The following is a 222,732-nucleotide window of genomic DNA, read 5'->3' on the forward strand; positions in this document are numbered from 1 at the left end:
GATGCTGGTCACGTTCCCGCTCGGGCTCTTCGTCAGCGCCACCGTCTTCGACTTCACCGATGTCGTCGGCGGACCGGCGTTCCTGGGCGAGGTCGGCTACTGGACCGGCGTCGCCGCCCTCGTCGCCGCGGCACTGACCGCGGTAGCCGGCATGATCGACCTGTGGGACGTACCGGTCGACCGCACCCGCCGCACAGCGGTCGCGTTCAACCTGGTGAACGCGGTGATGGCCGGCTTGTTCCTGCTCACCTGCCTGGTCCGGTCGCAGTCACCGGAGCATGGCGCGTCGGCCGCGATCCTGATCACCGAGTTGGTCGCGCTCGCCGCCGGCGGCATCGGCGTGCACCTGGGCGCCCGGCTGATGCGCCAGTTCGACAGCGGCCGCACCGAGACGGGCGGCCTCGACGCGCTCGCCAACGGCACCGTCGAGATTGTCCGCCCGCGCCCCTGACGCGCACTGCCGGGAGAGCATTACAGACCACGCGCTGCTAGCCCCGTTGCCGGTCCCACGCTGCCAGTCTCACGCTGCGGGCCCCACGCTGCCGGCCCGTGACCCGACCCGCCTGGTTCGTCCGACCTGTGACCCGGTTGGCCGGGCGGCGACCGGTCCGGCCGGTCGGCCCTGATCCGACCCGCCCGGCCGGGCCATGGCGGGCGCAAATGAGTTGCCGGTCGGGTGGTCGGCCGGTGAGGCTGACCGCCATGACCGATCTGCGGAATGCCGAGGAGTTGATCGCGGAGGCAGCCGCCGCGCCGATCGACGGGTGGGGCTTCGACTGGCTGGCGGGCCGGGCTACCGAGGAGCGTCCACAGTGGGCGTACGCCCGACTGGTCGCCGATCGGATGGCGCGTGCCACCGCCGCTCTGGACGTGGACACCGGCGGCGGCGAGGTCCTCGCCGAGGTGCCGCATCCGCCGAAGCTGCTGACAGCCACCGAGGGCTGGCCGCCCAACGTGGAGGTTGCCCGGCGCACCCTGCGCCGGGTGGGCGCGACGGTGGTGGCGGTCGACCCGGACGGGCCGCTGCCCTTCCGCGACGCCTCGTTCGACCTGGTGGTCAGCCGGCATCCGGTGCGGACCGACTGGGCGCAGACCGCTCGGGTGCTGCGGCCGGGCGGGACGTTCCTGTCCCAGCAGATCGGGGCGGGCACCATGCGGGAGTTGAGTGAGGCGATCCTCGGCCCGCTGCCGCCGCCGGCCCACCGGCATCCCGAACACGCGGCGGCCGCCGCCGAGGACGCTGGACTGCGGGTGGTCGACCTGCGTCGGGCCACCCTGCGGGCGACCTTCTCCGACATCGGCGCGGTGGTCTGGTTCCTGCGCAAGGTGATCTGGACGGTGCCCGGGTTCACCGTGGACCGCTACCGCGAACAACTCCTGGCCCTGCACGAGCGCATCACCACCGAGGGCCCCTTCACCGCCCACGCCCAACGCTTCCTCATCGAGGCGACCCGGCCCTGAGCCCTGACCGCGGCGATCATGCACTTGTGGTGCCCCGCAAAAGTGGCGCACCGGGCCAAGCCGCCCACCACAACTCCATGATCGACCGGCGGGGCGGGCCAGGCCAGGCCAGGGCGCGGCGGACTAGTGGTGGGCCTTGTGGTGGGTTGCCAGGACGTCGGCACCGAAGTCGCTGGCGGGGCGGCGTAGCACTGTGTGGGCGTGGTTGCCGTCGGCGCTCGTGTTGTCGTACTCGATCAGCAGGTCGTCGCCCTGCACCCGGTAGTAGTGCCGCTGCCCGGGGTGGGTCGCCCCGGCCCAGGCGAAGTGCAGCCGGCCGGCGTCCAGTCGGCGCGCCTCGCGGATGGCCAGCTCGGGCGGCAGCCGGTCCAGGTAGAGCGCGACCACCTGGTCGAGCAGTGCGCGCCCGGTCGGCCCCAACCGGTCGGACGGCACGCCGAGCGGCTCCAGCGGGGCGTCGACCTGCCCGCGGGTGGCGCTGATGATGTCCGCGGGCGCCTCGTCGGCGATGATCGCGGCGGATCGCTCGGCCGGCCCGATCGCGTCGAGCAGTGCCCGGCCCAGGTCCTCCTCGATGCCGAGTGGGCGGGAGACCGGGCGGCCGGCGTAGCGGACCGCTGCCGGGTTGGCGCCGAAGAAGATCGGTGCGGGGGAGACCTGACCGTCCACCACTGTCATGTTCACCGACAGGTGGTGCCCTTCGAGTCGCCACGCCCAGCGGTCGTCGCGCGCCGGGTCACCGAACACGGCCACCCAGTAGTCACCGCTGTGCCGCCCGCGGTGCCAGCCTTCGGCGCGGTCCAGCACCTCCTCCAGCGCGATGATCGCCATCGCCTGGGCGTACGCCGAAGGGCTGAGCGCGGTGGCCAGCAACCGGTGCGCGGCCTTGCGGCCGGCGACGTCGAGCTCGGCGAGGCAGACGCCGGGCCGGGGTCGAGGCCGGTACTCCAGCCAGCGTCGGGACGACTCGTCGTCGAACGGGTGCACGGCGCTGTCGCGTGCGGCGGGGTCGAGCGCGGCCAGCAGCGTGGTGCCGGCGGCCCGCATCTGCTCGGGCAGGGGATCTTCCACCGACCCTGTATACCGGCCCGTCGGCGCTGGTGTCAGCCGGCGCGCAGTAGCTCCGTCATCTCCGGCAGGTCGAAGAACTGCGCGGTCTCCAGTGCCGAGGGGTTGCCGTGTGCCGGGTCGGCGCCGGCGGCGAGGAGCGCGCGGACCGCTTCGGTGCTGCTGCGGAACACCGCGGCGGCCAGCGCGGTCTGACCCCGGTCGTTGGCCCGGGAGTGGTCGGCGCCGCGACTGAGCAGGGCGGCCACCGTGTCCGGGTGGGCGTGGTACGCGGCCAGGATCAGCAGCGTGTCGCCCTTGTCGTTGGTGAGGTTGACGGGCAGGCCGGCGTCGAGCTGTGCGGCCAGCTCCTCGGTGGAGCCGGCCCGGGCCAGGTCGAACATCCGGTGCGCGAACGCCAGCGTCTCGGCGTCGAGGTGGTCGGTCACCGGTCCAGGTTAGTCGCAGCGGTCCTGATACGTTGCTCGGCCGGTGTGCTGGGGGAGGGGTCCGATGGCGGAGACGGTGTACGTGGGCAACGCGGGTGTCGACGGTGCCACCAATGCCGGTTGGCTGCTCGGGCACTTCGCGCCGCCGGGGGAGATCCGGCACAGCGCCGATGTCGAGGTGAAGTGGGGAGTGCACCCGCCCGGACAGGCCCGGTCCCAGTGGGCGACCGGGGAGCGGCGCACCACTCTGCTCGTACTCATTGAGGGGTGCTTCCGGGTGGAGCTGCCGGACCGGACGGTGCGGCTGGCCGCGCCGGGCGACTACGTGGTGTGGGGTCGGGGAGTGGACCACTCCTGGTTCGCGGAGCGCGCGTCGGTGGTCCTGACCGTGCGGTGGCCCTCGCTGCCCGGCTACCGGGTGGACCCGCCGGTGCTGCGCTGATCGACACCAGGTCTGACCTGCGTCCCAGCAGGTGGAATTACCTACTAAACCTATAGGCTTTGCCGTCTAGAGTACGAGGGCACCCCGCCGAACGACCCGCGAGGAACCGCCATGACGCACCGCCGCCCGGAGCTTGACCTGCTCACCGTCGCCGCCCGGTGGGCCGACCCGGCCGGCTGGCCGGTCGCGCTGCGCTTCGACCCGGCCGAGCGCTGGTACGCGCGCCTCGACGTCGGCGACGACCACGAGGTGTGGGCACTGAGCTGGCTGCCCGGGCAGGGCACCGACCTGCACGACCACGGTGGTTCGGCCGGAGGGTTCCGGGTCGTCAGCGGCACGCTCACCGAGGAGACGGTCGCCGCCGGCCGGCTGCGCCCACGACTGCTGCCCGCCGGCGCCGGTCGCCGCTTCGGCCCCCGACACGTGCACCAGGTGACCAACCAGGGGCCGGCGCCGGCGGTCAGCGTGCACGTCTACCGGCCGGCGTTGCTGCGGATGACCCGCTACCACCTGGTGGACGGGCGGCTGCGGGTCGCCGAGGTCGCCGAAGCCGGCCGGTCCTGGTGACCGCGGCGAGCCCACGATCCACTCCCTGTCACCGGAAGGAACCGATAATGCAGGTAACCGCCGAGCACTGTCCGGCCCCCGTGCCGCCGCCGGGCTCCCGGGGCATCGACGAGATCCTGGCCGCCGCGCGTGCCCGGCTGCACCGGTTGGACCCGGAGCGCGCGCACCTCGCGTACCGGGCCGGAGCACTGCTGGTCGACATCCGACCGGCAGCGCAGCGGGCCGCACACGGCATGGTGCCGGGCTCGCTCACTGTCGAGCGCAACGTGCTGGAGTGGCGCTTCGACCCCCGCTGCCCGGCCCGACTGCCGCAGGCGGTCGACTACGACGTGCCGGTGATGATCCTCTGCCAGGAGGGCTACACCTCCTCGCTGGCCGCCGCCGCCCTGCAGGACGTCGGTCTGCACCGGGCCACCGACGTGATCGGCGGCTTCGCGGCCTGGCGGATCGCCGGCCTGCCAGCCCTCGGCCCGACCCCGCTGCACACCTCCCCACTAGCGTCCCCCGTCAAGACCGGGTGGGCGCGCCGCTGACCGTCACGCCGCACCCGGCGTGGCGGGCGTACCGCCACTCAGGAGGCACCATGTCCGTCGTCGCCATCCCCACGCGCCGCCACCCGGGCACCCGCCCGGCCCGCCCGCGCACCGGCCCGACCCTCACCATCACCCTCGACCTCGTCCCCGGGCCGCTGAGCCCCCGGCTCGCCCGGTTGGTGCAGCTGCTCGGCGAGCTGGCCGAGTCGGGGGAGGGCCAGCTGCGTACCGTCGAGGACGTGGTGCCCGCGCCGCGAGCGGCCGCGAGCCCCGCCGCCGGCGCGCCGTCCGCCGACGCCGCCCACGTCCGCATCCTGGCCGGCTCGCGGATGGTCCGCCAGGGCGACCGGGTCGTCCCGCTGACCCGCATCGAGTACGAGCTGCTGCTGTTCCTGGCCGAGCGGCCGCGCCGGGTCTTCACCCGCCTCCAGTTGTTGTCCAGTGTGTGGGGGTACGAGCACGCGGTGGCCCGGACCGTGGACGTGCACGTTCGACGGCTGCGCGCCAAGCTGGACGGCTCGGAGGTGGTGACCACCGTCTACGGGGTTGGTTACCGGTTGGCCGACGAGGCGCGGATCAGCGTGGACCACAGCCGATAAGCCCTGGTCCGGCGGCCTGCGACAACCTCGGTGAACCGGGCGGGGACCCCCGTATCGGGGCATCTCGGCGACTCTGCTGTAATCATCAGGCCTCGTACGCAGAGCGAGCATCTGGCTCCGATGTGTTCGTCAATTGTCACATTCATGCAACGCAGCCGCCTCTTGATTCTCGCCCGGGCGCCGGGAAGCATCGATGAAGCGGCGTCCCGGGCCGTGGGGAGATACCCGGACCAGCCCAAGGAGGACCATGTCGGTCAGCCCTGCCTCGTCGCGCGCCGGATGGCATACGTCGCAACCCGCGGTGCCCGGTCGACCGCCCGGCGGTCAGCGTCGCCCGGCGAACACCGCGACGCCCGTGCTCACCGTGACGCTGTCCATCCCGCTGGCCTGTGAGGAGTCGCTGACCCCAGCGGCACGTCGGCTGCTCGAAGCCGCCCGGGAGATGCTGGAGCGCGGCGAGGGCGTGATCGTCGGGTCCGTTCCGACCGAACGCCGCCCCGACCAGGCGCCCGCCAACCGGTCACCGACCCGGGCCCTCAGCCCGACCATCCCGGCCCTGCACATCCTCGCCTCGTCCCGCTCGGTGCTGCGCGACGACGAGCCGCTGCCGCTGACCCGGCTGGAGTTCGACCTGCTGCTGCACCTGGTCGCCCACCCGCGCCGGGTGTTCACCCGGCTGCAACTGCTCAACGCCGTCTGGGGCTACGAGCACGCCGGCGTACGCACCGTCGACGTGCACGTGCGTCGGCTGCGCGGCAAGGTCGGCGTGGACGTACCCCTGGTCACCACCGTCTACGGCGTGGGCTACCGGCTGGCCGACGACGCCCGGGTCACCATCGACCGCAGCAGCTGACCGGCGTCACCCGCCCACCCGACGCGGGGCAGGATGGTCCGGTGCGCATCCGTCCCATCTCGCCCGACCTGCTCGTCACCGAGCTGACCGGCCGGCTGGCCGACGCCGCGACCCGCGCCGCCACCGGGCCCGCCCGGCTGCGGGTAGCGGTGGACGGCGCTCCCGCAGCCGGCCCGGACGAGCTGGCCGCCGCGCTCGTCGACCCGCTGCGCGCCCGGGGCCGTCCGGTGCTGCACGTACGCGCCACCGACTTCCTCCGCCCCGCGTCCCTGCGCTACGAGCTGGGCCGCACCAACCCGGACTCCTTCTACGAGAACTGGGTCGACGAGGCCGGCCTGCGGCGGGAGGTGCTCGACCCGGCCGGCCCGGGCGGCACCGGGCGGGTGCTCCCGTCGCTCTGGGACGCCGACGCCGACCGGGCCAGCCGTGCTCACTACGTCGACCTGCCACCCGGAGGCGTCGTCCTCGTCAGCGGCCCGCTGCTGCTCGGCGGCGGCCTGCCCTTCGACATCGCCGTCCACCTGCAGCTGTCCCCGGCGGCGCTGCGTCGACGCACCGAACCGGCCCAGGAGTGGGCGCTGCCCGCCTTCGACCGGTACGCCGAGGAGGTCGCACCGGCGAGCTTCGCCGACGTGGTGGTGCGAGCCGACGACCCCCGCCGCCCCGCGCTCGTGGAGGCCGGCGGAGACGGCTGACAACCCCCGGGAATTCGCCGGTTTGCCCGGCCGATCCCGTGGGTAATCGCCCGGCTCACAGAGCGCAGGTGATCGCCCGCGCACCGTTTGCGACCGTGACCGGGGCTTCACGCCGCCGGCACCCGGTTCACAGTGAGCCACAGGCCCAGGAAAGGCAGGCAGCGATGCTCGTCCACGACACGGTCGGTACGACCCGTTCCCAGACGGAGATCGACCAGATCCGGCTCTCCCTGCAGTCGCGCTACGACGAGCTGACCGCCGAGTACGACCAGGCCGTGCTCCAGAGCCAGGTGCTGCGGCTGGTGGAGGTCGGCGACACCGCCGGCGACGACCAGGCCGACAGCGGCACCAAGACCGCCGAGCGGGACACCGCGCAGTCCCTGTTGCGCACCATCCTCGACCGCCGCGCCCAGTACGAGCACGCGCTCGGCCGGCTCGCCGAGGGCACCTACGGCTGGTGCGAGGGCTGCTCGGCGGCGATCCCGGTGGAGCGACTGGAGATCTTCCCGGCCGCCACCACCTGTGTGACCTGCAAGCAGACCCGCGAACGGCGGGCGGCCTGAGCGACGTCAGCGGTTGCCGGTCGGTCCGTGACGCGATGGACTTGAACCATGGATGACATCCTCGTGGGCACCGCGTCCTGGACCGACCGCACCTTGCTGGACTCGGGTTGGTACCCGCAGACGGCGGACACCCCGGAGAAGCGGCTGGCCTACTACGCGCGGCAGTTCCCGCTGGTCGAGGTGGACGCCACCTACTACTCGCCGCCCGCCGAGGCGACCGCGAAGCTGTGGGCCGAGCGCACGCCGGCCGGTTTCACCTTCAACATCAAGGCGTTCAGTCTGCTGACCGGGCATCCCACCCGGGTCAGCGCCCTCTACAAGGACCTGCGTCCGGAGACCGACAAGAAGAACGTCTACCCCGACGACCTGCCCGCGCAGTCGTACGAGGAGGTCTGGACGCGCTTCCTGTCCGCCCTGGACCCGCTGGTCGAGGCGGGCAAGCTGGGTGCGCTGCTGTTCCAGTTCCCACCCTGGTTCACCATCAAGCGGGCCAACAAGCAGTACCTGCTGGAGGTGGCGAAGCGCTGCGCGCCGCTGCGCCCGGTCTACGAGTTCCGGCACGCCTCCTGGTTCGACGGCGACAACGCCGACGAGACCCTGGCCTTCCTGCGCGAGCACAAACTGCCGTACGTCTGCGTGGACATGCCGCAGGGCCACCGCTCGTCGCTGCCCCCGATCCTGGCCGCCACCGCGGACCTCGCGGTGGTGCGCTTCCACGGCCACAGTGACAAGTGGACCAGCAAGGACATCCACGAGAAGTTCGGCTACCACTACTCCAAGCGGGAGTTGGCCGACTGGGCGCCGAAGCTGCGCGAGCTGGCCGACGAGGCCGGTCAGACGCACGTGTTGATGAACAACTGCTACCGCGACTACGCCCAGACCAACGCGAAGACCCTCGCTGGCCTCCTCGACGCCAACTGACCTCACCCGATCCGGGTGGGGCCGGGTCACCCGCAGCGCCGGCAGGCTGGGGACGGTGGGTACGACCGCCCGGGGGTGGTCGACGCCGCAGACGACACGGAGGTGACGGGGATGACGGTTCGAGTGGTGACGGATCGACGGCGCGGTGCCGTCCTGCACGTGGTCGGTACGGCGGACAACGCCCGCCGCGCGCCGCAGGGCAGCCCGGTGCGGGCACGCCGCGGCCCATCGGGGCCGCCTCGCCGCGCCGACGACCGACGGTGGGACAGCACGGAACGGGGGTCGACCGATGGCTGACTCGATGATCTCAGCGTTCGAGTCCTCGCTGGACAAGACGAACCTCATTCTCAAGGACATCGAGAACGCCTACGGCTGGCCGAAGGAACGGCGCAACCAGTCGTACGCGGCTCTGCGCACGGTGCTGCACCTGCTGCGCGACCGGCTGCCGGTGGACGAGAGCGTCGAGTTCGCCCAGCAGTTGCCGGTGCTCGTGCGGGGGATCTACTTCGACGGCTGGGTGCCGTCCGACGTGCCGATCAAGCTCAACCGGGACGACTTCCTCTACGAGGTCCGTCAGGGCTTCCCGTACGACGCGGAGGGCGGCCCGGAACGGGTGACGCAGGTGGTGCTCGACACCCTGCGCCGACACGTCACCCAGGGCGAGTGGCAGGACGTGAAGGACACCATGCCCAAGGACCTCGCCAAGATGATGCCGTGACGGCCTGACGCTCGTGAGCCCGCCCGAGGAACGCCTCGGGCGGGCTCAGTCGCCGGAGGTGTCTGCCTCGGCCGGCGTCGGCACCCGCGACACCGGGTGCCCGGCCGCACGGGCCAGCGCGGCGAACGCGACAGCGTCCACGATGGCGGCGCCGCCCGGGTCGTTGTTGAAATAGACGTACGCCGGCTCGTCCTCGCCGAAGGCGTCGGTCAGCCGCCGCACCCATGAGGTGAGCGCCGCGCGGCCGTAGCGGGGCCACGGCCGTGCCCGCCCCTCGTGCAGCCGCAGGTACCCGAAGTCCGTGGTGCGCCAGCGCGGAGCGACCGGGCGCCCCAGCCGGTCGGCCCAGACCAGCGCGGCCCGACGCCGTTCCAGCACCGCCCGGGTGGCGTCGGTCCACCAGGAGGGGTGCCGGGGCTCGACGGCGACCCGCACCTCGGCCGGGAACAGTCGCAGGGTCGCGTCGAGCGCGTCGACGTCCGCCCGGAGGTTCGGCGGCAGTTGCAGCAGCACCGGGCCGAGACGGTCACCGAGCGCGGTGGCGCGACCGAGGAACCGGGCCACCGGCTCGTCCGGATCGCGCAGCCGCTTGATGTGGGTGAGGTAGCGGCTCATCTTCACCGCCACGCAGAAATCCGCCGGTGTGCGCGCCCGCCAGGCGGCGAAGGTCTCCCGCTCCGGCAGCCGGTAGAAGGCGTTGTTGACCTCGACAGTGGCGAACCCGGCCGCGAAGTGCTCCAGCCAGAGCCGCTGTGGCAGTTGTTGCGGGTAGAAGCGGCCCCGCCAGTCCCGGTACTGCCAGCCGGACGTGCCCACCAGGATCACCACCCCATCCTGGCACTCTCCGCCGCCGCTGGCGAACTGCCCGTGTCGCCCCGGTTCGGCGTCTACGGTGAGGGTTAGAGAAGATCGCGCGTGGGGTACCACCCGCAGCACGACGGACCCCGGCGCACGGCGGGGCGGCACACCCAAGGGAGTACCGATGGCACTCAACGATGACGACATGCAGACCATGGGCGGCGGCGGCGCGGAGGGCCCGGCCGACGGTGGCGCGACCCCCGGTCAGCACGACGGTGGCGCCGACGGTGGCGCGGAGGGTCCCGCCGACGGTGGTGCCACCCCGGGTCAGCACGACGGTGGCGCCGATGGCAGCGCGGAGGGTCCCGCCGATGGCGGTGCCACCCCGGGCCAGCACGACGGCGGCGCCGACGGTGGCGCGGAGGGTCCCGCCGACGGCGGTGCCACCCCGGGTCAGCAGGACGGCGGCGCTGACGGCAGCGCCCGGTAGCGGCACATCATGACGCACCTCGACCCGCCGGGCGGCCACGGCCGCCCGGCGGTTCCGTCCGCAAACGCCGCCGAGGCGCTGGCCCGTTGCGTCTCGGTCGAGCCGGCCAAGTTCGCCGCCGCGCACTGGGGACACACCCCGCTGCTCTCCCGCGCCGCCGAGCTGCCCAACGCGTCCGGCTTCGCCGACCTGCTCAGCCCCGCCGACGCCGACGAGCTGCTCAGCCGGCGCGGTCTGCGTACCCCCTTTCTGCGCGTCGCCAAGGACGGCCAGTTGGTGCCGGCGGCGCGCTGGACCGGCGGTGGCGGCGCGGGCGCCGAGATCGGCGACCAGGTGCTCGACGAGCGGGTCCTGGAGCAGTACGCCTCCGGCGCCACGTTGGTGTTGCAGGGCCTGCACCGGATCTGGCCACCGCTCGTCGACTTCGCCCGTGACCTGGGCCTCGCGCTCAACCAGCCGTTACAGATCAACGCCTACCTCACCCCGGCGGGCAGCCAGGGGTTCGCCACCCACTACGACACCCACGACGTGTTCGTCCTCCAGGTCGACGGCCGCAAACACTGGCGGATCCACCCGCCGGTGCTGCCCGACCCGCTGGAGAAGCAGCCGTGGGGTGGCCGCGCCGACGAGGTCGGCGCCACCGCGCAGGGCCAGGCCGCGCTGGACGTGGTCCTCGCCCCCGGCGACGCCCTCTACTTGCCCCGGGGTTGGCTGCACAGCGCGCAGGCGCAGGACGCCAGCTCGCTGCACCTGACCGTGGGCATCCGCGCGCTCACCCGCTACGCCCTGGTCGAGGAGCTGTTGGCGCTGGCCGCCGAGGACCAACGGCTGCGGGCCAGCCTGCCGTTCGGCACCGACGTCGCCGACCCGGACGCCATCGAGCCGGAGCTGACCGAGACGGTCGAGGCACTACGGGACTGGCTCCTGCGCGCCGACCCCGGTGCGGTCGCCGCGCGCCTGCGCCAACGTGCCTGGCCGGCCGCCCGCCCGGCACCCATCCGGCCGCTCGCCCAGGCCGACGCGGTGGCCGCGCTTGACGCCGACGCCCAGGTCACCCTGCGTCCGGGCCTGCGCTGGCAGTTGGTGCCGCACGGGTCGGACTCGGTGGCGTTGCGGCTGTTCGACCGGACGATCACCCTGCCTGGTGACTGCGAGGCTGCGGCTCGTGTCCTGCTCAGCGGCGCAGTGACCCGGGTTGGTGACCTGCCCGGGTTGTCCGACGACGCCGACCGGGTCACTCTGACCCGTCGACTGCTGCGCGAGGCCGTCCTGGTCCCGGCCTGACCTCGCCGGCCCGCGCGTCCCGCCGGTCTTGCGCTGTCGGCCCGGTCGGCGGTGTCCACCCGGCCACCCCGCGCGTCAGCGGCCGAGCACCAGCAGCAGCACCGTGGTGACCACCCCGGCGCCGAGGACCACGGTGATCGGTCGAGGACCGAGCATCGCGTGCCGGCGGTCGGCCAGCACCCGCGCCGGCACCAGGCCGATCAACGGCCCGAACAGGGTCACCACCAGCGCCAGCACCGGCATCCCGACCGCGAGATCGCCGCCGTACCCGACGCCCAACGCCCGCGCCCCAACCCCCAGGGCGTACGCCAGGACGGCGCCTGCCACCCCGCACAGCGCCAGCAGCGGGTTGACCGAACCCGGCAGCTCACCCGGCTGCCCGGCGCGGTCGAGCAGGTCACGGGCCTTTCCGAGCAGCAGCACCGGATCGGTGGCCGTGGTGCCGTTCGCGGGTGCGGGCGGGCCACCGAGGCGACGGGCGCCGAGGCGCGAGCGGACCTGCTGCCACAGGTGGGCCACCTCGGCGTCGACGCGTTCCTGCTGCTCGCGGGCGGCGACCAGCTCCTCCTCGGCGTACTGGAGCTGCTCGGCGGCGTCGGCGACGGCCCGCTCGGCAGCGGCGCACTGCCGCTCGTACCAGGTGTGCGCCTCGGCGCGCTGCTCACCCACTCGTGCGGTCAGGTCAGCCAATCGTCGGAGCTGGGCCGTGTACGTCTCGCTGGCCACCGGTTCGTTCATCGCGACGGACCATAAGGGATGATCACCTGTCCGGTGCGGTGCACCGCCCGGTCGAAGAAGAGGCCCCGCCAGGGGCGGGGATACCAGTCCGGGCCGCCGGTGCCCGGGTAGAGCGAGGAGCCCAGCTCGCCGCCGTGGGTGTCCAGCGCCACCCAGGCGCCGATCTGGTCGGTACGCGCGGCCGGCCCGCCGAGGTCGGCACGCATCCGTGCCACTCCCCGCCACCAGGCCAGCACGTGCGTCCGTCGTTCCGGCCCGTCGTGCAGGATCCGCCGCAGCTGCTCCAGCCCGGTGCGTCGGCCGGCTCGGGCGGCCAGCGCGCCGGCCGCCGCGTCGACAGCGAACAGCAGCAGGTAGTGCGGGCTCCCCGGGCCGGTCAGCCCGTCGGCCGTCTCGGCCATCAGCTCACCGACTGTCTCCTCGTCGTACCAGGCGGCGTCGTCGGCCAGGTCGTCGTAGAGCGCACGGGCGATCGGGTCAGCGTCGGCGTCGAGGCAGGCGATGGAGAACCGGGCGGTGCCCGGCGGGTGCTGGCGGGCCAGTGAGCGGGCCGCCGCGTCGAGCACCGCGCAGGCCTCGTCCACCCGGGTGCCGAGCACGGCGAGGTTGCGCCCGGGGGCGCGCGGCAGCCGCAGCGCCGCCGAGCGGGACTGCACGTCGATGATCTCGCCGAGTAGGGCGACCGGGCTGCGCGGCACGCTCCCGTCCGCGGGCGCGGCGAGCGTACGGAAGTCCGGGGCGTCCGCCAGTCGGGGAATCGCGTCGCCGTCGAAGAGCCGGGCCGGTGCCGCGTCGGCCGGGCGCATCCGCCACAGCCGGTGCTGCAAGCCGCTCCACGTCTCCCAGTCGCTGGCCGACGGGATCCGGGCGACCTCGTTGCCCTCCACCATGCCCGACTCGGCGTTGACCACCGCGTGCCAGCGAGGCAGCGACTGCGCCGCGTCGTTGCGTTCGGCGAGGATCCGCAGCGCCTTGGGCAACGCGATGCGCAGGGTGAACTGGGCGACCAGCGCGGGACGGCCCCACAGGGCCTCGATGCCCCGTACGTCCTGTGAGGCGAGCACCAGGTGGATGCCCTGGGACCGGCCGCGTCGGGCCAGGTCCTCCAGCAGGTCGGCCGACTCCCGGGCGACCACGTCCCGACCGGCCAGCAGCATCTGGAACTCGTCGACCACCGCGACGATCCGTGGCCAGTGCCCGGTCGGGTCGACGGCCCGCAGCTCGGCCAGCTTGGTCACCTCGTGCTTCTTGGCCGCGTCGGCGCGCCGACGCAGCTCCTCGGCGAGGAAACGCAGCAGCGCCAGGCCGAACTCCCGGTCGGTGTTGACGTTGATCCCGACCAGGCGCATGTGCGGCAGCCAGCTCGGGTCGCGCCGGCCCTGCGCGAACCGCGCGAAGGACACGCCCTCCTTGAAGTCCAGCAGGTAGAACTCCAGCTCGGCGGGGGAGTAGCGGGCGGCGAGGGCGCCGATCCACGCGAAGATCAGGTTGGTCTTGCCGGTGCCGGACGGTCCGCCGATCAGCGCGTGCGGTGGATAGTCGCCCAGCGTCAGCCGCACCGGCCGGCCCTGCGGCCCCTCGCCGATCGGCGCGGTCAGCCCGTCGGATGAGTCCTCCCGCCACATCAGCTCCGGCGGGGGCAGCAGGTCCGCGAACGGGGTCGGCGGTGGGCCTGCGTTCACCCGGACGGCGATCTCCCGGCACGTCTCGGTGACCAGCGTCGCCGGTGGCGGTGGATCGAGACGGACGGGCAGCCCGGCCGACCCGCCGATGCGTGCGCCGGACACCCCGGCCACCACCCGGGTCACCGTCGGGTCCTCCGGCAGCGGCACACCGTGGACCACCAGGTGCACCCCACAGGCCGCGCCGGCGCGTACCACCCGGTCCAGTTGCCCGCGCTCGTGCCGGTTGAGCTCATCACCGCCGAGCAGCACCGCCACCCGCCACGGCTCGGGTCGTCGGCCGGTCGCCGCGGCCAGCTCGCGCAACGACGCGTACTCGCCGGCGAGCACCGTCTCGTTGATCCGGCGGATCTGCTCCACCAGGTCGTCCAGCAGTGGGCCCAGACCGCCGGGGCCGACGAAGGTGAGCAGCCCCGCCGTGCCCAGCGGCGCGAACCCGGCCAGGCCACCGCCGAGCTGCTCCGGGTCGTACCCGACCAGGCGTACCGCGCCCGGGTCGGCGCGGCCGGCGGCCCGCAGCAGCAACGCGGACACCACGGCGTCGCAGCCGGCGCGATCCTCCCCGGACAGGTGTACGTGCCCGGCGTCGAGCAGCGGCACCAGCGCGGGCACCGGGTCGACGCCGTCGATCCGGACCGTGCCGACCCGTAGCGCGCCGGGTGGCTCCGCACGGCGGGCGGGCGTCGGGGCCCACCCCGCCCAGTCGGCCCCCGCGCAGCCCGGCGCCTCCTGCCGGGCCGCATCGGCGGCGCGCCGGGCCAGCTCGGCGATCCGGGTCGAGTAGCGGGCGTCGATCTCGGCGACGCGGCGGTCCCGCTGGGCGCCCACCCGTGCCGGTACGGCCGCAGCCGCCCGCTCGACCCGGGCCAGCCGTTCGCGCCCGGCGGTCAGCTCGGCCTGGGCGGCGGACAGACGGGTACGGGTCGCACCCAGCGCCTCGGCGAGGGTGTCGCGGACCCGGCTGGCCAACTGGCCGCGCCGGTCAGCCATCGGAGCTCCGTCGAGCCGGCGCGTCCCGCCACGGGCTGCCCGAGCGCGGCGGCACACCACCGGAGCGGGGCGGCACACCATCCGTGCGCGGCGGCAGGCCACCGGGGTGCGGCAGCAGGCCACCGGAGCGCTGCGCACCCGGCCGCTGAACAGCACCGCCGACGCGCGCGCCCGCGCCCGCCGACTGTCCGGCCCCGCCCGACTGCCCTGCGCCGGCCGGCCGACCGGCCCGCGCCGGTTGCCCCGCACCGCCTCGTTGCTCGGCCCCGTTCGCTTGTCCCGCGCCCACTGGCTCTTTCGCGCCGCCTGCGGGGAGGTCCCGGCCGAGTCGGGCGAGCAGCAGCCCGGTCGCCACCCCGGCGGTGACCGCGGAGTCGGCAGCGTGCGGGGGCTCCCCGGAGGCGCGCGGTGGCGGCATCCGGCACACCCGGGTCAGCAGTGTCTCCAGCACCGGCGGCGGCAGCCCGGGCAGCAGGTCGCGTACCCGCCCGTCCAGCTCACCGCGCAGCCGCCCGAGGTCGGTGGCGCGGGGCGGGTGCCCGAGCAGCTCACCGGCCAGCTCGCGCAGCAGGGGCGGCGCCAGCGCCGCCATGCCCAGCCCCACGTCGGCCGGGGCCCGGCGCAGCTCCTTGCGGAGCCGGTCCCGGTCGCCGGAGCGGACACCACCCACCACTCGGCGCAGCAACTCCTGGGAGTCGTCCACCCGCTCGTCGGGTTCGTCGTCGGTGCCCTCGCGCCCGCCGGTCAGCTCGGCCACCCGCACCGACCACCAGCGGCTCATTCGCACCTGCTCGGCCGGCTCCGGCGCGACCGCTGTGGGTCCGGCGGCCGGCGGCGTGTCGTGTCGGGGGGCGCGTTGTTCGGGGCGGGGCGCCGGGGTGCCGTCCGCGCCCAGCCCGATCGCGGTCAGGTACGCCGAGAGCTGCTCCTGTGCCACCCGCAACGCGTAGCCGGCGCTCTCGGCGTGCTCGGTCGCGGCGGACAGCTCCGGCACCCCCATCGGGTTGGCCGACTCCTGGCGTACCCAGCGCAGTCTCTCCGCGGCCAGGCCGAACTTCTCCAGCGCCTGCCCGAGCAGGGCCACCGGGAACTCCTCGCTGGCGGCACGGACCTGCCCACCGACGTCCTCGATGATGGACATGGTGGCCTACAGGGTGGCGACGTAGAGCTGCGCCTGCTCCACCGCGACCAGTGTCGCGGCGAGACACTCCTCCAGCTCCTGGCTGGCCTGTGTCAGCGACGACTGGGCCGCCTCCACCGTCTCGTGCCCGCTGCCCTCGAGCGCGCCGGCGAGGGTCTGCTGCGCCTCGGACAGTTTCTCGCCGGCCGCCTGCACGGCTGTCTGCCCGTCCCCGATCTGTTGGAGGGCAACATCAATGGCAGCCTTCAACTCGGCGACGCTCGCCACGGCGGAACCTCCTGGGGGCGGGGAGATCTCCATTAGAGCCTATCGGGGGCCGCGAAAGAACATCCGCCCTGTCGGTGTTCCTGCCCGCCTGTCCGGAAGGCACCCTGAAGTGCCGGGAGTCCGTTCTGTGGGAGTCCCAGTGCGAGAATTTCTCAGTTGCTGGCGGGGGCCTCGCGGAGCCAACGCGGGCCGTACACCTCGGCGCCCAGCGCCGTCACCCGCCCGCGCAGCTCCCGGTCCGCGGTGACCACCAGCCGACGGCGCTCGGGCGCGTCGGCCACCAGCTCGACCACTGTGTCGTCGCCGGAACCGGCGGCGGAGACCACCCGCACGCCCTCGGTGCCCGGCACGTCCCGCGCCGCACCCTCGACCACCAGCACCACCTCGACCGGGGCGGGCAGCCGGGCCGGCAGCCCGACGGTCGCCACCGGGGCGAGCGAGTCGCGTAGCCGGGCCGCGGCGCCGGCGCGGTCACGCCACCACCCGTTCGGGCGGGAGCCGACAACGTTGGCGCCGTCCACGATCAGCAGCGGGGTCTCAGTCATCCCCTCAGCCTGCCACCAAACGGCCGGCCCCGGCCGGACGCCACTCCCGGGATGCCGGTGCTCCACCACCTGCGGCGTTTGTCGGGGCGCGCGCCGGGTAGCCCCTGCCGACCGTGCCGCGCCCGACTGCGGAGGACAGACATGATGGGACCCGGTGACATCGGCTCCGACCCGTGGGACGAATTCCTGGCCAGATACTTCGGCCGGGGCGAGGGAGGGCGCCGGCCACCGCACCGGGTCGACATCACCCGTCTGATGACGGCCGACGCCCGGGAGATGCTGGCCGACGCCGCCCGGCGGGCCGCCCAGCGCCAGAGCAGCGACCTGGACACCGACCACCTGCTCTGGGCGGCGCTGCAACGCGAACCCCTGCGGGACCTCGTACGCCGGGCCGGCGCCGACCCGGACACCCTGCTCAACGCGCTCGGGGGGAAGGGCGACGGCGCACCGCGCGGGGAGGTGCCGCCGAACCTGTCGTTGACCCCCGCCGCCAAGCGGGCGCTGCTCGACGCCCACCAGCTGTCCCGGGCGATGGGCGCCAACTACATCGGCCCTGAGCACATCCTGATGGCGTTGCCGCTCAACCCGGAGTCGCCGGCCGGGCGGATGCTGGCCGCCGGGCGGATCCAACCCGAGTCGTTGCAGGCGGCCAACGCCGAGCGCGGGCCGATGAACGGCCCGAAGCCGGATCGCGGCACGCCCACCCTGGACCAGTACGGGCAGGACCTCACCGACCTGGCCCGCAACGATCAGATCGACCCGGTGATCGGACGGGCCGACGAGATCGAGCAGGCCGTGGAGATCCTGTCCCGGCGTACCAAGAACAACCCGGTGCTGATCGGCGAGGCCGGTGTCGGAAAGACCGCCATCGTCGAGGGGCTGGCCGAGCGGATCTGCGACGGTGACGTCCCGCAGACCCTGCTCGGCAAGCGGGTCGTCCAACTCGACCTGGCCGGTCTGGTCGCCGGCACCCGCTACCGGGGCGACTTCGAGGAGCGGCTGAAGAAGGTGATCGACGAGATCCGGGCGCACCGGGACGAGCTGATCATCTTCATGGACGAGATCCACACCCTGGTCGGGGCGGGTGGCGCCGGCAGCGAGGGCGGGATGGACGCGTCCAACATGCTCAAACCCGCGCTGGCCCGCGGCGAGCTGCGGGTGATCGGCGCGACGACGCTGGACGAGTACCGCAAGAGCATCGAGAAGGACGCGGCGCTGGCCCGGCGCTTCCAGCCGGTGCTGGTGCCCGAGCCCGGCGTCGACGACACCATCGCCATCCTGCGTGGTCTGCGCGACCGGTACGAGGCGCACCACCAGGTGCGTTTCACCGACGAGGCGCTGGTCGCGGCCGCCGAGCTGTCCGACCGGTACGTCACCGACCGGTTCCTGCCGGACAAGGCCATCGACCTCATCGATCAGGCCGGCGCGCGGGTGCGGCTGCGTACCCGCACGCCCGCCTCCGACGTGCGGGAGCTGGAGCAGGAACTCGACGAGGTACGCCGGGACAAGGAGCAGGCCGTCAGCGACGAGCAGTACGAGCGGGCCTCCGCGCTGCGCGACCGGATCTCCGAGCTGGAGGAGGAGATCCGTCGGGCGAACGGCGACGACGGGTCGTCCTCGCAGGTGCCCGAGGTGGGTCCGAAGGAGATCGCCGAGGTGGTCTCCCGGGCCACCGGCATCCCGGTCAGCCAGCTCACCGAGGAGGAACGGGACCGGCTGCTGCGCCTGGAGGGGTACCTGCACCAGAAGGTGGTCGGTCAGGACGACGCGGTCACCGCGGTCGCCGAGGCCGTCCGTCGTTCCCGGGCCGGGCTGGCCGACCCGGAGCGGCCGATGGGCAGCTTCCTGTTCCTCGGCCCGACCGGCGTCGGCAAGACCGAGCTGGCCCGCGCGCTGGCCGAGGCGCTGTTCGGCGAGGCGGACCGGATGGTCCGGGTGGACATGAGCGAGTTCCAGGAGCGACACACGGTCAGCCGGCTGGTCGGCGCGCCACCCGGATACGTCGGCTACGAGGAGGCCGGCCAGCTCACCGAGGCGGTGCGTCGCCGCCCGTACGCTGTGGTGCTGCTCGACGAGATCGAGAAGGCCCACCCGGACGTGTTCAACATCCTGCTCCAGGTGCTCGACGACGGGCGGCTGACCGACAGCCAGGGTCGCACTGTGAACTTCAAGAACACCGTACTGATCATGACGAGCAACCTCGGCTCGGAGCTGATCACCGGCGCCCAGCGCTCGGTCGGCTTCGGCAGCGGGGACGTGGGCAGCGAGCAGGAGAGCAACGAACTGCGGGAGCGGCTGATGCGCCGCCTGCAGGAGAACTTCCGCCCGGAGTTCCTCAACCGCATCGACGAGGTCATCATCTTCCGCCGGCTGGAGGCCGAGCAGCTGCGCGACATCACCGCGCTGCTGCTGGAGGAGACCCGCCGCCGCATGCACGCCCAGGACCTCCAGGTGGAGTTCACCACCGCCGGCATCGACTGGCTCGCCGAGCACGGCTACCAGCCGGAGTTCGGCGCCCGACCGCTGCGCCGGGTGATCCAGCGGGAGGTGGACAACCACCTGTCCCGGATGTTGCTGGAGTCGGCGATCTCCCCGGGGCAGAAGGTCATTGTGGATGCCCGCGACGGCGCGCTCACCTTCGACGTGACCGCAGGCGAGCGGGGGTACACCGCCGCCACGACCACCCATCCGCGATGAGCGGGCCGGCGCGACGAGACGAGCACGAGGAGCCGCGCGAGCCTGCGAAACATCGGGACGAGGAGGACCATCCCGACCCGATCCTGGCGCCGCCCACCGCGAACCCCCGCCGAACGCGGCTGGCAGCCGAGGGCCTGCGTCCGTTGACCGACCAGGACGACCCGGAGACGTCCGGGCCGCCGCCCGGAGAGGAGACCTGATGGTACGCGAAGCGAGGCTCGACCCCGAGGTGGAAGTGCTCTGGGAGGACTTCCACGCCGAGGTCAACGTCCCGTCGGAGCAGCTGCGCACCTGGCTGCTGACCCGGGGTTCCGGGGAGGAGTCGTTCAGCCCGAACCCGAACCTCGACCTGCCCCAGCCGGGCCGGGAGATCCTCAAGGTGCTGAACAAGCGCAAGGTGGACCTCACCCCGGAGGACATCGAGGTGATGCGGGAGGCGGTGGAGCGCATCCGCGAGCTGATGGACGCCAAGCCGTCGCGCGGAAACGCCGACGACAACTGGCGGCACTCGTTGCTCGACCTGGGTCACGACCCGCTCGTCGAACGCTGAGCGAACGCACGACGGTGCCGTCCCGGGCGGGGACGGCACCGTTCGGCGTCCTGCTACTGGCCCTGGTCGGGTTCCAGACTGCCGATGGTCAGGCCGGCCGCGTCGGCGGCGGCGTCCCGGTCACCGCGGGTCTGGTCCTCCCGGGTGAGCAGACTGGCGTACTCGGTGACGTCGGCCGGGTCGGGCACCGCCGGTAGGCGGCGCAGGAACGCCTCCACCTGGCGGGTGGCGGCGGTGTGCGCGGCGGCCGCCTGGCGCAGCAGTTCGCGGTCGTCGGCGGGCGGGTAGAGGTCGGTCATGTCCGCCAGATACCCGGCCAACGGCGGTTCGCACCGCCACCGGCAGGGAATACCGGCTCAGACCGGTCGGATCCCGCTGGGTCGCCGCACCCCGAACCCGGGATTGCTCAGCAGCCAGGACAGGTATTCCGGATGCGGGGCCAGCGAGTCGACGTACGCCGCCTTGGCCGTCTCCAACACCAGGTCGGCGCCCTGGGCGGCGGGGGAGTCCGGGTGCCAGCCGAGCAGGAGCCGCCAGCGCAGCGGTGTGCCGGCGATCCGGCGGGTCACCAGCCCGGCCACCGGGCGGAACGTCGCCTGACACAGCGCCACCGCCACGCCGGCGTCCACCAGGTCGACGCAGCCGCGGATGTCGGTCTCGTACACCTTGCGGGGGGTGAAGCCGGCGCGGGCGCAGGCGGCGGCGAAGCAGTCGCCGAAGCAGCCGTCGCCCGGCGCGGCCACCCACTGCTCGTGGCGCAGGTCGGCCAGGCGCACCTCGTCGCGTTCGGCGAGGGGGTGCGACTCCGGCAGCAGCACCAGCACCGGGTCGATGGCCACCTCCTGCCAGCTCAACCCGAACCCGGCCGACGGGATGGCGTCGCCGCACACACCGGTGAGCGCGAAGTCCAGTCGGCCGCCGGCCACCAACTGCGCCAACTCGTCCACCGACCACGAGGCGAACGTGGTGATCTGGGCGGGCGGGTGTTCGGCTGCCAACCGGTGCACCAGCCGGCCCAGGATCGGGCTGTTGACCCCGCCGAACCGGTAGCACGGCGGTGCCCCGCCGGCGCCGGCCAGCCGGGCCGCCTCGTCCTGAAGTCCCTTCATCGCCGGCAGCAGGACCCGGGCCCGGGCCAGCACCAGCTCGCCGAGCGCGGTGGGCCGGGCGCCGCGCCGGTCCCTGTCGAACAGCGGGCCGCCCAGGGTCCGTTCGATGCGCTGGAGCTGGGCGGTGAGCGCCGGCTGGGCCAGGCCGAGCGCCGACGCCGCCTTCGTCACACTCCCCGTCTCAGCGATCGCGCAGACCACCCGCAGGTGACGCAGCTCCAGGTTCATAGGGTGACGGTAGGACCACGGGTCAGCCGGCGGAATAGCCCGAGCGGATCGGTGATAATGAATGCATTGGCGAGCGTGGCCTTGCCTCAGTCGCGGGGTGGCTCCGGCAGGTCCGCCAGGTAGGTCGGCCGCCGGGTCACCACGTCGAGCACCTTGTCCACCACGCCGACCGCCGGCTCCACGATCCGGTTCCACGGAGGGGTGCCCGGAGTGCCCGGGTGCGGCCGGGTCGGCGCCGCCTCCTCGGCGATCTCCAGCCGGTTGCCCAGGCGGATCAGCTCCTCATCGGTCGCGACCGCGCGCAGCTCCGTGACGAGCCCGCCCACCCCGTCGACGTGCTGACGAACCCGCTCGGCGACCTCGGTCAACGCGTCATCCGTCAGCCCCTTCAGGGCGTTCAGCAGACCGGCGTCGGCCGCGATCTCGGCGTCCACGCGCTCGGTCGCGGCCGGCAGGGCGGCACGCACCGCCGGCAGCAGGTACTGCTCCTCGGCGGACAGGTGCCGCGACAGCGCGGCGCTGAGCACCGGCAGCCCTCCCTGCGGCGTGGCGTCCGGGCCGGTCAGCTGGTCCAGCAGCGCCAGCAGTTGCCGGTGCTCCCGGTCCACGATGTCGGCGATGCTGCGACCACCGGGCCGGAAGCCGTCCTCGGGTGCGGGCGGCAATGGCGGCAGGGGAACGGTGGACATGGTGCCCTCCTCGACTGGCGGGCGGAAGCTCCGGCAGGGACGTACGGTCGCAGGCGGCGGTACCCGAACGCGCTCACGGCGAAACCGACCCGTCGATGTGGCGGCGCGTGCGCGACGGGTGCGTGGCCCTGCCGCGCCGCCGCGCCGGCCGGTCCGCGCCGCCGCGCCGGCCGGTCCGCGCCGCCGCGCCGGCCGGTCCGCGCCGCCGCGCCGGCCTGTCGACCGGCGCGGGCTGGTATGAAGAGGCGATGACGAGCGATGCCGCCTCCGCCCGACCCGACCCCACCGCAGAGGTCGTGGACCTGTGCCGCGACCTGCTACGCATCGACACCACCAACACCGGGGACAACGACACCAGCGTGGGCGAGCGCCGCGCGGCCGAGTACGTGGCGGAGAAGCTCGCCGAGGTGGGCGTGGAGTCCGTCCTGCACGAGTCCGCACCGGGCCGGGCGAACGTGGTGGCCCGCATCCCGGGCACCGACCCGAGCCGGGGCGCGCTGCTGGTGCACGGCCACCTGGACGTGGTGCCCGCCGACGCCGACGAGTGGTCGGTGCACCCCTTCTCCGGCGAGCAGCGCGACGGCTACCTGTGGGGCCGGGGCGCCATCGACATGAAGGACTTCGACGCGATGGTGCTCGCCGTGGTGCGGCACTGGCAGCGCACCGGCGTACGACCCCCGCGCGACATCGTGCTCGCGTACACCGCCGACGAGGAGGCGGGCAGCGACTACGGCGCGCGCTTCCTGGTGGACAACCACCGTGGCCTCTTCGACGGGTGCACCGAGGCGATCGGCGAGGTAGGCGGCTTCTCCTACTCGGTCAACGACAACCAGCGGCTCTATCTCATCGAGACCGCCGAGAAGGGCATCGACTGGCTGCGGCTGCACGCCAAGGGCCGCCCCGGGCACGGCTCGATGATGCACGACGACAACGCGGTCACCGCGCTCGCCGAGGCGGTCGCCCGGATCGGGCGGCACCGCTTCCCGGTGGTCGTCACCGACACCGTACGGGCGTTCCTGACGGAGGTCTCCGACCTGCTCGGCATCGAGCTGGACCCGGACGACCCGGAGACGGCCATCGCCAAGCTCGGCCCGATCGCCAACATCATCGGCGCGACGATCCGCAACACCGCCAACCCGACCCGGTTGAGCGCCGGCTACAAGGACAACGTCATCCCCGGCCGGGCCACCGCCACCATCGACTGCCGCAGCCTGCCCGGCCAGTCCGAGCTGCTGGAGCGGCAGCTGCGCGAGCTGGTCGGCCCGGACATCGCGATCGAGTACGTCCAGCGGCAGCCCGCCCTGGAGACCACCTTCGACGGTGACCTGGTCGAGGCCATGTCGGCGGCCCTGCGCGCGGAGGACCCGGGAGCACGGCCGGTCCCGTACATGCTCTCCGGCGGCACCGACGCCAAGGCGTTCTCGCAGCTCGGCATCCGCTGCTTCGGGTTCGCCCCGCTCCGGCTGCCCGCCGACCTGAACTTCTCGGCGTTGTTCCACGGCATCGACGAGCGGGTTCCGGTGGACGGACTACAGTTCGGCGTGCGGGTGCTCGACCGGTTCCTCCGCACCTGCTAGCCGTGTCCGGCAGTTGCCGCCGGCACGCAATCTCCCCATCGTGAAGGGACTGCCCCACATGACCGACCAGCACGGTGAGCTGGACGCCGCTCTCGAGCGCGTGATCGAAGCGGCCCGCCACCACCTGGCCGCCGTACGCGCCGCTCAGGGCCGCGTCGACGACGACGACGTCTGGCAGGCGTACGTGGCGTTGAACAACGCCTCCTTCGCCTACGACGAGCGGTTGCTCGACGCCTTCGGTGAGGTGACGCCGTGGGATGTCGACTCGATCGACCCGGACGAGGCCGACGAGCGTTTCGGCGGCGTCGACGGTGCCGAGGCCAGCGACCCGCACCCGCGGGTGATCTCGGTACGCCAGCGTCGCGACTACCGGGTGCCGAGCGTCGCCGCGCTGCTGCGGGTGGCCGAGGCGGCCCGGCGCGAGGGCACTCCCGAGGACGACGAGCCGGCGCCGGTGGAGGGCGTCGGCGAGGCGGTGCTGGAGCTGCTGCAGAGCGGCGACGGCTCGCTCGGCGCGCTGGACGTCCCCGAGCTGGAACCGCTCGACGGGGTGGTCATGGTCAGCGAGGTGGGCACCCCGGTCGACCTGGAGTCGTTCGACGACGACGACGCGGTCGGCCCGTTCCAGCCGGCGGCCGACGACCGGCTGGTCGGTCGGCTCGACGAGCACCCGTTCCTGGAACTCGACGACGACCACGACCACGCCGGGCACCAGCACTAGGTCGGATCACGCCCGGGGCCCGGTTCGGGGCCCCGGGCGTTCCCGCCCGACTCTTCAGTACGACAGGCCCGGCTGCGGCTGGTTGACCCGCCGGCGACGCAGCACCACCTGCCGCGTGCCGTCGCGGTACAGCCGCACCCGGGCCAACTCCCATCCTGAGAACTCCGCCTGGATCGCCAACTGCGCCGCGGCGGTCAACCGGTCGACGTTCGGCGGCAGCCGCAGCGGCGCGTATTCGTAGTCCATGCCATCCATGCTGCCCAGCCCAGCGGCCGTTCGCCACCCCCTCGGGGGTGACCAACGACGCTGCCGTGGGCGGTTCGTGCCGCCCTGTGCGCGCCGCCCGGTCTCGGGGGACGGCCAGCTGGAAGCGCCGATCCGTACCGCCTCGTCGACAAGACAGGTACGCGCCCGTGGTGGACCGCGTCGTGTGCCCGGGGAGGACGTCAGCCGGCGGGGACGTTCGCCGTCAGCAGTGCGGCGAGGGCCGGCGCGGCCAGGGCGACTCCCCAGGCGTTGCCCGGGTCGACCGCCAGCCCCCAGGACGGGTCCGGCCAGTCCTCGAACAGGTCGGCGCAGGCCAGCGCGACGAACGGCACCCCGTCCCCGGCGAACGCGGCGAGCGCCCCGGGCGAGGTGAAGACCGGCAGCAGCGGCGCGCCGGTCGCGTCGCCGACCACCGTCCACGGGAAGTCGGCGTCTGGCGCCGGTTCCCCGGCCAGCGGGACGCACACCGGGGCGCCGGCCAGCGCCCCGAGGTAGCCGGGCAGGTCACGCCGGTCGACGGCCGCGACGAGCACGGCCACCACCGCCGGCTCCGCCTGGGCGGCTGTCGTCCCGGCCGGAGCCGCCTGGGCGTGGGTCACCGCCCGACAGGAGAGCGCGCCGGGCTCGTCGGTCAACACCTCGGCGGCGGTACGGGTCACTAACGCACTGAGCCGTTCCACCTGCTCAGGAGTGCGCGCCGCCTCGTACCACCAGCCCTCGGCGCCGGTCGGGCGGTGCCAGCCGAGCGCGGCCAGGCGTGCCTCGTCGTGGCCGGGGCAGACAGCCCGCACCACCTGGCGGCGCACCAGCAGCCGGATCCCGCGCGGACCGGCGGAGAGCACCAGGTCGGTGTCCCGGTCGCAGCGGACGACGGTGTCCCGCAGCCGAACGGCGATCTCTGGCCAGGTCGGCGACGACGGCGTCACGCTGGTGCGCCCGGCAGGCGGTCGTCCAGCCGCCCGAGCCGGGCCACGGTCTCCTCCAGTCGGCCCAGCGCCGAGAAGTCACCCGGCGTGCCGAACAGGTCCCCGAGCCCCGCGCCGAGCGCTACGTCCAACCCCTCCGTGTGCTCGTCGACGTGCGTGGAGGCGACCGCGCGGGCCCGCCGGTACGCGTCGAGCACCAGCTCGGCCACCCCCTCGGTGCCGGCGCGCAGGGCGGCGGGCGCGAGGGTGAGGCTGGTCAGCACTCCGGTGGCGTCGACGGTCGCCGAGACCAGCCCGCTCTCGTCGGTCGCGGTGCCGGACAGCTCGGCCAGGTCGTCGCGGATGCCCGCGAATTGGCGCTCGATGTCGGCGATCCGCCCGGCGAGCGCGTCGAACGCGGACGTCGGGTCAGTCATTGAGATTCCTCCCCGTGGATCGTGCGACCGGGTGGTGCCCGGCGGCCGGGAGATCGTATCGTCGGTGCGCTCGACTCATGGGGGAGGAACGGCATGCCGCCGGATATCGATGTCGACGTGCAGGCGGTCCGTCGACTGGAGACAGCCGCCAAGCAGGTCGCCAGCTCGCTCGCCGCGTTGGAGGATCAGATCGTCTCGGCCGGCGACGTGCCGTCGGACGCCTTCGGTCATCTGCCGTTCGCCAGCGACATGCTCCGCGACAAGTACGCAGAGCAGGTCACCGGCGGCAAGGAGTTGTTCGCCGCCGCGAACGCCGCGTTCGGCCGGGTCGCCACGGCGCTGGCCGACACGGCGGAGGCGTACGAGCACAACGAGCGGGACCTCGACGCCGGGTTCAAGGCCATCCAGTCGGGGCTGCCCGGATGAGCGGTCCGGCCGGCAGCGCCGTCCAGCTGTGGAACGGCCTCGACAACGCGCTCTCCGGAGTGGAGGACGCGGTCAACAGCGTCTGCCGGACCTTGGCCTGGCCGCTCATCCAGCTCGTCGACCTGGTCGACGGGGAGCCCGCCGTGCTGCGCGCGAAGGCCTCCGAGTGGGACGCGCTGGCCGCGCAGGTGCGCGACCTGGCGCAGGGGCACCGCGGCACCCGGGAGTCCGCGCAGGCCGGCTGGCGCTCACCCTCCGGTGTGGCGTACGGCCAGCGGTTGGCCGAGGTGGAGCAGCAGCTCCTCGACGTCGCCGAGCAGTTCACCGCGACCGCGGAGTACCTCCGCAGCGTCGCCGACGGCCTGCAGACCGTGCACGACGTGCTCGTGGACATCTGCGTGGAGTTCGTGAACTTCCTCCTGGTGACGCTGGTGACGGCGTTGCTGATGGCCCCGGTCACCATGGGCGCGTCCTGGGCTGCCGGCGTGGGCGTGGCCGTCACCAGGGGCCTGATCGTGGTCACCAGGATGTTGAAGGTCATCCGACCGCTCGCGGTGCACCTGCAGAAAGTCATCCGCCTGCTCCAGCGGGTGCTGCTGTACCTGCGCAAGCTGCGCACGCACCTGGACAAGCTGGTCGACATGCAGAAGGCGCTGCGCACCGGCAGGAAGTACGCCGACAAGCGCAGCGCCGCCGGCAAGCTCGACAAGTGGCACCACAAGTTCCTCGACCCCACCAAGGGCACCTACAAGCTGGGCAAGTCCGGTTCCCCGTTCGACATGGGTTTCCTCGACCGGGCCGCCGCGCTACGGACGCACGGTGTTGCCGACGGTGCCCGGGCGATCGCCCGGGACTGGGCGACCAACCTGCCGTGGAACGTGCCGAACTCGGTCGTGCACGGCGTCACCTGGGGGACTGTCGCGCTGACCAGCGGCCTCTCCATGCCCGGCAGCGAACAGATCGGCGACCAGGTCGACCAGGCGGTGCAGGGCGGCGCCGACTGGATCGACCAGAATGTCTTCGGGCAGCCGCCCGCGGGCCAGCCGGCGGGCCGACAGGGAGGCGACGGGTGATGTCAGGGGAGCGGGGTCGGCTGGGTCGGTTCACCGACGCGGTGCTCGGCGGCGCGCGGGTGGCCCGGGACAAGGCCCGCGAGCTGCGGGACGAGTTTCGCACCAGCGACGAGCCGGAGCGCGCCCTGGTGGCACCGCTGGTGGCCGGGCAGGACCTCCGCTACGTGGGGCTCGGACCGGTGCGCATGTCGCAGACCCACCAGGCCGGTCGGCAGCTCGCCGACGACGTCGGTGCCGAGTTGACCGACGCGCTCGACCCGAAGGTGCTGTTCGGCCTGCTCAACATCGTCAACCCGGTGGTCTGGGTGGACGCCGTGCTGACGCCGGTGCGGCTGGCCGCGGGCGTACTGCTGCTGCCGGGCAAGGCCGGTGCCATCGCCGCCGGTGTGCCGGAGCTGGCGGCGCCGGAGCCGGGCCTGCCCCAGCAACCCGCCCAACGGGAGCCGATCCCCCTCACCGAGGAGCAGGAGGCGTTTCGGGCGCTGTTCCGGCTCAGCCTGTACCGCCCGCTGGCCGACCAGCTGGCCGAGATCGCCTACCGCCGGCGGTACGTCTTCAGCGGTGACCTCGCCACCCTCGCCGGGAGCCTCCTGCTCTTCCTGGAGCGCTACACGGGTACCCCGCTGGCGGTGACGGACACCCACCTCCACCTACTGCGGATGGGCCCCCGCCCGGACGCCGACCGGCCCGACCGCCGTCAACCGCGGGTGCTGTGGAGTGTGCGCCGCGACCGGGTGGCCCGGGTCGACTCCGAGCGTGGCGCGAGCGGGCTCGTGCAGCTCGCCTCCACCATCGTCTTCGACGACGGCTCGTGGATCCGGCTGACCCAGCCCGCGCTCCGTGACGACCAGTCGCGCTTCCTGACCGCGATCCAGGACCTCCCCGGACAGCGTCCGACGCCGTGACCGGGACGGCGTCGGGCGCGGTGCGCTGACCGACGGGTCTGCCCGTGGCCCGGCGGTCGGGTCAGCCGTCGCGCTCGGGGTAGCCGACCGGCACCGCCGAGACGTCGTCCAGCGCTGTGGTGATCTCCTCGGGCAGTGTGATCCGTTCCACCTGGAGCGCGCCGAGCAGCTGCCCCACCGTCCGGGCGCCGAGGATCGGCGCGGTCACCCCGGGCCGGTCCCGGATCCAGGCCAACGCCACCTCCAGCGGCGACACACCCAGCCCGCCGGCCGCGGTCGCCACCGCCTCCACGATGCTGGAGCAACGCGGGTCCAGGTACGTGGCGACGAACCGCTCGAAGTGCGGCGACGCGGCCCGCGAATCCGCCGGACGGCCGTGCCGGTACTTACCGGTCAGCACTCCCCGGCCCAGCGGCGACCAGGGCAGCACGCCGAGACCGAGCGCGTCGCAGGCGGGCAGCACCTCCCGCTCCACACCCCGCTCCAGCAGCGAGTATTCGACCTGGGACGCGACCACCGGTGCCCGTCCCGGCCAGGCGGTCTGCCAGGCGGCGGCCCGCGCGGTCTGCCACCCGGAGAAGTTCGACACCCCGACGTAGCGGACCTTGCCGCTGGCCACCGCGTGGTCCAGGGCGGCCAGGGTCTCCTCCAGCGGGGTGTCCGGGTCGTACCCGTGCACCTGGAACAGGTCGACGTGGTCGGTGCCCAGGCGCCGCAGTGACGCGTCCAACGTCCGCAGCAGGTGCCCCCGGGAGCCGTCCCGGCGCCGGCCGCTGCCCGGGCGCAACCCGGCCTTGGTGGCGATCAGCAGCTCCTCGCGGGGCACCAGGGAGCCCAGCAGTGAGCCGATCACCGACTCGGCGTCGCCGTCGCCGTACACGTCGGCGGTGTCGATCAGGTTGCCGCCCGCGTCCAGGTAACTCTTCAGCTGGGCGGCCGCATCGTCGGCGTCGGTGTCCCGGCCCCAGGTCATGGTGCCGAGCGCGAGCCGGGAAACCGCCAGCCCGCTTCGGCCGAGCGGTCGCTGTTGCATGGGTGAACCTTATTTCGAACCTGCCGCCAGAGATATCCTCGCTCCCGTATCTCTGCCGGTTCTGCCGGTTCCGCCGCCATGGGCTGCCCCGATGGAGGGGGGACCAAAGGTGTCGAGCCGGTGATCGAGTCTGTTATCGGCATTGCGTAACCTGGTGCGACCTGTGCCACGGATGGGGGAGGACCAGTGCGACTCGGGCTCAGTCTCGGATACCAGACGGCGTGGAGCACACCGGCCGACCACCTGGCGTTGGCCCAGGAGGCCGACCGGCTGGGTTACTCGGTGGTGTGGGCGGCGGAGGCCTACGGCTCCGACTCGCCCAGCATGCTCGCCTGGATGGCCGGCCAGACCGAACGGATCGACGTCGGCGCCGCGGTGATGCAGATCCCCGCGCGTACGCCAGCGGCCACCGCCATGACCGCCGCCACCATCGACGCGCTCTCCGGTGGTCGGTTCCGCCTCGGCCTGGGCGTCTCCGGCCCGCAGGTCTCCGAGGGCTGGCACGGTGTGCGGTTCGCCAAGCCACTCGCCCGGACCCGCGAGTTCGTCGACATCGTCAAGCTGGCCATCGCCCGCAAGGAGGTGGCGTACGACGGCGAGCACTACACGCTGCCGCTGCCCGACGGCCCCGGTAAGGCCCTGCGGCTGGGCTTCCACCCGCCACGCGAGCACATTCCGATCTACCTGGCGGCGGTCGGCCCGAAGAACCTGGAGCTGGCCGGCGAGATCGCCGACGGCTGGCTGGCCGTGTTCTACGCCCCGGAGTTCGCCGAGGAGCAGCTCGCCTCGGTCCGCGCCGGGCGGGCCAAGGTCGGCAAGGAGCTGGCCGGGTTCGACGTGGTGCCGTCGGTGCCCGTGGTGATCGGTGACGACGTGGCCTCCTGCGCCGAGCTGGTGCGCTGGTACGCGGCGCTGTACGTGGGTGGCATGGGCAGCCGCCAGCAGAACTTCTACAACCAGCTCGCCACCCGGATGGGTTACGGCGACGCCGCCCGCGAGGTGCAGGACCTGTACCTGGCCAAGCGGCAGCGCGACGCCGCCGCCGCCGTACCGATGGAGTTCATCGACCGCACCTCGCTGCTCGGCCCGAAGGAGCGCATCGCCGAGCGGATGCGGGAGTACGCTGCCGCCGGCGTCACCACGCTGTCGGTGACCCTGTTCGTGGCGGACCGGGACAGCGGGGTGCAGACCCTGCGTACCGTCGCCGAGGCGCTCGACCTCTCCGGAGTTGGCGAGTGACCTGGGTCGAGGCCATCGTCCTGGGCATCGTCCAGGGACTGACCGAGTTCCTCCCGGTCAGCTCGTCGGGGCATCTGCGGATCACCTCGGCGATCTTCTTCGACCGTGATGCCGGCGCGTCGTTCACGGCGGTCACCCAGCTCGGCACCGAAGCGGCCGTGCTGATCTACTTCGCCAAGGACATCTGGCGGATCACCCGGACGTGGCTGGTCGGCATCAGGGACAAGTCGGTGCGCTCCAGCCTCGACTACCGGATGGGCTGGTACGTGATCGTCGGCTCGATCCCCATCGGGCTGTTCGGCTTCCTGTTCAAGGACCAGATCAAGACCGCTGGGCGCAACCTGTGGGTGGTGGCGACCACGCTGATCGTGTTCGCCTTCGTGCTGGCGTTCGCCGAATACTGGGGGCGGCAGACGCGTACCCTGCAGAACTTCCGGATGAAGGACGGCGTGGTGATGGGCTTCGCCCAGGCCATGGCGCTGGTGCCCGGGGTGTCCCGCTCCGGCGGCACGCTCACCGCCGGCCTGCTGCTCAACCTCACCCGGGAGGCGGCGGCACGCTACTCGTTCCTGCTGGCCATCCCGGCGGTGGTGATGTCCGGTGTGTTCAGCCTCGGGGACGTCTTCGAGCCGTCCGCCCCGGGCACGTCCGTGCCCACCGTGGCACAGACGATCGTGGCCACCGTCATCGCCTTCGCCATCGGCTACGCGGCCATCGCGTGGCTGTTGCGCTACGTCGCCCACCACACCCTGTACGTCTTCGTGCTGTACCGGGTCGCGCTGGGCACCCTGGTCCTGGCTCTGCTGATGACCGGCACGATCAGCGCCACCTGATCCGTCCGCACCTCGGCCCCCGCCCTCTCGCAGAGGAGGCGGGGGCCTTTCCGTGGCCAAGGCGGGCCGTTTCCGCTGATCCGCACAACAAGGACTTAGCGGTTCTATTCTCCTGATATCGGGCTGTCTCCCCGGATGGGATCTGTCGGTGGCTCGCGTCGGAGGGGGCGACCGTGACTGCCAGCGCTGGCCCGAAGCGTGGCCGGGGTCGGCCACCGAGACGCAACCTCGTCGCGGTCGTCTCGATCGTCGTGCTGTCCGGTGCGTTCTTCGGCTACGACCAGGGCGTCATCAGCGGTGCGCTCCGCGACATTCGCCAGACCTTCCACGCGGACACCTTCGCCGTCGAGGTGGCGGCGAGTTGGGTGACCCCTGGGGCGCTGGTGGGCGCGCTGCTCGGCGGCCACCTCGCGGACCGGATCGGTCGCCGCGGGGCGCTGTGGGTCGCCGCCGCCACGTTCGCTGTGGGCACGATCCTGCAGGCGACCGCACCGGTGATCGGGGTCATGTTCGGCGCGCGGTTGATCCTGGGGCTGGGCATCGGGGTGGCCTCGGTCGCCGGGCCGATGTACGCGGCGGAGGCCGCGCCGGAACGGATCCGCGGCAGCCTCCTGGCGGTCTACCAGTTCTCCACGACGTTCGCCATCTTCATCGGTTACCTGGCCGACGAGCTGTTCGAGGCCGGCAACTCCTGGCGTTACCTGCTGGTGGCGGCGGCGCTGCTGGGTGTGGCCCTCGCCCTGGTCACCACAGTGATCCCCGACTCGGCCGTCTGGTACTTCGGACGGGGGGACCGGCGCCGGGCGGAGGCGTCCCTGCGGGCGACAGTGCCGGAGCGGAACGTGCCCCAGCGACTGCACGCCATCGAGGAGAGCCTCTCGGCCGGCAAGGCGGGCTGGCGGGAGGTGCTGTCGCCGCAGTGGCGGCGCCCGTTGGCGCTCGGTGTCGGCATGGCGCTGTTCCAGCAACTGACCGGGATCAACGGGATCATCTACTACGCCGACGAGATCTTCTCGTCCGCCGGGTTCCACACCCCGCAGGCGCAACTGGCTGCGACCACCTGGGCGATCGGCGGGGTCGACTCACTCTTCACGCTGGTCGCGGTCGCCTTCCTTGACCGGCTGGGTCGCCGGCCGCTGCTGCTGGTCGGGCTGCTGGGCATGGCGGTCTCGCTCGTGGTGGTCAGCATCAGTTTCGCCAGGATGGCCCCGGCGGCGCGGACGGCGGGAGCGACCGCGCACCATCCCACCGACGCGGGCATCTTCCTGCTGATCGGTGTGGTCATGTTCGTGGCGTTCTACGCGATGTCGATCGGGCCGACCGCCTGGACGGTCATCAACGAGATCTTCCCGGGCCGCATCCGGGGCCGGTGCGTGGCGATCGCCTCCGCCACCCACTGGGGCACCGAGTACCTGATCACGCAGTTCTTCCTGAGCATGCTCGACGCCCTGGGGAGATCGGGGGTGTTCGCCCTCTTCGCCGGCACCTGTGTGCTCGGCTTCCTGTTCGTCTGGCGGTACCTGCCGGAGACCAAGGGCAGGACCCTCGAACAGATCCAGCAGATGTGGCAGACCGACGCTCGTGCTCGGCGTCCGCACCGTGCCGATGACCGGTCGGCCGGTACGGCGTGATTCCCGCCTTCTGACCCGCGACGCAGGGGCGAGGCGTACGGTCGATCCGAAGCCGCCCAAAACGGATCAGCAGGACAAAGTAGCTCAATAGGGTCAAGCGTAAGCGCTCACCCTGTGGCGAGTCCTCTCGGCGCAATGGCGGCTCCCGACCGACAGTCGCGAAGGACCAGGACGTGCATCTGACACCAAGGGAATTCGACAAGCTGACGATCCTCTCGATGGCCATCGTCGCCAACGCCCGCAAGGCCAGGGGGATCAAGCTGAACCACCCCGAGGCCGTGGCGGTGATCTGCGCCGCGGCCCTGGAGGGGGCCCGGGAGGGCAAGACCGTCGAAGAGGTCATGAACGAGGCCCGCAGCACCCTCAGCACCGACGACGTGATGCCGGGCGTGCCGGACATGCTGCCCATGATCCAGGTCGAGGCGGTCTTCACCGACGGCTCGCGACTGGTCACCGTGCACTCACCGATCCGATAGACGCAGCCAGCCCAGAGGGCGATCTCCAGGAAGGTGGAGCAGGAAATGGCCAAGCAACATCCCGGCCCCAACTCGAAGCACGTGCGACCCATCGGGGGCTACGTGCTGAGCGACCAGCCGTTGGAGCTGAACGCGGGGCGGCCGGTCACCGAGGTCGTCGTCCAGAACACCGGCGACCGACCGATCCAGGTCGGCTCACACTTCCACTTCTTCGAGGCCAACCGGATGCTCGCCTTCGATCGTGAGGCGGCCTTCGGGCGGCGGTTGAACATCCCGGCGACGACCTCCATCCGCTTCGAGCCGGGCGACAAGAAGACGGTCGAGCTCATCCCCTTCGGCGGACAGCAGCGCGTGTACGGATTCAACGGCCTGGTGCAGGGGTGGAGCGGCAGCGAGTCGACCCCCAGCTACCGGCCGGACCGCACCGAGGCGATCCACAACGCCAGGACGCGGGGCTTCAAGTTCGCCCCGGAGCAGCAGGACAGCCCCAAGGACAAGAAGAAGTAGATCCGCTATCCCGCAGGGCTGCCAGCCTCGGGCAGGAGAGATGATTCGATGAGCCAGATTTCGCGGCAAGAATATTCCGGAATGTACGGCCCGACGACGGGCGACCAGATCAGGCTCGGCGACACCGACCTGTACATCGAGATCGAGAAGGATCTCCGGGTCCTCGGCGACGAGGTGATGTACGGCGGCGGCAAGACCCTGCGCGACGGCATGGGGGTCAACAACCAGTACACCAACGCGCAGGGTGGCCTGGACCTGGTCATCACGAACGTGACCATCGTCGACGCGACCCTCGGCGTGATCAAGGCCGACGTCGGTGTCAAGGACGGCAAGATCGCCGGCATCGGCAAGGCCGGCAACCCGAACATCATGGACGGGGTCACCCCCGAGTTGGTGACCGGTCCGGGCACCGAGGCCATCTCCGGCGAGCACCTCATCCTGACCGCCGGGGGCATCGACACGCACGTGCACCTGGTGACGCCGCTGCAGGCGTACGCCGCCCTGAGCAACGGCGTGACCACCCTGTGGGGCGGCGGCACCGGCCCGACCGACAGCACCAACGGCGTCACCATCACCCCGGGTCCGTGGAACCTCCACGCGATGATGCGGGCCTTCGAGACCATCCCGATCAACATCGGTCTGATGGCGAAGGGCAACAGCACCGGCCGTGCGCCGCTGGTCGAACAGATCATGGCCGGCGCGCCGAGCTTCAAGATCCATGAGGACTGGGGCGCCCCGCCGGCGGTGATCCGGGCCTGCCTGGACGTCGCCGACGAGTTCGACGTGCAGGTCAGCATCCACACCGACACTCTCAACGAGAGCGGCTACCTCGAGGACAGCATCGCCGCGTTCGAGGGCCGGACGATCCACACCTTCCACACCGAGGGCGCCGGTGGTGGGCACGCGCCGGACGTCATCAAGGTCGCCAGCCAGATGAACGTGCTGCCCAGCTCGACCACGCCGACGGTGCCCTACGGCATCAACAGCCAGTCCGAGCTGTACGACATGATCATGGTCTGTCACAACTTCAACCCGCAGGTCCCCTCGGACGTGGCCTTCGTGGAGAGCCGGATCCGGACCGAGACGATCGCGGCCGAGGACGTCCTGCTCGACGAGGGCGTCATCTCGATGATGCAGAGCGACTCGCAGGCCATGGGGCGCGTGGGCGAGACCTGGCTGCGGACCATCCAGCTCGCCGGGCAGATGAAGACCGCGCGCGGCAAGCTCGCCGAGGACTCCAGCGCCAACGACAACTTCCGGGTGCTGCGGTACGTGGCCAAGATGACCATCAACCCGGCCATCACCCAGGGGATCTCGCACGTGCTGGGCTCGGTCACACCGGGCAAGATGGCCGACCTCGTGCTCTGGGAGCCGGCCTTCTTCGGCGCGAAGCCGAAGCTCGTCCTCAAGGGCGGCATGATCGCCTGGTCGATCATGGGTGACCCGAACGCGTCACTGCCGACCCCGCAGCCGGTCTACTACCGGCCCTCGTTCGCCGCGTACGGTAGCCAGCTCGCCAAGACCTGCGTGACCTTCGTGTCCCGGGCCGCGCACGAAGCCGGCATCGCCGAGGAGCTCGGCCTGCAACGGCAGGTCATGCCGGTGTACCGGACCCGGGGCCTCACCAAGCGGGACATGGTCCGCAACGACAGGACCCCCAAGCTCGAGGTCGATCCGGAGACCTTCGCCGTGAAGATGGACGGCGTCCACGCGACGGTGCCGCCGGCCCGGAACCTGCCCCTGAGCCAGCTCTACTTCTTCAGCTGACCCCCGTCGGGACCGTCTCGCACGTGCCTGGTCCCGGCACACCGACCGAAAGGAGAGGCCCGTGCTCGTCGAGACGGTGCTGGGCAATATGAACGAGCCCGACTGGACGCTGCGCCTGAAGGAAGCGCGCATCGACGACCTGGTCCTCGACCAGTGGGACGCTCAGAAGAGCCGCATCCGCAAGATGACCAGTTCCGGGTCGGAGCTGTCGGTGGCGCTGGCGCGCGGCGTCCGGCTGCGCGACGGCGACGTCCTCGCCTGGGACGACCTGACCGCCACCGCGGTGGTGGCCCGGGTGCAGTTGGGCGAGGTGATGGTGGTCCACCTCGACAAGCTGCGCGGCGAGTCGGCCGAGCTGCTCATCCGCTCGGCCGTCGAGCTCGGTCACGCCATCGGCAACCAGCACTGGCCGGCCGTGGTCAAGGGCACGAAGATGTACGTCCCGCTGACCGTGGACCGCAAGGTCATGGACTCGGTGATGCGCACCCACGCCTTCACCGGGATCACCCACGAGTTCGTTCCCGGCACCGAGGTCATCGCGTACCTCGCGCCGCACGAGTCGCGGCGGTTGTTCGGTGGCGCCGACTCGACGCCGCACTCCCACCTCCCCGCCGACCTCAACTGAGCGGGGCCGGACGGTGCGCACCATGGCGGAAACCCTGAAGCTGCTGCAGTTCGGCGACTCGGTCTTCCCGGTCGGCGCCTTCTCCTTCTCCAGCGGTCTGGAGATGGCCGTCCAGCACGGCGTCGTGCACGACCGGGAGACCCTCCAGGACTACGTCCGGACCGTCACCCGGCTCGCCGCCACCGGGGACGGTGTCGCCCTGCTCGCCGGGCACCGTGCCGCCGTCGCGGGAGACCTCGACCGGATCCGGCGCGCCGACGAGGCCGTCCACCTGCGCAAGATCAACGAAGAGATGCGGACCATGTCCGTACGCATGGGGCGCAAGCTGGCCGAGGCCGCGACCCGGATCGTCGGGGAGACCCTGCTCAAGAAGCGGCTCGGCGAGTCGGCGCCGGGCGCGCCGGTCACCTACCCGGTCGCGCTCGGGGTGGTCTTCGCCGACCTCGGGGTGCCCGAGGAGGACGCGTTCGCGGCCCACCAGTACGGCGCCGCCTCGACGGTGCTCAGCGCCGCCATCCGGTTGATGCGGGTCGACCACCTCGACGCGCAGTCGATCCTGTTCGCGGTCAACGAGAAGGTCACCGACGACTACCGCGACGTGCGCACCGCCGACCTCGACGACATGCAGACCTTCGGGCCGCACATCGACGTCCTGGCCGGCGCGCACCAGCACATCCACGTGCGGATGTTCATGAGCTGAGGGCTGACCTCCGCGATCCCACACGTTTCTGACCCTCAACACGTCTCCCAGAAGGACTGGTCACATCATGAAGTCGGCAAGTCGTATCGGCGTAGGTGGCCCGGTGGGCAGCGGCAAGACCGCGATCATCGAGGCCGTCGTGCCCCGTTTCGTGGACAACGGGCTGCGCGTACTGGTGATCACGAACGACGTCGTCACCACCGAGGACGCGAAACACGTCCGGCGCGCCCTGACCGGGGTCCTCGTCGAGGAACGGATCCTCGGGGTGGAGACCGGGGCCTGCCCGCACACCGCCGTGCGCGAGGACCCGAGCATGAACCTGGCGGCGGTGGAGGACATGGAGTCCCGGTTCCCGGACAGCGACGTGGTGCTGATCGAGAGCGGCGGCGACAACCTCACGCTGACGTTCAGCCCCGCCCTGGTCGACTACTTCATCTACGTCATCGACGTGGCGGCCGGCGACAAGATCCCGCGCAAGAACGGCCCGGGGATCTCCAAGTCCGACATCCTCGTGATCAACAAGACGGACCTCGCTCCCTACGTGGATGCCGACCTCGAGCTCATGGCCCGCGACGCGGACGTGACGCGCAACGGCAAGCCGGTCATGTTCACCAACTGCAAGACGGGTGAGGGCATCGACGAACTCGTCTCGTTGATCCGCCGCAACGCGCTCTTCGACGCCGAAGTGGTCGCATGATCACACTGGACGGTGCGCGGGAACTGGCGCCGTACCAGGACCAACCGGCACAGCTGCCCGCCGCGTCCAACGGCAAGGTCGGCGTGCTGCGCCTCGGGTTCGAACGGCGCGGTGACCGGACGATCCTGCACGACCTCTACCGGCAGTCACCGCTGCTCGTCCAGCGGGCGCTCTACTGGGACGAGGAGATGCCGCAGCTTCCCTGCGTCATGATCCTCACCACCTCCGGCGGTGTGCTCCAGGGCGACCGCCTGCACATGGACGTCGACCTGGCACCGGGCAGCCAGGCGCACCTGGTCACCCAGGCCGCCACCAAGATCCAGGAGATGGACGCGAACTACGGCTCGCAGATCCAGCGCTTCACCCTGGCCGAGGACACCTACCTCGAATACCTCCCGGAGCCCGTGATCCCGTACCGGGGCAGCCGGTTCGTCACCGACACCCGGGTGCGGCTCCCGGAGAGCGCCACCATGCTCTACGGCGAGGTCCTCCAGCCCGGCCGGAAGTACTACCGCGACGGGGAACTCTTCGCCTACGACCTCTTCTCCTCCTCCCTGGGCGCGGAGCGGCCCGACGGCCGGCAGTTGTTCGTGGAGAAGTTCGTGGTGGCTCCCGGGCAGTTCCCGGTGGCGCGGCTCGGCGTCATGGATCGCTTCCACATCTTCGGCAACGTCGTACTCCTCACCAGCCCGGAGCGGGCCGCCCGCGTCTACGAACGGACCTCGACGCCGGTCTGGGACGAGGAGACGCCGCTGGCCAGCGCCGTCAGTCGACTGCCGAACGACGCGGGCCTCATCTTCAAGGTCCTCGGCCAGGAGACGGAGCCGGTCCGTGCCGCGGTCCGTGCCTTCTGCGTGGCCGCCCGCGAAGAGGTGACCGGCCGGACCTTCCCGCCGGCCTTCAGTTGGCGATGACGGATCCCCGAGGAGAATGCCGTGACGAGCGTGACCCGCAGCTGGGACAGGCTGAGTGACCACAACCCTCTGATCGGGTTCGTCGACGCCTGCCTGCGCGGGCCGGCGCAGGTCGTCCTGCAGAACAACCCGCTCACCGGGCTGCTCGTCCTCGTCGCGATCGCCTGGGGAGCGTTCGAGAACGGGCAACCACGGATCCTCGGGGGAGCGGTCCTCGGTCTCGTCGTCGGCACCGCCACGGCCGTCGCCCTGCGGGTGGATGAGCCCTCCTTGCGCAAGGGACTGTTCGGCTTCAGCCCGCTGCTGACCGGGATCGCCGTCCCGACATTCCTCGACGACCGGCCGTTGATGTGGCTCTACCTGGTGCTCGGAGCGATCGCCACGACAGTTGTCACCCTGGCCCTGAACGCGATCTTCAAGACCTGGGGCCTGACCGCGTTCACCATGCCGTTCGTGCTGACCACCTGGGTGCTGCTGCTGGCCGCGTACCAGTTCGACCGGTTCACCGTGCTGACCAACCTGAAGCCGATGTTTCCCGGCGAGGGGCAGTTGACCGGTGGCCGCTTCGACTGGGACCTGGTCCCCACCTTCCTGCGCGGCGTCTCCCAGATCTATCTGATCAACAGCTGGGTCACCGGCCTGATCATCCTGGTCGCGCTGCTGGTCAACTCCCGCTGGTCGGCGCTCTTCGCGGTGATCGGCGCGGTCGGCGCGACACTGCTGGCGCTCTCGTTCGGCGCCGACGCGGCCTCGCTGGACAAGGGCCTGTTCGGCTTCAACGCGGTGTTGACGGCGATCGCCGTGGGTGCGGTGCTGCACCGTCCCGGAGCGCTGGTGACCCTCTACACCCTCTTCGGAATCGCCCTGACGCTCTTCGTCCAGATGGCCCTGGCGACAGTGCTCACCCCACTGGCCATCCCGGTGCTCACCGGACCCTTCAACATCGCCACCTGGTTGCTGCTGCTGCCCAAACGGCACTTCGCGCCGGTGCCCAACCACGAACGCGCCAAGGAGACCGTCGTCTCGACGGTGAAGCACTCCGTCTGACCGTACCGAGAGGAGAGGTGAGCTTCCGTGCTCGCTCAGGACGCGGTGAACTCGGGCGACACCGCCTGGGTGCTGGTTTGCGCCGGCCTCGTGTTGTTCATGACCCCGGGCCTGGCCGTCTTCTACGGTGGAATGGTCCGCACCCGCAACGTGCTCGCGATGTTGCAGCAGAACATGGTCGCGTTGGGGGTCGTCAGCCTGACCTGGGTGCTGGTCGGCTACACCATCGCCTTCGGAGACGACGCCGGCACCGGCCTCTTCGGCAACCTCGAACTCTTCGGGCTCAACGACCTTCGGGTCCCGCCCGCGCCAAACCTGCACGTGGTCACCGGCCAGGTGACGATCCCGACCCTGGCGTTCGTCGCGTACCAGATGATGTTCGCGGTGATCACGCCCGCGCTCGTCACCGGCGCCACCGCGGGCCGGCTGAGGTTCGCCGGCTGGGTCGCGTTCCTGGCGATCTGGTCCATCGTGGTCTACGCGCCGGTCGCGCACTGGCTCTGGCACCCCGACGGCTGGCTGGCCCGGTTCGGCACCCAGGACTGGGCCGGCGGCATGGTGGTCCACGCCTCCGCGGGAGCCGCGGTGCTCGGCACCCTGCTGGTCGTCGGACGCCGCCGTGGTTGGCCCCGCACCGCGTCCCCGCCCAACTCCATCCCGCTGACCATCCTCGGGGCGGGTATCCTCTGGTTCGGATGGTTCGGCTTCAACGGCGGCGACGGACTCCAGGCCAACGGGCTCGCCGCCCAGGCGCTGATCAACACCCACCTCGCGGCCGCCGCCGGCATGCTCGTCTGGCTGGTGGCGGAGCGGCTCAAGGACGGCCACAGCACCGTCGTGGGCGGCGTCTCCGGCGCTGTCGCGGGGCTCGCGACGGTCACCCCCGCCGCCGGTTACGTCAACACGCTCTCCGCCATCGCCATCGGAGCGATCGCCGGAATCGTCTGCCACTTCGCGTTGCGGTTGAAGTATCTGCTCCGGCTCGACGACGCGCTGGACGTCCTCGCGGTCCACTTCGTCGGCGGCATGCTCGGCTCGCTGCTGGTTGGCTTCTTCGGCGACAGTGGCGTCAACCCGCTCGGCAAGGACGGTCTCCTCTTCGGCGGAGGCGGGTCCCTGCTCTGGCACCAGATCGTCGGCGTGGTCGCCGTGGTGGCCTTCTCCTTCGTGCTCAGTTGGGCGATTGCCGCCGCCGTGCAGGCCGTCCTCGGGCTCCGTGCCCCCGCCGACGAGCAGGACAACCTCGACCACGCCCAGCAGGACGCCGACGCGTACCACCTGGGCGGTGTTGCGGGCCTCAACGGCACTGGCGCACCGCAGCGTCGACGCGAACCCGGACGGGAACGCGGCGCCGAACGGCCCGCCCGGCCGGCCCAGAACGCCCGGCTGGTCACCGCGACGGTCAATCCGACGCTGCTGCCGACCACCCGGGAGCTACGGGACGCCCTGGTCGGTGCGGGAGCCACCTCCATCGTGCTCTTCGACGCCACGGTCTCCACCGCCGAACCGACCGCCCGTTCGCTGCCCCGGGGCTACTGGCAGGACCAGGACCTCGTGGACCGCGCCCGGGTCGAGGTCGTGGTCGAACGCGAGGCGGTGTCCGCCGTGCTGGACGTGCTGGGTCGTTACGGTGCCGAGCGCTCGGAGTGCTTCGTGCAGGACGTCCAGCTCGCGACGGACGTCCGCTGAGCTGGTGCCCGTCGGCGCGGGCCTCGGTCACCTCTTCGACCGGCGGGAACGGAGCAGGAACGACACTGTGGACAGGGCGAGCGTTCCCCAGGCCGGCACCCAGCGTGGTTGTTGCTGCGCCAGCGTTCCGATGCCACCCCCGGTGGCGTAGCAGAGCAGTGCCAGGAGCCCGAGGAAGGTGCCCTGGCGGGCCTGCTTCCGGCGGGTGTCCGGTCCGGCGAGCCAACGCCCGACGCGTTCGCCGATCTTCGCCACCGTGCCCGACTGGTAGGTGATGTGGGTGGTGATCCCGGCCGTGCGGACGAACAAGGTCGCCAGCGCGCCCATGGCGAAGCCACCCGCGGCGGCCAGCGCGATCCGCGGCGGCCCGCCCTGCCGGCCGTGGTGGAGCAGGACGTTGAGCACCGCCCAGAGCGCCAGCGTGAGCACGGCGCAGGCGAGTCCCCGCAAGGACGGCGACCACGGGCTCCGTGCCGCGCGTACCTGTGAGACCACGCCCGTCCCGGCGGCGAACGCGATCAGTGAGGCCGCGGACTCGGGCCAGGCGGCGTGTCGTCCGGCCAGGCCAATGCCCAGGAGGACGGCGTTGCCTGACTGGTTGGCGACGAACGCGCCGTAGCGCAGGAAGGCGAACGCGTCCACGAAGCCGGCGATGCCGGTGGTGAGGGCGAGGACCAGGAGTGGGCGCCGGAACTCCCCGTACACGTCCTGGGGGTCCGAGATGGCCGAGGGCCGCGCGGGTGCCGGGTCGCCCATCGCCTTTCACACCCTCCGGACAGAGGGCCCGGACAACCCGGGCATTAAGTATTTTACCGCCAAGGCAGCGGCTCGATCCGTTTCCCGTCCGATCCCCTCGGGCGACGCGGACACGGGCAGGCCGGAGGGCGATGCTGCCGGTCGGGCGCAGGTCATAGGGTGGTCCCCGTGGCGACCCTTCTGCTTCTGCGACACGGCCGGACGACCGCGAACGCCGACGGCGGCCTGGCCGGCCGCCAGCCGGTCGAGCTGGACGAGACGGGCCGGGCCCAGGCGGCTGCGGTCGGCGAGCGGCTGCGGTCGGTGCCGCTCGCCGCAGTGGTGACCAGCCCGCTCATCCGATGCCGGCAGACCCTGGAGCTCGCGCTGCCCGACGCCGACCCGCTCGTGGAGGAGGGGTTGATCGAGTGCGGCTACGGAGCCTGGGAGGGACAGCCACTGAAGAAGCTGGCGAAGGAGCCGCTCTGGCCGGTGGTCCAGCAGCACCCCAGCGCCGTGGTCTTCCCGCAGGGTGAGGCGATGGCGGCGATGGCCGCACGGGCGGTCGCGGCGGTGCGCGCATGGGATGCGCGGATCACGGCCGAGCACGGCCCGGAGGCGGTCTGGCTGGCGTGCAGCCACGGCGACGTGATCAAGGCGATCGTGGCCGACGCGCTCGGCGTACACCTTGATCTTTTTCAGCGGATCGTTGCCGACCCGGCGTCGGTGACGGCGATCCGGTATACGACGCTGCGGCCGTTCCTGCTGCGGCTCAACGACACCGGGGGCGACCTGGCCGCACTGGCGCCGCCGCCACGCAAGCGCCGCCGGGCGACGCGGGCGGCGACGAGCGCGGCCGACTCCGACGCCCCGGTTGGCGGCGGCGCGGGGGCCGGCCGGTGAGCCGGAGTGCGCCACGCCCGGGTGCAAGGGCCGTTGCGCCGGGCGTGGCGGGGACCACGGTGATTCGGGTCGGTGGGGTGCGCGGTGCCATGGCGGGCCGGATAGGGTCGTGGGTATGACCCACCAGGTGCACGCCTTCGAACCGCCGGAGCGGTTCGTCGCCGGGACTGTCGGGCCGCCGGGGGAGCGCACGTTCTTCCTGCAGGCTCGCGGCGGCGGCCGGCTGGTCAGCGTCGCGCTGGAGAAGGTCCAGGTGTCCCTGCTCGCCGAGAAGCTGGAGGAGCTGCTCACCGAGGCACAACGTCGCTTCGGGGTGGATCTGCCCGAGCTGGCGCCGGTGATCGGCGACAACGAGCCACTGGACACTCCGGTCGACGAGGAGTTCCGGGTCGGGACCCTCGGGCTGGCCTTCGACGTGGACACCGCGACCGTGGTGATCGAGGCGATCGCCGCGGGCGAGGTGGAGCCCGAGGTCGAGCTGGGCGACGAGGACGACGAGGACGAAGACGACGACGAGGACGAAGAGCCGGACGAGGACCTGGACCGGCTCCGGGTCCGGCTCACCCCGCAGGCGACCCGCCAGTTCATCGAGCGGGCCCGGCGAGTGGTCAACGCGGGCCGGCCGCCGTGCCCGCTCTGCGGCCAACCGTTGGACCCCGCCGGGCACCTGTGCCCGCGGCACAACGGTTATCACCGGTGACCTCGTCCGGCCTCCAGCCTCGCCAGGACGGCGACGCCGCGCTGCGGCTGCTGCGTGACGGCGTGCTCGACCTGGAAGGTCGGCTGGTCGACGCGTCCAACACGACCCTGCGCGGCATCCTGACCCTGGAGGGGGTCACCGCCCGCTGCGTCTACAAACCGGTCCGGGGCGAGCGCCCACTGTGGGACTTCCCCGACGGCACCCTGGCCGGCCGGGAGGTCTCGGCATACCTGGTCTCCCGGGCGACCGGTTGGGACCTGGTGCCGCCCACCGTGCTGCGCGACGGCCCGTTCGGCCCCGGCTCCTGCCAGCTGTGGATCGACGAGCCGGAGGACGCCGAGCCGCTGGTCGGGTTCCTGCCGGCCGCTGAGCTGCCGCCACGCTGGTTCCCGATCGCCGCGGCCCGCGACGACGACGGTGCCGCGTACGCCCTCGCGCACGCCGACGACCCCCGGCTGGCCCGCCTCGCGGTGCTCGACGCGGTGATCAACAACGCGGACCGCAAGGGCGCTCACGTGCTGGTCGGTGCCGACGACCGGATCTACGGCGTGGACCACGGGGTGAGCTTCCACGTGGAGGACAAGCTGCGTACGGTGCTCTGGGGTTGGGCCGGCAAGCAGCTGCCCGCGGACGCCGTGGAGATGCTCGACGGGTTCGCCGGGCAGATCGCCGGCGCGCTCGGCGCGGAGTTGGCCGACCACCTCACCATCAGTGAGGTGACCGAGGTGGCCTCCCGGATCGACCGGTTGCGCGAGACCGCTCGCTTCCCGCAGCCACCGGAGGACTGGCCGGCGATCCCCTGGCCGCCCATGTGACCCGTTGTCATCTTGATCACCCGTGAGGCGCTCCGACCTCGTCGTCGGGCTGGCTAGGCTGATCCCATGGAGTCTTGGGCGGGACACGAGGTGCCACGGCTGCCGGGCAGGGGCGAGCCGTTGGCGCTGTACGACTCGGCGCGGCAGGGTGTCCACCCGAGCGAACCGGCCGACGCGGGGAGCATGTACGTCTGCGGCATCACCCCGTACGACGCCACCCACCTCGGCCACGCCGCCACCATGATCACGTTCGACCTGGTGCAGCGGATGTGGCGGGACGCCGGCCGCCCGGTGCGCTACGTGCAGAACGTCACCGACATCGACGACCCGCTGCTGGAGCGGGCCGCCCGCGACGGCGAGGACTGGGTGGTCCTGGCGATGCGGGAGACGGCGCTGTTCCGCGAGGACATGGAGGCTCTGCGGATCATCCCGCCGGAGCACTACGTGGGCGCTGTCGAGTCCATCCCGGACATCGCCGACAAGGTCGAGGTGCTGCTCAAGGACGGCGCCGCGTACCGCCTCGACGACGGCACCGGCGACGTCTACTTCGACATCTCCGCCACGGGCCGGTTCGGCTACGAGTCGAACCTGACCCGCGAGCAGATGCTGGAGATCTTCCCGGAGCGCGGCGGTGACCCCGACCGCGCCGGCAAGCGCGACCCACTGGACCCACTGCTGTGGCGTGGCGCCCGCGAGGGGGAGCCGTCCTGGCCGGGCGGGGAGCTGGGCCCGGGCCGCCCGGGATGGCACATCGAGTGCGCGGTCATCGCGCTGAACCTGCTCGGCGACCGGATCGACGTCCAGGGCGGCGGCAACGACCTGCTGTTCCCGCACCACGAGGCGTCCGCCGCGCACGCCGAGCGGCTCACCGGTCAGGCGCCGTTCGCCGAGCACTACGTGCACGCCGGGATGATCGGCCTGGACGGCGAGAAGATGTCCAAGTCCCGCGGCAACCTGGTCTTCGTGTCCCGGCTGCGCGCCGACAAGGTCGACCCGATGGCGGTCCGCCTGGCGTTGATCTCCGGGCACTACCGCAGCGACCGCACCTGGACCGACGAGCTGCTCACGACCGCCAAGGAGCGCCTGGACCGTTGGCGGCGGGCCGCCTCCGCGCCGGCCGGGCCGTCCGGGGCGGAGCTGCTGGCCGGCGTACGCGAGCGCCTGGCCGACGACCTCGACACTCCCGGTGCCCTGGCGGTCGCCGACCGCTGGGCCGAGGCGACCCTCGCCGGCGCCACGGACGACGCCGAAGCGCCCGCCCTCTTCGCGAACACGGTGGACGCCCTCCTGGGCATCCGCCTCTGACACCTCTCCCGGCAGACGGCACGCGCGCCGCAGGCCACGATGCGCCCGCGCGGTCGTGGCGCCCGCGTCGTTGCGGGGCGGGATCGGTGGGGTCAGCCCAGGACCAGGCCGGGGTCGGGTTCCGGGTCGGGGGTCGGGGCGGGGATCTTGTATTCCTCGGTGAGGGTCGTCATCGGGCCGGGCCAGGTGGCCTGGGCCACCTCGATCGGCTTGTGGTGCGTGTCGTACGCGACGTGCAGCAGGTGCAGCACCGGGGTGTCCGGCCGGATCTGGAGCGTCTCGGCCTCCTCCCGGCTGGGCTGGCGGGCGCTGATCGTGTCGGTGGCGGAGACGTACCGCCGCCCGGTGGCTTCCTCCGCCTCCTGATAGAGGGGGCGGCCGAAGGCCTCGGTGCGCTCCAGCGAGGTGCCGGCGGTGTCGCGGGGCAGGAACCAGGACGCGCCGACCTCGACGGGGGAGTCGTCGGTGCGGACGAGGTGTCGCCGGCAGAGCAGGTTGGTGCCGTCGGGCACCCCGAACGCGTCGGCGACCTCGGCGGGGGCGGGGGAGTGGCCGACGGAGACGAGTTGTTGGCGGTACCGGGCGGCCAGGTCGGTGTGGTAGCCGCGGAAGCCGCCGTACCGCCCTCGGGAGAGTCGGTTGAGTCGGCGGCGGGTGCCCCGGACGTACGTACCGGAGCCGGGTTTGGTGATCAGGATGCCCTCGACCCGCAGTTGGTCGACGGCCCGTTGCACGGTCTGCTTGGCGACGCCGAACATCTCGGCGATGGCCGGGATGGACGGCAGTCGCTCGCCGGGTCCCCAGTCGCCGCGGCGGACCTGGGCCTTGAGCTGCGTGGCAATCTGTCGGTGCGGGAACTCGGCGGCCCCGGGATTGATCTGCACACCCGCCTCCTTGATCACATCTAGGTTCCTAGGATGCCCTAGCGGGTGTGACGGCGCCACCCCGGACACGCCGAAAAACGGGCCCTCGGACCAGAGAAGGTCCGAGGGCCCGCAGTGAACAGTTGGCTACCAGGAGCCGGCGGTCGGGCCGGCTGAACCGCCCCGTCGGCGCAGGTATTTCTCGAACTCCTGGGCGATCTCGTCGCCGGTCAACGGGGTGATGCCCTCGTCGCCGACCCGTTCCTCCAGCTCACGGACGTATTCGCCCAGCTCGGCGTCCTGCTCGGCGGCGCTGCGCACCCGCTGCTCCCACTCGGCGGACTCCTCGGCCAGGTCGGCCATCGGCACCGGCAGGTCGACGACCTCCTCGACCCGGTGCAGCAGGGCGAGGGTGGCCTTGGGGCACGGCGGGTTGTTGGCGTAGTGCGGCACGTGCACCCAGAACGACACGGCGTCGACCTCGGCGCGGGTGCAGGCGTCGTGCAGCACACCGACGATGCCGGTCGGCCCGTCGTAGCGGGTGGGGGTGAGCTGGTAGCGCTCGGCGGCCTGCGCGTCGGACGCACTGCCGCTGATCGGCAGCGGCCGGGTGTAGGGAACATCGGCCAGCAGCGCGCCGAGCAGCACCACCCGTTCCACCTCGAGGCTGTGGCAGATCTCCAGCACCTGCTCGCAGAACGTCCGCCAGCGCATGCTCGGCTCGATGCCGCGGATCAGCACCACGTCGCGGTCGGTGCCCTCCGGGCTGGCCACCATGAACCGGGTCGTCGGCCACTCCACGCGGCGCGTCTCCCCGTCGGCCATGGTGATGGTGGGCCGGCTGACCTGGAAGTCGTAGAAGTCCTCCGGGTCCAGCTCGGCGATCTGCCGCGCGTTCCAAACCTGTTCCAGGTGCTCGACGGCCGCGGTGGACGCGTCGGCGGCGTCGTTCCAGCCCTCGAAGGCGGCGATGGCCACCGGGGACCGCAGCACCGGCAGTCCGTCGAACTCGGTCACGCCGTCACCTCACCCTGCTCGTCGCGGTCGGCGCCGGGATCGCGCCCGGTCGTCATACCGTGTGGCACAGCGGCGTCCCTGTTGTCCTTCACGTCCGCCAGCCTACGTGCCGGGCAGGGATGCGGCCCGTCGGCCGCGCCGGTCCACCGGACCGACGACCGGTCATACACGAACGAACCAGACAGGGTGATCCCGCTGACACAATATGGGATCGGGTGCCGAGGGGCGCTGGGTGCGGTGGGGACGGCACTAACCTGAACGGGTGCGGACTTCGTTGATGGATGTGCTGGCCGACCGGATTCTCATCGCCGACGGGGCGATGGGCACGATGCTGCAGGCCGCGGACCTCACGCTCGACGACTTCGACGGCCTCGAAGGGTGCAACGAGATCCTCAACGTCACCCGGCCGGACGTGGTGCGTGGGGTGCACGACGCCTACCTGGCCGCCGGCGCGGACTGCGTGGAGACCAACACGTTCGGCGCCAACCTGGCCAACCTCGCCGAGTACGACATCCCGCAGCGCATCCGGGAGCTGTCCGAGGCGGGCGCCCGCATCGCCCGGGAAGCCGCCGACGCGGCCAGCACCCCGCAGCGGCCCCGGTTCGTGCTCGGGTCGATCGGGCCGGGCACCAAACTGCCCACCCTCGGGCACACCGCCTACGCGACCCTGCGCGACGCGTACCAGGAGAACGCCGCCGGTCTGATCGTCGGCGGCTCGGATGCGCTGATCATCGAGACCTGCCAGGACCTGCTCCAGGTCAAGGCGGCCGTGGTCGGGTCGAAGCGGGCGATGGCCGAGCTGGGCCAGTCGGTGCCGATCATCTGCCACGTGGCGGTGGAGACCACCGGCACGATGCTGGTGGGCAGCGAGATCGGTGCGGCCCTGGCGGCGATCGAGCCGCTCGGGGTGGACCTGATCGGGCTCAACTGTTCGACCGGCCCGGCGGAGATGAGCGAGCACCTGCGCTACCTGTCGCAGCACTCCCGCATCCCGCTGTCGGTGATGCCGAACGCCGGCCTGCCGGTGCTGACCGCCGACGGGGCATACTTCCCGCTGACTCCCGTGGAGCTGGCCGAGGCCCTGGAGCGGTTCATCACCGAGTACGGCGTGGGGCTGGTCGGCGGCTGCTGCGGCACCACCCCGGAGCACATCCGGGTGCTGTCCGAGCGGTTGCACGGCGTCACCGCCCCGGCCCGTGAGCCCCGGCACGAGGCGGGTGTCTCCTCGGTCTACCACCCGGTGCCGTTCGCCCAGGACGCGTCGGTGCTGATGGTGGGGGAGCGGACCAACGCCAACGGTTCCAAGGCGTTCCGGGATGCGATGCTCGCCGGCGACTGGCGGGCCTGTGTGGAGATCGCCCGCAGTCAGGCCCGCGACGGCTCGCACCTGCTCGACCTGTGCGTGGACTACGTCGGCCGCGACGGCACGCAGGACATGCGCGAGCTTGCCGGCCGGTTCGCCACTGCGTCGACGCTCCCGATCATGTTGGACTCCACCGAGCCGAACGTGGTGGAGGCCGGTCTGGAGATGCTCGGCGGCCGGTGCGTGGTCAACTCGGTGAACTTCGAGGACGGCGACGGCCCCGACTCCCGGTACGCGCGGGTGATGCCGATCGTCCGCGAGCACGGCGCCGCGGTGGTGGCGCTGCTCATCGACGAGGAGGGGCAGGCGCGTACCCAGGAGTGGAAGGTCCGGGTCGCGGCGCGGCTGATCGACGACCTGACCGGCCGGTGGGGCCTGGACCGCTCGGACATCCTCATCGACGCGCTGACCTTCCCGATCGCCACCGGCCAGGAGGAGACCCGCCGCGACGGCATCGAGACGATCGAGGCGATCCGGGAGATCACCCGCCGCTACCCGGGCGTCAACTTCACCCTGGGCATCTCGAACATCTCCTTCGGGCTCAACCCGGCCGCCCGGCAGGTGCTCAACTCGGTGTTCCTGCACGAGTGCGTGCAGGCCGGGCTGACGTCGGCGATCGTGCACGCCAGCAAGATCCTGCCGATGTCGAAGATCCCCGAGGAGCAGCGCGAGGTCGCCCTGGACCTGGTCTACGACCGGCGCCGCGAGGGGTACGACCCGGTGCAGCGTTTCCTGGAGCTGTTCGAGGGTGTCGACGTGACCAGCGCCCGGGCCAGCCGGGCGCAGGAGTTGGCGGCGCTGCCGCTGGACGAGCGGCTCAAGCGGCGGATCATCGACGGTGAGCGCAACGGCCTGGAAGCTGACCTGGACGAGGCGATGGCCGGCGGCCGGTCCCCGTTGTCGATCATCAACGACATCCTGCTGGACGGCATGAAGGTGGTCGGTGAGCTGTTCGGCTCGGGCCAGATGCAACTGCCGTTCGTGCTCCAGTCCGCCGAGGTGATGAAGACCGCCGTGGCCTACCTGGAGCCACACATGGAGACCGCCGAGGACGGCGGCAAGGGCCGCATCGTGCTCGCCACCGTGCGCGGCGACGTGCACGACATCGGTAAGAACCTGGTCGACATCATCCTGTCCAACAACGGCTACGAGGTGGTGAACATCGGCATCAAGCAGCCGATCAGCGCCATCCTGGACGCCGCCGAGCAGCACCGCGCCGACGCCATCGGCATGTCCGGCCTGCTGGTCAAGAGCACGGTCATCATGAAGGAAAACCTCGCCGAGATGGCCACGCGCGGGGTCGCGGAGCGCTGGCCCGTCCTGCTGGGTGGGGCGGCGCTGACCCGCGCGTACGTCGAGGACGACCTGCGGTCGATGTTCCCCGGGCAGGTGCACTACGCCCGGGACGCCTTCGAGGGGTTGTCCCTGATGGACAAGGTGATGACCGCCAAGCGTGGCGGCGCGCCGGTGATCGACCCGGAGCGGGAAGCGGCGCTCGCGGCGCGGCGGGCCCGCCGGGAACGGCAACGGTCCATGGTCAGCGAGTCCCTGCCGGAGCTGCACGACTCCTCGACCCGCTCCGACGTGGCAGTGGACGTGGCCGTGCCCACCCCGCCGTTCTTCGGCACCCGGGTGATCAAGGGCGTGCCGATGGCCGACTACGCGGCGCTGCTCGACGAGCGGGCCACCTTCCGTGGGCAGTGGGGGCTGAACGGCGCCCGAGGCGGCAACGGTCCGTCCTATGACGAACTGGTGGAGACCGAGGGCCGGCCGCGTCTGCGCTACTGGCTGGACCGGTTGATCGCCGACCAGGTTCTGGAGGCAGCCGTGGTGTACGGCTACTTCCCCGCGTACTCCGAAGGCAACGACCTGGTGGTGCTCGACGAGAACGGGCACGCGGAGCGCGCCCGGTTCTCGTTCCCCCGCCAGCGCCAGGAGCGGCGGCTCTGCCTGGCGGACTTCTTCAAGCCCAAGGGCGACCAGCTCGATGTGGTCGCGTTGCAACTGGTCACCGTGGGTCAGCCGGTCAGCGAGTACGCGGCGAAGCTGTTCGCCCGCAACGAGTACCGCGACTACCTGGAGGTGCACGGCCTGTCCGTGCAGCTCACCGAGGCGCTCGCGGAGTACTGGCACCGGCGCATCCGGGCCGAGATGACCCTGCCCGACGGTCGTCCGCTGGGCCACGACGACCCGACGGACCTGGCCGGTCTGCTGCGCAACGACTACCGGGGCTGCCGGTACGCGTTCGGCTACCCGGCCTGCCCTGACCTGGAGGACCGGGCGAAGATCGTGGACCTGCTCGGATCGGAGCGGATCGGGGTCGAGCTGTCCGAGGAGTTCCAGTTGATGCCGGAGCAGGCCACCGACGCGATCGTGGTCCACCACCCGGAGGCCAGCTACTTCAACGCCAAGTGACGTTCGCAAGGTCGCTGACCTGCACCTGAGGCCGTCCGGAAGACCGCCGAACCATGATCATGCCGTCAACGGGTGCCGGGCTGCTATTGGATGGCACGGTGGACTCAGTGCGGCGTTGCGAGAGCGGCCGTCGGAGTTGGGGCACCGCAGCTCGCTTGACTGGTGCCTGCGCCCGCGATTGGGTGGCGCCGTGAGCAAACTGTGGACCGCCCCCGAGGACGACCCTAGGACCTTCGGTCAGCCCGTCGGCGAAAAGGCGACCTACCGCGAGTACCTCGGCAACTACCGTCTGACCATAGAGATGAAGTGCGACGGACTGGACACCGAGCAGCTCGGCCGACGCTCGGTACCGCCCAGCACCCTGAGCTTGCTCGGCCTGGTCCGCCACCTGGCTCAGATGGAGAACCACTGGTTCCAGCGCGTGCTGCAAGGCCGGACCGACGCACGGCGCCTTTACAAGCACGAGGACGACCCGGATTGGGACTTCGTTGGCGCGGTCCCCGACCCAGCGGTGGTGAAGGACGCCTTTGCAACCTGGAAGGCTGAGAGCGCCAAGGCCGACGAATGGCTCGACGCCCTTGAGGAGACCGACCTGGGCCGCCAAGTGCCGGCCGACGGTGGCAGCCACGCCACGCGCGACGTGCTTGTCCACGTACTCGAGGAGTATGCGCGGCACGCTGGCCACGCCGACCTCCTGCGCGAGTGCATCGACGGGCGAACCGGGCTGTGACCCATCGGGGCGGTGGGTCAGCATCAGGACCGCCGTCAGGGTGCACCTTCATTGTGAGGAACGGCGGTAAAGCAGAACCGGGGCGGCCCCGGAGCCAGTGAGCGACAGACTGGGTGACGATCACGACTGACACCCGTGACGCGTCGGGACGAAGTCGCTCGGTGGCGGGGGGGTCGGCTACTGTCCGGATCATGCAGTGCTTCGCCGCTGAGCGCACCCGCTTCTGAGGGACGGCTCGATCTGAGCCGTGAGTTGCCCGACCTGCCGATCAGGTCGGGCTATTCGACACACCCTCAAACGGAAGGCACTGGACATCATGAATCTGCGTCCGTTTCGGTCATCAGACGTGGAGCCACTGCTCGAATTGACCATCGCCACCTTCGGCCCGTTCTACGAGGACTCGTTCCGGTCGATCGTGGGCGACGCCATCATGACCAACCAGCATGGCACCTGGCGTGAGGACTACCGCGAGATGTGGGTCGGGCTGCACGACCCACAGCACAACAAGCACGTTGTCGTCGTCGAGGACGGCGACACGCTCCTCGGATTTGCCGCGTGGCAGACGAACCCGGACAAGCGCAGCGGTGAGATCGACATCATCGCCGTGGCGGCGGATCAACGCCGGCACCACGTCGGCAGGGAGTTGTGCACACACGCCTTCGATGCGATGAAGCACGCTGGGGTCGAGGTCGTCTCGATCGGCACGGGAGGCGATCGGTTCCACGACGCGGCCAGGGCGTTCTACGGCAGTCTCGGCATGACTGCCCTGCCCTTGGTCCGCTACTACATGGCCCTCTGACGGCGTACCGGTCGGCCGTCGATCGCGGCCGACCGGTATCCCAGTCCCGTGAGGTTGAGCCCCGGCCGGTGACCACTACAACGCCACGTGACGAGCGGTTGAGATCTGTGGTGTGAGCGAGCCGGCACCGTGCTGAGGTTTCGTCGGCCCGGTGGCGGGCAGGCGCAGGCGTGCGCATCAACGTGGAGGAGCCAGGGGCTGCCGAACTGTTCTGGGAAGGGATGCGGGAGGTGGCTGCTGCCGCCGCCCGGCATCAGGATCCCGACCTGTACCACTCGATTGTCAAGATCGGCAGGGCTGCACTGTCTCAGGGCGTCGAGCTGGTGCCGTCGAGTGGACTCTTTCTGGTATGCCCTGTGTGTGAGGTCTTGGCAGGTCAGCGGTGTGTCAACGTGCCCAGGCACCCTCTGCAGGACAACGTTCTTCATGCGGAGCGGACGGAGTTGGCCGAGAAGGCGCTGAGGGGAGAAGTCCCCTTCCCCGATCCGCTTCGCTGACGTCTCCTGCCCGGACCCGCAGCGTCTCACGAGGACCGAGCTGCCACCGAGGCATGCTCGGCTCCTGCCGTGCAGCTCTCGGAGCGCTGCGGGCGGAGGCGGTTGACGGTTGGACGGCCGCCAGCGGATGATCCAGCGGTGTGTCGCTCGGCTCAGCGAGCCGGGACGCTGGCCTCAATGGACAACATGTTCGCCGTCATGTGGTGGCTTCAGGAGAGCGGATTTCATGAAGTTCCTTCTCACGTCGTCGGGCATTTGTAACCCGAGCATCTCCGACGCGCTCGTCGAGCTGCTGGGCAAGCCGATCGCCGAATCCACGGCCCTGTTCATCCCGACCGCGGTCTACCCCTTCCCCGGTGGAGCTGAGAGGGCATGGAAGGCGATCCACGGCCAGGCTTCGATCCCGCTGTCCCAGCTCGGTTGGAAATCCCTGGGGATGTTGGAGCTCACCGCGCTGCCGACCATTCGGGAGGAGAACTGGGTCCCGGCGGTCCGGGAGGCCGATGCCCTCCTCGCCTGGGGCGGCGATGTGCTGTACCTGACCTACTGGCTGCGCCAGTCGGGCTTGGCCGACCTCCTGCCGTCGCTGAGTGACACGGTCTATGTGGGGGTCAGCGCCGGGAGCATCGCGGTCACCCCGTACAACTGCGACGCCGAATTCGACAGTCAATTCGTCCCTGACGGCAGCGACATGGCGCAGGACGCCGATCGGGCGCTGGGGCTGGTGGATTTCACCCTGTACCCCCACCTCAACCATCCGGAGATGGAGGACACCGAGCTGTCCAACATCCAGAAATGGGCGTCCGGAATCCCGGTCCCGACTTACGCCATCGACGACAACACTGCCATCAAGGTGGTCGATGGCACCGTTGAGGTCATCTCCGAAGGCGACTGGAGACTGATCAACCCCTGACCGAGACGGACGTCATGGCCGCTCTCCAACGCCTCACTGATCGGGTAGGGCGCGAAGCCTGGCGGGATGAGCCACCCGCCGTCCGCCTGAAGGCCGGAATGCGCCCCGTCGGCGTACAACCACCAGGCGCGCAGGTCCGGCGGCAGCGGCTGGACGACTGCCTCCTGTGCCGCCACGAGGTCGTCCTCAGACGCCGGCGGTCGTAGAGCCGTGCCGCCGCCGGGCAGCTACCCCTTTGGATTCGGACGGTTGGGTCGAAAATACCCTTGCCGCGCCGCTCGCCCCACCCCGAGTTGACGCTCTGACTTGCGTATGCCAATAATAGTTGGCATGAGCCAAGGTGAGGTATGGGAGCTGAGCGGTGACCGGCTGGTCGAGGTCCTCGCCACGCTGGCCAGCCCGCACCGATTGCGTGTGCTCGCGGCGTTGGCCGGCGAACGCGCCTACGTCTCACAACTCGCCCGCGACCTGGGCATCAGCCGCGCGCTGCTGCAGGTGCACCTGAAGAAGTTGGAAAAGGCCGGGCTGGTCACCGCGCATCTGGAGTTGTCCGCGGACGGCAAGGCACTCAAGTACTACGAGGCCACCCCGTTCTCACTGCACCTCACGCCCGACGTGGTGGCGGTCGCCGCCACGACCCTGAGCACCGCCGGAGACGGCGACGCCGTACCCAAAGGAAACAGTTAGATGGACATCGCCGCCTCGGTCTTCCTCATCGTCATCGCCGCCGTGGTCATCGCGGCCATCTGGTATGCCGGCGTCCGCAAGCGGGTCGCCGTCTCCGGCGAACTGCAGCGGCAATACGCGGAGCAGGCCGCCGAAACACAGCGCCTGCTCGCCGACATGGGCGCGCAGCTGGCCGATCTGAACCGACGCACCGCCGAGATGCACCGCATTCTCAAGGACGCCGAATGACAGCCCTCGGCCTCAGCCCGCCGGTCACGCTGGTCAACGTCCCCAACGCCATCACCGCCGTCCGGACCGCCATCTCGGTGGCGCTCGCCGTGGCGGCGCTGACCCACCGCAGCGTCCACCTGCTCGTCGCCGCATACCTGATCTACTGGATCGGTGACATCCTGGACGGCGCCGCCGCCCGGGCCTTGGGGCAGGAGACGCGCACCGGCGCGGTCTTCGACATCGTCGCCGACCGTGCCTGCACGTCGGCCTGTGCCGCCGCGCTGGTCGTGCTGCGGCCCGCCACCGCCCTGCCGGTCGCGGTGTTTCTCGTCCAGTTCATGGTCATCGACCAGTTGCTGAGCCTGATGTTCCTGCGTTGGCCGCTGCTGAGTCCGAACTACTTCGCCAGCGTCGATCGCCGCATCTACCTGTGGAACTGGTCGCCGCCTGCGAAGGCGTTGAACACCGCCGCGGTGGTGATCCTGGCGATCGTCGCCCCGACGGCCGTGGCCGTCACGTTCGCCCTCGCGGTCGCAGCGGTGAAGGTCGTCTCGTTGGTCTGCGCCGCCAAGTTGCCGGCGGGCCTGCCGCACAGCCGGCCATGATCGCCGTCCTGGCGGCTGCGGCCGTCGGGCTCCTGTCGGCCTTCCTGCCGTTCACACCGGCCGAGCCGTACCTGATCGCGGCCGTGGCGACGACCGGCGCGCCGTCGGTGGCGCTGGGTGTAGCTGCCGCGGCCGGTCAGACTGCCGGCAAGGTCCTGATCTTCCTCGCCGCGCGCGGCGCGATCCAATCGTCCTGGCTGCAAGGCCGGCTCAGCAGGCACACACCCGCCGTGCGGGAGCCGGCGGGGCGGCTGGCGACGATGCTCGCCCGCCCGAAGGCGGCCGGGGCGCGGCTCGTCGAGGTGATGGAACGCCCCCGCCAGGCCACCGGGCTGCTGCTGGTCAGCGCCATCACCGGATTCCCGCCGTTGCTGGCCGCCAGCGTCTACCTGGGCCGTACACCCATGCGTTCCACGGCCTTCGCGGTGACCTGCCTGCTGGGCCGGACGATTCGCTTCGTGACGATCGCGCTGGCTCCGCACTTCGCTGGCTACTGAGCAGACCGCCGGAGCCGAGGCCTCACCAATTCAGGTCCGGTGTGGATCAAAGTGACTGCTAGACTCCACTGCCGCCCGACCCCGTATCCTCCGGGCAGGATGGAGCCTCCGGTGGGAAGAGCCTGGCGACTCGCCGCCGCCCTGTCGCTCATCGTGGTCGTGCCGGCGACCGCAGGGTGTTCCCGGTACCTCGGATGCGCGCCCGGTCCACCCTCGGACATCACCGTGTCGGACCTGGCAGGTGTCTACACCAGTTCTGGCGGCGCGAAGATCGAGCTACGCGAAGACGGTCGCTATGGCGCCAGCAACGTGCCGCCCGATCTCGTGGAACGCACCGCAGAAGGCACCTGGACCCTCGATGTCGCCTCGGATACCAGCGAGGATCTGAGGCTCGGGGATACCCAACTGTGGATTTCAGGCGATCGCGCTGAGCCCTGGCTGTACCGGTTCGAAGGCGATCCCGACAGTTGCGACCTCGTTGAGTTCCGCAGGAACCGCTGACGCTTCACCACCCGCATCCTCCTGCTTGCCTGCAGGATAACAACGAGCGCGGCGGCGAGGGGCATCACACCGGCGAGAGAAGTTCCTGCACCACCGGGTTCCCCCGATGGTGGGGACCTCTTCGACAAGCCGTTGTAGACGACTCCCGGAACTAAGCCAGCGCGACAAGCAGCTGCTCGTGTCGGCCTCCGTGCGGTTCTTCAGAACCGACGACTCGATCGAGACAACTGGGCCGAGCCGCTAATGCGCCCGCACAATCGCCAGGAACTGCTTGGGTTGTCGACGACAGCACCGTCGTCGTGGCCGTCACGACGGCGAACACCGAGGGACGTGCCGCTGTCCACGGCCGGACTCTAACGTGCGGACCTGGCCCTGCCGGCCGTGGCCGTCGACCCGGGCCCTGGCCCGACAGGGGACCAGCCACTGACTGACGAAACCTGTGTCGAGAACGGCCGGGCGGCTCCGTCCCCGGGGAGGATGCGGCCACAGGGGCCGTATCGGACCAGGGAGATCCAGCATGGCGATCCAGCGGATGGACAACGTCCTCATCGTTGTCGAGGACCTCGACGCTGTCATTGCGTTCTTCGTCGAACTGGGCATGGAACTGGAGGGCAGAGGGCCGGTCGAGGGACGATGGGTGGAGCGTGTCATCGGGGTCGACGACGTCCGACAGGAGGTCGCGATGCTGCGCACCCCGGATGGCCAGGGCAAGGTCGAGCTGGCGATGTTCCACACGCCGAAGGCGATCAGCCCCGATCCCAGGGACGCGCCGGCGAACACGCTCGGTCTTCGTCGCATCATGTTCGCCGTCGACGACATCGAGGACGTCGTCGCCCGTCTTCGTGCCCGTGGCGCGGACCTCGTCGGCGAGTTGGAGCGGTACGAGGACATCTTTCGGCTCTGCTACGTGCGCGGTCCCGAGGGCATCATCGTCGGACTGGCCGAACAGCTCAGGTGAGGGGTGTTCTCGGGCGTCAGGCCTGGATCTCGGCCACCATCGTGTCCGCGTTCTCGAACGACTCGACACTGCGGAACCCTTCAGCCACGTACAGCCGTCTGGCGGTGTTCGCCCTCTCCACGCTCAGCGAGACGGTGCGAACGCCACGGTCGCGCGCGGCGTTCAGGACGGCGCGCAGGAGGGCCCGACCCACCCCCTGGCCCCGCCACGACTCCACCACACCGATGGTCAGCTCCGGCACGTCGTCGCTCACGTACCCGTAGCCCGGGTCAGCGGCAATCAGGTACCGGAACCAGGCCGCCCCGACCGGCCGACCCGCCGGCTCCGTCGCGACCATCCCGAAGTCGTCGGGCCGCATCCAACCGGTGACGTAGTGAGCCAGCGCCGGGTCAGCCAGGATCTGCTCGCGGGGCCAGTTGCGCTCCGGCAACCAGTTCACTGCCGCCGCGAGCATGTCGACCATGAACGCGCGATCTGCCGAGCTGGCCGCGCGGACACCGAAGTCCTTCACCGCCAAACCCTGCCATAGAAGCAGGTCCTCTGTCGATCATGGAGTTGTGATGGGTCGTAGTACCAACTGATGAGGCCGTTCTCGTTCCCCGCGTCGATGGCACGGCTGACATTCGGGGCCAGGGTGGATGCAGCGTCGCCGCACGGTCGGCGGGGGTCCTGGCAGCACTGTCGAAAGAGGTCATCCGTGAGCGGGGAAGAGCAACCGAACGGCAAGTGGGCGCCCTGGTGGATCTACGTCCCCGTCATCCTCGGCAGCAACTACGTCAAGCAGTACCTGGTTCGGGACCTGCCCGTGGCGGTCAACGCCGTGATCACCCTCGTGCTGGTCGGCACGCTCTTCCTGATCATCACTGTGGTGTATCGCAGCATGAGACGCGTCGACCGGTAGCGACGTGGGAGCGGCCGCGGCGGCGGCTCTGGTTACGCTCACTGTATGTTCCGTGCGGCTCGGCCTGACGACCTGGCGCAGATCATCCGCCTCTACCAACAGCTGAACCCGGACGATCCGGTGCTGGACGATGACTCCGCTGCGGCGGTCTTCCGCCAGATCCTCGGCTCACCAGGGCTGCACCTCTTCGTCCTCGAACTGGACGGGGCCGTCGTCGCCTCGACGTACCTCAACGTGATCCCCAACCTGAGCCGATCGGCGTCCCCGTACGCCGTCATCGAGAACGTCGTCGTGGAGGAATCACGGCGAGGCACCGGTCTGGGGCGGCAGATCATGGCCGACACGCTCCAGGCGGCATGGGACGCGGGCTGCTACAAGGCGATGCTGATGACAGGTTCGCGCAACCCCGCGACGCACGGCTTCTACCGCGCCTGCGGGTTCTCGCCCGACGTCAAGACCGCCTATCTCGCCCGACCACCGGCCTAGGCCTGTCGGGCGAAGGTCTGCCGCAGCGCCGGATCCAGCGGCCGGCCGGTCGTCGGCTCGATGAACAGCTCGGCGAGCAGGAGATCGGCGAGGTAGCTGGGGTTGACGCCCGACTCCTTGCGGGCGAGGGCCTGTAGCGCGCCGCCGAGGCGCAGCGCGGCCTTCGCCGCGCCGGCCGGCAGCCGGGCGACCCGGCGGCGTCGGCCGACCGCGTCGGTGATGCGCGCGATCATGTCGACCCAGGTCAGGTTCTCGTCGGCGACCGGGATGTCCGCGCCGCTGGCCTGCTCCAGGGCGTCGGCCGCGACCTCGGCCACGCTGCGGGCCGAGGCCGCGGCGCTTCCGCCGGTCGGCGCGACCAGAGGTGTACGGGAGCGGACCCACCGGTCCAGCGGCCCGGCCCAGTTCGGCAGCCGGTCACCGGCCCGACCGAAGACGAAGGGCAGTTCGAGGACGGCGACCGGCAGATCCGGGCCGGCTGCCGCGCGCCCCTCGCGGGCCTGCTCCAGCCGGCAACGGATGTACGTGTGACGCTCGGCGAGCCGCCACTGCGGATGCAGCCGGTCGAAATAGGTGTAGTACGACCCCATCACGACCCCGCGGGTGAGGCCCTCCAGGCGGGCGGCGGTGAACAGGCGTACCACCGGTTCGACGTTGTCGCGGCGGAACTCCGGATAGATCGGCTTGGGCAACGGCTTCTGCTCGTCGGTGCGGGTGGCGTACACGACGCCGTCGTGCCCGGCGAGCAACGGCCGCAGCTCCTCGATCGAGGCGGACCCGACATCGAGCAGGTGGTCGACCCCCGGATGGGCGGTACGCGCCACAGTGGTGGTGGCATGCCCGCGCTCGCGCAGCACGTCCACGACATGAGCGCCGATCAGGCCACTGCCACCCACCACGAGAATTCGCACGGTGCATCGTCCACTCTGGATCCGGGTCCTTGTCAAGCCGCCACGACTGCCACCGAGCTTGCAGTGCCGCAAATCCCGCCGCCGGTGCCCGGTGCGCTCCGACGTCGCACCGCTCACGCCAAGTGCGAACAGCCGATCCAATGTGGTCAACTCGTGTACGGTCAGTGACGGTTGCCTGACTGCGGCACCCTCCGCACCGTGCCGGAAACCGTCCTCACCAACCGGGGCCGGGTGCCGAAGGCGGGGGTGCCATCGCGACGAACGGGGGAGACGATGCCGGAGCCGCGCGCCTTCTGGCTGGATGAGCAGTTCGACCGTGAGCACGGCACCGACGGGCGGGGCCGCTACGAGGCCGAGGTGCTGGGGCGGATCGACGAGTTCGCCGTGACCTGGGGTGACATCGCCCCGGTCGAGTTCGCGGCGACGGCCTGGCGGATCGCCGGCGAGCTGTCGCCCGGCTTCGCCCGCTGGCATCGGCGGATCGTGTCGGCGACCTGCACGCGAAGCCCGTGGGACGGCAGCATGGTCTGCGCCGTGACGGTGGTCTCCGGCTGGCCGGCCGAGCTCACCTGGACCAAGCAGTGGCAGCGCGACCGCGGCTGGCGAGACTGGCCCCAGCTGTTCGGCCAGTTCACCACACCGACGGAGCAGGATCAGACGCGAAGCCCGCACCTGCGGGCGATGCTCCAGGTGGAGGCACCGCTCCCGCTCGACGACCTGCCGCCCGCCCCGGACGGTCCGGACGATTCCGTGGCGGTCACCGCGCGCCGAGCCGTGGCGGTGTTGGCCCGGGAGCTCAACGACCTCCTCGCGCCGATGATCGGTCAGCTTGAGGCAGGGGTGCCGGCAGACTCCTGAGTCCGCACCCCGAGACGACGGCGAGAAGAACCGGGGCGGGCGGATGTCACCGCCCGCCCCGGACTCCCACTCTGGATCAGCGGGCCGGCCCGGCCACCGACCAGGCCGGGCTCCGTCGCTCAGCCAGTGAGGACGAACCTCTCCCAGGAACCGACCGACGTGCGGTTGGCGATCAACGCCCCCGCCCCGGCGTTCTCGGCGGCCACGATCTGGTTGTTGGCCAGTGCCCGCAGGCCGACCGTCCCGTCCGAGTTGGTGATGATCTGGAAGGTCTCCCACGGTCCGACCGTCGTGCGGTTCGCGATCAACGGCTCCGCGCCCGCGTTCTCGGCGCAGACGTACAGCCCGTTGGCGCGTGACCGGAGGGCGATGTTGCCGTTGCCGGCGTCCACCCGGTCGAACTGCTCGGTCGTCGAGACGCTGGCCTTGTTGGCGATCAGCGGGTTCGTGCCGACCGCAGACACGTACTGGTTGTTGACCTGCGCCCGCAGCGTGATCCCCCCGCTGGGGGTGGTGGTGCCGGTGGTGAAGGTGAACGCGTCGACGTCGAACAGGTTGCCCGAGCCACCCTTGAAGACCAGGTACAGCGAGGTCGACGCGCCGGGCGGGTTGCTGATGGCGGTGGAGACGTCCACGAAGGTCTCCCAGCTACCGGTCACCGGCACCGTGGCGGTGCCCAGCAGGCTGCCCGTGGCGGAACCGGCACGGACCTCGATGGTGCCGCCGGCGCCGGCCGAGGAGACCCGGGCGGTGAACCGGGTCGCGTTGGACAGGTTGTACGGCTGGTACGAGATCCAGTCGTTGTTCTCGATGAACCCGGCGGTACGGCCACCCTCGGCGTTGGTGTGGTCGGTGGCCTGGACGCCGGACTGGGCGCTGAAGTGCTCACCCTGCCGGTGCTTCGGTTGCAGGGTCTTGATGCTGTGCGTGGTGAGCCCACCGTTGTCGGTGTAGGCGGCGTCGAAGACGCCGTAGATGTTGGCCGCCGAGTCGTGCTCCCCGTCGGTCGGCACGGTGATCGAGCCGCTGCACCCGTTCTTCGAGGTGATCTGGTGGGCGTGGCTGTCGTGGCCCAGCGCGTACGTCAGGCTGACCTTGGAGCAGTCGATCGTGCCGTCCTGCGGGTCGCTCACCGAGATCTGGTACGGCACCGTGTCACCGAAGTTGAACAACTGCCCGTCGCTGGGCGCGGTCAGCGTCACCGTCGGGGCCGTGTTGCCGACGGTGATGACCAGGCTCGCCGTGCCGGACAGGCCGGTCGGATCGGTGACCTTCAACGTGGGGGAGTACGTGCCGTTCGTGGTGTACGTCTTGGTGGGGTTGGCCGCCGTCGACGTGGTGCCGTCGCCGAACGTCCACAGGTAGCTCAGCGCCCCACCCTCGGGGTCGGAGCTGCCGGCCGACGAGAAGGTGACAGTCAACGGGTTGGCCCCCGACGTGGGGTTCGCCGAGGCGACAGCGATCGGGCTGCGGTTGCCACCACCGATGTACTCGATCCGGAACAGCGCCTGGTTGTTCGAGCCGGTGCCGTAGTCCAGCACGTAGAGTGCGCCGTCCGGGCCGAAGGCCATGTCCATGACCTGTGTGCCGCTCCACGGGAAGTTGGAGATCTCCCCCCGGGAGCCGTCGGAGTTGACCGCGATGGCCTTGATCCAGCGGCGGCCGTACTCGCCGGCGAAGAACTGGCCGTTCAGCGACGCCGGGAACTTGATGCTGGAGTTGAGCGAGGCGTCGTACCGGTAGACCGGCCCACCCATCGGCGACTCCGAGCCGCTGCCGAACTCCGACGGTGAGCCGGAGTCACCCGCGTACTTGATCCAGGCCGGCTTCGCCGCGGGCAGCGTGCCGAGCCCGGTGTTGCGGAACGAGTTGTTCGTCGGCCCGCCCGTGCAGTTGTACTTGGACTGCGACGGCCCGGACGGGAAGGTGTATTCATTGTATGTTTCCGTGCTGGTGTTGGCGCCCGTGCAGTACGGCCAGCCGTAGTTGCCGGGCGCCGCGATGCGGTTGAACTCGACCTGACCCGACGGGCCACGGCTGGAGTTCGTGCTCCCGGCGTCGGGGCCGTAGTCGCCGAGGTAGACGACACCGGTCGCCTTGTCGACGCTCATCCGGAACGGGTTGCGCAGACCCATCGCGTAGATCTCCGGACGGGTGCCCGACGTGCCGGGCGCGAACAGGTTGCCCGACGGGATCGTGTACGTGCCGTCCGCCTGCGGCTTGATCCGCAGCACCTTGCCCCGCAGGTCGTTGGTGTTGCCCGCCGAGCGCTGGGCGTCGAACTGCGGGTTGCGGTTGGTCCGCTCGTCCAGCGGCGCGTAGCCGGACGACTCGAACGGGTTGGTGTCGTCGCCGGTGGTCAGGTACAGGTTGCCTGCGGCGTCGAAGTCCAGGTCACCGCCGACGTGGCAGCACTGCCCACGGTCGTTGGCGACCTGGAGCACGATCTTCTCGCTGCCCAGGTTGAGCGTGTCGTCGCTGTTGAGCGTGAACCGGGACAGCCGCAGGTGCCCCTTCCACCGGTCCCAGTCAGACTGCGATCCGGTGGTCGGTGCGTCCCCGGACGGCGTGCTCAACGTGGGCGAGTAATACAGGTAGATCCACCGGTTGCTGGCGAAGTTGGGGTCGACGGCGACGCCCTGCAACCCCTCCTCGTCGTGGGTGTAGACCGACAGGGTGCCGGACACCTTGGTGTTGCCGGCCACGTCGGTCACGCGCAGCACACCGTTGCGGGCGGTGTGGAGCACCGAGCGGTTGGGCAGCACGGCCAGGGACATGGCCTCACCCAGCTCGGCCGAGCCGGTGGCGAGTTTGACCTGCTGATAGTCGGAGGCGGGAATGACCGCCGCCTGGGCGGTCGACGGTGCGGCCACAGCCAGGGTCACGCTCGCGACGGTGGTGACCGCCGCGAGGAGAGCCCGGGGCCAGCGCCGGGGGTACGAAAGCATGATCGTCCTTTCTCGACGACCGGTGGACGGGCGCGCGGGGGCGCACCACGACCAGATGGGGATCGTGGGGAACGTGCGGGGGACCAGGTCAGCCGGTGACGAGGTCGAACTTCTCCCACTGACCGATGGAGGTCCGGTTGGCGATCAGCGCGGAGGCGCCCGCATTCTCGGCGGCGACGTAACGGTTGTTCACAGTGGCCCGCAGGCTCACCGTGCCGTCGGAGTTACGCACGAGCTGGAACGTCTCCCACGCGCCGGCGGTGGCCCGGTTGGCGATCAGCGCGGCGGCACCGGCGTTCTCGGCGGCGACGAACTGCCCGTTGCCCTTGGAGCGCAGCGCCACGTTGCCGTTGGCGAGGTTGACCAGGTCGAACCGCTCGGTGGTGCCGACGCTGCTGCGGTTGGCGATCAGCGCGGTGGTGGCGTTGAGCGCGCTGACGTACTGGTTGTTGGCCCGGGCCCGCAGCGTGGAGCCGCTCGGCGGCGGGGTCGTGGTGCGCGGCGAGCAGTCGGCCGTGACGGAGCCCGCGGCGACCTGGAGGCCGCCGAGCAGCATCCGGGTGAAGTTCGGGTCGGTGTACGACGCCTCGGTGTGCCCGAGGCCCGTGTACCAGGCCCGTCCGCCGCCGTACGCCTTGCACCAGGTGATCGGGTGGTCGCCGCTCATGTTGCCGCCGCTGTAGGACGACTCGTCGAGGCTGGCCAGGACCCGCGCGCTGGACCGGGGGTTGGTGCGGTAGTTGTACCACTCGTCGGAGCGGACCCAGGTGTCGCTCAGGTGGGCGGTCGACGGGTTCGTCCGGTCCTCGATCTTCACGGTCGCGGTCTGGATCGCCGGGTGCGAGTCGAACCATGCCCCGACCAGCGAGCCGTACCACGGCCAGCTGTATTCGGTGTCGGCGGCTGCGTGCACACCGACGAACCCGCCACCAGCGGCGATGTACGACTCGAAGGCCGTCTGCTGGCTGGCGTTGAGGACGTCACCGGTCGTCGACAGGAAGACCACCGCCTGGTACTGCGCCAGGTTGCTGGTGGTGAACTGGGCGGCGTCCTCGGTCGAGGTCACGGTGAAGCCGTTGGCCGAGCCGAGCTGCTGGATCGCGGCGATGCCGTTCGGGATGGACGAGTGCCGGAAGCCGGCGGTCTTGCTGAACACCAGGACCTTGGTCAGCGGTGCCGCCGAGGCCGGCGTCGGAAGGGCCACCAGGCTGGTCAGGAACACAGCGAGGCCGGTGACGAGTGCTAACAGACGGGGACGGGAACGCATGCTCTTGCTCCTCTGCTGAGCGTCGACCCGGGCGCGCGTCACGGAGCTGTGGGGGCTCGCCGGGGCCGAGATGGCGGTGGTACGGAGCCGGGCCGCCGATGCTCGGCTGAGATGGTGCGGGGTGGTGCCGTGCCGGTGGGGATCGTCCTGCGGGGGAGCGCGACGCTGCGCAGTGCGGGTTGCCGTGCCGGTGCTCCCCGCCCGCCGAGGGGGGAGCGTCGCGTCGCTGCCGACAGTGCCAGGAGACGGCTGGCGCGACGGCGACGACGCGTTCGCGATGGCAGCGACGACGACCTCAGCCGGCCAATGTGGACGATCGAAGCTCATCGACATGCATCGCTGACGCAGTAAACCTCCGATGTCTGCGCTCCGTCAAGCCCGTGCCCGTCGGCTACCACCCACTGGACGGTGCCACCGGGACACTTCAGTCCGGTACGGCCGCAGGCGCGAGCGACAGCTGTTTGATCTGGCGCAGCATCAGCGCGGTCTCGACGGTGCGGATGCCGTCCAGAGCGCCGATCTTGTCGTTCAGGTACGCGTACAGCTCCTCGGTGCCCCGGCAGCGGACGGCAGCGATGATGTTGGTCTGGCCGGTGGCCGCGGCGGCGAACTCCACCTCCGCGTGCTCGGCGAGCGCGTGCCCGGCCGCGGCCAGCGCGGACGGCGCCACGGTCAGCCACAGCATCGCGCCGATCTCGCGGCCCACGTGTTCCGGCAGATACTGCACGGCGAAGTAGAGCGCGCCGTTGCCGCGCAGCCGGTCCAGGCGGCGCCGCACCACGTCCTCGGACTGGCCGCACGCTCTCTGCAGGTCGGCGAGGCCGGTCCGGCCATCCCGGAACAGCGCGGCGAGCAGCGCCTCGTCGGTGTCGTCGACCGTGACGGTGCCGGGGGCGGCCGCGTCCAGCGGCGCGGGGCGCAGCGCCGCCTCCTGCTCGGCGCTGAGGGCGTTGGCCTTCTGCAGCCAGCGCAGGGGACCGCCGTAGAAGCGGTGCAACAGGCAGTGTGCGCTGAACCCGATCACCCGTGGGGTGCGCTGCAACCGGCCCAGCAGCAGTTCGTCGCGGGCGGCGCGACTGCGCGGCCTTATCTCGCAGACCACCTCACTGCCGCCGGAGATCAGCGCGACGTAGGAGGTGTCCGGGCGGCGGGCGAGGGCGTCGGCCAGCCGTTCGGACATGTCCGGGGTGCACCGGAGCCGGACGATCCAGTTGGAGCGGCCGACGCGGCTCTCGTCGGTCATGCCCAGCACGCGTAGCCCCGCCTGAATTTGCAGGCGGCGGAAACGGCGGGCGACGGTCTGGTCCGAGACGCCGAGGGCGGCGGCGATCCGGCTGAAGGGGGCGCGACCGTCGAGTTGCAGGGCCTGCAGCAGTTGCAGGTCGAGCTGGTCCAGGGAAGGAGTCACGGTCTTCCTGATCGTCGTCGGCGTCACCAGCGTAGAAGCCGGTGACGCCGCCGTCCTTCGGTTGGCGAGGTCAGGCCGGGACGGATTCGGGTCGCTGGGCGGCTGGCTGTGGGTCGCGTACCGGGCGCGGGTGGCCCAGCAGGAGGACCGCGGCCAGGGCGGCGATGAGCATCAGCGTGGCCGACACGCTCAGGGACAGGTGGAAGCCGTCGAGGAACGCCTTGTCGAGGGCGTTCAGAGCGACGTCCCGCTGAGCGCCGTAGTCGACGGCGGCGACCGCCTGGAAGCCACTGTCGTCCATCGCCGCGGTCGCGGCCTGCCGGTGGTCATCGCTGACCCCGGCGTCGGCGAGATGTCCGGGCAGGGAGCTGGCCGCCCTGCTGGTCAGCAGGGCGCCCAGGACGGCGGGGCCGAGCGCGCCGCCGACCTGGCGGAAGGCGTTGTTTGCCGCCGCGGCCATGCCGGCCAGCTGGAACGGTACGGAGCTGACCGCGGTTGCGGTCATCGGGGTCAGCACCGCGCCGAGGCCCAGCCCGAACAGCGCGAGCCGCCAGCTCAGCTGCCCGAAGGACGTGTCGGCGTCGACGCCGCTGAGGAGGAACAGGGCGATCGCCGCGATGAACAGGCCGGCGCTGAGCAGCCAGCGCACGTGCACGCGGTGCATGAGGCGGCCGATCAGCGGCCCCACGACGACCGGGACCGCCGTGTTGGTCAGCAGCCGCAGCGCCGCTTCCATGGTCGACAGCTGCTGGACCAGGCCGAGGTAGAGGCTGAGCACGAAGATGCTGCCGATCACGCCCATGAAGCTGACCGCGGCGATCACGGCGGTGGCGTTGAACCCGCGGCTGGCGAACAGGGCGGGGCTCAGCATCGGCGAGTTGCTCCGCCGCTCGATCACGAGGAACGCGGCGAGGCTGAGCGCGGCCACGGCGAACGCCAGGAGCACGACGGGGTCGGTGAACGAGCCGGCGCCGCCCTCGATGACGGCGAAGACCAGAGCGACGATGGCCAGGGCGGCCGTGATCTGTCCCGGCCAGTCCAGGTGCCGCTTTCCCGGCGCCCGCGAGTCGGTCACCAGCGGAATGGCGATCAGGGCGGTGAGCAGGGCGAGCGGGATGGCCGGCAGGTAGATCCACCGCCAGGACGCGTGCTCGAGGATCGCCCCCGCGACGAGTGGGCCGAGTGCGAGGGCGAGCATCAGGGAGGTGGCCCAGAGGCTGATGTAGCGGCCGCGCTTCCTCGGGTCCGGCACGGCGTGGCTGATCAGCGCCAGCGTGGCGGGCAGCAGAGCGGCCGCGCCCACACCGGCCAGCGCCTGGCCGACCCAGACCATCGCGATCGACTGCGCCGACAGCGCGACGGACGCGCCGATCGCGCAGAACAGCAGGCCGGCCTGGAAGACCTTCTTGCGCCCGTGCACGTCGCCGAAGACGCCGGCGGTCAGGATCAGGGCGGCCATCGGCAGGACGAAGGCGTCCGACACCCAGGACAGGTCGGCGGTCGACGCGTTCAGCCCTCGTTGAATCGCCGGCAGGCTCACCGACACCGTCGTCACCGGCAGATATGCGACGAACACCCCCAGGCAGGCCATGACCAGTGTCGCGCCGAGCCGGTCTCCCGACGCCTTGTCCGTTGTTGCCATCTGCGCGCAGCTCCTCTTCGGCGGACCGGGTGTCCGGCCGACGTGTCAGCATCCGTGCCGTTGAGGTGCGTCGCCCGCCGATCGCGTCGAATCCCGGAATACCGACGGATCGGCCCCCGGAGGCGGGGCTTTCCGACATTCCCGGACGGCCAGCGGGAGCTGAGCCCGTGGGCGAACCGGAGGCACGAAGGCCCTGGGGACTCTGCGGGGATCGGCGAGCGGGCTAGGCGCCGGTGCTGGTCCAGTGGCCCCGGTGCGACGCCGCGGGAGCGGCCGCGGCGAGTGCGGTCCGGACGGTTTCCGCCATCGGGTCGCCCGGGTGCTCGATCCAGTGCTGGACGGCGACCCGGAGGATGGCCAGGAAGGTCGCGGCCAGGAGGCGGGAGCGCAGTGCCACGTCGTCGTCGGTGAGCCGGTGGGCGAGTTCAGCGGCCAGCTCGCGCTCGATCGCGGCGTACGCCGCCACCTGGTGTGGGGCCAGGCCGGGGTGCCCGCGCAGCTTCCGGCGTTGGGTCAGCCAGGAGGGCTCGGAACCGCCGAAGACCTCCTCGGTGAGGCGCTCGGCTGCCCGGCTCAGGACGGTCCACGGCGCCTCGTCGACGGGCTGCTCGCGGATCAGCTGCAACAGCCGGTGCAGGCGCATGGTGTCGCCGTGGAAGAGGGCCTGCTCCTTGTTCGAGAAGTAGTTGGAGAAGGTCCGCCGGGAGACGTTGGCGGCGTCGGCGATCGCCTCGACCGTCACCGCGTCGATGCCCTCTTCGGCGGCGAGACGGAGGGCCGCCTCGTGCAGGGCGAGACGGGTGGCCGCCTTCTTGCGCTCCCGCAGACCGGTCGTCTCGTCCATCGCACCGAGGGTACGTGCGGGTGAGCGACTTCTCAATGAGCAAACTTGCCTAGTGGGCAAGATCGGTGAATGCTTGCTTGAGGCAACCAACTCTCGTGTGGGAGCAGACGTGGAAAGCGGCGCTAGTGAACTCGGCCTTCGCCTGTACGACCTGGTCAGAAGCGTTCGACTGCTGAAGCAGCGACGGGCTGACGAACGCCCGGCGATTCCGGCGGGCATGCTCGGCATGCTCGTACAGATCGATCAGCTCTCCAGCGACTGCCACGCCCGCGACCTGGCCGACCGCACTCGGCTGGACGCGTCGACCGTCAGCCGCTCGGTCGCGGCGCTCGTCGCGCACGGCCTGGTCGAGCGGCGGCCGGACCCGACCGACAGGCGGGCGACCTTCCTGGCGGTCACCCCGGCCGGCCGTGCCGCCCTGGCCGACAGCCACCGCTGGTACGGCGAGGTGCTCGAACGAGCGCTCGCCGACTGGACTCCCGACGAGGTGGCGGCGCTCAGTGCCGCCCTCGGCCGGTTCACCGGCGACATCGAGGTCGCCCTCGGAAACAACGACAACGACAACCTGGAGGCCGCGCGATGAGCGCACCCACCATCACGGCCGGCGCTGAGCCGATGACCCATCGGCGGACACTGGAAGCGCTCAGTGGCCTGCTGCTGGTGCTCTTCGTCGCGATGCTGAGCAGCACGGTCGTCTCGACCGCGCTTCCGAAGATCATCGGATCGCTGAACGGCTCGCAGACCCAGTACACCTGGGTGGTCACCGCGACCCTGCTCACCGCGACGGCAACCACCCCGATCTGGGGCAAACTGGCCGACCTGTTCAACAAGAAGCTCCTCATCCAGATCGCCATCGTGGTCTTCCTGGTGGGCTCGGTCATCGCGGGCTTCTCGCAGAGCGCCGGCCAGCTCATCGCCGCCCGCGCGTTCCAGGGCATCGGGGTCGGCGGCCTGCAGGCCCTCGTCCAGGTGGCGATCGCGGCCATGATCCCGCCGCGCGAGCGGGGCCGCTACAACGGCTACCTCGGTGGAGTCATGGCCGTCGCGACGGTCGGCGGTCCGCTACTCGGCGGCCTCATCGTCGACACGTCCTGGCTCGGCTGGCGCTGGTGCTTCTTCGTCGGCGTGCCGGTGGCCGCCATCGCGCTGATCCTGCTCCAGGCCACCCTGCACCTGCCGACCGCACGCCGGGAGAACGTCAAGATCGACTACCTGGGTGCCAGTCTCATCGCCGCTGGCGTCAGTCTGCTGCTGATCTGGATCTCCTTCGTCGACAGCTCGTTCGCCTGGGCCTCCTGGCAGACCGCGGCCATGGTGGGCGGCACGCTCGTCCTGCTGGCACTGGCGGTCTGGGTCGAGTCGCGCGCTGCCGAGCCGGTCGTCCCGCTCGGCATCGTGCGTCAGCACACCACCGCGCTGGCCATCCTCGGCAGCCTCGCGGTCGGCATGGCCATGTTCGGCGGTGCTGTCTTCCTCGGCCAGTACTTCCAGATCGGCCGCGGCTACAGCCCGACCGAGGCGGGCCTGCTCACCATCCCGATGATGGCCGGCGTCCTCGGCTCCTCGATCGTCGCCGGTCGGCTGATCACCAAGAGCGGAAAGGTCAAGCCGTACATCGTCGCCGGCTCGATCCTCCTCGTCGCCGGCTTCGCCCTGCTCGGCACCATCGACCACGAGACGTCGCTCGTCCTGGTCGGCGCCGCCATGTTCATCGTCGGCGTCGGCGTCGGTATGACCATGCAGAACCTCGTTCTCGCCGTCCAGAACACGGTCTCGCTCAAGGACATCGGCGCGGCCAGTTCCAGCGTCGCGTTCTTCCGGTCGCTCGGCGGCACCATCGGCGTCTCCGTTCTCGGCGCCGTCCTCGCCCGCCGGGTCAGCGACCAGATCACCCACGACCTCGCCGCCGCCGGGATCCCCACCTCCGGCAGCGCGGGTGGCAGCAGCAACCTCAACATCACCGCCCTGCCCGAGCAGGTCCAGGACATTGTCCGGGCCGCGTACGGTGACGCCACCGGACACATCTTCCTCATCTCCGCCGCCATCGGGGTCGTCGGCATCATCGCCGCGCTCCTGCTCAAGCCGATCACCCTGCGGACCAGCCTCGACCTGCCGGACGCCGCCACGTCGACGGCCGTCGGTGCCGACGCCATCGACGGCGCTCCCGCCTTCGACCAGGTGCGCGTCGACACCACGGACGACGGATCGACCCCCCGACGCTGACGTCGGGCCGTCCGACCCGGGGCCGCCGCCGTCCGAAGACGGCGGCGGCTCCGGTCTGTCCAGCCAGGGCCGCTACGAGCGAACGTCACCGAATCGAGGGGTCTGTGGATACCGCGGAGCTGCCATCGGCGCGGCCGGTGGCACCCGCCCGGCGAGCCGCCGCACTGCGCCGGGCTCTCCGTGAGCTGGGGCTCGTCGCCGCACTGTTTCTCATCTACAAGGCGGCTCGGGTGGCGGGGGCCGACCGGGTGTCGACCGCTGTGGGAAACGGGGAGTGGATCTGGCGGGTGGAGCGCCTGTTCCACCTGCCCGACGAAGCCGCCTTCCAACGTCCGGTGCTCTCCCACGAGCTGTTGGTGCACCTGGCCAACGGCTACTACGCGTACGTGCACTTCCCCGCCACGGTCCTCTGTCTGGTCTGGCTGTACGTACGACACCCCGTGCGTTATCTCTGGACGCGTCGCATGCTCGCCGGGCTCACCGCGGCCGCACTGGCGCTGCACTTCCTGGTCCCGCTGGCACCGCCGCGACTGACCGCCCTGACCGGCATGGTGGACACGGGCAGCCGTTACGGGCCCGCCGTCTACGGCCCACCCGACACGGACGCGTTGAGCAACCAGTACGCCGCCATGCCCTCCCTGCACGTCGGCTGGGCTCTCGCCGTGGCCGTCGCGCTCATCGCGGTGACCGGCGGGCGCCTGCGGTGGCTGTGGCTGGCGCACCCGCTCGCCACCCTGCTGGTGGTGGTGACCACGGGCAACCACTACTGGCTCGACGGCATCGTCGCGGCCGTGCTGCTCGCCATCGTCTGCCTGGTGGTGCCCAGGCCCGGCGCCGGCGACCAGCCCACCCACCCGCCGACGCGGCGCCCGGGCGGATGGCCCCGCCAGCGCGTACCGGCTCCGCAGGCGCCGCCCGGTCACCCGGCCGGGCGAGCCGACGCCGGTGACGTCGTGCGAACGCCATGACCGTTGGTGTGCTCGTCAGCCGGTCGCCTCCGGTTCACGTGCCTGCCAGCTCAGGCGGTCGCGGTGCAGCCGTTGCACGGCTGCCCAGCCGAACGTGAACGGTATGGCACCCATGGCGACCAGTCCCAGGACGCCCGATCCGGTCACGTCGAAGACGGCGCCCACGTCGCCGAACAGTTGGGCGACTGCCTGGAAGGCCACGTGGAAGCCGATGCCCGCCCAGATGTCGCCGGTGGCGACCCGGAAGCCACCCAGGAGCAGAGCGAAGACGAAGAACAGCAGCAGTCTGTCGGGGGAGGTGGCGGCGCCGACCAGAAACCCGAACAGGGTGAACAACACGGACTGCCCGAGGACGGCCTGCCAGGCCGGTAACCGGGTGGCGAGGTTGCGCTGAAGGTAGCCGCGGAAGACGAGCTCTTCCGGCAGCGCCTCGTACAGGAAGACGAGGACGACCAGCAGCGCCGCCACGCCCAGGGCGTGCGCCGCGGAGGTGCGCAGGCGGATCTCGACCCAACCGAAGCCGAGGCAGAGCGCGAACCCCGCGGCGGCGGGGATGAGCCAGCAGGCCATGCCGAGCAGCAGTCGTCGCCAACCGGTGCGCAGGGAGGGCAGCCCGAGACCGGTCCAGGGGCGACGGTCGAGCAGGCGACGGGCGGCCACCACCAGGGGTACGACGAGCACCGTCGTGAGGATGGCCCTGGCCACATGGGTCGGGCGGCCGTAGTCGCCATCGAGAAGAGCCCCGACAAGCAGCCACACCAGCACAGCGCCGACGGACACGACGAGGACCCGCCAGGGCAGGGCGAGACGAGGTCCGGCGCTCACCGCGCGCAGCGTAGCCAGGGGTGGCAAGGGCGACCGGTCAGCGACCGAGGACGAGGTAGGCGAGGCCGAGAACGCCGCGATAGCCGTCGACGTACTCGCGCAGGCGATCGTCGAGTTCCGCGCGGACATCGGCCGACCGGGGGTCCTCCGGGTAGCTGAGCAGCCACTCCTGGCGGCCCGCCAGCCAGGTGGATTCGAAGTCGTCCCACTCCCGTTGGTCGGCGGTGCTCAGGTGCAGCACCCGCCATCCCCGCTCACGGGCAGCTTCGACGAGCCCCGGCAGATCCGTGACCTCCGCGCCGAAGGTCTGCTCGACAGCCGGCGTGGGGGGACGTTCCCAGTACGCCTCACCGAACAGCAGCCTTCCGCCGGGCCGGACCACCCTGGCGAGGGCGTCGAGGGCGGCGTCGGTGCCACCGAAGGCGTGCGCCGAGCCGATGCAGAGGACCCGGTCGGCGGGCTCCTGCCAGGCCGCCGCTTCGCCCATCACGAAGGCGACGTGCCGGTTCAGGGACCGCCCCGCGGCCAGCCGCCGCCCCCGGGCGAGGGCAGCGTCGTCGGTGTCGACGCCGACGCCCCTCGTCGCCACCGGGCCGGACACGCCTCCGGCGGCGACCGCCCGCAGCAGCAGCTCACCCCAGCCGCAGCCGAGGTCGAGCACGCGCGCGCCCGTGCGGACGTCGAGTCGTTGCAGCAGCAACGCCGCGTGCTCCTGCGACAGCGGAGTGTTCCAGCGCATCCGGGCGTAGCGGCTGGCGGCGAGGTGGTCGGTTGACTGCATGCGTTGAGGGTGTCAAGGCGTGATCGTCGGCGTGCGCCGGGTCCGACACTCCGGCGTACGGCAGGATCGGTCAGATGGGCGCGCAGCAGGCGGGGCCGTTTCGGCGGCCGACCCCGCAGGAGGTGGCGGCGGCGGCCGGCCGCGGCCTCGCGGACGTGATCGGCCCCGGCCTGCGGGTGCTGTTCTGTGGCTTCAACCCGGGCCTCTATTCCGCCGCCGTGGGGTTGCCCTTCGCCCGCAAGGGCAGCCGGTTCTGGCCGGCCCTGCACGGCGGCGGCTTCACCGAGCGGGAGCTGCACCCGTGGGAACACGACGAGCTGCTGCGCCAGGGCCTGGGCATCACCAGCCTGAGCAACCGGGCCACCGCCCGCGCCGACGAACTGACGTCGGCGGAACTGGTGGCCGGCGTGACGGGGTTGGCGGTGAAGGCGCAGCGGTACCGGCCGCGGTGGGTGGCCATCCTCGGGGTGACCGCGTACCGGATCGCCTTCGTCCGACCCCGGGCCGGGCTGGGTCCGCAGCCGGACCGGCTGGGCCCGGCCCGGCTCTGGGTGCTGCCCAACCCCAGCGGTCTGAACGCGCACTTTCCGCTGCCGGCGTTGACCGCCGAGTTTGGCAAGCTGCGCCAGGAGATCGACGGTTAGGCGTGCGGGGTGGACGCCTCGGCGGTCAGCGCCTGGTAGTAGGGCTGCATCGTGGGGTGGTAGTCGTCGAACTGGGGGAGGGGTGAGCCGTCCCGGGAGGCGACCAGCATGTCCAGGTAGTACTCCCAGCCGGCGCCGACCTCGGCGATGCCCTCCACGCTGGTGAGGTGCTGGACGAACCGCAGCTCGGTGGTGCCGTCGGTCTCGGTCAGCACCATCTCCAGCAGCCAGGTCCCGTAGCTGTCGATCATCGACACGGCGAGGCGTCGCTCTGGTTCGCACGCGTCGATGCGCACGTCACACCAGGGCTGCTGCTCCTCGTACGCCATCTGGACCTGGATGGTCCGTCCGGGCGCGGCGTCGCCCTTCCAGGGGCCGAACCAGCGGGCCGTGCGTTCCGACTCGGTCAGGCCGGCCCAGACGTCCGTCGCCGGGGCGCGGAACGTCCGGGTCAGGACGAGATCGTGGCCGGTGGCGGTGCGAAACAGGCGTCCGGCGGGTGTACGGGTCATGCCGTGTGCTCCCTTCGGTGCTCCGCCGGGCCGCGGCTGCGGCGCTCTCGGCGGGTGCGATAGACCTCGGTCTCCAACGCGTCGAGGTGCCGCTCCCACCGGTCGGGGGCCGCGAGCGCGGCGAGCCAGTCGACCAGCGGGGCGAGCGGGCGCGGATCGAATCGGTAGATCCGCTGTCGGCCGACCATCTCGTCGTGCACCAGACCGCTCTCGCGCAGCAGCCGCAGGTGGCGGCTGATCGCGGGTCGACTGATCACGAATCGCTGGGCGATGTCGCCCGCGGACAACGGCTCGTCGCGCAGCAGGGTCAGGATGTGCCGTCGTACCGGATCCGCGATCGCGGTGGCCACCTCGTTCACCTGGGAAGCGTAACCTATCGGTTACGGGTTAACGTGGTGAAGGCCACGGACGGCCGCATTTCGCCGCGTCGATGGTGGGCACATGATCACTTGACCTGGCACTCTGTAAGGCATGGCCGCCCTCCTTCGCTCCCGCTTGACCGACTGGACGTTTGTCGTACCCGTGCTCGCCGTCCTGATATTGATGGTCACCTGGGGGCGGAGCCTGCCTGGGCCCGTCATCGTGCTCGTCGCGGTGCTGCTCGGCGGCGCGGTGCTCGCGGCCGTGCACCACGCGGAGGTGGTCGCCCACCGGGTGGGGGAGCCGTACGGGTCTCTGGTGCTCGCCGTCGCGGTCACCGTGATCGAGGTGGCCCTGATCGTCACGCTCATGATCAGCGGGCCGGAGAAGACCCAGTCGCTGGCGCGCGATACCGTCTTCGCCGCCGTCATGATCACGTGTAACGGGATACTCGGCCTGTCCCTGCTGCTCGGGGCGCTGCGCCGCCGAGTGGCCGTGTTCAACCCGGAGGGCACCGGCGGTGCGCTGGCCACCGTGATCACCCTGGCCACCCTGAGCCTGGTCATCCCCAGCTTCACCACGGCCCGCCCCGGCCCGGAGTTCAGCCCGGCCCAACTCGTCTTCGCCGCCGTCGCGTCGCTGGCCCTGTACGGGCTGTTCGTGCTCGTGCAGACCGGCCGGCACCGCGACTACTTCCTGCCGGTCGACAGCCGGGGCAAGGTCATCGAGACGGAGGAGCACGCCAAACCACCCACCACCCGTGCGGCGCTGGTCAGCCTGGGCCTGCTGCTGGTGGCGCTGGTCGCGGTGGTCGGCGACGCCAAGACGGTCTCCCCGACCATCGAGGCCGGGGTCGCGGCGGCGAACCTGCCGCACGCGTTCGTCGGCGTGATCATCGCCCTGCTGGTGCTGCTGCCGGAGACCCTGGCCGCCGCCCGCGCCGCCCGCCGAGACCGGGTCCAGACCAGCCTGAACCTCGCGCTCGGCTCCGCGATGGCCAGCATCGGCCTGACCATCCCGGCCATCGCGATCGCCTCGATCTGGCTGGACGGCCCGCTGCTGCTCGGCCTCGGCGGCACCCAGCTCACGCTGCTCGCGCTGACCGCCGTGACCGCGGTGCTGACCGTCGTGCCGGGTCGGGCCAACGTGCTGCAGGGTGGCGTACACCTGGTGTTGATGGCCGCCTTCGTCTTCCTGGCCGCGAGCCCTTGACCGTCACACGCTGCCGCCCGCGAGCCGGTCCGCGCGGGCGTTCAGGTAGCGCTGCTGCGCCAGGTTCGTCGACCGGGACGCCGCCATCCGGTACGCCTCCCGCGCCGCGACCCGCTCACCGACCAGCTCCCACAGGTGGGCGCGGGCGGCCGGCAACCGTGGGTCGTCGGCCAGTCGGGGATCGTCGGCCAGGTCGGCGAGCAGCGCCAGGCCAGCCGACGGACCGCGGCTCATCGCCACCGCCACCGCATGGTTGAGCGCCACCACCGGGTTGTCGGACATGCCGAGCAGCACCTCGTACAGGGCGGTGATCTGCGGCCAGTCGGTCGCCGCCGCACTGGGCGCCTCGTCGTGCACCGCCGCGATGGCCGCCTGGAGCTGGTAGGGCCCGACGACCCCGCGCGGCAGTGCCCCGGTGATCAGGTCGACCCCCTCGGCGATCTGGTCGGCCCGCCACCGGCTCCGGTCCTGCTCGGCCATCGGCACCAGGTCGCCGTGCGGCCCGAGCCGGGCCGGAGCGCGGGCGTCGGTGAGCAGCATCAACGCGAGCAGCCCGGTGACCTCAGGATCGTCGGGCAGCAGCCGGTGCACCAGGCGGGTCAGCCGGATCGCCTCGGCAGTCAGGTCGGCGCGTAGCAACCCGGGGCCGGCCGTGCGCGCGTACCCCTCCGTGAAGATCAGGTAGAGCACGTGCAGCACGGCGTCGAGCCGGTCCGCGCGCTCCGGGCCGGTCGGCGGCGCGAACCGCAGTCCACTGTCGCGGATCCGTTGCTTTCCCCGGCTGATCCGCCGGGTCATCGTCGCCTCCGGCACCAGGAACGCACGTGCCACCTCAGCGGTGCTCAGCCCGCCCACGGCGCGCAGCGTGAGCGCGATCTGCGACGCCGGCGACAGCGCCGGGTGGCAGCACAGGAAGAGCAGGATGAGCGTGTCGTCCGCGTCAGCCGTCGGGTGGTCAGCCGCCGGAGCGCGCCACTGCTCCGGCAGCACCCACCGCGCCACCGTGTCCTCCCGCCGCCTGCGGGCCTGCTCCCGGCGCAGCAGGTCGGTCAGCCGGCGGGACGCGACGATGATCAACCAGCCGCGCGGGTTGTCCGGTACGCCGTCGCGCGGCCAACCGCCCGCCGCCGCGATCAGCGCCTCCTGCACCGCGTCCTCGGCGGTGTCGAAATGCCCGTAGCGACGTACCAGCGCGCCGAGGACCTGCGGCGCCAGCTCGCGCAGCAGGTCCTCGACAGGTGTCTGGGCCACCGGTCAGCCGGCCAGGTCCTCGATGCCCTCCAGCACCGGCCGCACGTCCACGTACCCGCCGGGGGCGTTGGGGTCGACCAAGCCGGCGGCGATCTCGGTGGCCCGGTCGAAGCTGGCGCACTCCACGATCGTGTAACCCGCCAGGACCTCCTGCGTCTCCGGGTACGGCCCGTCGGTGACCACGGGTGCGCCCTCGCGGACCTGCACCCGGCGCGCGTGCACGGGCTCGCTCAAGCCCTGGGCGTCGACCAGCTCCCCGGACTCGGCCAGCGCCTGGTGGAACGTCTCCATGTGCTGGTGCATCGCCGCGATCTGCTCGGCCGACATCGCGGGCCGGTCGGAAGCCCGCCCCGACAACACGTCGTAGTCCTGCTGCGATCCGTAGAGCAGAATCATGTACTTCACGGGTGCTCCCTCCTGTTGGCTGGTGCCGCCGCGGCACCGCCTCACCAGAAACGTCGAACCCAACCCCCAACCCCGGACACCCACCCCACCCCGACCCCACCAGATCCCTACCACCCCACCCCAACTCCACCCCGACCCGCCCCGGTGATCAAGAGCTTTGCGTCACGACACGCCGGGCGGGCTGACGCAAAGCTCTTGATCACCAGCGCGGAGCAACAGGGACAGTCAACGGGTGGTGGGTGGGGGTTAGCTTGGCGGGATGGGGACTGTGTGGGTGGTGCTGGGGATCTTTGTGGCGGTGGCTGGTTCCGCGTTCGGGGTTGTGGTTTGGCGGGGGCGGGGGACCCGGGTCGGTGGGGTGGGGGGCGACGAGCCGGTGGCTGGGCGGGACGCCCGGGTGCGGCAGCAGCGGTACGAGGCCGAGCGGCACGGCGACCAGGGCGGCACCTGGCAGCGCGGTCGCGAGTCGGGCGGTTGAGCGGCACTGCCCGTAGGACCCGCCCGGGCAGTGCCGCCCGTTGGAGCCGCCGCCCGTCGAGCCCGCCGCCCTGAACCGTCCGGTCGCGCCGCGCGTGAAACCGGTGACGGGGCGTTTCGGTCGCATCGTCGGGGTACTACCACCGCGAGCACCGATGTCTGGGGAGGCACAGTGGGCACACGGTCGAGGCGCGATGCCCGGGGTCCGGTGGCCGCGCTGCTGATCGCCGCGCTGGTGTCACTCGCCTGCGCGGGCGGCGGGCTGGCCGAGCCGGAGGGTGAGCGTCCCGCCCCGGGCCGGTCGCAGGCATCCCCGGGGCCGAGCACCACCCGGGCCGACAGCACCACCAGCGTCGCCGAGTTCGAGCAGGACGTCGCCGACGCGCAGGAGATCGCCGAGCGCTACTGGGCGGCCCAGTTCAAGGAGTCCGGGCAGCGGTTCCAGCCCATCCGGCGGATCACCCCCTACCAGCGGGCGGGCGAGGTGTCCTGCGGTGGTCAGCCGTTGCCCCGCAACAACGCCGTCTACTGCTCGCAGGGCGACTTCATCGCGTACGACGTCGCCTGGTCCGTGGCGGCGTTCCGCCAGGTCGGCGACGCGTTCGTGTTCTACCTGCTCGGCCACGAGTACGCGCACGGCATCCAGGTGCGCCTCGGCATCAACTACAGCTTCACCATCCAGCAGGAGTTGCAGGCCGACTGCATGGCCGGGGCGTACCTCGGCGACTCGGTGCGTGCCGGCGCGCTGACCCTGGCCGAAGGCGACCTGGACGAGTTCCGCGAGGGGGTGGCGGCGGTCGGCGACGACCCCGACCAACCGTGGTTCGCGGAGGGCTCGCACGGCACCGCCGAGCAGCGCACCGACTCGTTCTTCCGCGGCTACGAGCGCTCACTGGAGGCCTGCGACCTGGGCTGAACGGGTTGCCCGGATCACGTCGGCACCCGTCGCGGCCGTCGGCGGTGGCTCGGCCTGGCAGGATCGCCGATGTCGGCCACGACCCTGGAGGATCCGCTGAGCAGCCATCACCCCGCCGCCGTGCTCTTCGACATGGACGGCACGCTGGTCGACAGCGAGAAGCTGTGGGACGTCGCGCTGCAGGAACTCGCCCAGGAGTACGGCGGGGAGCTGTCCGAGGACGCCCGCCGGTCGATCGTCGGCACCGCCATGGCCGAGTCGATGCGCATCCTGCACGACGACCTGGGGCAGCCCGAACGGGATCCGGAGATCAGCGGGGCGTGGATCAACGCGCGGATCCTGGAGCTGTTCCGCACCGGCCTGCCCTGGCGGCCCGGCGCGTTCGAGCTGCTCCGCGCGGTCCGCGCGGCGGGAATCCCCACCGCGCTGGTCACCTCCAGCCCCCGGGCGCTGGTCGAGATCGCCCTGGACACCCTGGGTCGGGACAACTTCGACACGGTGGTCGCCGGTGACGAGGTGGTCGCGGCCAAGCCGCACCCGGAGCCCTACCTGACCGCGGCGCGGCTGCTGGGTGTGCCGATCGAGCGTTGTGTGGCGATCGAGGACTCCGCGACCGGGGTGGCCAGCGCGCTCGCGTCCGGCGCGGCGGTGCTGGCCGTACCGGCGGAGGTGGCGCTCGCGAGCACTGTCGGCGTACGCCAGACGGAGAGCCTGACCGGCGTGGACCTGGAGTTTCTCGCGGCGTTGCTGACCGACCGGGCCGCGGCGACGGGCTGACGGGTCGACCCGGGTCACGGGCGTTCGGCGAAGACCGCCCCGACCACCTGGTAACTGTCGAACGCTCTCGCGGCCCCCGCGTACGCGGCCAGGTGGATGAACACCTCGACGATCTCTTCCTTGGTCACGCCCGAGCTCAACGCGATGCGCAGCTGGCCCCGCAGCGGCTCGTGGGTGCCGAGGGTGGCGGCGACCGCCACCGAGACGAGGCAGCGGCTGCGCAGGTCCAGGCCCTCCCGGGGCCATGCCTCGCCGAAGGTCTGCACGGTGGCGAGACGACGGAAGTCGTGCCCGACCGGCGGTTCGCCCTCGCCGAGCGGCAGCACCAGTGGCTGACCGAGGAGCCGCTCGGCGTTGTCGAGTGCCCGCTGGTACGCGTCCTGATCGGTCATGTCACCGGCCCCCGCTCACCGCCGTGGTCGCTGGCGGGCCGGTGCCCTGCCGGCACCACCAGCCTGGCAGTCGATCGCTGGCGGCCGCTGTCGAATCGGTCAGCCCGCGACGGCCGATGCCCCCGATCGCCAGGCGACCGGGGGCATCCATGGTGCCGATCAGTCGTGGGCGATGGCGCCCAGCACGTTGATCCGGGCCGCCCGGATGGCCGGCAGCACCGCTGCCACCACCCCGATGATCGCGGCGAGGCCGAGGAAGACACCCATCTGCCCCCAGGGGAGGATCAGGTCGGTGATGCCCTCGTCCTTGAGTGCCTCGACCACCGCGGTGCCGAGGCCGGTGCCGACCACCACGCCCAGCAACGCGCCGAACACGGAGATCACCACCGCCTCCACCGTGATCATGCCCATTGTCTGGCCGCGGCGCAGGCCGATCGCCCGCAGCAGACCCAGCTCGCGGGTCCGCTCCAGCACCGACAGCGCCAGGGTGTTGATGATGCCGAGCACGGCGATGATGATGGCCAGCGCCAACAGGATCTGGATCATCGTGAGCAGGCCGTCGAGCGAACTCGTCTGCTGCTCGATGAACGCGTCCCGGTCGGCCACCGACACCTCGGGGCTGTCCGCGAGGAGCGCCTCCACCTGCGGCTGCACGTCGGACACCCGCGCGCCCGGGGCGAGCTGGATGAAGCCCTGGATGGGCTGCGGGATGGCGAAGTCCTTCGCCGCGGCCGGCGGCAGCGTCACCGGGTTGGTCAGCTGCGACGACTCGTAGATGCCGCTGACCGTGTACGTGCGGACCTCACCGCGGGTCAGCTGCACGTTCACCGTCGAGCCCACCGACCAGCCACGGGACGTGGCGGTGTCCGAGCTGGCCAGCATCTGGGTCGGCCCGAGCCGGTCGATGTCACCGGCGGTGGCCTTGGCGCCGAAGATCTGCCGCAACGACGCGATGTCGCTGCTCGCCGCGACCCAGGTGCTCTCGCCGTCGACCCTCGCCATGTCGCCGTACTCACCGTCGACCAGCTGCACGCCGGGCAGAGCCTTCGCCTTGTCCAACACGCCCGGGTCGAAGCTCGGCGGACGCGGACCGCCCTGCTGCCCGGAGATCACCAGCTGGGCCTTGATGGTGTCCTGGGCGAGCGCGCTGATGCTGCCCTTGGCCGAGTCGAGGATCACCGTGACGCCGGTGACCAGCGCGATGCCGACCATCAGCGCCGCGGCGGTGATCGCCGTACGGCGCGGGTTGCGCCCGGAGTTGAGCCGGCCCAGCTTGCCCGGCACCGACCAGGAGAAGATCGCCCCGAGCAGGCTCACCACCGGCCGGCTGATCAGCGGGGTCAGCAGCGCCACGCCGATGAAGGCGAACAGCACCCCGCCGAGGATGGTGGCCAGGGTCTGACCGCCGGCGTTGCCGCTGAGCCCGAGGAACAGCAGCACCGCGCCGATGCCGGTGACCACCGACCCGGTCACGGTGATCTTGGTCAACGGCCGGTCCGGCGTGGCCACGTCCTGCATCGCCGCGATCGGCGGGATCCGCGATGCCCGCAGCGCCGGCAGCAGCGCCGCCACCACAGTGATGACCAGCCCCACGGCGAATGACCCGATCACCGCTGCCGCCGGCACACCGATCCCGGCCAGGGTCAGGCCGCCGGCCAGCTTGCCGAACAGGAACGCCAGCAGCGCGCCCACCCCGATGCCGGCGGCGAGGCCGAGCACCGAGGCGATCAGACCGACCGCGATGGCTTCCAGCACCACCGAACCGATGATCTGCCGCCCACTGGCCCCGATGGCGCGCATCAGCGCCAACTCGCGGGTGCGCTGGGCCACGATGATCGAGAAGGTGTTGAGGATCAGGAACGTGCCCACCAGCAATGCCACCGCGGCGAAGCCGAGCAGGATCTTGTTGAAGAAGGACAGGCCCTCCTTCAGGCTGGCCGAGGCGTCCGCGGCCACCTGCTCGCCGGTCTTCACGTCGAAGTCCGCGCCCAGGGTGCGGGCCACGTCGTCGCGCAGCTTCTCGTCGGAGACCCCGTTGGCGGCGTTCACGGTGATGCTGCTGAACGTGTCCGGCTCGCCCAGCATCAGCCGCTGCGCCACCGGCGTGGTGAAGAAGACCTCGTTGACCCCGCCGATGGAGTCCCGGTCACCGCTGTAACCGGCGATGCCGACCAGGGTGAAGTCCCGCTTCTTCGACTCGAACGCGGTGAGCACGCCGACCTTCTGGCCGACCTGCACCTTCGCCGTGGTGGCCAGGGACTTGTTGATGACGATCTCGTCCTCGGCCTGCGGCGCGCGGCCCTCGCGCAGCTGCAGCAGGTCGCTCTCACCGGTCCAGTTCTCGCCCAGCTGCGGCGGACCGAACGAGCTGACGACCTTGCCGTTGCTGCCGATCACCCGCGCGCCGTCGGCGTTCACGATGCCCGTGGCCGAGGCCACGCCCGGCACCTGCTTCACCCGGTCCACCAGGGCGGCCGGCAGGGGAGCGGAGGTCTGCTCGCCCTCCATCTCGTTGAGCTCCACCTTCGGCTTCGCCGCGACGTTCACGTCGATCTCGGAGAAGCCGTCGGCGAAGACCGAGTCGAAGGAACGGCCCAGCGTGTCGGTGAGCACGAAGGCGCCGGACACGAACATGACCCCGAGCACGACCGCCAGCCCGGACAGGATCAGCCGGACCTTGCGGGCCAGCAGACTCTTCAGTGTCGCCCGGAACATCAGTTGCCCACCTCAGCCGGAGTGTCCAGCTTCTTCATGGTGTCCAGCACCGTCTCGGCGGTCGGCTCGATCAGCTCCGAGACGATCTCCCCGTCGGCGAGGAAGACCACCCGGTCGGCGTACGCGGCGGCGGTCGGGTCGTGGGTGACCATGACGATGGTCTGGCCGTGCTCGCGCACCGAATTACGCAGGAAGCCGAGCACCTCCGCGCCGGAGCGCGAGTCCAGGTTGCCGGTCGGCTCGTCCGCGAAGATCACCTCCGGGCGGGAGACCAGGGCCCGCGCGCACGCCACCCGCTGTTGCTGCCCGCCGGAGAGCTGCGCCGGCCGGTGGTCCAGCCGGTCCCGCAGACCAACCGTGTTGATCACCGTGTCGTACCAGGCCGGGTCCGGCTTGCGCCCGGCGATCGACAGCGGCAGCAGGATGTTCTCCTTCGCGGTCAGGGTGGGCAGCAGGTTGAACTGCTGGAAGATGAACCCGACCTTGTCGCGGCGCAGCTTCGTCAGACCCGCGTCACCCAGCCCGGTCACGGTCGTCTCACCGATCTGCACCGTCCCCCGGGTCACCGAGTCCAGGCCGGCCAGGCAGTGCATCAGCGTCGACTTGCCGGACCCCGACGGCCCCATGATCGCGGTGAAGCGGCCACGTTCGAACTCCGCGCTGACCCCCCGCAGCGCGATGACCTGAGCCTCGCCGCTGCCGTACACCTTCCACACGTCGTTCGCCCGGGCCGCGGCCTGCGCCTGCTGGCCTACCGTCGCGGTCACGTCATCTACCTCTTCCGTCTGTCCGAAAATGCACGCCGCCCCCCGATGGTCCGGCGCGACTAGTTCAATCATCGGTGCTGCTCACGCCCGCCCCGTCCGCCCAGGGGCTGACCCGGAGCGGATATTCCGCTGCGGGTGCACCCCCATGTCGGATCAGGGTTGCCCCTGACCCGGCGACCGGTCGACCGTGTTTCCAGCCGGCGAAACCCCCCGCCGGCTCCGACTGTGTCCCCTCACGTCACAGGAGGGTCAACCGCGCCGGGCCGTCTCCGGTCACGGTAGGTGACGGAGGCAACGGCGGCCGTCACCCCACGGTGGGATCTTCGAGTACGCCGGGTGAGGTAGTCGGGCCGCCGGCGGCTACGCCCTGGGGCGGACCAAGCCCGACTCGTACGCCAGCACGACGGCCTGCACCCGGTCGCGCAGCCGCAGCTTGGTCAGCACATGCCCCACGTGGGTCTTGATGGTGGTTTCGCTGACCGACAGCACCGCCGCGATCTCGGCGTTGGACAGCCCTCGGGCGACCTGCACCAGCACCTCGCGTTCCCGGTCGGTGAGCGCGTCGAGCGCCGCCGACGGCGTCGCCGCCGGGTCGGGCAGCAGCTCGGCGAACCGGTCCAGCAGTCGCCGCAGGATGCGGGGAGCCACCACCGCGTCCCCACCGGCGACAGTGCGGATCGCCGCGATCAACTCCTCGGCGGGCACGTCCTTGGCCAGGAACCCGCTGGCGCCCGCACGCAACGCGCCCACCACGTACTCGTCCAGGTCGAAGGTAGTCAGCACCAGCACCCGCACCGGCAGTCGGGCGTCGACGATCGCCCGAGTCGCGGCCACCCCGTCCATCCGGGGCATCCGGATGTCCATCAGAACGACGTCGGGCAGCAGCCGGCGGGACAGCTCCACCGCCTCCACGCCGTCACCGGCCTCCGCCACCACGTGCAGGTCGCCCTCGGCGCCCAGCACCATCCGGAACCCGGTACGCAGCAGCGGCTGGTCGTCGGCGAGCAGGATCCGCACCGGCCGCCCCGGTGTCGCCCGTTCGGTCATCCCGCCTCCTGTCCGGCCTGCCGCACCCGGTCATCCTCGCGTACGTCGGCGGGTGCGTCGCGAATCACCGTAGAGGCCGGCCGGTCGCCCTGTCCCGACCGCAGCGGCACCGCTGCGGTCGGGTCCCCAACCGATCGGCGCGGCTCGCCCACCGACCCGAGGAGGCGATCAGCGTCGCCGGAGCCGGACCGACCTCACCGCGACGCGGGGGTGGCTGTCACTCGTCGGCGCCCGGCACCACCGGAACCGACCGGGAGTCGCGCAGCGGGTCGGCACTCGCCGCCGCGACCGGGAACGGCGGCGGAGTGCCACCGAAGGTGGGACAGAGCGCCTGGTGGCTGCACCAGTCGCACAGCTTGCTCGGTCGAGGCCGGAAATCCTGCCGGGCGGTGGCCTGCTCGATGGCCCGCCACAGGGCCACCACCGTGCGCTCGAAGCGGACCAGCTCGTCGGCGTCCGGCGTGTAGTCCAACACCTCGGCGTCACGCAGGTAGAGCAGCCGCAGCACCCGGGGCACCACCCCCCGGGTGCGCCACAGCACCAGGGCGTAGAACTTGAGCTGGAACAGCGCCCGCGCCTCGAACGCCTCCCGCGGAGCGCCGCCGGTCTTGTAGTCGACCACCCGCAGCGCCCCGTCCGGGGCGACGTCGAGCCGGTCGAGGTAACCCCGGATCAGCAACTCGTCGTCGACCACCGCCGAGATCAGGCTCTCCCGCTCGGCCGGCTCCAACCGGGTCGGGTCCTCCACGGCGAAGTAACCCTCCAGCAGCCCGGCGGCCGAGCGGAGGAACTCCACCGGGTCGGCCGGCTCGGCGCCGTCGAACACCCCGGCCAGCTCCGGCTGCTCGGTGACCAGCCGGTCCCACTGTGGGGCCACCAGATCGCCGGCCGCCGCCGGTGTGCGGCCCTGCGCGGGCAGGTCGAACAGGCGCTCCAGCACCGCGTGCACCAGCGTGCCCCGGGCCTGCTCCATGGTGGTGCGCTCGGGTAGCCGGTCGATGCTGCGGAACCGGTAGAGCAGCGGGCAGGTCTTGAAATCCGCCGCACGCGACGGCGACAGCGAGGCCCGCACCGTCGGCGGCGCCTGCGCCGGGGTGGAAGGTTGGGGAGTGGTGACCGGTTCCGCCGTCATGTCGGCAAAGGTTAGGGCACCGGTGTGACACCGACCGCCGCCCGCCCCACACAGCGACGGTCCGTAGCATCGTGGCGATGGAGCAGACATCCCGGCCGCCGCGCCGACCCGACCGGCGCCCCGGCCTGAACGTCGGCCGGGTGTTCGGGGTGCCGCTGCACCTCAACGTCTCCATGGTCCTGTTCGCGGTGCTCATCGCCGTGCTGTACGCCGAGTTCGCCCGCCGGCAGCTGGACCTGCCGCAGATCAGCGGCTATCTGATCGGCTTCGGCTTCGTGGTGTCGCTGCTCGGCTCGGTGCTGCTGCACGAGCTGGGTCACGCCCTCACCGCCCGGCGGTACGGCATCGGTGTGCGCGGAATCACCCTGGAACTGCTCGGCGGCTACACCGAGATGGACCGGGACGCCCCGTCACCCCGTGTCGACCTGCTGGTGTCCCTGGCCGGCCCCGCGGTCTCCGCGGTGCTCGGCGTCCTCGCGGTCGCCGCCACGCTCGCCCTGCCCCAGGGGACAGTGGCCCACCAGCTCGCCTTCCAGCTCGCGGTCAGCAACGTCATCGTCGCGCTGTTCAACAGCCTGCCCGGGCTGCCGCTCGACGGTGGCCGGGCGCTGCGCGCCGCGGTGTGGGGGCTGACCCGGGACCGGCACCTCGGCACCGAGGTCGCCGGGTGGGCCGGCCGTGTCGTCGCCATCGGCACCACGGTCGTGGTCCTGCTGCTCACCGTCGCCGACCGCCTGGCGCCGCTGGCGCTGCCGCTGATGCTGCTGGTCGCCGTCACCCTCTGGCGCGGCGCCGGACAGTCGATCCGGGCCGCCCGGGTCAGCCGCCGGTTCCCGCTGATCGACCTGTCCCGGCTGGCCCGCCCGGTCTGGCCGGTGAGCACCGGCACGCCCCTGGCCGAGGCGCAACGCCGACGCGCCGACGCCGCTCAACCCGGCGCCGCCTTGCTGGTCACCGACTCCACCGGCCGACCGGTGGCGCTGGTCGACCCGGCCGCCGCCGAGGCGGTCCCCGTCGAGCGCCGGCCGTGGCTGGCGGTGGACGCCGTGGCCCGGTCCCTGGGCACACTTCCCACGCTCACCCTCGGGTGGGACGGCGAGCGGGTGATGGAGGCCGTACAGACCCACCCGGGCGCGCAGTACGTGGTGACGTCAGGCGAAGATGTCGTCGGCATTCTGCACATCGCGGACCTGGCACAGCTCCTCGAACCCAACCGGAAGATGACACCGTGACCGCAACTCCCTCCACCGTCCCCGCCACCCCGGCGCTGACACCCGTGCACCGAGGGCCGTTCCGGCCCGGCGACCGGGTCCAGTTGACCGACCCCAAGGGGCGGATGCACACCGTGACGCTGGAGCCGGGCAAGGAGTTCCACACCCACCGCGGCATCCTGGCGCACGACACGCTGATCGGGCTCCCCGACGGCAGTGTGGTGACCACCGCCGGTGGCGGCACCGCGTTCCTGGCCCTGCGGCCACTCCTGTCGGACTACGTGCTGTCCATGCCGCGCGGCGCGCAGGTCATCTACCCGAAGGACTCTGCGCAGATCGTCGCGATGGGTGACATCTTCCCCGGCGCGAAGGTCCTCGAGGCTGGCGCCGGCTCCGGCGCGCTGAGCTGCTCCCTGCTGCGCGCCGTCGGCACCGAGGGTGAGCTGCACTCGTTCGAGTTGCGTGACGACTTCGCCCAGATCGCCAAGCGCAACGTCGAGGCGTTCTTCAACGGGCCGCACCCGTCGTGGAATCTGCACGTCGGCGACGTCGCGCAGTGCCAGGAGACCGGCTTCGACCGCATCATCCTGGACATGCTGACCCCCTGGGAGACCCTCGACATGGTCGAGCGGGCCCTGGTGCCCGGCGGGGTGTTCATCGGCTACGTGGCCACCACGCCGCAGCTCTCCGAGCTGGTGGAGGCGCTGCGCGAGCGTGGCGGCTGGACCGAGCCGCGCGCCTGGGAGTCCCTGGTCCGCGACTGGCACGCCGAGGGTCTCGCCGTCCGCCCGGACCACCGGATGATCGCGCACACCGCGTTCCTGGTGTCCGCGCGCAAGCTCGCCCCGGGGGTGACCGCGCCGCCGCGTCGGCGCAAGCCCAGCAAGGGCAACGAGGCGTACGCGCAGCGCCGCCAGGACCTGCGTGAGGCGGAGGCGGCCCGACAGGCCACCGCCGCCCAGGCGGCCGGTGCGCAGCCCGACGGTACGGGGGAGATGGACAGGCCGTGACCATCGAGCTGGGCGTGGGCACCGCCGAGCAGGGGGAGGCGCCGGCATGAGCCGACCGGGCTACGGCGGCGGTGACCTTCCCGCGGTCTTTCCCGACTGGTCGCCGTACCAGGATCTGGAGTCGGCGGCGCGGGCCTACCTGCGCGACCCGGACGTCGCCCTGGAGGCACTCGGCGGCGTGCTGCGTGGGGCGTCGGTGCTCGGCTTCACCCTGGAACGCTTCGTCAACGAGGTCAACGGCGTGTGGCAGGAGGTCGTCGTGTGCGACGGCAGCCGCCTGATCCTCTGGCACGGGGAGGACGTACCCCCGGAGGAGGGCCCCCCGGGCTCGATGACCTCGTCGCTGCGGGTGGTGCCGGTCTCGACCGTCACCGAGGTCGGCTGTCGGCGGCGACTCAACCGTGCCGAGAGCGGCGAGATCCGGGTCGACAGCATCGATGTCTACCTGCTGCTGACCTCACTGGACGAGGCGCCGCCGACCGAGGAGATGGCCGGCACGCCACGGCACGACGCGTTGCGCTTCGGCAAGACCCTCGACGATGGCGGGGCGGGTCAGATCGCCCGGCTGGAGGAGTTCGCGCGGCTGGTCGCCTCGGTGGTCGGTCGTCCGATGCTCTGAGGCGTACCCCTTTCGGGGCCGGCCGGGCCGTGCGGCCCGGCCGGTGGGTCGCTCAGTCCTCGGCGTCCGGGCCGGCGACCTCGACACCGTCGCCGCGCACCACGTGGATGCAGTCGCCGGGGCATTCCTTCGCGGAGTCGATCACCTCGAGTCGCAGGTGCTCCGGCACGTCGACGCGGCTGCCCGGCGCCATCCGCAGCTCACCGTCGGCGCCCTTGACGTAGGCGAGACCGTCGATGTCGAACTCGAAAACCTCTGGCGCGTACTGCACGCAGAGCCCGTCGCCTGTGCAGAGATCCTGGTCCACCCAGACCTGCAGCTGATCGGTCGCGACCTCGGCCACGGTGCACCCCCCATGTTCTCCCGTCCTACGCTTCGACGGTACCCGAACGCCGGTAACGGCCCGTCAGGCCACCCTTGGCGATCAAGGTTCGGTGACGAGGGTGTTGCGTGGGACCGAATCGGCCTCATAGCGGCTAGTGTTAGGGCAGAACGTTCAAGCCCCCCGGGGAGGTGGGACGTGGCAGCACGCAGCGACGACGCGGACTCGCGCGCCGCACGGTGGGAGAAGGAAGCCCACGATCTCTCCACGCAGGTCGCGTTCCTTCAGGAGGAACTCGCTCTGGTGCGGCGCAAGTTGACCGAAAGCCCCCGACACGTCCGGCAGCTCGAAGAGCGGCTGGCGGCCACCCAGGCACAGTTGGCGCGGCTGACCGAGAACAACGACCGGCTGGTGAGCACCCTCAAGGAAGCTCGCACGCAGATCGTGACGCTCAAGGAGGAGATCGACCGGCTCGCGCAACCGCCGAGCGGGTACGGCGTCTTCCTGGCCAAGCACGAGGACGGCACGGTGGACGTCTTCACCGGTGGCCGCAAGCTACGGGTCGCGGTCTCGCCCTCCCTCGAGGTGGGTGACCTGCGCCGTGGCCAGGAGGTCCTGCTCAACGACGCGCTCAACATCGTCGACGCGTTCGGCTACGAGCGGGTCGGTGAGGTGGTGATGCTCAAGGAGATCCTGGAGGGGCCGAACGGCGGGCCGGGCGACCGGGCGCTGGTGGTCTCCCACTCCGACGAGGAGCGCATCGTGCACCTCGCCGAGACACTCATCGGCTCGGCGATCCGGGCCGGCGACTCGCTCATGATCGAGCCCCGCTCGGCCTACGCGTACGAGCGGATCCCGAAGAGCGAGGTCGAGGAGCTGGTCCTGGAGGAGGTGCCCGACGTCGACTACGGCGACATCGGTGGCCTTCAGTCGCAGATCGAGCAGATCCGCGACGCGGTGGAGCTTCCCTTCCTGCACGCGGACCTGTTCCGTGAGCACCAGCTCCGCCCGCCCAAGGGCATCCTGCTCTACGGCCCGCCCGGCTGTGGCAAGACGCTCATCGCCAAGGCGGTGGCCAACTCGCTGGCCAAGAAGATCGCCGAACGGCAGGGCAAGGAGAAGCACACCAGCTTCTTCCTCAACATCAAGGGCCCTGAGCTGCTCAACAAGTACGTCGGCGAGACCGAGCGGCACATTCGGCTGATCTTCCAGCGGGCACGGGAGAAGGCCGGCGAGGGCACCCCGGTGATCGTGTTCTTCGACGAGATGGACTCGATCTTCCGGACCCGCGGCTCCGGTGTCTCCTCCGACGTGGAGAACACCATCGTCCCGCAGCTGCTCAGCGAGATCGACGGCGTGGAGGGCCTGGAGAACGTCATCGTCATCGGCGCCTCCAACCGGGAAGACATGATCGACCCGGCGATCCTGCGCCCCGGTCGACTCGACGTGAAAATCAAGATCGAGCGACCGGACGCCGAAGCGGCCAAGGACATCTTCTCCAAGTACATCCTCTCCGGGCTGCCCCTGCACCCGGACGACCTGGCCGAGCACGGAGCCGACGCCCAGGCCACCGTGGCGGCCATGATCGACGCCGTGGTGCTGCGGATGTACTCCGAAACCGAGGAGAACCGCTTCCTCGAGGTCACCTACGCCAACGGTGACAAGGAAGTCCTCTACTTCAAGGACTTCAACTCCGGCGCGATGATCCAGAACATCGTCGACCGGAGCAAGAAGATGGCCATCAAGGAGTTCCTCACGTCCGGCCGCAAGGGGCTGCGCCTGCAGCACCTGCTCGACGCCTGCGTCGACGAGTTCCGCGAGAACGAGGACCTCCCCAACACCACCAACCCCGACGACTGGGCCCGCATCTCCGGCAAGAAGGGCGAGCGGATCGTCTACATCCGCACGCTCGTCTCCGGCGGCAAGGGCGCCGAGGCCGGGCGGTCCATCGAGACCGCCAGCAACACCGGTCAATACCTCTGACCGTCCAGCGGCGGCACCGGATCTCCTCCGGTGCCGCCGCTGCGTGCGTCCGAGCGCGTGCTGCGCCACGCCCAAACACCGGCCGGGCCTACGGTCCTCCGCGTTCCGGCTAGACTGCGGCGACTTCGCCGACTTACCCGAACGAGGACCTTCGTGCGTGCCGACGCCACCGTGCAAATGCCAGCCGTGCTGAGCAGCACCGAAGCTCACGAGCCGGTAACCACACCGACGGCCACCCGGCGTCCCAAAACCAGCCTGCTGCTGGGCCTCCTGCTCGCCTGCTGGCTCGTGCCCCTCGCCGCGAACGCCGTACACGCCGCGTGGCTGCTCCCCCCGGTGGTCCTGCTCGGCACCGCCAGCCTGCTGCGTTCCGGCCGGAGCCTGCTCGACCGGGTGGTCCTCGCCTTCGCCCTGCTCGCCGGCCTCACCTGCGCCGTCGGGCTGCTGTTCACCGTCTGGCCCTGGGGCCTGCACCCGGTGCCGGTCACCGGCCTGGCGCTCACCGTCCTGACCCTGGCCGCCGTGCTCTCCCAGCGCGCACCCCGGCTGCCCCGCCCCAGCTGGTCCGACCTGCTCTCCCTTGCCGCCGCGGCCCTCGCCGCCGGCTACCTCGCCACCCCCTACCTGCGGGCCAGCAGCTTCGGTCAGCGACTCAACCTCGCCATGGTCGGCGAGGACAACGGCCGCCACCCCGCCCTGGTCGACGTGATCGGCCGCGTCGGCGGATACCTCTTCCTCGACCCCGACACCGCCCGCGAGCACATCTTCTCCGGCCTCGTCCACTACCCGCAGGGCTGGCACTTCACCACCGCGCTGCTCGACGGCTTCCTGCGCAGCGCCGGCGACCCACCCACCGGGGCGCGGCTCATGGACCACTACGTGCTCTGGTGCCTCGCCACCTTCGGATTGCTGCTGCTCGCGCTGATCTGGGCCGCCCAGCACGTCGCCGGCCCCCTGCACGCGCTGCGCCGGCTAGTCCTCATCATCGCCGTCACCGCCCTGGTCCTCGGCACCGAACTGCCCCGCCTTTTCGTCGCCGGCTACCCCAGCGAGACGTTCGGCCTCAGCCTGTCGGCGATCCTCATCGCCCTCGTCGTCCGCCCCCTGTACCGGCTGCGCGAACAACTCATCCTGGTCGGGGCGCTGCTGATCGCCATCGGTTTCAGCTACTACCTCTTCCTCTTCCCGACCGGCGCCATGGTGCTCTGCTGGCTCATCGCCGACCGGCGCCGACTCCGTGCCCGCGCCGGCACCGTCGCCGCCATCGCCGTGCCCACCGCCGTGCTGGCCCCGCTGATTCCCCTGCTCGGCCTGCTCGTCGCCGGCCAGAGCGAGGCGCTCGCGGCCCCCGGCGGCACGCCGCCGGTCGAGACCTACAACACCATGCTCGGGCTCGGCGCGGCCGTCGTCGCCGCCGTCCTCGTCCGCACCAACCTCGCCGAGTCCACCTGGCGGCGCTACCTCGTCACCCTCGCCGTGGGCCTTTTCTTCTCCGCCAGCATGGCCGCCGTGAACCTGGCCAACGGCACCCAACCCGCCTACTACTTCGGCAAGACCGCCCACCTGGTCATCGCCGTCCTCATCATCGGCGCCGCCGCGCTCGCGCGACTGCTGCCCGTGCCCGCCCAGAGCACCGACTCCGAGCCGCGGCGTCGCCCCATCACCAGCGCCCTCCCCGCTGTCGCCACCGCCGCCCTGGTGACGCTGGCGGTGCTCGCCGGCACCGGCCTGCTCGGCTGGACCGGCGGATACTTCCACCGCACCGGCAGCAACGGCACCTGGGCGAAGGACTGGGCCGACCGGGACGTCCGGGACGTCACCCGCTCCGCGTCGGTCACGTCCATCGCCTACCGCAACTACCCGGCGATCCCCGGCACGGTCACTCTCGTCGTCGACAAGCAGGGCCTCCAGGGCTACCGGGAGTCGGTCTTCCTGTCCGCGATGCAGGGCACCAGCGGCCAGACCGAACCCGGGATCTACTTCCAGATCTACGACGAACCCGAACGGACCGCGGAGATCCTGCGCCGCGTCCCCCGCCCGCTGCGCCTCATCGTCGCCCACCCGGAGGCCCAGCAGGCCATCGACCGCGCGCTCAAGGCAGACCCGACCCTGCGCGACGGCCTCACCATGGTGCCGCTCAAACCCACCACGCCCCGCTAGCCGCGCCGCGCCGGCCGACAGGGCCGCGCGATGCGCCATCGCGCAGACTAGTCTCGATGGTGTGAGCGGCGGGCACGCCGGCTCCGTGGACGAGCGAAGCGAGTGGTCGCATGTCGGTACGTCGGATCATGGGCACCGAGGTCGAGTACGGCATCTCCGTGCCGGGACAAGCTGGAGCCAACCCGATGGTCACCTCATCGCAGGTGGTCAACGCCTACGGTGCGCGCCCGGAACTCAACCGGGGCGGGCGGGCCCGCTGGGACTACGAGGAAGAGTCGCCGCTGCGCGACGCCCGTGGCTTCACCTACTCCGGCGCCGCCTACGACCCCGCCGAGGCACTCGCGGACGAAGACCTCGGCCTGGCCAACGTGATACTCACCAACGGCGCACGCCTCTACGTGGACCACGCCCACCCCGAATACTCCACCCCGGAGGTCACCACCCCCCGCGACATCGTGCGCTGGGACAAGGCCGGCGAGCGGGTGATGGCTGAAGCGTCCCGCCGCGCCGCCACCATCCCGGGCACCCAGCCGATTCACCTCTACAAGAACAACACCGACAACAAGGGCGCCAGCTACGGCGCCCACGAAAACTATCTGATGCGTCGGCAGACACCGTTCGCCGACATCGTGGCGTACCTGACGCCGTTCTTCGTCACCCGGCAGATCGTCTGCGGCGCCGGCCGGGTCGGCATCGGTCAGGACGGCGGGCAGAGCGGCTTCCAGATCTCCCAGCGTGCCGACTTCTTCGAGGTCGAGGTGGGCCTGGAGACCACGCTCAAGCGCCCGATCATCAACACCCGCGACGAGCCGCACGCCGACGCCGACAAATACCGCCGGCTGCACGTCATCATCGGCGACGCCAACCTCTCCGAGATCTCCACCTACCTCAAGGTCGGCACCACCGCGCTGATCCTCACCATGATCGAGGAGAAGGCGCTCGGGGCCGATCTCGGCATCGCCGACCCGGTCAGCGAGCTGCGCGCCGTCAGCCACGACCCCACCCTGACGCACCGCATGCGGCTGCGCGACGGCCGCCGGCTCACCGCCCTGGACCTGCAATGGGCCTACCTGGAGCGGGTCCGGTCCTTTGTCGACGACCGGTACGGCACCGATGCCGACGAGCAGACCGTCGACGTGCTCGACCGCTGGGAAAGCGTCCTGGACCGGCTGGGCCGGGATCCGATGCTCTGCGCCGACGAGTTGGACTGGGTGGCCAAGCTGCGGCTGCTGGAGGGTTACCGGGAGCGGGAGAAGCTCGCCTGGGGCTCACACAAGCTCCAGCTGGTCGACCTTCAATACTCCGACGTCCGGCCGGAGAAGGGGCTCTACCACCGCCTGGTCAGCCGGGGGGCGATGAAGACGCTGCTCACCGACGACGAGACCCGCACCGCGATGACGCAGCCGCCGGAGGACACCCGGGCCTACTTCCGTGGCCGCTGCCTGGCCCAGTACGCCTCCGAGGTGGTCGCCGCGAGCTGGGACTCGGTGATCTTCGACGTGGGCCGGGAGTCGCTGGTCCGGGTCCCGATGATGGAGCCGGAGCGGGGCACTCGCGCGCACGTCGGCGCCTTGTTCGACCGCTGCGCCAGCGCCAAGGACCTGCTGGAGACGTTGACCGGGGGCTGAACACACGTCCGGATGCCCGTCGTGTGCCGCAAGCCGGCGCGCGGCGGGCTTTTCGTCGCCCGCGCGAGGTAAGTTCATCGCAGACGATCGTGGAGGAGGCAGCAGTGGCCACTCATGACAGCGGCGGCCAGTCGCAGTCCGGCAAGTCCCGTCAGGGCGAGGAAATCGAGGACGTCACCACCGAGGCCAACCCTGAGGTGGCCGAGCGGCACGCCGAGATCACCGAGGATGTCGACGACCTTCTCGACGAGATCGACTCCGTCCTCGAAGAAAACGCAGAGGAGTTCGTGAGAGGTTACGTACAAAAAGGCGGGCAGTGAGCATATAGGGTTAATTCGGGCATGCCTAGAGCGAGCGATGATCGAGACGGGCTTCGTCGCTGCCGAGATTGCAGCGAATGGAAGGCGCTCGATCAGTTCTGTGCGAGCTCCAAGAGGCCGGACGGGCGGGGAAGTTACTGCAAGCCCTGCTTCAACGAGCGGTCAAAGGCAAGCTATGCGCGTCGGGTGAAGGCAAAGTTCGACCGTGAGGTGCGCGAGCGTCGCATCGTGCCGAGGGCCACAGGTTCTGTTCGGCCTGCGATGCGGTCAAGCCGTTCGATGCCTTCCCCCGTAACCGGGCGGACAACTCCGGTTATGCCACCTACTGCAAGCCCTGCCGCAACGCCAGGACCAGAGAGACCAAAGAGCGGCTGTACGGGGGTAACCGCGAGTACCACCTGCGGCGGCGGTACGGCGTGGGGGAGAAGGAGTTTCAGGAGCTCCTGGCCGAGCAGGGCGGGGTCTGCGCGATCTGTGGCGGTGCCGACCCACAACATCTGGACCACGATCATCGCACCGGATGGGTGCGCGGGATACTCTGCTTCAACTGCAACGGTGGTCTTGGCCAGTTCCGTGACAGTCCCATGAGGCTGGCCAGGGCGATCACGTACCTGAGAGGAACCACGTGGCAGCGGGCTTTGATCCATCCGGGCGTCTACCAGATGTGTTCACCAACGCGGGGACGTCCTCCTTCACGACGTTTCTGAGTCGGGTGGCCCCCGAGATGCTGCCCGGTCGGCGACCGCTGCCGCCGGGCATGGCCGCCGACCTGGCGCCGCACGCGACGACCATCGTGGCCATCGCGGCCGCCGAGGGCGTGGTGATGGCGGGCGACCGACGGGCCACCATGGGCAACCTGATCGCCCAGCGCGACATCGAGAAGGTGCATCCGGCCGACGCGCATTCGCTGGTCGGCATCGCGGGCACCGCGGGCATCGGGATCGAGCTGATGCGACTGTTCCAGGTGGAGCTGGAGCACTACGAGAAGATCGAGGGCGCGATGCTCTCGTTGGACGGTAAGGCCAATCGGTTGGCCTCGATGATCCGGGGCAACCTGGGGGCAGCCATGCAGGGGTTGGCCGTGGTGCCGCTCTTCGCCGGCTTCGACCTGGCCGCCGCGGACCCGGCGCGGGCCGGTCGGATCTTCAGCTTCGACGTGACCGGTGGCCCGTACGAGGAGACCGGCTACGACGCGATCGGGTCTGGGTCGCTGTTCGCCAAGTCCGCGTTGAAGAAGCGGTTCCGGGCCGGGATTTCCGTCGCCGACGCGACCCGGCTCGCGGTCGAGGCGCTCTACGACGCGGCCGACGACGACACCGCGACGGGCGGGCCCGACCTGACCCGGCGGATCTACCCGGTGGTGATGACCGCGACCGCCGAGGGCACCTACCGGCTCACCGACGCCGAGACGGCGACGATCGCCGAGGGCGTGGTCGCCGGCCGGATGGAGAACCCGGGCGGCTAGTCCCCGACCACCCCCACCAGCCAGCAGTCGTCAGCACAGCGCCGTAAGGAGAACCGCCGCCGTGGCAATGCAGTTCTACGCCTCGCCCGAACAGATCATGCGCGACCGCTCCGAGCTGGCCCGTAAGGGCATCGCCCGGGGGCGCAGCGCCGTGGTCCTGAGCTACTCCGGCGGGGTGCTCTTCGTCGCGGAGAACCTCTCCAGCGCCCTGCACAAGGTCAGTGAGATCTACGACCGGATCGGCTTCGCCGCGGTCGGCCGTTACAACGAGTTCGAGAACCTCCGTCGGGCCGGCGTGCGGATGGCCGACCTGAACGGGCTCAGCTACGACCGCCGGGACGTCACCGGCCGGGCCCTGGCCAACGCGTTCGCGCAGACCCTGGGCGCGATCTTCACCGAGCAGTCGAAGCCGTTCGAGGTGGAGATCTGCGTGGCGGAGGTCGGGGCCACAGCCGCCGACGACGAGCTGTACCGGCTCACCTATGACGGCTCGGTCAACGACGAGCCGGGGCGGATGGCGATGGGTGGCCAGGCCGAGGCCATCACCGGCGTGCTGAAGTCCCACCATCGGCCGGACATGTCGCTCGGGGAGGCGGTCCAGGTCGCCGTGCAGGCGCTGAGCAGCGTCGGTGGGGAGGGCGGGGCGGCTCGGACGATCGCCGCGAACCAGCTTGAGGTGGCCGTGCTGGACCGTCAGCGGGTCGGTCGGACGTTCCGGCGGATCACCGGCGCCGCGCTGACCGCGCTGCTGGACGGGAAGGCGGCACCGCCGGCGAGCGACCTGCCGGACACGCCGAGCGTGCCGACCGGGGAGGCGGGGAAGCCGACCAGCTCGGCGGGCTCCGCGGATCTGGAGGATCGGCCTGGCCAGGCCGACAAGTGATCGGGTAACGCGAAGCTGATCGGGTAACGCAAAGCGTCGGGGACCGCACCGCGGTCCCCGACGCTTTTTCGGTGCCGGTCGGGTCAGCGGCGCTGCAGCAGCGGCCGGGCGAGGGCCCAGTAGCCGGCGGCGACCGCGTTGAAGACGCCCATGCCGGGGGGCGAGTCGACGTTGGAGGGGGCGACCCGGGCGGTCATAAGCTCGGCGATCACTCCGTCGGGCACGGTGCGTTCGGTCTGGAGTTGACGGCGGCGGGCACCGACCCAGGATCGGTTGCGCCACAGCCAACCCCAGCCGCGGGTCTTCTGCTTGGTCCAGCCGCCGGCCAGCGCGGCGGCGAGCATGGCGGCCTCGGTGAGCAGCAGCATCGGTGCGAGCACCACCAGCGTCCGGGTCTGGTACGCGGTGAGCAGGGTGACCAGGCGGTTGCGTTCCACCAGGTAGAGCTTCAGGTCGTTGCGGGAGAACTCGTAGTGGTGGCACACGACGGCGTCGGGGACGTACTCCAGCCGCAGGCCGCGTTGCCAGAGCCGCAGGCTGAGTTCGGTGTCTTCGTGGTAGGCGAAGTATTCGGCGGCGAAGCCGTCGAGCTCCTGCCACCGCTGGCGGCTGATCACGAAGCAGCAGCCGCTGAGCGAGGGCACGCTGGTGCGTACGGCGTGGGCGGTGGCGGGTTCGCCGTTGCCGCCGGCCCAGGACAGCCCGGTGAAGTGCAGCGGGTTGCCGGAGGTGTTGATCAGCTCGGGGGTGTCGGCGAGCCGGATGGAGGCCATCGCGGCGCCGACGCCCGGTTCGGCGGCGACGGCTACGGTCTTGGCGAGGGCGTCCGGGGCGACGATGGCGTCGGAGTTGACGAAGGCGAGCCAGTCTCCGGTGGCCTCGGCGGCGCCGACCCGGCACCCGCCGGAGTAGCCGGTGTTCTGTTCGGGGCGGACGACCCGCACCTGGGGGAAGCCCTTGACGATGTCGATGCCGTCGCCGGTGCAGCCGTTGTCGACGACGACCAGGTCGATGTCGATGTCGGTGCTGGCCAGGATGGCTTGGGCGGCGTCGACCAGGTACGGCTCGGCGCCGTAGGCGAGCATTACCGCGGTCACCTGTGGGCGGGTCATCGGATGCCTCCGGATACGGCGGGGGTGACGGCGTCAGTGAGGGGCCGGGCGGGGGGTCGGCGGACGCCGCCGCGCAGCAGCACTGCCATGGTGGCGGCCACGATGACGGAGCCGATGGTGTACGCCAGCTCGACCCGGAGGATCACCGGCGCCGGGAGCAGCGTCACGATGATCAGGGCGGCGACGCCGACGGTCCAGGCGAGGGCCTGGGCGCGGTGCCGGTCGAGGGCGAGTAGGGCCTGGCCGAGCACCATCGCCCAGAGGTAGGCGAGCGTGGCGGCGGCCAGCCAGGCGAAGTCGCCGTGGCCGAGGACGCCGGGGGCGTCGAAAAGCACGCCGACCAGCCACGGGCCGAGCAGCACAGCGCCGACGGCCCCGGTGAGGCCGAGCGCGGTGACGATGCCCACCGCCCGGCGCAGCAGGCTGTAGAAGCCGGCCTGGTCGCCGGTGGTGGCGGTGGTGGCCAGCCCGGGCAGCAGTGAGGCCTGCATCGAGCCGAAGACGAACAGCGGGATGCGGACCAGCACGAGGGCGGAGAGCAGTGCGCCGGCGGCCGCGGTGTCGGAGGGGGCGAGCAACTGCAGGTTGATCACGCCGACGTTAACCACGACCTGGGAGAGCAGGCTGGATGCGGTGAGCAGCCCGAGGCCGCGCAGGAGGGTGGCCCAGGCGACCGGCGGGCCGCCGCCGATGGCGCGCAGCACTGGCGGCAGGGTGAGCAGGACGCTGGCCAGCGGGGCGACGACGAGCACGACGCCGTACCAGATGGGGGAGGTCACGCCGGCCAGCCCGAGCAGGGCGACCATGACGATGCGCAGCCCGCCGTCGATGCCGAGTTGGGTGCCGTACCAGGGAAAGAGCTGCAGGCCGGAGAGGACACCGCGGGTGGCGTAGGCGACGGCCATCGCGGCGAGCGCGCCGACGAGCACGGTGACCATGGTGCCGTCGCCCTGGAAGAGACGGTCGGCGAGGAGTTGGCGGCCGGCGGTGACGGCCAGCACCAGCACGGCGAGCATCGCGGCGGCGACGGTGACGCCGCGGGCCAGCACCGGCCCGGGGGGGAGCCCCTGGCTGTGCCGGGCGGCGACGACCCGGGCGACTTCCTGCTCGATCGGCATGAAGACGCCGATGCCGAGGGTGAACACGATCGACCAGAGCACCGACAGGCGGTTGTAGTCGGCCCCGCTGAGGCTGTGGCCGGCGACGGCGAGGTGGACGTAGGAGGCGAGGCCAAGAAGACCCAGCCCGGCACCAACAGCGATGGTGCCGGGCGGGATCAGGCGTAGCAGGCGACTGATCACCGGCGAATGAGCGCCAGCGTGAGGACGGCGAATGCGCGACCGAGGTAGATCATCGCCCGGGCGGGGGAGTGGCTGGGCGTGCCGGCCATCCGCTTGCGCATGGCGACGGGCACCTGCTGGATGCGGTATCCGCGTCGGGCGGTGTGCACCAGGGTCTCCACCGTGTCACCGAGGTACTCCGCCGGGTACCAGGTGGCGAACATCTCGATGACCCGCCGGTTGGCGGCCCGGAAGCCGGAGGTGGTGTCGGTGAGTTTGGTGTGGGCGACCTTGGACAGCACGGCGGAGAGCATCACCATCGCCCAGCGGCGGGGGCCGCGGACGTTGTAGTCGCCCTCGCCGGCGAACCGGGCGCCGATGACCAGGTCGTTGTCGTCGAGCAGGTCGACGAGCTTCGGGACGTACCGCGGGTCGTGCTGACCATCGGCGTCGATCTGGATGGCGACGTCGTAGTCGTTGTCGCGGGCGTAGCGGTAGCCGAGGCGCATGGCACCGCCGACGCCGAGGTTGTACGGCAGTTTGGCGACGCGGGCGCCGGCGGCCACGGCGACGGCCGCGGTGCGGTCGGTGGAACCGTCGTCGACGACGAGGACGTCGACGCCGGGCAGTTCGCCACGGACCTCGCCGACGACGTCGGCGATGGAGCCCGACTCGTTGAGAGCCGGAATGATGATCAAGGTGCGCTTGCCGTTAACCATCGGTGGACACCAGTTCGTCTCGGGCTGCCCGGTCCGCGTCGATCTGCGCGCGGAGCAGGGCGAAGTCTTCGGCCAGGGTGCGGGTCTCTTCTTCGAGGGCGCTGACCTCCCAGCTCAGGTGCACGCACACGAGCAGCAGGAAGACGATGCCGAGGAAGAGCACCAGGCTGACACCGGAGGCGACGCCGAGGAGTTCAGCGACGTTGTCGAGCAGCCGGGGGAACAGTGACAGCGGGATCACGACGACCAGAACGGCGAGCCAGAGCATGCCGTACTTCTCGCGCAGCTGACGGCGGCGCAGCAGCTCGACGATGGTGCCGAGGAGCAGCAGGCCGGTCAGGCCGGTGACGAGGGTGAGCTTCATGCGACCTTCCACGGGGCGGGTGGAGCGGGGGAGTGGAACGCGTCAACCAGGGCGCTGTGCCAGTCGGGAAGCGGCGGCAGACCCGCGGCCGCCCAGCGGCTGTGCCCTAGCACACTGTACGCAGGCCGGGTAGCGGGACGCGGATACCGGTCGCTGGTGGTGGGTCGGATCCGGTCCGGATCCAGCCCGGCCAGCGCGAACGCGGCACGGGCCAGCCCGTACCACGTCGTCTGCCCGGCGCAGGTGCCGTGGTAGACGCCCGGCGTGGCGTTCCCGGCCAGTGCCGCGTCGGCGAGCGCGACCAACCGCTCGGCGAGCGCGTACGACCAGGTGGGTTGGCCGTGTTGGTCGTCGACCACGTCGAGGTGTTCGTGCTGGGTGGCGAGCCGGAGCATGGTGGACACGAAGTTCGGGCCGTGCGCGCCGTAGAGCCAGGCGGTGCGGACGACGTACCCGGTGTCGGGAAGCAGCCGCGCGACGGCCTCCTCGCCGACCAGCTTGCCGCGTCCGTAGGCGTTGACCGGCGCGGTGGGCGCGTCCTCCGGGTAGGGGGTGTGCGCGTTGCCCGCGAGGACGTAGTCGGTGGAGACCTGGATCAACCGGATTCCGTCGGCGGCGCACGCCTCGGCCAGGTTGGCCACGCCCCCGCCGTTGACGGCGGTCGCCGCTGCCTCGTCGGTCTCGGCGCCGTCGACGTTGGTCCAGGCCGCCGCGTTGATCACGACGTCGTGGCCGGTCACCGCGTTGCGGGCCGCGGCGGGGTCGGTGATGTCCAGGTCAGCGCGGGTGGCGGCGGTCACCTTGAGGTCGGGCCGGGCCGTCAGGACGGCGACCAGGTCCTGCCCGAGCATGCCGCCGGCGCCCGTGACGAGAACGCGGCTCATGCGGTCGGTGCCGACTTCAGCGGTTCCCACCAGGCCCGGTTCTCCCGGTACCAGGCGACGGTGTCGGCGAGGCCCTGGTCGAGGGTGATGCTGGGGGTGTAGCCGAGTTCTTGGTTGATTTTGGTGATGTCGAGGGAGTAGCGGCGGTCGTGGCCCTTGCGGTCGGTGACGGGGACGACGCGGTCCCAGCCGGCGTCGCAGGCGTCCAGGAGCAGGCCGGTGAGTTCCTTGTTGGTCAGTTCGGTGCCGCCGCCGATGTTGTAGACCTCGCCGGCGCGGCCCTTGTGCTGGACCATGGCGATGCCGCGGCAGTGGTCGTGGACGTGCAGCCAGTCGCGGATGTTGGCGCCGTCGCCGTAGAGGGGGACGGTGGCGCCGTCGAGCAGGTTGCTGACGAACAGCGGGATGACCTTCTCGGGGAACTGGTAGGGGCCGTAGTTGTTGGAGCAGCGGGTGACGACGACGTCCATGCCGTGGGTGCGGTGGTAGGACAGGGCGAGCAGGTCGGAGCCGGCCTTGGACGCCGAGTAGGGGGAGTTCGGTGCGAGGGGCCAGGTTTCGGTCCAGGAGCCTTCGTCGATGGAGCCGTAGACCTCGTCGGTGGAGACGTGCACGAAGCGGCCGGTGCGGTGGCGCAGCGCGGCGTCGAGCAGGGTCTGGGTGCCCAGCACGTTGGCGGTGACGAACGGCGCGGCGCCGGCGATGGAGCGGTCGACGTGTGATTCGGCGGCGAAGTGCACGATGACGTCGTGGTCGGCGACGACTTCGTCGACCACGACGGGGTCGCAGATGTCGCCTTGGACGAACCGTAGCCGCGGGTCGTCGCGGACGGGGTCGAGGTTGGCCATGTTGCCCGAGTAGGTCAGCTTGTCGAGCACGGTCACGACCGCCGGCTCGAGCGGCGGCACGCCGTCGGCACTGCCGAGGGGCTTGCCCAGCAGCAGGCGAACGTACTCCGACCCGATGAATCCGGCTCCGCCGGTGACGAGGATCCTCACGGGTCGGGAAGTGTACGCGAAGTTCGTCGCAGAGGGTGAGGCCCGACCCCCCGGCACGCCCGGCATTTGTGCGGCTAGGCTCTCCCGGTGCGTGGAATCCTACTTGCGGGCGGCACCGGATCCCGGCTCTGGCCGATCACCCGGGCGGTCTCGAAGCAGCTGATGCCGGTCTTCGACAAGCCGATGGTCTATTACCCGCTCTCCACCCTGGTGATGTCCGGGGTCCGGGAGATCCTGGTGATCACCACGCCGGACGACCAGGACCAGTTCCGTCGGCTGCTCGGCGACGGCAGCCAGTTCGGGCTGCGACTGGAGTACGTCAGCCAGGAGCGCCCGGAGGGCATCGCGCAGGCGTTCATCCTCGGTGCGGACTTCATCGGCGACGAGTCGGTGGCGCTGGTCCTCGGCGACAACATCTTCCACGGCGTCGGTCTGGGCCGGCAGCTCGCCGAGCACGGTGACCTGGTCGGCGGGCGGGTCTTCGCCTACCAGGTGGCCAACCCGCAGGAGTACGGCGTGGTCGACTTCGACGACGCGGGCCGGGTCCTCTCGATCGAGGAGAAGCCAGCCCGGCCGAAGTCCCGGTACGCGGTGCCCGGCCTGTACTTCTACGACAACCGGGTGGTGGAGATCGCCCGCAAGCTCACCCCGAGCGCCCGCGGCGAGCTGGAGATCACGGCGGTCAACGAGGTGTACCGGGAGACCGGCGAGCTGTCGGTGACCGTGCTGGATCGGGGCACCGCCTGGCTGGACACGGGCACGTTCACCTCGATGATGCAGGCAGCCGAGTTCGTGCGGGTGGTCGAGGAGCGGCAGGGCCTGAAGATCGGTTGTGTCGAGGAGGTGGCCTGGCGGGCCGGCCTCATCGACGACGACCAGCTGCGCGCGCTCGCCGCACCGTTGACCAAGAGTGGCTACGGCGACTACCTGCTCGGCCTCCTGGCCGAGCCGGACGGCCAGCACGGGGCGGCCTGGTGAAGATCCGGGAGCTGAGCATCGCGGGCGCCTGGGAGATCACCCCCCAGCAGCACGGCGACCCGCGCGGCATGTTCATGGAGTGGTACCGCTTCGACAAGCTCGCCGAGGCGGTGGGCCACCCGATGCGGCTGGCCCAGGCCAACCTGTCGGTCTCCGCGCGTGGCGTGGTCCGCGGCATCCACTTCGCCGACGTCCCGCCCGGGCAGGCCAAGTACGTCACCTGTGTGCGCGGCGCGGTCCTCGACGTGATCGTGGATCTGCGGGTGGGTTCGCCGACCTTCGGCCGCTGGGAGGGCGTCCGGCTGGACGACACCGACCGTCGGGCGGTCTACCTCAGCGAAGGGCTGGGGCACGGTTTCTGCGCGCTGACCGACGACGCGACGCTGAGCTACCTCTGCTCGACCACCTACAACCCGACCGGCGAGCACGCGGTGCACCCGCTGGACGAGGAGCTGGGCATCGAGTGGCCCGCCGACGTCCCACTGCTGTCCGCCCGCGACGACGCGGCGCCGACCCTCGCCCAGGCCCGCGAGCGGGGTCTGCTGCCGGAGTACGACACCTGCCAGCGGTTCGTGGCGAGCCTCGGGCCGGACGGAATGTCGCACTCAACCGGTATGTGACCACGCCCGGAGTACGACCTGTGGTGTGACAGTGACGAACGGGGCCTCCGGGCGGCTAATGTCACACCATGGAGCGGCGAATCTTCGGCCTCGAGACCGAGTACGGCGTCACCTGCACCTATCGCGGGCAGCGGCGGCTGTCCCCGGACGAGGTCGCGCGGTATCTGTTCCGCCGCGTGGTGTCCTGGGGTCGGTCGAGCAACGTCTTCCTGCGTAATGGGGCCCGGCTCTACCTGGACGTCGGGTCGCATCCGGAGTACGCGACTCCGGAGTGCGACTCGGTGACCGATCTTGTCGCCCACGACCGGGCTGGCGAGCGGATCCTGGAGGGCCTGCTGGTCGACGCGGAGAAGCGACTGCACGACGAGGGCATCGCGGGTGAGATCTACCTGTTCAAGAACAACACCGACTCGGCCGGCAACTCGTACGGCTGCCACGAGAACTACCTGGTCTCCCGGCACGGCGAGTTCGGCCGGCTCGCCGACGTACTCATCCCGTTCCTGGTCACTCGGCAGTTGATCTGCGGGGCCGGCAAGGTTCTGCAAACCCCGCGCGGCGCGGTCTACTGCCTGTCGCAGCGGGCCGAGCACATCTGGGAGGGCGTCTCCTCGGCGACCACCCGCAGCCGTCCGATCATCAACACCCGCGACGAGCCGCACGCCGACGCCGAGCGCTACCGGCGGCTGCACGTGATCGTCGGTGACTCCAACATGAACGAGGTCACCACGCTGCTCAAGGTCGGCACCGCCGACATCGTGCTGCGGATGATCGAGGCCGGGGTGGTGATGCGCGACCTGTCCCTGGAGAACCCGATCCGGGCCATCCGGGAGGTGTCGCACGACATTACCGGCCGGCGCAAGGTGCGGCTGGCCAACGGCAAGGAGGTCAGCGCCCTGGACATCCAGCAGGAATACCTGGCCAAGGCCACCGAGTTCGTCGAGCGGCGCGGCGGCGACCAGGCCGCCAAGCGGGTCGTCGAGCTGTGGGGCCGGGTGCTCAACGCGGTGGAGACCGGCGACCTGGAGCCGGTCTCCCGGGAGATCGACTGGGTCAGCAAACTGCGGCTGATCGAGCGCTACCAGCGCAAGCACGACCTGCCCCTGTCGCACCCCCGGGTGGCGCAGATGGACCTGGCCTACCACGACGTGCGTCGCGGTCGGGGCCTCTACGGGCTGCTGGAGCGCCGCGGGGAGGTCGACCGGGTGACCACCGACCCGGAGATCTTCGAGGCGAAGGAAACCCCGCCGCAGACCACACGGGCCCGGCTGCGCGGCGAGTTCATCCGGCACGCCCAGGAGAAGCGGCGCGACTTCACCGTCGACTGGGTGCACCTGAAGCTCAACGACCAGGCGCAGCGCACCGTGCTCTGCAAGGACCCGTTCCGGGCGTACGACGAGCGGGTGGAGCGGCTGATCGCCAGCATGTGACCGGTGTGCCGACCCCGGCGGTGGTGTGCGCCGGCGGGGTCGGCCTACCCGGCGGGCTCCACGGCGCTGTCGGCGCGGGGGCCCGCTAAGCTGGGTCCGCCATGACGACTTCTGGACCTTCCGACCGCTCCGAGCGCGGCACCGAGCGGCAGAACTGGGTCGAACGCCGACGCGAGAAGATCCGCGCCGAGGTCGACCGAAACCGGCGCGGTGAATACACCGTCCCGACGTGGGTGCTGGCCCTGGCGCTGGTGCTCATCGTGGGCGGCTGGCTAGCGCTGATCTTCCTGGCCTAACCCACCCCACCCCACCCCACCCCACCCCACCCCCGCAGCTGGCGTTGATCATGAAGTTATCGCCATGACACGCCGGGGCGGCGGGCAATAACTTCATGATCAACCGGGCCGAGGCCGAGGCCGAGGCCGGGGCCGAGGTTGGGGCGGTCAGGGCAGCAGGGTTACGGCGTGGCGGCCGGCGGCGGCGGCGGCCAGGAAGTACGCGTGATCGGCGTCGAGGCCACGGCCCATGGTGGACAGCGGCACGGCGCTGGCCCGCAACGCGGCGTCGAGACCGGTGGTGGGCACCCGGACGATCCGGTGCCGGGCCGCCAGGGGGGCCAGCGACGCGTTCACCTCGGCGAGCAGCGCCGGGGCCAGGTCGTCGGGCACCACCAGCTCCGCCGGGGCGAGAGCCACCCGGCCGTACGCGGTGAGGCTGTGGTGCGACACGCCCCGGTGTCGGGGGCGGGCGTCGGCGTCGGAGATGCGCAACGAGCCGACCGGCCGGCCGCCCAGCGTGGCGATCGCGTTGACCGCCTCACCGACGGCGACGCCGGAGAACCCCCAGCGGGTGCCGGTGCCCAGATTGCCGGGCCCCTGGGCCACGATGGCCACGTCGGCGCCCAGCACGTACCGGGCGGCGAGCAGGCCGCCGTGCAGGGTGGTGGCCTCCAGGTCACCGCCGAAGGCCTGCCCGACGGTGATCGTGCCGGCCAGTTCGGTCCGCAGCCCGGCGAGGGTGCGGGAGAACCACGCCGGCAGCGCCCCACCGTCGGTGAGCAGGTACGCCACCCGCGCCTGCGGCGCGTCGGCCCGGATGCCGGCCAGGATCGCCGGCAGCGCCGAGTGCAGGTCGGCGGTGACCACCGGCAGGCCGCCCAGGTCGTCCGCGTCGGCCAGCACGTCGCGGTGCGGGGACGCCTCCTCGTCCACGCCGAGCAGGATCGGCTGCAACGGCGTGTAGCGGGCCTTGACCAGGTGACCGGCGTCGCGGGTGTCGCCGACCTCCGGCGGGTCCGGCGGCAGCCGGTCCGGCAGGGCCACCACCAGGGCGTATCCGCCGGTGCCCAACCCCATCAGCAGCGCACCGGCGTTGAGCAGCACCCGGTCGCCGGGCTCCGGCGTGCCGACCAACTCGGGGTAGGCCAGCGCCCGCATGCGGGTGCCGTCGGGCAGGTCGACGTCCAGCTCCACCGCCCCGGTCCACTGCCGTCGCAGCGTCGCCACCGTCCCCGTACGCCATCGCACCATGACGGGCAACGCTAGCCGCGCGGGCCCGGCGGCCCGCGCCCGGGTGCTGCCGGGCGGTTCGTTCAGGGGCGGTCGGGTCCGTCGTCGGCCCGCGGGTCCGGCGCGGCCTGGGTGTGCCGGGGCCGGCCGGTGGCGCCGGGCAACGAGCGGGTGGGGTCGAGGAACACGTAACGGATCTCCGGGTACAGCCCGGTGAGCCGCCGTTCGGCCTCGTCGGCGGCGGCCTCGATGGCCGCGCCGGTGGCCTCGTCGCTGAAGTCGACCTTGGCGGCGACCAGGATGTCGTCCGGGCCGAGCTGCATGGTCATCAGGGTGTCGATCCGCTCCACCTCGGGTAGCCCGGTCAACTCCTGCTCGATCTCGTGACGCAGCCGCTCCGGGACGGCCCGACCGACCAGCAGCGACAGGTTGTTGGCGGCGAGGATCCCGGCGACCGTCAGCAGCAGGAGCCCGATCAGGATCGACGCGACGCCGTCCCACACCTCGTCGCCGGTGGCGTGGGACAGGCCGACGCCGGCACCGGCCAGCAGCAGACCGATCAGGGCCGCGCTGTCCTCCAGGAAGACCGCCTTGACGGTGGTGTCGGCGGTCAGTCGCAGGAAGCGTCGGGGAGTGGTCTGCCAGCGCCGGGACTCGCTGCGGACCTGCCGCACGGCCCGGGCTAGGGAGATCGACTCGATGACGAACGACACCGCCAGGACGATGTACGAGACCAGGTAGTCGCCGCTGTGCTCGTGCACCAGGATCGTGGTGACGCCGTGGGTGACGGCGAAGCCGGCGCCGGCGACGAAGGTGAACATCGCCGCGAAGAACGCCCAGACGTAGCTTTCCTTGCCGTACCCGAAGGGGCGCCGCTGGTCCGCCGGCCGGGCACCGCGGCGCAGTGCCTGGTAGAGGAGCACCTCGGTGGTGGTGTCGGCGACCGAGTGGGCCGCCTCGGACAGCATGGCGGCCGAGCCGGAGATCACCCCGGCGATCAGCTTGGCGATCGCGATGGCGAGGTTGGCGACGCCCGCGACGATCACCGTGCCGACGCTCTCGCTCTCGGGCCTGGCGTCCGCTTGCGACATGAGCCTCACCCTATGACCGGAGACGGCAACGCGCCGGGGGAGGCCCGATCCGAACAAGTGTGCGGCACGCCCGCGCGGGTGCACGTCGTGGGCGTGTCGACTGCTAGCGTCTACCGCGTGTCGCGGACCCGCACCGAACGCCTGGTCAACCTGGTGATCTGCCTGCTGTCCACGCGACGGTTCCTGACCGCCGCGCAGATCGCCGCGACCGTGCCCGGCTACGAGCATGATCCCGATGACGCGCGCGACCACGAAGCGTTCCAGCGCAAGTTCGAGCGCGACAAGGCCGAGCTGCGTGAACTGGGTGTGCCGCTGGAGACCGGCACGGCGAGCGCCTTCGACGCCGAGCCCGGCTACCGGATCGCCCACCGCGAATACGCGCTGCCCGACATCCTCCTGGAACCGGACGAGGCCGCCGCTGTCGGCATCGCCGCACGGCTCTGGCAACACGCCGGGCTGGCCGCCGCCGCGTCGTCCGGGCTGGCCAAGCTCCGTGCCGCCGGGGTGGACGTGGACCCGCAGGCCACTCTCGGCCTGGAGCCCATGGTCACCGTCGACCCGGCGTTCGCGCCGCTGACCGCCGCCGCCCGGGACCGCCGCGAGGTCGGGTTCGACTACCGGGTGCCCGACCGGGACGCGTCCAGCCGGCGTCGGCTGCAACCGTGGGGCGTGGTCTGCTGGCGCGGCCGGTGGTATGTGGTCGGCCACGACCTGGACCGGGCGGCGACCCGCTGCTTCCGACTGTCCCGCGTCGTCGGCACGGTCCGGGTGACCGGCGCGCCCGGCGCGTACGAGCCGCCAGCCAACGTCGACCTGATCAGCCACGTGGCCCGTTGGTCGGGTCCGGTGGAGCGGACCGGCCGGGCCACCGTGCTGGCCGCCCCGGGCCGTGCCGCCGGGCTGCGCCGCTGGGCGGTGGAGGTGACCGCCGGGCCGGACGGTGACCGGCTCGTCCTGCCGTACGCGGACCCGGACGGGTTGGCCGGCCACCTCGTCGGCTACGGCCCGGACGTGCGGGTGCTCGACCCGCCGGAGGTCCGCGAGGCCGTCATCCAACGACTGAAGGAGATCGCCGTCCGACACGACGAGCTGGCCGTCAGCGGGGGTGCCCGGTGACCCGCCCGGCCGCCCGGGGCGGCTCCCGCGCGTCCGCCGACCGGCTGGCCCGGCTGCTCAACCTGGTGCCCTACCTGCTGGCCCGGCCGGGCATCGAGATCGCCGAGGCGGCTGGTGACCTCGGCGTCACCGAGCGGCAGCTCCGGGAGGACCTGGAGCTGCTCTGGGTGTGCGGGCTGCCTGGTTACGGCCCGGGTGACCTGATCGACATGGCGTTCGACGGTGATCGGGTGACCATCACCTACGACGCCGGCATCGACCGGCCGCTGCGACTCACCCCGGATGAGGCCCTCGCGTTGGTCGTGGCGTTGCGGATGCTCGCCGAGACGCCCGGGGTGGCCAACAGGGAGGCCGTCGAACGGGCCCTGGCGAAGATCGAGGACGCGGGGGACCTGGTGGGCGCGCCGGTGGCGGTCCGACTGCCCGGTGACACCCGGCGGGTCGAGGCGCTGCGCGCCGCCGTCGAGGGCGGCAAGGCACTGCGGATCACCTACTACACCGCTGCCCGGGACGAGACCACCGACCGCGTCATCGACCCGCTGCGGATGCTGATGGTCGGCGGCCGGGCGTACGTGGAGGCGTGGTGTCGGCGCGCGGAGGCGGTCCGCCTGTTCCGGGCCGACCGGATCGACGCGATCACCGAGCTGGCCGAGCCCGCCACCGTGCCCCCGCAGGCCGTTCCGCACGACCTCACCGAGGGGGTCTTCCGCCCCTCGCCCGACCTGCCGCTGATCACGCTGCGCATCGGCCGCAGCGAGCGGTGGATCACCGAGTACTACCCGTGCGAGCGCGTCGAGGCCGGCGACGGCGACCAGTGGCTGGTGTCGCTGCGGGTCACCGACCTGGGGTGGGCTCGCCGGTTCGTGCTGGGCCTCGGCCCGGAGGCCACCGTGGTCGCCCCGGTCGAGCTGGCCGAGCAGGTGCGGGCGACGGCTGCCGCCGCTCTGGACGCGTACGCCGTGCCCACCCCGACCGCCGAGCCCCGGCAGTCCGAGGCCGACCCGGAGATCGCCCCGTCGGGCGACCCGGCGGTGGTCGGGCGCACCCAGTAGGCTGACCGCCGTGCTGATCTGGATCGTGCTCGCGGTGGTGCTGCTTCCCCTCGTGGCGCTCGCGTTGGCCGTGCGCCCGGTGCTGACCCGGCTGCCTGGGCTGCGGCGCGCCGCCGTGGCGTTGCAGCGGCGGGCCGCCGAGGCCGAGGCGCTACGGGAGACGGCCGAGTCGTTGCAACAGCGCGCCGAGGGTGTGCAACGCCAACTCGACACCACGTCTCAGCGGATCGCGCTGATCAAGGCCAAGCGCGGCTGACCAACCGGTCGTTCGGGTTGTTGACGGATCATCCCGGGTTGGTCAAGACTTCACCCTCCGAGCCAGACCATCACCACCCGGCGGGTGGCGGGCGGCCGATCCGCACGTACGATGGGCTGCGTACCACCCCTCGGACACAGACCGACTGGAGCTTCTCATGGGTGCCCTCAAGCCGTGGCACATCGCTGTTCTCGTGGTTGTGCTGATCCTGCTCTTCGGTGCGAAGCGGCTCCCCGACGCTGCCCGTTCGCTGGGTCGGTCGCTGCGGATCATCAAGGCCGAGACCAAGAGCCTGCAGGACGACGACCGCGACCTCGCCGAGAAGGCCGACGCGCAGTCCGGCTACCAGCCGTTGCCGCCGCACGCCGGGCAGCAGGCGCCATACACCGGGCAGCCGCAGCAGGCGCCCTACCAGCAGGCGCCGACGCAGCAGCCGGTCGTCGACCCGGTGCACCGCGTCCGCGACAACTGACCGAAGGGCCCCACCATCGTGGCCTTCGCACTGCGTAAACGCGGCCCTAAGGCGTTCGAGCGGGCCGCCGACGGCTCGATGACGCTCATCGAGCACGTCCGCGAACTGCGTAACCGTCTGTTCCGCGCGTCGCTGGCGATCATGATCGGCTTCGGCTTCGGTATCTGGCTGGCCGAGCCGGTCCGGTTGTTGCTGTCGAAGCCGTACTGCGACCTGCCGGGGTCGGTCGACCCGGTCACCGACAAGTGCCTGTTCGTTCAGCTCGGTCCTGCGGACCTGTTCCTGCTGAACCTCAAGATCGGCCTGTGGGTGGGCCTGATCATCGCGGCGCCGATCTGGCTCTACCAGCTCTGGGCGTTCATCGCGCCTGGTCTGCACCGGCACGAGCGGCGCTACGCCTATGCCTTCACGGCCCTGGCAGCGCCGCTCTTCGCGGCCGGCGCGGTGCTGGCGTACTTCGTCACCGCCAAGGGCCTCGAGTTCCTGATGAACGTGTCCGGCGATGACATCTCGACCACGCTGGAAGTCACTCGCTACATCTCGTTCGTCACCAATCTGATTCTGCTGTTCGGGGTGGCGTTCGAGTTCCCGCTGATCGTGCTGATGCTCAACTTCGTCGGCATCGCCAGCGCGAAGCGGCTGCTCAGCTGGTGGCGGGTGGCGATCTTCGTGTTCTTCGCGTTCTCCGCCGTGGTCACCCCCACCCCGGACCCGTTCGGGATGACCGCGTTGGCGCTCTGCCTCTCCGCCCTCTACTTCGGTGCGGTCGGGGTCGCGTTCATCAACGACCGGCGGCGTGGGCGGGGCAAGGAGGTCTACGCGGGCATCGACGACGACGAGGTGTCGCCGTTGGAGTTCGACAAGGACCCGGTCGTGGCCGGGCAGCGGGTCGACTCGACAGCGCCGATCGGCGTACCCGAGCCGGTCGCCAGGCCGGCACCGATCGAGCGTCGCTACGACGACATGACCTGACGCCTCGGCGTGCTGGGTCCACCAACGCCGTCCCCGCCTGGCGGGGACGGCGTTGCCGGTCCTGTGGGCAGACGCCCGGGTCGCACGACCGTTGCGGCGAAGGGCATCATGCATCCATGAACTCCGGTGCCGTCATCACCATTCTCATAGGTGCGTCCCTTGCGTGTGTCGGCGTGGTGCAGGCATGGGGGATCCGGAAGCTGCGCCGAACCGGCGTGGCATCTGTCGGCACAGTGATAGGCCACGAGAGGACCGTCGACGACGGCACGCTCTACGCACCGGTGATCGCCTTCGTCGACGAGAACGGCAGAAAGCGCCAGTTCACGGTCGCCATACGAACCAGCGGACTTGTCCACAGCGTCGGGGAGGAGGTTCCGGTGATCTACCCGCCGGGGCGGCCGAACGACCCGAGACTGGCCTCGTTCAGGCACCACCTGGTGAAGGTCGGTCTGCCGCTGACAGTGGGCGCGTTGTTCACTTTTCTCGGCCTGCTCGGTTTACGGCAGGTGTGAATACCGTTTCGCCGTGCAGCGCCGTCTGAATGCGGCTTGGCCGGCCGTCGCCCGACCGCTACGGTGCTGCCCGTGACCGCAGAAGATCACCTGAACGGCCCCGTCGCCGTGCTCGCCAACTCGGCCGCTGGGCGAGGCCGTTACAGCGCTCTGCTGCCACGGCTGCTGGACGGTCTGGCTGCCGCCGGGCGACCGATCCGGCTGCTGACGGCAACCGGTCCGGCCGAGGCGGAGGCGGCGTGCCGTGCTGCGGTCGCCGACGGTGCGGGCGCGCTGGTTGCGATCGGCGGGGACGGAACCGTGCACCGGGCGTTGCAGGCGGTCGCCGGCACGGATGTGCCGTTCGGCCCGATCCCGGCCGGCACCGGCAACGACTTCGCCCTGGACACGGGTTTTCCGGCTGACCCCCTCGCAGCGGCGGAGGTGATCGCCGACGCGGTGCGCGCCGGCCGAACCAGCGCCGTGGACCTGGCCCGGATGACCGGCGGCGACGGCACCGAGCGCTGGTACGGGGCGGTCCTCGCGGCCGGGTTCGACGCGATCGTCAACGAGCGGGCCAACCGGATGCGCTGGCCGCGTGGCCCTCGCCGCTACGATCTGGCGATCCTGGTCGAGCTGGCCCGGCTGCGCCCCCGCCGCTACACGCTGCGCCTCGACGGGGTGCCGCACGAGTTGGACGCGGTGCTGGTGGCGGTGGGCAACTGCCCGACGTACGGCGGCGGGATGCGGATCTGCCCCGACGCCGACCCGACCGACGGGCTGCTCGACGTGGTGGTGGCGGGCCGGGTCAACCGGCGGACCCTGATCCGGGTGAAGCCGCGCATCTACCAGGGCACCCACGTCAGCCACCCGCTCGTGCGCAGCTTCCGCGCCCGCACCGTGGAGTTGAGCGCCGAGGGCATCACCACGTACGCCGACGGGGAACGCTCGTTGGGCCTGCCGGTGACGATCAGCGCCGTCCCGGGCGCCCTGCGACTGTTGCGTTGACCCGTACCGCCCCGATGCTGGCCGCGATGACCAGCACGATGGCGGCGCACTCCAGCAGGGTCAGGGCCTGTCGCAGCACCAACCACCCGGCGAGCGTGGCGATGGCCGGCCCGAGGCTCATCAGCACGGCGAAGGTGGCGGTGGGCATCCGCCGCAGCGCCAGCAGCTCCAGCGTGTAGGGCAGGCCGGAGGCGAGCACCGCGAGGGCGGTGCCCAGCGCCAGCACCGGCGGGTCGAGCAGCACCGCGCCGCCGTCGACGATGCCCAGCGGCAGGGTGACCAGCGCGGCGAGGGTCAGTGCCAGGGCCAGCCCGTCCGCGCCCGGGAACCGGCTGCCGACGCGCGCGCTCAGCACGATGTATGCGGCCCACATGGCGCCGGCGCCGAACGCGAAGGCCACGCCGACCGGGTCCAGTCGGTCGAAGCCGCCCTGGCCGAGCAGCGCCACCCCGGCCAGCGCGAGTCCCGCCCAGCCCCAGCTGGCCAGTCGTCGGGCGCTGAACACCGACAGCGCCAACGGGCCGAGCACCTCCAGCGTCACCGCCGGACCCAGCGGGATGCGTTCGATGGCCTGGTAGAAGAGCGAGTTCATGCCGGCCAGCGCCAACCCGAACGCGCCCGCCGCGAGCCAGGCCGAACGGTCGTGGCCGCGCATCCGGGGCCGGCACACGATGAGCAGCAGCACCGCTGAGATCGTCAACCGCAGGGTCACGGCGCCGGCCACCCCGGTGCGCGGGAAGAGCAGCGCGGCCACGGCGGAGCCGAACTGCACCGAGAGGGCCCCGCCGAGCACCAGGCCCACGGCGGCGACGCCACCGCGCCGGGCCGGTGGTGCGTCGGCCGGTGGTGGCGTGGGCAGCAGGATCTCGGTCACGGGCACGACGGTAGGCGGCCCCTTACGGCCATCCTTCGGCGGGTCCACCGGCCGACAAGGGCGAGCCCTTTCCTCGACTCGTGCCCAAGGCTGGGCCGACACGGCCGTAAGCGGTCGCCAACGTGGTGCTACCGGCGTACGGTCGCTGGTATGACCAGCGCGATGAGGAAACTGTCCATCTCCGTGCCACCCGATGTGGCTGAGCGCCTGGAGCGCGAAACCAACGCGAGCGCGTACATCACCCAGGCCGTCCGTGACCGGATGCGGCTGGACGCCCTGGACGCGGAGCTGGCCCACCAGGGCATCCCGATCACCGAGCAGGGCGTGGCCGAGGCGCGTGCCCGCCGGGCCGCCGTGGAGGCCGACTGGTCCCCGGAGCGCCGCAGCGCCCTTCGCGAGCGGGTCCGCCAGCACGCGCTGGACGCCGCCGCCGGTACGCCCGAACAACCGGCCGCGTGAGCCCCGAGGACGACCGCCCGGTCCGGCTCGTGCTGGACCGGTCGGCACTGCTGGCATACCTGGCGGGGTCGGTGCATGTCGGGGAGCCGCTGCACGAGGTCATCCAGGACCGCAACAGGTTCGGCGTCACCGCCGTGACCGCGGCGGAGGCCCTGGCGATCGTCACCGACCCGAAGGAACGAGCGACCCTGCACCGCCTGCTGACCCTGGACGCCTGTGAGGTGCTCTCCACCGAGGGGCACTCCTGGCACGAACTCAGCTTCTGGCGCACGGTGACGGGCCGTACCGATCTGGCCACCACGGCGCTGGCCGTCCTCGAACACGACGCCTCGATCCTGACCGCTGAGGACCGGTACGGCGACGGCGAGCTACCAGTGATCCACATTCCCCGCTGACGGCACGGAAACCACAGGTCAGGCCGGCAGGGCGAGATCGAGGACGGCGCCCAGCCCGTTCTCCCGACCGGGTTCGGCGGCCGGGAGCACCAGCGCCGCGCAGCCGGCGGTCACCGCGCCCGCGTCGGCTGGTGTGTCACCGACCATCAGCGTCTGTTCCGGGTCGACACCGAGCATCCCGCAGGCGCGCCAGAAGATCGCCGGGTCGGGCTTGCAGCGCCCCACCTCGTAGGAGAGCACGAACGCGCCGACCAGGTCGGTCAAACCCCACGTGTCGAAGTGCGGCCGCAGGTCGAAGCCGATGTTGCTGACCACGGCGACCGGCACCCCGGCGTCGCGCAACGCGGTCAGCGTGGGCTCGGTGTCCGCGTACGGCAGCCAGCCCTCGGCGGTCAGCAGCCGCTCGTAGAGCGCGTCGGCGAAACCCTCGATGCCCGCGTCGACCGTCTCGGCCAGCCCGGTGTACGCGCCCCGGTGGGCGTGTTGGTAGAGGTCCCGGTCGGCCCACAGCTCGGCCAACCGTGGTGGCACCCGCGCCGGCAGGGGCCCTCCGGCACGCCCGGCGGTGAGGAGCCGGTCGGCCAGCGAGGTGGCTCGGACCCGATCCAGGGTGACCCCGCACGCCGCCGCGGCCTCCAGCACCCACTGCCGGGGCTCCTCCACCTGGGCCAGGGTGCCGTGGAAGTCGAAGAGCACCGCCTTCACGGGCCGTCGGGACGCCCTGGGGGCGGCGGCCTCGTTGCCCGGCGAAGGAGTCTGGGTCGGTTCGGCATGGTCCGGCACGCCGTGCACCCTACCGACCGCCCCCGATGGCACCTCCGGACGGCCTTGTGGGGTGTCGTGTCCCGGCACGCACTAATCTTGGTGTCATGTCGAGTCCCGCCGAGCGTTACGCAGCGGCGCGCCGCCGGGCCGCGCAGGCCTCACAGTTTCCCGCGCTGGACGAGTTCGCCCTTGACCTGGGGTTCGACCTCGACGACTTTCAGCGTGAGGCGTGTCAGTCGCTGGAGCGGGGCAGCGGTGTGCTGGTCTGCGCACCCACCGGCGCCGGCAAGACGGTGGTCGGCGAGTTCGCCGTCCACCTGGCGTTGCGGGGGCGGCCCGACGACCCCGTGACCGCCGACGACACGGCGACCCCGCCGCCCCGGCGCAAGTGTTTCTACACCACGCCGATCAAGGCGCTGTCCAACCAGAAGTACCACGACCTGGTCGCCCGGTACGGCGCCGAGCAGGTCGGTCTGCTGACCGGCGACAACGCGATCAACGGCGATGCGCCAGTGGTCGTGATGACCACCGAGGTGCTGCGCAACATGCTCTACGCGGGCTCCAGCACGCTGCAGGGGCTGGCGTACGTGGTGATGGACGAGGTGCACTACCTGGCCGACCGGTTCCGTGGCGGGGTGTGGGAAGAGGTGATCATCCACCTTCCAGCCTCGGTCACCCTGGTCTCGTTGTCGGCGACGGTCTCCAACGCCGAGGAGTTCGCCGACTGGCTGGTCACCGTGCGAGGCGAGACCGCGGTGGTGGTCAGCGAACACCGGCCGGTGCCGTTGTGGCAGCACATGCTGGTCGGCAAGCGGATGTTCGACCTGTTCCACGACGCCGACGCCGCCCGCAAACACGACGTGCACCCCGAGTTGCTGCGCTACACCCGGGAGACCGTGCGGCGGCTGGATCTGGGCGAGGGACGCAGCGCGGGGCCCGGCGCTGGTCGGCGCGGCCCGCGCTGGCGTGGCCCGATGCGCCCCGACATCGTCGACCGACTGGACCGTGAGGGTCTGCTGCCGGCGATTCTGTTCATCTTCAGTCGGGCCGGCTGCGCCGCCGCGGTGCAGCAGTGCCTCGCCGCCGGGCTCCGGCTGACCTCGCCGGACGAGCGGGCCGAGATCCGCCAGGTGGTCGAGTCCCGGGTCACCGCCATCCCCGGCGAGGACCTGACGGTGCTGGGCTACTGGGAGTGGCTCGACGGCCTGGAGCGCGGCCTGGCCGCCCACCACGCCGGCATGCTGCCGGTGTTCAAGGAGATCGTCGAGGAGTTGTTCGTCCGCGGCCTGGTCAAGGCGGTCTTCGCCACCGAGACGCTGGCGCTGGGCATCAACATGCCGGCCCGCTGCGTGGTCCTGGAACGGCTGGTCAAGTACAACGGTGAGGCGCACGTCGACCTGACCCCGGGGGAATACACGCAGCTCACCGGGCGCGCCGGTCGCCGGGGCATCGACGTGGAGGGGCACGCCGTCGTGGTGTGGTCCCCGGAGACCGACCCACGGCAGGTGGCCGGGCTCGCGTCCACCCGCACCTACCCGCTGCGCTCCAGCTTCCGGCCCTCGTACAACATGGCGGTGAACCTGGTCGGCACTGTCGGCGCGGAGCCGGCCCGGGCGCTGCTGGAGTCCTCGTTCGCCCAGTTCCAGGCGGACCGGTCGGTGGTGGGTCTGGCCCGGCAGGTGCAGCGCAACACCGAGACGATCGAGGCGTACGGCGCGGAGGCCGCCTGCCACCACGGCGACTTCGACGAGTACTTCGCGCTGCGGGTGGCGATTGCCGATCGGGAGAAGGCCATCGCCCGGCAGGGGCAGACCCAGCGCAAGGCCGCCGCGGTGGCGTCGCTGGAGCGGCTGCGCGTCGGCGACGTGATCCGGGTGCCGTCGGGCCGTCGGGCCGGGCTGGCGGTCGTGCTGGACCCGGCGACCGGTGGGTTCGGTGAGCCCCGGCCGCTGGTGCTCACCCAGGACCGCTGGGCCGGACGGGTCAGCCCCGGCGACTTCACCACCCCCGCCGAGGTGCTGGCCCGGATCCGGGTGCCCAAGCACTTCAACCACCGTTCGCCGGGTGCTCGGCGGGATCTCGCCGCCGAGGTCAGCGGCACCGGTCTGGACCGGCACGGCGGCCGACGGGGTGGCCGTTCCCGACAGGTGTCCGGGGAGGACCACCAGATCACCCAGCTCCGCACCGAGCTGCGTAACCACCCCTGCCACGCCTGCCCGGAGCGGGAGGACCACGCCCGCTGGGCGGAACGGCGTCGGCGGCTGGAGCGCGACACCGAGGAACTGCGCGAGCGCGTCTCCGGGCGTACCGGGTCCCTCGCCCGCACCTTCGACCGGATCGTCGCGCTGTTGACCGACCGTGGCTACCTCGCTCGCGACGGCGCGGTCACCGACGCGGGGCGGATGCTCGGCCGGATCTGGACCGAGGCGGACCTGCTGGTCGCCGAGTGCCTGCGCCGGGGAGTGTGGAACGGCCTGTCCCCGGCCGAGTTGGCCGCCGCGGTGTCCGTGGTGGTCTTCGAGGCGCGCCGCGACGTCGACGAGCGGGCGTCGCTGCCGCGCGGGCCGGTGGCCGACGCGGTCGACGAGACGTTGAAGCTGTGGGGGGAGATCGAGGCCGACGAGGCGGCGCGCGGGCTGAACGCGACCCGGGAGCCGGATCTCGGCTTCGCCTGGCCGGTCTACCGGTGGGCCCGGGGCGAGGTGCTGGCCAAGGTGCTCGGCAGCGGTCACGAGATCGACGGTGAGATGCCCGCCGGTGACTTCGTCCGGTGGGCGCGACAGGTGGTCGACCTCCTCGGTCAGCTCGCCGATTCCGGCGGCGCCTCCCCGGAGCTGCGTTCCACGGCACGGCAGGCGATCGCGGCGATCAACCGGGGTGTCCTGGCGTACCACACTTCGGCCTGATCACCACATTCGATCACCATCGGTGTCGAATCGACGCATCGGACGGTCACCGTGACAGCACCCCCCGGATAGCCCGGGGGGCGCTGTTGCGCCTGATCACGGCACCCCTGATCATTGCCGGAGCGCCTTGTTGACGCGCCGCTAACAAATGGGGAGAAACCGCCGTGGCGGAGATCAATCACTTTGAGTACGGGTGGATCACGCCCGCGCTGAGCTACGCGCTGTCCGTGCTCGGCTCGATCCTCGGTCTGGTCTGCGCCGGGCGAATCCGCAGGGCGCAGACGAACGGCCAGCGGGCCTGGTGGGGTCTGCTGTCGGCCTGGGCACTGGGCGGCACCGCCATCTGGGCGATGCACTTCATGGCCATGCTCGGGTTCGCCGTCGAGAACACCCGGATCCGCTACGACGTGCCGCTGACCGTGGCCAGCACGGCGATCGCGGTGGTGGCGGTCGGGATCGGCCTGGCCATCGTGGGCACCGGCCGGTTGAACGCGGTGCGACTGATCGCGGGCGGCATCTTCACCGGTGCCGGTGTGGCGTCCATGCACTACACGGGCATGGCGGCGATGCGGCTCAACGGCAGCCTCGGCTACGACACCGTCCGGGTCGTGCTCTCCGTGGTCATCGCCGTCGTGGCGTCCACCGTCGCGCTGTGGCTCGCGATGACGGTCCGCCGCGGGTTGGCGATCTTCGCCTCCGCGCTGGTCATGGGTGTCGCCGTGAACGGGATGCACTTCACCGGGATGAGCGCCCTGTCGGTGCACCGCCACGAACGGGCGGGCGAGGTCACCGGCGCCGGGGTGAGCACCCTGCTGGTGCCGATCATGCTGGCGGTGATCTTCGGGGTGGTCGGTCTGCTCTACGCCCTGCTCGCCGCCCCGACCGACGACGACCGGGCCGCCGCGGCGTACCTGGACGGGCGTCGGGTCGCGGAACCGGCCGCGGCGACGCCCGTCGCCGCCCCGGACCCGGTCGGTCTGCGCGCCCGCTCCACCCTCGGCCAGCCCGGCACCCCGTTCCCGTCCCGTCGGGACACCCCGTCCCGTCGGGACACCCCGCCCCGCTGACCCGCGACGGGCGGACAGGTCACCGGCGGCTCACGTCGGCGGGCGCCCGGGCCGGCTGCCGTCGATGACGACGGTGGCCAGCAGCCCGGGGTGGTCGGTGGCTCCGTGCATGGTCACCGACCTGCGGCAACAGAGTGTGATGCCGGTTGTCGCCACGATGTGTTGTCGTGCGCCGTCGTCGACCCGGGAGTGGCCCGGCGGCGCACAGGAGCGCACGTCGGGGTCGTCGGCCCGCAGATTGAGGTCACCACCGAGCACGGCGGGCCCGGAGCCGGTGCCTCTGAGGATCGTCGGCAGGATCGTGTCGAGCAGGTGGCCGCACTGGGCGAGCGCGACGCGGTAACCGGTGTTGGCCAGGTGCGTGGTGCAGGCGAGCAGGCCGCCGTCGACGTCGACGCAGAGCCAGGCCCGTTCCTCCGGGTCCGCGAGGTCCTGCGTCGGGTGGATGCCGCTGTACACGACGCGCGGGGTGTCCGGCGTCCGGACGTGGGCCAGCAGCCCGATGCCGTACGGCTGACCGTTGCGACACCTTGTGTCGGCGCCGCTGGGCCGGTCGCCCGCGGCCTGGAACGCGGCCACGACGCTGCGACCCGGGTGGACGGTCTCGAACACGCCCCGCAGGGCGGGCACGTCGTCGTCGCAGATCTCGTTCAGGGTGACCAGGTCGGGGGCCTCGGCCCTGATCACGTCGGAGGCGACGGCGACGGACCGGCCGGTGTAGCAGCCGGCGCGGCCACTGTTGCAGAGGTTCAGCTGGAGCATCCGCAGGACCGTGGGTCTGCCGGTCTCCGTGGAACTGGCCACCGTCGGCCCGGCCGGCAGCCCGGCGGCGACGATCAGGAGGCCCACGGCCAGGGCTCGGCGCGGGAACCGGTGCAGACGATTGGCCACGCGCACTCCGGGTGGGGGAGGCGACAGTCGTCGCCGCGGTGCCCGTGATCGTACTCGCGGCCGGCCGCCGCCTCACCCCGCGCGGGATGCCGATGGGGGCACGCGGGTGCGCGTACCCCCATCGGGCTGGTCAGCGCGCGCGGACCGCGACGACCGTGTACGGCGTGGTCGGGGTCGGTGGGGTGGTGAAGCGGGCGTTGGGCAGGTAGAGCCGGCCGAGTGCCTTGGCGACGGTCGTGGGGACGTCGAAGTTCGGGTCCGTGATGGTGGTGGTGAGAGTTCCGGCGGTGCCGGCGTGGTTGAGCGTGACCACCGCGATCTGGTTGAGGCGGTTCTGCACGACGTGCAGGGTGCGGCCGAGCAGCAGCAGCCCGTCGCCGTTGGTGAAGGTGTGGCCGGGCACGTCCACGACGGTGCTCACGCCGGTCGCCGGGTCGACCCGGAACAGCGTGCCGGTGGTCGACTGGACGACGATCAACGCCTTGCCGTCCGGTGTGGTGGTGATGCCGTTGAGGTTGACGCCGGTGCCGACCTGCTCGTACGCGCCGGTCAGCGCGATGGTGGTGAAGCCGTCGGCGGGCGGCAGCGCGCCACCGCGGCCGAGCGGCAGCCGGTAGAGCACCGGGCGGTTGGAGTCGGTGAAGTATGCGGCGTGGCGGGTCAGGACGACGTCGTTGACGAACGTCGGGGCGGTGGCGAACTGGTAGCGGGCCAGCACCTCGCCGGTGCGGGTGTCGAGCACGCGGGCGTCGCCGGCCGTGCCGCCGGAGACGAACAGCCGGCCGCGCGCGTCGACCTTGAGGCCGAGCGACGGTGTGCCGGTGGGCGCACCGATCGTCGTGCCCCGGCCGGTGATCAGGTCGACGCGCTGGATGGCGCCCGTCGCGCGGGAGCCGAGGTAGGCGTACCGGCCCGCGGTGGCGATGCCTTCGGGCTGGAACCCGTCGGGCAGGGCGAGGACGGTGGGTGGCCGGACTCCGGGGTGCGCCTGCGCGGGCGCGACGGCGACCGAGGTCAGGAGGGCGGCGGTCAGGGCGCCGCCGAGGGCGGCCCTGAGGGGTCGGTTCACTGTGCTCCTTCCGGGCGGCGAGGCGGCACGAGCCGACCCATCCGCCACGATCACTGGGGCCAGGACCCGATCCACTGTACGACCGCTGCCGTCCGCCCGCCCGGCGTGCGACGCCCGACGTCACCGGCACGGCCCTCGGGAGCCGCGCCGGTGACGCGTGCAACTGCGGATCTCAGGGGTTGCGGACGAGCCGCCACCGGTTGTCCGCGCTGCCGTTGTCCGAGTCCTGTACGGCCTGCGCGCCCCACGCGGTCGACCCGTTCAGGATCCCGAGCAGCTTGTTGCTGTTGACGTTGCGGATCTTGTAGGTGCCGTCGCCGTTGTCCACCAGGATCCACCGGTGGTCCGCGGTGCCGTTGTCCGACCATTGCAGGACCCGGGCGTTGTCCGCCGTGGACATGTTCTCCACGCCGAGGACCTTGCCGCTGTTGACGTTGCGGAACCGGACCGCGTTGCCGTCGGTCACGATCACCCAGTTGTGGTCGGCGGTGCCGCTGTCGCCCCACTGCACCGCCAGCCCGCCGTCGGCGGTGGACATGTTCTGAACGCCGAGGACCAGCCCGGTGCCGACGTTGACCAGGCGGCTGCTGCCGCCGGTGCTGCCGCCGCCGCTGGTGCTCCAGTAGACGGTGTAGTTGTATCCGTGGGCGTCCTGGAAGGGGGCCAGGTTGACAGTGGACCCGTTGGCGTTCGCGGTGAACGCCAGTGCCGTGGTGCTGGTCCGGGAGATCGACGAGACGGTGAGTGCCGGCAGGGTGCTCAGGGCGGTGTTGCCGTAGTTGCCGGCCAGCACCGACGGGCCGTACGTGACCGCGGCGACGTTGGCGTTGTCGTTGGCGGCCCGCACGACGACCTGCATCGGCAGGCGCACGGTGATGGTGTCGCCGGCGGCCCAGGTGCGGGTGACCGTGGCGTAGCTGCCCGGTGTGGTGGCGACGTTCTGCACCGTGCCGTTCACGGCGATCGTGGCGCCGTTGGTCCAGGACGGGATCCGCACCCGGATGCTCCACGAGCCGCTCATCGACCCGGACAGGGTCAGCGTGCTGGTGTCACTGACCGGGTAGTTGGTGCTCTGCGTGACCGTGATGCCGCGTTGCGACCAGGTCAGCACCGACGGCGTGAACAGGTTCACGGTCAGCGTCGTGCCGTTGTGGAAGTAGATGGAGTCCATCAACCTCGTGTTGATCTCCAGGCCGGTGCCCTGGCAGCACCAGAACGAGTTGTAGTCCGTGCTCCAGGTGCCGCCGCCCCACGCCGGCCCCACGCCTCGACGCCCGCCCGGCCGCAACGGGGTGAAGTAGGTGATGTGGCCGTGGCTGTCCGCCGGGTTCTGTCCGCCGATCAGGTGGTTGATCGTCGCGCGCTCGTAGAAGTCGAAGTAGTCCGCCCGGTTCGGGTCGAGCAGCCACAGCTCCCGGGTCAGCTTGAGCATGTTGTAGGTGTTGCACTGCTCGCAGGTGTCGTTGTTGAGATATCCGGCGATCGCGTTGGGTGCCCGGAAGTGCTCGGCCTGGCTGTTGCCGCCGATGACGTAGGAGTGCGCGCCGACGGTGATGTTCCACGCGTTGCTGGCGATGTCCCGGTAACGGGTGGTCCCGGTGGCCTTGAACTCCCGGGCGGCGCCCACCCACTTGGGGACCTGGGTGTTGGCGTGCAGGCCGGAGAGCTGGTCCTGGTTGGAGGCCAGGGGGTTGAACACGGCGGCGTGGTCGAAGCGCTGGGCGGCGGTGAGCCACCGGGTGTCGCCGGTCTGCTGGTAGATGTCGGTGAGCACGTCGTTCATGCCGCCGAACTCGGTGCCCAGCATCGACTGCATCTGGCTGGAGCTGAGCCGGGCCGTGCGGGTGTCGACCCAGCCCGCGAGGGACAGCAACACCGTACGGGCCTGCGTGTTGCCGGTGTAGCGCCAGACGTCGAGCAGCCCGGCGAGGGTCTTGTGGATGCAGTAGTAGGGCACGTTGCCGTTGGACAACGTCCGCGCCTCCAGCGCTGTGAAGTCGGACTCGGGGAAACCGGAGAGGTAACCCGCGCCGAAACCGGCAGCCCCGTTGTTCGCCTGGCACTTGGCCAGCTCGGCCACCATGTAGTTCGCCTTGTCCCGGCAGGTGGTGTCGCCCAGCACCGCGTACGCGTACGCCCAGGCGGTCAGGAAGTGCCCCTGCATGTGGGTCCGGAAGGGGAAGTTCGGCGCGTCCCAGCCGCCGTTGGTGGCGGCACCGTTGGTGGACAGCCGGTGGTTGGCGCGGAAGTTGTAGAGCATGCGGTCGACGTCGACGAACCGCAGGTAGTTGAGCGTCCGTGTCTGGTTGTCCATCCAGCGGCCGCTGGTCAGGCGTACCTGGCCGAGGTCGAACGGGTACGCCGAGACGCCGATGTCCGGCCGGACCGGTGGCACCACGGCCGCAGCCGCGCTGCCGGCGGCGACAGTGGTGCCGGTCGCGGAGAGCACCACTGTGGCTCCGGCGGCCTGGAGCAGGTGTCGGCGGCTGAGGGGTGGCATGGAACCTCCAAAGGGACTTGTGACAGCGGGACGGGTCTGGTGGTGGACGACCGCAACGGCGGGCGGGGCTGGGCGCGCCGGCGGCGGCCGTCGCGGGTGGGGGTGCTGCCGCTGTGGACTTCCACGTGCTGCCCGGTGTAATCGCTCCACGTCAATGTGATCGCTAACATAGTTGGTCGTTAACATGCCCGCAACCCCCGTGACGCCTGCTGTCCGATCCGGTCGTGCCGAACTCGCGCCTCGGACGACTGGCCGCGTCGTGTCCCACCTCGGCGACGGTCTGAGGGCTCCGACGTGGTCCGAAATAGAGGTTATGGCGGAATGGACCAAATCTGCGGGTGGCGGATCATGATGACCTGCCCTCCGTTGACGCCCGCCGCACCCCTCAGTACGGTGCATCGTAAAACGTGGATGTCAACGCTGATACATCAGCGTTACGGCGAGGTTGCGCCGGTCGTCTCACGCCAGCTCAAAAACCCAGGTCAGAGGCAGTGAAAGGGGGTATTGGCGATCACCTGTTAGCGCTAACAGGATGCCCGTTTGTGCTGCTGGGTCTGGCGACAACGAACGCCCGCTCGATCGGCAGCCGGGTGGCGGCAGTCCGCCGAGTCAGACATCGCGCACCGCGCATTCGGTAGGAGAAATCGTGAAGGTGAAAGATCGCAGCAGAACCGGCGCCGGCAGCCGCGCCCGACGCGCCGTCGCCTGGCTGGCGAGCATCGTCTGCGTGCTGGCACTGGTGCCCGGCACGGCCAGGGCCGACAACCCCATCGTCCAGCACATCTACACCGCCGATCCGGCACCCCTGGTGCACAACGGCCGGGTGTACCTCTACACCGGACACGACGAGGACGGCTCCACCTACTTCACCATGCGTGAGTGGCGCGTCTGGTCGTCCGCCGACATGGTCAACTGGACCGACCACGGGTCGCCGATGAGCCTGTCGACCTTCGCCTGGGCGGACGCCAACGCGTGGGCCGGGCAGGTCATCGCCCGCAACGGCAAGTTCTACTGGTATGTGCCGGTGCGCCAGCGCTCGAACGGGCAGATGGTCATCGGAGTGGGGGTGGCGGACAGCCCGACCGGGCCGTTCCGGGACGCCATCGGCCGACCTCTGGTCGGCAACAACGAGATCGACCCGTCCGTGTTCATCGACGACGACGGGCAGGCGTCCCTGTACTGGGGCAACCCGGGCCTGTGGTACGTGAAGCTGAACTCGGACATGATCTCCTACTCCGGCAGCGCGACCCGGATCACGCTTACCACGGCGGGGTTCGGCACCCGGACCGGCAACGCGAGTCGGCCCACCCTCTACGAGGAGGGGCCGTGGGTCTTCAAGCGCAACGGGTTGTACTACAACGTGTTCGCGGCCGAGTGCTGCTCGGAGTTCATCGCCTACTCCACCGCGCCGGGCCCGACCGGACCGTGGACGTACCGGGGGACGATCATGCCTCGGCAGGGCGGCAGCTTCACCAACCACGCCGGTGTCATCGACTTCAACGGCGGCTCGTACTTCTTCTACCACAACGGGGCGTTGCCCGGCGGTGGCGGTTACACGCGCTCGGTGGCGGTGGAGAAGTTCACCTACAACTCCAACGGCACCATCCCGACGATCACCATGAGCACCGCCGGGGCGCCGCAGGTGGGCACGCTGAATCCGTACGGGCGGCAGGAGGCCGAGACGATCGCCTGGGGTTCCGGTATCGAGACGGAACCGTCCAGCGAGGGCGGCATGAACGTCGGCTGGATCGAGAACGGCGACTACGTCAAGGTCAAGGGGGTCGCCTTCGGCGGCGGCGCGACCTCGTTCAGCGCCCGGGTCGCCTCGGCGACCAGCGGCGGCCGGATCGAGGTGCGGCTCGACAGTGCCAGCGGCCCGGTCGTCGGCACCTGCACCGTGGGTGGCACCGGCGGCTGGCAGACCTGGGCCACCACCACCTGCGCGGTGAGCGGCGCGACCGGCACGCGTGACCTGTACCTGCGCTTCGTCGGCGGCAGCGGCAACCTGTTCAACCTCAACTGGTGGCAGTTCGGTGGCACCGGCGGCAGCGGGAACGTCCTGACCAACGGCAACGTCGAGAGCGGCACGACGGGTTGGGGCGTGAACGGCAGCGGCACGCTCTCCACCAACACCTCGGTCGTGCACGGCGGCAGCGGATCGCTGTCGATCACCGGGCGCACCTCGGCGTGGAACGGCCCCAGCCAGGACGTGACCTCGAAGCTCACCAACGGCAAGAGCTACACCACGAGCGTCTGGGTACGCGCGCAGAGCGGCACACCGTCCGTGAAGGCGACCATCGCGCTGACCGCCAACGGCACGACGAACTACCTTCAGCTGACGCCGACGGCGGACGTGAACGTCAACGGCTGGACCCAGCTCACCGGCACGGCGACCGTCTCGTGGAGCGGCACGCTGACCGGGGCCACGTTCTACGTGGAGACGGCGGCAGGCACCGACAGTCTCCTCGTCGACGACGCCTCGTTCCAGTGACGCGCGGTGCCGGAGCCGTGCCCGTACGGCTCCGGCAGTCCGCCGCAGCGCGGGATCGGCGCGAGCACCACTCGATGCTTGACGAACGGCATGTTATCGCTCACAGTCGATGGGTGAGGGCGGCCGCACCTGTGGCTCACCGGGCGAGCCTGCCGGTCGCACCTCCGCACACGACGTCCGCCCAGGGCATGCCGGACGTCGTGACAGGGCTCCCACCAACGGTGCCGTGACGGCCACCGGGCTCTCGCTCGTCACGGTCCCGCCGGTGGTTGGACGAATCCGCAATCGGCACTGGCGTCGGCGCTGACATCGCCGTCGCCGGTCTCTCCGACATTCGCGGGAGCAGATTCGGGCGCTGCACCTCCATCGCTGAACCACCACAGAGAAGGAAGTCGCATGAAGCACAAACGAGCCCTGCGAGCGGCGGTGACCATCGCAGTGGCCGGCGCCCTGGCAGCCGGAATGACACTGACGATGACCACCGCGGCCAGCGCTGGCACGACCCTGCGGGCCGCGGCGGCGGAGAAGGGTCGCTATTTCGGTGCGGCCGTCGCGACGGGCAAGCTCTCCACCAGCGCGTACACGACCATCCTGAACCGTGAGTTCAACAGTGTCGTGGCCGAGAACGAGATGAAGTGGGACGCCACCGAGCCGCAGCAGGGTCAGTTCAACTACGGCGGTGGTGATCGGTTGGTCAGTCATGCACAGGCCAACGGCATGAGTGTGCGGGGTCATGCGCTGTTGTGGTATCAGCAGCAGCCGGGCTGGGCGCAGGGGATGTCGGGTAGCGCGTTGCGGAACGCGGCGATCAATCATGTGACGCAGGTGGCGACGCATTTCCGGGGCAAGATCCACTCGTGGGATGTGGTGAACGAGGCGTTCGCCGACGGTGGTAGTGGTGGGCGTCGTGATTCGAACCTGCAGCGCACCGGTAACGACTGGATCGAGGCGGCGTTCCGGGCCGCGCGGGCGGCGGATCCGGGTGCGAAGTTGTGTTACAACGACTACAACACCGATGGGATCAACGCGAAGTCGACGGGCATCTACAACATGGTGCGGGACTTCAAGTCCCGTGGGGTGCCGATCGACTGTGTGGGTTTCCAGTCGCACCTGGGCACGTCGTTGGCCGGTGACTACCAGGCCAACCTGCAGCGTTTCGCCGACCTCGGCGTGGACGTGCAGATCACCGAGCTGGACGTGATGACCGGCGGCAACCAGGCCAACATCTACGGCTCGGTCACCCGCGCCTGCCTGGCTGTCTCGCGTTGCACCGGCATCACCACCTGGGGCGTGCGCGACTGTGACTCGTGGCGGGGTTCGGACAACGCCCTGCTCTTCGACTGCAACGGCAACAAGAAGGCCGCGTACACGGCCGTCCTGGACGCGCTCAACGCCGGCCCGGGCATCCCCACGGACCCGCCGCCGACGACCCCGCCGCCCACCGACCCGCCGCCCACGACCCCGCCACCGGGGACGCCGGACGGTTGCTCGGCGTCGGTGTCGGTCAACTCGTGGACCGGTGGGTTCGTCGCCACCGTGAAGGTGACCGCCGGTTCCGCCGGGACGAACGGGTGGAACGTCAGCGTTGCGCTTCCCGGTGGCGCGAGTGTCACCAACACCTGGAGTGCGACGGCCAGTGGCACCACCGGCACGGTCCGGTTCACCAACGTGGACTACAACGGTCGGCTGGGTGCCGGCCAGGTCACCGAGTTCGGTTTCCAGGGCAACGGCAGCGCCTCCGGCCTGGCGCCCACCTGCACCGCTTCCTGAGCACACGATGACCGACTGACGTCGGCCGGTGCGGAGAACCACGACGGTCCTCCGCACCGGCCGACATCAGGTCGCGCCGTGCAGGTCGATCAGGAGTACGGAAGCCGCAGCACCGACTGGTTGCCGATGCCCACGGTGCTCGGGTTGTTGCCGATCGCCGACCAGACCTCCACCCGGACCGTGCCGTTGCTCAGTGCGCCCAACGTGCCGGTCGCCGAGGAGAGGCCGGCGTTCTGGGTGTAGTGCTCGTAGCCGGGGACCGGGTCGGTGGCGAAGTAGCGCAGGGTCTCCACCCGCTCCCAACTGCCGTTGCCCGTGAGGTCGTAGGAGATCCGCACCTGCACGCCGTTGCCGACGGCCGTCCCGGCGTCCACGAACAGGTCGAACGTGGTCTGCCCGCCGGTGTAGGCGAGGTTGAGGCCGGTGGCCGTGAAGACCTGCGCGTTGGTGGGCGTACCGTCGCGGTTTCCGTTGGCCGCCGCGACAGTCGTCGTGGCCGCGCCACCGGCGGCGCCCAACCCGCCTCCGGGCAGCAGGTACCGCGTCGGACCGCCCGTGGCCGGCGGCGGGGTGGTCGTCGGCGGGGGGTCCGTCGGCGGGGGGTCCGTCGGCGTCGTCGGGGGAACGCCGCCGGCTGCGTTGCCGCCGCTCCAGGTGTACGCCCCGGTGGTGGCCGTCTTGCCGGCTCCCACGGTGAGCGTGGTGCCGTTGGAGAAGGTCACCGTGATCGGCGCGGCGGTCGGGTTCGATGCCACGTAGGTGCGGGCACCGTTGCGCGAGAAGACCGCCGACAGCGGATGGTTGCCGGTCACCGTCGTGTCGACATTGCCCAGGGCCGCCAGGTTGCGGATCCAGTGGAAGGTGTGCGCCCGGCTCTCGCCCTCCTCCGGGGTGTAGCCCGGGTTCGCGCGGAGGTTCGCCAGCGCCGCGTCGGGGTCGCCGAGGGCCTGGAACTGCCAGAGGATGTCCTGCCACACCGTCGGTTGTCCGCCGTTGTTGCGGACGAGCTCGGCGTAGTTGGTCCGCACGTACGCCGGGTTGTTGCCCAGGTAGAGGTGACCGCCGGTGACCGGCAGCAGGTTGATGCCCTGGATCATCTCCGGCTCGGCGCTGAACCAGGTGGCGTACGCGCCGCCGTCACCCCAGACCATGCCGACCGTCGAGTGCCCGAACGCGGCGGGGAAGTTCTGGTCGCTGACGTCGAACCAGTATTCCTGGATCGCCGCGGCCTGCGTGGTGTAGAGGAAGACACCCGCGTCGCGGACGGCGGTGTCGCCGGTCGTCTGCCCCCACTGGATCAGGGCGCTCGCGAAGTTCATCCCCTCCGACGAGGACTCCTGGTTGTTGCCGGAGCCGAACGAGCCGTGCCCGGACGCCCAGTCGTGGCCGGCGTAGATGTCGAAGTCCCGCAGGTACGGGAAGCGGGTGTCGTCGCGACGGTAGTTGTTGGCGTCCCGGATCAGCAGGTCGACCATGCCGCCGTAGCGGGTGGTGGCCGCCCAGGTCGGGTCGAACTTTGCCAGGGTCGCGGCGGCGGCGATGTAGTAGCCGTAGTGGAAGTGGTGGTCGTTGAGCTCCTGGTCGGATCCGTACGACGCCGGGTAGCCGATCAGGGTGCCCCAGGTGTTGTCGTAGTAGAAGACCCTGCTGGTCTTGCCGCTGGACGCGGTGAACCAGTCGGTGAGCGTGCTGCGGATCGCGTTCAGCGCGCTGTCGCGCGTCGTGGTGTCGTTGACCTGGTCGGCGATCTCGGCGATCCGCGCGGCGCGGCCGAGGCCCTTGCCCGTCCAGTAGGTGTCGTTGCCCCGCTGGTCCATCGGGTTGGCGCGGGTGGCGGCCAGGTGCCCGGTGAGCGTCGACAGGTCACCACCGCTGCCGTCACCGACGGCCGGCAGCTCCGGCAGGATGCCCTGGAACTTCATGGCGGTGCGGAACTGGTTGACGCCGGTGAGCACCTTCATCCGGCCGCGCGCCGACGGGTAGGTCGGCGTGATCGCGGTGGAGCCGCTCAGCGACTTCCACTGGTGCGGGTAGAGGCTCACCACGGTCTGCGTGGCGGTGCCCTCCCGGGGGGTAGTGGTGAACGCGTACGTGGTGGTCAGGCCGCTGGTCGCGGGGTTGTAGGCGTACGAGACCTGGGTGCCGGTCACGTGGGCGTGCGCGTACTGACCGTAGGTGGCGGCCAGCGCGGCGCGCTCGGTCGCGCTGGACGTCGGCGGCAGCAGGGCGACGGAGAAGTAGCCGCGACCGGCCAGGGTGGACGAGATCCGGCCCGACGCCACGGTCCAGCTGGCGCCGCTGGGGGCGAACCCGACGTAGTCGTGGCCGTTGACCCGGAAACCGATGGTGGCGCCGCTGTTGGACCAGACGTCGGGGGTGCCGGCGGTGCTGATCTGCGCGTTCCCGCCGGTGGTCTGGAAGTACGCGAAGGGCAGACCGTGGCCGATGGTGGCGCGCATGGTGCGCGTGCCGTCGCTCCAGTGCGGGCTGACCGTCCAGTCCGTCCAGCCGTCGACCTTCACCAGGGGAGCGGCGAGCCCGGCCACGCCGACCCGGATGTCCTGCACGTACGGGTAGTGGAACTCACCGACACCGGTGGCGGTGCCGCTGATGGCGGGAGTGGAGTTGCCGGAGAAGCCGAGCCCGTCACCGAAGGTGTCGTACGAGATCGGGTGGGCGTGCAGCGGCTCACTGAACGAGCAGTCGGTGCGCTTCCACAGCAGGGAGGACCACCAGTCGTTTGTGGGTATCGGGCCGGTGGGCGCGTTGGCGGTGGCGAACTGCCGGGGGTTGCTGGACATCGCGCCGCACCCGCTCGGCAGCGGACCGACGGGGGTGGTGGTGTAGCTGCCGGCGCCGACGGGCGCGGCTTCGGCGGCGCGGGTGACGGGGATCGCGAGGCCGCCGACGATCAGGGCCAGCGCGGTGGTGGCGGCCAGGACCCATCGGCGGTGGGGGACGGGAGGTTTCATGGTGCCTCCATCGCGCGTCGGGTGCGGCCCTTGCCGGCTCCGACGCGTTGCGTCTGAATTGGGGGGAAGGTCGGGTGAGAGAGCGCTCTCACGGCCACGGTAGTGGAGCACCTAGATCCCCGTCAATGTGTCCATCCTGTTGCGTACTGATGTCGCTATTTGCCGGCGCCCTCGGGCTCGCTCAGCAGTGCCTCCGGCGCGCGCATCCGCCACGCGTCCGTCACCAGCTCGTCCAGGCGTTCGAGGTCGATCTCCGCCAGCCGCAGCAGCACCAGGGGCAGGCCGTCGTAACCGGGCGCGGTGAAGAAGACGTCCGGTTCGCCGAGCAGGAGAGCCTGCTTCTCCGCCTCGTCCCCGACGAACAGCACCGCGATGTCGAGTCGGATCACCCGCGGCCGGCCCGGCACCCGCTCCGGATAGGACCAGACGAAGCCCTTGTCGGCCACCCGGAAATCGAAGCCGTCACTGGCGATCTCCACCACGTGCGGCAGGGCCAGCGCCACCCGGCGTACGTCCTCCGCGTCAACCACCGGGGCCCCTCACACCGCGTACCGTCCGCATGTGCCGAGATTACGCGGTGGACAGGCCGATAGCGGTCGCCCCGATGACGGCCCGGTTGCCGCTCTCCTGCACGTAGCCGACGACCATGGCACCGCGCGGATCGAGATCGGGCGGCACCGTCAGCTCCATCCGTCCGCCCTCAGCGCCCGCTCCCACCGACGTGAAGGCCCGTACGACGTTGTCCTGCCGTAGCGTCCGCCCGGCGTTCTCCCCCCGGGCGATCTCGCTGTCCAGGCCGCGTTGCACGATCGCCACGTTCAGCACCGCGCCCTCCGGTGGGTGATCGACCTGGTAGTCCAGCACCACCCGCGGCCCGCCGACGTCCGGTGCGGACAGCGTGAGGGTGGTGGCGGCGGTCGTGGCCAGGGCGGACGCGATCGCACCGGCCGCCCGTCGACGATCGGACCCGACGAACTCGACGGTGCCGTTGACGACCATCTGCGGCGTGTACAGACGTCCGGAGCCGAAGGCCCGGGCGTACGCCTCCTGCCGCGCGGTGTAGGCCGCGTCGGCGAACTGGTCGGGCCAGCCCAGATCGTCCCAGTAGTCGACGTGGAACCCGAGGCCGAAGAACAGGTTGGCCCCGTTCCCGGGCGTCACTCTCGATCTCGGTCAGCAACTCCTCGGCGGGAGGGCAACTGGAGCAGCCCTGTGAGGTGAACATCTCCACGACCGCGAAGCCGCCGTCCGTCGATGGGTTCGTCATGTGGCGTGTCTCCTCCCACGTGCCGGCTGCGGCGCTGCGTTTCCCGTTCCGGCCCGGACAATGCGCGGCGGGTGCTCTCCTGCTGGCCTCGGGGGAGGCGTCACCGGCGCGGGTGGTTGGATGGTCGGGTGCAGTTCACCGTGACAGACGCGCCGGAGCGGGAGCGCTTCGAGGCGCGCGATGAGGCGGGCGTGGTCGCCGGGTTCGTCACCTATCAGCTGACCGGCTCGATCATCGCCTACACCCACACCGAGGTCGATCCGGCGTTCGAGGGCCGGGGCGTCGGGTCGACGCTGGCTCGCGCTGTGATGGACGACGCGCGCGCCAAGCGCCGGACCGTCGTGCCGATCTGCCCGTTCCTCGCCGACTGGCTGGTCAAGCACCCGGAGTACGAGGGCATCGTGGTCCGCTCGACCCGCAAGGTCAAGTAGACCCGCCCCCGTCCGCCCTTCATCCCGTCGGGAGACGTGCACGATGACAGCTCAGACCTTCCGGGCGCTGCACCACGGCCGCGCCCTCGGAGACCCGCTCGTCCTCCCCGGTCCCTGGGACGCGGCCAGCGCGCTGGCCTTCGTCGAGGCCGGCTATCCCGCGCTCGCCATCCCCAGCGCCGGGGTCGCCGCCTCGCTCGGCTACGAGGACGGCGCTACCCCGCCCGACGAGATGTTCGCCGCGGTGGCGCGGATCGTCCGGGCCGTATCCGTGCCGGTGTCCGCCGACGTCGAGGGCGGGTACGGCCTCACCCCCGGCGAGCTGGTCGGGCGGCTCCTGGAGACGGGCGCCGTCGGCTGCAACCTGGAGGACTCCGAGGGAGGCGCCACGCTGAAGGATCCCCAGCGGCACGCGGACTGGCTGGCCGAGGTCCGCGCGGAGGCTGGCGACGCGCTCGTCATCAACGCGCGCGTCGACACGTTCCTCGTCGGCGTAGGTGACCCGGCCGAGGCGGTGGCACGAGCCCGCCTCTACACCGCCGCCGGCGCCGACTGCGTGTACCCCATCCTGGCGCCGCCGGAGCTGCTGCCGGTGCTGCGCGAGGGCATCACCGGCCCGATCAACATGGTCGCCGGCGCGGACAGCGAGTCCGTGGCCGAGTTGGCGCGCTGGGGCGCGACGCGCATCACCTTCGGGCCGGCCATGCAGCGGTACGCCATCGGGGCGGTCGGCGACCTCGCGGCACGACTGCGTGCCTGAGCCCGCCCGCCGCCCCGGGAATGATCAAGCGCCAGCCGCGCGGCGATCGGTCGGGCGCCAGCCATGCGGTGGTCGGTCAGGCGTCGGCGCGGGCGGCGAGGGCGTCCACCAGGCGGCGGGCCGAGCCGGCCAGGTTCCACCGTCCGGCCAGGTCGAGCAGCCGCTCCGGATCGACCGGGGCGGTCGGCAGCGCGGTGGACAGCTCCGGCAGTGGCACGTCCAGGGCGACCCGGACCACCGTCGGCGCCACGGCCAGGTAGTCGCGGGCCGCGGCCAGCTTGGTGCGCAGGCCCGGTGCGAAGGACGAGTCGGAGTCGTCCAGCGCGGCCAGGATGCCGGCGATGCTGCCGTACCGCTCGATGAGCCGGGCGGCGGTCTTCTCACCCACGCCGGCGACCCCGGGCAGCCCGTCGCTGGGGTCGCCGCGCAGCGCGGCGAAGTCGGCGTACCTGTCGGCCGGGACGCCGTAGCGTGTACGCACCGCGGCGTCGTCGCAGTCGTCCAGCTTGGCGACGCCGCGCCCCACGTAGAGCAGCCGGACCGGCCGGGTGTCGTCGATGAGCTGGAACAGGTCCCGGTCGCCGGAGACCACCTCGACCGGGCCGGGCTGGGTCACCGAGAGCGTGCCGAGCACATCGTCGGCCTCGTAGCCGGTCGCGCCGACCGCGGTGATGCCCACGGCGGTCAGCACCTCCAGGATCATCGGCACCTGCGGGGAGAGCGTGTCCGGGACGATCTCGCCGCCCTGCGGGGCCACCCGGTGCGCCTTGTACGACGGCAGCAGGTCGACCCGCCACGCCGGGCGCCAGTCGTAGTCGAGGGCGCAGACCATCCGGTCGGCGCCCCGCACGCGAATCAGGGTGGCGAGCATGTCGAGGAAACCGCGCACCGCGTTGACCGGGGTGCCGTCCTCGGCCTTGGCGGCGGACTCCGGAATGCCGAAGTAGGCCCGGAAGTAGAGGCTCGCTGCGTCGATCAGCAGGATCGGGGGTCGGTGTGCCACGCCGGACAGCCTGGCACAGCCGTCCGACGATCCGGGGTACCCCCGGCCGCCCAGTGCTGTCAGCGCTGGTCGTCGTGCCGGTAGACGGTCTCCCGCCGGGCCAGGTGCTGCACGACGTAACTGGTCACCAGCAGCAGGATCGCCACCAGCACCTCGACCCAGGCCGCGACGCCGTCGGCGACGGTGAGCCCGATGATCAGCAGAGCCAGGCCGACGAGCGCGAGGACTCCCGCCCACAGTTGGCGGCGACGGCGTGTCGCCGCCCGGTTCGCCTCGTTCCCTGCCACGTCGGTCCTCCCGGTCGGGGTCGCCCGCGCGGGACCCCGATCCCAGGCTAGGGCCGCGGGGGACGCGCCGGGCCGGAAAACGACCGTGCGGGCTGGTCGCCGCGCGGCGCAGACTGCCGGTATGGCGTTTCTTCCCGGCCTGACGTTGGCCCGTCGCTACCACGACGAGGTGGTCGCGCCGATCCTGCGCCGCCGGTGTCCCGACCTGCCGTACGCGGCCGGACTGCTCGACGGCGGCTCGGAGTTGCTCGGCCTGGACACCGTGCGGTCCACCGACCACGACTGGGGGCCACGCGTGCAGCTGTTCGTCCCGGCAGCCGAGGCGGCCCGGGTCCCCGCGCTGCGCGCCGCGCTCGACGCCGAGCTGCCGGTGGAGTTTCTCGGTTGGCCGACCCGCTTCGTCGGCGACGACGGGCGGCTGGGCGTCTCCGACCCGGAGGGCAGCCGGCACGGGGTCGACGTCGCCGAACTGGCCGGCTGGTGGCGCGACCGGCTCGGCTTCGACCCGGCCGTCGGGGTCACCACGGCGGACTGGCTCGCCACCCCGACCCAGCGGCTGGCGGAGGTGACCGGCGGCGCGGTCTTCCACGACGGTCTCGGTGGGGCGCTGACGGCCCGGCGTACGGCGGTCAGCTGGTATCCGACGGACGTGTGGCGCCACGTGCTCGCCTCCGCCTGGACCCGGATCGCCCAGGCGGAGCACCTGCCCGGCCGGTGTGCCGAGGTCGGTGACGAGCTGGGCAGCCGGGTGGTGACCGCCGGGCTGGCCCGGGATCTCATGCGGCTCGGTCTGCTGCTGCACCAGCGTTGGCCGCCGTACGACAAGTGGCTCGGCACGGTCTTCGGCCGGCTGGACGACGCCGAGCCGGTGGTCGTGGCGCTGGCCGACGCGCTCGGCCCGGGCGACTGGGCGCGGCGTCAGGCGGGGCTGGTCGAGGCTCTGGAGACGGTGGCCCGCTGGACCGACGAGACCCGTCTCGCGGTGCCGGTGCGCGCCCGGGCGCGGCCGTTCCACAGCCGCCCGTTCCTGGTGCTGCGCGCCGAGCGGATCGCCGCCGCGCTGAGTGCCGCCGTGACCGACCCGGCGCTGCGTGTCCGGCCGCTGGTGGGCGCGGTGGACCAGTACGTGCACAGCGTCGATGTCCTCACCGACGCGGCCCGGGTGCGCCGGATCGCCGGCAGCGTCTGATCAGCCGCCCGGTCACCGACCTCCGACGCCGACCGCCGACCCGACCATGCTGGTCGTGCCGGCGGTCCACCAGCGCCAGAACACCCCGGCCCGTTCGTCGACGTGCATGTCGCCGTCCCCCGTTCGCCGAGCCAGCACGTTCCAAACTGGAACGGACTATAGTCGGAGCGGAAGCAACGGAGGTAGCGGGTGCGGCGAGAGGATCTTGCCGATGCGGACTGCGGCATCGCGCAGGCGCTCGGCGTACTGGGGGACTGGTGGACGTTCCTCATCGTGCGCGACGTCGCCGGTGGGACGACCCGCTTCGACGCGTTGCAACGCGAGCTGGGCGTCAGCCGACGGGCGCTGACCGAGCGCCTCGGCGCGTTGGTCGAGCACGGTGTGTTGGAGCGCCAGCCGTACTCACGACACCCGCCGCGCTACGACTACCTGCTCACCGCGAAGGGCGAGGGGCTCCTGCCGGTGCTGATCGCCCTGCAGGACTGGGGAACGAGGCATCTGATGGGTGATGGAGAGTTGACCGCGACGGCCGACGCCGGGTCTGCCGAGGCGCGCCGGGCACACGGCCTGATCGGGCGGCGGTTGCCCGAGGCCGTGCTGCCGGGTGCCGACGGTCAGCCGGTGTCGGTGGCCGCGACGGGCGCGTGGAGCGTCCTCTACCTCTTTCCCGGGGCGTACGCGCCGGGGACGCAGGGCTATCCGCCGGCCTGGTCGGAGATCCCCGGCGCCCGGGGCTGCACCCTCGAATCGACCACCTACGCGAAGCGGCACCCGGACTTCCGGGCCGCCGGGGTACGGGTCTACGGGATCAGCACGCAGCGACCGGACCAGCTCGCCGACTTCTCCGCGTACGCCGGGCTGCCGTTTCCGCTGCTGTCCGATCAGGACGGCCGGTTGGCCGCCGGGCTGCTGCTGCCCGTCTTCCGCGCCGGCGGGATGACCCGGTTCAAGCGGCTGACGCTGCTGGTCGACCCGCAGGCAGTGGTGCGAGCCGTGCAGTTCCCGGTCACCGACCCGGCCGGCTCGGTGGAGGAGATGCTCACCCTGGTCCGCGAGCACGCAACGATCCCCGGCTGACGCGGGGCGTCGACCGGGCGCCCGTAGCGCTGGTCCGTCTGCGAGCCAGCACAGCCGTGGCGACCTGCGCGATCCAGATGGCACCGGCCATGGTCATTATCGGGGGGACGAGGTTCGGGCCAGAGATGTGGAACGGCTGCGCGGTCATCGCGACCCCGAGCATGAGGCACCCCACCCACGCCCCGATCGTGCAGACGGCGTACGACACCGTGACGTCGGAGCTGGACTTCATCCTCCCCACGTACCGGCCCACGGTCGGGGGTACGGCCAGTATCAGACCGAGCGGTATGGCAAAGAGAACGAACGCGCCGAACACCAGACCGCCGCCGGCGGCGATGCTCACGCAGATGAACAGGATCGGAATGACGGTCGGGGCCGACCACTGCCCGCGGTGCACGACCCGCTGGAATCTGGATCCCATTGCACGTCCTCAGTCGGTCGGCAGCCTCCGGCCGGAGCCCGATCGGTCCACATCTATGATCGGCCGCAGGGTCGGGTCACTCTAGCTGCCAACGGCGTGACCTGCTCGCAGACGTCAGCGCGTACGCCGTTGCCGCTGCTGACCCATCCGGATGACCCTGCCTGCCCTGGCTCGCGAGCACGCACCGATCCCCGGCTGACGCGGGGGCGTCGACCGGGGATCGTTGCGTCCGAACCGTCAGGCCGGGAGCGTCCAGCGCTGGTTGGCGCCAGCGAAGCAGTCCCAGATCTGCAGCCGGGTGCCGTCGGCGGAGCTGTTGTCGCTGGCATCCAGGCACTTGTTCGACTGCGGGTTGCGCAGCGTGCCGTTGGACTGCGACTGCCAGACCTGCGCGCCGCTGCCGTTGCAGTCCCAGAGCTGGATCTTCGCGCCGTTGGCGGTCGAGCCGTTGGTGATGTCGGCGCACTTGCCGAGGGCGCGTAGCGTGCTGTCGCTGGCGACGGTCCAGGTCTGCGCGTTGGTGCCGTTGCAGCCCCACAGCTGGATGGGGGCGCCGTTGGCGGTGCTCGCCGAGGCCACGTCGACGCACTTGCCGCCGATGCCGGTGATCCGCCCGGTGCGGCCGGTCGGCGGAGGCGTGGTGCCACCCATGATCGTGTCGTACATCGCGCTGACCAGCGAGGTCGAACCGGTGGTGTCCTGCGACAGCTCCCAGTTCATCACGCCGCCGGCGTTGGCGAGTGCCCACTGCGTCTTGCGCTTGACCGTCGGGATGCCGTTGTAGCACTGCTGTGCGCCACCGGCCGTGGTGCAGTCCCGGTTGGCGTTGGCCGGGTCCAGCGCGACCAGTGCCGAGTAGGTGAGGTAGCCGGGGCGGCTGTAGAACGGGATGCCGAGCACGGCCTTGCTGGCCGGCAGGCCCCGGGCCTTCCACAGGTTGATGCTGTTGATCGACCAGTCGTAGTTGGCGTGCGGGCTGCCGCCGTCGTACGCCATGATGTTGAGCCAGTCGACCTGGTTGAACACGGCCGTCTGCACGCCGTCGACGGAGTAGCCCTCGCTGACCACGGCGGCGGTGAGCAGCTTGCCGCGGCTGTGCATCGCGCTGCCGAGCTGTGTCATGAGCGCCGTGTAGTTGTTGGCCGAGGCGCCCGGGTCGGGGTATTCCCAGTCCATGTCGACGCCGTCCAGGTTGTACTGGTTGACGAAGTTGACCAGGTTGTTGACGAAGGTGGTCCGGCTGCCGGAGTTGGCGGCCAGGGCCTCGAAGGCCGAGTCGTTGCCGTCGTTCCAGCCGCCGACGGCGATCGACACCTTGACGTTGTTGGCGTGCGCGAGGGAGACCAGCGAGGAGAGCTTGCTCGGGTTCTCGACCGCACGCAGGCTGCCGTCGTTGTTGGGCAGCACGAACGCGTAGTTGATGTGGGTGAGCTTGTTGTACTGGATGGTGTTGACGTTGCCGGCCCAGGAGGGCATGTAGCCGACGCTCTTGAAGTTGTTCGGCAGCACCACGGCCTGCGCGGCGGTGGGGGTGATGGCGAGGGTGGCGCCGGCGGTGGCCAGCGCGAGGAGGCCGGCGGTGAGGGCGCGGCGCAGTGGTGAGGACATCGGGGGGCCTTCCCGTGGGCGGGGGACGACGCCCGCCCGCGCAGGGTTGTCGCGGGCGGGAGTTGCGGGGGGACGCAGGGACGGGTGGCCTCGAGGCAGCCAAATCTTAAAGAGTGTTAACTGTGCGCGTCAATCAACGTCGATGGATTTTCCGACGATCGGTGTCGATATGGGGTTTGCCCAAACGACCGTTAAGCTGACGGGGTGGGAATCGACGAGCTGTATCCGCCGGATCGGCTGATCGCCGCGCAGCGCGCCACCGCCGCCGCCGGCCTGGACGCCCTGCTGCTCACCCCGGGGTCCGACCTGCGCTACCTGACCGGCTACGACGCCCACGCGGGCGAGCGGCTGACCTGCCTGGTGCTGCCCGCTGAGGGCGAGCCGACCCTGATCGTGCCCCGGCTGGAACGCCCGGCGGCGGAGGCGTCCCCCGCGCCCGCCACCGGGGTCCGCATCGTCGACCACGTCGACGGCACCGACCCGTACCCCCTGGTGGTCGCCGCCCTCGACGGCCCGCCGGCGGCGGTGGGGCTGGCCGACCGGATGTGGGCCGAGCAGGTCCTCGCGCTGCGCGCCGCGCTTCCCGGCGCAACGCAGCGGCTGGCCGGGGAGGTGCTGCGTGAGCTGCGGATCCGCAAGTCCCCCGCGGAGGTGGCGGCGCTGGCCGAGGCCGGTGCGGCCATCGACGAGGTGCACCTGCGGATGGGCGAGTGGCTGCGCCCCGGCCGCACCGAGGCCGAGGTCGCGACGGACATCGCCGCGGCGATCCGGGCCGCCGGGCACGTCAGCGTCGACTTCGTCATCGTGGCGGCTGGCCCGAACGGGGCCAGCCCGCACCACGGCACCTCGGACCGGCCGATCGGCGTCGGAGAGCCGGTGGTGGTCGACATCGGCGGCACGATGCCCTCGGGCTACCGCTCGGACTGCACCCGCACCTACCTGGTGGGCGGGCCCGCGCCGGCCGACTTCCTGGACTACTACACGGTGCTGCGCGACGCCCAGCGCGCGGCGGTCGCGGCGGTGCGGCCCGGGGTCACCGGCGCGGCGGCCGACGCCGCGGCGCGGGAGCCGATCGCCGCCGCCGGCTACGGCCCCGCGTTCCTGCACCGCACCGGGCACGGCATCGGTCTCGACGGTCACGAGGAGCCCTACCTGGTGGCCGGCAACGACCAACCCCTGGAGGCCGGCATGGCGTTCTCCATCGAACCGGGGATCTACCTGGCGGGCCGACACGGCGCCCGTATCGAGGACATCGTCGTCTGCACAACGGACGGCGTGCAACGGCTCAACACCACCCCCACGGAGCTCATCGCGCTATGACTGTCGACCGGATTCTCCCCACCGACGAGGCCCACGACCTGCTGGGTCTCGCCACCGAGCTCGCCGACCGCGAGCTCGCGCCGAAGGCCGCCGCCTTCGAGGAGCGCGCCGAGTTCCCCCGCGAGGTGCTGCGAACCCTCGGCCGGGCGGGCCTGCTCGGGCTGCCCTACCCCGAGGAGTACGGCGGCGCGGCCCAGCCGTACGAGGTGTACCTGCAGGTGCTGGAGATCCTGGCCAGCCGGTGGCTCGCGGTCGCCGAGGCGGTCAGCGTGCACACCCTGTCCTGCTACCCGGTGGCGGCGTTCGGCAGCGACGAGCAGCGCAAGCTGTTGCCGGACATGCTCGGTGGCGAGTTGCTGGGCGCGTACTGCCTCTCCGAGCCGCAGGGCGGCTCCGACGCGGCGTCGCTGAGCACCCGGGCGGTCCGGGACGGGGACGCGTACCTGGTCTCCGGCACCAAGGCGTGGATCACGCACGCGCGGACCGCCGACTTCTTCAACGTCTTCTGCCGCACCGGCGGCTCCGGCCCGAAGGGGATCTCCTGCCTGCTCGCCGACGCGGGCACCCCCGGCATCGCCCCGCAGGCGGCCGAGCGGACGATGGGTCTGCGCTCCTCCCCGGTGGCGCAGATCGCCTTCGACGAGGCACGGGTGCCTGCCGACCGGTTGATCGGCGGCGAGGGCGTGGGCTTCACCATCGCCATGTCCGCGCTGGACTCCGGCCGGTTGGGCATCGCGGCGTGCGCGGTCGGGCTGGCCCAGGCGGCCCTGGACTACGCGGTCTCCTACGCCCGGGAGCGGCAGCAGTTCGGTCGGTCCATCATCGATTTCCAGGGCCTCGGCTTCCTCCTGGCCGACGCGGCCACCCAGATTTCCGCCGCCCGTGCGCTGACCCTCGCGGCGGCCCGGTTGCGGGACGCGGGTCGCCCGTACGCGATCGAGGCGGCCAAGGCGAAGCTCTTCGCCACCGACATGGCGATGCGGGTGACCACCGACGCGGTGCAGGTGCTCGGCGGCGCGGGCTACGTGGCCGATCACCCGGTGGAGCGGTACATGCGTGAGGCCAAGGTGTTGCAGATCGTGGAGGGCACCAACCAGATCCAGCGTCTGGTGATCTCCCGGGCGCTCGCTCAGGGCTGAGGACGGCGCGTGGTGGTGGGCTGCGGTGGTCCGCCGTGGCCCACCGCCCGCGTGGCCGCGTCGGGTGCTGCGTCGCAGTCGGGCGGTTTTCCCGGTAGGTTGCACGCCGTGGAGGAGATCGACCGCGCTATCGTCGCCGCGCTGACCGCCGACGGCCGTCTGTCGTACACCGACCTGGCCGAGAAGGTGGGCCTGTCGGTGTCCGCGGTGCACCAGCGGGTGCGCCGGCTGGAGCAGCGTGGGGTGATCAAGGGGTACGCCGCCCGGGTCTCGTTCGAGGCGCTGGACCTGCCGCTGACCGCGTTCGTGGCGATCCGCCCGTTCGACCCGTCGCAGCCGGACGACGCGCCGGAGCGGCTGTCCCACCTGCCCGAGATCGACTCCTGCTACTCGGTGGCGGGGGAGGACTTCTACATGCTGCTGGTGCGGGTGGCCAGTCCGGCCGACCTGGAGCGGGTGTTGCAGGAGATCCGCACCTCGGCGAACGTCACGACCCGGACCACTGTGGTGCTGTCCACCCCGTACGAGAACCGGCCGCCGAAGATCAGTGCCGCGGTGCCGAGTCGGTCGCGGTCCCGGGGGCCGGAGGAGCCGGCTGGTTCCACCGCAGGATGACCTGTCGGCCGTGCTCGTGACCGAGTGCGCTGACCGTGGCGGTCTCCAGGCGGAGCCGTCCGCCGGCGGACGGGGGCAGGCCGATCCAGCGGGCGCCGAGCACCCGCAGACTGTGCGCGTGACCGACGAGCGCGACGGTGCCGCGGTCGAGCAGCGGGGTGACGCGGGCCAGCACCCGGTCGAGCCGTTCGCCCACCTGCGCGGGTGACTCGCCGCCGGGGCAGCCGTCGGTCCAGATGTTCCAGTGCGGCTGGTCGGCGTGGATGTCGACGGTGGTGCGGCCCTCGTACTCGCCGTAGTTCCACTCGCTGAGGTCCTCGTCGACGGCGTCGACGGTGAGGCCCGCCAGCTGCGCGGTGCGCAGCGCCCGGGAGCGGGGGCTGGACAGCACTGTCACGAAGCGCCGGCCGGCCAGGAACGCGGCGAGAGTGCGCGCCTGTCGCTCGCCGTCGGGGGTCAGCTCCAGGTCGGTGTACGAGGTGTGCCGCAGGCTGGCGCTCCACGTGGTTTCGCCGTGCCGGATCAGCAGGAGCTCTCCCATGCGGCCAGTTAACCACCGTGGCCGGGGCCGACATGCGGCCCTCCCTCAACCTATCTTCCTAGGATGCCTTAGCGGGTGTGCCGACCGGCACCACCGGTTTCGACACCGCGAGAGGGGGCAAGCGTGCGGGGACAATCGCCAGACCGAGGAGGCGCGATGAGCTTCACCGAGAAGGCAAAGAACAAGGTCGAGCAGATGGCGGGCGCCGCGCGGGAGCGCATGGGCGACATGACCGACAACGAGCGGATGCGTGGCGAGGGCGCCAGCCAGCAAAGCGACGCGCGCGCCAAGCAGGCCGGTCAGAACGTCAAGGACGCCGGTCGCAACGTGAAGGACTCCTTCAACAAGTGACCTGAGCGGTTCACGGGTCCCCGGGCGCATCGTCGCCCGGGGACCCGCTGTGTGTGGCGGCTAGTCTCGCCGGGTGACAGTGCTCCGTTCGCTGGTGTTGTTCGCGTTGGCCGCGCTGGCCGAGATCGGTGGCGCCTGGCTGATCTGGCAGGGCTGGCGGGAGCATCGTGGCCTGTGGTGGATCGCCGCCGGGGTGGTCGCGCTGGGCTGTTACGGGTTCGTGGCGACGTTCCAGCCGGATGCGAACTTCGGCCGGATCCTGGCCGCGTACGGCGGGGTGTTCGTGGCCGGTTCGTTGGCCTGGGCGATGGTGGTGGACGGCTTTCGCCCGGACCGGTGGGACCTGACCGGCGCGGCGTTCTGCCTGCTCGGCGTCGCGGTCATCATGTACGCGCCGCGCGGGGGTTCCGCCTGACCCGCGCAGTGGCTGCGGGCGGTGTTTCCCTGGCAAGCGATATACCTCAGAGTCATATTTATGCCTCTGAGGTATATCGCTGACCGGAACGGCACCGCTGGGGCGGGCCTGGGACACGCGCCCACGAGCCCTCACGACAGCACGCGCGGGACAGTGAAACGCATTCGCGTCTGCGATGATCTCCGGCGTGATCCGAGCTGGGCTTCGCCCGTTTCTTGGCGTACTGGTTGTGGCGACCATCCTCGGCAGTGCCGGGTGCGAAGCGTCCCGGGTGCCGCCCTCGGACCAGCCGGTCTTCGTCGGCTCGTCCGACTCGTCGAGCCCATCCACGCCTTCCGTCGCGCCGTCCGTCGGTGTCCCGTCGCCGTCGGCGGTTGCCTTGGTGCCGGGCACGACGCCGACTGGGACCAGGGCGCCGGTGGTGGATCACGGCCCGCGTACCGGCGCCAAGGTCGCGTTGACCTTCGACGCGGACATGACCGACGGGATGCTGGCCAGTCTGCGTGCCGGTCGGGTGAAGTCGTACGCCAACCTGCGCATCCTGGACCTGCTGGAGCGCGACGAGGTCCCGGCCACGTTCTTCCTGACTGGCAAGTGGGTGCAGCGGTACCCGGACGTCACCCGGCGGATCGCCGACAATCCGCGATTCGAGTTGGCCAACCACACCTACGGGCACGCGGCGTTCACCGGCGACTGCTACGACCTGCCCTCGCAACCGGTGAACGAGTTGCGCGGCGACGTGGCGAAGACCTTCGAGGTGATCAAGCCGTACGGGGGTCGGCAGACCCGGTACTTCCGCTTTCCGGGGCTCTGCCACGACGCTGCGACGCTGGACGCTCTGGCGCCGCTGGGCGTGACGGTCGTCGACGGGGATGTGGTCAGCGGTGATCCCTTCGCGACCGCGTGGAAGCCGCTGGTGCGGGCGGTGCTGGACCACGTTCGCCCGGGGTCGGTGGTGATCATGCATGTGACCGAGGCGAACGCCGCGATGACCGATGAGGCGTTGCCGCACATCCTGGCCGGGTTGCGTGAGCGAGGGCTGGTGCCGGCGCCGTTGTCCGAGGTGCTGGGCGGCGCCTGAGACGGCACGGTCCGTGTCGGTTCCGACGGCGCGCGTCCGGTGGGGTGTCACGGTTGGGGTCCCACCGGACATGGAGTGAATGTGAGCTCCGGGATGGAACAGGACGAGGACCGCTTCCGACGGGTGTACGCCGACGATTTCGAGTCGCTGCTGGCGTACGCATTGCGGCGTGTCGCACATCCGGAAGACGCGGCCGACGTGGTCGCGGAGACCTTCCTGGTGGCATGGCGTCGCCGGCAGGACATCCCGATCGCCGGTGCGACCCGGCTGTGGCTGTACGGGGTCGCCCGGCGTGTGCTGGCCAATCATCACCGTGGTGGCGTTCGCCGGCAGCGCCTCGGTGAGCGGTTACGCCAGCAGATTGCCGCGTCGGTGGCCGATCCGGGAAGCGAGGTACCGGAGCGCCTTGCCGTTCGGGCGGCGTTGGCGGGTCTGGCCGAGGTGGACCGGGAGGTGCTGATGCTCACCGTGTGGGAGGGGCTGCAACCGCATGAGGTCGCCTCAGTGCTGGGGGTGTCTCCTGCGGCGGTCCGGACGCGGCTGGCGCGGGCGCGGACGAGGTTGCGGGGGTTGGTTGGTGACGATCCGGGGCCGCCCGGACATGTACTCGACGTGCTGACCACATCCACCCGCAAGGAGGACTGATGACCACAGAGGAGCGTGTCGACCAGCTGGTTCGGGATTCCGACCCGGGTGGGCTCGGGATGATGGGGGACCTCGGCGGGGTGAAGCAGACCCTCCTGGAGGACATCATGTCCGAGTCGTTGGTCCGGCGTAGCGTCGGGATGCCGCCGCGGCGGTTGTGGGTGCGTCGCTTCGCGGGCGTCATGACGGCGGCGGCCGTGCTCCTGAGCATCGTGCCGGCGTCCATGGTGTTGCGGGGGCAGGGCGAGGACGACGGAGTCTCTCCGATCGTCAGCGCGGGTGCTGGAGCCGGGGCCGTCTTTTCCCCGTTGGCGATGGAGGCGGCGGAGAGGAGCCCGCGGTTGCTGATCGATCAGGCCGGTTGGACGGTCGTGGCCCTGGCCGAGTTCTCCGAGAACTATGGCGTGGTCAGGTTTCGCCGGGGTGGGCGGGAACTGGAGATGAACTGGTATGCGGCGTACGTGTACACGGACCGGTATGCCGGTCAGCGCGATGCGGGGCCGGGGAAGTCGGTGCGGGTGGACGATTGGCCGGCTGACGCGTTCCAGAGCCTCAGCGGTGATTTCACTGTGCTGTTGCGTCCCCGCGACAACCTGGTCGTGGAGATGAAGACCTCCGAAAACTGGTCGCGCAAGGACCTGGACCGGGTTCTCGCGGACATCGTTCGGGTGGACGCGCGGACCTGGTTGGCCGTTCTTCCGGCGGAGATGGTCATGCCGGTGCGGGAGCGGGCGGCGAAGGTGCTCGCCGACGTGCCGCTGCCGCCGGGGTTCGATATGGCTGCGCTGGAGGAGATCGGGGTGAGCGACCCGTACCATTTCAACGTGGGGGTGACGTCCCGGGTGGGTTGCGGGTGGATCGCTGAGTGGCAGCGGGCGAGGTCGAGCGGGGACGAGGCCGGGGTGCGGCGGGCCGCCGACGCGTTGCGGAGCAGTCACGGGTGGCGGGTGCTGCGGGACATGGACAAGGCCGGCGACTGGCCGGAGGTGTTCTGGGAGTACGCCGACGAGATCGCGGCCGGGACGTTGCGGGCCAGCTATTCGCAGGGTCTGGGTTGCGCCTGACCAGGGAGTGCGCGACACCCCCGGGAGTGGTCTCCCCGGGGGTGTCGTCGTCGGTGGGTCAGTCGTCGCGGTGGTCGTTCCACCACTGCTGGCCGTCGGCGGGCAGGGTGTCGATCGGGTCGTAGTAGGCGTAGCGCTTGTTGAGCGCCTCCAGGTCGGCGGACTCGATGGAGGTGCGGTAGTTCTTCGTCCAGTAGGAGATGCCGCGTTCGCGGTCGTAGTCGGTGAGCATGTGCACCCAGCGCTTGCCGACGAAGGGGACGTCGCAGACGATCCGGGGGGTGGCGTAGCCGGGGAGGTAGCCCATGATGTCGTGCTGGAGCTGCTGGGCGTGCCAGACGGGGACCCGCCAGTGTTCGGCGTTGGGGATCATGTCGCACATGTAGAAGTAGTACGGCAGGATCCCGGCTTCGCCCTGGAGCGCGAAGCAGAGGTCGAGCAGCTCGGGGGTGGTGGCGTTGACGCCGCGCATGAGCACGCCCTGGTTGCGGACGTCGCGGACGCCGACGTCGAGGGCGGTCTGGGCGGCTTTGGCGACCAGTGGGGTGAGCGACTGGGCGTGGTTGACGTGGGTGTGGATGGCGAGGTTGACGCCTCGGCGGGCGGCGGTGCGGGCGACGCGTTCGAGGCCCTGGACGACGTCGGGCTGGAGCCAGTGCTGGGGGAGGCCCATGAGGGCCTTGGTGGCGAGCCGGATGTCGCGGACCGTCTCCAGTTCCAGCAGTCGCATGAGGTAGGACTCGAGGTTGCGCCAGGGGACGTTGGCGACGTCTCCGCCGGAGACGACGACGTCGCGGACGCCGGGGTGGGCCTTGAGGTACGCGATGTGGGCGTCGTAGCGGTCGACGGGCTTGAGGGTGAGCTTGAGTTTGTCGACGGCGGGGGTGGAGTTGCCGACGAGGTCCATCCGGGTGCAGTGCCCGCAGTACTGGGGGCAGGTGGAGAGCAGCTCGGCGAGGACCTTGGTGGGGTAGCGGTGGGTGAGGCCTTCGGCGACCCACATGTCGTGCTCGTGCAGGCTGTCGCGGCTGGCGTAGGGGTGTGACGGCCAGTCGGTGCGGCGGTCGGAGGCGACCGGGATCATGTAGCGGCGGATGGGGTCGGCGAGCAGCGCCTCGGTGGTGAGGGGCGCGAACGGCACCATCGTGTTGATCATTTGTGGTGGCACCAGCATCGACATGGTGGCCAGGGCCAACTGGTCGGCCTCGAGGTCGGCGTAGAAGGTGTCGTCGATGAGGTCGCCGAAGACGGCGCGGAGCTGCTTGATGTTCTTGACGCAGTTGACGCGCTGCCACTGGGCGGATTCCCACTGGTCGCGGGTGACGTGGCGCCAGCCGGGGAACCGGGTCCAGTCGGGTTCGACCAGGGGGCGGCGGTGGTATTCGTAGGGCTGCCCGGCGGTCGGTACGGCGACCGGGGCGTGACGGGGTTGAGGGATGGTCTCAACCGGTTGGGTCTGGGTCACGGCCCCTCCTCGGTGTTGCGGCTGATCATCGAAGCCCGAAGGCTACTGGAAAATATTCGGTACAGAAACTAGTCTGCCGTAAGTTTTCCCGTTACGCGAGCCTTGACCGGGGCTTCGAGCGGCTGGACAAGGGGAGGTCGGCGTGACGTCACCGGTGGGACTGCACCGCGTCGTGCAACCGGCGGGGGTGCTGCCGCAGGCGGCCTGGCGCCTGGACGCGTCGGCGGCGATCGCGCCGAACGAGGTGCGGATCCGGGTGCAGCGGCTCAACCTGGACGCGGCGAGCTTCCGGCAGTTGTCGGAGAAGCACGGCGGCAACGGCGACGCGGTCCGCGCCGAGGTGCTGGAGATCATCTCCACCCGGGGGAAGATGCAGAACCCGGTGACCGGTTCCGGCGGGATGTTGATCGGCACGGTCGAGGAGGCAGGTCGGCGTTCCCCGCTCGGGCTGAAGGTGGGGGAGCGGGTCGCGACGTTGGTGTCGTTGACGCTGACCCCGCTGGTGGTGACCGACGGGCTGGCGCGGTGGGACGGGCGCAGCGAGCAGGTGCCCTGTGACGGTTGGGCGATCCTGTTCGCCCGTTCCATCGCCGCGGTGCTGCCCGACGACGAGGACCCGCAGTTGTCCCTGGCGGTGCTGGACGTGTGCGGGGCGCCCGCGCTGACCGCGCGGGTGGTGTCGCGCTACGTGGAGGACCGTCGTCGCGTCGGTGACCCGACGCCGGTGCGCGTCGCGGTGATCGGCGGGGCGGGCAAGAGCGGGTCGCTGTCCCTCGCCGCGGCGCGGCGGGTGGGCGCCGCGCGTACCGTCGGGGTGGTGCCGGTGGCGGCCGAGCGTGACGCGCTGACGGCCGCCGGCCTGGCCTCGGTGGTGGCGTTGGCCGACGCGCGGGACCCGGTGGGGTTGTCCACGGCGGTGACGACCGCCCTGGGGGCGCCGGCGGACGTCACAGTGGTGTGCGTGGACGTGCCGGGGTGTGAGCACGGCGCGGTGCTGGCCACCGCGGACGGCGGCACGGTGATCTTCTTCTCGATGGCGACGAGTTTCTCCGCGGCGGCGTTGGGCGCGGAGGGGCTGGCGGCGGACGTGACGATGCTGGTGGGCAACGGGTACGTTCCGGGGCACGCGGAGCTGGCGTTGGGGCTGTTGCGGGCCGAGCCGGGGGTGCGTCAGCTGTTCACTGCGCGGGTCGCGGCAGACTGAGGTCATGACGAACCCCTCGACGTTGTACCGCGGCGGCGTGCTGCACTGCCCCGCCGACCCGAGCGCCACCGCGCTGCTGGTGTCCGGTGGGCGGATTGCCTGGTTGGGGGCCGACGGTGACGCGCCGCCGGCCGACCGGGTGGTGGACCTGGATGGGGCGTTGGTGACGCCGGCGTTCGTCGACGCGCACGTGCACGCCACCGACACGGGGTTGGCGTTGTCGGGGCTGGAGTTGTCCGGGGTGCGCTCGGCGGCGCAGTTGCTCGACGCGGTGGCCGGGTTCGCGGCGGGCCTGCCGGCGGACGCGGTGCTGCTGGGCCACGGCTGGGACGAGTCGGGTTGGTCGGATGCGACGTTGCCGGACGCGGCGGCGTTGGATCGGGCGGCCGGGGGTCGGCGGGTGTACCTGTCGCAGGCGTCGATCCACTCGGCGTTGGTGTCGTCGGCGTTGCTGGCGGCGTGCCCCGACGCGGCCGACGCGGCGGGGTACGACGCGTCGGGGTGGTTGCGGCGCGACGCGCACCACGTGGTGCGGGCGGCGGCGCAGGCGTCGGTGAGCCGGGCGCAGCGGGTCGCCGCACAACGGGTCGCCCTCGCGCACGCGGCGTCGTTGGGGATCGCGGCGGTGCACGAGTGCGGCGGTCCGGACATCTCCGACGAGGAGGACTTCACCGGGCTGCTGGGCATCTCCGGTGCGGGGTTGCCGGAGGTGTACGGGTACTGGGGTGAGCTGGGTGGCGCCGCCCGTGCCCGGGAGTTGGGTGCGGTGGGCGCCGGAGGTGACCTGTTCGCCGACGGGGCGTTGGGTTCGCGTACGGCGCACGTGTCGCAGCCGTACGGCGACGGTGACGACTGCGGGCACGGGTACCTGACGGCCGAGCAGGTGCGTGATCACCTGCTGGACTGCGCGGCGCACGGCATGCAGGGCGGTTTCCACGCGATCGGTGACGCGGCGATCGGCACCGTCCTGGACGGTTTCGCGGCGGCGGCGGAGTCGCTGGGTGTGGAGCGGCTGCGGGCGGCCCGGCACCGCATCGAGCACGCGGAGATCATGAACAAGCGGTTGATCGCGCGGTTCGTGGAGTACGGGGTCGTGGCGAGCATGCAGCCGGCGTTCGACCGGCTGTGGGGTGGCGCGGGCCGGATGTACGAGGCGCGGCTGGGGTTGGACCGGTCGTTGGAGTCCAACCCGATGGGTGCGATGCACTCGGTGGGTGTGGCGATGGCGTTCGGGTCGGACTCGCCGGTGACGCCGCTGGACCCGTGGGGTTCGGTGCGGGCGGCGGTGTCGCACCACAACCCGGCGCAGCGGATGAGTGTGCGGTCGGCGTTCGCCGCGCACACCCGTGGTGGGTGGCGGGCGGTGCACCTGGACGTCGAGGGGGTCCTCGCGTTGGGTGCGCCGGCGACGTTCACGGTGTGGTCGACGCCGGCGGGGGTGGAGCGGGGCCTGCCGGTGCTGCTCGCCGGGGACCCGGAGGAGCGGGGTCCGGACGACCCGACGCCGTTGCCGGTGTGCCGGCGGCTGGTGCTGCGCGGTGAGGTCATCTATGAGGAAGGGTCATCATGACCGGGAAGCTTGATCTTGATCCGGTGCTGGTGGCGCGGGCGCGCGAGTTGGCGCGCCGGGCCGGGCAGCCGGTGGTGGACCTTGCCCGCAGCCACACCACGGTGTCGGTGGAGCGGGCGGTGCTGCGGCTGGCCGGGGTGAGCGGCGCCGACCCGGACGGCATTCCGTGGGTGAACCGGCTCGTCGACGCCGTCGTCGCGGACGTCGGGTTGGGTCACGGGGTGGCGGTGCCGGTGTTCGACGCCCTGGCCCGCGAGGGCATCACCGATGTGACGTTGCTGGCGCAGAAGGCCGCGGCCGGGTCGGTGCGCTTCGCGCTGCCCACCGGGCGGGCCGCGACGACGGCACGGTCGGCGGCGCGCAGGTCCGTCGGGGCGGGTATCCGGCGCATCGACCGGCGGCGCGCCGAGCGGGACCGGCTCATCAAGCGGCACGGGGACCCGAAGCAGCGGCCGTGGATCTACCTGATCGTGGCGACCGGCGACATCTACGAGGACATCCCGCAGGCCCAGGCTGCCGCCCGGGCGGGCGCGGACGTGATCGCGGTGATCCGCTCCACGGGGCAGTCGCTGCTGGACTACGTGCCCGAGGGCGCGACCCGGGAGGGTTTCGCCGGCACGTACGCCACGCAGGAGAACTTCCGGCTGATGCGCGCGGCGTTGGACGAGTCGTCGAAGGAGTTGGGCCGCTACGTGCGGTTGACCAACTACGCGTCCGGGTTGTGCATGCCGGAGATGGCAACCCTGGCGGGCCTGGAACGGCTCGACATGATGCTCAACGACTCGATGTACGGGATCCTGTTCCGCGACATCAACCCGGTGCGCACGTTCGTCGACCAGCGGTTCTCCCGGCAGGTGCACGCCCGCGCCGGGATCATCATCAACACCGGTGAGGACAACTACCTGACCACCGCGGACGCCGTGGACGAGGCGCACACGGTGACGGTGTCGCAGCTGCTCAACGAGTTCTTCGCGCACGAGGCGGGGTTGGCGGACTGGCAGTTGGGGCTGGGGCACGCGTTCGAGATCAACCCGGAGGTTCCGGAGTCGTTCCGTCTGGAGTTGGCGCACGCCCTGCTGGCCCGGGAGTTGTTCCCCGAGGCGCCGCTGAAGTGGATGCCGCCGACGAAGCACATGACCGGTGACGTGTTCCGGGGCAACCTGCTCGACGGTTTCTTCAACCTGGCGGGCGCGCTGACCGGTCAGGGCATCCTGCTGGTGGGGATGATGACCGAGGCGGTGGTGACGCCGTGGTTGTCCGACCGGGACATCGCGTTGCAGAACGTGCGGTACGTGTTGGGCGCGGCCGGTGGTCTGCACGAGGACTTCGTGCCGGCGCCCGGCGGGTTCATCCGCCGCCGCGCCAACCAGGTCCTCGGTGAGGCCCTGGACCTGCTGGAGCGCATCGGGGAGCAGACGCTGCTCACGGCCATCGCCGAGGGCACCTTCGGGATCATGAAGCGGCCCGCGGACCGGGGCAAGGGCCTCGCCGGGGTCGCCGCGCACGAGGCGGACTACTGCAACCCGGCCACCGACATCCTGGAAGGGGACGCGGCATGAGCGCCGCCGACGCCGCGAAGAAGATCGTGCGGCCGTACGGGGACACCACCGGCGACGGGATGGTGCAGGTGTCGTTCACCCTGCCGGTGAGCCACGACAAGCGGGCCGAGGGCGCGGCGGTGCAGTTGGCCAACCGGATGGGCATCGACCCGGCGATGGTCGTGCACGCCAAACCGATGGGCGACGAGTTCACGTTCTTCGTGGTCTACGGGCGGGTCAACCACCTGGTCGACCTCAACGCGGTGCAGGTCGTGGAACGCGACTTCGCGCTGCTGTCGGCGAAGGACGTCAACACGGTGATCAAGCAACGGTTGCGGCGCAAGCTGTCCGTGGTCGGGGCGTGCATCGGCACCGACGCGCACACCGTGGGCATCGACGCGATCCTCAACGTCAAGGGCATCGCGGGGGAGAAGGGCCTGGAGTACTACCGGGAGTTGAAGGTCACCAACATGGGCGCGCAGGTCAGCGTGCCGGAGCTGGTGGAGACCGCCCGGGCGGAGAAGGCCGACGCGGTGCTCGTGTCGCAGGTGGTCACCCAACGCGACGCGCACCTGCACAACACCCGGGAGATGTCCGCCGCGTTCCGGGAGGCGATGCCCGCCGGGCGGCGGCCGCTGCTGATCGTCGGTGGCCCCCGCTTCGACGAGACGATGACCGACGAGTTGGGCGTGGACCGCATCTTCGGTCGCGGCACCACTCCCGGCGAGGTGGCCAGCTACCTCGTGCACGCCCTGATCACGCAACGGAAGGCGATGGCATGACCGACGCAAGGCTCGGGTTGACCGTGACGCACCGGCGGTACGTGCCGTACTCGCACGCCCACTACGCCGGCAACCTCGTCGACGGGGCGTACGCCCTCGCGCTGTTCGGCGACGTCGCCACGGAGGTGTGCATCCGCACCGACGGCGACGAGGGTCTGTTCGCCGGGTACACCGACGTGCGGTTCACCGCTCCCATCCGCGCCGGTGACGTGGTCGAGGTGACCGCCCAGGTGTCGCGGGTGGGCACCCGCAGCCGCACCCTGGAGCTGTCCTGCGCGGTGGTGTGCCGGGGCCGCCCGGAGCGCTCCGAGTCCGCCGCCGAGGTCCTCGACCCGCCGATCGTGGCGGTCACCGCGACCGGCACCGTGGTCGTTCCCGCCGGCTCGTGACCCTGGCGGTCTGCGCGGACGTCGGGTCCACGTACACCAAGGTGGCCGTGGTGGACCTGGCCGCCGGTGTGCTGGTGGGAGCGGCGGCGGCGCCGACCACCGTGGGCACCGACGTGTTGCACGGCCTGGACGCCGCGGTCGCAGCGGCCACCGACGGGCTCGGGGTGCGCGACGCGCCGTGGTACGTCTGCTCGTCGGCCGGTGGTGGGTTGCGGCTGGCCGTGATCGGCTACGAGCCGCTGGTCACCGCGCAGGCGGGCCGGCGGGTCGGGTTGTCCGCCGGTGCGCACGTGGTGCACGTGGCCGCCGGTCGGCTGGGCGCGGCGGACCTGGCGGCGTTGCGGGCGGCCCGACCGGACGTGGTGCTGCTGGTCGGTGGCACCGACGGCGGTGACGCCGAGACGATCACCCACAACGCGACCCGCCTGGCCCGCGCCCGGTGGCGGGTGCCGGTGGTGTACGCGGGCAACGCCGACGTCCGCGCGGAGCTGACCGGGCTGCTGGAGGCCGCCGGGGTGCCCGTGACGGGCGCGGAGAACGTCCTGCCGCGCATCGGGGTCCTCGCCCCGGCGTCGGCGCGGGCGGCGATCCGCGCGGTGTTCCTGCGCCACGTCATCGGGGGCAAACGACTGTCGAGGGGCACCCGGTTCGCGCGGCTGGTACGCGCGGCCACCCCCGACGCGGTCCTCACCGGTGTGGAGGTGCTCGCCGACACCATCGGCGGTGACCTCGCCGTGGTCGACGTGGGCGGGGCCACCACCGACGTGTACTCGGTGCTCACCCCCGACGAGCGGGCCACCGGCCCGGCGCGGGAGGTCGCCGGCAGCCTCTGGCGGGCCCGCACGGTGGAGGGAGACCTGGGCATGCGGTGGAGCGCCCCCGGGGTGCTGCGCGCCGCCGTCGAGGAGCGGCTGCTCACCCCGGACGAGTCCGAGGAGCTGACGGACGCGGCGGCCCGCCGGGCGGCCGACCCGGCGTTCCTCGCCGTCGACGACGTCGAGCGGGCCGTGGACCGGCGGATCGCCACCCTCGCGGCGACCGTGGCGTTGCGGCGGCACGCGCGGGGCGCCGCCACCGGCGAGCGGGCCGGGCGGGACCTGCGCGACGTGCGGTTGATGGTGGGTTCCGGTGGGGTGCTGCGGCACGCGCCGGCGCAGGCGTCCGCGCAGGTGCTGGCGGCCGTCCTGGCCGACCACGCCGGCGGGTGGGCGTTGCCGCGGGCCGCCTCCGCCGTGGTCGACGCCGACTACGTGCTGGCCGCCGGAGGGCTGCTCGCCGAGGAACACCGGGCCGCGGCGGGGGCGCTGCTGCGTCACCATCTGCGGACGCATTGAGACTCGCCGACCCGACACGCCGTGGCGCAACACACGACAGGCCGGGGGTGGGTTGACAAGCGACGGGGGTTGGCACGTACCGTCTTTGAGTCCTACCACGGGAAGCGGCTGTTGTTCGCTTCGTCCCTTCGTCCGCTGGCCGAGCGACATTTTTGAGCGTCATCGTCGCGGCGGCCAGGTCCAGCGGGCGGGGGTCGGCGGGGCGGCGCGAACCGGCCGCGGTTACCGGTGTACGGGCAGGGTGAGGTGCACGGCCAGTAGACAACGGCCCGGCGGGGGCAGCCAGTCCGCGTCCGGTCGGTCCGAAGGTCGTCGTACCCCATCCTCGCCACACCGGCCGGGAAGGGCCTGGGAGCATCGGGGCGCGGCGTGAGCCGCGCCCCGATTTCATGTCCGTCGGGCGGTTCGTGCCCGGCGGCCCGATGCGGCTGCTCCGGCCGCCGGCCAGGTAGCCTTCGCCCCGTGATCGAGGTGAAGCGGTGACGATTCTGGACCGGGACGAAACCCACAGCCCGGCGGCGCCGAGTCAGCCGGTCGTGACCGGTCGGCCGCTGCCGCTGCGGTTCGCCGTGCCCCTGGCCGTGGCCGCCGGCCTGGCCCTGCTGGTGGCGTTCCCCCCGTACGGGGTGTGGCCGCTGGCCCCGGTCGGGGTGGCGTTGCTGGCCGCCGCCGCGCACCGGCGGCGGTTGCGCGCCGGCGCCGGCCTGGGCTTCCTCACCGGGGTGGCGCTCTTCGCCCCGCTGCTGGCGTGGACGAACCTGCACACCGGCTACCTGCCGTGGGTGCTGCTGTCGCTGCTGCAGGCCGGCTACCTGGCGCTGCTGGGCGCGGCCACCGCCTGGGTGTCGCCGCTGGCAGACCGCGTCCGCTGGACGTGGCCGGTGCTGACCGGGCTGCTGTGGGTGGGGCAGGAGGCGCTGCGGGACCGCACCCCGTTCGGTGGGTTCCCGTGGGGGCGGTTGGCGTTCAGTCAGGACACCTCACCGCTGCTGCGCCTGGCCGCGTTGGGCGGCGCGCCGCTGGTGACCTTCGCGGTGGCGCTCGTCGGCGGGTTGCTGGTCACCGCCGCCTGGCGTGGCTGGGCCGCCGCCCGCACATCGCCCGCTGAGGGCTCCCAGGACGCCAGCGGCGCGCAGGGGGTCACCTCGGCACGTCGGTGGGCGCCCGTGGCCGTACCGGCCGCCGTGGCGGTCGCGCTGACCGCCGGGGGCCTGCTCGTGCCGGTCGCCACCGCCGGGTCGGGCGCCACCACCACCGTGGCCATCGTGCAGGGCAACGTGCCGCGCCTGGGCCTGGACTTCAACGCCCAACGGCAGGCGGTACTCAACAACCACGTCGACGCGACCATCGAGCTGGCCGGTCGGGTCGCCGCCGGGCAGGAACGGCAACCCGACCTGGTCGTGTGGCCGGAGAACTCCAGCGACATCGACCCGCTGCGCAACCCCACCGCCGGTGCCCGGATCTCCCAGGCCGCCGACACCATCAACGCGCCGATCCTCGTCGGGGCGGTGCTGCTGGGCCCCGGCGTCGGGCAGGTCCGCAACGCGGGCATCCTGTGGCGCCCCGGCACCGGCGCGGACCTGGACCAGCTGTACACCAAGCGGCACCCCGTGCCGTTCGCCGAGTACGTGCCGCTGCGCGACCTGGCCCGGATGGTCAGCAAGCAGGTCGACCTGATCCGCAGCGACTTCGTGCCCGGAAGCACCCCGGGCGTGGTACGCGCCGGCCCGGCCGTGCTCGGTGACGTGATCTGCTTCGAGGTCGCCTACGACGAGGTGGTCCGCGACACCGTCACCGGTGGCGCGCAGCTGCTGGTGGTGCAGACCAACAACGCCACGTTCGACGTGGCTGAGGCCCGCCAGCAGATGGCCATGGTGCGGCTGAGGGCGGTGGAACACGGCCGGCCGGCGTTGATGGCCTCCACGGTCGGCGTGTCCGGGTTCGTCGCACCCGACGGGCGGGTAAGCGATGCCACCGGGTTCAACACCCGGGAGGTCGTGGTGCGGCAGGTGCGGCTCGACGACGGTCGTACCCTCGCCACCCGCCTCGGCTGGTGGCCGGAGGTGGCGCTCGCCGCGCTGGCCGCGGCGGCCCTCATCGGCGCGGCGGTGCTGCGCCGCCGGCAGCGGGTCATGTCCGGATAGCAACAGCCGGTACGCCGGCGGGAGCGGAGGAACCGTGATCCAGGCGACCGATACGATCCGACGCCCGGACGAGGTGCCCGGTGTGGGCCGGGTGCTGGTGGTGATCCCCACCTACAACGAGGCCGACAACATCGCCGCGATCGTGGGCCGGGTCCGACGCGCCGCCCCGGCGGTGCAGATCCTCATCGCCGACGACAACAGCCCCGACGGCACCGGCGCGATCGCCGACGCCCTCGCCGACGGCGACGCGCACGTGCAGGTGCTGCACCGCCACGGCAAGCAGGGGCTCGGCGCGGCGTACCTGGCCGGGTTCGGTTGGGCGCGGGAACGCGGCTACCAGGCGGTCGTGGAGATGGACGCCGACGGCTCGCACGCCCCGGAGGACCTGCCGGCGCTGCTGCACGCCGCCCGCGACGCCGACGTGGTGATCGGGTCGCGGTGGACCAGCGGCGCGCGAGTGCTCAACTGGCCGCTGCGGCGGCTGCTGCTGTCGCGCTGCGGCAACCTGTACGCGCGCCTCGCGCTGGGCATGCCCGTCTCGGACGCCACCGGCGGCTACCGGGTGTACCGGATCAGCGCGTTGGACGCCATCGACCTGGAGTCGGTGACCTCCCAGGGCTACTCGTTCCAGGTGGAGCTGTCCCGGCTGGCGCACCAGGCCGGGGTGCGGATCGTGGAGGTGCCGATCACCTTCGCCGAACGGGAACACGGCGACAGCAAGATGAGCCCGAAGATCGTGGCCGAGGCGCTGTGGCGGATCACCGCCTGGGGCGTGCGCGACCGCCGCCAGGCGGTACGCCGAGGTCTGCACGGCACGGCCACCGGTCAGGCGCGGTGGCCGTGAGCGCGGCCGTGTCATGCTGGATGAGCGGGACACGTCCGTGGTGCCCGCGGGAATGGCGATGAGGTGAGATGCGCCGAGGACTGAGGTTCGTGCCGTTGGCCCTGTTGCTGGCGGTGGTGCTGGAGCTGGCGGTGTTCGTCGGTGTGGGGCGGGCGCTGGGGTTCGGCGTGGCCGTGCTGCTGGTGTTCGCCGCGTCCCTGCTGGGGCTGGTGCTGCTGCGCCGCGAGGGGATGCGCGCCTGGCGTGGTTTCCGCTCCGCCGCGGCGGCCGGACAGCCACCGGGTGGGCAGGTGACCGACGGGCTCGTCGGGTTGGCCGGCGCGTTGCTGCTGGCGGTGCCCGGCCTGGTCAGCGGCCTGGTCGGGTTGCTGCTGCTGGTGCCGCCGGTGCGTCGACTGGCCCGCGCCGGGGTGCGCCGTGCCACCGAGCGGCGGGTGTCGTCGATGGTCGCCGGTGACCTGTTCGGCCCGCGTACGGTGCGGGTGCGTCAGGGCGCGCCGCAACCAACCCCGCAACCGACCCCCCAACCGGAGCAACCGGTCGTGGTCGACGGCGGGCGGGCCATCGAGGGAGAGATCGTCGAGCCCGGTCGCCACTGAGACCACCTGTGCAGACACGACGGCGCCCCCGGGTTGTCCCGGGGCGCCGTCGTTGTTCGTCGTGCGGCTCAGGCGCGGCCGCGGCGGGTCCGAACCTCCTGCAGGCGCTCCTCGAGGATGTCCTCCAGCTCGGCGATCGAACGCCGCTCCAGAAGCATGTCCCAGTGGGTACGCGGGGGCTTGGCCTTCTTCTGCTCCGGCTCGTTGCCGTCGACGAGTCGGGCGACGCTGCCGTCGAACTTGCACTCCCAGGTCATCGGGACCTCGGCGTCGACGGCGAACGGCACCTCGAACTGGTGGCCCTTGGCGCACAGGTACTCGCGGGTCTGACGCGGCGCGAGCTCCGTGTTGCGGTCGGATTCGTAGCTCACCGCGCCAAGGCGGCTTCCGCGCAGCATACGCTCGCCCATGATCGACTTCCCCTCGTTCGTGGTGCTGGTCTTCTGGGTGTAACGGTGTGTGCCCGTCGAGCCATTCCCGCCCGAGGGCGTGAGGCGTCCACGTGTGGGCCGGGACCAAGGGTAGCCGGCCGGGACGATCACCCGGTGAGGTGATCACCAGGCGGGTCGCAACGGGCTGTGTGTCCGCTGCCACCGGGGATGTTAACCGCCGAAGCGTAGCGAAGGTTGCGCGACGATCATCGGGTGGCGTCGTCGGGGGTGGCAGCGCCGAGGCGCGCCAGCGCCAACGCCAGGTCGCTGACCTGGTCGCCGAGCTGCGCCACCCGCCGCTGGGCCAGGTCCCGGTCGGTCTCGGCGGCGTCGAGTCGTACCGTCAGGGCGGTGAGGCGGCCCTCGGCGGTCGCCGCGGCCTGCCGGGCCGCGGTCAGCTCGGCGGTCAGCGTGTCCCGCTGGGAGGCGGTGGCGTCCAGCTCCGCGCGCAGCCGCGCCGCGAACTCCGCCGCCTCCTGCCGGGCGTCGTCGGCCTGCACGGCCGCGACCTGCGCGCGGTCGCGGGCCCGGTCGGCCTGCTCCCGGGCGCGGGCGGCGTCGGCGGCCTCGGCGCGGGTCCGCGCGGCGTCGGCGCGGGCCTGCTCGATCTGGCGCCGCACGTCCTGCACCTCGGCCTGCCACCGGCCGGCCCGCTCGGTGGCCTCGGCGGCGGCCCGGGTGGCCCGCTCGGCGTCGGCGCGCGCCGCGTCGCGTTCCACGCTCAGGTCGGCCACCCGCTGCCGCTCGGCGTCGCGCTGCGCCCGCAGGTCGCGCACCTCGGCGCGGGCCTGGTCCCGGTCGCGTTCAGCCTGCGCGCGCAACGCCTCGGCGGCGCTGACGTCGTGGCGCGCCTGATCGCGGGCGGCCTCGGCGCGCTGTGCCCGCTCGTCGGCGGCGGTGGCCTGCCGGTGCGCCTGCTCGGCGCGCTGGCGGGCGTCGTCGGCCTCGGCGAGAGCCGCCCGGGCCTGCTCGCGGGCGCGCGCCGCGTCGGCCGCCGCGTTCTCGGCGTCGTCGCGGGCCTCGTCGCGTTCGGTCTGCGCCGCCGCGACCTCGCTGGCGGCCTCCGCGCGAACCTGGGCGACCTGCCGCTGCACACCCACCGGGGACAACTCGGCGTGCAGCGACTCGGTCAACGTCTCGACGATCTGATCGAGGCGGTCCACCGCCTCCCAGGTGCGGGCCACCTGCCCGGGCAGGCCAGGGGCGTTGCGGTGCCGCATCCGGCTGTTGCGCGAGGCGCGCTGGCAGGCACCGTCGTTGTCCCGGCAGTAGCGAAACGGCCGGCCCGCGCCGACACGCTGCGGCACCGGCGCTCCACAGTGGGCGCACGGGCGGGTTTCGGTGGTGGTGGGCTGGGCGTCCATCGAGGGCGAAGTCTAGTGCCGGTCGTTCACGTCGTCGTCCGGGCGGTCGCGTCCAGGGTGTAGCGGCGTTGCAGCAGCAGGGCCGCGAGCATCGCCACCGCCGGCAGCAACCCGAAGCCGTAGCGGACCGCCGCCAACGCCGCGTCCGGCTGCACCGGCGACTCACCGGCCGTGGAGGCCACGAAACCACCAACGGCCAGGCACAGGGCATAGGCGTACGGGCCGAGGGCGGCGCCGGTGGCCTCGGTGGCCGTCCACACCCCGGTGTAGGTGCCGGCGCCGGTGGCGGTCCCGTCCTTGGTGGTGGCGGCGCGGATCACGTCGGGCAGCATCGAGAACGGCAGCAGCTGCATGCCGGCGAACGCCACCCCGAGCACCGCCACCGCGCCGATCAGCACCGGCAGCCCGGCCGGTCGACCCACCGCCAGCACCAGCGACCCGACGGCGAACGCGCCCTGCGCGCCGAGCAGCGCCCGCTGCTTGCCGACGCGGCGGGCCACCACCAGCCAGACCGGGGTGACCAGCAGCGCCGGCGCGACGAACGCGGCCACCAGGACCGTGGTCAGGCCGGGGGCCCGCAGCTCGTACTCGGCGTAGTAGGGAACGCCGGCGAGCACCAGGTGGGTGGTGGTGGACATCGCCAGGTACGCGGCGACGAGCCAGCGGAACTGCCGGTCGCGCAGCGCGATACGCAACGCCGGCCACCCGCCGTGCCCGGCCGGGGTCGGGTCCGCCGCCGAGCCGCGCAGCCGGGCGATGCCGACGACACCGACCAGCATGGCCACCAGCATCCCGACGGCGAGGACCATGCCCATCCGCTGGTAGCCGTCGCGGGTCGCGGCGTCGCCGCCGGTGAGCAGCGGGGCCAGTAGGCCGGAGACCAGGATGCCCAGGGTCAGCACGACCATCCGGAACGCCATCAGCCGGGTGCGTTCGTGGTAGCCGATCCGCAGGTCGGCCGGGGTGGCCAGGTAGGGGACCTGGTAGGCGGCGAAGAGCAGGTTGCCGGCGATGAAGAACACCGCCACCCACGCAGCCGCTGGGGCGCCGGTCAGGCCGCCGGGCACCGCGAAGAGCGCCGCGAACGCGAGCGGCAGCGCGCAGCCGACCAGCAGCAGGCGACGCCGGTCGCCGCGTCGGGTCTGCTCGACGTCGGCGCGGTGCCCCACCCACGGGTGCAGCAGCACGTCGGCGATCTTCGGCAGCAGCAGCACGAGACCGGCCAGCCACGGCCCGACGGCCAGCACGTCGGTGAGGAAGTAGAGCAGCAGCAGGCCGGGCACTGTCACCCAGACACCCATGCCGAGCGACCCGGCCGCGAAGCCCGCCAGGGGGCCGCGGGGCAGTGCCGCGTCGGGGGCGGCCACGGGCCGCCGGTCGAGCCCGGTCATCGCCGCATCCTCTCCGCAATCCAACAGTTGCTGGATTCTAGGGGCAGAATGGCGGCCATGACCATGCCCCGACGCCGTCCGGGTCGCCCGCGACGCGACGAGACCCGGCCGACCCGCGAGGTGGTGCTCACCGCCGCGACAGCGCTGTTCGCCGAGCGCGGCTTCGACGCCGTCGGGCTGCGGGAGGTCGCCGCAGCCGCCGGGGTCGACGTCGCCACGGTCGCGCACCACACGGGTACGAAGGCAGCGCTCTACGACGCCTGCTTCGCCCGGGTCTTCGCCGCCGAGCGGGAGGTGCTGACCGAGGCCGCCGAGCAGGCCCGCGCCGCCCTCGACGGGGGGCCGGACGCGGCGCGGCGGGCGCTGCACCAGTTGGTCGACGTCTTCGTCGACTTCCTGGAGGACCGCCCCGAGACCACCGCGCTGTGGCTGCGTCGCTGGTTGGAACCGCAGCGGCACGCCGAGCTCGACCAGCGCTACGCCGAACCGTTGTACCGGCTGGTGGCGGAGCTGCTCGCCGCCGCCGCGGCGGCCGGCGCGCTGGCCGAACCCACCCCGCACATCACCGTCCGGAGCCTGGTGTGGGCGACGCACGGGCACGTGGTGGCGCTGGCCGCGGGTGCGCCGGGCGCTCGGGAGCGGCGTGAGTTCCGGGCGTTCGTGCACCGTCTGCTCGACGGGCTCTACGGGCCGTCGACGACTTGACGGGCCGCCGTCCGCCGACGATTATCCATCGGACGTTGGATTAAAGGGGGCGGCGATGGGCGTACCACCCAGGGTGGCGGTGATCGGCGCCGGCGCTGCCGGGCTCGCCGCGGTCAAGGCACTGCGCGACGCCGGTGTCCCGGCGGTCTGCTTCGAGAGCACCGACCAGGTCGGCGGCCTCTGGGTGTACGGGGCACCCGACTCGCCCGCGTACCGGACACTGCACCTGAACACCAGCAGGGGCCGCACCCAGTTCGCCGACCACCCGATGCCCACAGACTGGCCCGACTATCCCGACCACCGCCGGGTCGCCGGCTACCTCGCCGACTACGCCGACCGTTTCGGGCTGGGCGAGGACATCCGGCTGCGCCACACCGTCGAACAGGTCACCCGCGACTCGGCAGGCACCTGGACGGTGATCGCCCGCGGGCCGGACGGGCCGGTCGAGGTCACCGTCGACGCCGTGGTCGTCGCCAACGGGCACAACCGGGTGCCCCGGCTGCCCGACCCCGCGTACCCCGGCACCTGCACCGCCGAGCAGATCCACAGCCACGACTACCGGGGCCCGGAGCAGTTGGTCGGCAGACGGGTCCTCGTCGTCGGCGGCGGCAACTCCGCGATGGACATCGCCGTGGACGCCTCGTACGCCGCCACCCGCACCCTGCTGTCATTGCGCCGGGGTGTCTGGGTGGTGCCGAAATACCTGCTGGGTCGCCCCTCGGACACCCTCAACGGGGCGCTGGCCCGCCGGTTGCCGTGGCGGCTGCGTCAGCGCATCAGCCAGACGATGCTCACCGCCACCGTCGGCAGCCCGGCCCGCTACGGGCTGCCCGCGCCGACGCACGGTTTCCTCCAGGACCACCCGACGCTCTCCGACGGGCTGCTGTCGCGGCTGACCCACGGTGACGTCGAGGCCCGGCCCGGCGTCGCCGCCCTCGACGGCGACCGGGTCGAGTTCACCGACGGTCGCAGCGACAACGTCGACCTGATCGTCTGGTGCACCGGCTACCGGGTGGAGATCCCGTTCCTCGACCCGGCGCTGCTCGGCGGGGGCGCCGACACCCTGCCGTTGTACCGGCACGTGTTCCACCCGGACGCCCCCGGCCTGAGCTTCGTCGGGCTGATGCAGTCCACCGGTTCGGCGTTTCCCCTGGTGGAGGCTCAGGCCAAACTGATCGCCGCGAACCTCGCCGGCCGCTACGCGCTGCCCGATGAGGACCGGCAGCGGGCCGTCTGCCGCGCCGAGCTGCGGGCCGCGACCGCCCGCTGGGGTCAACGCCGCCCGGCGATGCGCGTGGACTTCGACGCCTACCTGGCCGAGCTGACCCGGGAACTGGCCGCCGGGACGCGCCGGGTCGGGGCGAGGCAGTGAGCCGCCGGACGCTGACCGGCCGCCGGGTGCTGGTGACCGGGGCCAGCGGCACCTTCGGGCGACACCTCGGGGCCGCGCTGACCGCCGCCGGCGCCCGGGTCGTGGGCCTCGACCTGCACGCGCGACCCGACGACGACCTGCCGGTGCTCGGCTGCGACCTGACCGACCCGGACGCCGTCGCGCCGGCGGTGGGCGCCGCCGTCGACCAGCTCGGCGGGCTCGACCTGCTGATCAACAACGCCGGGGTGGGTGGCCCCGCCCCCGCCGAGTTGCCGCCCGACGAGGTGGTCCGCCAGCAACTGGAGGTCAACCTGCTCGCCGCCTGGCGGACCACCGCCGCGGCCCTGCCCCCGCTGGTCGCCGCCCGGGGGAGGGTGATCTTCGTGTCCAGTCGGATGGCGGTGCTGCCACTGCCGCTCGCCGCCGCGTACGGGGTCAGCAAGCGGGCCCTGGTCGCCTACGCCGACGCCCTGCGCCACGAGGTGGGCAGCCACGTGGGGGTGAGCGTCGTCTACCCGAGCATGGTCGCCTCACCCATCCACGACAGCACCGCCGAGGCGGGCCTGTCCCTGCGGGGCGTGTCCCGCCCCGAGCCGGTCGAGGGGGTGGTCGCGGCGATCCTGCACGCCGCCACCGCCCGCCGGGCGCCCAGGGACGTGGCGACCACCACCCGTGGACGCCTGGAGATGGCCGTCGGTCGACACGCGCCCGCGTTGGCCGACCGGCTGGTCCGCCGTACCCTCGCCGCCCGGCTCGCCGCCGGTGACCTGGACGCCGCGCCGCTGGCCGCCGGGATGCTCCGCCGCCACCGGGGGCAGTGACCGTCGGCTGTCAGGGTGTGGCGACCGCCGCGCGGGAGCGGTCCGTGGCGATCCGGACGGCCAACGCGGCGAGGGCCGTCCCGGTCACCCACCGCTGCACCCGCAGCCACACCGGCCGGCGCGCGAAGAAGCCGGCCAGCGCCCCGGCGCTGAGCACGATCAGCGCGTTCACGCTCAACGCGACGGCGATCTGGGTCAGGCCCAGCAGCAGACTCTGCATCGCCAGGTGCCCCTGCGCCGGGTCGATGAACTGCGGTAGCAGCGACACGTAGAGGATGGCGATCTTCGGGTTCAGCAGGTTGGTGATCAGGCCCATGGTGAACAGCCGGCGGGGCGGGTCCGGCGGCAGCGGGGTGGGCGCGAACGGCGAGTGGCCGCCCGGACGCAGCGTCCGCCAGGCCAGCCACAGCAGATAGCCGGCCCCGGCCAGCTTCACCACCGCGTACAGCGTCGGCACCAGGACGAAGACCGCGGCCAGGCCGGCGACCGCCGCGACCAGGTAGACGCCGAACCCGGCGGCCACCCCGAGCAGCGAGATCAGCCCGGCCCGGCGGCCCTGCGCCACCGAGCGGGACACCAGGTAGACCATGTTCGGGCCGGGCGTGAGCACCAGGCCCAACGCCACCAGCGTGATGCCCAGCAGTGCACCCGTACTCACCACGACGCTTCCCCCGTTCGGTAGTCCCCACACCGACCGTAATCGGGATGAAAATCCCAACCCAGGGCCACCTGGCAGGCCGTGGCCTGCGATCCGGGGTGATCCACCCGCGTCCGGCGCAACGCCAGCACCGTCGGCGGGAATGCTCGCCGTGGCGGGCGCGCTGACCCCTGGCAAGTGCGTGTCGCCGGCCGGAGGCGGCGCGTTACGGTGGCCAGGGAGGTGCCGCACGGTGACCGAGGCGTGGGAAGCGTCAGTGGAGGCGAAGATCCAGGATGCCGTTCAACGCGGCGAGTTCGACGACCTGCCCGGCATGGGCAAGCCGATCCCCGGTCGGGGGGCGCCGTACGACGAGGCGTGGTGGATCAAGAGCTTCCTGGAGCGCGAGGCGCTCCCCAGTGACCTGCTCCTGCCCACGTCGCTGCAACTGCGCCGACGCATCGAGCAGGTCCCCGACGAGGTCCGTGACCTGCCCACCGAGCAGTCCGTCCGCGACTTCGTGGGGCAGTTGAACGCGCAGATCGTGGCGTGGCTGCGCTTCCCCGACGACGGCCCCCGGGTCGCGGTGCGCCCGGTGAACACCGAGGACGTGGTCCGCCGCTGGCGCGCCGAACGGGCCCGCCCCAAGGTCACCTCGACCGCCACCGAACCGGCGACCGTTCCGACACCGTCGCGCCGGCCCCGCCGCAGCTGGTGGCGGCGGTGGCGCCGACGGGGCTGACCCCCGGCCACGACCACGGCAGACTGTGCCGATGCTGATCGAATCGCGGTCACCCGACACGCCCTCGACGCCGGGAGTCGCGCTGCGTCCCTGGTGCGCCGACGACCTGGATGAGCTGGTGCGGGCGTACCGGGATCCGATCCTGCGCCGCTGGACCAGAGCTCCGGTGACCACCGCCGCCGAGGCACGACGGTGGCTGGACGGCGCACAGCGGGACTGGGCCGACGGCCGGCGGTACACCTTCGCCGTCCTCGAAGAGCAGACCGACGGCCCCCGGCTGGTGGGCAACGTGGTGCTCAAGGGGGTCACGCCGCAGCGCCCGGCTCCGGAGGTGGGCTACTGGACGCCGTCGTGGGCACGCGGCCGCGGCGTCGCCCCTCGCGCGGTCACCGCGCTGAGCCGCTGGGCGTTCGACCGGTTCCCCGAGGTGACGCATCTCGACCTGCTGCACCAGGTGGACAACGTCGCGTCCTGCCGGGTGGCGCAGAAGTCCGGCTTCGTGTTCCAGGAGATCCTGCCGGCCCGACCGCCCTTCCCACTCGACGGTCACCGCCACACACTCGACGCCGGCTAGTGGTCGCCCCGACAGGCGACCACCCACCCCTCGACGCTGGTGCGAGTCAGTCGACTGCGGCGCGCCAGACCCAGGAGGTACGCCGGGCACGGCCGGGCAACTCGCCGCGGCCGGTCATCCAGAGCAGCACCTCGGGTGCCGCCCCGGCCGGGGCGTCCGGGAAGAGTCGCCGCAGCACCAGCGCGCTCAGCCGCTGCGGCGGCTGCCACGGCACACCGAGGCCGAGGGTGATGTCGTGGGTGTGCAGCACGGTCTCGGCCACGCCCATGGCGGCGAAACCGGCCGGATCGCACGGACCGAAGTGCCAGGCCCGCGTGTCTGCCGGGGCGGCGTCGACGGCGGCGCTGAGCAGACCGGCGCAGGCCCGCACCACGGTGAGCACCTGCGTCGGGCTCGCGTCGGGGGAGACCCGCAGGTCGTACGGCAGGTAGCCGTCATCCGGGCGGCCGGTGACCTGCCCCGCGTACGCGAGAAGGTCGTGCGCGACGTGCGCGGCGGTGGTCCAGCAGCTCCAGCTCAGCGAGCCGGCCGGCACCGACCAGTCGCGTTCCCGGTGTGGCTGCAGCACCCGGGTCATCTCCTCGGCCGCCTCGCGCAGGTCGGCGCCGGTCACCGCCGACATTCGCCAGCCCACTGGGCAGCACCGGGCGTGGGAATCCGGTCATGGGTAAAGGGCGTCGAGGCATGCAAGAATCCATCCTCGCATGTGGGGGGAGGTGAACGGAATGCTGCCCAACCTGGTGGTGGACACGACGGTGGTGCCTCCGGCGGACAGGTTCGCCTTCTGGTATGCCCTGGTCGCCCAGGAGACGGCGCCCGCGCACATCAGCAGCGGTCACCTGGACAACTTCGTCGCGTACGCGCAGGCCATCGATCTCGGCCGCATCCGGATGACCTCGCTGGGCTACCCGTCGTTGGACTCGATCCGGCCCACGACACTGGTCCGCCGAACCGAGGGGGACGTGTATCAACTGGCGCTACCACTGACGGGTCACAGCACCCTGATCCAGGACCGCACCGAGTCCACGCTGGAAGCCGCGAACCATTTCACGCTCCTGGACACCGCGCGGCCGCACGTCGCCCGGCACCGCGCGGACGGCCCCGGTCTCGCCACCACGATCACCGTGCAGATACCGCACGCGGCGCTGCCGCTGGCGCCGGACCGTCTTCGCCGCCTGTTGGCCACGCCGATGCCGTCGCACCTCGGCGTGGCCGGGCTGTTGGCCCACCACCTGCGGAGCATCGCGGCGCACCCGGAGCAGTTCGAGCCGGCTCAGGCAGAGATACTGGGCGGGGTGGCGGTGGACCTGCTCACTGCCGCGCTCGCTCAGTACCTCGACATCGAGGACACCCTGTCACCGGAGGCGCGGCAGACCGCACTGCGGGCCCGGGTCGTCGATTTCATCGACCGCCACCTCGACAGTGACGAGCTCAGCCCTCGCAGCGTCGCCGCCGCCCACCACATCTCGCCGCGGTCGCTGCACCGCCTGTTCGAGGCGGAGGCGACGACGGTTGCCGAGCTCATCCGCGCCAAGCGCCTGGAGCAGTGCCGGCGTGATCTCGGCAACCCGCTGCTGCGGCAGCCGATCCAGGCCATCGCCGCCCGTTGGGGTTTCCCGGACAAGGCCCACTTCAGCCGCCTCTTCCGTGCCCACTACGGACGTTCGCCGCAGGAATACCGCACATGCGTCTCTCGCCAGGATCGGTGACCCGCCCCGACCGACCTCGCAGGGACGCTGCGACAGTGCAACGTCAGCTCCGCGCCGGTGACCACCCGTCGGCGACGAACCGGAGGGCGTCGGGACCCTCGCCCGAGAAGAGGACGCCGTGCTGGTCCGCTGCCACGACCCGGTCGACGTAGACGCCGCGCCCCTGGCCGGAGCCGTCGGTGCTGCTGCTCCAGCGCAGGTGGGTGGCCTGATCGGGCAGCGCCACCGTGACCTGCCACCACACGCGACCCCCGTAGCCGGTGACCGTGCCGTCGGCGCTCCACCGGCGGGCGGCATCGCGGAGCTGCATCGTCGCCGGCACCCAGGTCAGACCACCATCGGTGGAGACCTCGAATCGCGCGCTGTCGAAGCGGGGCTCGGTGTCGTACCAGAGCAGGAAGCTCGCCGTGCCGCCACGGCTGGGCCGACGCAGCGGCGCCGTGAGCGTGCTCGTCGCGGAGTCGCGTGGGTCGGCACGCCAGGCGCTGGCGGACTGCGGCCGCACCGGCAACGCCTCGGCGAGGTCACGCGCGACGGCCCGTCGGGCGACGTTGTTGCTGCCCCAGCCCCGGTCCGGGTGCACGCGGTTGCTGAGCATGACGACGAACGAGTGGGATAGCGGGTCGATGACGATCGACGTGCCGGTGAAGCCGGTGTGCCCGAAGGCCACCGGAGAGGAGAGCCCCATCATGTACCAGTGCTTGTTCAGCTCGAAACCGAGCCCGCGGTCGCTCTCCGGGTAGGCCGACTCCAGCGGCGCGTTGTAGTTGACCAGCATCGCGCGCACCGTTTCCGAGCGCAGGATCCGCCGGCCGCGGTATTCGCCGCCGTTGAGCAGTGACTGGCAGAGCACGGCCAGGTCCGCGGCCGTGGAGAAGACCCCGGCGTGCCCGGCCACCCCGCCGAGCGACCACGCGTTCTCGTCGTGGACCTCACCCCACACCATGCCCCGTCCCGCGTACGGCTGGTATTCGGTCGCGGCGATCCGCGACCGCCGCTGCGGGCCGGGGTTGTAGCCGGTGTCGGTCATGCCCAGCGGCCCGGTCACGCCGTCGCGGACGAGGTCGGCCAGCGGCCGACCAGTCACTCGCTCCAGCAGGACTCCCAGCGCGATCAGCCCCAGGTCGGAGTAGACGTACTGGCCACCGGGCGTCGCCCCGGTGGCCAGCGGCGTGGCGAGCGCGGCGGCGAACCGCTCGGCCGGTGTCGGGTACCTGCTCCACAATGGTGTGAACGCGGGCAGACCCGATGTGTGGGTGAGCAGCATCCGCACGGTCACCGTCGCCTTGCCGCCGGCGGCGAACTCCGGCACGTACCGGGCGACCGGCGTGTCCAGCTCCACCCGTCCCCGCTCCACCTGCTGCATGGCGACGATCGTGGTGAACAGTTTCGACACCGACGCCAGGTCGAAGATGGTGTCGCGCCGGGTCGGGATCTGCTGGTCGGCGGGGAGTTCCACACCGACCAGGTCGGGCGGCGGCCCCACCGCGGAGTACTTCACCGCGCTGCCCACGGCGGCGTGCTGGACGATCACGCCGTCCTTGGCGGCCAGGACCACCGCGCCGGCGTACGCCGGGTAGCCGGGGTGGTCCGGGGTCGGCTGCAGGTACGCCGCCAGGTCGGCGGGCATGCGATCCACCTGGTCGGGGAGCAGTCCGACCTGGCGGGCGCTGCCACGCCGCAACGTGTCGTGGCGGAACTGGATGTCGGCGGGGGTGACGGTCGGCGGACCGGACGACGGTGTCGCGGCGGCCGCCCCGGTGGCGGGCAGCGCCGTGCCCAGGGTCACCAGAGCCAGACCGAGCGCGAGTGAGCGGAGCGGACGACGAGCCGACCTGGTCATGACCGCGCTCCTCAGTAGAGCAGGTAGGGCCGGCGTTGCCGGTTGAAGGTGGCCAACTCCTCGGCCCAGGCGCCGACGACGTCGTCCACGTCAGCTCCGGCGTCGATCTGGGTCCGCAGTCGCGGCGACCCGGTGAGTTTGTCGATCCAGTACGGGCGCACGGTGTCCCACGAGTCGCGTCGCCAGGCGAACGCCGGGTACTTGTGCGCCTCCACGAGCATGGCCACGCCGGTGCGGATCGGGTCGTACACCGCCGGGTCGACGACCTTGACCTCGACGCCGGCGCAGAGCTTGTTGAGCAGGTCCGGCTTCTGCCCGGCCGAGGTCGGCGAGAAGTACGCCTCGCGGAACTCGACCCCGGGCAGGTTCCGGGCGTTGAGCCGGTCACCCCAGTGGTGGTCGAAGTCCGTCGCCAGCCCGCCGATCAGCTCGAACGGGCGAGTCGTGCCGCGCCCCTCGGTGATCGACGCGACGCCCTCGAACAGCCCGGTGCCCGGGTAGACCAGAGCGGTGTCCGGGGTGGGCATGTTCGGGCTGGGCATCACCCAGGGCACGCCGGTGTCGGCGGCGAGGGCGTCGCGCTTCCAGTGCCGGCACCGGATGACGTGCAGGTCGACCGGTCGTCCCGCCTCGGCCGGCAGGAAGGTGGCGTTGAAGAAGCGGGCCAGCTCCCCGACGGTCATCCCGTGCTGCTGGATGATTTCCTTCAGGCCGACTCCTGAGGTGTACGGGCTGGTCATCAACGGCCCGTAGGGCCGCCCGCCGATCGGGTTGGGCCGGTCCAGCACGACGTAGCGTTTGCCGACCCGGGCCGCGGCGACCATCGAGGTGTACATGGTCCAGATGTAGGTGTAGAAGCGGACTCCGACGTCCTGGATGTCGAAGACCACCGTGTCCACCCCGGCCTCGGTGAACATGGCTTCCCACCGGGCCTGCGTGGCGCCGTACGCGTCGTACACCGGGATGCCGGTGCGTGCGTCGACGCCGGTTCCCTCGCTGCCGCCGGCCTGGGCGGAGCCGCGGAAGCCGTGCTCGGGGCCGAACGCCGCGACCAGTCGCACCCGACCGGAGCCGTGCATCAGGTCGACGAGGTGCCGGTAGGACGCGTCGACCCCGGTCGGGTTGGACACGACGCCCACACGCTGACCGGCGAGTTCGGCGAACCCGGACGACACCAGCTCGTCGAGGCCGGTGCGGACCCGACGGGCACGGGAGCCGGCCGACGCCGGTCCCGCACCGAGCGTTCCCGCCCCCAGCGCGCCCGCGCCGACCGCGCCGATGAGGAGATTCCTCCGCTGCATGCTTGCCTCCTACCAGCTCAGGCCGTGGCCGTAGGGGTAGAGCACGGAGCCCGCCCCCTCGGCCTTGGGGATCGTGACGGGCAGTCGTCCGCTCGGGGACAACTCGCCGTGCAGCGCGCGGACGAGGGCGTCCATCGCCGCACGGGTGTACGAGTACGTCGCCAGGTAGGTGGTGACACCCGGCAGGTAAGCGATGTCGTACGGGTCGCGGACGGCCACGACGACCACGGGTTTCCCGGTGCTCAGCAGCGCCGCGACCAGGCGCTGCTGGGTGGCTCGCGGGTCGGTGACGGCGGTGTCCCACGCCTTGTTCACGAGCACGACGGTGAGGTCGTGCTCGGCGGCCTGGCTCGCCGTGGCGGCGATCGTCGCGTCGGAGGGCAGGGTCGCCGGTCGTGCGGTGGCTCGGGCACCACGCGCGGTGAATCCGGCGGCGACCGTCGCGACCGGGGCGAAGGCAGCGCTGTCCCAGCCGGTGATCAGGACCGACCGGTCGGCGTGGGGCAGGGGCAGCACTCCGGCGTCGTTGCGGACGGCGGTGAGCGTGGGGTCGGTGACCCGGGTGACGGCGGCGAGGTGCTCCGGAGCGCCGACGGTCCGCACGGCCTTCTCCACGTCGACCAGCGGGGAGCGGGCCAGTCCCTGGCGATACTTCACGCCGAGGATGCGTCGGACCGACTCGTCGATCCGACGCTCGGTGAGCTCGCCGGTGGCGACAGCCCGCAGCACCGCGTCCCGCGCCAGCGCGAGGCTCGGCGGCATCAGGAGCTGGTCGGCGCCGGCCTTGAGCGCCAGGACGGGCACCCGCTCGTCACCGTACTTCGCCCGTACGCCAGCCATGTTGAGCGCGTCGGTGACGATGACGCCCCGGAAACCGAGCTCGCCACGCAGCACGCCGGTGAGGATCGTGGGCGACAAGGTCGCGGGGTCGCCGGACGGGTCGAGCGCCGGGACCACGATGTGCGCGGTCATGATCGTGTCCACACCGGCGCGGATGGCCCGCCTGAACGGCGGCGCGTCGATCCGATCCCACTCGGCGCGGCTGTGGTTGATCACCGGGAGACCGGTGTGGCTGTCGGTGGCTGTGTCGCCGTGACCGGGGAAGTGCTTCGCCGCGGCGGTCACCCCGGCCCGGTCCTGGAAACCGGTGACCTGGGCGGCGGTGAGGTCGGCCACGAGGGTGGGGTCGGCGCCGAAGGACCGCACCCCGATCACCGGGTTGCCCGGGTTGACGTTGACGTCGGCGATCGGCGCGTACGGCTGTCGGATGCCGACGGCGCGCAGCTCGCGTCCGGTGACCTCCGCCGCCGTCCGGGCGGCCTGGGCCGACCGCCCCGCACCCAGCGCCATCGACCCGGGGAACTGGGCGGCGGGGGAGGGCATTCGCACCACCGCGCCCTGCTCCTGGTCGGTGGAGATGAGCAGCGGCACCCTGCCCTTTGCCCCGTCGCCGAGGGCGGCCTGCTGGAGTCCGTTGGAGAGGGTCGCGATCTGCCGAGGGCTGTCCAGGTTGTGCGACCAGGAGAAGTAGCAGACGCCGCCCAGGTGGTACCGCTCGATCACCTCGGCCGGGGTCTCCACACCGAAGGCGGCGAGGTTCGCGGCCCGGTCTGTGGCGCTGGGGTCCACGGCGTCACCGCCGTAGACGTAGGTGGCGAAGAGTTGGCCGACCTTCTGCTCCAGGCTCATGTGTCGCAGCGTGGACGTCACCCAGCCGTGCTCGGCATTCGGCGGGCGCGCCGGCGTGGCGGCGTGGGCAGGGAGGGAAGCGAGGGTGGCCACCAGTGTGGCCGCCCAGGCGGTCGCGGTAACGAGTCGGGTCTGCATAGACGCCTCTCAGTCCGGGTGGCTGAAACTTAGCTACACGTCAGCCGCCCGTCAAGAAGACAACCTACAGATCGCCGTCAGGCCCCGCCGACCGTCACCGCCGGGCGTCGCTCGGGTCGTCCGCGGCGAACTCGCGGATGGCGGCGCGGATGGCCTCGCCGTACGGGTCGTCGGACAGGTGCACCAGGTGTTCGCCGGCCCGGGCCAGGTGCTCCCGGGCCTGGGCGGGGTTGCCCAGGCGCCGGTGGCAGTCGGCCAGATTCAGGTACAGCGACGGCAGGAACGCCTGGACCTGGAGCGAGGACAGGTAACGCTGGGCGCGCTCGTCGGTCAGGTCGGACACGGCGGTCAGGGCGCGCTCGTCCCACACCAGCTCCGCTTCGGTGGTGTCCTGGAGATCGGCGAGGTAGTGGGCGAGGGTGCAGCGGTGGAAGGCGTCGCCGGTGGGGCCGATCTCGTCCCACAGCGCGGTGAGGGCGTCCCGGGCGAGAGCCTTCTGCCCTGATCGGCCGAGCTGCACCGCCGCACCGATGCGGGTCATGGTCGGGTCGGGTGTCGGCTGGTTGTCCATGTCGCCGATGGTCGGGCCTCGACCCGGTCGAGGGTCAACTCAGCGGCTCGCAGGCCCGGTGCTCGTCAGCACGCATCACCGTTGGGAGACGATGGCCTCGAGCACCGAACGGACGGACGTCGGTCGACGACCGATGAGGGTTTCCAGCGTCGGGTCGGTGACGGCGAACTCTCCCCGTCGCGCTGCGCGGTACAGGCCGAGGGTGAATTCGGCGGCTGCCGCGGGCATGCCATGCGTGACGGCATCGGCCTTCCACTCGTCGTCGCCGACGACCACTCGGGTGATGGCGCGGCCGGTGATCCCGGCGAGGATCCCGGCCACCGCTTCGAGGTCGAGCGCCTCCGCTGCGGTCAGCGCGGGCGTGACGCCATCGAGCAGGCCCTCCTCGACCATTGCGATGGCTGCGGCCTCGGCCAGGTCGGAATGTGCGGTCCAGGACACCGGGCCGTCCGCCGGCGCCACGAGTTGCCCGGTCTCCAGCGCCGCACCGATGGAGTAGCTGAGCGTGCTCACGTAGAACCCGTTGCGCAGTGCGGTGAAGGGAACTCCCAGGCCGGCCAGGTGCTCCTCGGTCGCGGCGTGCGTGGGCTGGGGGGCGAACAGCGAGTCCCTGGAGGCGGCCTGGTGGCTGGTGTAGAGGATCCGTTTGGCTCCCGCGGCCCGGGCGGCGTCGATGGCAGCGCAGTTCGCGACGATCGCGCCGCTGCCCCGGATGGCGGTGGACACGACGAGGACCTTCTCGGCACCCTCGAAGGCGCGCTCCAGTGTGGCTGGGTCGGTGAAGTCTCCGGCACGGACCCGGACGCCGCGCTCGGCGAGGCCCGCGGCCTTGTCGACGTCGCGCACGCTCACGCCCACGGCCTCGGGTGGCAGCCGGTCGAGGAGCAGGTCGACGATCTGGGACCCGAGCTGACCAGTGGCACCGGTGACGACCAACATGATGAAAGCTCCCTTGTTATCGGCGATTCGCCCTTGACGTTAACACCGATATTCCGTAGATAACAAGGCGCTGTTAGCATTGGTTCATGGTGACGACGCAGGACACGGCATCCCGCGACGACGTCCGCTCCGGGATCGTCGCGGCAGCCACCCAACTGCTGCGCGCGAAGGGCGCGAACGCGGTGACGACGCGCGCCGTCGCGCAGGCCGCAGGGGTGCAGGCCCCGACCATCTACCGCCTGTTCGGCGACAAGGACGGCCTCATCGACGCCGTCGCCGAACATGTCATGGCCACCTACGTCAGCGGCAAGTCGGTCGCGGCGGACGTCGCGGCGGGTGACCCGGTCGCGGACCTGCGCGCCGGATGGCGTACGCACGTGGATTTCGGCCTGGCGAACCCCGAGCTGTACGCGCTGATCGCGACGCGGGGGAGCGGCGCACCCTCACCGGCGACGGTCGCGGGCCTCGACGTGCTGCGTCGCCGCGTTCGGCGACTCGCCGCAGCCGGCCTCCTGCGGGTCGACGAACAGCGCGCACTCTTGATGATCCACTCTGCGGGCAACGGAACCATCCTCACCCTGCTGGGAGTGCCCCCGGAGCAGCGCGACCCCGGTCTGAGCGAGGCCATGCTCGACGCTGTGCTCACCAGCATCCTGGCGACAACTCCGGCGACACCCGACACGGCCACGAACGCGGTCGCCGTGACATTCGCGACGGTGCTGCCCGACCTCCCGGGGCTCACCGACGCCGAACGCGCGCTGATGGCCGAGTGGCTCCACCGATCGCTGACCCGACCGCAGGACCGCTGACGGCGACAGGGCGAGCGCCGCGAACGCCGCGCGGACGAGAAGGCGTGGGCCCGTGACCATGACTGAAAAGAGCTGGCGGGACGATGGTCGGGCTTGTAGCTTGCAGGTGACGTGACCCGCCCGAGGAGGTGAGACCCATGAACGATGCAGCGATGTGGGTGCTCCCCCTTCCCGTCACGACCGGGCGATTGACGTAGGTGTCGCCGGGAGCGCCCCGCCAACAAGGCCCTCCCGAAAGGCAACACCCATGCGCCCTCAACAATTCACCGCCGAGCCCGCGTCTCAAAACGGGGTCGAGTCGCCGTCGACCAGTGCGGATCGCCCGCCCCTCATCTTCGACGTGATCATTGCCGGGTGCGGGCCGACCGGTGCGATGCTGGCCGCCGAACTGCGGCTGCACGGCGTACGGGTCCTCGTGGTGGAGAAGGAAACCGAGCCCGCCTCGTACGTCCGTATCGTCGGTCTGCATGTCCGCAGCCTCGAACTGCTGGCCATGCGCGGCCTGCTGGATCGCGTCCTCCCGCACGGCAGGCAGCGGCCGGCCGCCGGCTTCTTCGCGGCCATCGCCAAACCCGCACCGAAAGACCTGGATTCCGCGTACGCCTATCTGCTGGGTATCCCGCAGCCAGTCATCGTCGGCCTGCTCGAAGAGCATGCGATCGAACTGGGCGCGCAGGTTCGGCGTGGTCGCGCGGTCGTCGGCATCGAGCAGGACGACCACTGTGTGACAGTCGAGCTGACCGACGGGGAGCAACTGCGCTCGCGCTATCTCGTCGGCTGTGACGGCGGGCGCAGCACGGTGCGCAAACTGCTCGGCGTCGGCTTTCCCGGGGAGCCCGCACGGACCGAGACGCTGATGGGCGAGATGGAGGTGGGCGCGCCGCAGGAGGAGATCGCCGCCACGGTGAACGCGATCCGCGAAAACCATCACCCCTTCTGGCTCCGGCCCGCAGGCAACGGGGTCTACAGCGTCGTTGTCCCCGCCGCGGGAGTCAGCGACCGTGCGGTGGCGCCCACCCTCGAGGATTTCCAACAACAGTTGCGCACCATCGCCGGAACCGATTTCGGTGTGCACTCCCCGCGCTGGTTGTCCCGCTTCGGGGACGCCACCCGGCTGGCCGACCGATACCGGGTCGGCCGCGTCCTCCTGGCCGGCGATGCCGCCCACATCCATCCGCCCATCGGGGGACAGGGCCTCAACCTGGGCGTTCAGGACGCCTTCAACCTCGGCTGGAAACTGGCCGCGCACATCCGGGGCTGGGCGCCGGAGGCTCTGCTGGACACGTACCAGGCCGAACGTCATCCGGTCGCCGCGGACGTGCTGGACAACACCCGAGCCCAGATGGAGTTGCTGTCCCCCGAACCAGGCCCGCAGGCCGTGCGCAGGCTGCTCACCGAGCTGATGGACGTCGACGAGGTGAACCGCCACCTGATCGAGAAGATCACCGCGACCGGCATCCGGTACGACTTCGGCGCAGGCCCCGACCTGCTCGGTCGCCGCCTGCCCGACGTCGCCGTGAAACAGGGCAACCTCTACGATCTGTTGCATCGCGGCCGGGGCCTGCTGCTGGACCGCACCGAACGCCTGACCGTCGGCGGCTGGTCAGACCGGGTCGATCACCTGACGGATCCCACCGCGGAGCTGGACTTCCCCTGTGTCCTGCTGCGCCCCGACGGTCACGTCGCCTGGGTCGGTGACGATCAGCAGAGCCTGGACCAACACCTCTCCCGCTGGTTCGGCGAGCCCGCCCACTGATCGCAGGCCGGCGGCCCGGACGTCGAGGAGTGTCGCCCTAGACGTACCAGCGGCGGACGGGCTCGGCGTGACCTCAGGTGCGGTTGAACCGCCAACGGGTCGCGGTGAGCCCGTCCGTGCCGTAGCCGAAAGCCCGGACCGGGGAGACCTGGTGGAAGGCGTACTCGGGTGATCCGGGCAGACTCTCGTCGTGGACCCGGCCGTCCCTGATGTCGAACGTCCAGCCGTACTTTGTGACGAAGGCGGCAGCCACCCGGCGCAGTGCGGTCCCGCCGGACACCTGGTGAGCTTCACCGCTCACCACCAGGTCGAGATCTTCGCTGCTCACCGTGATGACAGCGCGGGGGTTGCCAGCCAGGTTTCGGCTCTTACGGGAGTGCGGGCGGCTCGCAATGCACGGCGCCCCGTCGACCAGCACGACCATCACCGGCGCGGCGTGTGGCCGACCATCCGGTCCCACAGTGAACAGCCAACACTTGTGCGCCGACCGCAGGCAGGCCAGTGCCTGGCTCCACGGCTTGAGTGTCGCCGCGTCGGTGTTGAAGGGTGTCGCATCCTCCTGCTGGAAGAGGAGTTCAGCGACTGGCGTGTCGACCGTCATGACGGATCCCCGGTCGTGTCGTACTCGTCGTGCAGTCGCCACCACCGGTAGGGCTGGGTTTGCGGCCAGCCTTCCGGCGAGTCCTCCCAGGTCTCCTGTCGGCCGTAGGGCGTCAGGTCGAGGAAGGTCCAGTTGCTGCCGAGCCGTTCCACGCCGCGGGCGGTGGTGGTGTAGGTGCGGAAGATCCGGTCGTCGGCGCGGAGGAAGACGTTCAGCGCGAATCCGTCACCGGTGCCCATGTCGGCGTTGAAGCTGTTGTTCAGCGACGAGTACCAGGGCAGGTCCCAACCCATTCGCCGCCGCACCGCCAGCAGGTCGTCCAGTGGGCCGTGAGACGTCAACGCGAGGCTGACGTCACGGGCATTGAGGTGGGCCGGGTGTCCGACGTTGTCGGTGAACATCGAGCAGCCGGAGCAGACGGCGTCGATGCCGTGCCACATGAACGTGTACACGATGAGCTGGCGGCGGCCCTGGAACAGGTCGCTCAGACTGGCAGGCCCGGACGGGCCCTCGAACACGTAGTCCTGCTCGACCGACGTCATCGGCAGCCGGCGACGCGCCGCAGCCACTGAGTCGAGCTGGCGGGTGAGTGCCTTTTCGCGTACGCGCAGGGCGTCTACCGCGTCCTGCCAGTCCCTGGTCGGCACGATCGGCGGATGGTTCATGCGGGCCTTCCTTCGGCTTCCACTCGCGTGTGGAGAGGGGGACAGGGCCAGTCCGTTCCTTAAGGGGATGGACTGATGTGACGCTAACAGAGTCAGTTCCTTGAAGGAACCACCTTTGCGTATCGTGGCGTCATGCAACGAACGCAGTTCGGCGCCATGGCGTGCTCTATCGCCCGCACCCTCGACGTCATCGGTGAGCCGTGGTCTCCGCTGATCCTGCGGGACGTCTACGCCGGCACGCACCGCTTCGACCAACTCCAGCGGGGCCTCGGCATGTCCCGCAAGGTGCTCGCCGAACGGCTGAGCTGGCTGGTTGAACAGGGCGTCCTGACCCGGCGTGAGTATTCAGCCCGGCCGGTCCGCCACGAATACCTGCTCACCGACAAGGGCAGGGAGCTCTGCGATCTGCTGCTGGTGATGGTGCGGTGGGGTGATCGGTGGACGGCGGGCGAGGCCGGCCCGCCGGTGCTCTACCGCCACCACGCCTGCGGCAAGATCAGCCACGTGGAGCTGCGGTGCTCGGAGTGCGAAGAGCCCATGCGGGCTACGGACATCGACCTGTTGCCCGGGCCTGGAGCCCAACCAGGATCCTGACCGGTCGATCGGCGGTGCCGCCGACCTTGCGAGACGTGCAGCGTTTGGACCTCAGCGTTGCTGCGGCACCTGGGCGGGTGGCCTGCTGCCCGGTGGCCGTCGACTGATCGCGGCGATCTCGGTGAGAATCGGGTGTAGTCGCTCGGCCAGGGTCGGGTCCGTGCGAGTGAGTTCCGCGGTCAGGGACGTTGCGGCAGCCGAGAGCGCACGGCGTAACTCGGCTCATCAGTGGAGCGGACCAGGGTCGTTTCGAGCGGGCCGGTGATGTCGGCGGGCAGTAGGTGGGCGCCTTTGGCGTAGCTGGCGGGGTGGCGTGTGAGCCGGTGATCGCGGCGGCGACGACAGCGGGGTCCTGTTCCGCCAGGTGCAGCAGCCACCACCGGATCAGGTCGCGTTCCTCCACTGAGAACATGTGTCGATGCTGGCAGACTGATCGCATGACGGGTCTGACCGCCGAGGTCGTGGTCGACGGTTGTGCCCCGCAGACCCCGGCGCTGGCCCCGAACGGGCGCTTGCTCTGCTACGTCCTCGCTCCCATCAGCCGGGCCGGTGACCACCTCGACACCCAACTCTGGCTCGCCGGCACCGATGACGCCGTCGCGCCGCGCCGGGCGACAGCCGACACCGCAACCGAGTCCCGGCCGCTCTGGGCGGCCGACTCGGAGACGCTGTTCTTCCTGTCCGACCGCGCCGACCGCGGCACCACGCAGCTACACAGATTCACCCCCGCCAACGGCGCGGTGACCACGGTGACCAACTGGCGAACCGGCGTCGTCGACCATCTGCCGCTCAGCGACCCCCACCTGGTCGCTCTGCTCGCGGAGGACGGACCCAGCGAGCAGGACGCGCGCCGAGCCCGGGACCGAGACGATGCCGTCGTCGTCGGCGAGCGCGAATCGCGTGCCCGTTTGCGGATGCTCGACCTGCGCACCGGCCGGGTCACCACCCCGGGTGTGTTCGGCGACCGGCACGTCGTGGAACTGTGCCAACGTCCCGGCGGCGGCCCACTTGCCGTGCTCACCTGGGCCAGCGCCGACAACGACCACGGCCCGCGCACCGGCCAACTGCACCTGTTCGACCCCACGACCGGGAGTGCGGAGAACCTTGGCCCGGTCGCGGCCGACGCACGATCTCTAGCCTGGTGGCTGGGCGAGGACGGTTGGCACCTCGGTTACGTCGCGCTCACCCCACCGGTGCTGCAGGCCGGCACCGCCGTGTTCGACCTGGCCGTGGACAGCCGCGTCCTGCGCAACCGGACAGCTGGTCTCTCGATGTGCCCCACCCAGCTCTGCCAGACCGGTGCCGCCCCGCTGGTGGTGTGCGCCGACGGTCTGAACACAACACTGGCCCGGCTCGACCCCGCCGGCCTCACCACCCTGTCGCATCACCCCGGACGCCTCGACAACGTCACCACCACTCCTACCGGCACAGAGATCGCCGCCATTACCGGCACCCGCTATCAACCCCCGAACGTTCACATCGGGCCGTTGACCGGGCCGCTGCGAAGAATCACCAACACCCGCCCGGACCTGGACGGCATCGCACTCGGCACGCAACAACCGCTGGCCTACCGCGCCGCCGACGGCCTCGACCTGGACGGTCTGCTCGTGCTGCCGGTCGGAAGGGCCGCATCGGAAGGCCCGTTCCCGCTGGTCACAATCGTGCACGGAGGCCCCTACGACCGCTACGCCGATCGGTGCCAGTTGTTCTGGTTCCCCAGCGCACAGTGGCTGGCCGCCGCCGGCTACGCGGTGTTCCTGCCCAACCCGCGCGGCGGCCAGGGCCATGGTCACCAGTTCGCCGCCAGCGTCGCCGGTCGGGTCGGAGGGCAGGAGTGGACCGACATCCTGACCGGCATCGACCTGCTCATCGCTCAGGGCATCGCCGACCCCGACCGGCTGGGCATCGCTGGTTGGAGTCACGGCGGCTTCATGTCCGCCTGGGCCGTCGGCCAGACCGACCGCTTCCGCGCCGCGCTGGTCGGTGCCGGCGTCGTCGACTGGGGCATGCTCGCCGCGACCGGGGAGAACGGCCAGTTCGAAGCCGCGCTCGGTGGCAGCACCGGCTGGTCCGGCATCGGCCCACACCCCCATGACGCGGTCAGCCCGATCTCCTTCGCCAGCCGCATCCGCACTCCGGTGCTCATCCTGCACGGTGCCGAGGACACCAACGTTCCCCTCGGGCAGGCCGTGTACCTCCACCGGGCGCTGCGCCACTTCGACGTCGAGCACGAGTTCGTGATCTACCCGAGAGAGGGCCACTCGGTCCGGGAACGCAACCATCAACTCGACGTCCTGCGCCGGACCCGCGCCTGGTTCGATCGCTGGCTCCGGCCCTGAGCGGGCGCGTGGATCAGATGTCGTCGCTTACCTGAGCTGACCCCAGGACCTTGAGGTCCTTGAGAGCTCGGTCAACTCACCAACTCGCGCGCTGCCACAAGCTCCTCTTCGCCGTCTGGACGCATTACCGGTTTGCCGGTAACAGTAATCCGATAATTAGCTGCCACAAAGGGGGTGAAGCGGGCATGCATCATAATGACAGTTCTTGTGCGTAATGGTTCAGGATGTTGTAACGATCCACCTAAAGCTGTCCTGGCTCCGCGCGACAGCTGCTCGAGCGGCACGGCGGAGGAGCCGCCGCAGCGGTTCCCAGTCTGCGGTGACCGGTTGCCGGCGGCGGCCCGGATGTCGATGGCGTTCGCGCCGCCGTACCCCTGGGAGTTGGTTGAAGGTCGGCGGCGCCGACTGCCGGTCAGGTCGCGTCGCCCCGCCGGGAGTTGACCACGGTGAGCAGGCACTGCGCCATGCCGATCGCTTCGAGCAGCGTCAGCACCTGCGCACCGACGTCCAGCACCAGGTCCGCCGACCGCATCGACAAGGCGCTGCTCGTGGTCACCAGCGTGGCCACCGGGCGGCCCGACCGGTCGGTGATGGCGAAATGCTGGGCATTGCGGTCGCCTTCGGTCGTGAACACCCGGCCGTCCGGCAGAGTCACCGTCCCCCGCCGGCGACCCGCATAGTCGATCAGGTATTCCAGGATGACCTCGGAACGCGGTCCGATCAGCCGGTGATGGTCGTTCGCGAAGCTGGTGGCGGCACCGGTGGCGAGCAGCGTCGTAGCTCCAGCATCAAGAACGTCGAACTGGTGCCGCTTGGACACGAACTTGCGGCGCAGCACCGCCACCGGAGTTCCGTCCCCCAGGGTGACCGCGGCAGTACGCCGGAGCGGGGACAGCAGGGGCAGCAGGAGCCGGCCGGTGAAGATCGAGTGCATGGCGCCATCCTGGTCGATGAGCGATCAGCGACCGCACCAGGCCCGGGCCGAAGCGGTGCGGAGCAGCAGCCCGCTGACGAGCAGGGCCAGCACCGCCAGCAGCCCGCCCAGCATCCCCACGACGACAACGGGTTCGACCGGCGGCGTGATCAGCGACCCGAGACGCGGCCCGAACAGCAGCATCGTCCCGGCACCACCGAGAAAAGCGAGCCCGACGCCCACGGCGAATCGCTGGGCCACCCGCCACGCGGTCGGACCCCCGCGCCGGAGGCCACGGAGCAGGACACCGACGGCCACCGTGCAGCCACCCAGGGCGAGCCAGTTCCCGGCGCCGCCGACCTCGGCCAGGAGCGCGATGTCAACGGCAAGCACGTACACCCACCAGAACGCGAACAGCAGCACGCTGGCGCTGATGCTGGGCGGTCGACGCCCGGTGGCCGCCGGGCCGGGGCGCAACGACTCACTGATCATCGCCGGATCATACGGACCGGTCACCAGGGAAGCCTCGTGGCACCACATGACCGCTACCGGCCCACCCGCTCCTGACCGGCGTCCGAGGCGGTGAGCAGGCGGATGACCTGATCGACGTAGCGGTCAACATTCGCCAGTCTCACGGAGCCAGGACAGAAGCGACCCGATGCCCAGCTCACGTGCTCACTCAGCCGGTTGCCGGGAGGGCTTCAACCAACCTGGCGCCCGTAAGCGGCCCGGGCTGCGGCAACCTCTGCGGCCTGGCGCACCCGCCACCTTCTCTGGGCCTCGCTGTTGCACGCGCGACACACCGTGCGGTTCCGGCCACTCGTGGGATCGATCTCTCGCTCGTGCCCGTTGCGACAGCGCGGTTGCTGGGTGCGGCTGCGGCAGTTCTCGGCGCGGGCCACCTGCTGTAGGTGAGTGGGTTCGATGCAGTCACGCACTCCACAGAGGTGTGCACGTCCAACCCGGGGTCGTAACCGCCGACGAAGACAACGTAGGCCGTGATGTGCGCCCAGGCCCGCCCAGCGGCCTTCTGGTACACGGCCCGCTGGCTGCCGTAACCGCGCACGATCAGGCAGCCGTCGTCTCGACGGACCGAACGACCGATGAGGTATGCGCGCAGGGCTAGGTCAGCGCCCTGACAGACCCGATCAGGTGGGAAGCAGCCAAGCGGCTCAGGTCGGCGATCGGCCCTGCGCGCCGGCAGCCTGACCGCCGAAATCCCAGGAGAATCGTTCTGACAGAACCGTTCAACCCGTTCGAGGGCAGCGCTTCCCCCGAGACTGCGACATCCTGGTCACCGTGATCACGCAACGGCTCCGGGTCGCCGCGTACGCGGTGTGTCTCCGGGATGAGGACGTGCTGCTCGCCCGTTGGGTTTCGCCCGACGGTGCTCGGCGGCACTGGACGTTGCCCGGCGGCGGGGTCGAGCACGCCGAGGATCCGTTCGACGCCGTCGTGCGGGAGGTGACTGAGGAGACGGGGTACGAGGCACAGGTCGAGCAGTTGCTCGGTGTGAACTCGCGTACGAGGAATGTGGAGCGCAACGACAGGGATGTTGTCGAGTTGCACATGCTGGCCATCTTCTACCGGGCCCGGATCGTTGCCGGTGAGCTTCGATCCGAGACGTCCGGCACGACCGACCTGGCGCAGTGGACACCCATGGCACAGGTCTCGACCCTGGAGCGCTCCGTCGTCGTCGACGTCGGGCTTGAGCTGCACCGCAGTGCGCCGCCGACCGGGCACGTGGAGACGATCCAGACGACCGGACTCCTGCGGCACTGATCGCGGGGCAGCGCTCGCGGCTGACCAGGGTGACCGCGGCAGTACGCCGGAGCGGGACGGCAGGGGGCAGGAGCCGGCCGGTGAAGATCGTGCGAAGGGCGCGTGTCCCGCGCGCTCAGCCCACCTGCCGGCCGTACGCGGCCCGTGCTGCGGCAACCTCTTCGGACTGCCGTACGCGCCACCTCTTCTGCGCCTCGCTGTTGCACACTCGACACACAGTGCGGTAGCGACCACTCGTTGGATCGAGCTCCCGCTCGTGCCCGTTTCGGCAACGCGGCTGCTGGGTGCGGTTGCGGCAGTTCTCGGCGTGGGTCACCTGCTGGAGATGGGTGGGTTCGATGCAGTCCGGCGCGCCACACAGGTGGCGCACGTCCAACCCGGGGTCGTATCCACCGACGAAGACGACGTAGGCCGTGATGTGGGCCCAGGCCCGCCCGGCGACCTTCTGGTACACGCCCCGCTGGCTGCCGTAACCGCGCACGATCAGGCAGCCGTCGTCTCGACGGACCGAACGACCGATGAGGTACGCGCGCAGGGTCTCCTCAGTGAAATGTCGGGACAAGCCCTTCACCTGCGACAGCATCTCACCAGGCTAGATCAGAGGGCCACGCGTGGGTGACGAGGACCGACCGGGTGGACCGGCGTGAGCGAGCGACCCGCCGGTCCTGGCCGAGTTGGTCCCCGCGTTGCTGGTCGGCGCTCGATAGATTGGCGGCCATGTCGTCACTGGGCAAGCTGGACGGGTGGGAGTCGCTGTCGCCGGAGTTGCGGGAGCGGATGGTCGCGGCCGACCTGCCGGAATCGCTGCGACTCGACGAGTACGACCTGTTTCTGCTCGGCCCGGACCTGATCTTTCGGGATGGCCTGTTGCGATTCGGCTACGGCACGGACGCGTGGGGCGGCGAATTCTGCCTCAACCTGGAAACCGGTGCCGTGCTGGTCATCGATGACAGTCGGACCCGGACGTTCGTGAACTCGTCGCTCGACCTGTACGCTCGTTCGCTGCGCCTGGTCGCACGTCTGGCGCCCGCAATCGTCGGCGGCGACCCGGACGGGTGGGAAGACGCCAAGAACGAGATGCAGCGGGTCATCGGGGAGTGGGACGCACCGGCGATGACCTCGGACAACTACTGGGACGGGCTCTCGTGGGACATCGCCACCGGCAACTACGCCGACCAGTCTGACCTCTGACTCCTGCCCGAAATGTCGGCCGGGGCCACCCGCTAAAGAACGGCCATCTAACATCCCTCAAGGCCGCGTGGCATTGACACTCGGGCATGTCATCACCCGTCTTTGACAAACGGGTTAACAGAAATACACCCGTGCCGCCGCGCGATCTTCCACGCGCGTTGGGGGCCTTTGTGTCACGGGTGCGGAGGGGAACAGCGAATTTGATGGGCAATGACATCAAGGAGCGCTCGAGGATCGCGGTGCTGACGCGACTCGCCGCGGTCCTGGTCCTGATCTGGTCGGTGATCGGCATTGCGCCGGCCGCCAGCCACGCCGGGCCACGCGCCGTCGCGGACTGGCCGATCATCGATGCCCGGTGTGCTCCAATCACGCCTCAGGGACTGGTCGGTTACGGGTGCCACAAGCTGAGCACGTACCTGCAGGAGGCGCGGTTGGATCTCCGGTACAACCGGCCGCCGAAGACCACCGACAAGCTTTACACCAACGTCCGGGGCAACTACGCGATCGCCCAGCTGCAGGATGGCAAGTACATCATCGGCTACAGCGACGGTGCGAAGCACGCCGAGATCCGACTGATCGAACAGATGCAGGGCAAGGCCCCGCGCATCGAGTTCGACCCGAAGACCGGCAAGGTGTCGTACCAGCCGGCCAAGGCGTCGCCGATCAAGGAGGGATACTCCGAGATCGAGCCCTGCAAGAAGACCTGCAACCCGGCGCTGGAGAACGCGAAGGTCCGGGACAAGTTCACCTACAGCTACCGGTGGAACGCCGCGCCGGGCGAGGACGAAAAGGTTCTGCGGGATCGGACCAACAACCGCAACACGGGTGCGAAGCAGGTCGCGGTCCAGACGCTGCTCAACGAGACGAAGGCCTCGGGTCCCATCCTTCCGAAGTCACCCGAGGTGTTGGCCAAGGGCAGCGCGGTCAGCAAGGCAGCCGGCAAGCAGATGGGGCCGATCCGGCCCGGTGGCATCGACTTCTCGTCGGTCCAGTTGCGCTATGTGACGGACGGTGGGGGATCGGGTGGCGACACGTACTCGTTCGAGACGGCGACCACCCCGGGCCAGGAGTCCAAGGACGGCACCGACCAGATCTACGACGCCGACGAGGCACTCAACACCTGGATGGCCGTGGAGCCGTCGCGTTTCTGGGTGAACCTCAACCCGAGTCAGCCGGACAAGGTGATCGACCAGTCCCTCGGCCGGACCGAGGTCGGGCGCATCCTGCTCGAAGCCGACCTGGAGTTGAAGCGGGCGTGGACGCGATTCCAGGACCCGAAGACGGCGGTCGGCCTGGAGTACTGGAACCGGATGACCGGCCTGGACGGGGCCTGCATCCGGCAGTGGATCGTGCCGAAGACGGCGACGATCCGCGAGGAGGGGAACCGCCTTTACATCCTCGACGCGCCGCTCGAGGTGAAGGCCGAGGCGTTCGACTTCACGATTCCCGGGGACCCGGACTTCAAGTGTCCAGCCAATCCGGAGCCGTCCATGGCCGTCTACCGGGACCTGCTCCTGCCGGAACTGAACAAGGCCGTGAATGACGCGCCCGGGTTCAAGGACCTGCGCCGGGTCTACATCAGCCGGGTGGCCGCCGAGTGGTACCGCGGCCGGATGGCGGCCGACGGTCGCGCGGCCGATGCCGGCATCGACAGTAACGACGTCAGCACTCTGGAGCGCGAGGATGACTGGAACCCGGTCGACGTCTTCAACCAGTACGTGAAGGAGATCTCCGGCACCACGTACGAACTGCCGAACGGTGTGCAGGTGACCACGGGTGGCGTCGACTTCACGCAGCCGGTCAAGACGACCAAGCTGAGTGACACCACGTTCAAGGAGCAGCACGCGGGCCTGCCGACCACCGTTGACAGGTCGCTCACCGAGGTCACGAGATCCTCGGACGAGAAGCAGGCCTACCTGGGCGGCGCCGACGAGATCCCCGACTTCGTCGGCCTGAACAAGGCGAACCCGGCGCCGAGCGGCCCGCCAGGCGGTGGCGGCGGTGGACTGCCGATCACCGGTTCACCCATCCTCACCATCGCGGCGGTCGGGATCCTGCTGATCCTGATCGGCATGGCGGCCCTGTGGCGTACCCGCCGCCTGCGGTGGGTGGTCAAGTAGGTCACGCCGTCCCGTCGCGCCCCTGACAGGCGCGGCGGGACGGTCCGCCGCTGGTCATGCCCACGTTGGCAGCCAGATCTCCGCATCGGCTGGGCTCGATCGTCGCGAATCGAGGTGATTGCAGAGTGTGGCGAGCGCGGGATGCGGGTTGTCGTCGCGCCAGATCAGCGACATGGGATAGATCGGCGCCGGCCCGCGTACCGGTATGCGCCGCAGGTCGTAGCTGTCCGGCCACAGGTACCGGGTGCGTTCGCCGGCGAACGTCGCCAGTTCCGCGGAGTCGGCGATCTCGGCCAACAGTGCCTCGTTGCCGAAGACCGGCCCGACCAGATCGATGGTGAGGCCGAACGCGGCGGCGAGTTCGTCGTAGTAGTCCGCCCACTCGGTGCCGGGGGCCATGCCGGGCATCCAGATGCGGTGCGCGGCGAGCTGTGCGGGCGTGACGGTGCGGGCGTTGGCGAGGGCGTGGCGTGGCCCGACGAGGAGTTCGTGGTGTTCGTCAATCACGCGGGCGGTCCTGATCCCGTCGGGCAGATGGCGGGCCGGGATGGGGACGGCGTGGAACGTGGCGTCGACCGCCCCCGCCTCGACGGCGGCCATCGCGGCATGGACATCGGCGTCGAGGGTGACGACATCCAGCTCGATGCGGGGGTACGCCCGGTGGAAGTCCTGCAACAGCACCGCCGGGGCGATGCGCCGACTGTGCACATCCACGCGCAGGGCGCGCCGACCGGGGCGTACGGAGGCGTCGGCGCGCGCCTCGACGCGCAGCAGTTCCCGGGCGTGGGGCAGGAAGGTCTGGCCGTCGATCGTGAGCTGGGCGCCGCGAGCGGTGCGGTTGAACAGTCGTACCTGAAGATCCTTTTCCAGGGCGGCGATGCGCTTGGACACGGCCTGCTGGGTGATCGACAGCGCGGTGGCGGCGTCCTGGAACTGACCGGCGTCGGCGGCGGCGACGAACGTGCGTACGGCGTCGAGATCCACGCCAGGAACCCTACTTCCACAACATCTGGTTGTGGCTCACCGTCGGTTCGGTTGTTTGATCTGGCCTCTGCGCCCTTGCTTTGATCGCACCGGCCAACGGCAGGTTGTTGGAAGCGGGGGTGGGGTGTGGCGGCGAGACGATCCCTGGGTCGGCGGTTCCGGTGGTTGTGGGCGGCGTACGCGGTCAGCGCCTACGGTTCCGGCTTCGGCTTCGGTGCCCTACCGCTGATCGCCGTGCTGGTGTTGGACGCCAGCCCCGCCCAGGTGTCCGCGCTGTCGGCTGTGGGGCCGGCGGTGGGCGCGCTGGTCGCGTTGCCGCTCGGGCCGTGGGTGGAGTTCCGCCGCAAACGGCCGGTGATGGTCGTGATGGATCTGACCCGGTTCGCGGTGCTGCTGACGATCCCCATCGCGTACGCGCTCGGCCGGCTCGGGTTCGCGCAGTTGTTGGTCGTCTCGGCAGTCGTCGCCACCGCCAGGATCGCTTTCGGTGCGGCCAGCGGCGCCTACCTCAAGGCCCTCGTCCGGCCGGACGACCTGCTCGTGGCCAACGCGAGGTTCGAGTCGACGACCTGGAGCGCCATCGCGTTCGGGCCGCCGCTGGGCGGCGCGGCGGTCGGCCTGTTCGGCCCGGTCGCCACCATCGTGGCCGATGCCGTGAGCTATCTGCTCTCCGCGCTGGGGATCACGGCGATCGGCGGGCGGGAGGAACACCCCCGGCGCGGTGGCGGCCGCCGGGTGCGTGCCAGCGAGGTGCTCGACGGCTGGCGGCACCTTCTGACCCACAGTGGCCTGCGGGCGCTCTACCTCAACCAGCTGCTCGTCAGTGGGCTGATCATGGCCACCGAGCCACTGCTGGCCGTGCTCCTGCTCGGCGAACTCGGGTTCCCACCCTGGCAGTACGGGCTTGCCTTCGCCGTGCCCTGCGTCGGCGGGCTCATCGGCTCACGCCTGGCCCGCCGGGTCGTCGCGAGGTACGGCCGACACCGGATCATCCGCACCGTGGGCACGTTGCGCGCGATCTGGCTGGTCGGCCTCGCCTTCGTCCAGCCCGGTGTCGTCGGGCTCGCCACGGTGATCGTCGTCGAACTTGCGATCATCATCAGCATGAGCCTGTACAACCCGGTTCTCGCCACCTACCGCTTGGAGCAGACGCCGAAGGACCGCGTGGTCCGGACTCTGACGGCCTGGTCGATCGGCAGCGGTGCCACCATCGCGGTCCTCAGCGCGCTCGGCGGACTGTTCGCCGCCGCCACCAGCCCTCGCACGGCCATCCTGGTCGCGGGACTGATGATCCTCGCCAGCCCGTTGCTGCTACCGCGCCGCCCCGATCCCGGAGCGGCAGGGGACGCCGAGGCCCACGATGACGGCCGCCCGCAGACGATGCGGGAGTTCGCCTGATGTTCCAGCCGACCTATCCGATCCGCACCGCTCGGCTCACGCTGCGTCCGTTCACCATCGACGACCTCGATGACGTGTACGCGTACCAGCGTCGACCCGACGTCGTTCGCTGGATGCTCGGTGCCGAGCCGCGTACGCGTGAGCAGTCGCGGTCGTCGGTGCTCGCCATGGCCGGCGAGGACGCGCTGCGCGCGGAGGGGGACTGCCTGGCATTGGCCGCGGTCGGTGAAGCGGGGGTGATCGGGACCGTGGAGTTGGTGTGGCGCAGCCAGCTCGACCGTACGGCTGAGATCGGTTTCGTGTTCAACCCCGACCATGGGGGCCGCGGGTTGGCGACGGAAGCCGCTTCGGCGTTGGTGGACTGGGGTTTCACCGAGTTCGGCCTGCACCGGATCTATGGCCGGTGTCACGGGCGCAACGCCGCCTCCGCCCGGCTGATGGCCCGGCTCGGCATGCGCCGCGAGGCACACCACGTCGCGAGCTATCTGTTCGCGGGGGAGTGGGCTGACCGGCTCGTGTTCGCGATCCTCGACCACGAGTGGCAAAGCCGTACCCGCACGTCGCCGCGGTGATCGACTGCCACGGCGACGTGCGGGTAGGGCCCGACGCTCAGCCCTGGCGGCCCAGCCACTCCCGGTAGGCGGTGGGCGCGATGACGGCGCCGTCGGGGGCGACGAGGACGTCGTCGGGTGCGGCGGCGAACATGCCAGCGCTGTTGTCGGTCGTGACGGTGCGCTGGTCACCACGGGCGGCGAGGGTGATGCGCCCCAACTCGTCGAGGGCGAAGACCTCGGGGCCGGCGACGTTGCGGATGCCCCGCAGCGGCGCGCCCATGCTGACGTCGGCGACGGCCTGCGCCACGTCGGCGGCGGCCATCGGCTGCACCGGGGTGCTGGGCAGGCGAACGGTCTTCTCGTCGGCGGTCCAGGAGAGGATCGACTCGACGAACTCGAAGAACTGGGTGGCGCGGACGATCGAGTACGGAACCGGACCGGCCTTGAGGATGTCCTCCTGGAGGGTCTTGGCGCGGTAGTAGGCCAGGTCGGGCACCTGGTCCACGCCGACGATGGAGAGCACCACCGCGTGACCGACGCCCGCACGCTCGGCGGCGGCCAGGAGGTTGTCCATGGTCGTCTGGAAGAAGGCGGGGGAGGCGTCGTCGAAGGTCGGCGAGTTGGTCAGGTTGACGACGACGTCGGCGCCGGTGAGCGCCTCGGACAGCCCCTGCCCGCTGAGGAGGTCCACCCCGGTGGACAGCGAGTGCGGCACCGCCTCATGCCCGGCGGCCTGCAAGATCTTGACGACCTGCGACCCGATGAGGCCGGTCCCACCCAGTACGGCGATCTTCATGCTCATGCACCTTCCCGTTATATGTGGTCGTCTGTCCGGCTTTCCTCGCTCAAGCCAAACTCGGACCTCTCCTATCCGAGAACAATACTCGGACATTGCGAGTCCGAGTATCCGGGGTTGGCTAGGGTGAGGTCATGAAGATGTCCGGCGGGGTCGAGTGGGCGCTGCACTGCTGCGTGGTCCTCACGACCAGCAGCACGCCCGTCCCGGCGGCCAAACTGGCGGAGCTGCACGATGTCTCCAGCAGCTACCTCGCCAAGCAGCTCCAGTCGCTCGCCCGCGCCGACCTGATCCACTCCGTTCAGGGCAAGTCGGGCGGTTACGTCCTCACCCGGGCGCCGGAGAGCATCACCCTGCTCGACGTGGTGCGGGCCGTCGACGGCCCGGGGCCCACTTTCGTCTGCACGGAGATCCGCCAGCGCGGCCCGTTCGCGACACCGGCCGACTCCTGCACCACGCCGTGCCCGGTCGCCCGTGCCATGTGGGCAGCGGAGGACGCGTGGCGCCAGGCGCTCGCCGCGGTCACGATCGCCGATCTCGCCCGCGACGTCGACACCGCCTCCGGCCCCGAGGCACTTGCCGGCATCCACACCTGGCTCACCAGCGACCGCGCCGGCTGACCACTGTCAGCCGGTGTGGCGTACCTCGGTGTCCCAGATCTGCGCCCACGGACGCCGCAGCCCCCGGCACACGTGGATCGGGCCGCCGTTCTCGTCGTTCTCCACCTCGACCCGCTGGTCCACCCGCCCGGCGAGCGTGCACGTCTCGAACCAGGCGTTCAGCGGGTCGGGCCGTTCCCAGCCGACGGCGATGACCACGTCCGCTTCGGCGGGCGGCCGACCGAAGTCGACCATGCTGTTGTGCCCGGAGTACGCGCGCGGAAGACCACGGGCCGGACCGTACCGGGCCACCGCACCGGCCTCGCCGTAGTTGCCGGTCAGGATGACCGCCCGGGAGCGCTCCTCGGGCGACAGGCCACCGTGGACGGCGGCGAGCGAGTCCGCGAACGCCGGCCAGCCGATCGTCTCGCCGGCGTCGTAGTTGACGTCGACCACGAACCCGGGGAGCCGCTCGGCGGGCAGCACCGGCAGCAGCAGCACGATGTTGGGCAGGAGGAACGGCACCACACCCAGCACGAGCAGCCCTCGACGCAGCCGGATCGACCCGCGCGACGCCCACGCGACGGTGACCAGCACGCCGGCGGCGGTGAGGACCAGCAGCAGCGGCGCGTCGTAGTAACCCTTGCCGCCGGCGATCAGCACGATGCCGACCACCACCAGCCAGGCCCAGCCCACCGCCCGGTACGCCCGCCACGCCGGTCGGCGCAGCAGCGCGACGAGGCCCGCGATCCAGATCGGTACGGCGTACGGGCTGATGATGACGAACTGGAGGGTCAACGCGTCGACCCGACCGCTGTAGGAGCTGTCTCCGTCGGAGATGGAGGCCGCCACGCCGAGTTGCGGGAAGCCGTGTGCCGCCTGCCAGATGAGGTTCGGAGCGGCCAGCAGCACGGCGACCCCGGCAGCGGCGAGCACCCACCGGTCACGCAGCAGCCGACGTGGCCCGGCGATGAGCACCCCGGCGATCAGACCCACTGCCAGCAACGCCGGCAGGAGCTTGCTGAGCATGCCCACCCCGAGCGCCAGACCGATGCCGAGCGCCCAGCGGCTGTCGCCGGTGCGCAGCAACCGCACCGCACACCACACGGCGGCCAGCCAGACCAGCAGGTCGACGGTGGTGGTGCTGAGCAGGTGACCGCTGGCGAGAACGATGCCGGACAGCGCGGCCAGCACCGCCGCGAGGGTCTGAGTGCCACGCCCGCCGCCCAGCTCCCGGGCGATGGCGGCGACCAGCAGCACTGCGCCACCGGCCAGCAGCGCCGACGGCGTCCGCAGCACCACCAGGTTGCCCGGTGCGATCGTGTCGAGCAGTCGAGCGAGCGCCGGGACCAGCGGACTCTGGTCGACGTAGCCCCAGTCGAGGTGTCGGCCGGCGAGCAGGAAATACAACTCGTCGCGGTGGTAGCCGTACCGGCCTGTCAGCAGCAGTAGCGTCACAGTGGTCGCGGCGGAAACCAGCCACGGGCCGTGCGCTCGTGCGCCAACCTCCGGTGGCGCACCCGGCGGTGACGCCGGAGCCAGCCGCTGAGGCCGGTCAATGTCGATCGCGGGGTCGCTCACCTGCTCATGATGACCCGCGAGGTGGTCGCGCGGGTGCCCGTACCGCGTTCGGCACTGTCCCGCATGCGGGTGGTCGGGACGGGTGCGAAGATCAGCTTCGTCACTCGGACCGAAAGGACGATATGCGCTATCGCACTCTGGGCTCCACCGGCACTGTGGTCTCGACCCTGTGCCTGGGCACCATGACCTTCGGCGCGGAAACCGACGAGGCTGGCAGCTTCGCCCAACTGGACCGGTTCGTCGAGGCCGGTGGCACCTTCATCGACACCGCCGACGTTTACTCCGCCGGCGTCTCGGAGGACATCGTCGGGCGTTGGCTGCGGGCCCGACCCGACCTGCGCGACCGGCTGGTGATCGCCACCAAGGGGCGTTTCCCGATGGGCCCGGGGGCGAACGACGCCGGCCTGTCCCGGGTGCACCTCACCCGCGCGCTGGACGCCAGCCTGCGGCGACTCGGGGTCGAGGCCGTCGACCTCTACCAGGCGCACGCCTGGGACCCGATGACCCCACTGCCGGAGACCCTGCGGTTCTTCGACGACGCGGTGAGCGCCGGAAAGATCCGCTATGCGGGGGTCAGCAACTTCACCGGCTGGCAGTTGCAGAAGGCCGCCCTGCTCACCCAGCACCTCAACCTCACCCCGATCGTGACCCTGCAACCGCAGTACAACCTGCTGGCTCGGGAGATCGAGTTCGAGCTGGTGCCGGTCTGCGAGAACGAGGGCATCGGCATCCTGCCGTGGTCACCGCTGGGCGGCGGCTGGCTGACCGGCAAGTACCAGCGCGACAGCACGCCCACCGGAGCGACCCGCCTCGGCGAGAACCCCCAGCGCGGCGTCGAGGCGTACGCCGGTCGCAACGCCGAGGAGCGCACCTGGCGGGTGCTCGACGCGGTCCGTCAGGTCGCCGGGGAACGCGGCGTGTCCATGTCGGCGGTGTCGCTGGCCTGGCTGGCGGCTCGACCGGAGGTCACCTCGGTCATCCTCGGCGCGCGCACCACCGAACAGCTCGACGACAACCTGACGGCCGCCGACCTGGTCCTCGACGCCGAGCAGATGCGGTTGCTGGACGAGGCGAGCGCCCCGCTGGTGGGGGACTACCCGTACGGCGCGGCGGGCGTGCGGCAGCGCGGCCGCGACCTGCCGACCTCATCATGATTCCCTTCCCCGAGCCCACCGCGCCGGCCGGCAGCCGCACCGAGGTCTTCCTGCGCTACCTGGACTACTTCCGCGAGTCCACTGTGGCCAAGGTGTCGGCGTTGGCCGAGACGGAGCTGCGCCGCAGCCGGCTGCCATCGGGGTGGACCCCACTGGAGCTGCTCACGCACCTGCGCCACGTCGAGCTGCGCTGGATCGAGTGGGGTTTCCAGGGCCGGGACGTCGCCGACCCGTGGGGCGACCGCCGCGACGACCGCTGGTACGTCGCCCCGGAGGAGACCCGGGAGGACCTGGTGGCGGCGCTGCGGGCCCAGGGCGAGCACACCAGCGCGGTGGTGACGGCGCACGACCTGGCGGAGATCGGAGCGCCGGGACCGCGCTGGAACAGCGCGGACCCGGCGTCGCTGGAGCGGGTGCTGTTCCACCTGGTCCAGGAGTACGCCCGCCATCTCGGCCACCTCGACGTGGTCGCCGAACTCGCCGGCGGCCCCGTCGGCGAGTGAGCCCCCGGCTCGATAATGGGCGAATGCCGTCGCTCGTCACACCCGCCCTGCCCGCCGGGAGCCTCGGCGCCCAGGACCAACCCCACCTACCGGTACGCCCCGGGCTGGCACTGCGGCCGTGGCGCGACGACGACGCCGGGGTCGTCCGGGTCGCGTTCGACTGCCCAGCGATCCAACGCTGGCACGTCCGCCGTCTCGACAGCGACGACGAGGCGCGGGCGTGGACGGCGCAGTGGGCCGGCCACTGGCACGAGGAGACGTCCGCGAGCTGGGCGATCGTCGACGCGGACGACCGGCCGCTCGGTCAGGTGGGGTTGCGGGGCGTGCTGCTGGCCGAGGGGTCGGCGCACCTGTCGTACTGGCTGCTGCCGGGTGCACGCGGTCGGGGGATCGCCACCGAGGCGTTGGGAGCTCTGACCCGGTGGAGCTTCACGGACGCCGGTCTGCACCGGCTGGCCCTGGAGCACTCGACCGCCAACCCGGCGTCGTGCCGGGTGGCCATGCGAGCAGGTTTCCCCGCCGAGGGCGTGGCTCGCGGGTCGGTCCGCCACAGCGACGGCTGGCACGACATGCACCTGCACGCACGGCTGCGCACCGACGGCTTGACCTGATCAGTGGACGCCGGCGGATGTGGGCCTGGGTGGGCACCACCGCCGACTCGACGGGCCCTACCATCTCCGGCATGGCAACGCGGCTCGTACAGATCAACATGAAGGCCCGCGACGATTCCGCGCTGGGCGGTTTCTGGGCGTCGGTGCTCGGCTGGGAGATCTCCAGCGAGGGCCCCGGCGTAACCAACCTCGAACCTGTGGGCTTCGTCTACCCGGACCCCGTCGCTGTCTGCATCGACCTCGTCGTCTCCCCGGAACCAAAGACGGTGAAGAACCGCGTGCACGTCGACCTCGCCACCACCTCGGCGGCTCACCAGGCGGAGGTGGTGGCGCGCCTGAAGGATCTCGGCGCGACACCTGCCGACGTGGGCCAGGGCGACGTTCCCTGGACGGTCCTGGCCGACCCGGAGGGCAACGAGTTCTGCGTGCTGGAGCCCCGACCGCTCTACCGGGACACCGGGCCGATCGCGGCGGTCGTGGTCGACTGCGCGGATCCGCGAGCCATGGCCGACTTCTGGAGCCAGGCCACGGACTGGGTCCTGCACGACGTGACCGACCGCCAGGCGGTGCTGCGCTCCGCCAAGGGCGTCGGCCCATACCTGGAGTTCGTCCGGACACCCGACGTGAAGACGGTGTGGAACCGCGTCCATCTCGACGTCCGCCCCTATCCGGGTGACGACCCGGAGGCCGAGGCGGCCCGACTGCGGGCTCTCGGTGCCACCGCCGTCGATCTGGGCCCCGACGATGTCGCGTGGACCGTCCTCGCGGATCCCGAAGGCAACGAGTTCTGCCTGCTCAGCCCGAGCTGACCCGTGCCCTCGTGAGCTGCTTCGACGGAGTCTGGCTCAGCGGGCTTCGGCCCAGCCGACGAAACGCGGGGTCAGATCGGGCAGCGCGACGCCCGGGTTCAGCGCAATGAGATCGGATTCGGCTGCCTCCTGAAGCTTTGCCAGGTGACTCAACAGGCCCGGCCGATCCTCGCGGTAGTCGCCGAGGAGGTGCAGCTTCGCGGCCGAGCACGGCCACAGGATGCCGCAGACCGGGCAGCGCCACGCTGGCCGCAAGGGGGAGTGCTTCGGTCGCTCGGGCATCAGACGACCTCCACCGTTTTGACAGGCCGGATCGGTGCGAGCGAGCGGGCGTCCCCGGAGGAGCGGGGGGCCTGAACCTGCACCTGCACGCCCGCACGCATTACGAACAGCTCGCGCCGGGCGACCGCCTCGCCCTTCTTGCCCAACTCGTACGCGTCGAGCCAGAGCCAACCGTCGTAGGTGTGGCGATCGGGCAGCTCGCGGATGACCCGGACGACGATCGGCTTCATAAATTGGACGCTCGCGGCGGTGGTCAAGCGGATCACGTCCCCAGCCCTGAGTACTGGGCGGGCTTCTTCTCCGTCCTCGTCGGACACGGCTCTCCCCCTGATCGACGTGTGGGAAGGGGCCGCCCCCGTGAGTGCTCGCTCAACGGAAGCGGCCCCGCTACGAACGCGTCCGCCGGGTTCGGGTCCCCTGCCGGCCGCGCCGTCTACAGAGCACCTTGCCGGGGGTTGCTGGACAAATACACAGCGTTATCTAATCTCTTCAAGGCAGTTGGTTTGTTCCACGGGAGGGATGGCATGAATCACGCCTTTGTCGCAGCACTGGCTGGGGCGGGTCACACCGCCGAGAGCCTCGCAGGTCAGATCGGCGTGCACCCGAAGACCGTCGCCAGGTGGGCAAACCCGGGTCACATTCCCCAGAGCCGTCATCGCTCGACCGTCGCAAAGCTCCTGGCAAAAGATGCCGACGCACTTTGGCCGGACGTCGTCCGTCGCCGCGAACCGGTGTGGTTCCGGCCGTGGGTCGACCTCGAACGCGAGGCCGTGACGCTCCGGTCGTTTCAACTCGCGTGGGTGCCCGGACTGCTCCAGACGGAGGCGTACGCGCGGGCGACCCTGGCGGGTGGGGTGCTGGCACCGGACGCGGTCGCCGAATTCGCCGAGGCCCGAATGAGCCGCCAGGCGATCCTGAGTCGCGACGGCGGACCACTGCTGATCGCTGTGCTGGACGAGGGGGTGCTGAGGCGACGCGTCGGCGACGCCCGCGCGTTGATGGCGTCGCAACTCGCGCGCCTGCTTGGCTTTGCCGAGATGGGCAGCGTTCAGCTCCACATCGTCCCGGCGGACGCGCCCAGTTACCCCGGGCTCGACGGACCATTCACCATCGCCGACATGCCGGACGGATCGAGGGTCGCGCACGTCGACAGCCCCGCACGGGCGCAGATCCTCGATCAGATGTCGGACCTTGTTAGCCTGGAACGACGGTGGGAGCGTATTCGCGGAGAGGCACTGCCCCGAGGACGTTCCGTGGACCTTCTGAGAGAAGCGGCAGCATCATGGACCTGATCGGCGCCCGGTGGCGTAAGAGCACGAAGAGCGGCGGCAACGGCGGTGACTGCGTCGAGGTTGCCGACAACCTTCCCGGCGTGGTCCTCGTCCGTGACACGAAGGACCGCGACGGCGCGACGCTGGCCTTCAGCCCGGAGTCGTGGCGTGGCTTCGTGACGATGGCACGCGATGCCGACTGACTGACCGCCTCGCGGGAAGGATCCGGCGCTGGTCTCAGCGGGAAGCGACGGGTGCGACCGGTTGCGGTTGCGGGGTCGCTGGCCAGGTGAGTCGGCGTACGCCGGGGACGAGGGCCGTGCCCGCGCAGGAGGCGAGAACCAGCGGAAAAATCGCGTGGCGCCTCGCGTACAGCTGATGCGAGGGTGACCGGCGTGACTGCGCATGCTCTGGCCGGAACCCTGGCCGACGACGGACGGCGACGGATCTTCGCAGCGATCGTGCTGGGTGCCACCAGCGCGACGGAGGTCGCCGAACGGACCGGCCTGCCGGCGCGGGTGGTGCTCACCGGGGTCCGCCGGCTCGCCGACGCGGGTCTCGTCACCGGCGCGGACGGCTCGCTGGCGGTCGACGAGGCGTCGCTGCGGGCGGCCGCCCGCAACAGTCGCCCGGCCGACGACGCGGAGCCCGACGCCGACCCGGTGCTGCGGACCTTCCTGCGCGCGGGCGTCCTGGTGGGTCTGCCGGCGCAGCGCAGCCGACGGAGGGTCCTGCTGGCACATATCGCCGAGCGGTCGTTCGAACCGGGCACCCGCTATCCGGAGCGCGCCGTCGACGACGCGCTCAAGGCGTGGTGCGCGGCGGGCGGGTCGGATCACGCGACGCTGCGTCGGTACCTGGTTGACGAGCGGTTGCTGACCCGCGAGCACGGCATCTACCAGCGGCCCTGATCGTCCGCTTGGCGAACCGTCTCGTCGCGGAGGATCTTGCTAGCCTCGGCGCATGACCTCCTGCACGCCCGCTGACGGCCCCCCGGATCTGTTGTTCCTGCTCTCTTGGGCGAGTCACGCGCTGCAGACCGAACACGCCGCGGGGTTGGCCGAGCTCGGCATCTCGCCGCGGGCGCACTACGTGTTGGCGCAGGCGCGCACCGGAGACCTGACCCAGCGGCAGATCGGCGAGCGGTGCGGCGTGGACAAGACCACGATGGTCGTCACGCTCGACCAGTTGGAACGGGCCGGGCTGGCCGAGCGTCGCCCCGTGCCGACGGATCGGCGCGCCCGGCTGGTCGCGGTGACCCCGGCGGGGGAGGAGGTCCTGCTGCGGGCGCGGCAGGTGGTCGAGCGCATCCAGGAGGACCTGCTCGCGACCCTGCCCGAGCAGGATCGCGAGGTGTTCCTGCGTGCCCTGGTGGCCCTGGTGACCGGTCCGTTGGCCACCAGCTCCCCGTACGCGCCGGGTAGCCGCTCGGGCTGTTAGTTCCGAGAAAGATAGTTCCGAACAAGACTATCTGTTACGGTCGTACTCGTTCGTTTCCCCTGAACGAGGAGCCGTCATGAGTGCTGCCGCCGTCACGACCCCCACCACCTCGACCCTGCGCCGCCGCGCCCTCGCTGTCGGCGTCGCCGTCGTGGCCTGCCTGGCCATCTGGTCGATCGGCGCGCTGGCCGGGGTCGACTACACCGTCGAGAGTCCGGGTCAGCCCGCCACGGTCATCGGTGCGGGCGCGATCTTCGTGGTCGCCCTGGGCGCTGCCCTGCTCGGCTGGGCCGCGTTGGCCCTGCTGGAGCGGTTCGCCCCACGGGCCGCCCGTCCGGTCTGGATCTCGCTGGCCGTCGCGGTGACCCTGCTGTCCCTCGTCCCCCTGGTTGGTGTCGAGGCCACCGGCGGCGCCAAGCTGACCCTCGGGGCGACACACGTTGCCGTGGCGGTCGCGCTGATCGCCCTGCTGCCCCGCCCTCGCCGCTAAACGGCCGGCGGTCGGGTGAGTTTGGCGGCCACGGCGTCGAGGACCCAGTCCAGGCCCGTCGCGAAGGATGTTTCGGGGTCCACGTCTGCGCCGTCGTGCACGGCCCTGGTCAGTGCCGGGAAGCGGCCCGTGGCCAACATTTTCGTCAGGTGTGGGCCGGAGGCGCGCTGCCATTCGCGTTTGGACAGGCCTGTGACGCGCTCGGCCCGCAGGTTCGCGATCTCACGCCTGATTGCGCCGGTGAGGTAGGAGCTGACGATTTCCACGGCGCGCAGAACGGTGTCGATGTCGGCGAAGCCGTCGAGGGCGGCCAGCTTGGCCTCGGTCACGGCCATGCCGTTCGGGCCCAGGGTCGGACGGCCGCCTAGCAGGTCGGCCAGCCAAACGTGGCGCAGGGCGGCCTGCCTGGTGCGGTGGGCGAGGATGCGCAGCGCCTCTCGCCAGTCACCGGGCTGCTCTGCGGGGAGAATCTCGGCGTGGACCTCGTCCACCATGAGGTCGAACAGCTCCTGCTTGGTGGAGATGTACCCGTACAGCCGCATCGGGCCGGCGTTCAGTCGGGCGGCGACCTTGCGCAACGACACCGCCTCCAGCCCGCCCTCGTCGGCCAGCGCGATGGCGGCGGCGACGATCCGCTCGCGGTCGAGCGGCACGGGAGGATTCGACGGCTCGGGCCGGTCCCACACAGTCAATGGTCACCACCGTTCTGTTGCTGTGCATCGTACGAGGGGAATACAGTGTATCGACATGAGACACCGTATCGCCGTGGTCGGGGGTGGCCCCGCGGGCCTCACCTTCGCCCGTGTCCTGCACCGCCACGGCCACCCCGTCGCCGTCCTCGAACGCGATCCCACCCCGGACGCCCGCCCTCCGGGCGGCGCTCTGGACCTGCACGAAGGACTGGGCCAGCTGGCACTGGACAAGGCGGGGCTGCTGGCAGAGTTCCAGGTGCTGTCTCGCCCGGAGGGGCAGGCCATGCGCATCCTGGACGCCGCTGGGACCGTTCTGCGGGACTGGCGACCCTCTCCGGATGAGCAGGCCAATCCGGAGATCGATCGCGGGCAACTGCGCGATCTGCTGCTCGGCTCCCTCGACGTGGGGTGGGGTCGAGAGGTCGTGCAGGTGGTGCCGGGGACCCAGGATGGCGTACTGGTTCGTTACGCGGACGGGGGGCAGGAGACGTTCGACCTCGTGGTGGGCGCGGACGGCGCCTGGTCCCGGGTCCGCCCGGCAGTCTCGCCGGTGACGCCGCAGTACACCGGCGTCACCTCGGTCGAGACCTCCCTCGACGACGTCGACACCCGCCACCCTGACCTCGCCCAGTTGATCGGCGACGGTTCGGTGGCCGTGTACGGCGTGAACCGATCTGTCGTCGCCCAGCGCAACAGCGGCGGTCACGTCAAGGTGTACACCAAGTTTCGCGCGCCGCTGGACTGGCACGCGGGGCTGGACCTGGCCGACGTCGAGGCCGCGCGATCGGGCCTTCTGGCGCTGTTCGACGGCTGGGCCCCTCCCGTCCTCGACCTGCTCGGCCACGGCACCGCCTTCGTCCACCGCCCCTTCTACGTCCTGCCCGTATCCCACTCCTGGGCCCACGTCCGCGGGGTGACGCTGCTGGGCGACGCCGCCCACCTGATGCCACCGTTGGGGGCGGGCGCGAACCTCGCGATGCTCGACGGTGCCGAGCTCGCGGAGTCCATCGCTGCCGACCCTGAAGATCTGGACGGGGCCGTCCGCGCCTTCGAGGAACGGATGTGGGCACGGGCCAGCAGGTGGGCGACGATCACGACGGCCGGTCTGGAACGCCTCGTGAGCCCGGATCCGGCCGAAGCCCTCGCCCTCTTCGACCAGGTCCAGCCATCCTGACCGCCAGGACCGACCGGGATAATGCCGTTGACCGGGCGGTGATGATCGACTGGTGACCGTCACCGCCCGAGCAACCTGGACGACCAGCGTCAGCCGACCCGACCAGCCCGACGCGGTGCTGCTGCTGCGCGAGTACATGACCGAGATGGTGGTGCGCTACCACCGCCGCCCGGCCCTGCCCGGCGAGGTCGACGAGGTGCTCGCGGAGATGCCCAGCGACGACCTGACCAACGCGAGCGGGTTGCTGCTGCTCGCCCACCACGGCACCGACCTGGCCGGGTGCGCCGGGCTGCGTTGGCACTCGGGCTGGGCCGAGCTGACCCGGGTGTTCGTCCGACCCGCGCATCGTGGCGCCGGTGGGGGTGCCGCGTTGCTGACCGCCGTCGAGCAGCACGTGCGGGCGGCCGGAGCGCAGGCGATACGGCTGGACACCCGCGCCGACCTGGTCGAGGCCCGCGCCCTGTACGCCCGGCACGGCTACGTCGAGATCCCGGCGTACTCGCACGGCCCCTACGCCGAGCACTGGTTCGAGAAGCGGCTGGGTTGAGCGGTTGACGCTCGCCGGCGGATGCGCTAAATAAGAAGAGGAAGTTGAGTCACCCCGGCTCAACTCATCACCTTCGGCCAGGAGAACCGAGGAGGCATGACCATGTTGATGCGTACCGACCCGTTCCGCGAGATCGACCGGCTCGCCGAGCAGTTCTTCGGTACGGCGGCCCGTCCCGCGATGATGCACCTTGACGCCTACCGCGACGGCGACCACTTCTACGCGGCGTTCGACCTGCCCGGCGTCGACCCCGACACCATCGACTGCACCGTCGAGCGCAACGTGCTCACCGTCCGGGCCGAACGTCGCCGACCCTCCGGCGACGGCGTCGAGCTGGTGGCAGCCGAACGTCCGATGGGCACGTTCACCCGGCAGCTGTTCCTCGGCGACACCCTGGACACCGACAAGCTGGAAGCCGGCTACGAGCACGGGGTGCTGACGCTGCGCATCCCCGTCGCCGAGCGTGCCAAGCCGCGCCGGGTGACCATCACCGCCAACGGCGACGGGCGTCGACAGATCAACGCCTGATCATGGTGTCGGGTGGGATCGGCGCGCCTGCACGCCGATCCCACCCGAGGCTGAGAACCTTTTTCACATGGTGTTCTCCGACGCTCCGGTGCTGGCCCGCCCGTCCGCGTCACCCGCGCTGCCGAGTGGGCCGGTCGAGGTCACCGAGGCGTGGCTGCGTAACCGGCGGTTGTCCGAGCACACCCGCGACGCGTACCGGCGCGACGTCACCGGCTGGCTCACCTGGTGCGCCGGCCGGGACCTGGACCCGCTGCGGGCCACGTTCCTGCACGTCAACGACTATGCCCGGGCGTTGGAGTCCACAGTCGCCGCCCGCAGCGGCCGGCCGCTGACCCCGGCGACCGTGGCGCGCCGGCTCTCCGCGCTGTCCAGTTGGTACGACTTCCTGGTGAAGCTGGGCGCGGTGCCGGCCAACCCGGTCGCCGGCGCGGACCGGCCCCGCGTCGACCGGGACCACTCCGCCACTCTCGGGCTCACCCCCGAGGAGGTGGACGCCCTGCTCGGCGCCGCCGACGCGGACACGGGCGCGACCGCCCTGCGCAACCGGGCGGCGATCGCTCTCCTCGCCGATCTGGGCCTGCGCGTCGGGGAGCTGATCTCGCTGGATCTGACCGACCTCGGCACCGAACGCGGACATCGCAGCGTGCGTTTCGTCGGCAAGGGCGGCAAGCAACGCCGTCGGGCCCTCACCCCCGGCAGCGGGTACGCCGTGGACGCCTACCTGGCCCAGCGGGCCGCCGCCACCGGTGTGCCGGTGACACAACTGACCGGGCCGCTGCTGGTCACCGCCAGCGGTGCCCGGCTGGACCGGCACTCGGTGTTCCGGATGGTCCGCCGGCTCGCCCGGGCCGCCGGCATCCCGGCCTGGGCGAAGCTGTCCCCACACTCCCTGCGGCACGCCTTCGCCACCACCGCCCGCTCGGAGGGCGTGCCGCTGGAGGACGTGCAGGACGCGATGGGGCACGCCGACCCGCGTACCACCCGCCGCTACGACCGGGACCGGCACAACCTCGACCGGGACCCGGCCTACGTGGTGTGGGCGGCGCGGTCCCGTCGGAGCAACTGAGCCGCAGCGGCCGCCCCCGGCGTGCCGCTCAGCTCTGCGGTCGGGGGCAGATGCAGAACGGCTGCCCGATCGGGTCGAGAAGCACCACCCACCGCTCGCCGCCGGGCTGGAAGTCCGGCTTCGAGGCGCCGGCCGCGACGAACGTCTCCTCCGCCGTGGCGAGGTCGTCGACGTACAGGTCCAGGTGGTAGCGCTTGTCGCCCGACGGGTCCGGCCAGGACGGCGGACGGTAACCCTCGACCAGCCCGAAGCCGATAGAGACACCACCGGAGCTGATCATCGCGTACTCGGGTTGGCTGTGGGTGATCTCCCAGCCGAGCGCCTGGTGGTAGAACGCGGCGTGGCCGGCGGGGTCGGAACTGTCGAGGTTGACCATGGCGAGGTCCGCAGAGGCTGTCACGCCAGCAGTATGCCGCCGGGGCCCGACAAGCCCGCGTGACCGACACACGCGTCAGACCCCCGTCCTACGGTCGACGGATGAGACATGGCCTGGAGATCTCCTGCGGTGGCGCCGCCATCCCGGTGTCCGTTCTGGTGGAGTTGGGTGAGCTGGCCGAACACGCCGGTTGGGACGGCGTGTTCCTGGAGGACTACCTCATCCACTACAGCGGGGACGAGCCGTCCACCTACGACCCGTGGCTGGTGCTCGCCGCGATCGCCGGACGCACCGGGCGGGTGCGGCTGGGCACCACGGTCACCGCGCTGCCCCGGCGCCGCCCGGCGAAGCTGGCGCGTGAGGTCCTCACCCTCGACCACCTCAGTGCCGGCCGCGCCACGGTGGCGGTCGGCGTCGGAGACCCCGGCGACCGGGGGCTGGCCGCGTTCGGCGAGCAGACCGAGGTGTCGGTGCGCGCCGCGATGCTCGACGAGGGCCTCGACCTGCTGACCGGGCTGCTCAGCGGTGAGCGGGTCAACCACCAGGGCACCCACTACCGCGCCGACGGGGTGGCGCTGCGACCGGCACCGGTGCAGGCACCCCGGGTTCCCGTCTGGGTCGGCGGCAGCACCCAGGCCGCGGCGGTGCGTCGCCGCGCGGCCCGCGCCGATGGCATCGTTCCGTACAAGCTCACCGACACCGACACATGGTCCGACTTCACCCCCGACGAGGTACGCGAGCTGGTCAACGCCCTGCCACCGACCCGCGCCGACGGCCAGCCGTTCGACGTGGCGATCGGTGGCCGGCGCCGCCGACCCGACGAACGCGCCGAACGGGCGTACCTCGAAGACCTCGGCGCGGCCGGCGCCACCTGGTGGCTGGAGTTCGTCCCGGTCGGCGATCCGGCGGCCATGCGCGCCGCCGTCGCCCGCGGGCCCCTGCGCTGACACGGGTCAGGATGCGAGCACGGGTCGTCGGGCGTTCAGCAGAGCAGATCCAGGTGGTGGTGTGCGTCCTCGGCGATCTCCTCGTGCCGCAGCCAGCGACGCGCCCACAGCCGGGCGGCCAGTGCCGCCTGTTCGTCGCCCCACGCGGCGTGCTCGATGAGCAACGCGGTGGTCAGCGCGTACGCCAGGCGCAGTGCCAGGCCACGCGCGCCGGCGAGCACCGTCGGTGAGCCCGGGTCGGCGGTCACCGAGGTGATGGTGTCGCCCAGCTGTGCGGCGGCGCCGGCCAGGGTGTCGGCCAGCACCGGCGACAACGGGCGGGCCAGGTCGACGGCGGCGGCGAGCCGGGCCAGCAGCGGCGCACCGGCGTCCTCCCGGGTCAGCGCGCGCAGCACGTCCAGCGACAGCACGTTGGTGGTGCCCTCCCAGATCGGCAGCACCTGCGCGTCGCGCAGCAGCCGGGGCACCCCCGTGTCCTCCACGTAGCCGGCCCCACCGAAACTCTCCACGTACTCGCTGGCGGAGCTGACCGCCAGCCGGCCGGTGGCCAGCTTCGCCAGCGGCGCCACGATCCGCAGCTCCGCCGCGGCCTCCGGGTCGGCGCCGACCTCGACCCGCCCGAGCAGGGCGAAGGCGTGCCCGGCCAGGGCGAACGCCCCGGCCGCGTCGACTGCCAGGGTGCCCAGGGTGGCCCGGTGCAGCGGCGAGGACGACAGCGCGCCGCCCGCGACGTGCCGCACGTCGGCGTACGCCCGGGCGTAGGCGAGACCGCGTCTCATCCCGCCCGCCGCCGCTGCGGCGTTGTGCACCCGGGTCACCACGACCAGGGTCATCGCCCGGACCAGGCCGGGCACCGCCGGGTCGCCCAACGGCACGGCGTACGCGTCGTGCAGACCGATCTCGGCGGTGGGCAGCGCCCGGGTGCCGAGCTTGTCCTTGAGGCGGTGCACGGTGACGCCCGGTGCGGGTGCGCCCGGCGCCAGCCCGTGGGCCAGCGGGGAGTCGACCGCGTAGCGGGGAACCAGGAACGGCGCGAGCACCCGACTGCCGCGCCCCGAGCCCTCCGGTCGGGCCAGCGCCACCGCCATCGCCGCGTCGGCGGCCGAGCAGAACCACTTCTCGCCGGTCAGCCGCCACGAACCATCCACCGCTGGCCGGCCGATCGTGCTGGAACGGCCCAGGTCGGAACCGCCCTGCGACTCGGTCATCCACTGCCCGCTGGTGATCGCCACGGCCGGGTCCGTGGAGATCAGCCGGGGCAGCCACGCGTCGCGGACGCCGTTGTCCACCTCGGGCAGGCTGAGCAGCGCCGCAGCCCCGTCGGCCATCGCCACCGGGCAGGAGAACGTCGCGGACTCCGGCCCGTACAGGTGGAGCAGGGCGTGTTGCACCACCCGGGCGGCGGCACCCCAGGTGCCGCGCGCGTCCGGCAGGTAGGGCAGCGCGACCACGGCGTGCCGGGCGGCGGCTGCGCGCTGCTCCTGCCAGCCGGCGGAGGTGTCGATCCGGTCGACCCGGGCGCCCCACGGGTCGTAGCGGACCAGCGTCGGCGGATGCGCCTCCGCGTCGGCGTGCGCCGCGCGCAACGGCCCGGCGACGTCCGCGGCCAGGTCGGCGAGACGGCCCTTGGCGGCGGCGTGCCCGGCCGGGCCGAGGTGACGCTCCAGCCAGGACCGCAGCAGGCCATCACCGGCGTACGGGTCGACGGGCGGTGGTACCGGCTGCACGAAGCGGCTCATCGATCGGCTCCTGGCACTGCTCGGGGGTGTGCGCCGACGGTAGACGATCCGTGGTCGCCGCGAACAGGGCACACCCACTTACCGGGGGCACCCAGTTTCCGACTTGTCGTACCTCGGTGCGACCACGTTCTCTACGGTCGGTAGTCGTGGGTGCCGGCCAGTCGTGGAGCCGACCGGCCCGGCGCAGCCGCCCGATGCGCACCGGGTTGGCGTTCGCCGGGTTCGGGGTGGCGCTGTGCTGCGTCGGGGTGGCCGGGCTGGCCGCCTGGAACCTGCAGACCGTCCGTCAGGCCGCCGGCCCGATCCGGGAGACCGCCGACGGGTTCCTCAACGAGGTGAGCCTCGGCGACAGCGACAGGGCGTACGACCGGCTCTGCGAGGACGCGCGCAGCCGGTGGAGCGCGATCGGCTTCACCAGTTGGGTGCGTACGCCGCCGATGGTCACCGACTACGAGATCACCGACGTGTCCGTCACCACCCGCAGCGGACGACCGCAGGGCACGGTGACGGTGAAGCTGACCCGCGACGGCGGGCTCAGCGAGGAACGCCGCCTGCCGGTGGTCCGCGAGGGCGGCGACTGGCGGGTGTGCGGTGACCCCTTCTGAGCCACCGGCGGTCACCCCGGCGCGTCCCTGGCTGCTGCGACCGCGTCAAGGGGTGGAGCCGACCACGTCGACGGAGCTCTTCTTCGACCTGGTCTTCATCTTCACGATCACTCAGCTGTCGCACTACCTGATCGAGCACGCGGACTGGCGTGGCGCCGCGCGTACCGCGTTGCTGCTGGCGTTGGTCTGGTTGGTGTGGATCTACACCGCCTGGGGGACGAACTGGCTGCGACCCGACCAGGCGCCGGTGCGGGCGCTGCTGATCGCGCTGATGCTGGGCAGCCTGTTGCTCTCGGCGGCGATCCCCGAGGCGTTCGCCGGCGCCGGGCTGGTCTTCGCGCTCGTCTACGTGACCCTGCAGGTGGGCCGCACCGTGTTCGCGTTGTGGGCGGTGCAGGGCCACCCGTGGCTGGTCGACGGGTTTCAGAAGGCGCTGCCATGGTTCGCCGTGACCTCATCGCTCGTGGTGGTCGGCGCGGTTGTCGGCGGGGCTTTCCAGGAGGCGCTGTGGGCGGCGGCGATCGTGATCGAGGTGATCGGCCTCTCGACCGGGTTCCCGGTGCCCGGCCTGGGCCGCAGTCCCGCTGAGCGGTGGATGGTGGAGGGCGGGCACCTGGCCGAGCGGTGCCAGGCGTTCATCCTCATCGCCCTGGGTGAGTCGATCCTGGTCACCGGGAGCACACTCGCGCAGCACCTGGACCTGACGATGTCCGGCGCGTTCGTGCTGGCGTTCGCCGGTTCGGTGGCGCTGTGGTGGGTGTACTTCGCCCGGTCCGCCCCGGCGGCGGCGGAGGTCATCGCCCGCGCCGGCGAGCGCACCGGCGCGTTGAGCCGGCTGGCGTTCAACTACCTGCACCCCGTGATGGTCGCCGGGATCATCGTCACCTCGGCGGGCGACGAGCAGCTCCTGCGCGAACCGGGTGCTCCCGCCACACCGGCCGCCGCACTGTTCACGCTGGGCGGCCCGGCGTTGTTCCTCGCCGGGCACGCCGCCTACAAGGCGGTGCTGTGGCGGACCCTGCCGACAAGCCGGATCGCGGCGGTGGTGCTCCTGCTCGCGTTGGTGCCGTTGTGTGTGGGACTGGGGGCCAACGTCGCGCTGTGCGCCACGCTGGCGTTGGTGGTGACCGTCGCCGTCATCGTGGCCGACCGGTTCCGCGTACGGCCAGGCGTCCCGCAGCCGTCCTGAGCCGCCCGGCCGCACTGCGTCGGTTCTCGGACAACGTCACCGCAGGTGGGCCCCCGGGTGGTTAGCGTGGGTCACCGGCCCTCCGGGTGACCTTCCGCGGTGCTCGGACGAGCGGAGGCGACGCGATGGCAACCGAGCAGCGGCCCCGGCCACGGCGGTGGCTGATGCTGGTGGCCGCCGCCGGGTACGGCAAGACCACCGCCCTGGAGACCGTCGGCGGGCACGAGCCGACGGCCTGTCACCGGGCGACGGACCTGATCGACGCGGCGACGCACACCACCAGCCCGCCAACGGGCACGCAACCGCCGACCCGGGTCGCCGTGGACGAGGTGTCCGCGCTCACCGGGGACGACCAACTGGTCCTGGTGCGGTGGTTGGGCGCGCTGCCGGGTCAGCCAGCGGTGACGCTGGCCGCTCGACACCCCCTGGCCGACGCGGCGCTGAGCGCCTGCGCCGGGCCCGTCGTGCACCGCGGCCCGGAAACCCTCGCCCTCGGCCGGGACGCGGTCGCCCGGATCCTGCGCGACGAACACGCGGTGCCCGACAGCGACCTGGCCTACCTGGTGTACGAGCTGACCGCCGGCTGGCCGGCGTGGGTGCACCTCGCTGGCGACGCCCTCGGCCGGCAGGGCGTCGGCCGGCGGGAGTTGCTCGCGGCCCTGACCGAGCCCGGCACCGCCGGTGGGCACTTCGCCCGCGACGAGATCCTCGCCGACCTGCCCGCACAGGTGGCGACTCTGCTCGGTCGCGTCCACCACCTCGACCCGATCAGCGCGCCGCTGTGCGTGGCCGTCGACGCCGACACGCCAGCCGACGTCACCGCGCAGGCGCTGCGCTGGGCGACCCGCACCGGGTTGCTGGTCGCCCACCCCCGCCGTCGTGCCGGCCACACCTCGTCGACTGTGCAGCTGGTCCGGGTCCTCGCCGCGGTGCTGGCCCAGCAGGCGGGTCGGCCGGACACCTCGGGACGTCGCAGGCTGTACGCGGCCGCCGACTGGTACCTCGCCAACGCGTACCCGATGGCGGCGGCCCGAGCCCTGCACGACGCGGACGACACCGGTCAGTGCGCGGAGCTGATTGCCAGCCACGGCGAGGGCATGCTCGCCGGTGGTGGTGCGCCGGACGTCACCGAACTGATCAGCGCGTTCCCGCACGCCGAGCAGAACCCCGACCTCCAACTGATCTTCGGCGACGCGTTGCGGATGTCCGGCTCGGTGACCTGGGCGTCGAGGGTCTTCGCCGCGCTGCTGGCCCGGGCCGACCACGACCGTCGCTGGCCGGCCCGGCTGCTCTGGCGGGCGGCGATGGTGCCGTACCTGCGGACCGACTACGCCGGCGCCCTGGCGGTGCTCGACCGCGCGGGCGCACCACCGACGCTCACCCCACCGGGTCCCGACGACGTGCTGCTGCTGGCCTGCCGCGCCAGCACCCTGGCCCAGCTCGGCCGGGTCGACGACGCGGTCGCCGCCGGGGCCCGGGCGGTCGCCGCCGCACACCAGCTCAACGAGGACACCCCGTTGGCGGCGGCGCACATCGCGGCCGCACTGACCTCGTCCGGCACCCGCCGCGATGAGCACCTGGCCGAGGCGCTGGCGGCGGCGGAACGCGCGGGTGACCTGGTCCAGCAGGCACGGGTCCTGGTCAACCAGGCGCACTGCCTGCTGCGCGAGGCCCGATACCCGTCGGCGCTGGCCACCGCCGTACGGGCGGTGCGCGCGGCGGAACTCGCCGGCCCGCCGGGAGTGCTGGTGACCGCCCTGCACAACGCGGGCGAGGCGCTGGTACGCCTGGGCCGCTACGACGAGGCGACGCTGCACTTCACCCGGTCCAAGCTGGTATCCCAACGGTTGGGTTTGAACCGGGCTGCCGCCGGGGTCTACGGGTTGGCCGAGGTCAGTCGCCGCCTCGGCCGGCGGGAGGAGGCATTGGCAGCGTTCGCCGAGGCCGCTGAGCTGGCCCGTGACGTGGGGGACCTCCAGGTGCGCATTCCGGCGTTGGCCGGTCTGGCCCGGCTGCGCTGCGAGGGCACGGGCGCCGACCTCGCTGCCGCTCGTGCCGCGGCCGACGAGGCGCACCGGTTGGCACCGGCGTTCCTGCTGTCCTGCGCGCTGGTCGCGACGGGTTGGGTGGCGGACGCCGGGGGTGATCTGGGTCTGGCCCGGCGGCGGGCGGCCGAGGCGGTCGGAGCGGCCCGCACCGGTCGGCAGGCCGACGCGTTGGCGGAGGCGTTGGAACTCACCGCGGCGGTCGCCGCCGAGCCGGACGCGAGTCGAAGCGCGTTGCTGGAGGCCGGCGCGATCTGGCAGGCGGCGGGTGCGGGACCGGCCGCCGAACAGACAGTCGTCCGGCTGGGCCGTCTCCCGGGTGCCGACGCCGCGCAGCGGTCGGCGGCGCGGTTGGCCGCCGACCGGCTGCTGGCGCTCGGCATCGAGACGGTCGACGGGCGGGCGTTGGCCGAGACGCCCGCCGACGCGGACACCGTCGAGGTGCGGGTGCTCGGCCGGTTCGAGGTCGTCGTCGGTGGGCGGGACGTCCCACTGCCGGCGTGGCGGTCCCGGCAGGCCCGCACGCTGCTGAAGATCCTCGTCGCCCGGCGCGGTCGTGCCGTCGGGCGGGGGGAGCTGTGCGAGCTGCTCTGGCCCGACGACGAGCCACGGCGGACCGCACACCGCCTGTCGGTGCTGCTGTCCGCCGTGCGTGCCGTGCTCGACCCGTCCCGCCGGTGGCCCGTCGACCGGTACGTCCGCGCCGACCTGACCGGTGTACGTGTCGACCTGACCCGGGTGGTCGTCGACGCGGAGAACCTGCTTACCGCCGTCCCGCGGGCCGAGCGCCTCGCCCGCGACGGTGACCCGGCGCGGGCCCGCGAGCTGCTCGCCGAGGTGGACGCCGCCTACCGGGGGGACGCCTTCGCCGACGAGCCCTACGCGGACTGGGCCGACGGGCTGCGGGAACAGGCCCGCGCGGTGTGGTTGCGGGCGCTGCGCGAGCTTGCCCGTCGGTACCGGAGTGACGGTGACGCCGACCGGGCCGCCACCGCCCTGGTCCGGCTGCTCGACGCCGACCCGTACGACGAGTGGGCGCACCAGGCGCTGGTCGGGACACTCGTCGGTGCCGGCCGGCACGGGGAGGCCCGGCGTTCGTTCGAGAGGTGGGCCGGGGCGATGCGTACGATCGACGCACCGCTCCCGGACCCGGGTGTGCTGCGGGCAGGGGCTGGTCAGCAGGCGTAGAAGTTCTCCTGGCCCGCGTCGGTTAGCACGTACGCGTAGAAGATCGCGCCGGGGTCGGCCGTCTCGTCCTCCGCGCAGGTGTCCACCCCGGGCCCACCGTCGAGGGTGTCACCGCCGGGCCCCGTGACGGTGTCGCCCGCCACCCCGATCAGCAGGTCGGCGCCGTGGGAGCCGGAGAGGACGTCGTTGCCCTCCAGACCGGCGAGCAGGTCGGCGCCGGCGCCGCCGGCGATGAAGTCCCCGCAGCCCTCACCATAGATGGTGTCGTCACCACCGCCGCCGTGGATCGTGTCGACGCCACCGCCGCCGTAGATGGTGTCGTTGCCACCGAGCCCGTAGATCTCGTCGGGCCCGCCACCGCCGAACAGGGTGTCGTCGCCCTCGGTGCCCATGATCGGGTCGCCGTCGGTGGTGGCGCACGGGTTCGCGTCCGGGTCGGCCTGCGCCGCGGCGCCGCCCACGCCAACCAGTGTGCCGCTGAGCAGGAGGGCGGCCAGCACCGCCGCCACTCGGGTACGCATGATGAAACCTCCTGTTCGTGGGCCCCGTTCGGAGCCCGGTGACGCCGCGATGACGTCACCGGCACTGTCGCAGCCGACCGTCATCGTGGCGTCAGTACGCCGTCCGCACCCGCGGTGCTGACGCCCTCCTGACGGCCGTGCGGAGGCTGACCTCACAGCCGTCGTCGACAGTCGACGAGGCAGTACGGAGGGAACACCCATGAAGCGGAAACTGGCCGGTCTGGCAGTGCTGACCGGCATGGCGGCGGCCACGACGCTGCTCGCACCGACGACCCCGGCGCAGGCGTCGGTCGGCCTGTACCGGGTCGGGGCGACCAGCGTCCTGGACGCGACGAACGCCAAGACCATGTCCATCTCGTGCAACGGCGTCGACCAGGTGGTCGGCGCCGGCGGACGAATCAACGACGGTCAGGGCGACGTCCTGATGACCCGGGTCTACGCCGACGCCACCCTGCACACGGTCACCGTGCTCGGCGTGGAGGCGAACGCCACGAACGTGCCGTGGTCGGTGGACGCGTTCGCGGTCTGCGCCCCGGTCGGAGCGGTGGCCGGACTGCAACTGGTCACCACCACGTCGGCGAACAACGCGGCGAGCAAGGTGGGCATCACCGCCGTCTGCCCGCCGGGCAAGAAGACCTTCGGCGGTGGGTACCGGATCGACAACGCCAACGCCGCGGTGGCGATCGACGAGCTGGCGTTCACCCCGGCGCTCGGCTCGGTGTCGAGCACCGCGTACGTGTTCGGCGCCCCGGGCAACTTCACGTTGCAGACCCAGGCGTTCTGCGCCACCCCGCTGCCGGCGATGGCGTTGACGGAGGCGACGAGCGCACCCAACGCGACCTCGCCGAAGCCCGTGACGACGCCGGCCTGCCCGGCGGGGTCGCAGACCGCGGGGGTCGGCGGCGTGCTGAACGGGCTCCTCGGGGCCGGCTCGGTGACGACGTTGTTGCCCAAGCCGGCACTGGACACCGCTGAGGCAACCGGACGGGAGATCGTCCCGTTCGCCGCGGCGTGGACCCTCAGGGCGCAGCAGGTCTGCGTGGGCTGATCCACCCGCACCACGGCCGGCCGTCCTCGACCAGGGGGCGGCCGGCGCGGTTGGCAAACGCCCCCCCATCAGCCGCCTCACCAATTTGCCGGGGCCGTACACCCAGCTCAGTCGTCGTCCACGGTGTCCGGGTGCAGCCCTTCGGCCGACGACCGGTCCACCGTCGGTGACGGAGTCTCCGGCTGCTCGCCCTCCTGGTCCGGTGGCAGTTGCTCCTGCGGGTCGACGACCTGGTTGGGCTCATCCGCCGCCTCGTCGTCGTCCTTTCTCTCCCCGGCAGCCGACCCCGCTTCTTCGAAGATCTCCGAGGTTGCCGCCAGGGCCCGTGCGGCCTCAGGTAGTTTGTCGTCCGTCTTGTCCCAACCGAACATGCTGGACACCGAGACCACGAGCGCCCCGACGGAGGCTCCCGCGACCTCGCCCACCCGCTGCGTTCCGGCCAGCATCCGCTCTCGCAGCGACGCCTCGTCGGTCGCCGCCCGCTCCTCGGCCGGGTCCAGCGTCTCCGCCCGCGTACCCGGACCCTCGGTGTCCCTCCCATCGCCCGGCTCGGGCGACCGTTCTCCCCGGTCACGATCCTCGCTCAGCTCGGTGTTCTCGGAGCGTCGCGTGTCGTCGTCGTCCGGGCTTTCGGCCGCGGGCTTCGGGTCATCCCAGCGTGGACTCATCTGTCACGCCTTTCCGCGATATCGGCCGCTCGCGAGGACCCGCATCGGCCATTGGCAGGCGGCGAAATGGGTGTCGACGGCCTCGGCGAGTCGGTCAGGCCAGGACGGGGTGTCGTATCCGACCCCGACAGCCGTCTCGATGACCGACGGCGTGCGGGACCCGAAGGCCACGACCTGACAGGCTGCCCGATCCCGCTGGTCGATCTCGAACAGCGTCGAGACGACGGCGAACTGCTCGGCAACGGTACGGCCCGGGATGCCGGTGTCATACCGTCGCGCCCACTCGGCGCTTCGCGGGGAGCCCCCAGCTCCGGCCGCCTCGACCCGCAGGTCGTCGCGCAACACCGCCCAGCGGTACCGGTGTGCCAGGAAGTCCGGCTCCTGCTCCGCGCAGTGCCCACCGCCGAACGCCGTCCAGTGCAGCGAGTCGACGACGTGCTTTACCAACTCGTCCGGGTCGCACCGGCTCGACAGTTGCGCGGACCTGGCGGCGACCGCACGGTCGACCGCGTGCGAGAGGGCGCATTCGCGTAGCCGTACCGGCATCATGTGCAGGATCTGGATCAGTTCTGCGCGGATGGCCGGCGTGGGCCACCCGGTGAGGTGCCCGACCACCGCCAGTTCGCCCCAGAGTCCCAACCAGGGCAGATCCGCCAGCAGCAGCTGCGCCCGGCGGATATCCCGCAAGGTGCAGGGCTGGGCCAGGCAGGCGGCGCCACAGCTGGCGCTGCGACGGCCGATGATCTCCGACGGGTCGGCGGCGGAGGCAGGTGCAGCTGTCTCGCGATCGGTACCGTCCGGCACGCGGACAAGCACCGGGTGGTCCATGCCGTCGGTAAAGACGGCGCCGACACCGGGCGGCAGCGTAACCACGAACTCCGACTGACGGGCGGTGAGATTGACCGTCGCTCCGACGGCGTCCCGGTCGTCCCGAGCCGGCAACCTGTGCAGGACCTTCACGGCGGTGTTCTTGATGACGTCCGGGGCGAGCTTCTCCGGGATTTGCTCGGCGATCACCAGGCCCTCCCCGTACGCGCGGATCTCCGCCAGCAGGCCGGCGAACAGTTCCACCGCATGCGCGGCCGGGCCCTGGTGGTCGGTGCGCCGCAGGAGCCGGTGCGCCTCCTCGACGACGCACAGGTGCCGCAGGGTCACCCCGGTGCGGAGATCTTCCCGGCGTTCCCGCATCCGTAGGTGCTCGGTCAGCTGGATGAGCAGGGCGCCCATGAGGAACGCCTTGTCCCGGTCGTCGCCGACGTCCTCGATCTCGACGACGACGTTCGAGTCCAGCAGGCGCGCGACGTCGATGGGGTGGCCACCCTCGAAGAAGCTGCCGGTCGTGCCCAGCCGCAGGCTGGCCAACCTGACCCGGATGAACCCGCGGACGTTGTCGGCGACCTCGCGACCGTACCCGATCTCGTCCACCACCTCCGCCGCCGCCTGTTGCAGGTCACCCAGGGTCGGATAGCGGGGCCGGTGCCCGGTCAGCCGCGGCTCGCCCAGGGCCAGGTCCCACCCGAGCTGTTCGTACGAACGGGCCAGGGCCGCGGCGAGTACCTGCGGAAAGGGCTCGTCCGTGTCGAAGGCGGCAAGGAACAGGGCGCGGACGAGGTCTGCATGGGTCTGTAGCGGGAACCCGGGTACCGGCTGCAGGGGATTGAACCCGGCGGGCGGCGCCGTAGTGTCGCCGGGGCGGACCACGACGACATCGGCGTGCGGCAACCGGTTGGCCATCCGCCGGTACTCGGCTTTCGCTGGCTCGATCACCAGCCAGGGCAGCCCCGCCTCGGCGGCCTGTTCGAGCAGGTGCCGTATGGTTTGCGACTTGCCGGCCCCGGTCGCCCCGCAGACGAAGGTGTGCCGGTTCAGACTGGTCAGCGGCACCCGCAACTGGTCGCTCACGTTGCCGTGCCGGTCCAGCACGTCACCGATCGCTATCGACTCAGCACGTACCCGACGTGACTCCCCGTCCGTCGCGGCGTCGGTCACCGCGTGCACGGCCGAGGGTTGCCGTACCTCGACGGCGATGGTCTCCGGGGTGACGTCGAACTCCGATCGCACGGTCAGGCGGACTCCGGGCGCCTCCTCCGTCGGGGGGATCGCCAGTGCGGCGACCAGCGAGGAACTGCCGAGAAACGAGCCACTCGGGACGGCGGGCGGCTGCCCCGGGGCCCGTTCCGGTTCGCCGGTCAGGGTGGCCAGCTCGGCCCGCCCGAGCAGGTCGGTCAGGACGCCGGAGGCTCGGGTGGGCGCCAGGGCGTAGGGCAGACCGTGCAGGTCGACCGATGCGCTGAGCAGGCCCGCCACGGCCGCGGCGGCCGCCGGCGTCGTACCGGCGGCCAACAGGTTGATCCGCCACCACCCGAGCGTCTCGGCCGCAGCCAACTCCCGGTGCCGACGCTCGAGCCGCAGTGCGCGTACCGCCTGGGTGGGCGAGGAGCCGCGGGCCCTGGCGTCGCGTTCCTGAACAGCGAGTTGCCGGGCCTGCGCCGCGACCTCGTCGGCGGGCACGGGGTCGGCAAGCAGCAGCCAGGCAAAGGCGCCCGGCCAGACGCCGAGCAGGCAGTCGTCGAGGCGGGGGCGCAGGTCAGTGGCCCGATCCCGGTCGTCCCGCTCCTCGACCAGGCCGTCGGTCATCCCGGCGATCCGCGTCCAGCAGGGCAGCGCGTCGAGCATCGCGGTCAGGCCTCCGGCGGGGTAGGCACGGCCGACAGCGCCAGCGAAGAGGCTGGTCCGGCGCCGACCAGCAGGGCCCGCGGCTTCGACACCGCCGCCGGTGAAGACGTGCACCCCGCTCTGCGCGTCAGGCCGGCACCAGCCGACGGCGAGGCGGCCGCCGCCCCCGGTCGCTGCAGCCGCGTGGTACGCCGCGACGACGGCGGCCAGCCGCTGCCGGCGCCCCGGATCAGCGCTTATCTGGTCCACCTGCGGGGGAAGCCGAGGAAGTTCCACGATCCGGTACGCCGTCATGTGGTCGAGCCAGCCGCGTACGGTCGACCGGGGACCGGTCGGAGATGTCACCACCTGTCCTCCGGGTAGTGCTCCTCGGCCCATCCCGACTGGTCGTCATAGGCGGGGCGGGGTTGCCCGGGTAGGTTCAGCGGCGGTCCGCCCCCCTCAGCGGACGGCAGGACCGCCGCCTGCGAAGGATGGGGCAGACGCAGGTCCGGCAGTGGACCGGTGGTGACCCGGGGGAGCGAGATGATGTCCGGGTTGCACTCCACAGTGCGTACCGACAGTCTTCCCGTGCCCTGCGTGACCTCGATCAACGCGTAGTCCGGCAGGTCCTGGAGCGTGCGTGGCTCGACCACGTACTCGTACGACCGTTGCTCACTCGCGGACTCGTTCCAGTTCACGCTGTCGGCGACCGTCCTGGTGTGGGTCCAGTTCCGGCCGACGCTGACGTTCCGTGGCACCGGGCCACCGCTGATCTGGTCGGAGGATCCGAGGCTGTTGCTCTGGGAGTGGGTCTGGCTGCCGCCGAGCGTACGGGCGAGCTGGCTGAGGCGAAATGTGTGTTGCCTGCCGATGAAGTCGGCCGCTCGCGCGGCCTCCTCGTGGTTGCTCAGGCGCATGAACGTGACCACGTCCCCGCCGACGGCGCGGACCGCCGAGTCGCGTAGGTGACGGAACATCAACACGAGTCGGACTCCACGGCGTACGCACAGATCGCTCAGCCGCTCGATGTGCCGGTGGCCGAGGTCGTCCGCCCCGGCGATGACCAGTGGGCCGATGAACGGCTCTGGCGAGGTGAGCCGCTGGACCAACCCCTGCAACACCAGTTCCTTGAGCAACTCCTCCCGGACGTTGTGCGCGGTGCTCTCGTAGACGAGGCAGGTCAGCCCGGGTTTCCCCAGATCGTGCAGGTCCTTTCTCTGGCCGGTCCCGGTGAACAGTTCGCGCAGCGGATGCAGATGGGATTCGATCCGTCGCAGGTTCGGGTGGGTCTGGCGTCGGAACTCGTCGGAGAAGAGCGAGTCGCTGATGTGCTCCCGCTCGGCCTCGCTCAGCTCGGGGAAGTCGCCTGGCTCGTCAAGCAGGACGCTGACCGCCGCGGCGATCCTGCGAATCGTGACGTCCTCGCCGAGTGCCCGGCAGACGGTCGACAGAAGGCGGTCGTCCTGGGCGCGGTCGGCCCGCCGACCGGCGGGGGCGTCCCCGTGCATCGCCTCGACGAGGCTGTCGACCAGACCCTGTCCATCCAGCTCGGACAGCAGCGTGGTCTCGCCCACCTGCTCGGGCAGGCGGATGGCGGTGACGTCGACGGAGGCCGCCCTGGCCAGCCAGACCAGTTCGTGGCAGGCGGGCTCGCCGGTGAAGTCCACGAGTGTCATCGCGCCCCTGGTGCGCAGCATCGAGGCACCCATCACGGTCAGCAGGGCCTCCCAGCCCCAGGCGCTGCCACCGACGATGTCAACCCGACGGGTCGTCGGCGGCAGGAGCGCGGCCCCCCATTCGAGATAGCCGCTGACCCGATCCCGCTCCGCGTCGTCGAACTGCTCGCGGCGCTCCTCCCACCACGCGCACTCGGCCTCGTAGAGCCGCAACTGCCTCTCGCGCTCCCGCATCGGCCCATCCTCGGCGGAGCGGCTGTTGAACCAGCTCAGCAGAGCGCCACCCACCATCACCGCGAGCCCCACCACGATGATGACACCGAGATTGGTGGTCGGCCCGTTGCCGAGTATCCCGAGGCAGAGGAGAACCACCATGACGCCGAAGCCGATGCCCACCCAGCGGCGCATCCGGTACCACTTGTCCTGGCTCGCCGTCACGGCGTCGAAGAAGACCTCGTCCCGCACGCCATCCAGCCTCGGGTACGGCTCGGGGAACCGGTGGCGGTAGAGGTGCCGGTCGCGAAAGATCCAGCCGAGGCGTTCGCCCTCGACGAAGAGGAAGTCCAGGTACTGCGATCCGTCCGGGGAATCGATCATCATTCACCTCATCTGGTGAAGTGTGGATCGTCGCAGTATCCCGAACCAACGAATCAACGACCATCGTTCTCTTGGTCGCTCCCTCCGCCTGGGGTGGCTAGGAGCGTGGGCCCAGGTCGCCCGAGCGGTAGTGCCGGCGGCACAGCACCTGGTAGCGCACGTCGGCGGTGTCGACGGTGTCGCCGATGACGACCTGGGCGCCCTCGCGAACCACCCGCCCGTCGACGACGCGGGCGTTGAGCAGCCCTTCCCGGCCGCACCAGCAGAGCACCTCGACCTGGATGCGGGCCACCTCGTCGGCCAGCTCGAACAGCCGCTGCGTGGCGGGGAACAGGCAGGACCGGAAGTCGGTGGCGAGGCCGAACGCGAACACGTCGACGTCGTAGCTGTCGACCAGCTCGGCCATCTGCTCGACGTGGTCCACGGTGTAGAAGCACGCCTCGTCGCAGATCAGGTAGTCCACGCGTACGCCGTCGGCCCACCGGCCGCGGACCAGGGCCCGCAGGTCCAGGTCGTCGGTGACCTCGATGGCCTCGTGGGCCAGCCCGATGCGGGTGGTGACCTGCGGGCCCAGCGACCGGTCGATGCGGGTGGTGACCAGCCCCCGACGGCCCTGCCGGGCGTGGTTGTAGTTCATCTGCAACGCCATCGTGGACTTGCCGCAGTCCATCGGCCCCCAGAAGAACTTCAACGCCGCCGCGTGCACCGGACGCCCGTCGAGCCCGCGTGCAGCCGCGCACCCGGCCGGAGCGTGCGGCTGGCCGGGGAACGGGTGGGCCAGGCAGGTCGGGGCAGCGGCGGCGTCGTCAGTCACGGTCGGGCAGCCTAGCTGATCGACCGCCTCTGATCTGTCGGGCGCGGGACGCGTGCTCAGAGCACCCGGGGTGGCGTGTTGCCCGCGGCCACGATGGCCCGGCGGATCGGCACGGCCGCGAGGAGCAGGAAGCCGACCACGAAGAAGATCAGCAGTGAGACCAGGCCCACCCGGTACGAGGAGGTGAGCTGGAACACCAGGCCGAAGGCGAGCGGCCCGAGCCAGCTGGTGCCCTTGTCGCTGATCTCGTAGAAGCCGTAGTACTCGCCTTCCTTGCCGGCCGGGATGAGCTGGCTGAACAGCGACCGGCTCAGCGCCTGGCTGCCGCCGAGGACCAGGCCGATGGCCGCGCCGAGGACCATGAACGGCAGCGGCGCCTCGGCGGGAAGCCGGAACGCGGCGATGATCACACCGGTCCAGAGCACCAGGCTGAGCAGCACGGTCTTCCAGGCGCCGATGCGCTTGGCCAACGCGCCCAGGCTCAACGCGCCGCCGAAGGCGAGGAACTGCACCAGCAGGATCGTGATGATCAGGGTGCTCTGCTCCAGGCGCAGCTCTTCGGTGCCGTACTGGCTGGCCAGGGTGATGACGGTCTGGATGCCGTCGTTGTAGACCAGGAACGCCAGCAGGAAGTACAGCGTCAGCGGGTATGCCTTGACCTCGCGCATGGTGCGGGCGAGTTGCCGGAACCCGTCGGTGAGCACGTTGCCGCCGCTGGCCAGGGCCGCGACGCTGGGGCGCTCGCGCAGCCAACGCAGCGGCACCAGGGTGAACAACGCCCACCACACGCCGGCGGACACGATCGACCAGCGGGCCAGGTCCAGGGTGCGTTGCGGGTTGTCGCCCTCGTCGAGCAGGGTGATCGCGACGAGGTTGAGGGCCAGCAGCAGGCCGCCGCCGAGGTAGCCCAGCGCCCAGCCGCGACTGGAGATGCCGTCGCGTTCGTCGGGGCCGCCGAGCTGCGGCAGGAACGAGTTGTAGACCACGATCGCGGCGCCGAAGGAGATGTTGGCGACCAGGAAGAGCGCCCCGCCGAGCAGATAGCGGTCGCCGGTGACGAAGGCCATCGCGATGGTGGCGCCGGCGCCGGTGAACGCGGCCCCGCCGAGCAGCCGCTTCTTGTGCGCCGACCGGTCGGCGATCGCCCCGATGACCGGCAGCACGAACACGGTGAGGAACACCGACAGCGAGATCAGGTACGGGTAGTAGGACCCGGCAGCGATCTTGATGCCCAGTGGGTAGACGGAGCCGTCGCAGGAGTCCGCGCCGAGTTCGCAGCCGGCCGCC

At 71.4% G+C, this 222,732-nt stretch carries 229 protein-coding genes and 1 pseudogene (2 of these 230 running past the window's edge); 141 read left to right on the forward strand and 89 right to left on the reverse strand.

Annotation, left to right across the window (positions count from 1 at the left end):
• Both AC3CF1_RS01895 and AC3CF1_RS01900 read left to right on the forward strand, forming a co-directional pair.
• A protein-coding gene (locus AC3CF1_RS01895) for a DUF2231 domain-containing protein (protein WP_328534464.1) crosses the window boundary here: on the forward strand, positions 1–451 show its 3' portion. The gene continues 41 nt to the left of window position 1, outside the view; only the last 451 of its 492 coding nucleotides appear in the window; its start codon lies beyond the left edge, outside the window; it ends in the stop codon at positions 449–451.
• Positions 452–702: 251 nt separating this feature from the next.
• Positions 703–1,461, forward strand: coding sequence for a class I SAM-dependent methyltransferase (locus tag AC3CF1_RS01900; RefSeq protein ID WP_488449391.1), 759 nt, complete (start codon positions 703–705; stop codon positions 1,459–1,461).
• 123 nt (positions 1,462–1,584) lie between these two features.
• Here AC3CF1_RS01900 and AC3CF1_RS01905 read toward each other — a convergent pair whose 3' ends face one another.
• On the reverse strand, positions 1,585–2,532 hold the full coding sequence (locus AC3CF1_RS01905) for a DUF3500 domain-containing protein (RefSeq protein WP_488449392.1): 948 nt from the start codon (positions 2,530–2,532) through the stop codon (positions 1,585–1,587).
• Between the two features lie 32 nt (positions 2,533–2,564).
• A complete protein-coding gene (locus tag AC3CF1_RS01910; RefSeq protein ID WP_088948024.1) occupies positions 2,565–2,957 on the reverse strand; it encodes an ankyrin repeat domain-containing protein in 393 nt (130 codons plus the stop codon).
• A gap of 64 nt (positions 2,958–3,021) precedes the next feature.
• Here AC3CF1_RS01910 and AC3CF1_RS01915 point away from each other — a divergent pair, with 64 nt between their 5' ends.
• The 9 genes from AC3CF1_RS01915 to AC3CF1_RS01955 all read left to right on the forward strand — a co-directional run bounded on the left by AC3CF1_RS01915 (position 3,022) and on the right by AC3CF1_RS01955 (position 8,848).
• Entirely contained in the window at positions 3,022–3,399 is a 378-nt protein-coding gene (locus AC3CF1_RS01915) for a signal peptidase I (protein ID WP_088948025.1), read from the forward strand.
• Positions 3,400–3,510: 111 nt separating this feature from the next.
• Complete coding sequence (locus AC3CF1_RS01920) at positions 3,511–3,966, forward strand: cysteine dioxygenase (protein WP_088948026.1); 456 nt, start codon at positions 3,511–3,513, stop codon at positions 3,964–3,966.
• A 47-nt stretch (positions 3,967–4,013) separates the two neighbouring features.
• Entirely contained in the window at positions 4,014–4,499 is a 486-nt protein-coding gene (locus AC3CF1_RS01925) for a rhodanese-like domain-containing protein (RefSeq protein ID WP_488449393.1), read from the forward strand.
• 50 nt (positions 4,500–4,549) lie between these two features.
• The gene (locus tag AC3CF1_RS01930) at positions 4,550–5,098 is read left to right on the forward strand and encodes a winged helix-turn-helix domain-containing protein (protein ID WP_354981469.1); all 549 of its coding nucleotides are present in this window, start codon (positions 4,550–4,552) and stop codon (positions 5,096–5,098) included.
• A 247-nt stretch (positions 5,099–5,345) separates the two neighbouring features.
• A complete protein-coding gene (locus AC3CF1_RS01935; protein WP_354981468.1) occupies positions 5,346–5,951 on the forward strand; it encodes a winged helix-turn-helix domain-containing protein in 606 nt (201 codons plus the stop codon).
• A 41-nt stretch (positions 5,952–5,992) separates the two neighbouring features.
• On the forward strand, positions 5,993–6,646 hold the full coding sequence (locus AC3CF1_RS01940; protein ID WP_488449394.1) for a nucleoside/nucleotide kinase family protein: 654 nt from the start codon (positions 5,993–5,995) through the stop codon (positions 6,644–6,646).
• A 164-nt stretch (positions 6,647–6,810) separates the two neighbouring features.
• A complete protein-coding gene (locus tag AC3CF1_RS01945; RefSeq protein WP_488449395.1) occupies positions 6,811–7,209 on the forward strand; it encodes a TraR/DksA family transcriptional regulator in 399 nt (132 codons plus the stop codon).
• Positions 7,210–7,257: 48 nt separating this feature from the next.
• Positions 7,258–8,130: a DUF72 domain-containing protein gene (locus AC3CF1_RS01950; protein WP_488449396.1), complete on the forward strand. Its 873-nt coding sequence runs from the start codon at positions 7,258–7,260 to the stop codon at positions 8,128–8,130.
• A 289-nt stretch (positions 8,131–8,419) separates the two neighbouring features.
• Positions 8,420–8,848: a DUF2267 domain-containing protein gene (locus AC3CF1_RS01955; RefSeq protein WP_088948032.1), complete on the forward strand. Its 429-nt coding sequence runs from the start codon at positions 8,420–8,422 to the stop codon at positions 8,846–8,848.
• A 45-nt stretch (positions 8,849–8,893) separates the two neighbouring features.
• Here AC3CF1_RS01955 and AC3CF1_RS01960 read toward each other — a convergent pair whose 3' ends face one another.
• The gene (locus AC3CF1_RS01960) at positions 8,894–9,673 is read right to left on the reverse strand and encodes a DUF72 domain-containing protein (protein ID WP_210927204.1); all 780 of its coding nucleotides are present in this window, start codon (positions 9,671–9,673) and stop codon (positions 8,894–8,896) included.
• 157 nt (positions 9,674–9,830) lie between these two features.
• On the opposite strand from AC3CF1_RS01960, the gene AC3CF1_RS01965 reads away from it, so the two are divergent.
• Positions 9,831–10,136 (forward strand): hypothetical protein, encoded by a 306-nt coding sequence (locus tag AC3CF1_RS01965; protein ID WP_099853213.1) that lies wholly within the window; start codon positions 9,831–9,833, stop codon positions 10,134–10,136.
• A 9-nt stretch (positions 10,137–10,145) separates the two neighbouring features.
• Positions 10,146–11,420: a cupin domain-containing protein gene (locus tag AC3CF1_RS01970; protein ID WP_354981466.1), complete on the forward strand. Its 1,275-nt coding sequence runs from the start codon at positions 10,146–10,148 to the stop codon at positions 11,418–11,420.
• Positions 11,421–11,495: 75 nt separating this feature from the next.
• Here AC3CF1_RS01970 and AC3CF1_RS01975 read toward each other — a convergent pair whose 3' ends face one another.
• The 5 genes from AC3CF1_RS01975 to AC3CF1_RS01995 form a co-directional block, all read right to left on the reverse strand.
• Positions 11,496–12,158 carry a hypothetical protein gene (locus tag AC3CF1_RS01975; RefSeq protein WP_141909295.1) on the reverse strand — a complete coding sequence of 221 codons (663 nt, stop codon included), beginning with the start codon at positions 12,156–12,158 and terminating at the stop codon, positions 11,496–11,498.
• Positions 12,155–14,830, reverse strand: a complete 2,676-nt coding sequence (locus tag AC3CF1_RS01980) for an FtsK/SpoIIIE domain-containing protein (protein ID WP_354981465.1) — start codon at positions 14,828–14,830, stop codon at positions 12,155–12,157. Before AC3CF1_RS01980 ends, AC3CF1_RS01975 begins: the two co-directional genes overlap by 4 nt.
• Complete coding sequence (locus AC3CF1_RS01985) at positions 14,823–15,971, reverse strand: hypothetical protein (protein WP_488449397.1); 1,149 nt, start codon at positions 15,969–15,971, stop codon at positions 14,823–14,825. The genes AC3CF1_RS01980 and AC3CF1_RS01985 overlap by 8 nt, the downstream gene beginning before the upstream one ends.
• 6 nt (positions 15,972–15,977) lie before the next feature.
• Positions 15,978–16,238, reverse strand: coding sequence for a hypothetical protein (locus tag AC3CF1_RS01990; RefSeq protein ID WP_088948039.1), 261 nt, complete (start codon positions 16,236–16,238; stop codon positions 15,978–15,980).
• 152 nt (positions 16,239–16,390) lie between these two features.
• Entirely contained in the window at positions 16,391–16,783 is a 393-nt protein-coding gene (locus AC3CF1_RS01995) for a PIN domain-containing protein (protein ID WP_088948040.1), read from the reverse strand.
• 141 nt (positions 16,784–16,924) lie between these two features.
• Here AC3CF1_RS01995 and AC3CF1_RS02000 point away from each other — a divergent pair, with 141 nt between their 5' ends.
• The 3 genes from AC3CF1_RS02000 to AC3CF1_RS02010 are packed head-to-tail and all read left to right on the forward strand — an operon-like array spanning position 16,925 to position 20,030.
• Positions 16,925–19,480: an ATP-dependent Clp protease ATP-binding subunit gene (locus AC3CF1_RS02000; RefSeq protein ID WP_088948041.1), complete on the forward strand. Its 2,556-nt coding sequence runs from the start codon at positions 16,925–16,927 to the stop codon at positions 19,478–19,480.
• Entirely contained in the window at positions 19,477–19,680 is a 204-nt protein-coding gene (locus AC3CF1_RS02005) for a hypothetical protein (RefSeq protein WP_210794220.1), read from the forward strand. The genes AC3CF1_RS02000 and AC3CF1_RS02005 overlap by 4 nt, the downstream gene beginning before the upstream one ends.
• Positions 19,680–20,030 (forward strand): DUF3140 domain-containing protein, encoded by a 351-nt coding sequence (locus tag AC3CF1_RS02010; protein ID WP_141909299.1) that lies wholly within the window; start codon positions 19,680–19,682, stop codon positions 20,028–20,030. Before AC3CF1_RS02005 ends, AC3CF1_RS02010 begins: the two co-directional genes overlap by 1 nt.
• A 53-nt stretch (positions 20,031–20,083) precedes the next feature.
• Here the strand turns inward: AC3CF1_RS02010 and AC3CF1_RS02015 are convergent, their stop codons facing one another.
• From AC3CF1_RS02015 to AC3CF1_RS02025, 3 genes are all read right to left on the reverse strand, one after another.
• Positions 20,084–20,329: a hypothetical protein gene (locus tag AC3CF1_RS02015; RefSeq protein ID WP_488449398.1), complete on the reverse strand. Its 246-nt coding sequence runs from the start codon at positions 20,327–20,329 to the stop codon at positions 20,084–20,086.
• Between the two features lie 57 nt (positions 20,330–20,386).
• The gene (locus AC3CF1_RS02020; RefSeq protein WP_088948045.1) at positions 20,387–21,367 is read right to left on the reverse strand and encodes a LysR family transcriptional regulator; all 981 of its coding nucleotides are present in this window, start codon (positions 21,365–21,367) and stop codon (positions 20,387–20,389) included.
• An 86-nt stretch (positions 21,368–21,453) separates the two neighbouring features.
• Positions 21,454–22,056: a hemerythrin domain-containing protein gene (locus AC3CF1_RS02025; RefSeq protein WP_099853234.1), complete on the reverse strand. Its 603-nt coding sequence runs from the start codon at positions 22,054–22,056 to the stop codon at positions 21,454–21,456.
• A 248-nt stretch (positions 22,057–22,304) separates the two neighbouring features.
• On the opposite strand from AC3CF1_RS02025, the gene AC3CF1_RS02030 reads away from it, so the two are divergent.
• On the forward strand, positions 22,305–23,633 hold the full coding sequence (locus AC3CF1_RS02030) for a M20/M25/M40 family metallo-hydrolase (protein ID WP_099853237.1): 1,329 nt from the start codon (positions 22,305–22,307) through the stop codon (positions 23,631–23,633).
• 58 nt (positions 23,634–23,691) lie between these two features.
• A complete protein-coding gene (locus AC3CF1_RS02035; RefSeq protein ID WP_141909300.1) occupies positions 23,692–24,354 on the forward strand; it encodes a hypothetical protein in 663 nt (220 codons plus the stop codon).
• A gap of 54 nt (positions 24,355–24,408) precedes the next feature.
• Here AC3CF1_RS02035 and AC3CF1_RS02040 read toward each other — a convergent pair whose 3' ends face one another.
• The 3 genes from AC3CF1_RS02040 to AC3CF1_RS02050 form a co-directional block, all read right to left on the reverse strand.
• The gene (locus AC3CF1_RS02040) at positions 24,409–24,600 is read right to left on the reverse strand and encodes a DUF5703 family protein (protein ID WP_013734349.1); all 192 of its coding nucleotides are present in this window, start codon (positions 24,598–24,600) and stop codon (positions 24,409–24,411) included.
• A 200-nt stretch (positions 24,601–24,800) separates the two neighbouring features.
• Complete coding sequence (locus AC3CF1_RS02045; protein WP_488449399.1) at positions 24,801–25,547, reverse strand: SseB family protein; 747 nt, start codon at positions 25,545–25,547, stop codon at positions 24,801–24,803.
• A complete protein-coding gene (locus AC3CF1_RS02050) occupies positions 25,544–25,963 on the reverse strand; it encodes a YbaB/EbfC family nucleoid-associated protein (RefSeq protein WP_488449400.1) in 420 nt (139 codons plus the stop codon). The genes AC3CF1_RS02045 and AC3CF1_RS02050 overlap by 4 nt, the downstream gene beginning before the upstream one ends.
• A gap of 93 nt (positions 25,964–26,056) precedes the next feature.
• Between AC3CF1_RS02050 and AC3CF1_RS02055 the strand changes: the two genes are divergently transcribed.
• From AC3CF1_RS02055 to AC3CF1_RS02065, 3 genes are read left to right on the forward strand one after another with little or no spacing between them, the layout of a single operon-like run.
• Positions 26,057–26,389 carry a hypothetical protein gene (locus AC3CF1_RS02055; protein WP_355160762.1) on the forward strand — a complete coding sequence of 111 codons (333 nt, stop codon included), beginning with the start codon at positions 26,057–26,059 and terminating at the stop codon, positions 26,387–26,389.
• Positions 26,386–27,462, forward strand: coding sequence for a WXG100 family type VII secretion target (locus tag AC3CF1_RS02060; RefSeq protein ID WP_488449401.1), 1,077 nt, complete (start codon positions 26,386–26,388; stop codon positions 27,460–27,462). The genes AC3CF1_RS02055 and AC3CF1_RS02060 overlap by 4 nt, the downstream gene beginning before the upstream one ends.
• Positions 27,459–28,367, forward strand: a complete 909-nt coding sequence (locus tag AC3CF1_RS02065) for a hypothetical protein (protein WP_488449402.1) — start codon at positions 27,459–27,461, stop codon at positions 28,365–28,367. The genes AC3CF1_RS02060 and AC3CF1_RS02065 overlap by 4 nt, the downstream gene beginning before the upstream one ends.
• A gap of 61 nt (positions 28,368–28,428) precedes the next feature.
• Here the strand turns inward: AC3CF1_RS02065 and AC3CF1_RS02070 are convergent, their stop codons facing one another.
• Positions 28,429–29,400 carry an aldo/keto reductase gene (locus tag AC3CF1_RS02070; protein WP_088948054.1) on the reverse strand — a complete coding sequence of 324 codons (972 nt, stop codon included), beginning with the start codon at positions 29,398–29,400 and terminating at the stop codon, positions 28,429–28,431.
• A 186-nt stretch (positions 29,401–29,586) separates the two neighbouring features.
• On the opposite strand from AC3CF1_RS02070, the gene AC3CF1_RS02075 reads away from it, so the two are divergent.
• From AC3CF1_RS02075 to AC3CF1_RS02130, 12 genes are all read left to right on the forward strand, one after another.
• Positions 29,587–30,639, forward strand: a complete 1,053-nt coding sequence (locus tag AC3CF1_RS02075) for an LLM class F420-dependent oxidoreductase (RefSeq protein ID WP_030332780.1) — start codon at positions 29,587–29,589, stop codon at positions 30,637–30,639.
• Positions 30,636–31,472 carry an undecaprenyl-diphosphate phosphatase gene (locus AC3CF1_RS02080; RefSeq protein WP_088948055.1) on the forward strand — a complete coding sequence of 279 codons (837 nt, stop codon included), beginning with the start codon at positions 30,636–30,638 and terminating at the stop codon, positions 31,470–31,472. Before AC3CF1_RS02075 ends, AC3CF1_RS02080 begins: the two co-directional genes overlap by 4 nt.
• A 173-nt stretch (positions 31,473–31,645) precedes the next feature.
• Positions 31,646–33,103 (forward strand): sugar porter family MFS transporter, encoded by a 1,458-nt coding sequence (locus AC3CF1_RS02085; protein ID WP_488449403.1) that lies wholly within the window; start codon positions 31,646–31,648, stop codon positions 33,101–33,103.
• Positions 33,104–33,276: 173 nt separating this feature from the next.
• Complete coding sequence (locus tag AC3CF1_RS02090; protein ID WP_354981457.1) at positions 33,277–33,579, forward strand: urease subunit gamma; 303 nt, start codon at positions 33,277–33,279, stop codon at positions 33,577–33,579.
• A gap of 45 nt (positions 33,580–33,624) precedes the next feature.
• A complete protein-coding gene (locus tag AC3CF1_RS02095; protein ID WP_088948058.1) occupies positions 33,625–34,086 on the forward strand; it encodes an urease subunit beta in 462 nt (153 codons plus the stop codon).
• Positions 34,087–34,134: 48 nt separating this feature from the next.
• Positions 34,135–35,853: an urease subunit alpha gene (locus tag AC3CF1_RS02100; RefSeq protein ID WP_141909303.1), complete on the forward strand. Its 1,719-nt coding sequence runs from the start codon at positions 34,135–34,137 to the stop codon at positions 35,851–35,853.
• A 61-nt stretch (positions 35,854–35,914) separates the two neighbouring features.
• Positions 35,915–36,478 carry an urease accessory protein UreE gene (locus AC3CF1_RS02105; protein WP_210794125.1) on the forward strand — a complete coding sequence of 188 codons (564 nt, stop codon included), beginning with the start codon at positions 35,915–35,917 and terminating at the stop codon, positions 36,476–36,478.
• Positions 36,479–36,500: 22 nt separating this feature from the next.
• Positions 36,501–37,178, forward strand: a complete 678-nt coding sequence (locus tag AC3CF1_RS02110; RefSeq protein WP_354981456.1) for an urease accessory protein UreF — start codon at positions 36,501–36,503, stop codon at positions 37,176–37,178.
• Between the two features lie 67 nt (positions 37,179–37,245).
• Positions 37,246–37,875: an urease accessory protein UreG gene (gene ureG / locus AC3CF1_RS02115; protein WP_088948062.1), complete on the forward strand. Its 630-nt coding sequence runs from the start codon at positions 37,246–37,248 to the stop codon at positions 37,873–37,875.
• Positions 37,872–38,789: an urease accessory protein UreD gene (locus tag AC3CF1_RS02120; RefSeq protein WP_210794122.1), complete on the forward strand. Its 918-nt coding sequence runs from the start codon at positions 37,872–37,874 to the stop codon at positions 38,787–38,789. The genes ureG and AC3CF1_RS02120 overlap by 4 nt, the downstream gene beginning before the upstream one ends.
• Positions 38,790–38,810: 21 nt before the next feature.
• The gene (gene yut / locus AC3CF1_RS02125; protein WP_355160766.1) at positions 38,811–39,836 is read left to right on the forward strand and encodes an urea transporter; all 1,026 of its coding nucleotides are present in this window, start codon (positions 38,811–38,813) and stop codon (positions 39,834–39,836) included.
• A gap of 27 nt (positions 39,837–39,863) precedes the next feature.
• On the forward strand, positions 39,864–41,525 hold the full coding sequence (locus tag AC3CF1_RS02130) for an ammonium transporter (RefSeq protein ID WP_355160767.1): 1,662 nt from the start codon (positions 39,864–39,866) through the stop codon (positions 41,523–41,525).
• Positions 41,526–41,552: 27 nt separating this feature from the next.
• Here AC3CF1_RS02130 and AC3CF1_RS02135 read toward each other — a convergent pair whose 3' ends face one another.
• Positions 41,553–42,281: a YoaK family protein gene (locus AC3CF1_RS02135; protein WP_330467410.1), complete on the reverse strand. Its 729-nt coding sequence runs from the start codon at positions 42,279–42,281 to the stop codon at positions 41,553–41,555.
• A gap of 159 nt (positions 42,282–42,440) precedes the next feature.
• On the opposite strand from AC3CF1_RS02135, the gene AC3CF1_RS02140 reads away from it, so the two are divergent.
• From AC3CF1_RS02140 to mshC, 4 genes are all read left to right on the forward strand, one after another.
• Positions 42,441–43,163 (forward strand): MSMEG_4193 family putative phosphomutase, encoded by a 723-nt coding sequence (locus AC3CF1_RS02140; protein ID WP_393388811.1) that lies wholly within the window; start codon positions 42,441–42,443, stop codon positions 43,161–43,163.
• Between the two features lie 115 nt (positions 43,164–43,278).
• Positions 43,279–43,863, forward strand: coding sequence for a DUF3090 domain-containing protein (locus AC3CF1_RS02145; protein WP_088948067.1), 585 nt, complete (start codon positions 43,279–43,281; stop codon positions 43,861–43,863).
• Complete coding sequence (locus tag AC3CF1_RS02150) at positions 43,860–44,678, forward strand: SCO1664 family protein (protein WP_488449404.1); 819 nt, start codon at positions 43,860–43,862, stop codon at positions 44,676–44,678. The genes AC3CF1_RS02145 and AC3CF1_RS02150 overlap by 4 nt, the downstream gene beginning before the upstream one ends.
• A gap of 66 nt (positions 44,679–44,744) precedes the next feature.
• Positions 44,745–45,983, forward strand: a complete 1,239-nt coding sequence (gene mshC / locus AC3CF1_RS02155) for a cysteine--1-D-myo-inosityl 2-amino-2-deoxy-alpha-D-glucopyranoside ligase (protein ID WP_488449405.1) — start codon at positions 44,745–44,747, stop codon at positions 45,981–45,983.
• 92 nt (positions 45,984–46,075) lie between these two features.
• Here mshC and AC3CF1_RS02160 read toward each other — a convergent pair whose 3' ends face one another.
• Positions 46,076–46,867 carry a GntR family transcriptional regulator gene (locus AC3CF1_RS02160; RefSeq protein WP_088948070.1) on the reverse strand — a complete coding sequence of 264 codons (792 nt, stop codon included), beginning with the start codon at positions 46,865–46,867 and terminating at the stop codon, positions 46,076–46,078.
• Between the two features lie 126 nt (positions 46,868–46,993).
• The gene (locus tag AC3CF1_RS02165; protein WP_030332815.1) at positions 46,994–47,863 is read right to left on the reverse strand and encodes a PAC2 family protein; all 870 of its coding nucleotides are present in this window, start codon (positions 47,861–47,863) and stop codon (positions 46,994–46,996) included.
• Between the two features lie 277 nt (positions 47,864–48,140).
• Between AC3CF1_RS02165 and metH the strand changes: the two genes are divergently transcribed.
• The 11 genes from metH to AC3CF1_RS02220 all read left to right on the forward strand — a co-directional run bounded on the left by metH (position 48,141) and on the right by AC3CF1_RS02220 (position 58,038).
• Positions 48,141–51,641: a methionine synthase gene (gene metH / locus AC3CF1_RS02170; protein ID WP_488452029.1), complete on the forward strand. Its 3,501-nt coding sequence runs from the start codon at positions 48,141–48,143 to the stop codon at positions 51,639–51,641.
• 190 nt (positions 51,642–51,831) lie between these two features.
• Positions 51,832–52,371 (forward strand): DinB family protein, encoded by a 540-nt coding sequence (locus AC3CF1_RS02175; protein WP_355160888.1) that lies wholly within the window; start codon positions 51,832–51,834, stop codon positions 52,369–52,371.
• Positions 52,372–52,717: 346 nt separating this feature from the next.
• Positions 52,718–53,170 carry a GNAT family N-acetyltransferase gene (locus tag AC3CF1_RS02180; protein WP_355160886.1) on the forward strand — a complete coding sequence of 151 codons (453 nt, stop codon included), beginning with the start codon at positions 52,718–52,720 and terminating at the stop codon, positions 53,168–53,170.
• A gap of 170 nt (positions 53,171–53,340) precedes the next feature.
• A complete protein-coding gene (locus tag AC3CF1_RS02185) occupies positions 53,341–53,667 on the forward strand; it encodes a zinc finger domain-containing protein (RefSeq protein WP_355160884.1) in 327 nt (108 codons plus the stop codon).
• Between the two features lie 226 nt (positions 53,668–53,893).
• Positions 53,894–54,580 carry a Type 1 glutamine amidotransferase-like domain-containing protein gene (locus AC3CF1_RS02190; protein WP_488449406.1) on the forward strand — a complete coding sequence of 229 codons (687 nt, stop codon included), beginning with the start codon at positions 53,894–53,896 and terminating at the stop codon, positions 54,578–54,580.
• Between the two features lie 330 nt (positions 54,581–54,910).
• Positions 54,911–55,267 (forward strand): ArsR/SmtB family transcription factor, encoded by a 357-nt coding sequence (locus AC3CF1_RS02195; RefSeq protein ID WP_088948074.1) that lies wholly within the window; start codon positions 54,911–54,913, stop codon positions 55,265–55,267.
• Positions 55,268–55,495: a hypothetical protein gene (locus AC3CF1_RS02200; protein WP_088948075.1), complete on the forward strand. Its 228-nt coding sequence runs from the start codon at positions 55,268–55,270 to the stop codon at positions 55,493–55,495.
• The gene (locus AC3CF1_RS02205) at positions 55,492–56,082 is read left to right on the forward strand and encodes a CDP-alcohol phosphatidyltransferase family protein (RefSeq protein WP_355160882.1); all 591 of its coding nucleotides are present in this window, start codon (positions 55,492–55,494) and stop codon (positions 56,080–56,082) included. The genes AC3CF1_RS02200 and AC3CF1_RS02205 overlap by 4 nt, the downstream gene beginning before the upstream one ends.
• Complete coding sequence (locus tag AC3CF1_RS02210) at positions 56,079–56,579, forward strand: hypothetical protein (RefSeq protein WP_355160880.1); 501 nt, start codon at positions 56,079–56,081, stop codon at positions 56,577–56,579. The genes AC3CF1_RS02205 and AC3CF1_RS02210 overlap by 4 nt, the downstream gene beginning before the upstream one ends.
• Before the next feature lie 99 nt (positions 56,580–56,678).
• Positions 56,679–57,080 carry a hypothetical protein gene (locus tag AC3CF1_RS02215; RefSeq protein WP_355160879.1) on the forward strand — a complete coding sequence of 134 codons (402 nt, stop codon included), beginning with the start codon at positions 56,679–56,681 and terminating at the stop codon, positions 57,078–57,080.
• Between the two features lie 517 nt (positions 57,081–57,597).
• Positions 57,598–58,038 carry a VOC family protein gene (locus AC3CF1_RS02220; protein WP_355160877.1) on the forward strand — a complete coding sequence of 147 codons (441 nt, stop codon included), beginning with the start codon at positions 57,598–57,600 and terminating at the stop codon, positions 58,036–58,038.
• Between the two features lie 16 nt (positions 58,039–58,054).
• On the opposite strand, the gene AC3CF1_RS02225 is transcribed toward AC3CF1_RS02220, so the two are convergent.
• A complete protein-coding gene (locus tag AC3CF1_RS02225; protein ID WP_355160876.1) occupies positions 58,055–58,549 on the reverse strand; it encodes a GNAT family N-acetyltransferase in 495 nt (164 codons plus the stop codon).
• A 186-nt stretch (positions 58,550–58,735) separates the two neighbouring features.
• Here AC3CF1_RS02225 and AC3CF1_RS02230 point away from each other — a divergent pair, with 186 nt between their 5' ends.
• Both AC3CF1_RS02230 and AC3CF1_RS02235 read left to right on the forward strand, forming a co-directional pair.
• Positions 58,736–58,939, forward strand: coding sequence for a hypothetical protein (locus AC3CF1_RS02230; RefSeq protein ID WP_488449407.1), 204 nt, complete (start codon positions 58,736–58,738; stop codon positions 58,937–58,939).
• A gap of 45 nt (positions 58,940–58,984) precedes the next feature.
• Positions 58,985–59,425 carry a GNAT family N-acetyltransferase gene (locus AC3CF1_RS02235; RefSeq protein WP_488449408.1) on the forward strand — a complete coding sequence of 147 codons (441 nt, stop codon included), beginning with the start codon at positions 58,985–58,987 and terminating at the stop codon, positions 59,423–59,425.
• On the opposite strand, the gene AC3CF1_RS02240 is transcribed toward AC3CF1_RS02235, so the two are convergent.
• A complete protein-coding gene (locus AC3CF1_RS02240) occupies positions 59,422–60,336 on the reverse strand; it encodes an NAD-dependent epimerase/dehydratase family protein (protein ID WP_488449409.1) in 915 nt (304 codons plus the stop codon). The two genes, AC3CF1_RS02235 and AC3CF1_RS02240, sit on opposite strands and share 4 nt — an antisense overlap.
• Positions 60,337–60,534: 198 nt before the next feature.
• On the opposite strand from AC3CF1_RS02240, the gene AC3CF1_RS02245 reads away from it, so the two are divergent.
• Positions 60,535–61,194, forward strand: coding sequence for a hypothetical protein (locus AC3CF1_RS02245; protein ID WP_488449410.1), 660 nt, complete (start codon positions 60,535–60,537; stop codon positions 61,192–61,194).
• Between the two features lie 119 nt (positions 61,195–61,313).
• Here the strand turns inward: AC3CF1_RS02245 and AC3CF1_RS02250 are convergent, their stop codons facing one another.
• The 5 genes from AC3CF1_RS02250 to AC3CF1_RS02270 all read right to left on the reverse strand — a co-directional run bounded on the left by AC3CF1_RS02250 (position 61,314) and on the right by AC3CF1_RS02270 (position 69,303).
• Complete coding sequence (locus tag AC3CF1_RS02250) at positions 61,314–64,142, reverse strand: PQQ-dependent sugar dehydrogenase (RefSeq protein WP_354981439.1); 2,829 nt, start codon at positions 64,140–64,142, stop codon at positions 61,314–61,316.
• An 88-nt stretch (positions 64,143–64,230) separates the two neighbouring features.
• Positions 64,231–65,409, reverse strand: a complete 1,179-nt coding sequence (locus AC3CF1_RS02255; RefSeq protein WP_210794104.1) for a ThuA domain-containing protein — start codon at positions 65,407–65,409, stop codon at positions 64,231–64,233.
• 424 nt (positions 65,410–65,833) lie between these two features.
• Complete coding sequence (locus AC3CF1_RS02260; protein WP_488449411.1) at positions 65,834–66,817, reverse strand: Lrp/AsnC family transcriptional regulator; 984 nt, start codon at positions 66,815–66,817, stop codon at positions 65,834–65,836.
• 70 nt (positions 66,818–66,887) lie between these two features.
• Entirely contained in the window at positions 66,888–68,459 is a 1,572-nt protein-coding gene (locus tag AC3CF1_RS02265) for an MFS transporter (protein WP_488449412.1), read from the reverse strand.
• Positions 68,460–68,682: 223 nt separating this feature from the next.
• Positions 68,683–69,303 (reverse strand): TetR/AcrR family transcriptional regulator, encoded by a 621-nt coding sequence (locus AC3CF1_RS02270; RefSeq protein WP_355162675.1) that lies wholly within the window; start codon positions 69,301–69,303, stop codon positions 68,683–68,685.
• A 109-nt stretch (positions 69,304–69,412) separates the two neighbouring features.
• Between AC3CF1_RS02270 and AC3CF1_RS02275 the strand changes: the two genes are divergently transcribed.
• From AC3CF1_RS02275 to AC3CF1_RS02285, 3 genes are all read left to right on the forward strand, one after another.
• Positions 69,413–69,886, forward strand: a complete 474-nt coding sequence (locus AC3CF1_RS02275; protein WP_307871552.1) for a MarR family winged helix-turn-helix transcriptional regulator — start codon at positions 69,413–69,415, stop codon at positions 69,884–69,886.
• The gene (locus AC3CF1_RS02280) at positions 69,883–71,526 is read left to right on the forward strand and encodes an MDR family MFS transporter (protein ID WP_488449413.1); all 1,644 of its coding nucleotides are present in this window, start codon (positions 69,883–69,885) and stop codon (positions 71,524–71,526) included. Before AC3CF1_RS02275 ends, AC3CF1_RS02280 begins: the two co-directional genes overlap by 4 nt.
• A 104-nt stretch (positions 71,527–71,630) precedes the next feature.
• A complete protein-coding gene (locus tag AC3CF1_RS02285) occupies positions 71,631–72,494 on the forward strand; it encodes a phosphatase PAP2 family protein (RefSeq protein ID WP_488449414.1) in 864 nt (287 codons plus the stop codon).
• Positions 72,495–72,509: 15 nt separating this feature from the next.
• Here the strand turns inward: AC3CF1_RS02285 and AC3CF1_RS02290 are convergent, their stop codons facing one another.
• Together AC3CF1_RS02290 and AC3CF1_RS02295 are read right to left on the reverse strand one after the other, a co-directional pair.
• The gene (locus AC3CF1_RS02290; RefSeq protein WP_488449415.1) at positions 72,510–73,319 is read right to left on the reverse strand and encodes a CPBP family intramembrane glutamic endopeptidase; all 810 of its coding nucleotides are present in this window, start codon (positions 73,317–73,319) and stop codon (positions 72,510–72,512) included.
• 37 nt (positions 73,320–73,356) lie between these two features.
• Positions 73,357–74,100, reverse strand: coding sequence for an SAM-dependent methyltransferase (locus tag AC3CF1_RS02295; protein WP_488449416.1), 744 nt, complete (start codon positions 74,098–74,100; stop codon positions 73,357–73,359).
• 74 nt (positions 74,101–74,174) lie between these two features.
• Here AC3CF1_RS02295 and mug point away from each other — a divergent pair, with 74 nt between their 5' ends.
• Positions 74,175–74,744 (forward strand): G/U mismatch-specific DNA glycosylase, encoded by a 570-nt coding sequence (gene mug, locus AC3CF1_RS02300; protein ID WP_488449417.1) that lies wholly within the window; start codon positions 74,175–74,177, stop codon positions 74,742–74,744.
• Here mug and AC3CF1_RS02305 read toward each other — a convergent pair.
• The gene (locus AC3CF1_RS02305) at positions 74,741–75,256 is read right to left on the reverse strand and encodes an SRPBCC family protein (protein ID WP_488449418.1); all 516 of its coding nucleotides are present in this window, start codon (positions 75,254–75,256) and stop codon (positions 74,741–74,743) included. The genes mug and AC3CF1_RS02305 overlap by 4 nt on opposite strands.
• Complete coding sequence (locus tag AC3CF1_RS02310) at positions 75,253–75,615, reverse strand: metalloregulator ArsR/SmtB family transcription factor (protein ID WP_172862031.1); 363 nt, start codon at positions 75,613–75,615, stop codon at positions 75,253–75,255. Before AC3CF1_RS02310 ends, AC3CF1_RS02305 begins: the two co-directional genes overlap by 4 nt.
• A 112-nt stretch (positions 75,616–75,727) precedes the next feature.
• On the opposite strand from AC3CF1_RS02310, the gene AC3CF1_RS02315 reads away from it, so the two are divergent.
• Positions 75,728–76,828: a calcium:cation antiporter gene (locus tag AC3CF1_RS02315; RefSeq protein WP_099853335.1), complete on the forward strand. Its 1,101-nt coding sequence runs from the start codon at positions 75,728–75,730 to the stop codon at positions 76,826–76,828.
• A gap of 3 nt (positions 76,829–76,831) precedes the next feature.
• On the opposite strand, the gene AC3CF1_RS02320 is transcribed toward AC3CF1_RS02315, so the two are convergent.
• Together AC3CF1_RS02320 and AC3CF1_RS02325 are read right to left on the reverse strand one after the other, a co-directional pair.
• Complete coding sequence (locus AC3CF1_RS02320; protein WP_488449419.1) at positions 76,832–78,079, reverse strand: RNA polymerase sigma factor; 1,248 nt, start codon at positions 78,077–78,079, stop codon at positions 76,832–76,834.
• A 3-nt stretch (positions 78,080–78,082) separates the two neighbouring features.
• Positions 78,083–78,475, reverse strand: coding sequence for a YciI family protein (locus tag AC3CF1_RS02325; RefSeq protein WP_231927465.1), 393 nt, complete (start codon positions 78,473–78,475; stop codon positions 78,083–78,085).
• A gap of 268 nt (positions 78,476–78,743) precedes the next feature.
• On the opposite strand from AC3CF1_RS02325, the gene AC3CF1_RS02330 reads away from it, so the two are divergent.
• The 3 genes from AC3CF1_RS02330 to AC3CF1_RS02340 all read left to right on the forward strand — a co-directional run bounded on the left by AC3CF1_RS02330 (position 78,744) and on the right by AC3CF1_RS02340 (position 80,654).
• The gene (locus tag AC3CF1_RS02330) at positions 78,744–78,962 is read left to right on the forward strand and encodes a hypothetical protein (RefSeq protein ID WP_354983971.1); all 219 of its coding nucleotides are present in this window, start codon (positions 78,744–78,746) and stop codon (positions 78,960–78,962) included.
• Between the two features lie 171 nt (positions 78,963–79,133).
• A complete protein-coding gene (locus AC3CF1_RS02335; RefSeq protein ID WP_210794096.1) occupies positions 79,134–79,877 on the forward strand; it encodes a neutral zinc metallopeptidase in 744 nt (247 codons plus the stop codon).
• Between the two features lie 120 nt (positions 79,878–79,997).
• Positions 79,998–80,654 carry an HAD family hydrolase gene (locus tag AC3CF1_RS02340; protein ID WP_328376347.1) on the forward strand — a complete coding sequence of 219 codons (657 nt, stop codon included), beginning with the start codon at positions 79,998–80,000 and terminating at the stop codon, positions 80,652–80,654.
• Positions 80,655–80,668: 14 nt separating this feature from the next.
• On the opposite strand, the gene AC3CF1_RS02345 is transcribed toward AC3CF1_RS02340, so the two are convergent.
• The 5 genes from AC3CF1_RS02345 to AC3CF1_RS02365 all read right to left on the reverse strand — a co-directional run bounded on the left by AC3CF1_RS02345 (position 80,669) and on the right by AC3CF1_RS02365 (position 86,707).
• Positions 80,669–81,046 carry a carboxymuconolactone decarboxylase family protein gene (locus tag AC3CF1_RS02345; protein ID WP_088948100.1) on the reverse strand — a complete coding sequence of 126 codons (378 nt, stop codon included), beginning with the start codon at positions 81,044–81,046 and terminating at the stop codon, positions 80,669–80,671.
• A gap of 159 nt (positions 81,047–81,205) precedes the next feature.
• Positions 81,206–83,761: an ABC transporter permease gene (locus AC3CF1_RS02350; RefSeq protein WP_488449420.1), complete on the reverse strand. Its 2,556-nt coding sequence runs from the start codon at positions 83,759–83,761 to the stop codon at positions 81,206–81,208.
• Positions 83,761–84,528, reverse strand: a complete 768-nt coding sequence (locus AC3CF1_RS02355; protein WP_088948102.1) for an ABC transporter ATP-binding protein — start codon at positions 84,526–84,528, stop codon at positions 83,761–83,763. Before AC3CF1_RS02355 ends, AC3CF1_RS02350 begins: the two co-directional genes overlap by 1 nt.
• A gap of 360 nt (positions 84,529–84,888) precedes the next feature.
• Positions 84,889–85,575, reverse strand: coding sequence for a response regulator (locus AC3CF1_RS02360; protein ID WP_141909335.1), 687 nt, complete (start codon positions 85,573–85,575; stop codon positions 84,889–84,891).
• 217 nt (positions 85,576–85,792) lie between these two features.
• On the reverse strand, positions 85,793–86,707 hold the full coding sequence (locus AC3CF1_RS02365; protein ID WP_088948104.1) for a RecB family exonuclease: 915 nt from the start codon (positions 86,705–86,707) through the stop codon (positions 85,793–85,795).
• Positions 86,708–86,784: 77 nt separating this feature from the next.
• Here AC3CF1_RS02365 and AC3CF1_RS02370 point away from each other — a divergent pair, with 77 nt between their 5' ends.
• Genes AC3CF1_RS02370 through AC3CF1_RS02380 form a run of 3 tightly spaced genes read left to right on the forward strand, consistent with a single transcriptional unit; the run spans position 86,785 to position 89,547 of the window.
• Entirely contained in the window at positions 86,785–87,939 is a 1,155-nt protein-coding gene (locus AC3CF1_RS02370; protein ID WP_354983970.1) for a site-2 protease family protein, read from the forward strand.
• Positions 87,936–88,928, forward strand: coding sequence for a tRNA (adenine-N1)-methyltransferase (locus tag AC3CF1_RS02375; RefSeq protein WP_488449421.1), 993 nt, complete (start codon positions 87,936–87,938; stop codon positions 88,926–88,928). The genes AC3CF1_RS02370 and AC3CF1_RS02375 overlap by 4 nt, the downstream gene beginning before the upstream one ends.
• Before the next feature lie 46 nt (positions 88,929–88,974).
• The gene (locus tag AC3CF1_RS02380; RefSeq protein ID WP_088948107.1) at positions 88,975–89,547 is read left to right on the forward strand and encodes a hypothetical protein; all 573 of its coding nucleotides are present in this window, start codon (positions 88,975–88,977) and stop codon (positions 89,545–89,547) included.
• A gap of 52 nt (positions 89,548–89,599) precedes the next feature.
• Here the strand turns inward: AC3CF1_RS02380 and AC3CF1_RS02385 are convergent, their stop codons facing one another.
• Positions 89,600–89,890, reverse strand: a complete 291-nt coding sequence (locus tag AC3CF1_RS02385) for a ferredoxin (protein WP_074309704.1) — start codon at positions 89,888–89,890, stop codon at positions 89,600–89,602.
• Between the two features lie 177 nt (positions 89,891–90,067).
• On the opposite strand from AC3CF1_RS02385, the gene arc reads away from it, so the two are divergent.
• The 7 genes from arc (at position 90,068) to prcA (ending at position 98,308) form a co-directional block, all read left to right on the forward strand.
• Positions 90,068–91,852, forward strand: coding sequence for a proteasome ATPase (arc, locus tag AC3CF1_RS02390; protein ID WP_088948109.1), 1,785 nt, complete (start codon positions 90,068–90,070; stop codon positions 91,850–91,852).
• A gap of 153 nt (positions 91,853–92,005) precedes the next feature.
• Complete coding sequence (locus AC3CF1_RS02395; RefSeq protein WP_354983969.1) at positions 92,006–94,012, forward strand: hypothetical protein; 2,007 nt, start codon at positions 92,006–92,008, stop codon at positions 94,010–94,012.
• 110 nt (positions 94,013–94,122) lie between these two features.
• The gene (gene dop / locus AC3CF1_RS02400) at positions 94,123–95,640 is read left to right on the forward strand and encodes a depupylase/deamidase Dop (protein ID WP_354983968.1); all 1,518 of its coding nucleotides are present in this window, start codon (positions 94,123–94,125) and stop codon (positions 95,638–95,640) included.
• 104 nt (positions 95,641–95,744) lie between these two features.
• Positions 95,745–95,960 carry a ubiquitin-like protein Pup gene (locus AC3CF1_RS02405; RefSeq protein WP_030332902.1) on the forward strand — a complete coding sequence of 72 codons (216 nt, stop codon included), beginning with the start codon at positions 95,745–95,747 and terminating at the stop codon, positions 95,958–95,960.
• Positions 95,961–96,376: 416 nt separating this feature from the next.
• On the forward strand, positions 96,377–96,667 hold the full coding sequence (locus tag AC3CF1_RS02410) for an endonuclease VII domain-containing protein (protein WP_355162122.1): 291 nt from the start codon (positions 96,377–96,379) through the stop codon (positions 96,665–96,667).
• Positions 96,586–97,425 (forward strand): proteasome subunit beta, encoded by an 840-nt coding sequence (prcB, locus tag AC3CF1_RS02415; RefSeq protein ID WP_354983966.1) that lies wholly within the window; start codon positions 96,586–96,588, stop codon positions 97,423–97,425. The genes AC3CF1_RS02410 and prcB overlap by 82 nt, the downstream gene beginning before the upstream one ends.
• 61 nt (positions 97,426–97,486) lie before the next feature.
• Positions 97,487–98,308, forward strand: a complete 822-nt coding sequence (gene prcA, locus AC3CF1_RS02420; RefSeq protein ID WP_355162124.1) for a proteasome subunit alpha — start codon at positions 97,487–97,489, stop codon at positions 98,306–98,308.
• Between the two features lie 83 nt (positions 98,309–98,391).
• Here the strand turns inward: prcA and AC3CF1_RS02425 are convergent, their stop codons facing one another.
• The 6 genes from AC3CF1_RS02425 to rfbB are packed head-to-tail and all read right to left on the reverse strand — an operon-like array spanning position 98,392 to position 103,665.
• Positions 98,392–99,420: a glycosyltransferase family 2 protein gene (locus AC3CF1_RS02425; RefSeq protein ID WP_488449422.1), complete on the reverse strand. Its 1,029-nt coding sequence runs from the start codon at positions 99,418–99,420 to the stop codon at positions 98,392–98,394.
• On the reverse strand, positions 99,417–100,721 hold the full coding sequence (locus tag AC3CF1_RS02430) for a lipopolysaccharide biosynthesis protein (RefSeq protein WP_488449423.1): 1,305 nt from the start codon (positions 100,719–100,721) through the stop codon (positions 99,417–99,419). The genes AC3CF1_RS02425 and AC3CF1_RS02430 overlap by 4 nt, the downstream gene beginning before the upstream one ends.
• The gene (locus tag AC3CF1_RS02435) at positions 100,718–101,419 is read right to left on the reverse strand and encodes a glycosyltransferase family 2 protein (RefSeq protein ID WP_354983963.1); all 702 of its coding nucleotides are present in this window, start codon (positions 101,417–101,419) and stop codon (positions 100,718–100,720) included. The genes AC3CF1_RS02430 and AC3CF1_RS02435 overlap by 4 nt, the downstream gene beginning before the upstream one ends.
• Positions 101,412–101,783, reverse strand: coding sequence for a DUF2304 domain-containing protein (locus tag AC3CF1_RS02440; RefSeq protein ID WP_112673548.1), 372 nt, complete (start codon positions 101,781–101,783; stop codon positions 101,412–101,414). The genes AC3CF1_RS02435 and AC3CF1_RS02440 overlap by 8 nt, the downstream gene beginning before the upstream one ends.
• A complete protein-coding gene (gene rfbD, locus AC3CF1_RS02445; protein ID WP_488449424.1) occupies positions 101,780–102,667 on the reverse strand; it encodes a dTDP-4-dehydrorhamnose reductase in 888 nt (295 codons plus the stop codon). Before rfbD ends, AC3CF1_RS02440 begins: the two co-directional genes overlap by 4 nt.
• Positions 102,664–103,665: a dTDP-glucose 4,6-dehydratase gene (gene rfbB, locus AC3CF1_RS02450; RefSeq protein WP_488449425.1), complete on the reverse strand. Its 1,002-nt coding sequence runs from the start codon at positions 103,663–103,665 to the stop codon at positions 102,664–102,666. The genes rfbD and rfbB overlap by 4 nt, the downstream gene beginning before the upstream one ends.
• Before the next feature lie 87 nt (positions 103,666–103,752).
• Here rfbB and rfbA point away from each other — a divergent pair, with 87 nt between their 5' ends.
• The 4 genes from rfbA to AC3CF1_RS02470 all read left to right on the forward strand — a co-directional run bounded on the left by rfbA (position 103,753) and on the right by AC3CF1_RS02470 (position 106,986).
• A complete protein-coding gene (rfbA, locus tag AC3CF1_RS02455; protein WP_354983960.1) occupies positions 103,753–104,643 on the forward strand; it encodes a glucose-1-phosphate thymidylyltransferase RfbA in 891 nt (296 codons plus the stop codon).
• Positions 104,640–105,263 (forward strand): dTDP-4-dehydrorhamnose 3,5-epimerase, encoded by a 624-nt coding sequence (rfbC, locus tag AC3CF1_RS02460; RefSeq protein ID WP_488449426.1) that lies wholly within the window; start codon positions 104,640–104,642, stop codon positions 105,261–105,263. Before rfbA ends, rfbC begins: the two co-directional genes overlap by 4 nt.
• Before the next feature lie 68 nt (positions 105,264–105,331).
• Positions 105,332–106,690 (forward strand): Pup--protein ligase, encoded by a 1,359-nt coding sequence (gene pafA / locus AC3CF1_RS02465; RefSeq protein WP_088948117.1) that lies wholly within the window; start codon positions 105,332–105,334, stop codon positions 106,688–106,690.
• A gap of 101 nt (positions 106,691–106,791) precedes the next feature.
• Positions 106,792–106,986: a hypothetical protein gene (locus AC3CF1_RS02470; protein WP_088948118.1), complete on the forward strand. Its 195-nt coding sequence runs from the start codon at positions 106,792–106,794 to the stop codon at positions 106,984–106,986.
• A 147-nt stretch (positions 106,987–107,133) separates the two neighbouring features.
• Here AC3CF1_RS02470 and AC3CF1_RS02475 read toward each other — a convergent pair whose 3' ends face one another.
• Positions 107,134–108,219 carry a DUF3866 family protein gene (locus AC3CF1_RS02475; RefSeq protein WP_210793963.1) on the reverse strand — a complete coding sequence of 362 codons (1,086 nt, stop codon included), beginning with the start codon at positions 108,217–108,219 and terminating at the stop codon, positions 107,134–107,136.
• Between the two features lie 62 nt (positions 108,220–108,281).
• Positions 108,282–109,289 (reverse strand): cation diffusion facilitator family transporter, encoded by a 1,008-nt coding sequence (locus AC3CF1_RS02480; RefSeq protein ID WP_488449427.1) that lies wholly within the window; start codon positions 109,287–109,289, stop codon positions 108,282–108,284.
• Positions 109,290–109,406: 117 nt separating this feature from the next.
• On the opposite strand from AC3CF1_RS02480, the gene AC3CF1_RS02485 reads away from it, so the two are divergent.
• The 7 genes from AC3CF1_RS02485 to AC3CF1_RS02515 all read left to right on the forward strand — a co-directional run bounded on the left by AC3CF1_RS02485 (position 109,407) and on the right by AC3CF1_RS02515 (position 114,656).
• Positions 109,407–110,405 carry a helix-turn-helix transcriptional regulator gene (locus AC3CF1_RS02485; protein ID WP_354983886.1) on the forward strand — a complete coding sequence of 333 codons (999 nt, stop codon included), beginning with the start codon at positions 109,407–109,409 and terminating at the stop codon, positions 110,403–110,405.
• On the forward strand, positions 110,402–111,457 hold the full coding sequence (locus tag AC3CF1_RS02490; protein WP_354983885.1) for a helix-turn-helix transcriptional regulator: 1,056 nt from the start codon (positions 110,402–110,404) through the stop codon (positions 111,455–111,457). The genes AC3CF1_RS02485 and AC3CF1_RS02490 overlap by 4 nt, the downstream gene beginning before the upstream one ends.
• Positions 111,458–111,467: 10 nt before the next feature.
• Complete coding sequence (locus tag AC3CF1_RS02495; protein WP_179779023.1) at positions 111,468–111,713, forward strand: hypothetical protein; 246 nt, start codon at positions 111,468–111,470, stop codon at positions 111,711–111,713.
• 157 nt (positions 111,714–111,870) lie between these two features.
• Complete coding sequence (gene tatA, locus AC3CF1_RS02500; RefSeq protein WP_088948123.1) at positions 111,871–112,185, forward strand: Sec-independent protein translocase subunit TatA; 315 nt, start codon at positions 111,871–111,873, stop codon at positions 112,183–112,185.
• 18 nt (positions 112,186–112,203) lie between these two features.
• Positions 112,204–113,157 carry a twin-arginine translocase subunit TatC gene (tatC, locus tag AC3CF1_RS02505; protein ID WP_354983884.1) on the forward strand — a complete coding sequence of 318 codons (954 nt, stop codon included), beginning with the start codon at positions 112,204–112,206 and terminating at the stop codon, positions 113,155–113,157.
• A 116-nt stretch (positions 113,158–113,273) separates the two neighbouring features.
• The gene (locus tag AC3CF1_RS02510; protein WP_355163529.1) at positions 113,274–113,669 is read left to right on the forward strand and encodes a DUF3592 domain-containing protein; all 396 of its coding nucleotides are present in this window, start codon (positions 113,274–113,276) and stop codon (positions 113,667–113,669) included.
• A 63-nt stretch (positions 113,670–113,732) separates the two neighbouring features.
• A complete protein-coding gene (locus AC3CF1_RS02515; RefSeq protein WP_354983890.1) occupies positions 113,733–114,656 on the forward strand; it encodes a diacylglycerol kinase in 924 nt (307 codons plus the stop codon).
• On the opposite strand, the gene AC3CF1_RS02520 is transcribed toward AC3CF1_RS02515, so the two are convergent.
• Positions 114,619–115,536 (reverse strand): EamA family transporter, encoded by a 918-nt coding sequence (locus tag AC3CF1_RS02520; RefSeq protein ID WP_488449428.1) that lies wholly within the window; start codon positions 115,534–115,536, stop codon positions 114,619–114,621. The genes AC3CF1_RS02515 and AC3CF1_RS02520 overlap by 38 nt on opposite strands.
• Positions 115,537–115,680: 144 nt before the next feature.
• On the opposite strand from AC3CF1_RS02520, the gene AC3CF1_RS02525 reads away from it, so the two are divergent.
• Positions 115,681–115,989 (forward strand): hypothetical protein, encoded by a 309-nt coding sequence (locus tag AC3CF1_RS02525; RefSeq protein WP_088948128.1) that lies wholly within the window; start codon positions 115,681–115,683, stop codon positions 115,987–115,989.
• Positions 115,986–116,384 carry a PIN domain-containing protein gene (locus tag AC3CF1_RS02530; protein ID WP_488449429.1) on the forward strand — a complete coding sequence of 133 codons (399 nt, stop codon included), beginning with the start codon at positions 115,986–115,988 and terminating at the stop codon, positions 116,382–116,384. Before AC3CF1_RS02525 ends, AC3CF1_RS02530 begins: the two co-directional genes overlap by 4 nt.
• An 18-nt stretch (positions 116,385–116,402) precedes the next feature.
• Here AC3CF1_RS02530 and AC3CF1_RS02535 read toward each other — a convergent pair whose 3' ends face one another.
• Positions 116,403–117,167 (reverse strand): HAD family hydrolase, encoded by a 765-nt coding sequence (locus AC3CF1_RS02535; protein WP_354983880.1) that lies wholly within the window; start codon positions 117,165–117,167, stop codon positions 116,403–116,405.
• An 86-nt stretch (positions 117,168–117,253) separates the two neighbouring features.
• On the opposite strand from AC3CF1_RS02535, the gene AC3CF1_RS02540 reads away from it, so the two are divergent.
• Both AC3CF1_RS02540 and AC3CF1_RS02545 read left to right on the forward strand, forming a co-directional pair.
• Positions 117,254–120,055: a DEAD/DEAH box helicase gene (locus AC3CF1_RS02540; protein ID WP_354983879.1), complete on the forward strand. Its 2,802-nt coding sequence runs from the start codon at positions 117,254–117,256 to the stop codon at positions 120,053–120,055.
• Between the two features lie 164 nt (positions 120,056–120,219).
• Positions 120,220–121,122: an MHYT domain-containing protein gene (locus AC3CF1_RS02545; RefSeq protein ID WP_354983878.1), complete on the forward strand. Its 903-nt coding sequence runs from the start codon at positions 120,220–120,222 to the stop codon at positions 121,120–121,122.
• 30 nt (positions 121,123–121,152) lie between these two features.
• Here the strand turns inward: AC3CF1_RS02545 and AC3CF1_RS02550 are convergent, their stop codons facing one another.
• From AC3CF1_RS02550 to AC3CF1_RS02560, 3 genes are all read right to left on the reverse strand, one after another.
• Positions 121,153–122,013: an endonuclease/exonuclease/phosphatase family protein gene (locus AC3CF1_RS02550; RefSeq protein ID WP_355162637.1), complete on the reverse strand. Its 861-nt coding sequence runs from the start codon at positions 122,011–122,013 to the stop codon at positions 121,153–121,155.
• Between the two features lie 130 nt (positions 122,014–122,143).
• Positions 122,144–123,082, reverse strand: a complete 939-nt coding sequence (locus tag AC3CF1_RS02555) for an NHL repeat-containing protein (protein WP_488449430.1) — start codon at positions 123,080–123,082, stop codon at positions 122,144–122,146.
• 172 nt (positions 123,083–123,254) lie between these two features.
• Positions 123,255–125,582 carry a beta-L-arabinofuranosidase domain-containing protein gene (locus AC3CF1_RS02560; RefSeq protein ID WP_327644123.1) on the reverse strand — a complete coding sequence of 776 codons (2,328 nt, stop codon included), beginning with the start codon at positions 125,580–125,582 and terminating at the stop codon, positions 123,255–123,257.
• 739 nt (positions 125,583–126,321) lie between these two features.
• Between AC3CF1_RS02560 and AC3CF1_RS02565 the strand changes: the two genes are divergently transcribed.
• Both AC3CF1_RS02565 and AC3CF1_RS02570 read left to right on the forward strand, forming a co-directional pair.
• Complete coding sequence (locus tag AC3CF1_RS02565) at positions 126,322–128,073, forward strand: family 43 glycosylhydrolase (RefSeq protein WP_488452030.1); 1,752 nt, start codon at positions 126,322–126,324, stop codon at positions 128,071–128,073.
• A 396-nt stretch (positions 128,074–128,469) separates the two neighbouring features.
• Positions 128,470–129,843, forward strand: a complete 1,374-nt coding sequence (locus AC3CF1_RS02570) for an endo-1,4-beta-xylanase (protein WP_488449431.1) — start codon at positions 128,470–128,472, stop codon at positions 129,841–129,843.
• An 89-nt stretch (positions 129,844–129,932) separates the two neighbouring features.
• On the opposite strand, the gene AC3CF1_RS02575 is transcribed toward AC3CF1_RS02570, so the two are convergent.
• The 4 genes and pseudogenes from AC3CF1_RS02575 to AC3CF1_RS02590 all read right to left on the reverse strand — a co-directional run.
• Positions 129,933–132,815: a glycosyl hydrolase gene (locus AC3CF1_RS02575; RefSeq protein ID WP_354983874.1), complete on the reverse strand. Its 2,883-nt coding sequence runs from the start codon at positions 132,813–132,815 to the stop codon at positions 129,933–129,935.
• A 155-nt stretch (positions 132,816–132,970) separates the two neighbouring features.
• The gene (locus AC3CF1_RS02580) at positions 132,971–133,345 is read right to left on the reverse strand and encodes an MmcQ/YjbR family DNA-binding protein (protein WP_354983873.1); all 375 of its coding nucleotides are present in this window, start codon (positions 133,343–133,345) and stop codon (positions 132,971–132,973) included.
• Between the two features lie 40 nt (positions 133,346–133,385).
• Positions 133,386–133,976 carry a DUF1223 domain-containing protein gene (locus tag AC3CF1_RS02585; protein WP_488449432.1) on the reverse strand — a complete coding sequence of 197 codons (591 nt, stop codon included), beginning with the start codon at positions 133,974–133,976 and terminating at the stop codon, positions 133,386–133,388.
• Positions 133,977–134,007: 31 nt separating this feature from the next.
• Positions 134,008–134,082 (reverse strand): annotated as a pseudogene (locus tag AC3CF1_RS02590) (hypothetical protein); the annotation flags it as partial.
• A 128-nt stretch (positions 134,083–134,210) separates the two neighbouring features.
• Here AC3CF1_RS02590 and AC3CF1_RS02595 point away from each other — a divergent pair.
• Positions 134,211–134,513, forward strand: coding sequence for a GNAT family N-acetyltransferase (locus tag AC3CF1_RS02595; RefSeq protein WP_088948139.1), 303 nt, complete (start codon positions 134,211–134,213; stop codon positions 134,511–134,513).
• A 43-nt stretch (positions 134,514–134,556) separates the two neighbouring features.
• A complete protein-coding gene (locus AC3CF1_RS02600) occupies positions 134,557–135,273 on the forward strand; it encodes an isocitrate lyase/PEP mutase family protein (RefSeq protein ID WP_488449433.1) in 717 nt (238 codons plus the stop codon).
• 76 nt (positions 135,274–135,349) lie between these two features.
• Here the strand turns inward: AC3CF1_RS02600 and AC3CF1_RS02605 are convergent, their stop codons facing one another.
• Positions 135,350–136,276: a 5'-3' exonuclease gene (locus tag AC3CF1_RS02605; protein WP_354983870.1), complete on the reverse strand. Its 927-nt coding sequence runs from the start codon at positions 136,274–136,276 to the stop codon at positions 135,350–135,352.
• A gap of 59 nt (positions 136,277–136,335) precedes the next feature.
• Complete coding sequence (locus tag AC3CF1_RS02610; protein WP_088948142.1) at positions 136,336–136,563, reverse strand: hypothetical protein; 228 nt, start codon at positions 136,561–136,563, stop codon at positions 136,336–136,338.
• A 121-nt stretch (positions 136,564–136,684) separates the two neighbouring features.
• On the opposite strand from AC3CF1_RS02610, the gene AC3CF1_RS02615 reads away from it, so the two are divergent.
• Together AC3CF1_RS02615 and AC3CF1_RS02620 are read left to right on the forward strand one after the other, a co-directional pair.
• Positions 136,685–137,752 (forward strand): DUF4037 domain-containing protein, encoded by a 1,068-nt coding sequence (locus tag AC3CF1_RS02615; protein WP_488449434.1) that lies wholly within the window; start codon positions 136,685–136,687, stop codon positions 137,750–137,752.
• A gap of 189 nt (positions 137,753–137,941) precedes the next feature.
• On the forward strand, positions 137,942–138,829 hold the full coding sequence (locus tag AC3CF1_RS02620; RefSeq protein WP_354983867.1) for a winged helix-turn-helix transcriptional regulator: 888 nt from the start codon (positions 137,942–137,944) through the stop codon (positions 138,827–138,829).
• Here the strand turns inward: AC3CF1_RS02620 and AC3CF1_RS02625 are convergent.
• Both AC3CF1_RS02625 and AC3CF1_RS02630 read right to left on the reverse strand, forming a co-directional pair.
• Positions 138,792–139,250 (reverse strand): hypothetical protein, encoded by a 459-nt coding sequence (locus tag AC3CF1_RS02625; RefSeq protein WP_488449435.1) that lies wholly within the window; start codon positions 139,248–139,250, stop codon positions 138,792–138,794. The two genes, AC3CF1_RS02620 and AC3CF1_RS02625, sit on opposite strands and share 38 nt — an antisense overlap.
• 237 nt (positions 139,251–139,487) lie before the next feature.
• On the reverse strand, positions 139,488–140,858 hold the full coding sequence (locus AC3CF1_RS02630) for a glycosyl hydrolase family 18 protein (RefSeq protein WP_488449436.1): 1,371 nt from the start codon (positions 140,856–140,858) through the stop codon (positions 139,488–139,490).
• Positions 140,859–141,062: 204 nt separating this feature from the next.
• Here AC3CF1_RS02630 and AC3CF1_RS02635 point away from each other — a divergent pair, with 204 nt between their 5' ends.
• From AC3CF1_RS02635 to AC3CF1_RS02645, 3 genes are all read left to right on the forward strand, one after another.
• A complete protein-coding gene (locus AC3CF1_RS02635) occupies positions 141,063–142,178 on the forward strand; it encodes a M24 family metallopeptidase (RefSeq protein WP_354983866.1) in 1,116 nt (371 codons plus the stop codon).
• Positions 142,175–143,317 carry an acyl-CoA dehydrogenase family protein gene (locus AC3CF1_RS02640; RefSeq protein WP_488449437.1) on the forward strand — a complete coding sequence of 381 codons (1,143 nt, stop codon included), beginning with the start codon at positions 142,175–142,177 and terminating at the stop codon, positions 143,315–143,317. The genes AC3CF1_RS02635 and AC3CF1_RS02640 overlap by 4 nt, the downstream gene beginning before the upstream one ends.
• Positions 143,318–143,425: 108 nt before the next feature.
• Positions 143,426–143,932 carry an Lrp/AsnC family transcriptional regulator gene (locus tag AC3CF1_RS02645; protein ID WP_488449438.1) on the forward strand — a complete coding sequence of 169 codons (507 nt, stop codon included), beginning with the start codon at positions 143,426–143,428 and terminating at the stop codon, positions 143,930–143,932.
• Here the strand turns inward: AC3CF1_RS02645 and AC3CF1_RS02650 are convergent.
• Entirely contained in the window at positions 143,862–144,473 is a 612-nt protein-coding gene (locus AC3CF1_RS02650; protein ID WP_330467311.1) for a histidine phosphatase family protein, read from the reverse strand. The two genes, AC3CF1_RS02645 and AC3CF1_RS02650, sit on opposite strands and share 71 nt — an antisense overlap.
• Positions 144,474–144,629: 156 nt before the next feature.
• Here AC3CF1_RS02650 and AC3CF1_RS02655 point away from each other — a divergent pair, with 156 nt between their 5' ends.
• The 5 genes from AC3CF1_RS02655 to AC3CF1_RS02675 all read left to right on the forward strand — a co-directional run bounded on the left by AC3CF1_RS02655 (position 144,630) and on the right by AC3CF1_RS02675 (position 148,029).
• Positions 144,630–144,824, forward strand: a complete 195-nt coding sequence (locus AC3CF1_RS02655) for a CsbD family protein (protein WP_088948150.1) — start codon at positions 144,630–144,632, stop codon at positions 144,822–144,824.
• A gap of 73 nt (positions 144,825–144,897) precedes the next feature.
• On the forward strand, positions 144,898–145,239 hold the full coding sequence (locus AC3CF1_RS02660) for a YnfA family protein (protein WP_088948151.1): 342 nt from the start codon (positions 144,898–144,900) through the stop codon (positions 145,237–145,239).
• A gap of 421 nt (positions 145,240–145,660) precedes the next feature.
• A complete protein-coding gene (locus AC3CF1_RS02665) occupies positions 145,661–146,320 on the forward strand; it encodes a polysaccharide deacetylase family protein (protein WP_488449439.1) in 660 nt (219 codons plus the stop codon).
• Between the two features lie 93 nt (positions 146,321–146,413).
• A complete protein-coding gene (locus tag AC3CF1_RS02670) occupies positions 146,414–146,965 on the forward strand; it encodes an RNA polymerase sigma factor (RefSeq protein ID WP_488449440.1) in 552 nt (183 codons plus the stop codon).
• A complete protein-coding gene (locus AC3CF1_RS02675; RefSeq protein ID WP_327644133.1) occupies positions 146,965–148,029 on the forward strand; it encodes a hypothetical protein in 1,065 nt (354 codons plus the stop codon). The genes AC3CF1_RS02670 and AC3CF1_RS02675 overlap by 1 nt, the downstream gene beginning before the upstream one ends.
• Positions 148,030–148,087: 58 nt before the next feature.
• On the opposite strand, the gene AC3CF1_RS02680 is transcribed toward AC3CF1_RS02675, so the two are convergent.
• A complete protein-coding gene (locus AC3CF1_RS02680; protein ID WP_328374725.1) occupies positions 148,088–149,494 on the reverse strand; it encodes a KamA family radical SAM protein in 1,407 nt (468 codons plus the stop codon).
• 142 nt (positions 149,495–149,636) lie between these two features.
• On the opposite strand from AC3CF1_RS02680, the gene kdd reads away from it, so the two are divergent.
• From kdd to AC3CF1_RS02725, 9 genes are all read left to right on the forward strand, one after another.
• On the forward strand, positions 149,637–150,698 hold the full coding sequence (gene kdd, locus AC3CF1_RS02685; protein WP_099853450.1) for an L-erythro-3,5-diaminohexanoate dehydrogenase: 1,062 nt from the start codon (positions 149,637–149,639) through the stop codon (positions 150,696–150,698).
• A gap of 4 nt (positions 150,699–150,702) precedes the next feature.
• Entirely contained in the window at positions 150,703–152,268 is a 1,566-nt protein-coding gene (locus AC3CF1_RS02690) for an amidohydrolase (RefSeq protein ID WP_488449441.1), read from the forward strand.
• On the forward strand, positions 152,265–153,827 hold the full coding sequence (gene kamD, locus AC3CF1_RS02695; RefSeq protein ID WP_088948158.1) for a lysine 5,6-aminomutase subunit alpha: 1,563 nt from the start codon (positions 152,265–152,267) through the stop codon (positions 153,825–153,827). The genes AC3CF1_RS02690 and kamD overlap by 4 nt, the downstream gene beginning before the upstream one ends.
• The gene (kamE, locus tag AC3CF1_RS02700) at positions 153,824–154,588 is read left to right on the forward strand and encodes a lysine 5,6-aminomutase subunit beta (protein ID WP_088948159.1); all 765 of its coding nucleotides are present in this window, start codon (positions 153,824–153,826) and stop codon (positions 154,586–154,588) included. Before kamD ends, kamE begins: the two co-directional genes overlap by 4 nt.
• Entirely contained in the window at positions 154,585–154,977 is a 393-nt protein-coding gene (gene kal, locus AC3CF1_RS02705) for a 3-aminobutyryl-CoA ammonia lyase (RefSeq protein ID WP_099853458.1), read from the forward strand. Before kamE ends, kal begins: the two co-directional genes overlap by 4 nt.
• Positions 154,974–156,311 carry a glutamate mutase L gene (locus tag AC3CF1_RS02710; RefSeq protein ID WP_354983860.1) on the forward strand — a complete coding sequence of 446 codons (1,338 nt, stop codon included), beginning with the start codon at positions 154,974–154,976 and terminating at the stop codon, positions 156,309–156,311. Before kal ends, AC3CF1_RS02710 begins: the two co-directional genes overlap by 4 nt.
• 479 nt (positions 156,312–156,790) lie before the next feature.
• Complete coding sequence (gene lnt, locus AC3CF1_RS02715; protein ID WP_488449442.1) at positions 156,791–158,455, forward strand: apolipoprotein N-acyltransferase; 1,665 nt, start codon at positions 156,791–156,793, stop codon at positions 158,453–158,455.
• A 34-nt stretch (positions 158,456–158,489) separates the two neighbouring features.
• Entirely contained in the window at positions 158,490–159,299 is an 810-nt protein-coding gene (locus AC3CF1_RS02720; RefSeq protein ID WP_354983859.1) for a polyprenol monophosphomannose synthase, read from the forward strand.
• Between the two features lie 68 nt (positions 159,300–159,367).
• A complete protein-coding gene (locus AC3CF1_RS02725) occupies positions 159,368–159,898 on the forward strand; it encodes an FxsA family protein (protein ID WP_088948164.1) in 531 nt (176 codons plus the stop codon).
• A 68-nt stretch (positions 159,899–159,966) separates the two neighbouring features.
• Here AC3CF1_RS02725 and AC3CF1_RS02730 read toward each other — a convergent pair whose 3' ends face one another.
• From AC3CF1_RS02730 to AC3CF1_RS02740, 3 genes are all read right to left on the reverse strand, one after another.
• Positions 159,967–160,308 (reverse strand): RNA polymerase-binding protein RbpA, encoded by a 342-nt coding sequence (locus AC3CF1_RS02730; protein ID WP_030489777.1) that lies wholly within the window; start codon positions 160,306–160,308, stop codon positions 159,967–159,969.
• Between the two features lie 227 nt (positions 160,309–160,535).
• Positions 160,536–161,693, reverse strand: coding sequence for a hypothetical protein (locus tag AC3CF1_RS02735; protein ID WP_488449443.1), 1,158 nt, complete (start codon positions 161,691–161,693; stop codon positions 160,536–160,538).
• 26 nt (positions 161,694–161,719) lie between these two features.
• The gene (locus AC3CF1_RS02740) at positions 161,720–163,084 is read right to left on the reverse strand and encodes an MFS transporter (protein ID WP_088948166.1); all 1,365 of its coding nucleotides are present in this window, start codon (positions 163,082–163,084) and stop codon (positions 161,720–161,722) included.
• Between the two features lie 57 nt (positions 163,085–163,141).
• Between AC3CF1_RS02740 and AC3CF1_RS02745 the strand changes: the two genes are divergently transcribed.
• Genes AC3CF1_RS02745 through AC3CF1_RS02755 form a run of 3 tightly spaced genes read left to right on the forward strand, consistent with a single transcriptional unit; the run spans position 163,142 to position 165,982 of the window.
• Positions 163,142–163,789 carry a TetR/AcrR family transcriptional regulator gene (locus tag AC3CF1_RS02745; RefSeq protein WP_247671870.1) on the forward strand — a complete coding sequence of 216 codons (648 nt, stop codon included), beginning with the start codon at positions 163,142–163,144 and terminating at the stop codon, positions 163,787–163,789.
• A gap of 55 nt (positions 163,790–163,844) precedes the next feature.
• The gene (locus AC3CF1_RS02750) at positions 163,845–165,161 is read left to right on the forward strand and encodes a flavin-containing monooxygenase (RefSeq protein ID WP_488449444.1); all 1,317 of its coding nucleotides are present in this window, start codon (positions 163,845–163,847) and stop codon (positions 165,159–165,161) included.
• Positions 165,158–165,982, forward strand: a complete 825-nt coding sequence (locus tag AC3CF1_RS02755; RefSeq protein ID WP_488449445.1) for an SDR family NAD(P)-dependent oxidoreductase — start codon at positions 165,158–165,160, stop codon at positions 165,980–165,982. Before AC3CF1_RS02750 ends, AC3CF1_RS02755 begins: the two co-directional genes overlap by 4 nt.
• Positions 165,983–165,992: 10 nt before the next feature.
• On the opposite strand, the gene AC3CF1_RS02760 is transcribed toward AC3CF1_RS02755, so the two are convergent.
• A complete protein-coding gene (locus tag AC3CF1_RS02760) occupies positions 165,993–166,643 on the reverse strand; it encodes a LysE family translocator (RefSeq protein ID WP_488449446.1) in 651 nt (216 codons plus the stop codon).
• A 229-nt stretch (positions 166,644–166,872) separates the two neighbouring features.
• Here AC3CF1_RS02760 and AC3CF1_RS02765 point away from each other — a divergent pair, with 229 nt between their 5' ends.
• Complete coding sequence (locus tag AC3CF1_RS02765; protein ID WP_141909381.1) at positions 166,873–167,361, forward strand: DnaJ family domain-containing protein; 489 nt, start codon at positions 166,873–166,875, stop codon at positions 167,359–167,361.
• 31 nt (positions 167,362–167,392) lie between these two features.
• Complete coding sequence (locus AC3CF1_RS02770) at positions 167,393–167,935, forward strand: GNAT family N-acetyltransferase (protein WP_488449447.1); 543 nt, start codon at positions 167,393–167,395, stop codon at positions 167,933–167,935.
• A gap of 46 nt (positions 167,936–167,981) precedes the next feature.
• Here the strand turns inward: AC3CF1_RS02770 and AC3CF1_RS02775 are convergent, their stop codons facing one another.
• The gene (locus AC3CF1_RS02775; RefSeq protein WP_488449448.1) at positions 167,982–168,557 is read right to left on the reverse strand and encodes a maleylpyruvate isomerase N-terminal domain-containing protein; all 576 of its coding nucleotides are present in this window, start codon (positions 168,555–168,557) and stop codon (positions 167,982–167,984) included.
• Positions 168,558–168,660: 103 nt separating this feature from the next.
• On the opposite strand from AC3CF1_RS02775, the gene AC3CF1_RS02780 reads away from it, so the two are divergent.
• The gene (locus AC3CF1_RS02780; protein ID WP_488449449.1) at positions 168,661–169,644 is read left to right on the forward strand and encodes an AraC-like ligand-binding domain-containing protein; all 984 of its coding nucleotides are present in this window, start codon (positions 168,661–168,663) and stop codon (positions 169,642–169,644) included.
• 43 nt (positions 169,645–169,687) lie between these two features.
• On the opposite strand, the gene AC3CF1_RS02785 is transcribed toward AC3CF1_RS02780, so the two are convergent.
• From AC3CF1_RS02785 to AC3CF1_RS02805, 5 genes are all read right to left on the reverse strand, one after another.
• Complete coding sequence (locus AC3CF1_RS02785) at positions 169,688–171,487, reverse strand: serine hydrolase domain-containing protein (RefSeq protein ID WP_488449450.1); 1,800 nt, start codon at positions 171,485–171,487, stop codon at positions 169,688–169,690.
• 11 nt (positions 171,488–171,498) lie between these two features.
• Complete coding sequence (locus AC3CF1_RS02790; protein WP_488449451.1) at positions 171,499–172,788, reverse strand: exo-beta-N-acetylmuramidase NamZ family protein; 1,290 nt, start codon at positions 172,786–172,788, stop codon at positions 171,499–171,501.
• Positions 172,789–172,797: 9 nt separating this feature from the next.
• Positions 172,798–174,615 carry a glycoside hydrolase family 3 protein gene (locus AC3CF1_RS02795; RefSeq protein ID WP_355161127.1) on the reverse strand — a complete coding sequence of 606 codons (1,818 nt, stop codon included), beginning with the start codon at positions 174,613–174,615 and terminating at the stop codon, positions 172,798–172,800.
• A 94-nt stretch (positions 174,616–174,709) separates the two neighbouring features.
• A complete protein-coding gene (locus AC3CF1_RS02800; RefSeq protein WP_355161126.1) occupies positions 174,710–175,186 on the reverse strand; it encodes a hypothetical protein in 477 nt (158 codons plus the stop codon).
• A gap of 75 nt (positions 175,187–175,261) precedes the next feature.
• On the reverse strand, positions 175,262–176,125 hold the full coding sequence (locus AC3CF1_RS02805; RefSeq protein ID WP_355161124.1) for an NmrA family NAD(P)-binding protein: 864 nt from the start codon (positions 176,123–176,125) through the stop codon (positions 175,262–175,264).
• An 86-nt stretch (positions 176,126–176,211) separates the two neighbouring features.
• Here AC3CF1_RS02805 and AC3CF1_RS02810 point away from each other — a divergent pair, with 86 nt between their 5' ends.
• Both AC3CF1_RS02810 and rox read left to right on the forward strand, forming a co-directional pair.
• On the forward strand, positions 176,212–176,934 hold the full coding sequence (locus tag AC3CF1_RS02810; RefSeq protein ID WP_088948179.1) for a TetR/AcrR family transcriptional regulator: 723 nt from the start codon (positions 176,212–176,214) through the stop codon (positions 176,932–176,934).
• Between the two features lie 331 nt (positions 176,935–177,265).
• Positions 177,266–178,690, forward strand: coding sequence for a rifampin monooxygenase (gene rox / locus AC3CF1_RS02815; protein WP_488452031.1), 1,425 nt, complete (start codon positions 177,266–177,268; stop codon positions 178,688–178,690).
• 73 nt (positions 178,691–178,763) lie between these two features.
• Here the strand turns inward: rox and AC3CF1_RS02820 are convergent, their stop codons facing one another.
• Together AC3CF1_RS02820 and AC3CF1_RS02825 are read right to left on the reverse strand one after the other, a co-directional pair.
• Positions 178,764–179,291: a pyridoxamine 5'-phosphate oxidase family protein gene (locus tag AC3CF1_RS02820; RefSeq protein ID WP_488449452.1), complete on the reverse strand. Its 528-nt coding sequence runs from the start codon at positions 179,289–179,291 to the stop codon at positions 178,764–178,766.
• Positions 179,288–179,956 (reverse strand): DUF899 domain-containing protein, encoded by a 669-nt coding sequence (locus tag AC3CF1_RS02825; RefSeq protein ID WP_488449453.1) that lies wholly within the window; start codon positions 179,954–179,956, stop codon positions 179,288–179,290. Before AC3CF1_RS02825 ends, AC3CF1_RS02820 begins: the two co-directional genes overlap by 4 nt.
• Before the next feature lie 132 nt (positions 179,957–180,088).
• Here AC3CF1_RS02825 and AC3CF1_RS02830 point away from each other — a divergent pair, with 132 nt between their 5' ends.
• Complete coding sequence (locus AC3CF1_RS02830; RefSeq protein ID WP_354981892.1) at positions 180,089–180,550, forward strand: winged helix-turn-helix transcriptional regulator; 462 nt, start codon at positions 180,089–180,091, stop codon at positions 180,548–180,550.
• Positions 180,551–180,987: 437 nt separating this feature from the next.
• Positions 180,988–182,889 (forward strand): alpha/beta hydrolase family protein, encoded by a 1,902-nt coding sequence (locus tag AC3CF1_RS02835; protein WP_488449454.1) that lies wholly within the window; start codon positions 180,988–180,990, stop codon positions 182,887–182,889.
• A gap of 412 nt (positions 182,890–183,301) precedes the next feature.
• Here AC3CF1_RS02835 and AC3CF1_RS02840 read toward each other — a convergent pair whose 3' ends face one another.
• Both AC3CF1_RS02840 and AC3CF1_RS02845 read right to left on the reverse strand, forming a co-directional pair.
• Entirely contained in the window at positions 183,302–183,823 is a 522-nt protein-coding gene (locus AC3CF1_RS02840) for a hypothetical protein (RefSeq protein WP_355161112.1), read from the reverse strand.
• 24 nt (positions 183,824–183,847) lie between these two features.
• On the reverse strand, positions 183,848–184,294 hold the full coding sequence (locus AC3CF1_RS02845; RefSeq protein WP_157743983.1) for a hypothetical protein: 447 nt from the start codon (positions 184,292–184,294) through the stop codon (positions 183,848–183,850).
• 807 nt (positions 184,295–185,101) lie between these two features.
• On the opposite strand from AC3CF1_RS02845, the gene AC3CF1_RS02850 reads away from it, so the two are divergent.
• Positions 185,102–185,584 carry an NUDIX hydrolase gene (locus AC3CF1_RS02850; protein WP_197699641.1) on the forward strand — a complete coding sequence of 161 codons (483 nt, stop codon included), beginning with the start codon at positions 185,102–185,104 and terminating at the stop codon, positions 185,582–185,584.
• A 115-nt stretch (positions 185,585–185,699) separates the two neighbouring features.
• On the opposite strand, the gene AC3CF1_RS02855 is transcribed toward AC3CF1_RS02850, so the two are convergent.
• Entirely contained in the window at positions 185,700–186,167 is a 468-nt protein-coding gene (locus AC3CF1_RS02855; protein ID WP_327644152.1) for an HNH endonuclease, read from the reverse strand.
• 134 nt (positions 186,168–186,301) lie between these two features.
• On the opposite strand from AC3CF1_RS02855, the gene AC3CF1_RS02860 reads away from it, so the two are divergent.
• Both AC3CF1_RS02860 and AC3CF1_RS02865 read left to right on the forward strand, forming a co-directional pair.
• Complete coding sequence (locus AC3CF1_RS02860) at positions 186,302–186,775, forward strand: SUKH-4 family immunity protein (RefSeq protein WP_328534400.1); 474 nt, start codon at positions 186,302–186,304, stop codon at positions 186,773–186,775.
• A gap of 86 nt (positions 186,776–186,861) precedes the next feature.
• The gene (locus tag AC3CF1_RS02865; protein WP_488449455.1) at positions 186,862–188,895 is read left to right on the forward strand and encodes a hypothetical protein; all 2,034 of its coding nucleotides are present in this window, start codon (positions 186,862–186,864) and stop codon (positions 188,893–188,895) included.
• Positions 188,896–188,949: 54 nt separating this feature from the next.
• Here the strand turns inward: AC3CF1_RS02865 and AC3CF1_RS02870 are convergent, their stop codons facing one another.
• Complete coding sequence (locus tag AC3CF1_RS02870) at positions 188,950–189,879, reverse strand: LysR family transcriptional regulator (RefSeq protein WP_488449456.1); 930 nt, start codon at positions 189,877–189,879, stop codon at positions 188,950–188,952.
• 126 nt (positions 189,880–190,005) lie between these two features.
• Between AC3CF1_RS02870 and AC3CF1_RS02875 the strand changes: the two genes are divergently transcribed.
• Entirely contained in the window at positions 190,006–191,277 is a 1,272-nt protein-coding gene (locus AC3CF1_RS02875; RefSeq protein ID WP_488449457.1) for an MFS transporter, read from the forward strand.
• A complete protein-coding gene (locus AC3CF1_RS02880) occupies positions 191,277–191,849 on the forward strand; it encodes a GNAT family N-acetyltransferase (RefSeq protein ID WP_488449458.1) in 573 nt (190 codons plus the stop codon). The genes AC3CF1_RS02875 and AC3CF1_RS02880 overlap by 1 nt, the downstream gene beginning before the upstream one ends.
• 37 nt (positions 191,850–191,886) lie before the next feature.
• Here the strand turns inward: AC3CF1_RS02880 and AC3CF1_RS02885 are convergent, their stop codons facing one another.
• A complete protein-coding gene (locus AC3CF1_RS02885) occupies positions 191,887–192,627 on the reverse strand; it encodes an SDR family oxidoreductase (RefSeq protein WP_488449459.1) in 741 nt (246 codons plus the stop codon).
• Between the two features lie 134 nt (positions 192,628–192,761).
• On the opposite strand from AC3CF1_RS02885, the gene AC3CF1_RS02890 reads away from it, so the two are divergent.
• A complete protein-coding gene (locus tag AC3CF1_RS02890) occupies positions 192,762–193,247 on the forward strand; it encodes an RrF2 family transcriptional regulator (protein WP_354981904.1) in 486 nt (161 codons plus the stop codon).
• Between the two features lie 6 nt (positions 193,248–193,253).
• On the opposite strand, the gene AC3CF1_RS02895 is transcribed toward AC3CF1_RS02890, so the two are convergent.
• Positions 193,254–194,807: a glycosyltransferase family 39 protein gene (locus AC3CF1_RS02895; protein ID WP_488449460.1), complete on the reverse strand. Its 1,554-nt coding sequence runs from the start codon at positions 194,805–194,807 to the stop codon at positions 193,254–193,256.
• A gap of 122 nt (positions 194,808–194,929) precedes the next feature.
• Here AC3CF1_RS02895 and AC3CF1_RS02900 point away from each other — a divergent pair, with 122 nt between their 5' ends.
• The 4 genes from AC3CF1_RS02900 (at position 194,930) to AC3CF1_RS02915 (ending at position 197,884) form a co-directional block, all read left to right on the forward strand.
• Positions 194,930–195,961, forward strand: coding sequence for an aldo/keto reductase (locus tag AC3CF1_RS02900; protein ID WP_488449461.1), 1,032 nt, complete (start codon positions 194,930–194,932; stop codon positions 195,959–195,961).
• On the forward strand, positions 195,958–196,464 hold the full coding sequence (locus AC3CF1_RS02905) for a mycothiol transferase (protein ID WP_488449462.1): 507 nt from the start codon (positions 195,958–195,960) through the stop codon (positions 196,462–196,464). Before AC3CF1_RS02900 ends, AC3CF1_RS02905 begins: the two co-directional genes overlap by 4 nt.
• 23 nt (positions 196,465–196,487) lie before the next feature.
• Complete coding sequence (locus tag AC3CF1_RS02910; RefSeq protein ID WP_141909405.1) at positions 196,488–197,075, forward strand: GNAT family N-acetyltransferase; 588 nt, start codon at positions 196,488–196,490, stop codon at positions 197,073–197,075.
• 71 nt (positions 197,076–197,146) lie between these two features.
• Positions 197,147–197,884, forward strand: coding sequence for a VOC family protein (locus AC3CF1_RS02915; RefSeq protein ID WP_357997565.1), 738 nt, complete (start codon positions 197,147–197,149; stop codon positions 197,882–197,884).
• 36 nt (positions 197,885–197,920) lie between these two features.
• Here the strand turns inward: AC3CF1_RS02915 and AC3CF1_RS02920 are convergent, their stop codons facing one another.
• Positions 197,921–198,166, reverse strand: a complete 246-nt coding sequence (locus tag AC3CF1_RS02920; protein ID WP_488449463.1) for a flavin reductase — start codon at positions 198,164–198,166, stop codon at positions 197,921–197,923.
• Entirely contained in the window at positions 198,166–198,483 is a 318-nt protein-coding gene (locus tag AC3CF1_RS02925; protein WP_210926531.1) for a hypothetical protein, read from the reverse strand. Before AC3CF1_RS02925 ends, AC3CF1_RS02920 begins: the two co-directional genes overlap by 1 nt.
• Positions 198,484–198,690: 207 nt before the next feature.
• Here AC3CF1_RS02925 and AC3CF1_RS02930 point away from each other — a divergent pair, with 207 nt between their 5' ends.
• From AC3CF1_RS02930 to AC3CF1_RS02950, 5 genes are all read left to right on the forward strand, one after another.
• Complete coding sequence (locus AC3CF1_RS02930; RefSeq protein WP_488452032.1) at positions 198,691–199,458, forward strand: DUF5753 domain-containing protein; 768 nt, start codon at positions 198,691–198,693, stop codon at positions 199,456–199,458.
• Positions 199,449–199,640, forward strand: coding sequence for a DUF397 domain-containing protein (locus AC3CF1_RS02935; RefSeq protein WP_488449464.1), 192 nt, complete (start codon positions 199,449–199,451; stop codon positions 199,638–199,640). Before AC3CF1_RS02930 ends, AC3CF1_RS02935 begins: the two co-directional genes overlap by 10 nt.
• 192 nt (positions 199,641–199,832) lie before the next feature.
• On the forward strand, positions 199,833–200,348 hold the full coding sequence (locus AC3CF1_RS02940) for a DUF2087 domain-containing protein (protein WP_488449465.1): 516 nt from the start codon (positions 199,833–199,835) through the stop codon (positions 200,346–200,348).
• A gap of 52 nt (positions 200,349–200,400) precedes the next feature.
• Positions 200,401–200,877 (forward strand): MarR family winged helix-turn-helix transcriptional regulator, encoded by a 477-nt coding sequence (locus tag AC3CF1_RS02945; RefSeq protein ID WP_488449466.1) that lies wholly within the window; start codon positions 200,401–200,403, stop codon positions 200,875–200,877.
• A 76-nt stretch (positions 200,878–200,953) separates the two neighbouring features.
• Entirely contained in the window at positions 200,954–201,367 is a 414-nt protein-coding gene (locus AC3CF1_RS02950) for a DUF6069 family protein (protein WP_210926533.1), read from the forward strand.
• Here AC3CF1_RS02950 and AC3CF1_RS02955 read toward each other — a convergent pair.
• Positions 201,364–202,020: a TetR/AcrR family transcriptional regulator gene (locus tag AC3CF1_RS02955; protein WP_488449467.1), complete on the reverse strand. Its 657-nt coding sequence runs from the start codon at positions 202,018–202,020 to the stop codon at positions 201,364–201,366. The two genes, AC3CF1_RS02950 and AC3CF1_RS02955, sit on opposite strands and share 4 nt — an antisense overlap.
• A 94-nt stretch (positions 202,021–202,114) precedes the next feature.
• Between AC3CF1_RS02955 and AC3CF1_RS02960 the strand changes: the two genes are divergently transcribed.
• The 4 genes from AC3CF1_RS02960 to AC3CF1_RS02975 all read left to right on the forward strand — a co-directional run bounded on the left by AC3CF1_RS02960 (position 202,115) and on the right by AC3CF1_RS02975 (position 205,374).
• On the forward strand, positions 202,115–203,233 hold the full coding sequence (locus AC3CF1_RS02960; RefSeq protein ID WP_488449468.1) for an FAD-dependent oxidoreductase: 1,119 nt from the start codon (positions 202,115–202,117) through the stop codon (positions 203,231–203,233).
• A 52-nt stretch (positions 203,234–203,285) separates the two neighbouring features.
• Positions 203,286–203,780: a GNAT family N-acetyltransferase gene (locus AC3CF1_RS02965; protein WP_488449469.1), complete on the forward strand. Its 495-nt coding sequence runs from the start codon at positions 203,286–203,288 to the stop codon at positions 203,778–203,780.
• A 102-nt stretch (positions 203,781–203,882) separates the two neighbouring features.
• Positions 203,883–204,308, forward strand: a complete 426-nt coding sequence (locus AC3CF1_RS02970; RefSeq protein WP_088951751.1) for an Hsp20/alpha crystallin family protein — start codon at positions 203,883–203,885, stop codon at positions 204,306–204,308.
• Positions 204,309–204,375: 67 nt separating this feature from the next.
• Positions 204,376–205,374 (forward strand): tyrosine-type recombinase/integrase, encoded by a 999-nt coding sequence (locus AC3CF1_RS02975; RefSeq protein WP_488449470.1) that lies wholly within the window; start codon positions 204,376–204,378, stop codon positions 205,372–205,374.
• A gap of 28 nt (positions 205,375–205,402) precedes the next feature.
• Here AC3CF1_RS02975 and AC3CF1_RS02980 read toward each other — a convergent pair whose 3' ends face one another.
• Positions 205,403–205,774, reverse strand: coding sequence for a VOC family protein (locus tag AC3CF1_RS02980; RefSeq protein WP_099853547.1), 372 nt, complete (start codon positions 205,772–205,774; stop codon positions 205,403–205,405).
• A gap of 77 nt (positions 205,775–205,851) precedes the next feature.
• Here AC3CF1_RS02980 and AC3CF1_RS02985 point away from each other — a divergent pair, with 77 nt between their 5' ends.
• Complete coding sequence (locus AC3CF1_RS02985) at positions 205,852–206,697, forward strand: LLM class flavin-dependent oxidoreductase (RefSeq protein WP_488449471.1); 846 nt, start codon at positions 205,852–205,854, stop codon at positions 206,695–206,697.
• 35 nt (positions 206,698–206,732) lie between these two features.
• Here the strand turns inward: AC3CF1_RS02985 and AC3CF1_RS02990 are convergent, their stop codons facing one another.
• Entirely contained in the window at positions 206,733–208,436 is a 1,704-nt protein-coding gene (locus AC3CF1_RS02990; protein ID WP_488449472.1) for an acyl-CoA dehydrogenase family protein, read from the reverse strand.
• Positions 208,437–208,582: 146 nt separating this feature from the next.
• On the opposite strand from AC3CF1_RS02990, the gene AC3CF1_RS02995 reads away from it, so the two are divergent.
• The 3 genes from AC3CF1_RS02995 to AC3CF1_RS03005 all read left to right on the forward strand — a co-directional run bounded on the left by AC3CF1_RS02995 (position 208,583) and on the right by AC3CF1_RS03005 (position 213,463).
• Positions 208,583–209,041, forward strand: a complete 459-nt coding sequence (locus tag AC3CF1_RS02995) for an Rv0361 family membrane protein (RefSeq protein ID WP_370453010.1) — start codon at positions 208,583–208,585, stop codon at positions 209,039–209,041.
• The gene (locus AC3CF1_RS03000; RefSeq protein ID WP_355163264.1) at positions 209,028–210,230 is read left to right on the forward strand and encodes a low temperature requirement protein A; all 1,203 of its coding nucleotides are present in this window, start codon (positions 209,028–209,030) and stop codon (positions 210,228–210,230) included. Before AC3CF1_RS02995 ends, AC3CF1_RS03000 begins: the two co-directional genes overlap by 14 nt.
• Before the next feature lie 125 nt (positions 210,231–210,355).
• Complete coding sequence (locus AC3CF1_RS03005; protein WP_488449473.1) at positions 210,356–213,463, forward strand: ATP-binding protein; 3,108 nt, start codon at positions 210,356–210,358, stop codon at positions 213,461–213,463.
• On the opposite strand, the gene AC3CF1_RS03010 is transcribed toward AC3CF1_RS03005, so the two are convergent.
• Entirely contained in the window at positions 213,451–213,984 is a 534-nt protein-coding gene (locus tag AC3CF1_RS03010; protein ID WP_354981915.1) for a calcium-binding protein, read from the reverse strand. The genes AC3CF1_RS03005 and AC3CF1_RS03010 overlap by 13 nt on opposite strands.
• Before the next feature lie 199 nt (positions 213,985–214,183).
• On the opposite strand from AC3CF1_RS03010, the gene AC3CF1_RS03015 reads away from it, so the two are divergent.
• Positions 214,184–215,032 carry a hypothetical protein gene (locus AC3CF1_RS03015; RefSeq protein ID WP_354981916.1) on the forward strand — a complete coding sequence of 283 codons (849 nt, stop codon included), beginning with the start codon at positions 214,184–214,186 and terminating at the stop codon, positions 215,030–215,032.
• Positions 215,033–215,139: 107 nt separating this feature from the next.
• On the opposite strand, the gene AC3CF1_RS03020 is transcribed toward AC3CF1_RS03015, so the two are convergent.
• The 5 genes from AC3CF1_RS03020 to AC3CF1_RS03040 all read right to left on the reverse strand — a co-directional run.
• Complete coding sequence (locus tag AC3CF1_RS03020; RefSeq protein ID WP_354981917.1) at positions 215,140–215,700, reverse strand: Sec-independent protein translocase family protein; 561 nt, start codon at positions 215,698–215,700, stop codon at positions 215,140–215,142.
• A 3-nt stretch (positions 215,701–215,703) separates the two neighbouring features.
• Positions 215,704–218,721, reverse strand: coding sequence for an ATP-binding protein (locus AC3CF1_RS03025; protein WP_488449474.1), 3,018 nt, complete (start codon positions 218,719–218,721; stop codon positions 215,704–215,706).
• Entirely contained in the window at positions 218,718–220,634 is a 1,917-nt protein-coding gene (locus tag AC3CF1_RS03030; protein ID WP_354981919.1) for a hypothetical protein, read from the reverse strand. Before AC3CF1_RS03030 ends, AC3CF1_RS03025 begins: the two co-directional genes overlap by 4 nt.
• Positions 220,635–220,728: 94 nt before the next feature.
• Entirely contained in the window at positions 220,729–221,445 is a 717-nt protein-coding gene (locus AC3CF1_RS03035; RefSeq protein ID WP_435794762.1) for a thymidine kinase, read from the reverse strand.
• Positions 221,446–221,501: 56 nt separating this feature from the next.
• Positions 221,502–222,732 carry the 3' portion of an MFS transporter gene (locus AC3CF1_RS03040; protein ID WP_088948214.1) on the reverse strand. The gene runs 161 nt beyond the window's last position, so 1,231 of the gene's 1,392 nt are visible here — the last part of the coding sequence; its start codon lies off the right edge, out of view; the stop codon is at positions 221,502–221,504.

It is taken from the genome of Micromonospora sp. MGP-C2 (assembly GCF_057766525.1).

Coding starts and splice junctions, on each gene's coding strand:
- AC3CF1_RS01900 (WP_488449391.1), top strand. CDS start 703: ATGACCGATCTGCGGAATGCCGAGGAGTTGATCGCGGAGGCAGCCGCC.
- AC3CF1_RS01915 (WP_088948025.1), top strand. CDS start 3,022: ATGGCGGAGACGGTGTACGTGGGCAACGCGGGTGTCGACGGTGCCACC.
- AC3CF1_RS01920 (WP_088948026.1), top strand. CDS start 3,511: ATGACGCACCGCCGCCCGGAGCTTGACCTGCTCACCGTCGCCGCCCGG.
- AC3CF1_RS01925 (WP_488449393.1), top strand. CDS start 4,014: ATGCAGGTAACCGCCGAGCACTGTCCGGCCCCCGTGCCGCCGCCGGGC.
- AC3CF1_RS01930 (WP_354981469.1), top strand. CDS start 4,550: ATGTCCGTCGTCGCCATCCCCACGCGCCGCCACCCGGGCACCCGCCCG.
- AC3CF1_RS01935 (WP_354981468.1), top strand. CDS start 5,346: ATGTCGGTCAGCCCTGCCTCGTCGCGCGCCGGATGGCATACGTCGCAA.
- AC3CF1_RS01945 (WP_488449395.1), top strand. CDS start 6,811: ATGCTCGTCCACGACACGGTCGGTACGACCCGTTCCCAGACGGAGATC.
- AC3CF1_RS01950 (WP_488449396.1), top strand. CDS start 7,258: ATGGATGACATCCTCGTGGGCACCGCGTCCTGGACCGACCGCACCTTG.
- AC3CF1_RS01955 (WP_088948032.1), top strand. CDS start 8,420: ATGGCTGACTCGATGATCTCAGCGTTCGAGTCCTCGCTGGACAAGACG.
- AC3CF1_RS01965 (WP_099853213.1), top strand. CDS start 9,831: ATGGCACTCAACGATGACGACATGCAGACCATGGGCGGCGGCGGCGCG.
- AC3CF1_RS01970 (WP_354981466.1), top strand. CDS start 10,146: ATGACGCACCTCGACCCGCCGGGCGGCCACGGCCGCCCGGCGGTTCCG.
- AC3CF1_RS01975 (WP_141909295.1), bottom strand. CDS start 12,158: ATGAACGAACCGGTGGCCAGCGAGACGTACACGGCCCAGCTCCGACGA.
- AC3CF1_RS01980 (WP_354981465.1), bottom strand. CDS start 14,830: ATGGCTGACCGGCGCGGCCAGTTGGCCAGCCGGGTCCGCGACACCCTC.
- AC3CF1_RS01985 (WP_488449397.1), bottom strand. CDS start 15,971: ATGTCCATCATCGAGGACGTCGGTGGGCAGGTCCGTGCCGCCAGCGAG.
- AC3CF1_RS01995 (WP_088948040.1), bottom strand. CDS start 16,783: ATGACTGAGACCCCGCTGCTGATCGTGGACGGCGCCAACGTTGTCGGC.
- AC3CF1_RS02000 (WP_088948041.1), top strand. CDS start 16,925: ATGATGGGACCCGGTGACATCGGCTCCGACCCGTGGGACGAATTCCTG.
- AC3CF1_RS02005 (WP_210794220.1), top strand. CDS start 19,477: ATGAGCGGGCCGGCGCGACGAGACGAGCACGAGGAGCCGCGCGAGCCT.
- AC3CF1_RS02010 (WP_141909299.1), top strand. CDS start 19,680: ATGGTACGCGAAGCGAGGCTCGACCCCGAGGTGGAAGTGCTCTGGGAG.
- AC3CF1_RS02015 (WP_488449398.1), bottom strand. CDS start 20,329: ATGACCGACCTCTACCCGCCCGCCGACGACCGCGAACTGCTGCGCCAG.
- AC3CF1_RS02020 (WP_088948045.1), bottom strand. CDS start 21,367: ATGAACCTGGAGCTGCGTCACCTGCGGGTGGTCTGCGCGATCGCTGAG.
- AC3CF1_RS02025 (WP_099853234.1), bottom strand. CDS start 22,056: ATGTCCACCGTTCCCCTGCCGCCATTGCCGCCCGCACCCGAGGACGGC.
- AC3CF1_RS02030 (WP_099853237.1), top strand. CDS start 22,305: ATGACGAGCGATGCCGCCTCCGCCCGACCCGACCCCACCGCAGAGGTC.
- AC3CF1_RS02035 (WP_141909300.1), top strand. CDS start 23,692: ATGACCGACCAGCACGGTGAGCTGGACGCCGCTCTCGAGCGCGTGATC.
- AC3CF1_RS02040 (WP_013734349.1), bottom strand. CDS start 24,600: ATGGACTACGAATACGCGCCGCTGCGGCTGCCGCCGAACGTCGACCGG.
- AC3CF1_RS02050 (WP_488449400.1), bottom strand. CDS start 25,963: ATGACTGACCCGACGTCCGCGTTCGACGCGCTCGCCGGGCGGATCGCC.
- AC3CF1_RS02055 (WP_355160762.1), top strand. CDS start 26,057: ATGCCGCCGGATATCGATGTCGACGTGCAGGCGGTCCGTCGACTGGAG.
- AC3CF1_RS02060 (WP_488449401.1), top strand. CDS start 26,386: ATGAGCGGTCCGGCCGGCAGCGCCGTCCAGCTGTGGAACGGCCTCGAC.
- AC3CF1_RS02070 (WP_088948054.1), bottom strand. CDS start 29,400: ATGCAACAGCGACCGCTCGGCCGAAGCGGGCTGGCGGTTTCCCGGCTC.
- AC3CF1_RS02095 (WP_088948058.1), top strand. CDS start 33,625: ATGGCCAAGCAACATCCCGGCCCCAACTCGAAGCACGTGCGACCCATC.
- AC3CF1_RS02100 (WP_141909303.1), top strand. CDS start 34,135: ATGAGCCAGATTTCGCGGCAAGAATATTCCGGAATGTACGGCCCGACG.
- AC3CF1_RS02110 (WP_354981456.1), top strand. CDS start 36,501: ATGGCGGAAACCCTGAAGCTGCTGCAGTTCGGCGACTCGGTCTTCCCG.
- ureG (WP_088948062.1), top strand. CDS start 37,246: ATGAAGTCGGCAAGTCGTATCGGCGTAGGTGGCCCGGTGGGCAGCGGC.
- AC3CF1_RS02120 (WP_210794122.1), top strand. CDS start 37,872: ATGATCACACTGGACGGTGCGCGGGAACTGGCGCCGTACCAGGACCAA.
- AC3CF1_RS02135 (WP_330467410.1), bottom strand. CDS start 42,281: ATGGGCGACCCGGCACCCGCGCGGCCCTCGGCCATCTCGGACCCCCAG.
- AC3CF1_RS02145 (WP_088948067.1), top strand. CDS start 43,279: ATGACCCACCAGGTGCACGCCTTCGAACCGCCGGAGCGGTTCGTCGCC.
- mshC (WP_488449405.1), top strand. CDS start 44,745: ATGGAGTCTTGGGCGGGACACGAGGTGCCACGGCTGCCGGGCAGGGGC.
- metH (WP_488452029.1), top strand. CDS start 48,141: ATGGATGTGCTGGCCGACCGGATTCTCATCGCCGACGGGGCGATGGGC.
- AC3CF1_RS02190 (WP_488449406.1), top strand. CDS start 53,894: ATGAAGTTCCTTCTCACGTCGTCGGGCATTTGTAACCCGAGCATCTCC.
- AC3CF1_RS02195 (WP_088948074.1), top strand. CDS start 54,911: ATGAGCCAAGGTGAGGTATGGGAGCTGAGCGGTGACCGGCTGGTCGAG.
- AC3CF1_RS02200 (WP_088948075.1), top strand. CDS start 55,268: ATGGACATCGCCGCCTCGGTCTTCCTCATCGTCATCGCCGCCGTGGTC.
- AC3CF1_RS02205 (WP_355160882.1), top strand. CDS start 55,492: ATGACAGCCCTCGGCCTCAGCCCGCCGGTCACGCTGGTCAACGTCCCC.
- AC3CF1_RS02210 (WP_355160880.1), top strand. CDS start 56,079: ATGATCGCCGTCCTGGCGGCTGCGGCCGTCGGGCTCCTGTCGGCCTTC.
- AC3CF1_RS02215 (WP_355160879.1), top strand. CDS start 56,679: ATGGAGCCTCCGGTGGGAAGAGCCTGGCGACTCGCCGCCGCCCTGTCG.
- AC3CF1_RS02220 (WP_355160877.1), top strand. CDS start 57,598: ATGGCGATCCAGCGGATGGACAACGTCCTCATCGTTGTCGAGGACCTC.
- AC3CF1_RS02235 (WP_488449408.1), top strand. CDS start 58,985: ATGTTCCGTGCGGCTCGGCCTGACGACCTGGCGCAGATCATCCGCCTC.
- AC3CF1_RS02250 (WP_354981439.1), bottom strand. CDS start 64,142: ATGCTTTCGTACCCCCGGCGCTGGCCCCGGGCTCTCCTCGCGGCGGTC.
- AC3CF1_RS02255 (WP_210794104.1), bottom strand. CDS start 65,409: ATGCGTTCCCGTCCCCGTCTGTTAGCACTCGTCACCGGCCTCGCTGTG.
- AC3CF1_RS02265 (WP_488449412.1), bottom strand. CDS start 68,459: ATGGCAACAACGGACAAGGCGTCGGGAGACCGGCTCGGCGCGACACTG.
- AC3CF1_RS02270 (WP_355162675.1), bottom strand. CDS start 69,303: ATGGACGAGACGACCGGTCTGCGGGAGCGCAAGAAGGCGGCCACCCGT.
- AC3CF1_RS02280 (WP_488449413.1), top strand. CDS start 69,883: ATGAGCGCACCCACCATCACGGCCGGCGCTGAGCCGATGACCCATCGG.
- AC3CF1_RS02295 (WP_488449416.1), bottom strand. CDS start 74,100: ATGCAGTCAACCGACCACCTCGCCGCCAGCCGCTACGCCCGGATGCGC.
- mug (WP_488449417.1), top strand. CDS start 74,175: ATGGGCGCGCAGCAGGCGGGGCCGTTTCGGCGGCCGACCCCGCAGGAG.
- AC3CF1_RS02305 (WP_488449418.1), bottom strand. CDS start 75,256: ATGACCCGTACACCCGCCGGACGCCTGTTTCGCACCGCCACCGGCCAC.
- AC3CF1_RS02315 (WP_099853335.1), top strand. CDS start 75,728: ATGGCCGCCCTCCTTCGCTCCCGCTTGACCGACTGGACGTTTGTCGTA.
- AC3CF1_RS02325 (WP_231927465.1), bottom strand. CDS start 78,475: ATGATTCTGCTCTACGGATCGCAGCAGGACTACGACGTGTTGTCGGGG.
- AC3CF1_RS02330 (WP_354983971.1), top strand. CDS start 78,744: ATGGGGACTGTGTGGGTGGTGCTGGGGATCTTTGTGGCGGTGGCTGGT.
- AC3CF1_RS02345 (WP_088948100.1), bottom strand. CDS start 81,046: ATGACCGATCAGGACGCGTACCAGCGGGCACTCGACAACGCCGAGCGG.
- AC3CF1_RS02350 (WP_488449420.1), bottom strand. CDS start 83,761: ATGTTCCGGGCGACACTGAAGAGTCTGCTGGCCCGCAAGGTCCGGCTG.
- AC3CF1_RS02360 (WP_141909335.1), bottom strand. CDS start 85,575: ATGACCGAACGGGCGACACCGGGGCGGCCGGTGCGGATCCTGCTCGCC.
- AC3CF1_RS02365 (WP_088948104.1), bottom strand. CDS start 86,707: ATGACGGCGGAACCGGTCACCACTCCCCAACCTTCCACCCCGGCGCAG.
- AC3CF1_RS02370 (WP_354983970.1), top strand. CDS start 86,785: ATGGAGCAGACATCCCGGCCGCCGCGCCGACCCGACCGGCGCCCCGGC.
- AC3CF1_RS02380 (WP_088948107.1), top strand. CDS start 88,975: ATGAGCCGACCGGGCTACGGCGGCGGTGACCTTCCCGCGGTCTTTCCC.
- dop (WP_354983968.1), top strand. CDS start 94,123: ATGTCGGTACGTCGGATCATGGGCACCGAGGTCGAGTACGGCATCTCC.
- AC3CF1_RS02425 (WP_488449422.1), bottom strand. CDS start 99,420: ATGACCCGCCCACAGGTGACCGCGGTAATGCTCGCCTACGGCGCCGAG.
- AC3CF1_RS02435 (WP_354983963.1), bottom strand. CDS start 101,419: ATGGTTAACGGCAAGCGCACCTTGATCATCATTCCGGCTCTCAACGAG.
- AC3CF1_RS02440 (WP_112673548.1), bottom strand. CDS start 101,783: ATGAAGCTCACCCTCGTCACCGGCCTGACCGGCCTGCTGCTCCTCGGC.
- rfbD (WP_488449424.1), bottom strand. CDS start 102,667: ATGAGCCGCGTTCTCGTCACGGGCGCCGGCGGCATGCTCGGGCAGGAC.
- pafA (WP_088948117.1), top strand. CDS start 105,332: ATGGAGCGGCGAATCTTCGGCCTCGAGACCGAGTACGGCGTCACCTGC.
- AC3CF1_RS02470 (WP_088948118.1), top strand. CDS start 106,792: ATGACGACTTCTGGACCTTCCGACCGCTCCGAGCGCGGCACCGAGCGG.
- AC3CF1_RS02475 (WP_210793963.1), bottom strand. CDS start 108,219: ATGGTGCGATGGCGTACGGGGACGGTGGCGACGCTGCGACGGCAGTGG.
- AC3CF1_RS02480 (WP_488449427.1), bottom strand. CDS start 109,289: ATGTCGCAAGCGGACGCCAGGCCCGAGAGCGAGAGCGTCGGCACGGTG.
- tatA (WP_088948123.1), top strand. CDS start 111,871: ATGGGTGCCCTCAAGCCGTGGCACATCGCTGTTCTCGTGGTTGTGCTG.
- AC3CF1_RS02510 (WP_355163529.1), top strand. CDS start 113,274: ATGAACTCCGGTGCCGTCATCACCATTCTCATAGGTGCGTCCCTTGCG.
- AC3CF1_RS02525 (WP_088948128.1), top strand. CDS start 115,681: ATGACCAGCGCGATGAGGAAACTGTCCATCTCCGTGCCACCCGATGTG.
- AC3CF1_RS02540 (WP_354983879.1), top strand. CDS start 117,254: ATGTCGAGTCCCGCCGAGCGTTACGCAGCGGCGCGCCGCCGGGCCGCG.
- AC3CF1_RS02560 (WP_327644123.1), bottom strand. CDS start 125,582: ATGCCACCCCTCAGCCGCCGACACCTGCTCCAGGCCGCCGGAGCCACA.
- AC3CF1_RS02570 (WP_488449431.1), top strand. CDS start 128,470: ATGAAGCACAAACGAGCCCTGCGAGCGGCGGTGACCATCGCAGTGGCC.
- AC3CF1_RS02575 (WP_354983874.1), bottom strand. CDS start 132,815: ATGAAACCTCCCGTCCCCCACCGCCGATGGGTCCTGGCCGCCACCACC.
- AC3CF1_RS02600 (WP_488449433.1), top strand. CDS start 134,557: ATGACAGCTCAGACCTTCCGGGCGCTGCACCACGGCCGCGCCCTCGGA.
- AC3CF1_RS02615 (WP_488449434.1), top strand. CDS start 136,685: ATGGCGTTTCTTCCCGGCCTGACGTTGGCCCGTCGCTACCACGACGAG.
- AC3CF1_RS02625 (WP_488449435.1), bottom strand. CDS start 139,250: ATGGGATCCAGATTCCAGCGGGTCGTGCACCGCGGGCAGTGGTCGGCC.
- AC3CF1_RS02630 (WP_488449436.1), bottom strand. CDS start 140,858: ATGTCCTCACCACTGCGCCGCGCCCTCACCGCCGGCCTCCTCGCGCTG.
- AC3CF1_RS02640 (WP_488449437.1), top strand. CDS start 142,175: ATGACTGTCGACCGGATTCTCCCCACCGACGAGGCCCACGACCTGCTG.
- AC3CF1_RS02650 (WP_330467311.1), bottom strand. CDS start 144,473: ATGGGAGAGCTCCTGCTGATCCGGCACGGCGAAACCACGTGGAGCGCC.
- AC3CF1_RS02655 (WP_088948150.1), top strand. CDS start 144,630: ATGAGCTTCACCGAGAAGGCAAAGAACAAGGTCGAGCAGATGGCGGGC.
- AC3CF1_RS02670 (WP_488449440.1), top strand. CDS start 146,414: ATGGAACAGGACGAGGACCGCTTCCGACGGGTGTACGCCGACGATTTC.
- AC3CF1_RS02675 (WP_327644133.1), top strand. CDS start 146,965: ATGACCACAGAGGAGCGTGTCGACCAGCTGGTTCGGGATTCCGACCCG.
- AC3CF1_RS02690 (WP_488449441.1), top strand. CDS start 150,703: ATGACGAACCCCTCGACGTTGTACCGCGGCGGCGTGCTGCACTGCCCC.
- kamD (WP_088948158.1), top strand. CDS start 152,265: ATGACCGGGAAGCTTGATCTTGATCCGGTGCTGGTGGCGCGGGCGCGC.
- kamE (WP_088948159.1), top strand. CDS start 153,824: ATGAGCGCCGCCGACGCCGCGAAGAAGATCGTGCGGCCGTACGGGGAC.
- kal (WP_099853458.1), top strand. CDS start 154,585: ATGACCGACGCAAGGCTCGGGTTGACCGTGACGCACCGGCGGTACGTG.
- AC3CF1_RS02725 (WP_088948164.1), top strand. CDS start 159,368: ATGCGCCGAGGACTGAGGTTCGTGCCGTTGGCCCTGTTGCTGGCGGTG.
- AC3CF1_RS02730 (WP_030489777.1), bottom strand. CDS start 160,308: ATGGGCGAGCGTATGCTGCGCGGAAGCCGCCTTGGCGCGGTGAGCTAC.
- AC3CF1_RS02735 (WP_488449443.1), bottom strand. CDS start 161,693: ATGGACGCCCAGCCCACCACCACCGAAACCCGCCCGTGCGCCCACTGT.
- AC3CF1_RS02740 (WP_088948166.1), bottom strand. CDS start 163,084: ATGACCGGGCTCGACCGGCGGCCCGTGGCCGCCCCCGACGCGGCACTG.
- AC3CF1_RS02745 (WP_247671870.1), top strand. CDS start 163,142: ATGACCATGCCCCGACGCCGTCCGGGTCGCCCGCGACGCGACGAGACC.
- AC3CF1_RS02750 (WP_488449444.1), top strand. CDS start 163,845: ATGGGCGTACCACCCAGGGTGGCGGTGATCGGCGCCGGCGCTGCCGGG.
- AC3CF1_RS02770 (WP_488449447.1), top strand. CDS start 167,393: ATGCTGATCGAATCGCGGTCACCCGACACGCCCTCGACGCCGGGAGTC.
- AC3CF1_RS02775 (WP_488449448.1), bottom strand. CDS start 168,557: ATGTCGGCGGTGACCGGCGCCGACCTGCGCGAGGCGGCCGAGGAGATG.
- AC3CF1_RS02780 (WP_488449449.1), top strand. CDS start 168,661: ATGCTGCCCAACCTGGTGGTGGACACGACGGTGGTGCCTCCGGCGGAC.
- AC3CF1_RS02785 (WP_488449450.1), bottom strand. CDS start 171,487: ATGACCAGGTCGGCTCGTCGTCCGCTCCGCTCACTCGCGCTCGGTCTG.
- AC3CF1_RS02790 (WP_488449451.1), bottom strand. CDS start 172,788: ATGCAGCGGAGGAATCTCCTCATCGGCGCGGTCGGCGCGGGCGCGCTG.
- AC3CF1_RS02795 (WP_355161127.1), bottom strand. CDS start 174,615: ATGCAGACCCGACTCGTTACCGCGACCGCCTGGGCGGCCACACTGGTG.
- AC3CF1_RS02800 (WP_355161126.1), bottom strand. CDS start 175,186: ATGGACAACCAGCCGACACCCGACCCGACCATGACCCGCATCGGTGCG.
- AC3CF1_RS02805 (WP_355161124.1), bottom strand. CDS start 176,125: ATGTTGGTCGTCACCGGTGCCACTGGTCAGCTCGGGTCCCAGATCGTC.
- AC3CF1_RS02810 (WP_088948179.1), top strand. CDS start 176,212: ATGGTGACGACGCAGGACACGGCATCCCGCGACGACGTCCGCTCCGGG.
- AC3CF1_RS02820 (WP_488449452.1), bottom strand. CDS start 179,291: ATGACGGTCGACACGCCAGTCGCTGAACTCCTCTTCCAGCAGGAGGAT.
- AC3CF1_RS02825 (WP_488449453.1), bottom strand. CDS start 179,956: ATGAACCATCCGCCGATCGTGCCGACCAGGGACTGGCAGGACGCGGTA.
- AC3CF1_RS02830 (WP_354981892.1), top strand. CDS start 180,089: ATGCAACGAACGCAGTTCGGCGCCATGGCGTGCTCTATCGCCCGCACC.
- AC3CF1_RS02835 (WP_488449454.1), top strand. CDS start 180,988: ATGACGGGTCTGACCGCCGAGGTCGTGGTCGACGGTTGTGCCCCGCAG.
- AC3CF1_RS02840 (WP_355161112.1), bottom strand. CDS start 183,823: ATGCACTCGATCTTCACCGGCCGGCTCCTGCTGCCCCTGCTGTCCCCG.
- AC3CF1_RS02845 (WP_157743983.1), bottom strand. CDS start 184,294: ATGATCAGTGAGTCGTTGCGCCCCGGCCCGGCGGCCACCGGGCGTCGA.
- AC3CF1_RS02855 (WP_327644152.1), bottom strand. CDS start 186,167: ATGCTGTCGCAGGTGAAGGGCTTGTCCCGACATTTCACTGAGGAGACC.
- AC3CF1_RS02860 (WP_328534400.1), top strand. CDS start 186,302: ATGTCGTCACTGGGCAAGCTGGACGGGTGGGAGTCGCTGTCGCCGGAG.
- AC3CF1_RS02865 (WP_488449455.1), top strand. CDS start 186,862: ATGTCATCACCCGTCTTTGACAAACGGGTTAACAGAAATACACCCGTG.
- AC3CF1_RS02880 (WP_488449458.1), top strand. CDS start 191,277: ATGTTCCAGCCGACCTATCCGATCCGCACCGCTCGGCTCACGCTGCGT.
- AC3CF1_RS02885 (WP_488449459.1), bottom strand. CDS start 192,627: ATGAAGATCGCCGTACTGGGTGGGACCGGCCTCATCGGGTCGCAGGTC.
- AC3CF1_RS02890 (WP_354981904.1), top strand. CDS start 192,762: ATGAAGATGTCCGGCGGGGTCGAGTGGGCGCTGCACTGCTGCGTGGTC.
- AC3CF1_RS02900 (WP_488449461.1), top strand. CDS start 194,930: ATGCGCTATCGCACTCTGGGCTCCACCGGCACTGTGGTCTCGACCCTG.
- AC3CF1_RS02905 (WP_488449462.1), top strand. CDS start 195,958: ATGATTCCCTTCCCCGAGCCCACCGCGCCGGCCGGCAGCCGCACCGAG.
- AC3CF1_RS02910 (WP_141909405.1), top strand. CDS start 196,488: ATGCCGTCGCTCGTCACACCCGCCCTGCCCGCCGGGAGCCTCGGCGCC.
- AC3CF1_RS02915 (WP_357997565.1), top strand. CDS start 197,147: ATGGCAACGCGGCTCGTACAGATCAACATGAAGGCCCGCGACGATTCC.
- AC3CF1_RS02920 (WP_488449463.1), bottom strand. CDS start 198,166: ATGCCCGAGCGACCGAAGCACTCCCCCTTGCGGCCAGCGTGGCGCTGC.
- AC3CF1_RS02930 (WP_488452032.1), top strand. CDS start 198,691: ATGAATCACGCCTTTGTCGCAGCACTGGCTGGGGCGGGTCACACCGCC.
- AC3CF1_RS02935 (WP_488449464.1), top strand. CDS start 199,449: ATGGACCTGATCGGCGCCCGGTGGCGTAAGAGCACGAAGAGCGGCGGC.
- AC3CF1_RS02945 (WP_488449466.1), top strand. CDS start 200,401: ATGACCTCCTGCACGCCCGCTGACGGCCCCCCGGATCTGTTGTTCCTG.
- AC3CF1_RS02950 (WP_210926533.1), top strand. CDS start 200,954: ATGAGTGCTGCCGCCGTCACGACCCCCACCACCTCGACCCTGCGCCGC.
- AC3CF1_RS02960 (WP_488449468.1), top strand. CDS start 202,115: ATGAGACACCGTATCGCCGTGGTCGGGGGTGGCCCCGCGGGCCTCACC.
- AC3CF1_RS02970 (WP_088951751.1), top strand. CDS start 203,883: ATGTTGATGCGTACCGACCCGTTCCGCGAGATCGACCGGCTCGCCGAG.
- AC3CF1_RS02975 (WP_488449470.1), top strand. CDS start 204,376: ATGGTGTTCTCCGACGCTCCGGTGCTGGCCCGCCCGTCCGCGTCACCC.
- AC3CF1_RS02985 (WP_488449471.1), top strand. CDS start 205,852: ATGAGACATGGCCTGGAGATCTCCTGCGGTGGCGCCGCCATCCCGGTG.
- AC3CF1_RS02990 (WP_488449472.1), bottom strand. CDS start 208,436: ATGAGCCGCTTCGTGCAGCCGGTACCACCGCCCGTCGACCCGTACGCC.
- AC3CF1_RS03005 (WP_488449473.1), top strand. CDS start 210,356: ATGGCAACCGAGCAGCGGCCCCGGCCACGGCGGTGGCTGATGCTGGTG.
- AC3CF1_RS03010 (WP_354981915.1), bottom strand. CDS start 213,984: ATGCGTACCCGAGTGGCGGCGGTGCTGGCCGCCCTCCTGCTCAGCGGC.
- AC3CF1_RS03015 (WP_354981916.1), top strand. CDS start 214,184: ATGAAGCGGAAACTGGCCGGTCTGGCAGTGCTGACCGGCATGGCGGCG.
- AC3CF1_RS03020 (WP_354981917.1), bottom strand. CDS start 215,700: ATGAGTCCACGCTGGGATGACCCGAAGCCCGCGGCCGAAAGCCCGGAC.
- AC3CF1_RS03030 (WP_354981919.1), bottom strand. CDS start 220,634: ATGATGATCGATTCCCCGGACGGATCGCAGTACCTGGACTTCCTCTTC.